Origin of the sequence: Rhizobium sp. BK591 (assembly GCF_014195045.1) — a bacterium.
GTDB lineage: Bacteria > Pseudomonadota > Alphaproteobacteria > Rhizobiales > Rhizobiaceae > Rhizobium > Rhizobium anhuiense.
The window spans coordinates 1-229,186 of the sequence record NZ_JACIAZ010000001.1; the positions used below are offsets into that span (position 1 = coordinate 1).

At 60.4% G+C, this 229,186-nt stretch carries 209 protein-coding genes and 2 pseudogenes (1 of these 211 cut by a window edge); 109 read left to right on the plus strand and 102 right to left on the minus strand.

Annotated features, from left to right (window positions below; genetic code table 11):
* Window positions 1-351 precede the first annotated feature (351 nt).
* Window positions 352-1,404 carry a DUF808 domain-containing protein gene (locus FHX10_RS00005; protein ID WP_063474352.1) on the plus strand — a complete coding sequence of 351 codons (1,053 nt, stop codon included), beginning with the start codon at window positions 352-354 and terminating at the stop codon, window positions 1,402-1,404.
* A gap of 159 nt (window positions 1,405-1,563) precedes the next feature.
* On the opposite strand, the gene FHX10_RS00010 is transcribed toward FHX10_RS00005, so the two are convergent.
* Together FHX10_RS00010 and FHX10_RS00015 are read right to left on the minus strand one after the other, a co-directional pair.
* Window positions 1,564-2,562 carry an ABC transporter permease gene (locus FHX10_RS00010; RefSeq protein WP_025570480.1) on the minus strand — a complete coding sequence of 333 codons (999 nt, stop codon included), beginning with the start codon at window positions 2,560-2,562 and terminating at the stop codon, window positions 1,564-1,566.
* Window positions 2,563-2,602: 40 nt separating this feature from the next.
* Window positions 2,603-3,343, minus strand: coding sequence for an ATP-binding cassette domain-containing protein (locus FHX10_RS00015; RefSeq protein WP_063474353.1), 741 nt, complete (start codon window positions 3,341-3,343; stop codon window positions 2,603-2,605).
* A 243-nt stretch (window positions 3,344-3,586) separates the two neighbouring features.
* Between FHX10_RS00015 and FHX10_RS00020 the strand changes: the two genes are divergently transcribed.
* The 5 genes from FHX10_RS00020 (at window position 3,587) to FHX10_RS00040 (ending at window position 7,825) form a co-directional block, all read left to right on the plus strand.
* Window positions 3,587-4,567 carry an NAD-dependent epimerase/dehydratase family protein gene (locus FHX10_RS00020; protein ID WP_063474354.1) on the plus strand — a complete coding sequence of 327 codons (981 nt, stop codon included), beginning with the start codon at window positions 3,587-3,589 and terminating at the stop codon, window positions 4,565-4,567.
* A 48-nt stretch (window positions 4,568-4,615) separates the two neighbouring features.
* Window positions 4,616-5,602, plus strand: coding sequence for a substrate-binding domain-containing protein (locus tag FHX10_RS00025; RefSeq protein WP_063474355.1), 987 nt, complete (start codon window positions 4,616-4,618; stop codon window positions 5,600-5,602).
* A gap of 196 nt (window positions 5,603-5,798) precedes the next feature.
* The gene (locus FHX10_RS00030; protein ID WP_025570473.1) at window positions 5,799-6,578 is read left to right on the plus strand and encodes a FadR/GntR family transcriptional regulator; all 780 of its coding nucleotides are present in this window, start codon (window positions 5,799-5,801) and stop codon (window positions 6,576-6,578) included.
* Window positions 6,579-6,711: 133 nt separating this feature from the next.
* Entirely contained in the window at window positions 6,712-7,305 is a 594-nt protein-coding gene (locus tag FHX10_RS00035; RefSeq protein ID WP_063474356.1) for an ankyrin repeat domain-containing protein, read from the plus strand.
* A gap of 13 nt (window positions 7,306-7,318) precedes the next feature.
* On the plus strand, window positions 7,319-7,825 hold the full coding sequence (locus FHX10_RS00040) for a YHS domain-containing (seleno)protein (RefSeq protein WP_088930330.1): 507 nt from the start codon (window positions 7,319-7,321) through the stop codon (window positions 7,823-7,825).
* Between the two features lie 17 nt (window positions 7,826-7,842).
* On the opposite strand, the gene FHX10_RS00045 is transcribed toward FHX10_RS00040, so the two are convergent.
* The 3 genes from FHX10_RS00045 to FHX10_RS00055 form a co-directional block, all read right to left on the minus strand.
* Window positions 7,843-10,014 (minus strand): adenylate/guanylate cyclase domain-containing protein, encoded by a 2,172-nt coding sequence (locus tag FHX10_RS00045; protein ID WP_047618548.1) that lies wholly within the window; start codon window positions 10,012-10,014, stop codon window positions 7,843-7,845.
* 166 nt (window positions 10,015-10,180) lie between these two features.
* Window positions 10,181-11,965 (minus strand): adenylate/guanylate cyclase domain-containing protein, encoded by a 1,785-nt coding sequence (locus FHX10_RS00050; RefSeq protein WP_063474357.1) that lies wholly within the window; start codon window positions 11,963-11,965, stop codon window positions 10,181-10,183.
* Window positions 11,966-12,056: 91 nt separating this feature from the next.
* Window positions 12,057-14,375 carry a membrane-bound PQQ-dependent dehydrogenase, glucose/quinate/shikimate family gene (locus FHX10_RS00055; protein WP_063474358.1) on the minus strand — a complete coding sequence of 773 codons (2,319 nt, stop codon included), beginning with the start codon at window positions 14,373-14,375 and terminating at the stop codon, window positions 12,057-12,059.
* A gap of 256 nt (window positions 14,376-14,631) precedes the next feature.
* Between FHX10_RS00055 and FHX10_RS00060 the strand changes: the two genes are divergently transcribed.
* Window positions 14,632-15,741 (plus strand): acyltransferase family protein, encoded by a 1,110-nt coding sequence (locus FHX10_RS00060; RefSeq protein WP_025570058.1) that lies wholly within the window; start codon window positions 14,632-14,634, stop codon window positions 15,739-15,741.
* A gap of 564 nt (window positions 15,742-16,305) precedes the next feature.
* Complete coding sequence (locus FHX10_RS00065; RefSeq protein WP_028756340.1) at window positions 16,306-16,608, plus strand: hypothetical protein; 303 nt, start codon at window positions 16,306-16,308, stop codon at window positions 16,606-16,608.
* Window positions 16,609-16,679: 71 nt separating this feature from the next.
* On the opposite strand, the gene FHX10_RS00070 is transcribed toward FHX10_RS00065, so the two are convergent.
* On the minus strand, window positions 16,680-17,336 hold the full coding sequence (locus FHX10_RS00070; RefSeq protein ID WP_028756341.1) for a sugar transferase: 657 nt from the start codon (window positions 17,334-17,336) through the stop codon (window positions 16,680-16,682).
* Between the two features lie 451 nt (window positions 17,337-17,787).
* On the opposite strand from FHX10_RS00070, the gene FHX10_RS00075 reads away from it, so the two are divergent.
* Window positions 17,788-18,540: a Crp/Fnr family transcriptional regulator gene (locus tag FHX10_RS00075; protein ID WP_028756167.1), complete on the plus strand. Its 753-nt coding sequence runs from the start codon at window positions 17,788-17,790 to the stop codon at window positions 18,538-18,540.
* Between the two features lie 285 nt (window positions 18,541-18,825).
* On the opposite strand, the gene FHX10_RS00080 is transcribed toward FHX10_RS00075, so the two are convergent.
* Both FHX10_RS00080 and FHX10_RS00085 read right to left on the minus strand, forming a co-directional pair.
* Window positions 18,826-19,848, minus strand: coding sequence for a glycosyltransferase family 2 protein (locus FHX10_RS00080; protein ID WP_025570051.1), 1,023 nt, complete (start codon window positions 19,846-19,848; stop codon window positions 18,826-18,828).
* Between the two features lie 132 nt (window positions 19,849-19,980).
* A complete protein-coding gene (locus FHX10_RS00085; RefSeq protein WP_028756168.1) occupies window positions 19,981-20,895 on the minus strand; it encodes a glycosyltransferase family 8 protein in 915 nt (304 codons plus the stop codon).
* Between the two features lie 306 nt (window positions 20,896-21,201).
* Between FHX10_RS00085 and FHX10_RS00090 the strand changes: the two genes are divergently transcribed.
* Window positions 21,202-21,501, plus strand: coding sequence for a hypothetical protein (locus tag FHX10_RS00090; RefSeq protein WP_028756169.1), 300 nt, complete (start codon window positions 21,202-21,204; stop codon window positions 21,499-21,501).
* A 185-nt stretch (window positions 21,502-21,686) separates the two neighbouring features.
* On the opposite strand, the gene FHX10_RS00095 is transcribed toward FHX10_RS00090, so the two are convergent.
* From FHX10_RS00095 to FHX10_RS00115, 5 genes are all read right to left on the minus strand, one after another.
* Window positions 21,687-23,156: a hypothetical protein gene (locus tag FHX10_RS00095; protein WP_028756170.1), complete on the minus strand. Its 1,470-nt coding sequence runs from the start codon at window positions 23,154-23,156 to the stop codon at window positions 21,687-21,689.
* A gap of 125 nt (window positions 23,157-23,281) precedes the next feature.
* Window positions 23,282-24,673 (minus strand): polysaccharide biosynthesis/export family protein, encoded by a 1,392-nt coding sequence (locus FHX10_RS00100; protein ID WP_028756171.1) that lies wholly within the window; start codon window positions 24,671-24,673, stop codon window positions 23,282-23,284.
* 6 nt (window positions 24,674-24,679) lie between these two features.
* Window positions 24,680-25,702, minus strand: a complete 1,023-nt coding sequence (locus FHX10_RS00105) for a glycosyltransferase family 2 protein (RefSeq protein ID WP_028756172.1) — start codon at window positions 25,700-25,702, stop codon at window positions 24,680-24,682.
* Window positions 25,699-27,456: a GumC family protein gene (locus tag FHX10_RS00110; protein WP_028756173.1), complete on the minus strand. Its 1,758-nt coding sequence runs from the start codon at window positions 27,454-27,456 to the stop codon at window positions 25,699-25,701. The genes FHX10_RS00105 and FHX10_RS00110 overlap by 4 nt, the downstream gene beginning before the upstream one ends.
* A gap of 135 nt (window positions 27,457-27,591) precedes the next feature.
* A complete protein-coding gene (locus FHX10_RS00115; protein ID WP_028756174.1) occupies window positions 27,592-28,296 on the minus strand; it encodes a sugar transferase in 705 nt (234 codons plus the stop codon).
* A gap of 472 nt (window positions 28,297-28,768) precedes the next feature.
* Here FHX10_RS00115 and FHX10_RS00120 point away from each other — a divergent pair, with 472 nt between their 5' ends.
* From FHX10_RS00120 to FHX10_RS00140, 5 genes are all read left to right on the plus strand, one after another.
* Window positions 28,769-29,503: a Crp/Fnr family transcriptional regulator gene (locus tag FHX10_RS00120; RefSeq protein ID WP_063474360.1), complete on the plus strand. Its 735-nt coding sequence runs from the start codon at window positions 28,769-28,771 to the stop codon at window positions 29,501-29,503.
* Window positions 29,500-30,849 carry a glycosyltransferase family 4 protein gene (locus tag FHX10_RS00125; RefSeq protein WP_176707352.1) on the plus strand — a complete coding sequence of 450 codons (1,350 nt, stop codon included), beginning with the start codon at window positions 29,500-29,502 and terminating at the stop codon, window positions 30,847-30,849. The genes FHX10_RS00120 and FHX10_RS00125 overlap by 4 nt, the downstream gene beginning before the upstream one ends.
* Window positions 30,846-32,090: a glycosyltransferase family 4 protein gene (locus FHX10_RS00130; RefSeq protein ID WP_063474362.1), complete on the plus strand. Its 1,245-nt coding sequence runs from the start codon at window positions 30,846-30,848 to the stop codon at window positions 32,088-32,090. The genes FHX10_RS00125 and FHX10_RS00130 overlap by 4 nt, the downstream gene beginning before the upstream one ends.
* 82 nt (window positions 32,091-32,172) lie before the next feature.
* Complete coding sequence (locus FHX10_RS00135) at window positions 32,173-33,654, plus strand: lipopolysaccharide biosynthesis protein (protein WP_063474363.1); 1,482 nt, start codon at window positions 32,173-32,175, stop codon at window positions 33,652-33,654.
* A gap of 50 nt (window positions 33,655-33,704) precedes the next feature.
* Window positions 33,705-34,532: a glycoside hydrolase family 16 protein gene (locus tag FHX10_RS00140; protein WP_025570030.1), complete on the plus strand. Its 828-nt coding sequence runs from the start codon at window positions 33,705-33,707 to the stop codon at window positions 34,530-34,532.
* A 28-nt stretch (window positions 34,533-34,560) separates the two neighbouring features.
* Here the strand turns inward: FHX10_RS00140 and FHX10_RS00145 are convergent, their stop codons facing one another.
* The 6 genes from FHX10_RS00145 to FHX10_RS00170 form a co-directional block, all read right to left on the minus strand.
* Entirely contained in the window at window positions 34,561-35,634 is a 1,074-nt protein-coding gene (locus FHX10_RS00145) for an ABC transporter ATP-binding protein (protein ID WP_063474364.1), read from the minus strand.
* Window positions 35,631-36,560 carry a PfkB family carbohydrate kinase gene (locus FHX10_RS00150; protein ID WP_063474365.1) on the minus strand — a complete coding sequence of 310 codons (930 nt, stop codon included), beginning with the start codon at window positions 36,558-36,560 and terminating at the stop codon, window positions 35,631-35,633. Before FHX10_RS00150 ends, FHX10_RS00145 begins: the two co-directional genes overlap by 4 nt.
* Window positions 36,561-37,583: an SIS domain-containing protein gene (locus tag FHX10_RS00155; RefSeq protein WP_063474366.1), complete on the minus strand. Its 1,023-nt coding sequence runs from the start codon at window positions 37,581-37,583 to the stop codon at window positions 36,561-36,563. It abuts the gene before it with no gap.
* A complete protein-coding gene (locus FHX10_RS00160) occupies window positions 37,580-38,425 on the minus strand; it encodes a carbohydrate ABC transporter permease (RefSeq protein WP_063474367.1) in 846 nt (281 codons plus the stop codon). Before FHX10_RS00160 ends, FHX10_RS00155 begins: the two co-directional genes overlap by 4 nt.
* Window positions 38,425-39,309, minus strand: a complete 885-nt coding sequence (locus tag FHX10_RS00165) for a carbohydrate ABC transporter permease (RefSeq protein WP_063474368.1) — start codon at window positions 39,307-39,309, stop codon at window positions 38,425-38,427. Before FHX10_RS00165 ends, FHX10_RS00160 begins: the two co-directional genes overlap by 1 nt.
* 79 nt (window positions 39,310-39,388) lie before the next feature.
* The gene (locus FHX10_RS00170; RefSeq protein WP_063474369.1) at window positions 39,389-40,627 is read right to left on the minus strand and encodes an extracellular solute-binding protein; all 1,239 of its coding nucleotides are present in this window, start codon (window positions 40,625-40,627) and stop codon (window positions 39,389-39,391) included.
* A 226-nt stretch (window positions 40,628-40,853) separates the two neighbouring features.
* Here FHX10_RS00170 and FHX10_RS00175 point away from each other — a divergent pair, with 226 nt between their 5' ends.
* The 5 genes from FHX10_RS00175 (at window position 40,854) to FHX10_RS00195 (ending at window position 46,920) form a co-directional block, all read left to right on the plus strand.
* The gene (locus tag FHX10_RS00175) at window positions 40,854-42,065 is read left to right on the plus strand and encodes an ROK family transcriptional regulator (RefSeq protein WP_063474370.1); all 1,212 of its coding nucleotides are present in this window, start codon (window positions 40,854-40,856) and stop codon (window positions 42,063-42,065) included.
* 356 nt (window positions 42,066-42,421) lie between these two features.
* Entirely contained in the window at window positions 42,422-43,777 is a 1,356-nt protein-coding gene (locus FHX10_RS00180; RefSeq protein ID WP_025570020.1) for an extracellular solute-binding protein, read from the plus strand.
* Between the two features lie 211 nt (window positions 43,778-43,988).
* Window positions 43,989-44,873 (plus strand): carbohydrate ABC transporter permease, encoded by an 885-nt coding sequence (locus FHX10_RS00185; protein ID WP_017965892.1) that lies wholly within the window; start codon window positions 43,989-43,991, stop codon window positions 44,871-44,873.
* A gap of 10 nt (window positions 44,874-44,883) precedes the next feature.
* Window positions 44,884-45,798, plus strand: a complete 915-nt coding sequence (locus FHX10_RS00190) for an ABC transporter permease subunit (RefSeq protein ID WP_025570018.1) — start codon at window positions 44,884-44,886, stop codon at window positions 45,796-45,798.
* Window positions 45,799-45,810: 12 nt separating this feature from the next.
* The gene (locus FHX10_RS00195) at window positions 45,811-46,920 is read left to right on the plus strand and encodes a sn-glycerol-3-phosphate import ATP-binding protein UgpC (RefSeq protein ID WP_063474371.1); all 1,110 of its coding nucleotides are present in this window, start codon (window positions 45,811-45,813) and stop codon (window positions 46,918-46,920) included.
* Window positions 46,921-46,961: 41 nt separating this feature from the next.
* Here FHX10_RS00195 and FHX10_RS00200 read toward each other — a convergent pair whose 3' ends face one another.
* Window positions 46,962-47,435, minus strand: a complete 474-nt coding sequence (locus tag FHX10_RS00200) for a cupin domain-containing protein (RefSeq protein WP_063474372.1) — start codon at window positions 47,433-47,435, stop codon at window positions 46,962-46,964.
* A 122-nt stretch (window positions 47,436-47,557) separates the two neighbouring features.
* On the opposite strand from FHX10_RS00200, the gene FHX10_RS00205 reads away from it, so the two are divergent.
* Window positions 47,558-48,094 carry a hypothetical protein gene (locus tag FHX10_RS00205; RefSeq protein ID WP_047618595.1) on the plus strand — a complete coding sequence of 179 codons (537 nt, stop codon included), beginning with the start codon at window positions 47,558-47,560 and terminating at the stop codon, window positions 48,092-48,094.
* Here FHX10_RS00205 and FHX10_RS00210 read toward each other — a convergent pair.
* On the minus strand, window positions 48,091-48,858 hold the full coding sequence (locus FHX10_RS00210; protein ID WP_063474373.1) for a TIM barrel protein: 768 nt from the start codon (window positions 48,856-48,858) through the stop codon (window positions 48,091-48,093). The genes FHX10_RS00205 and FHX10_RS00210 overlap by 4 nt on opposite strands.
* A 142-nt stretch (window positions 48,859-49,000) precedes the next feature.
* Here FHX10_RS00210 and FHX10_RS00215 point away from each other — a divergent pair, with 142 nt between their 5' ends.
* Together FHX10_RS00215 and FHX10_RS00220 are read left to right on the plus strand one after the other, a co-directional pair.
* Window positions 49,001-49,789: an SDR family NAD(P)-dependent oxidoreductase gene (locus tag FHX10_RS00215; RefSeq protein ID WP_047618598.1), complete on the plus strand. Its 789-nt coding sequence runs from the start codon at window positions 49,001-49,003 to the stop codon at window positions 49,787-49,789.
* Between the two features lie 174 nt (window positions 49,790-49,963).
* The gene (locus tag FHX10_RS00220) at window positions 49,964-50,428 is read left to right on the plus strand and encodes an RrF2 family transcriptional regulator (protein WP_026188508.1); all 465 of its coding nucleotides are present in this window, start codon (window positions 49,964-49,966) and stop codon (window positions 50,426-50,428) included.
* Here FHX10_RS00220 and FHX10_RS00225 read toward each other — a convergent pair whose 3' ends face one another.
* Complete coding sequence (locus FHX10_RS00225) at window positions 50,429-51,556, minus strand: monooxygenase (RefSeq protein WP_063474374.1); 1,128 nt, start codon at window positions 51,554-51,556, stop codon at window positions 50,429-50,431.
* A gap of 164 nt (window positions 51,557-51,720) precedes the next feature.
* Here FHX10_RS00225 and FHX10_RS00230 point away from each other — a divergent pair, with 164 nt between their 5' ends.
* Entirely contained in the window at window positions 51,721-52,497 is a 777-nt protein-coding gene (locus FHX10_RS00230; protein WP_176707353.1) for a metallophosphoesterase family protein, read from the plus strand.
* A 37-nt stretch (window positions 52,498-52,534) separates the two neighbouring features.
* Here the strand turns inward: FHX10_RS00230 and FHX10_RS00235 are convergent, their stop codons facing one another.
* The 3 genes from FHX10_RS00235 to FHX10_RS00245 form a co-directional block, all read right to left on the minus strand.
* Entirely contained in the window at window positions 52,535-55,723 is a 3,189-nt protein-coding gene (locus tag FHX10_RS00235; protein ID WP_063474375.1) for an efflux RND transporter permease subunit, read from the minus strand.
* Entirely contained in the window at window positions 55,720-56,895 is a 1,176-nt protein-coding gene (locus FHX10_RS00240; protein ID WP_048338375.1) for an efflux RND transporter periplasmic adaptor subunit, read from the minus strand. Before FHX10_RS00240 ends, FHX10_RS00235 begins: the two co-directional genes overlap by 4 nt.
* Before the next feature lie 263 nt (window positions 56,896-57,158).
* Window positions 57,159-58,703: a cation:proton antiporter gene (locus FHX10_RS00245; RefSeq protein ID WP_063474376.1), complete on the minus strand. Its 1,545-nt coding sequence runs from the start codon at window positions 58,701-58,703 to the stop codon at window positions 57,159-57,161.
* A 247-nt stretch (window positions 58,704-58,950) separates the two neighbouring features.
* Between FHX10_RS00245 and FHX10_RS00250 the strand changes: the two genes are divergently transcribed.
* The 3 genes from FHX10_RS00250 to FHX10_RS00260 are packed head-to-tail and all read left to right on the plus strand — an operon-like array spanning window position 58,951 to window position 62,165.
* Complete coding sequence (locus FHX10_RS00250) at window positions 58,951-59,415, plus strand: MarR family winged helix-turn-helix transcriptional regulator (RefSeq protein ID WP_063474377.1); 465 nt, start codon at window positions 58,951-58,953, stop codon at window positions 59,413-59,415.
* Window positions 59,408-60,631, plus strand: a complete 1,224-nt coding sequence (locus FHX10_RS00255; protein ID WP_063474378.1) for an HlyD family secretion protein — start codon at window positions 59,408-59,410, stop codon at window positions 60,629-60,631. Before FHX10_RS00250 ends, FHX10_RS00255 begins: the two co-directional genes overlap by 8 nt.
* Entirely contained in the window at window positions 60,624-62,165 is a 1,542-nt protein-coding gene (locus FHX10_RS00260; RefSeq protein WP_047618614.1) for a DHA2 family efflux MFS transporter permease subunit, read from the plus strand. Before FHX10_RS00255 ends, FHX10_RS00260 begins: the two co-directional genes overlap by 8 nt.
* On the opposite strand, the gene FHX10_RS00265 is transcribed toward FHX10_RS00260, so the two are convergent.
* The 3 genes from FHX10_RS00265 to FHX10_RS00275 are packed head-to-tail and all read right to left on the minus strand — an operon-like array spanning window position 62,166 to window position 64,076.
* Window positions 62,166-62,783: a DNA-3-methyladenine glycosylase gene (locus tag FHX10_RS00265; RefSeq protein WP_097631166.1), complete on the minus strand. Its 618-nt coding sequence runs from the start codon at window positions 62,781-62,783 to the stop codon at window positions 62,166-62,168.
* A gap of 30 nt (window positions 62,784-62,813) precedes the next feature.
* Window positions 62,814-63,128 carry a hypothetical protein gene (locus tag FHX10_RS00270; protein ID WP_063474380.1) on the minus strand — a complete coding sequence of 105 codons (315 nt, stop codon included), beginning with the start codon at window positions 63,126-63,128 and terminating at the stop codon, window positions 62,814-62,816.
* Window positions 63,129-63,167: 39 nt separating this feature from the next.
* A complete protein-coding gene (locus tag FHX10_RS00275; RefSeq protein WP_047618621.1) occupies window positions 63,168-64,076 on the minus strand; it encodes a LysR family transcriptional regulator in 909 nt (302 codons plus the stop codon).
* 119 nt (window positions 64,077-64,195) lie between these two features.
* Between FHX10_RS00275 and FHX10_RS00280 the strand changes: the two genes are divergently transcribed.
* Window positions 64,196-64,939 carry an SDR family oxidoreductase gene (locus FHX10_RS00280; RefSeq protein WP_047618623.1) on the plus strand — a complete coding sequence of 248 codons (744 nt, stop codon included), beginning with the start codon at window positions 64,196-64,198 and terminating at the stop codon, window positions 64,937-64,939.
* Window positions 64,940-65,194: 255 nt separating this feature from the next.
* Here the strand turns inward: FHX10_RS00280 and FHX10_RS00285 are convergent, their stop codons facing one another.
* On the minus strand, window positions 65,195-66,106 hold the full coding sequence (locus tag FHX10_RS00285) for a LysR family transcriptional regulator (protein ID WP_047618625.1): 912 nt from the start codon (window positions 66,104-66,106) through the stop codon (window positions 65,195-65,197).
* A 163-nt stretch (window positions 66,107-66,269) separates the two neighbouring features.
* On the opposite strand from FHX10_RS00285, the gene FHX10_RS00290 reads away from it, so the two are divergent.
* The 7 genes and pseudogenes from FHX10_RS00290 (at window position 66,270) to FHX10_RS00320 (ending at window position 77,631) form a co-directional block, all read left to right on the plus strand.
* Complete coding sequence (locus FHX10_RS00290; protein ID WP_063474684.1) at window positions 66,270-67,082, plus strand: alpha/beta hydrolase fold domain-containing protein; 813 nt, start codon at window positions 66,270-66,272, stop codon at window positions 67,080-67,082.
* A 46-nt stretch (window positions 67,083-67,128) separates the two neighbouring features.
* Window positions 67,129-68,319 carry an efflux RND transporter periplasmic adaptor subunit gene (locus FHX10_RS00295; protein ID WP_047618627.1) on the plus strand — a complete coding sequence of 397 codons (1,191 nt, stop codon included), beginning with the start codon at window positions 67,129-67,131 and terminating at the stop codon, window positions 68,317-68,319.
* Window positions 68,320-68,437: 118 nt separating this feature from the next.
* Window positions 68,438-71,638 carry an efflux RND transporter permease subunit gene (locus FHX10_RS00300; protein WP_063474381.1) on the plus strand — a complete coding sequence of 1,067 codons (3,201 nt, stop codon included), beginning with the start codon at window positions 68,438-68,440 and terminating at the stop codon, window positions 71,636-71,638.
* Between the two features lie 160 nt (window positions 71,639-71,798).
* Window positions 71,799-72,710 carry an NAD(P)-dependent oxidoreductase gene (locus tag FHX10_RS00305; protein WP_063474382.1) on the plus strand — a complete coding sequence of 304 codons (912 nt, stop codon included), beginning with the start codon at window positions 71,799-71,801 and terminating at the stop codon, window positions 72,708-72,710.
* The gene (locus tag FHX10_RS00310) at window positions 72,707-74,491 is read left to right on the plus strand and encodes an IlvD/Edd family dehydratase (protein ID WP_047618635.1); all 1,785 of its coding nucleotides are present in this window, start codon (window positions 72,707-72,709) and stop codon (window positions 74,489-74,491) included. Before FHX10_RS00305 ends, FHX10_RS00310 begins: the two co-directional genes overlap by 4 nt.
* A gap of 130 nt (window positions 74,492-74,621) precedes the next feature.
* Window positions 74,622-76,438 (plus strand): annotated as a pseudogene (locus FHX10_RS00315) (putative bifunctional diguanylate cyclase/phosphodiesterase).
* A gap of 344 nt (window positions 76,439-76,782) precedes the next feature.
* A complete protein-coding gene (locus tag FHX10_RS00320; protein WP_063474384.1) occupies window positions 76,783-77,631 on the plus strand; it encodes a GNAT family N-acetyltransferase in 849 nt (282 codons plus the stop codon).
* 3 nt (window positions 77,632-77,634) lie between these two features.
* Here the strand turns inward: FHX10_RS00320 and FHX10_RS00325 are convergent, their stop codons facing one another.
* The gene (locus FHX10_RS00325) at window positions 77,635-78,552 is read right to left on the minus strand and encodes a DMT family transporter (RefSeq protein ID WP_063474385.1); all 918 of its coding nucleotides are present in this window, start codon (window positions 78,550-78,552) and stop codon (window positions 77,635-77,637) included.
* A gap of 191 nt (window positions 78,553-78,743) precedes the next feature.
* On the opposite strand from FHX10_RS00325, the gene FHX10_RS00330 reads away from it, so the two are divergent.
* Both FHX10_RS00330 and FHX10_RS00335 read left to right on the plus strand, forming a co-directional pair.
* Window positions 78,744-80,042, plus strand: a complete 1,299-nt coding sequence (locus tag FHX10_RS00330) for an adenylosuccinate synthase (RefSeq protein WP_047618643.1) — start codon at window positions 78,744-78,746, stop codon at window positions 80,040-80,042.
* A gap of 60 nt (window positions 80,043-80,102) precedes the next feature.
* A complete protein-coding gene (locus tag FHX10_RS00335) occupies window positions 80,103-82,598 on the plus strand; it encodes a hypothetical protein (protein ID WP_097623321.1) in 2,496 nt (831 codons plus the stop codon).
* 122 nt (window positions 82,599-82,720) lie between these two features.
* On the opposite strand, the gene rpoH is transcribed toward FHX10_RS00335, so the two are convergent.
* Window positions 82,721-83,629, minus strand: a complete 909-nt coding sequence (gene rpoH / locus FHX10_RS00340) for an RNA polymerase sigma factor RpoH (RefSeq protein ID WP_018243318.1) — start codon at window positions 83,627-83,629, stop codon at window positions 82,721-82,723.
* A gap of 178 nt (window positions 83,630-83,807) precedes the next feature.
* The gene (locus FHX10_RS00345) at window positions 83,808-84,833 is read right to left on the minus strand and encodes an RluA family pseudouridine synthase (protein ID WP_025554583.1); all 1,026 of its coding nucleotides are present in this window, start codon (window positions 84,831-84,833) and stop codon (window positions 83,808-83,810) included.
* 43 nt (window positions 84,834-84,876) lie between these two features.
* Here FHX10_RS00345 and FHX10_RS00350 point away from each other — a divergent pair, with 43 nt between their 5' ends.
* Together FHX10_RS00350 and FHX10_RS00355 are read left to right on the plus strand one after the other, a co-directional pair.
* The gene (locus tag FHX10_RS00350) at window positions 84,877-85,263 is read left to right on the plus strand and encodes a hypothetical protein (protein WP_025554582.1); all 387 of its coding nucleotides are present in this window, start codon (window positions 84,877-84,879) and stop codon (window positions 85,261-85,263) included.
* Between the two features lie 7 nt (window positions 85,264-85,270).
* Window positions 85,271-86,095 (plus strand): TrmH family RNA methyltransferase, encoded by an 825-nt coding sequence (locus FHX10_RS00355; RefSeq protein WP_025554580.1) that lies wholly within the window; start codon window positions 85,271-85,273, stop codon window positions 86,093-86,095.
* A 46-nt stretch (window positions 86,096-86,141) separates the two neighbouring features.
* Here FHX10_RS00355 and FHX10_RS00360 read toward each other — a convergent pair whose 3' ends face one another.
* Both FHX10_RS00360 and FHX10_RS00365 read right to left on the minus strand, forming a co-directional pair.
* Entirely contained in the window at window positions 86,142-87,308 is a 1,167-nt protein-coding gene (locus FHX10_RS00360) for a hypothetical protein (protein WP_025554579.1), read from the minus strand.
* 116 nt (window positions 87,309-87,424) lie between these two features.
* Window positions 87,425-88,012 (minus strand): DUF1134 domain-containing protein, encoded by a 588-nt coding sequence (locus FHX10_RS00365; RefSeq protein WP_025554577.1) that lies wholly within the window; start codon window positions 88,010-88,012, stop codon window positions 87,425-87,427.
* Between the two features lie 194 nt (window positions 88,013-88,206).
* Here FHX10_RS00365 and chpT point away from each other — a divergent pair, with 194 nt between their 5' ends.
* Together chpT and FHX10_RS00375 are read left to right on the plus strand one after the other, a co-directional pair.
* Window positions 88,207-88,854, plus strand: a complete 648-nt coding sequence (gene chpT, locus FHX10_RS00370) for a histidine phosphotransferase ChpT (RefSeq protein WP_025554576.1) — start codon at window positions 88,207-88,209, stop codon at window positions 88,852-88,854.
* 121 nt (window positions 88,855-88,975) lie between these two features.
* Window positions 88,976-89,338: a response regulator gene (locus FHX10_RS00375; RefSeq protein WP_010069020.1), complete on the plus strand. Its 363-nt coding sequence runs from the start codon at window positions 88,976-88,978 to the stop codon at window positions 89,336-89,338.
* Between the two features lie 225 nt (window positions 89,339-89,563).
* On the opposite strand, the gene ctrA is transcribed toward FHX10_RS00375, so the two are convergent.
* Complete coding sequence (ctrA, locus tag FHX10_RS00380) at window positions 89,564-90,265, minus strand: response regulator transcription factor CtrA (protein WP_003542362.1); 702 nt, start codon at window positions 90,263-90,265, stop codon at window positions 89,564-89,566.
* A gap of 436 nt (window positions 90,266-90,701) precedes the next feature.
* Between ctrA and FHX10_RS00385 the strand changes: the two genes are divergently transcribed.
* A complete protein-coding gene (locus FHX10_RS00385; RefSeq protein WP_003542353.1) occupies window positions 90,702-91,052 on the plus strand; it encodes a hypothetical protein in 351 nt (116 codons plus the stop codon).
* Between the two features lie 202 nt (window positions 91,053-91,254).
* Here FHX10_RS00385 and FHX10_RS00390 read toward each other — a convergent pair whose 3' ends face one another.
* Window positions 91,255-91,533 carry a GNAT family N-acetyltransferase gene (locus tag FHX10_RS00390; RefSeq protein WP_025602725.1) on the minus strand — a complete coding sequence of 93 codons (279 nt, stop codon included), beginning with the start codon at window positions 91,531-91,533 and terminating at the stop codon, window positions 91,255-91,257.
* A gap of 55 nt (window positions 91,534-91,588) precedes the next feature.
* Between FHX10_RS00390 and FHX10_RS00395 the strand changes: the two genes are divergently transcribed.
* Window positions 91,589-92,134 carry a paraquat-inducible protein A gene (locus FHX10_RS00395; RefSeq protein WP_174824507.1) on the plus strand — a complete coding sequence of 182 codons (546 nt, stop codon included), beginning with the start codon at window positions 91,589-91,591 and terminating at the stop codon, window positions 92,132-92,134.
* Window positions 92,135-92,157: 23 nt separating this feature from the next.
* Here FHX10_RS00395 and FHX10_RS00400 read toward each other — a convergent pair whose 3' ends face one another.
* From FHX10_RS00400 to cysQ, 3 genes are all read right to left on the minus strand, one after another.
* Window positions 92,158-92,433, minus strand: a complete 276-nt coding sequence (locus FHX10_RS00400) for a DUF1153 domain-containing protein (RefSeq protein WP_007533628.1) — start codon at window positions 92,431-92,433, stop codon at window positions 92,158-92,160.
* Between the two features lie 1,210 nt (window positions 92,434-93,643).
* Window positions 93,644-94,369 (minus strand): sugar transferase, encoded by a 726-nt coding sequence (locus tag FHX10_RS00405; RefSeq protein WP_025554731.1) that lies wholly within the window; start codon window positions 94,367-94,369, stop codon window positions 93,644-93,646.
* A 642-nt stretch (window positions 94,370-95,011) separates the two neighbouring features.
* Window positions 95,012-95,809 (minus strand): 3'(2'),5'-bisphosphate nucleotidase CysQ, encoded by a 798-nt coding sequence (cysQ, locus tag FHX10_RS00410; protein WP_025554733.1) that lies wholly within the window; start codon window positions 95,807-95,809, stop codon window positions 95,012-95,014.
* 549 nt (window positions 95,810-96,358) lie between these two features.
* Here cysQ and FHX10_RS00415 point away from each other — a divergent pair.
* The 6 genes from FHX10_RS00415 to FHX10_RS00440 all read left to right on the plus strand — a co-directional run bounded on the left by FHX10_RS00415 (window position 96,359) and on the right by FHX10_RS00440 (window position 101,884).
* A complete protein-coding gene (locus FHX10_RS00415; RefSeq protein WP_025554735.1) occupies window positions 96,359-97,261 on the plus strand; it encodes a branched-chain amino acid ABC transporter permease in 903 nt (300 codons plus the stop codon).
* 4 nt (window positions 97,262-97,265) lie between these two features.
* On the plus strand, window positions 97,266-98,657 hold the full coding sequence (gene livM, locus FHX10_RS00420; protein ID WP_025570336.1) for a high-affinity branched-chain amino acid ABC transporter permease LivM: 1,392 nt from the start codon (window positions 97,266-97,268) through the stop codon (window positions 98,655-98,657).
* Window positions 98,657-99,532 (plus strand): ABC transporter ATP-binding protein, encoded by an 876-nt coding sequence (locus FHX10_RS00425; protein ID WP_025554934.1) that lies wholly within the window; start codon window positions 98,657-98,659, stop codon window positions 99,530-99,532. Before livM ends, FHX10_RS00425 begins: the two co-directional genes overlap by 1 nt.
* The gene (locus FHX10_RS00430) at window positions 99,532-100,275 is read left to right on the plus strand and encodes an ABC transporter ATP-binding protein (RefSeq protein WP_025554932.1); all 744 of its coding nucleotides are present in this window, start codon (window positions 99,532-99,534) and stop codon (window positions 100,273-100,275) included. The genes FHX10_RS00425 and FHX10_RS00430 overlap by 1 nt, the downstream gene beginning before the upstream one ends.
* Before the next feature lie 19 nt (window positions 100,276-100,294).
* Window positions 100,295-100,648 carry a DUF6867 family protein gene (locus FHX10_RS00435; RefSeq protein ID WP_025570339.1) on the plus strand — a complete coding sequence of 118 codons (354 nt, stop codon included), beginning with the start codon at window positions 100,295-100,297 and terminating at the stop codon, window positions 100,646-100,648.
* A 120-nt stretch (window positions 100,649-100,768) separates the two neighbouring features.
* On the plus strand, window positions 100,769-101,884 hold the full coding sequence (locus FHX10_RS00440; protein WP_025570341.1) for a branched-chain amino acid ABC transporter substrate-binding protein: 1,116 nt from the start codon (window positions 100,769-100,771) through the stop codon (window positions 101,882-101,884).
* A gap of 284 nt (window positions 101,885-102,168) precedes the next feature.
* On the opposite strand, the gene FHX10_RS00445 is transcribed toward FHX10_RS00440, so the two are convergent.
* Together FHX10_RS00445 and FHX10_RS00450 are read right to left on the minus strand one after the other, a co-directional pair.
* Entirely contained in the window at window positions 102,169-103,086 is a 918-nt protein-coding gene (locus tag FHX10_RS00445; RefSeq protein WP_025570343.1) for a DNA-binding response regulator, read from the minus strand.
* Window positions 103,079-106,465 carry an ATP-binding protein gene (locus tag FHX10_RS00450; RefSeq protein WP_029868139.1) on the minus strand — a complete coding sequence of 1,129 codons (3,387 nt, stop codon included), beginning with the start codon at window positions 106,463-106,465 and terminating at the stop codon, window positions 103,079-103,081. The genes FHX10_RS00445 and FHX10_RS00450 overlap by 8 nt, the downstream gene beginning before the upstream one ends.
* Window positions 106,466-106,644: 179 nt before the next feature.
* On the opposite strand from FHX10_RS00450, the pseudogene FHX10_RS00455 reads away from it, so the two are divergent.
* The 19 genes and pseudogenes from FHX10_RS00455 (at window position 106,645) to ureG (ending at window position 123,888) form a co-directional block, all read left to right on the plus strand.
* Window positions 106,645-108,538: pseudogene (locus FHX10_RS00455) on the plus strand (phosphatase PAP2 family protein).
* A 188-nt stretch (window positions 108,539-108,726) separates the two neighbouring features.
* Window positions 108,727-110,019: an urea ABC transporter substrate-binding protein gene (gene urtA / locus FHX10_RS00460; protein ID WP_025570349.1), complete on the plus strand. Its 1,293-nt coding sequence runs from the start codon at window positions 108,727-108,729 to the stop codon at window positions 110,017-110,019.
* A gap of 199 nt (window positions 110,020-110,218) precedes the next feature.
* A complete protein-coding gene (urtB, locus tag FHX10_RS00465) occupies window positions 110,219-111,838 on the plus strand; it encodes an urea ABC transporter permease subunit UrtB (RefSeq protein WP_029868295.1) in 1,620 nt (539 codons plus the stop codon).
* The gene (gene urtC / locus FHX10_RS00470; RefSeq protein ID WP_025570352.1) at window positions 111,835-112,998 is read left to right on the plus strand and encodes an urea ABC transporter permease subunit UrtC; all 1,164 of its coding nucleotides are present in this window, start codon (window positions 111,835-111,837) and stop codon (window positions 112,996-112,998) included. Before urtB ends, urtC begins: the two co-directional genes overlap by 4 nt.
* 5 nt (window positions 112,999-113,003) lie before the next feature.
* Window positions 113,004-113,759: an urea ABC transporter ATP-binding protein UrtD gene (urtD, locus tag FHX10_RS00475; protein WP_025570354.1), complete on the plus strand. Its 756-nt coding sequence runs from the start codon at window positions 113,004-113,006 to the stop codon at window positions 113,757-113,759.
* A 76-nt stretch (window positions 113,760-113,835) separates the two neighbouring features.
* Window positions 113,836-114,354 carry a hypothetical protein gene (locus FHX10_RS00480; protein WP_029868294.1) on the plus strand — a complete coding sequence of 173 codons (519 nt, stop codon included), beginning with the start codon at window positions 113,836-113,838 and terminating at the stop codon, window positions 114,352-114,354.
* An 18-nt stretch (window positions 114,355-114,372) separates the two neighbouring features.
* On the plus strand, window positions 114,373-115,068 hold the full coding sequence (gene urtE / locus FHX10_RS00485; RefSeq protein ID WP_025570357.1) for an urea ABC transporter ATP-binding subunit UrtE: 696 nt from the start codon (window positions 114,373-114,375) through the stop codon (window positions 115,066-115,068).
* Between the two features lie 149 nt (window positions 115,069-115,217).
* Window positions 115,218-116,039 carry an urease accessory protein UreD gene (locus tag FHX10_RS00490; RefSeq protein WP_025570358.1) on the plus strand — a complete coding sequence of 274 codons (822 nt, stop codon included), beginning with the start codon at window positions 115,218-115,220 and terminating at the stop codon, window positions 116,037-116,039.
* A 112-nt stretch (window positions 116,040-116,151) separates the two neighbouring features.
* Complete coding sequence (locus FHX10_RS00495) at window positions 116,152-116,454, plus strand: urease subunit gamma (protein ID WP_025570360.1); 303 nt, start codon at window positions 116,152-116,154, stop codon at window positions 116,452-116,454.
* Between the two features lie 10 nt (window positions 116,455-116,464).
* Window positions 116,465-116,716 (plus strand): DUF1272 domain-containing protein, encoded by a 252-nt coding sequence (locus FHX10_RS00500; protein WP_183844607.1) that lies wholly within the window; start codon window positions 116,465-116,467, stop codon window positions 116,714-116,716.
* Window positions 116,717-116,726: 10 nt separating this feature from the next.
* Window positions 116,727-117,032, plus strand: coding sequence for an urease subunit beta (locus FHX10_RS00505; RefSeq protein WP_025570364.1), 306 nt, complete (start codon window positions 116,727-116,729; stop codon window positions 117,030-117,032).
* 22 nt (window positions 117,033-117,054) lie between these two features.
* A complete protein-coding gene (locus FHX10_RS00510; RefSeq protein ID WP_029868292.1) occupies window positions 117,055-117,462 on the plus strand; it encodes a lysozyme inhibitor LprI family protein in 408 nt (135 codons plus the stop codon).
* Between the two features lie 16 nt (window positions 117,463-117,478).
* Window positions 117,479-118,102: a hypothetical protein gene (locus FHX10_RS00515; RefSeq protein ID WP_025570367.1), complete on the plus strand. Its 624-nt coding sequence runs from the start codon at window positions 117,479-117,481 to the stop codon at window positions 118,100-118,102.
* A 3-nt stretch (window positions 118,103-118,105) separates the two neighbouring features.
* The gene (ureC, locus tag FHX10_RS00520) at window positions 118,106-119,818 is read left to right on the plus strand and encodes an urease subunit alpha (RefSeq protein ID WP_047618681.1); all 1,713 of its coding nucleotides are present in this window, start codon (window positions 118,106-118,108) and stop codon (window positions 119,816-119,818) included.
* Between the two features lie 31 nt (window positions 119,819-119,849).
* Window positions 119,850-120,518 (plus strand): TIGR02117 family protein, encoded by a 669-nt coding sequence (locus FHX10_RS00525; RefSeq protein WP_048338377.1) that lies wholly within the window; start codon window positions 119,850-119,852, stop codon window positions 120,516-120,518.
* A 331-nt stretch (window positions 120,519-120,849) separates the two neighbouring features.
* Complete coding sequence (locus FHX10_RS00530) at window positions 120,850-121,713, plus strand: GGDEF domain-containing protein (RefSeq protein WP_025570373.1); 864 nt, start codon at window positions 120,850-120,852, stop codon at window positions 121,711-121,713.
* A gap of 84 nt (window positions 121,714-121,797) precedes the next feature.
* Window positions 121,798-122,409, plus strand: coding sequence for an urease accessory protein UreE (locus tag FHX10_RS00535; RefSeq protein ID WP_082008852.1), 612 nt, complete (start codon window positions 121,798-121,800; stop codon window positions 122,407-122,409).
* Window positions 122,410-122,415: 6 nt separating this feature from the next.
* Window positions 122,416-123,087, plus strand: coding sequence for an urease accessory protein UreF (locus FHX10_RS00540; protein WP_063474388.1), 672 nt, complete (start codon window positions 122,416-122,418; stop codon window positions 123,085-123,087).
* A gap of 189 nt (window positions 123,088-123,276) precedes the next feature.
* Window positions 123,277-123,888 carry an urease accessory protein UreG gene (gene ureG, locus FHX10_RS00545; protein ID WP_063474389.1) on the plus strand — a complete coding sequence of 204 codons (612 nt, stop codon included), beginning with the start codon at window positions 123,277-123,279 and terminating at the stop codon, window positions 123,886-123,888.
* 82 nt (window positions 123,889-123,970) lie between these two features.
* On the opposite strand, the gene FHX10_RS00550 is transcribed toward ureG, so the two are convergent.
* From FHX10_RS00550 to FHX10_RS00575, 6 genes are all read right to left on the minus strand, one after another.
* Window positions 123,971-127,297: an efflux RND transporter permease subunit gene (locus FHX10_RS00550; protein WP_047618693.1), complete on the minus strand. Its 3,327-nt coding sequence runs from the start codon at window positions 127,295-127,297 to the stop codon at window positions 123,971-123,973.
* Between the two features lie 12 nt (window positions 127,298-127,309).
* Window positions 127,310-128,500 carry an efflux RND transporter periplasmic adaptor subunit gene (locus FHX10_RS00555; RefSeq protein WP_063474390.1) on the minus strand — a complete coding sequence of 397 codons (1,191 nt, stop codon included), beginning with the start codon at window positions 128,498-128,500 and terminating at the stop codon, window positions 127,310-127,312.
* Window positions 128,501-128,899: 399 nt separating this feature from the next.
* Entirely contained in the window at window positions 128,900-129,871 is a 972-nt protein-coding gene (locus FHX10_RS00560; protein WP_047618698.1) for an ABC transporter substrate-binding protein, read from the minus strand.
* A 58-nt stretch (window positions 129,872-129,929) separates the two neighbouring features.
* Window positions 129,930-131,057 carry an ABC transporter permease gene (locus tag FHX10_RS00565; RefSeq protein WP_063474391.1) on the minus strand — a complete coding sequence of 376 codons (1,128 nt, stop codon included), beginning with the start codon at window positions 131,055-131,057 and terminating at the stop codon, window positions 129,930-129,932.
* Complete coding sequence (locus FHX10_RS00570; RefSeq protein WP_063474685.1) at window positions 131,054-131,983, minus strand: ABC transporter permease; 930 nt, start codon at window positions 131,981-131,983, stop codon at window positions 131,054-131,056. Before FHX10_RS00570 ends, FHX10_RS00565 begins: the two co-directional genes overlap by 4 nt.
* Window positions 131,984-132,040: 57 nt before the next feature.
* Window positions 132,041-132,826 carry an ABC transporter ATP-binding protein gene (locus tag FHX10_RS00575; RefSeq protein WP_063474392.1) on the minus strand — a complete coding sequence of 262 codons (786 nt, stop codon included), beginning with the start codon at window positions 132,824-132,826 and terminating at the stop codon, window positions 132,041-132,043.
* A 94-nt stretch (window positions 132,827-132,920) separates the two neighbouring features.
* On the opposite strand from FHX10_RS00575, the gene FHX10_RS00580 reads away from it, so the two are divergent.
* Window positions 132,921-133,334, plus strand: a complete 414-nt coding sequence (locus FHX10_RS00580; protein ID WP_025570392.1) for a cupin domain-containing protein — start codon at window positions 132,921-132,923, stop codon at window positions 133,332-133,334.
* Between the two features lie 58 nt (window positions 133,335-133,392).
* Here the strand turns inward: FHX10_RS00580 and hydA are convergent, their stop codons facing one another.
* Genes hydA through FHX10_RS00595 form a run of 3 tightly spaced genes read right to left on the minus strand, consistent with a single transcriptional unit; the run spans window position 133,393 to window position 136,741 of the window.
* On the minus strand, window positions 133,393-134,847 hold the full coding sequence (gene hydA, locus FHX10_RS00585) for a dihydropyrimidinase (RefSeq protein WP_063474393.1): 1,455 nt from the start codon (window positions 134,845-134,847) through the stop codon (window positions 133,393-133,395).
* Between the two features lie 35 nt (window positions 134,848-134,882).
* Window positions 134,883-135,488, minus strand: coding sequence for a hypothetical protein (locus tag FHX10_RS00590; protein ID WP_063474394.1), 606 nt, complete (start codon window positions 135,486-135,488; stop codon window positions 134,883-134,885).
* Window positions 135,488-136,741, minus strand: coding sequence for a Zn-dependent hydrolase (locus FHX10_RS00595; RefSeq protein WP_063474395.1), 1,254 nt, complete (start codon window positions 136,739-136,741; stop codon window positions 135,488-135,490). The genes FHX10_RS00590 and FHX10_RS00595 overlap by 1 nt, the downstream gene beginning before the upstream one ends.
* 301 nt (window positions 136,742-137,042) lie before the next feature.
* Between FHX10_RS00595 and FHX10_RS00600 the strand changes: the two genes are divergently transcribed.
* Complete coding sequence (locus FHX10_RS00600) at window positions 137,043-137,693, plus strand: TetR family transcriptional regulator C-terminal domain-containing protein (protein WP_063474396.1); 651 nt, start codon at window positions 137,043-137,045, stop codon at window positions 137,691-137,693.
* A gap of 3 nt (window positions 137,694-137,696) precedes the next feature.
* Here FHX10_RS00600 and FHX10_RS00605 read toward each other — a convergent pair whose 3' ends face one another.
* The 3 genes from FHX10_RS00605 to FHX10_RS00615 form a co-directional block, all read right to left on the minus strand.
* Complete coding sequence (locus FHX10_RS00605) at window positions 137,697-140,264, minus strand: HWE histidine kinase domain-containing protein (RefSeq protein ID WP_063474397.1); 2,568 nt, start codon at window positions 140,262-140,264, stop codon at window positions 137,697-137,699.
* On the minus strand, window positions 140,261-140,827 hold the full coding sequence (locus tag FHX10_RS00610; RefSeq protein WP_063474398.1) for a biliverdin-producing heme oxygenase: 567 nt from the start codon (window positions 140,825-140,827) through the stop codon (window positions 140,261-140,263). The genes FHX10_RS00605 and FHX10_RS00610 overlap by 4 nt, the downstream gene beginning before the upstream one ends.
* A gap of 158 nt (window positions 140,828-140,985) precedes the next feature.
* Window positions 140,986-141,885, minus strand: coding sequence for a LysR family transcriptional regulator (locus tag FHX10_RS00615; protein ID WP_063474399.1), 900 nt, complete (start codon window positions 141,883-141,885; stop codon window positions 140,986-140,988).
* 101 nt (window positions 141,886-141,986) lie between these two features.
* Here FHX10_RS00615 and FHX10_RS00620 point away from each other — a divergent pair, with 101 nt between their 5' ends.
* The gene (locus tag FHX10_RS00620) at window positions 141,987-143,009 is read left to right on the plus strand and encodes an NAD(P)-dependent alcohol dehydrogenase (protein ID WP_184389020.1); all 1,023 of its coding nucleotides are present in this window, start codon (window positions 141,987-141,989) and stop codon (window positions 143,007-143,009) included.
* A 104-nt stretch (window positions 143,010-143,113) separates the two neighbouring features.
* On the opposite strand, the gene FHX10_RS00625 is transcribed toward FHX10_RS00620, so the two are convergent.
* Window positions 143,114-143,524 carry a rhodanese-like domain-containing protein gene (locus FHX10_RS00625; protein ID WP_063474401.1) on the minus strand — a complete coding sequence of 137 codons (411 nt, stop codon included), beginning with the start codon at window positions 143,522-143,524 and terminating at the stop codon, window positions 143,114-143,116.
* 71 nt (window positions 143,525-143,595) lie between these two features.
* Here FHX10_RS00625 and ftrA point away from each other — a divergent pair, with 71 nt between their 5' ends.
* Window positions 143,596-144,597, plus strand: coding sequence for a transcriptional regulator FtrA (gene ftrA, locus FHX10_RS00630; RefSeq protein WP_063474402.1), 1,002 nt, complete (start codon window positions 143,596-143,598; stop codon window positions 144,595-144,597).
* Between the two features lie 69 nt (window positions 144,598-144,666).
* Here ftrA and preA read toward each other — a convergent pair whose 3' ends face one another.
* The 4 genes from preA to FHX10_RS00650 form a co-directional block, all read right to left on the minus strand.
* On the minus strand, window positions 144,667-145,980 hold the full coding sequence (gene preA / locus FHX10_RS00635; protein WP_047618719.1) for an NAD-dependent dihydropyrimidine dehydrogenase subunit PreA: 1,314 nt from the start codon (window positions 145,978-145,980) through the stop codon (window positions 144,667-144,669).
* A gap of 15 nt (window positions 145,981-145,995) precedes the next feature.
* A complete protein-coding gene (locus FHX10_RS00640) occupies window positions 145,996-147,357 on the minus strand; it encodes an NAD(P)-dependent oxidoreductase (protein ID WP_063474403.1) in 1,362 nt (453 codons plus the stop codon).
* Between the two features lie 408 nt (window positions 147,358-147,765).
* Entirely contained in the window at window positions 147,766-148,761 is a 996-nt protein-coding gene (locus FHX10_RS00645) for a sensor histidine kinase (protein ID WP_047618776.1), read from the minus strand.
* Window positions 148,762-148,951: 190 nt separating this feature from the next.
* Window positions 148,952-149,746 carry a response regulator gene (locus tag FHX10_RS00650; RefSeq protein WP_047618726.1) on the minus strand — a complete coding sequence of 265 codons (795 nt, stop codon included), beginning with the start codon at window positions 149,744-149,746 and terminating at the stop codon, window positions 148,952-148,954.
* 256 nt (window positions 149,747-150,002) lie between these two features.
* On the opposite strand from FHX10_RS00650, the gene FHX10_RS00655 reads away from it, so the two are divergent.
* On the plus strand, window positions 150,003-150,209 hold the full coding sequence (locus FHX10_RS00655; protein ID WP_024319398.1) for a NepR family anti-sigma factor: 207 nt from the start codon (window positions 150,003-150,005) through the stop codon (window positions 150,207-150,209).
* A 9-nt stretch (window positions 150,210-150,218) separates the two neighbouring features.
* Window positions 150,219-150,776, plus strand: a complete 558-nt coding sequence (locus FHX10_RS00660) for an RNA polymerase sigma factor (RefSeq protein WP_007630757.1) — start codon at window positions 150,219-150,221, stop codon at window positions 150,774-150,776.
* A 382-nt stretch (window positions 150,777-151,158) separates the two neighbouring features.
* On the opposite strand, the gene FHX10_RS00665 is transcribed toward FHX10_RS00660, so the two are convergent.
* The 7 genes from FHX10_RS00665 to hemP all read right to left on the minus strand — a co-directional run bounded on the left by FHX10_RS00665 (window position 151,159) and on the right by hemP (window position 156,174).
* Window positions 151,159-151,560 (minus strand): hypothetical protein, encoded by a 402-nt coding sequence (locus FHX10_RS00665; protein ID WP_063474404.1) that lies wholly within the window; start codon window positions 151,558-151,560, stop codon window positions 151,159-151,161.
* A gap of 9 nt (window positions 151,561-151,569) precedes the next feature.
* Complete coding sequence (locus FHX10_RS00670) at window positions 151,570-151,914, minus strand: DUF883 family protein (protein ID WP_063474405.1); 345 nt, start codon at window positions 151,912-151,914, stop codon at window positions 151,570-151,572.
* 147 nt (window positions 151,915-152,061) lie between these two features.
* Window positions 152,062-152,856, minus strand: coding sequence for a heme ABC transporter ATP-binding protein (locus FHX10_RS00675; protein WP_097595704.1), 795 nt, complete (start codon window positions 152,854-152,856; stop codon window positions 152,062-152,064).
* 24 nt (window positions 152,857-152,880) lie between these two features.
* A complete protein-coding gene (locus tag FHX10_RS00680; protein WP_097595705.1) occupies window positions 152,881-153,990 on the minus strand; it encodes a FecCD family ABC transporter permease in 1,110 nt (369 codons plus the stop codon).
* A 2-nt stretch (window positions 153,991-153,992) separates the two neighbouring features.
* Window positions 153,993-154,922: a hemin ABC transporter substrate-binding protein gene (locus tag FHX10_RS00685; protein ID WP_097595706.1), complete on the minus strand. Its 930-nt coding sequence runs from the start codon at window positions 154,920-154,922 to the stop codon at window positions 153,993-153,995.
* An 11-nt stretch (window positions 154,923-154,933) separates the two neighbouring features.
* Window positions 154,934-155,983: a hemin-degrading factor gene (locus tag FHX10_RS00690; protein ID WP_097595707.1), complete on the minus strand. Its 1,050-nt coding sequence runs from the start codon at window positions 155,981-155,983 to the stop codon at window positions 154,934-154,936.
* Window positions 155,984-155,991: 8 nt separating this feature from the next.
* Window positions 155,992-156,174 (minus strand): hemin uptake protein HemP, encoded by a 183-nt coding sequence (hemP, locus tag FHX10_RS00695; protein ID WP_028758866.1) that lies wholly within the window; start codon window positions 156,172-156,174, stop codon window positions 155,992-155,994.
* Between the two features lie 156 nt (window positions 156,175-156,330).
* Here hemP and FHX10_RS00700 point away from each other — a divergent pair, with 156 nt between their 5' ends.
* The 5 genes from FHX10_RS00700 (at window position 156,331) to FHX10_RS00720 (ending at window position 159,278) form a co-directional block, all read left to right on the plus strand.
* Window positions 156,331-156,753 (plus strand): hypothetical protein, encoded by a 423-nt coding sequence (locus FHX10_RS00700; RefSeq protein WP_063474687.1) that lies wholly within the window; start codon window positions 156,331-156,333, stop codon window positions 156,751-156,753.
* Between the two features lie 57 nt (window positions 156,754-156,810).
* Window positions 156,811-158,169, plus strand: coding sequence for an energy transducer TonB (locus FHX10_RS00705; RefSeq protein ID WP_184389023.1), 1,359 nt, complete (start codon window positions 156,811-156,813; stop codon window positions 158,167-158,169).
* Between the two features lie 108 nt (window positions 158,170-158,277).
* Window positions 158,278-158,685, plus strand: coding sequence for a DUF2325 domain-containing protein (locus FHX10_RS00710; protein WP_028758869.1), 408 nt, complete (start codon window positions 158,278-158,280; stop codon window positions 158,683-158,685).
* On the plus strand, window positions 158,682-158,954 hold the full coding sequence (locus FHX10_RS00715; protein ID WP_028758870.1) for a hypothetical protein: 273 nt from the start codon (window positions 158,682-158,684) through the stop codon (window positions 158,952-158,954). Before FHX10_RS00710 ends, FHX10_RS00715 begins: the two co-directional genes overlap by 4 nt.
* A gap of 9 nt (window positions 158,955-158,963) precedes the next feature.
* Window positions 158,964-159,278 (plus strand): antibiotic biosynthesis monooxygenase family protein, encoded by a 315-nt coding sequence (locus FHX10_RS00720; protein ID WP_097595709.1) that lies wholly within the window; start codon window positions 158,964-158,966, stop codon window positions 159,276-159,278.
* Window positions 159,279-159,415: 137 nt separating this feature from the next.
* Here the strand turns inward: FHX10_RS00720 and FHX10_RS00725 are convergent, their stop codons facing one another.
* Together FHX10_RS00725 and FHX10_RS00730 are read right to left on the minus strand one after the other, a co-directional pair.
* Entirely contained in the window at window positions 159,416-159,787 is a 372-nt protein-coding gene (locus tag FHX10_RS00725) for a DUF423 domain-containing protein (RefSeq protein WP_047618751.1), read from the minus strand.
* A 47-nt stretch (window positions 159,788-159,834) separates the two neighbouring features.
* Entirely contained in the window at window positions 159,835-160,242 is a 408-nt protein-coding gene (locus tag FHX10_RS00730) for a group II truncated hemoglobin (RefSeq protein ID WP_028758873.1), read from the minus strand.
* Window positions 160,243-160,407: 165 nt separating this feature from the next.
* On the opposite strand from FHX10_RS00730, the gene FHX10_RS00735 reads away from it, so the two are divergent.
* The 6 genes from FHX10_RS00735 to FHX10_RS00760 all read left to right on the plus strand — a co-directional run bounded on the left by FHX10_RS00735 (window position 160,408) and on the right by FHX10_RS00760 (window position 165,312).
* A complete protein-coding gene (locus FHX10_RS00735; protein ID WP_097595710.1) occupies window positions 160,408-160,971 on the plus strand; it encodes a TetR/AcrR family transcriptional regulator in 564 nt (187 codons plus the stop codon).
* A gap of 18 nt (window positions 160,972-160,989) precedes the next feature.
* A complete protein-coding gene (locus FHX10_RS00740; RefSeq protein WP_097595711.1) occupies window positions 160,990-161,331 on the plus strand; it encodes an SMR family transporter in 342 nt (113 codons plus the stop codon).
* A gap of 192 nt (window positions 161,332-161,523) precedes the next feature.
* Entirely contained in the window at window positions 161,524-162,309 is a 786-nt protein-coding gene (locus FHX10_RS00745) for a ThuA domain-containing protein (protein WP_183844608.1), read from the plus strand.
* A 9-nt stretch (window positions 162,310-162,318) separates the two neighbouring features.
* Window positions 162,319-163,362: a Gfo/Idh/MocA family protein gene (locus FHX10_RS00750; protein WP_028758594.1), complete on the plus strand. Its 1,044-nt coding sequence runs from the start codon at window positions 162,319-162,321 to the stop codon at window positions 163,360-163,362.
* A 103-nt stretch (window positions 163,363-163,465) separates the two neighbouring features.
* Window positions 163,466-165,001: a winged helix-turn-helix domain-containing tetratricopeptide repeat protein gene (locus FHX10_RS00755; RefSeq protein WP_184389026.1), complete on the plus strand. Its 1,536-nt coding sequence runs from the start codon at window positions 163,466-163,468 to the stop codon at window positions 164,999-165,001.
* Between the two features lie 98 nt (window positions 165,002-165,099).
* Window positions 165,100-165,312: a hypothetical protein gene (locus tag FHX10_RS00760; RefSeq protein WP_028758592.1), complete on the plus strand. Its 213-nt coding sequence runs from the start codon at window positions 165,100-165,102 to the stop codon at window positions 165,310-165,312.
* Here the strand turns inward: FHX10_RS00760 and FHX10_RS00765 are convergent, their stop codons facing one another.
* The 6 genes from FHX10_RS00765 to FHX10_RS00790 form a co-directional block, all read right to left on the minus strand.
* Window positions 165,313-165,708 carry a DUF1236 domain-containing protein gene (locus FHX10_RS00765; protein ID WP_184389027.1) on the minus strand — a complete coding sequence of 132 codons (396 nt, stop codon included), beginning with the start codon at window positions 165,706-165,708 and terminating at the stop codon, window positions 165,313-165,315.
* 129 nt (window positions 165,709-165,837) lie between these two features.
* Entirely contained in the window at window positions 165,838-166,950 is a 1,113-nt protein-coding gene (locus tag FHX10_RS00770) for an ABC transporter permease (protein WP_184389030.1), read from the minus strand.
* A gap of 1 nt (window position 166,951) precedes the next feature.
* On the minus strand, window positions 166,952-168,079 hold the full coding sequence (locus FHX10_RS00775; protein ID WP_047611563.1) for an ABC transporter permease: 1,128 nt from the start codon (window positions 168,077-168,079) through the stop codon (window positions 166,952-166,954).
* Window positions 168,076-169,833: an ATP-binding cassette domain-containing protein gene (locus tag FHX10_RS00780; protein ID WP_132573180.1), complete on the minus strand. Its 1,758-nt coding sequence runs from the start codon at window positions 169,831-169,833 to the stop codon at window positions 168,076-168,078. Before FHX10_RS00780 ends, FHX10_RS00775 begins: the two co-directional genes overlap by 4 nt.
* Window positions 169,830-170,840 carry a secretion protein HlyD gene (hlyD, locus tag FHX10_RS00785; RefSeq protein ID WP_183844613.1) on the minus strand — a complete coding sequence of 337 codons (1,011 nt, stop codon included), beginning with the start codon at window positions 170,838-170,840 and terminating at the stop codon, window positions 169,830-169,832. The genes FHX10_RS00780 and hlyD overlap by 4 nt, the downstream gene beginning before the upstream one ends.
* Window positions 170,837-171,538: a CerR family C-terminal domain-containing protein gene (locus FHX10_RS00790; protein ID WP_132573178.1), complete on the minus strand. Its 702-nt coding sequence runs from the start codon at window positions 171,536-171,538 to the stop codon at window positions 170,837-170,839. The genes hlyD and FHX10_RS00790 overlap by 4 nt, the downstream gene beginning before the upstream one ends.
* A gap of 449 nt (window positions 171,539-171,987) precedes the next feature.
* Between FHX10_RS00790 and FHX10_RS00795 the strand changes: the two genes are divergently transcribed.
* A complete protein-coding gene (locus FHX10_RS00795) occupies window positions 171,988-172,140 on the plus strand; it encodes a hypothetical protein (protein WP_009988813.1) in 153 nt (50 codons plus the stop codon).
* A gap of 248 nt (window positions 172,141-172,388) precedes the next feature.
* On the plus strand, window positions 172,389-172,703 hold the full coding sequence (locus FHX10_RS00800) for a hypothetical protein (protein WP_132573176.1): 315 nt from the start codon (window positions 172,389-172,391) through the stop codon (window positions 172,701-172,703).
* A gap of 30 nt (window positions 172,704-172,733) precedes the next feature.
* Here the strand turns inward: FHX10_RS00800 and FHX10_RS00805 are convergent, their stop codons facing one another.
* The gene (locus tag FHX10_RS00805; RefSeq protein WP_028758584.1) at window positions 172,734-173,750 is read right to left on the minus strand and encodes an NAD-dependent epimerase/dehydratase family protein; all 1,017 of its coding nucleotides are present in this window, start codon (window positions 173,748-173,750) and stop codon (window positions 172,734-172,736) included.
* Between the two features lie 283 nt (window positions 173,751-174,033).
* On the opposite strand from FHX10_RS00805, the gene FHX10_RS00810 reads away from it, so the two are divergent.
* Window positions 174,034-174,990 carry an endonuclease/exonuclease/phosphatase family protein gene (locus FHX10_RS00810; protein ID WP_132573174.1) on the plus strand — a complete coding sequence of 319 codons (957 nt, stop codon included), beginning with the start codon at window positions 174,034-174,036 and terminating at the stop codon, window positions 174,988-174,990.
* A gap of 56 nt (window positions 174,991-175,046) precedes the next feature.
* Here FHX10_RS00810 and FHX10_RS00815 read toward each other — a convergent pair whose 3' ends face one another.
* The 3 genes from FHX10_RS00815 to FHX10_RS00825 all read right to left on the minus strand — a co-directional run bounded on the left by FHX10_RS00815 (window position 175,047) and on the right by FHX10_RS00825 (window position 178,360).
* On the minus strand, window positions 175,047-175,352 hold the full coding sequence (locus FHX10_RS00815) for a hypothetical protein (RefSeq protein WP_132573325.1): 306 nt from the start codon (window positions 175,350-175,352) through the stop codon (window positions 175,047-175,049).
* A 116-nt stretch (window positions 175,353-175,468) separates the two neighbouring features.
* Window positions 175,469-176,896, minus strand: coding sequence for a mannose-1-phosphate guanylyltransferase/mannose-6-phosphate isomerase (locus FHX10_RS00820; protein ID WP_047611554.1), 1,428 nt, complete (start codon window positions 176,894-176,896; stop codon window positions 175,469-175,471).
* A gap of 39 nt (window positions 176,897-176,935) precedes the next feature.
* A complete protein-coding gene (locus FHX10_RS00825) occupies window positions 176,936-178,360 on the minus strand; it encodes a phosphomannomutase (protein WP_132573172.1) in 1,425 nt (474 codons plus the stop codon).
* A gap of 239 nt (window positions 178,361-178,599) precedes the next feature.
* Here FHX10_RS00825 and ung point away from each other — a divergent pair, with 239 nt between their 5' ends.
* From ung to FHX10_RS00840, 3 genes are all read left to right on the plus strand, one after another.
* On the plus strand, window positions 178,600-179,301 hold the full coding sequence (gene ung / locus FHX10_RS00830; protein WP_047611549.1) for a uracil-DNA glycosylase: 702 nt from the start codon (window positions 178,600-178,602) through the stop codon (window positions 179,299-179,301).
* A gap of 135 nt (window positions 179,302-179,436) precedes the next feature.
* Window positions 179,437-180,369, plus strand: a complete 933-nt coding sequence (locus tag FHX10_RS00835) for a VOC family protein (protein WP_132573170.1) — start codon at window positions 179,437-179,439, stop codon at window positions 180,367-180,369.
* 11 nt (window positions 180,370-180,380) lie between these two features.
* Window positions 180,381-180,986, plus strand: a complete 606-nt coding sequence (locus FHX10_RS00840; RefSeq protein WP_132573168.1) for an alpha/beta hydrolase — start codon at window positions 180,381-180,383, stop codon at window positions 180,984-180,986.
* A 209-nt stretch (window positions 180,987-181,195) separates the two neighbouring features.
* On the opposite strand, the gene FHX10_RS00845 is transcribed toward FHX10_RS00840, so the two are convergent.
* On the minus strand, window positions 181,196-181,447 hold the full coding sequence (locus tag FHX10_RS00845; RefSeq protein WP_029868399.1) for a KTSC domain-containing protein: 252 nt from the start codon (window positions 181,445-181,447) through the stop codon (window positions 181,196-181,198).
* 613 nt (window positions 181,448-182,060) lie between these two features.
* Between FHX10_RS00845 and FHX10_RS00850 the strand changes: the two genes are divergently transcribed.
* Entirely contained in the window at window positions 182,061-182,852 is a 792-nt protein-coding gene (locus FHX10_RS00850) for a metallophosphoesterase (RefSeq protein ID WP_183844616.1), read from the plus strand.
* Between the two features lie 223 nt (window positions 182,853-183,075).
* On the opposite strand, the gene FHX10_RS00855 is transcribed toward FHX10_RS00850, so the two are convergent.
* Complete coding sequence (locus FHX10_RS00855) at window positions 183,076-184,404, minus strand: UDP-glucose dehydrogenase family protein (RefSeq protein ID WP_097594187.1); 1,329 nt, start codon at window positions 184,402-184,404, stop codon at window positions 183,076-183,078.
* Window positions 184,405-184,671: 267 nt separating this feature from the next.
* Window positions 184,672-185,271, minus strand: coding sequence for a transglutaminase-like cysteine peptidase (locus FHX10_RS00860; protein ID WP_029867831.1), 600 nt, complete (start codon window positions 185,269-185,271; stop codon window positions 184,672-184,674).
* A gap of 309 nt (window positions 185,272-185,580) precedes the next feature.
* On the opposite strand from FHX10_RS00860, the gene FHX10_RS00865 reads away from it, so the two are divergent.
* The 5 genes from FHX10_RS00865 (at window position 185,581) to FHX10_RS00885 (ending at window position 192,340) form a co-directional block, all read left to right on the plus strand.
* The gene (locus FHX10_RS00865) at window positions 185,581-187,005 is read left to right on the plus strand and encodes an O-antigen ligase family protein (RefSeq protein ID WP_097594188.1); all 1,425 of its coding nucleotides are present in this window, start codon (window positions 185,581-185,583) and stop codon (window positions 187,003-187,005) included.
* Window positions 187,006-187,294: 289 nt separating this feature from the next.
* Window positions 187,295-188,506: an SLBB domain-containing protein gene (locus FHX10_RS00870; protein WP_047611536.1), complete on the plus strand. Its 1,212-nt coding sequence runs from the start codon at window positions 187,295-187,297 to the stop codon at window positions 188,504-188,506.
* A 73-nt stretch (window positions 188,507-188,579) separates the two neighbouring features.
* A complete protein-coding gene (locus tag FHX10_RS00875) occupies window positions 188,580-189,308 on the plus strand; it encodes a sugar transporter (RefSeq protein ID WP_082008782.1) in 729 nt (242 codons plus the stop codon).
* A 51-nt stretch (window positions 189,309-189,359) separates the two neighbouring features.
* Window positions 189,360-191,636, plus strand: a complete 2,277-nt coding sequence (locus FHX10_RS00880) for a polysaccharide biosynthesis tyrosine autokinase (RefSeq protein ID WP_047611534.1) — start codon at window positions 189,360-189,362, stop codon at window positions 191,634-191,636.
* Complete coding sequence (locus tag FHX10_RS00885; protein ID WP_063474428.1) at window positions 191,636-192,340, plus strand: hypothetical protein; 705 nt, start codon at window positions 191,636-191,638, stop codon at window positions 192,338-192,340. The genes FHX10_RS00880 and FHX10_RS00885 overlap by 1 nt, the downstream gene beginning before the upstream one ends.
* Before the next feature lie 119 nt (window positions 192,341-192,459).
* Here the strand turns inward: FHX10_RS00885 and FHX10_RS00890 are convergent, their stop codons facing one another.
* Window positions 192,460-193,167 (minus strand): Ig-like domain-containing protein, encoded by a 708-nt coding sequence (locus FHX10_RS00890; RefSeq protein ID WP_047611531.1) that lies wholly within the window; start codon window positions 193,165-193,167, stop codon window positions 192,460-192,462.
* 682 nt (window positions 193,168-193,849) lie between these two features.
* Here FHX10_RS00890 and FHX10_RS00895 point away from each other — a divergent pair.
* The 4 genes from FHX10_RS00895 to FHX10_RS00910 all read left to right on the plus strand — a co-directional run bounded on the left by FHX10_RS00895 (window position 193,850) and on the right by FHX10_RS00910 (window position 199,998).
* Window positions 193,850-195,475: a right-handed parallel beta-helix repeat-containing protein gene (locus tag FHX10_RS00895; protein ID WP_063474429.1), complete on the plus strand. Its 1,626-nt coding sequence runs from the start codon at window positions 193,850-193,852 to the stop codon at window positions 195,473-195,475.
* Window positions 195,476-195,967: 492 nt separating this feature from the next.
* On the plus strand, window positions 195,968-197,734 hold the full coding sequence (locus FHX10_RS00900) for a type I secretion system permease/ATPase (protein ID WP_025554630.1): 1,767 nt from the start codon (window positions 195,968-195,970) through the stop codon (window positions 197,732-197,734).
* 15 nt (window positions 197,735-197,749) lie between these two features.
* Window positions 197,750-199,060, plus strand: coding sequence for an HlyD family type I secretion periplasmic adaptor subunit (locus FHX10_RS00905; RefSeq protein WP_025554628.1), 1,311 nt, complete (start codon window positions 197,750-197,752; stop codon window positions 199,058-199,060).
* A 242-nt stretch (window positions 199,061-199,302) separates the two neighbouring features.
* Window positions 199,303-199,998: an SGNH/GDSL hydrolase family protein gene (locus FHX10_RS00910; protein WP_063474430.1), complete on the plus strand. Its 696-nt coding sequence runs from the start codon at window positions 199,303-199,305 to the stop codon at window positions 199,996-199,998.
* 43 nt (window positions 199,999-200,041) lie between these two features.
* Here the strand turns inward: FHX10_RS00910 and FHX10_RS00915 are convergent, their stop codons facing one another.
* The 13 genes from FHX10_RS00915 to FHX10_RS00975 form a co-directional block, all read right to left on the minus strand.
* Window positions 200,042-200,518 carry a glycosyltransferase gene (locus tag FHX10_RS00915; RefSeq protein WP_025554624.1) on the minus strand — a complete coding sequence of 159 codons (477 nt, stop codon included), beginning with the start codon at window positions 200,516-200,518 and terminating at the stop codon, window positions 200,042-200,044.
* On the minus strand, window positions 200,515-200,973 hold the full coding sequence (locus FHX10_RS00920) for a glucuronosyltransferase (protein WP_025554622.1): 459 nt from the start codon (window positions 200,971-200,973) through the stop codon (window positions 200,515-200,517). The genes FHX10_RS00915 and FHX10_RS00920 overlap by 4 nt, the downstream gene beginning before the upstream one ends.
* Window positions 200,970-201,197, minus strand: a complete 228-nt coding sequence (locus FHX10_RS00925) for a hypothetical protein (RefSeq protein WP_125853694.1) — start codon at window positions 201,195-201,197, stop codon at window positions 200,970-200,972. Before FHX10_RS00925 ends, FHX10_RS00920 begins: the two co-directional genes overlap by 4 nt.
* Window positions 201,184-202,167, minus strand: coding sequence for a glycosyltransferase (locus FHX10_RS00930; RefSeq protein WP_028758143.1), 984 nt, complete (start codon window positions 202,165-202,167; stop codon window positions 201,184-201,186). Before FHX10_RS00930 ends, FHX10_RS00925 begins: the two co-directional genes overlap by 14 nt.
* Complete coding sequence (locus FHX10_RS00935) at window positions 202,164-203,048, minus strand: glycosyltransferase family 2 protein (RefSeq protein ID WP_063474431.1); 885 nt, start codon at window positions 203,046-203,048, stop codon at window positions 202,164-202,166. The genes FHX10_RS00930 and FHX10_RS00935 overlap by 4 nt, the downstream gene beginning before the upstream one ends.
* A gap of 24 nt (window positions 203,049-203,072) precedes the next feature.
* Window positions 203,073-204,017 carry a glycosyltransferase gene (locus FHX10_RS00940; RefSeq protein ID WP_028758141.1) on the minus strand — a complete coding sequence of 315 codons (945 nt, stop codon included), beginning with the start codon at window positions 204,015-204,017 and terminating at the stop codon, window positions 203,073-203,075.
* 84 nt (window positions 204,018-204,101) lie between these two features.
* Window positions 204,102-204,923 (minus strand): galactosyl transferase, encoded by an 822-nt coding sequence (locus FHX10_RS00945; RefSeq protein WP_028758140.1) that lies wholly within the window; start codon window positions 204,921-204,923, stop codon window positions 204,102-204,104.
* A 12-nt stretch (window positions 204,924-204,935) separates the two neighbouring features.
* Window positions 204,936-205,967, minus strand: a complete 1,032-nt coding sequence (locus FHX10_RS00950) for a polysaccharide pyruvyl transferase family protein (RefSeq protein WP_063474432.1) — start codon at window positions 205,965-205,967, stop codon at window positions 204,936-204,938.
* Between the two features lie 30 nt (window positions 205,968-205,997).
* Window positions 205,998-207,500: a lipopolysaccharide biosynthesis protein gene (locus tag FHX10_RS00955; RefSeq protein ID WP_028758138.1), complete on the minus strand. Its 1,503-nt coding sequence runs from the start codon at window positions 207,498-207,500 to the stop codon at window positions 205,998-206,000.
* Between the two features lie 147 nt (window positions 207,501-207,647).
* Complete coding sequence (gene pssM, locus FHX10_RS00960; protein WP_063474433.1) at window positions 207,648-208,550, minus strand: exopolysaccharide glucosyl ketal-pyruvate-transferase; 903 nt, start codon at window positions 208,548-208,550, stop codon at window positions 207,648-207,650.
* The gene (locus FHX10_RS00965) at window positions 208,547-209,053 is read right to left on the minus strand and encodes an acyltransferase (protein WP_047611515.1); all 507 of its coding nucleotides are present in this window, start codon (window positions 209,051-209,053) and stop codon (window positions 208,547-208,549) included. Before FHX10_RS00965 ends, pssM begins: the two co-directional genes overlap by 4 nt.
* Entirely contained in the window at window positions 209,053-210,204 is a 1,152-nt protein-coding gene (locus tag FHX10_RS00970) for a glycosyltransferase (RefSeq protein WP_063474434.1), read from the minus strand. The genes FHX10_RS00965 and FHX10_RS00970 overlap by 1 nt, the downstream gene beginning before the upstream one ends.
* A 31-nt stretch (window positions 210,205-210,235) precedes the next feature.
* Window positions 210,236-211,309 carry an endo-1,4-beta-xylanase gene (locus tag FHX10_RS00975; protein WP_047611512.1) on the minus strand — a complete coding sequence of 358 codons (1,074 nt, stop codon included), beginning with the start codon at window positions 211,307-211,309 and terminating at the stop codon, window positions 210,236-210,238.
* A gap of 205 nt (window positions 211,310-211,514) precedes the next feature.
* On the opposite strand from FHX10_RS00975, the gene FHX10_RS00980 reads away from it, so the two are divergent.
* Window positions 211,515-211,889, plus strand: coding sequence for a hypothetical protein (locus tag FHX10_RS00980; protein WP_244604782.1), 375 nt, complete (start codon window positions 211,515-211,517; stop codon window positions 211,887-211,889).
* A 6-nt stretch (window positions 211,890-211,895) separates the two neighbouring features.
* Here the strand turns inward: FHX10_RS00980 and FHX10_RS00985 are convergent, their stop codons facing one another.
* On the minus strand, window positions 211,896-212,783 hold the full coding sequence (locus FHX10_RS00985) for a DUF6030 family protein (protein WP_184389033.1): 888 nt from the start codon (window positions 212,781-212,783) through the stop codon (window positions 211,896-211,898).
* 514 nt (window positions 212,784-213,297) lie between these two features.
* On the opposite strand from FHX10_RS00985, the gene FHX10_RS00990 reads away from it, so the two are divergent.
* The 7 genes from FHX10_RS00990 (at window position 213,298) to FHX10_RS01020 (ending at window position 218,944) form a co-directional block, all read left to right on the plus strand.
* On the plus strand, window positions 213,298-213,990 hold the full coding sequence (locus tag FHX10_RS00990) for a bifunctional 2-polyprenyl-6-hydroxyphenol methylase/3-demethylubiquinol 3-O-methyltransferase UbiG (RefSeq protein WP_244604783.1): 693 nt from the start codon (window positions 213,298-213,300) through the stop codon (window positions 213,988-213,990).
* 171 nt (window positions 213,991-214,161) lie between these two features.
* Window positions 214,162-214,587: a helix-turn-helix domain-containing protein gene (locus FHX10_RS00995; protein ID WP_028758131.1), complete on the plus strand. Its 426-nt coding sequence runs from the start codon at window positions 214,162-214,164 to the stop codon at window positions 214,585-214,587.
* A 9-nt stretch (window positions 214,588-214,596) separates the two neighbouring features.
* Window positions 214,597-216,441: a hypothetical protein gene (locus FHX10_RS01000; RefSeq protein ID WP_063474437.1), complete on the plus strand. Its 1,845-nt coding sequence runs from the start codon at window positions 214,597-214,599 to the stop codon at window positions 216,439-216,441.
* Between the two features lie 20 nt (window positions 216,442-216,461).
* A complete protein-coding gene (locus FHX10_RS01005; protein ID WP_028758129.1) occupies window positions 216,462-216,674 on the plus strand; it encodes a hypothetical protein in 213 nt (70 codons plus the stop codon).
* A gap of 42 nt (window positions 216,675-216,716) precedes the next feature.
* A complete protein-coding gene (locus FHX10_RS01010; protein WP_063474438.1) occupies window positions 216,717-217,889 on the plus strand; it encodes a YcaO-like family protein in 1,173 nt (390 codons plus the stop codon).
* Window positions 217,886-218,593 carry a TfuA-like protein gene (locus FHX10_RS01015; protein WP_063474439.1) on the plus strand — a complete coding sequence of 236 codons (708 nt, stop codon included), beginning with the start codon at window positions 217,886-217,888 and terminating at the stop codon, window positions 218,591-218,593. Before FHX10_RS01010 ends, FHX10_RS01015 begins: the two co-directional genes overlap by 4 nt.
* Before the next feature lie 102 nt (window positions 218,594-218,695).
* Window positions 218,696-218,944, plus strand: coding sequence for a hypothetical protein (locus tag FHX10_RS01020; RefSeq protein WP_028758126.1), 249 nt, complete (start codon window positions 218,696-218,698; stop codon window positions 218,942-218,944).
* Window positions 218,945-219,352: 408 nt separating this feature from the next.
* On the opposite strand, the gene FHX10_RS01025 is transcribed toward FHX10_RS01020, so the two are convergent.
* From FHX10_RS01025 to FHX10_RS01055, 7 genes are all read right to left on the minus strand, one after another.
* Window positions 219,353-219,559, minus strand: a complete 207-nt coding sequence (locus tag FHX10_RS01025) for a hypothetical protein (RefSeq protein WP_028758125.1) — start codon at window positions 219,557-219,559, stop codon at window positions 219,353-219,355.
* A gap of 1,290 nt (window positions 219,560-220,849) precedes the next feature.
* Window positions 220,850-221,965, minus strand: coding sequence for a glycosyltransferase family 2 protein (locus tag FHX10_RS01030; protein ID WP_210294324.1), 1,116 nt, complete (start codon window positions 221,963-221,965; stop codon window positions 220,850-220,852).
* A gap of 5 nt (window positions 221,966-221,970) precedes the next feature.
* Window positions 221,971-223,722 carry an ABC transporter ATP-binding protein gene (locus FHX10_RS01035; protein WP_028758123.1) on the minus strand — a complete coding sequence of 584 codons (1,752 nt, stop codon included), beginning with the start codon at window positions 223,720-223,722 and terminating at the stop codon, window positions 221,971-221,973.
* Window positions 223,715-224,788: a glycosyltransferase family 2 protein gene (locus FHX10_RS01040; protein WP_176707356.1), complete on the minus strand. Its 1,074-nt coding sequence runs from the start codon at window positions 224,786-224,788 to the stop codon at window positions 223,715-223,717. Before FHX10_RS01040 ends, FHX10_RS01035 begins: the two co-directional genes overlap by 8 nt.
* Window positions 224,789-224,790: 2 nt before the next feature.
* Window positions 224,791-227,793 (minus strand): trifunctional glycosyltransferase/class I SAM-dependent methyltransferase/polysaccharide deacetylase, encoded by a 3,003-nt coding sequence (locus FHX10_RS01045; RefSeq protein WP_063474442.1) that lies wholly within the window; start codon window positions 227,791-227,793, stop codon window positions 224,791-224,793.
* Window positions 227,787-229,007: a glycosyltransferase family 2 protein gene (locus tag FHX10_RS01050; protein WP_063474443.1), complete on the minus strand. Its 1,221-nt coding sequence runs from the start codon at window positions 229,005-229,007 to the stop codon at window positions 227,787-227,789. Before FHX10_RS01050 ends, FHX10_RS01045 begins: the two co-directional genes overlap by 7 nt.
* Window positions 229,008-229,038: 31 nt before the next feature.
* On the minus strand, window positions 229,039-229,186 hold the 3' portion of the coding sequence (locus FHX10_RS01055; RefSeq protein WP_063474444.1) for an NAD-dependent epimerase/dehydratase family protein. It continues 809 nt past the right edge of the window; the window shows 148 of its 957 coding nt (coding positions 810-957); the start codon falls outside the window, past its right edge; it ends in the stop codon at window positions 229,039-229,041.

Sequence of the window (229,186 nt, forward strand, 5' to 3'; positions counted from 1 at the left end):
CCTGAAGGCCGCAGGTTCAAATCCTGCCCCCGCAACCAAATCCCACACAGACCGCCATACACACTGATACAAAAAGCCCGCCTCGTGCGGGCTTTTGGCGTATCTGCAAGTCCTCCTTCGTCGAACCGGTGCGTTGTCGAACTGCCGGAACAGACACCGGGACCGGAAGGCACGTCCTCCGCGGGATCAGAGTGGGCCGAACCCGATGCGGGCCGAATAACGGCCGTTGCCGTCACGATTTGTGCGTGGCATCTTCCCAGCGTGGAGGATGCCACGTCTCGCTTCGAGTCGTTGGATGACGGGTTTTCCATTTTTCGCTGTGTTAAGTCTGTCTTCTCAACGGAGGCTCGAATGAGTGTCGGCCTGATTGCCCTTTTTGATGATATCGCTGCACTGGCCAAGGTGGCTGCGGCCTCGCTTGACGATATTGCCGGCCAGGCAGCCAAGGCCGGCACGAAAGCGGCAGGTGTCGTCATCGATGATGCGGCTGTGACACCCCGTTACGTCACCGGATTTTCCGCAGCACGCGAATTGCCGATCATCGGCAAGATCGCCCTCGGCTCGCTGAAGAACAAGCTTCTGATCCTGCTTCCCGCGGCGCTTATCCTGAGCCTTGTCGCACCGCAGGCGATCACACCGCTGCTCATGATCGGCGGGCTTTTTCTCTGCTATGAGGGCGTGGAAAAGGTTTACGCACTCGTGCTACCGCATGCAGCGCACACCCATGAATCGGCACTCGAGGCTACGAGCCTCGATGCACAATCGCTCGAAGACGAGAAGGTTGCGGGTGCGATCAAGACGGATTTCATCCTGTCGGCCGAAATCATGGCGATTACGCTCGGTGCGTTGCCGTCAGGCAGCATAGTCACGCAGGCCTTCATCCTTGCGGTCGTCGGACTGGGTATAACGGTCATGGTCTATGGTGGCGTGGCGTTGATCGTGAAGGCTGATGATCTGGGGCTGATGCTGGCGCGTGTACAGACGCCGTCTCCGATGGGTTCCTTCTTGCGCGCGATCGGAAAAGGGCTTGTCACCGGCATGCCCTATTTTCTGAAAGTGCTCGGCATTATCGGAACGGCGGCCATGATCTGGGTCGGCGGCGGCATCATCGTTCACGGCCTCGAAACCTATGGTTTCGGCGGCCTTGCGCATCTCATCCATGATGTCGGGGAGGCGACCGCGCATGCCATTCCCGTTCTGGCGTCGGTGCTGCGCTGGGTCGTCGAGGCTACAGGAGCTGGCATCGTCGGTATTGTCGCGGGCCTGATTACAATTCCGGTCGCAGGCTACGCCATCTCGCCACTGTGGCGGTACCTCAAATCGCTCCTGCCGCGCCGCCGGCGGAAAGAGGCACTGGCGGATGGGAAAAAAATGAACATAGCGGCCACCGACAGGCAGCAATGATTGACGATGCACGGCATCACTCGATGCAATTCCAGGCAAAGCGCGAGGCGCTTTTGCCGGGAATTGTGTAAAAACAAAAAGTTAGGGCGGTTCTGCGTTTCCGTGAAAAGCTGAAGCGCTCTAAGGCGTCATATCCAGCGGGGCGGAGACCGAATTTGCCTACTCGCCCTGTCGTAAGTTGCGAAGTCGGTCGAAAAGGACGGCGAGCACGATTGCTCCGCCGATGAAGCTTCCCTGCCAGAAGGCGTTGATGCCGAGCAAGCCGAGACTGTTGCGGATGATCTCGATGAGGGCGGCGCCGACCAAGGCTCCGAAGGCGGTGCCGACACCGCCGGCGAGATTGGCGCCGCCGATAACCGCGGCCGCGATGACTTGAAGTTCCATTCCGGCGCCGATGTTTGTGGTGACGGCGCCGAGCCAGCCGGTTTGAATGATGCCGGCAACGCCTGCCGACAGGGCGGAAATCATATAGACGATAACCTTGATCCTCGGCACTGGAACGCCCGTCAGTGTCGCCGCGTGCTCATTGCCGCCGATGGCAAAGACATAGCGGCCGAACTTGGTCCAGCGCAGCACGAAACCGGTGATGAGGGCCAGCACGACCATGTAAAGCACCGGATTGGCGATGCCGAAAAGCCAAGCGCCGCCACCCAGCGCCAGCAGCTTGTCGTGATCAGGCCCGAACTGGAAAACGACGGTGTTGTTGGATGCGACCATTGCAAGGCTGCGTGCAATAGACAACATGCCGAGCGTGACGACGAAAGGTGGGAAGCCGAGATAGGCAATCAATACGCCGTTGAAAGCTCCGACCAAAAGAGCTGTACCGATCGAGGCGGCGATGCCGACTTCAATGCTGTATCCCGCGTGCATGACGACCGCCAGCACCATGCTGCACAGGCAAAGCACGGAGCCGACGGACAAATCGATGCCGCCGGTGATGATGACCAGCGTCATACCAAGCGCGATAATTGCAACGAAAGTGACGTTGCGGGTGATGTTGTAGATGTTCTTCGCGGTCGCAAAGGAGTCCGTCGCCATCGACAGAAAAATGCAGGCGAGAATGACTGCAATGAGCACCCAGAAGGTCTGGCCGCTGAAGACCGATGCCAGCCAACTCCGTTGCTTCTGTCCGATCGTCTGGTCAAGTGTAATCGCCATCGTCGACCTTCTTTTTTCCTATTGCAGCGGATAGCATCGATCACACCTGTTCGATGGCGCCGGTGATCAATCCCGTCACTTCCTCCGGCGAACTTGCGGCAATCTGCTTGTCGGCCACTTTTCTGCCCCGCCGCATCACGATCACGCGGTCGGCGACCGAAAAGACGTCGGGCATGCGGTGGCTGATCAGGACAACGACAATGCCCCGGTCACGCAATTGGCGGATCAGGTTCAAAACCTCAGCCACCTGGCGCACGGAAATGGCTGCCGTCGGCTCGTCCATCAACACGATTTTCGCTTCCGACAACATCGTTCGGGCGATCGCCACCGCCTGTCGCTGGCCACCCGACATTTGCTTGACGAGATCGCGCGCCCGCGTCTCGGATTTGAGCTCGCGAAATATCTCGCCGGAGCGTTTGTACATGCTCTTGTAGTCGAGGATGCGAAAAGGCCCCATGCCGCGGCGCAATTCTCGTCCGAGAAACACGTTTGCTGCCGCCGTCAGATTGTTGCAGAGCGCCAGATCCTGGTGAACGATCTCGATGCCATGCTGGCGTGCTTCCTTCGGCCGATGAAGCACCAGATCGGCGCCGTCGAGGCGCATGGTTCCGTGGCTCGGGCGAAAGTTGCCGGCGATCATCTTCACCAATGTCGACTTGCCGGCGCCGTTGTCGCCCATCAGGCCGACAACCTGCCCCGCTTCAAGCGAAAACGAAATATCGTTGACAGCCTGGATGGCGCCGAAATGTTTGGAAATATTGGTGAGCTCAAGAACCGCCACCAGCCTTCTGGCCTCCCAAGACTTGCAGGCTATCCGTCGCGTGTCTTCGGCGCGAGGCTCCAGCGACTTCGCTTTTCCAATGTCCTCCCAGAAAAGCGATCAGAAACATTTACGCAAAACCTTGCCGCAGCGTCAACTATTGTCCGGTGTATTGGCCTTATTATCGCAAAAATCTGTTTTGTCAGACAAATATCGTTTGACGAGAGCGGCGCGTGAATATTAGCTATCGGTGGGAGAGAGAGCATGCTGATCCTTGTGACCGGTGCGACGGGCAAGGTCGGGCGGCGCTTCATTGCTGGGCTGCTTGACGATCCGAGATTTTCCAAGGCCCGTATTCGCGCGCTTTGCCATAATCGGCTGTGCGATGAGACCGACCGTGTCGAAGTCATCCGCGGCTCGATCGCCGATCGCGACATCGTGGCAGCGGCGCTCGACGACGTTACCCATGTCGTGCATCTCGCCACCTGCAAGGAAACGCCTGAAGACATCATGGATGTCACGGTCAAAGGTCTGTTTTGGCTGCTCGAAGAGTTCCGCACGAGCGTCACTGCACGCCAGTTCATCCTGATCGGGGGTGATGCGGGCGTGGGACATTTCCACTATCGCCACAATGGCCCGATCACCGAGAATACTCCCCATCGTGCTTATCCGGGAAGCTATGCGCTTTCCAAGGTTCTGGAAGAGGTGATGCTGGAGCAGTTCGGCATTCAGTACGGCCTCAATGGCTGTTGTCTGCGGGCGCCCTGGATCATGGAAAAGGACGATTTCAAATATTCGCTGTCTTTTGGCGACGATGTCTTTGGTGGCCCGGACTGGAAGACGCTGGTTCCGGAAGACGCGGCACGGCGCTACGCTGCTCTGGGGACGGTGCCACTGCTCCTTGATGCTGACGGACGACCGCTGAAACGCAATTTCGTGCATGTCGATGACCTCGTATCGGCCATATTGGCAGCGATCGACAACCCGCGGGCGGAGCGGCAACTCTTCAATATCTGCATGGATCGCCCTGTCGACTATGCGGACGTCGCCGCCTACCTCCAGCGCACGCGCAATCTCGGCTCTGTCGAGATACCAAGCCGCTTCCATTCCAATTGGATGGACAACAGCAAGGCGAAATACCTGCTGGACTGGCGGCCGGACTACGATCTCGAAATGCTTATCGACTCGGCATGGCAATACGAGCGTTCGAAGGAGGAGCCTCGCATCGTCTGGTATCCGGGTTGATTTCGTATGGCGGGCATGTCGTGCCCGTCTGTTTCAAGGGAGGAAACTATGAGGAAGGCATTACTACTGACAGCCGCAGTTCTAGCACTGACCGCCGGGCAGGCCCTGGCGAAGAAGCAACTGGTCATCGTCGTCAAGGGCCTCGACAATCCGTTCTTCGAAGCAATCAACCAGGGTTGCCAGAAATGGAACAAGGAGAACCCGACTGCGGAATACGAGTGCTTCTACACCGGTCCGGCATCGACATCCGATGAGGCCGGCGAAGCGCAGATCGTTCAGGATATGTTGGGCAAGGCAGACACGGCTGCAATCGCAATTTCGCCGTCCAATGCAAAGCTCATCGCCCAGACCCTGAAAACCGCCAATCCAACGGTTCCGGTGATGACGCTCGATGCCGATCTTGCCGCCGAGGATGCAGCGTTGCGCAAGACCTATCTCGGCACGGACAACTATCTGATGGGCGCACGCATCGGCGAGTACATCAAGAAGGCTAAGCCGAAGGGCGGCAAGATCTGCACGATCGAAGGCAATCCGGGAGCAGACAATATTCTACGCCGGGCGCAAGGTATGCGCGACACGCTCACTGGCGAGAAGGGCTTGACCGCGCTGAAGGGCGAGGGCGGGTGGACGGAGGTCGCCGGCTGCCCGGTGTTCACCAATGACAATGGTGCCCAGGGTGTTCAGGCAATGACCGATATCCTCGCGGCCAATCCCGACCTGGACGCATTCGGCATTATGGGTGGCTGGCCATTGTTCGGCGCGCCGCAGCCCTATCGCGACCTGTTCAAACCGATGGCCGACAAGATCGCCAGCAACGATTTCGTCATTGGTGCGGCTGACACGATCGGCGACGAGGTTGCCATTGCGAGGGAAGGCCTGGTGACGGCGCTCGTCGGCCAGCGGCCGTTCGAGATGGGCTACAAGGCGCCTTCGGTGATGATGGATCTGATTGCCGGCAAGCCGGTCGAAGATCCGGTCTTCACCGGGCTCGACGAGTGCACCAAGGATACAGTCGATACCTGCATTCAAAAGTAGGTCCGCGGTTTGGCGGCACTCGGTTCAAGGGTGCCGCCGACTGCCCCACGAGAGACGGATCGAAAGGCCCGCAGGGCTTGACGCGCCCCGGATTCCGCGCTTTTTGGCGGCGTCAATCGCAGGCGACTTCCTCGTTATTACGATTGTTTTGAGAGTACATGCAGACAATCGAAAGATGCTGAGGCAGTAGAAATAAATGCCTGACAAGAAATCGGGAAAGCCGGCGGCTCCGGTCGAAGTGGTGACGGTTGACCGTTCGGCCACAAGGCGCCCAAATGCTCCCCGCATGACGGGGGCGAGCGTTCATGTGTCTTTGGCGGGAGAGATTGGGCTGCGAATCGTACGCGGCGACTATCCGCCGGGCACGATCCTGCCAAATGAGGCAAAATGGTCTGAAGTCTTTGAAGTCAGCCGATCGGCGGTGCGCGAAGCGATCAAGATGTTGATGGCCAAGGGCCTGCTTTCTTCTCGCCCGAAAATCGGCAGCTGGGTCGAACCCAAGGAGCGTTGGAACCTACTGGATCGAGATGTCTTGGGCTGGTATGCCGCGTCTCCCGATCGTGAAGCCTTTCTGAGGGCTGTGCAGGAACTCAGGCATATGATCGAGCCGGAAGCGACGGCACTGGCTGCGGAGCGGCGAACCGAGGAGCAAATGAATGCGATCAGTCAGGCCCTGCATGACATGGATCAGGCGACATCGCTTCAGCAGCGAACGGAATCCGATGCGCGATTTCATATCGCGATCCTACGCGCCTCCGGAAATGATCTGCTGGTGCCGCTCGGCGTACTGATCGAATCGGCGTTGAACCACCTCTTCGCCCACGTCACGCGAGAGGAAGACAATTTGCGCTATGCACTGAAGCTTCATGAAAATATTGAAAAAAACATCCGATTGCAGCGACCGAACATGGCGCGCAACGCCGTTCGCAAGGCGCTGGCAAATACCGACCAGATCATAGCACGTTGGTCGCGATAGAGGTGTGCATCCTGCCCGGCTGACGCCTTGCCGGCAACCTGATGCAGAGCCGTTCAAGCTCCTACGGTGCTTGGTGCCTACCCAAAACCTGCGGCTTGTGCTATTTTCTCAGGCTACCTTCGGGGGCTGAACCATGCGCGGGTTGCTTGCATCGGTGGGGTTGATTTTCACAGCGACAATGGCCGCTGCGGGGAGCCCCTTGTTCGATGCAGTCGCAACCGGAAACACCGCCGCCGTCGAACAGGTTTTGGCTGCGGGTACGGATGTCAACAGCCGGGCACGCGATCTGGCGACGCCTCTCATCAACGCCGCGCTCGGAGACCAGCTCGCCATCGCCGAATTGCTCATCGGCAAAGGTGCTGACGTCATGGCTCGGAATTCGGGCGGCTTTACGCCGCTTCATGCCGCGGCCTTTTCCGGCAGCTTGCCGATCAGCAAGCTGCTGCTTCACCACGGGGCGACGCTCGACGATGCGGCCAACAAAGCGGGTGTAACGCCGCTGGTGGTCGCCGGTGAGGAAAACCACGTCGCTCTCGCCGCGTTTCTTCTCGCTGAGGGGGCTGACGTCGGTCATGCAGAGGTTCACGGCTACACGCCGATCACGCGTGCGGTCTGGAAGGGCAACATGGACATCGTGCGATTGTTCAAACGGCACGGCGCGTCGTGCCCACCGGCCAGCCGCCTCGGCGAAGAAGGTTACGCCAAGTGCATTGAAATCCACGATTGAATAGGAGGCGCAGATGTGTGCAGGGACCAGAAGCGGTGCGCGAGGAATTGGTCGCTCTGTGGCGGTGTTCCTTCTGGCTTTGGCAGCCGCCGGTGGATCGCAGGCTTTTGCCGACGACTCGGTCAATACGGGGTACTTCGGCGGCGTGGCAATCATGGGATACGATCCTGTCGCCTATTTCACCGAAGGCAAAGCCGTGAAAGGCTCCGAGGAATTCTCCCACGAATGGCTGGGGACGCCTTGGCTTTTCGCCAATGCCAAACACCGCGAAATGTTCATCAGCGAGCCGATCAAATATGCGCCTCAGTATGGCGGTTACTGCGCGGGCGAGGTGGCTCTCGGGTCGGTCACGGTAAATGTCGATCCAGAGGCGTTCAAGATCATCGACGGCAAGCTTTACCTGATCTACGACAAGGGATCGGCGGAGGGGTTTGCCGCGCATGTGGCTGAAGCAGTCCCGAAAGCCGACAGCAACTGGCCGAAGGTCGCAGCCGATCTCGAACGGGATCAGTATCACTGACCGCGGGTGGAGTGCGGCTATTTGACGGGCGAAAAATAGAAGACCTTGGTGGAGTTCACGTAAGCATAGCTGGTTTCAGCAGGCGAGTTTGCAGATCTGTAGACCGGGCCGCAATCGGCTCGTCCGAATGCATTTTCGCTCTGCTCGCAGAGCATGTCGCCCTGGACGAAAACCGTCTCGGTGATCATCTGCGTCGCCGAGCGGAATGCAGCCTTTCCATCGCGTTCGATTTGCATGAGTGCAGGGCTTCCTGAGGGCTCGGTCTTGCCCCGCAGGAGTTTGCCCATGACGGCGCTTGTGATTTCGTCGTCGTGCAGCCGGTCCTGCTCGTCGCCCTTGAAAGCGAACGGCCATTCCGGCAGACCGGCCTCGCGCAGAGCATCGAGGATAAAGGCCAAATCCTGCTCGTTGCGGAAGTGGGCGTTGCTGATACGCCAGCCCGCCAGGGAATCGCGCCCTGCCACAAAGCGAAGTCCTTCGGTGACTGTCGCACGGGCGTCATCGAGGCGACCGGCACGGGCATAGGCCATTGCGAGCGGGGTAACGAAATCGCCATTTCCCGGAGAACCGTCTCGCGCGCGTTGGAAATTGTCGATGGCCTTTGCGTAGTCGCGCTGCAAATAAAAGACCAGGCCGGCCGTGTATCGGTTGATGGCGGAGAGGTTCGGATCGTGCCTGAGCGCCGTCTCGACGGCCGCGCCGGCTTCGGCATGATTGCCGGAGAACAATTGAACATATGCCAACGCCATATGCGCCTCGGCATCGGTAGACCCGAGCGACACTGCCTGCTGCGCCGAGGTGACAGCCTGCTCATAGCGGCGGTCCACGACCTGCATGACGGCAAGAACGGCGTAGGGCGATGACAGAACCGGGTCGAGAGCCAGCGCGCGACTTGCTTTCTCGTAGACCCTTTTTCGGGCCAGCGCGCTCTGGAGAACATCGTCGTAGGCGCTTCGCCAGACATAAGCTGTCGCGCGCGCATCGGCCGCGAAGGCCTCTGCAAAACCGGGGTCGAGCGCTTCTGCTTTGTCAAAGAGGGCCAGTGCCTCCAGCAGCCGGGAACGGCGGCCGGTCCGCGTCGCCTGCTCGGCACGAAGGTAGTAGTCGTATGCTTCCAGATTGGCGGTCGGCGGACGGGTAATCCGCTCCGCCTCGGATCGAGTGAGCTTCAGGCCAAGCGCGCCGGCGATCTGCCGACTGAGCTCGTTTTGCACAGCCATCACATCCGCCGCGCCGCGGTTAAACCGGTTGGCCCACAGGTGATCGCCGCTTGCGGTATCGATCAGTTGCGCATTGACACGGATTTGGTCGCCTATCCGCTGCACGCTGCCCTCGACGACAAAGCGCACGCCGAGATCGCGTTCGATGTCGGCCAAGACCAAGGGCTTGCCTTTGTAGGCAAACACCGAATTATGACCGATGACGTCAAGGTCCGAAAGCATGGCCAGATCGGCAATCAGGCTGTCGGTCATGCCATCGGTGAAATAATCCTGGCCGGGATCTTTGCTCAGATTCGCGAAAGGAAGCACCGCGACGGATGGACGTTGCGGCACGAACGGCCATTGCCATACGAAGACAATTGCAGCGGTCGCGATCAGCAGCGCTGCTAGCGTCGCCAGGATAATCGCACGGCGGCGCGGCCGAGGGGAGGCGACAACCTTGCCTGCCTCAGCGGGATCTAACAGGACACGATAGACGCGAACCGGATCGGCTATGTTTTTCAGTTGCTGCTCACCGAGGGCGGAGAAGCCGACATCAGCCTTGTGTACCGTGTGATCGAATGCGGTGCCGGATATGCAAATTCCGCCGGGCTGGGCAAGACTCTCCAGCCGTGCGGCTATGTTGACGCCGTCTCCGTGAATGTCCTCTCCTTCGACGATGACATCGCCGAGATTGACGCCGATGCGGAAAAGCATCCGCTGCTCGGGACGCAGGGCTGCATTGCGTTCTGCCTTTTGTTGCTGGATCTTGACGGCGCAGCGCAAGGCATCCACCACGCTTTGGAACTCAACCAGGATTCCGTCGCCCATGGTCTTGATCAGGCGGCCGTGATGCGTGGCGATCTTCGGTTCGAAGAGTTCGTGGAGATCGGAGTGGAAGCGGATACGCGTTCCCTCTTCGTCGATTTCGCTCAGACGGCTGTAACCGACCACATCTGCAATCAGGACTGCTGCAAGACGGCGCTCCATACCAGCTCTTCCTGGGTGTCAGATCCCCGACCGATATCTTACAGCAGGTGCCGAGCCGTTGCCATGACAGTCGCCCAAAGTGGCATCACGCTCGCCGGCGACATGCCTCGCGAAATCAACTGCGTGAAATGAGTTGCCGGGACGTCGGTCCGAGCCGCAGTTCCTGTCAGCTTTGGCGAGTATCCGGGACCACCAGGCCCGCCTTGCGGAGGCCTTCAACACGGCGGCTAAAGTCCTCGGGGTTTCGGAATGGAAGGACGCGGCGGCGGCGCTCGACGGAGAAATTGGGATTGATCTGGAGCGCTTTTTCCCAGGCCTGTCTGCTCTCTTCCGGCCGCCCGAGGTGGCCGTAACATGACGCGAGCAGGGCATAGGCCGTTTCAGATTGGGCGTTTTGCTGGAGCCGCTGCTCGATCGCGGCAATCGCCTGCTCATATTCGCCGAGAGAAAAGTGCGCATCGGCGAGAAATTGGAAAAGAACTTCCGGATGGTGCGGGTCGAGCCGCATCGATTCATTCAGTGTCTCGAGAGCGCCTGCGGGATCGCCGGAAAATATCTGGATATGGGCCATCAGCATCAGGAGGTCGGCGGAGTTGGGAGAAAGCGTGAGGCCCTGCAACACTTCTGCGCGCGCCCGGTCCAGTTCCCGGTTCCACATGCAAGCCATGCCCAGCGCGAAGTGGCCATTCGGCTGTTCCTCGGCCATCTCCATTGCCTGCTGCGCGAGATCCAGTCCGATCCGCAGCGAAGCCTCCGGATCGTTGCTCCACGCGTTGATGTAGTCGAGCACATGCGTGAAGGAAATCAGGGCCTGGGCTGCCGCATAATCCGGATCGATAGCGAGGGCGTCGGCCGCCAGGCTGCGGGCGGCTAGATTGCCGGTTCGGGTGTGGGCTGACGCCTGCTCGCGGCCGCGCAATAGGAGCTCGTATGCACCGATATCGACTGCGCGCCCTTGGACCAACCGGTCCTGGTCGCCATGCGTGAGATTCAGCTTCAGCGCCGCCACGATCTCCTGGGTGAGCTCATCCTGAACCGCAAAAATATCCGTGAGTTCGCGATCGAAGCGGCTGGCCCAGATATGCCCGCCATTGTTGGCGTCGATCAATTGGGCAGTGACACGCACGCGGTTGCCGGCCTTGCGCACGCTGCCTTCCAGGACATAGCGGACGCCGAGCGCCTTGGCCATCTCAGGCACGGAGGCTGTGACGTTCTTGTAGACGAAGGATGAGTTGCGGGCGATCACGTGCAATTCTGAGAGCTTCGAAAGGTCGGTAATGATGTCCTCGCTGATGCCGTCGGAGAAATATTCCTGCTCGGCGTCGCCGCTCATGTTGTTGAACGCCAATACGGCGATGGAGGGCTTGTCGGAAACGGCCGTAGCCGGAGGCATTTTCATTGCGGGCTGGGCTTGTCGTGCCGTGTTCGACAGCGGTCCGACCTGGAGAGAATAGACCTGCATCGGCTCAGCGATATTCTTCAGCTGGATCCGGCCGAGATCGGTCACGGCAAGATCAAGCCGCGCTTTCACCTGGCGGTAGGCATCCTCGGAAAGACAGATGGCGCCGGGCTTGGCAATGCTCTCCAGCCGCGCGGCGATATTGACGCCGTCGCCCATCAAGTCGCCATCGCTTTCCTCGACCACATCCCCCAGATGGATCCCGACCCTGAACTCGATGCGATGCTCGGGCGACACGCCGATATTGCGCTCGACCATGGCAGTCTGCACTTCGATTGCGCAGCGCACGGCGTCCACGACGCTGCGAAACTCGATGAGGCTTCCATCCCCGGTACGCTTGACCACACGGCCATTGTGCACGGCGATGGTCGGATCGACCAGATCGCTGCGCAGAGTTCTCAACCGCGCCAGGATGCGATCCTCGTCCGCACCGGCGAGACGGCTGTAGCCGACCACATCCGCGACCAGGATCGCCGCCAGTTTTCGCGTCACGCTCGTAGCCTCAGTTCCTTGTCGGACCAAAATAACACAGTGTGAGCGGTAGCGTCGCCAAATCCCGTTTGCCTTTGCTGAGAGGGCCCGGCTAGTCTCCGTTTTTCAGAGAGAAGGCAAGGACGTAGTCGCCGGCGTCTTTCGAATATGGTGCACCGCCGACCGATATCAGGACATATTGTTGGCCTGTTTTCGGCGAAACATAGGTCATGGGCGTCGCACTCGAGCCGACCGGCAGGGGATATTTCCAAAGCTCGGTACCGTTCTCGGCATCATAGGCGCGGATATAGTAGTCCTGGAAGCCGGCGAAGAAAACGACACCGCCGGCGGTCACCGAAGTGCCGGCATAGCTCGGCAAGCCCATCGGCATAGGCAAACGGGTTTTGATCTTGAACGGCCCGAGTTCCTCGGCGGTCCCCGCCGGAACCTGCCAGGCGATCTTGCGGGTACTCAGATCCACCGCCGTGACGGTGCCGAAGGGCGGCTGCGTGCAGGGAACGCGGAGCCTCGATGTCCACATTTCGGTGGCCATGCCATAGGGCGTACCGCGCTGCGGGGCGGAGGGGCCGTGCGCGGTCGTGGTGAGGGCAAAATCGACATACTCCGCGCGCGGGATGAGCGCGAAGAGGCTCGGTACGCGGATATCGTTCATGAAGACGCGGTTGTTGGGCAGATCGACCGATACGCTTCCCCAATTGAGGCCACCCAGATTTCCCGGCTGCTGGATCGCATATTGGGTGCCGATCGGGGTGAAATCGCCGTCGTAGCGCATCTTTCGGAAGGCGATGCGGCATGCCAGCTGATCGAACATCGTCAGGCCCCAAGCCGTCTGCTCGCTCACGCGTTCCGCGCCAATGGTCGGCATGCCGACGGAATAGGGCTGCGTCGGAGACAGTTTCTCTTCCGGTGCGCCGCCTTGCTGCGGCACCGGCTTCTCCTGGACTTCGGCAAGGGGCAGGCCGGTCTGACGGTTGAGCAGGAAAAGCTGCCCACGTTTGGTGGTCTGCAGGAGAGCGGGCACGGTGGCGCCATTGCCGTCAGGCAGATCGATCAGGACCGGTTGAGCCGGCAGGTCATAGTCCCAGATGTCGTGATGCACGGTCTGAAACTTCCATTTCTCCCGCCCGGTCGTCACATCGAGCGCCACCAATGTCGCGTTGTATTGGTCGGCGAAGGCCGGACGATTGACGCCGTAATAATCCGGGGTGGTATTGCCGAGCGGCGCATAGATGAGACCGAGCTTGTCGTCGAATGCGGCCGTCGTCCACATATTGGGTGTGGCCCGCGTATAGGTCTGGCCCTCCGGTGGGAGTTTGGTGACCTCAGGATTGCCGAGATCCCATGCCCATTCGAGCTCGCCGGTGACCACGTTGAATGCGCGGATGACGCCCGAGGGTTCGCCGACCTCCTGATTGTCGGTGACCCAGCCCCCGACGACGATCAGATTGCGGGCAATCAGCGGCGCCGATGTCTGGAAGTAATAGCCTGTCTTGACTTCGCCCATGCCCTGGGAGAGCTGCACGGTGCCATTGTCTCCGAAGCCCCTGCAGGGGGCGCCGGTCTTGCTGTCGATCTCCAGCAGACGGGCATCAATCGTTGTCTGCACCAGGCGCTCGTTGCAAAGACCGTCGGCGGATTGCGCGTCCTGCGGCATCTTATAGTAACCGAGACCACGGCAGCGCTGCCAGTAAGGCGCCGTCGCCTTGGGATCGAAGATCCAGCGCGGCTTGCCGGTATCGGAATCGAGCGCTGCGATCACATCCGTCGGCGTGCAGGTGTAGACCGTGTCGCCGATCTGCAGAGGCGTGTTCTGATCGGCGCCATCGCTCTTTCCGGTGCGGTATGTCCAGGCAAGATCGAGTTTGGAGACATTGCCGCGGTTGATCTGATCGAAGGGCGAGTAACGATCTCCCGCCGTGGTGCGGCCATAGGAGGTCCAATCGGAGGGAGAATTGTCGCCCTTGGTCGCCTTGTAGGCGGTGATGTCGGCGGAAGGGCGGATGACGCCATGCGGCGTGAAAGCAAGGCTAAAACCGGCAACGAACAGGATCGCCGTGACCAGGGCGCCGCCATGGTAGAGCTTCCGGTTGGCGGTCGGCGAGAGCGATGGCGCAAAGAGAAGCGCAAAACCCGCCAGCGCGATCGGAGACATCAAGCGCGCAAAAAGTGCCCAAAAATTGAGACCCGATTCCCATAGCGCCCAGGGAAAACTGAAGATGGCGACAAGCAGGACGATGAGGCCGCCTGAGGTCTTGCGGCGCCAGAGCAGAAACGCGGCAACCAGATAGGCAAGCCCGACGATCGCATAATAGGGCGAGCCGCCGAGGCTGAGCAGCCAGGCGCCGCCTCCTATCAGCCCCAATCCGATCAGGGCGAGAACAATACAGAACAGGGTGGCTAGAAATTTCATAGTCTCCTCATCCAATCTGCTGCCCGATCGCCTGGATCCCAACTCCGACCGTCGCATGGCGCCCCGGGAAGCGCGGGGCCATTGGATTGGCGGTCGGATACGTATCTTCGGGAGAGCGGTGCTCTCTCGTTCAATTTTTACTTGATGTAGCTGTGGTCACTGACACGCCGCCCCGATCCGGCAATGATGCCGCCGCCGCTCCTGCGGCAACGGCTTGCCATTCCAAATCGAGTCAATACTTCTGAAAGGGGCACAGATGTTTCTCGGCGAAAAGCTTGATCTAGCGAACGGGCGACCGACAGGATTCGATTATATGCGATTACTGTTAGCCTTTTCAGTGCTTTGGATACATACGGCCCGCGTCACGTACGGCGATGACCTCTTTCTTTGGGAGTCACCCTTCCGTCCTGTCATCAAGTCAGTGCTGCCCATGTTCTTTGTCCTGAGCGGGTTCCTCGTGGCTGGCAGTCTTGAACGATCGAAGACATTGATCTCCTTTCTCGGGAATCGGTTTATCCGGATCTACCCTGCTCTTGCGGTAGAGGTGTTGCTGGCTGCCTTTATACTCGGAGCGATCTATACGGAGTATGACCTGCGTGACTATTTCACCGATCCTCAGTTCTTTACTTATCTGCTGAATGTCACCGGGCACATTCACTTCAATCTTCCCGGCGTATTCCTGGACAATCCTGATGCTGCGATGGTGAACGGGCAACTCTGGACGGTGCCCTTCGAGCTTGAATGTTATGCTGCGATCGCCGCCCTGTTTCTGCTCGGCGTGGTCAGGCGGCGCGTGATCGCCCTGATCGCAACGCCGGCCTTGATCATAGCCTTTGGGATCGCAAGATATTGGAAGCATGAAAGCGACTGGGCCACCATGCCCACGACCGCATCGGGCAATCTGCTTATTTGTGCATTTCTGGTGGGGGTGACCTTCTATCTCTACAAGGACAGGGTTCGCTGGGATATCCGGATTTTCCTCGCCTCAGTGGCAGTCATCCTCTGGGCCTACTGGTTCACCTCTTTCGGAGACTTCATTGCCATCCCGGCAATCGGATATGTCACGGTTTTCCTCGGTCTGACCTCGCCCCGAAAGCTTGGTGTTCTGCGCGGGGCCGACTATTCGTATGGCGTCTTCCTCTACGGCTACCCGATCCAGCAGGCCTTCGTCGCGCTCGGGCCTTGGGCACATAACTGGTGGCTGAACGGCATCGTCTGCAGCATTATTGCCACCTGCTTTGCCGCTTTCTCGTGGAGATTCATCGAAAAGCCGGCGTTGAAATTGAGGAAACAAGTCACCTGGCTTGAAAATCTCAGGCTCCAGCGCGGCACGAAACGACAATTGGCCGGGGCGGTCTCGAAATAGAGTTCTGGATGCCGGCTTGGAGGCGGGCAATTCCGGAACAGGCTCAATCCAGAAAACAACTCAACAGGGCTCGCCATCACCGCGAGCCCTGTTTCTTTGATGCTGGCTGAGCGCCACAGACGAAAATCCGGGCCGTTTGCAAGGGCCTGGTTTGCAGCAGGCTTGCTGCACGATCACTGCCATATCGACGTACCTACACCGATAAGCGCGGCCCGGATTTGGCGCGCATATCCGCTCATGCGTAAGCCTATGTTCAGACTGATCTTTTCGGTTGGACAAGGTAACGTCGTGGCTAGATCTATGACTGTATTAATCCTCCAAATGCCCAACTTTTCCAGCTGTCGTATCCGATGGTTTCTTGGTTTTTTGGGGAGTGATCGGCCCTTCTGGATGAATAGTTGAATATTCTCCAGCGTTGTTCAATCGATCTGTTGGGCGGCTATTAGCAATATTTTAACGGTAATAGATAAAATACTTTGATCGAACTTCGTTTCGACTTTGGGTTTTGTCATGTCATTGAGGGGCTGACGGTGGCTTGAAGAAGGTGAAGAGAGGAGCAGAATAATGCTGAAGAGCACGCTCATCGTGATTGCCGTCTCCTTCGCCGCCGGAGCGACCATTCGCGCCTGGGCCTTCGCATTCTTTGCATTTCTGCTGGTCGCGGCTTTGAGCGTTGTGATCCTGCTGAAAGGTTCTTCCTTGACGGAGGCAATCGCTTCCGGCCTCCAAGTGCTTGTATTGATGGAGATATGCTATCTGGCGGGTCTCTTCGCTTTCTCGTTGGGGGGGCATATTCAGAAGCGCCGGAAAAAGACCTCCATCGCTGACCGCTCCCATGCGACCGGCAAGCGTCCTCATGGATGGTGACATGACCGATGCGGCAGGAAGCTCGGCTGTGCTATGGACGCAAACCCGCTGAGCACTTTTGCTGGAATTGCTTAGGAGTCCACCCTGGGCAGTAAGGCGTGCCGGGAAAGCAGGGCCGAGAGTGTTTTTGCGATGATCACGAAATCCAGCGCGAGCGTCCATTTGGACAAATACTCGACGTCGAGGGAAACTCTGTTCTGATGGCTGGCGTCGTTGCGTCCGTTGATCTGCCAGTGGCCGATCAAGCCGGGACGGACGGCCATATAGGCAGAGGCATGTTCGCCGTAACGCGGCAGCTCTTCCTTGGTAATGGCGTGGGGCCCGACGAGGCTCATTTGACCCAGCAACACGTTGATCAATTGCGGGAGCTTGTCGAGGCTCGATCGTCTGACGATAGCGCCGACGACAGTGACATGTGCCTTGGCCGTTGCGTCGGCGCGTGTCGTGCGAAACTTGAGGCAGCCAAACTCTTTTCCCTTATAACCGATCCGCGGATGGGAATTGAAAATGGGTCCCCAATCACTTAGCGTTATGATGGCTGCTACGGACAGAAGAAACGGTGACAAAAGGAATAAGAGACCTGTCGCAATGATGATGTCGAATGCGCGTTTCAGAAGTCTGCTGATCGTATGGGATTGTGACGAATTGAATGGACGCCTTTCCTGCCGCGCCCTGGCGAAATCCCGCCAAGGTTCGGTTGGGTTGCGCCCATGATTTTTTCCCGCCATCCGCGTCTCCGTTAGGCGAATCCCAGAAATCACAGTCAAAAGCTTGTTTGAGTGCAAGTTTGGTGTCTGTGACCGAAGTCATAACCGTGGATAAATTCTTTATCATGTGAAGAATTTCTTGTGAATAGTTGAAGAAGTATTTTTTTAGAAAAATATACATCTGTGATGTTGGAAATATTTATTCCAGGTAAAAATATTATTATTATATTGTTGGCCTATTCTAACGGCGCACAATTGTTTCGAATTGTATAAAAATTATCCAACAGCTTCAGAAGTGTGCCTTTAACAGAATTAAATATGGATTTTATGATATATAAATGTGAGGATTCGTCAGAATTATGTATAGTTTTAGAATGTAAATTTTATATTATTATTATTTGACTTTCTAACTTAACGCATTACGAATGTCGGTGACGACAATAAATCAATTAGTCTGCTTGGAGTTGCGCGTATGGACGGTGCGATTAGCATCAAAGACAGCAGGATTGAAGGAGGCGCGGCGCGAATAAGCGAAACGGTTACTTGCGGTCCTGTAGGTATTGTTTACGGCGGCCGGCCGGATTTGGATCACGAGTTTCCGTTTTGCCGCTCGAGTGTTCGAAAATTTCGTCGCGGTGAGGTTATTGCCGGCGCCGGTGTCGTCATCGACATGTTTGCCCGCGTGCAGCGCGGAATGGTGAGTGCAAGCACCCCGCTTGCCGATGGACGCGAGTTCATCGTGGAAATCATTCCGAAAGGCGGCTTGATCGGCGAATTGGAGGTGTTGCGCAAACAGTCTCTCAGCCTGGAATATCGGGCCACGGCGGACTGCGAACTGCATTACTTCGACGGCCGTTTGCTGCGGGACTGGTGTGCGAATGATCCGCAATTTCAGGTGAAGATCCTGTCGAAGGCACTGGCGCGTGTTTCAGAACTCGAACTGCGGATTATTTCCAACGCCGGGTCGAGTTTAAGGCAGAGGCTGGCCCGGACGCTGCTGCGTCTTTGTGCCTTGTACAACGTCGATACGCAGAATAGCGGCAACGAGCTCATTATCTCCCAACACCACCTGGCCGCGACGCTGCCGGCGTCGCGTGAGAAGGTCAACCAATGTCTGCGCCGTTTGCGCGAGAGCAAGGTGGTTGACGGGACACAGGGCAAAATCCGCATTCTCAATCGGAAGGCGCTTGAGGCTTATGCCGAGGGGGCAGTGTCTCTCGCTTGAGGCACCGCCGCGATAAACAAAAAACGGAGCAGCAGAAAGCCTCGACAGAACCCGCCACCGGCGGGTTCTGTGTTTGATGCGGTGGGCGTTGATAAATCGGAGCAAGCAGGGCCGAAAGATCAGCTTGGCGGTTTGCCTTCATGCACATCGTCGCAAACCGCTGCGGATTTTGCGTGGCCTGCTTTAGAGCATTTCCGTTTTTCTCCGAATCATGGAAATGCTCTATCTCTTTGTTTTCACGCAATTCCGGACGGAAAACCGCTACGCACTTTTGCTGGAATTGCTCTAGACTTCGCTCTCGCAAGCATGTCTCCAGTATTGCCAGCCTTCACCCTGGATCAGCCCGTGATCGGACAGGTCCTTCCAGCTTCTGTAGGTGCCCGTATCCTCACAGACGAAGTCATCCATGTCCTTGCTCGAAGAGTATACGGTATATTCTTCCGTATGTTGGGACAGGTGCGCCGCATCGGCAACCTTGTGCACGAAGGTCGACAGGAACTTGAAATGCAGAAGAGCGCCGGATACGCCGAGCGCTCCGCGCATGTCGCCCAGATTTAGGGAGAGCGGCCAGACCTGGTGCGATGATTTCAGAAACAGACGTTCACCCTTGATATAGACGAGTGGTATCTTATTGAGCGCGGGGCCGTCCCAGAGCCGGTCGTGGAAATAGACGCGCCCGCGGACGCCGCCCTTGATCCATATCGTCCCGTTGCGTTTGTCGAAATGTGCGACATAGCCGGATCGGTCGAAGAGATTGCAGACCTCGAGCGGGTTGCGACCGGGTTCGCATATGTTTTCGAGAACGGGATGCGGGCTGTACATGTCGATCATGACCGAGCGGAGCGAGTGGCCGCCCATGGATTCGATATAGGTGGTCAATTGATCGATCGGTCGTGTGTCGCAATGCGGATAGACCAGAAACTCGTCCGCATCGACATAGAGGACCCATTTCTCCCGGCAGTGGCGGTTGATTACTTCGTTGATCCAGTCGTTTCCGAATCTCGCCGCCTTGTAGGAGCCATGAGCCGAAAGAAGGGACACATCGTCGAAGCTGGACAGCAACTCGGCCGTACCGTCGGACGAGCCGTTGTCGATGCAGATGAAGTGCTCGAAGCCGAGATCGCGATAATACTGCAGGAAGAATGCCAGCCGATGTCCCTCGTCGCGGATGACGCAGATGACGACATGACGCGCCTGCTTGAGCCCGTCGCGCAGCAGGTCGTAGCGAACCTGCCGAGCCTTGAGCGTCCGGCGCAGGCGAGCTTTTAGGTAATGCGAGATACTGGCGGCGGAAGCCCTATAACTCATATTCTGTCCTGAACACTATCCATTCTGGGTGAATGGATGAATACTTGCGCATCCGCCTGCAATCCACGGCTCGACCGGCAATCCCGACATCCGTCACGCGGACAATCCTCAGGTCTGACCAACAACACATCATCATACGGCGTAGTCGCCGCCGACCAGCAGGCTCTGGACGCGCGGATGGGGTCCGTTTTTCTCGATTGCGTGTTCGATGCGCGCTCGTATCGATCGGTATTTATACAGCATCTTACGGTCGAAGCTTATTCCGCGATACAGCGCGTTGTAAATCGGATGTGCTTTGCGCAGGTCGACGTAGACTTGGCTTTCCTTGTCGGTCCATGGAAAGAAGGTGCCATGCCACGGCTTCGGATGCGCCATGTAATGGACGATCGACAGGGAGGACATGTTTACCAGATGAAGGAACTGTTTGGGGAAGTTCCAGCGGTTCGATACGAGTATAAGCGATGAACCGCAGACATAATTCAATGCGCCTTGATCATGTTTGCCCTCGCAGGCCTCGGGGTTTTTAGCAAAAAGCTCAAGCGCCTCCTGCCCGATCCAACCGTTGCGGTGGAATTTCAGCACCCCTGCGTTGAAATAGTAGTTGCTCTTTCCAGTGTCGAGGAAGTCATGGATCGCGGTGTAATCGCGCGCCGCGAAAAACCTGCCCTCGGGCACAGTGGCATTTTCGAGCCGACTGAGATCGCTGACGATCTGGGTATCTCCATCGAGATAGATGATCTGGGTATAGTTGGCAGGCAGGATCTCGCAAAGGACCAGCTTGGCCATGGTGCTGACGCTGATGCGTCCCTGGAAATGCGAACTGTCGAGCTTGCCGAGCGAATCCCGCAGCGCGTCGGTCGCATCGATCAAGTCGACCCGGCTGGTTGCCAGCAGGGCTTTCAGCTCGTCGAAATTATCGAGATGTTCCGACATGAGGACGCAGACATCTGTCGCGGGGCTTGCAAATTTGCGAGCCTGAAGTGCGGAGAGAATGGTCGGAAATGAATACTCGACATCCGTGACGTAGACGACGCACTGATTGTTCATGTCATCACCCTTCCGATTGTGCGCAATACGAATGAATCGGCATTGACTTGCCCGTCGAGGGAACGGTTGAGAATTGAGCCGACGGGTCTGTCATATGAAGGCCCTGTTCGGTATATATAGCCGGTGCTCAGCGCCGCAGAGCTGAACGGGTGTCTGGCCGCCGGCGGTTTTTATGTGTTTCATTGTTGAGATATTCGCCATGAAGAGTGCCTTGCCTGTAAAAAGGCTGTGTTTCGACATCGTGTTTCGCGGTACGACGGTCGGTACCGGGACCCTTGTCGGAAAGCAGAGGGAAGGGGAATTGTCATGTTGATCACCGCAGTCGTGGCAGCGGTGATATCGATAGCTGCCGGAGCTTCCATCCGTGCCTGGGCTTTCGCAATTTTCGCCTTCCTCGTGGCAATCGGCTTCGGCAGCGTGGTTTTCAGCGACGGCTCCTCCATGATCGCGGCCATCCTCTCTGCCATTGCCATCCTCGCACTCATGGAAGTTGGCTACTTGGCAGGCGTGTTCGTTTCGGGGTTTGTGCGGCGTAGTGCCAGGCAGCGGCAAAACAATTCCGTCGCAGATAACGTCGCGCCCACCAGAGAGCGCCAGCAGAGCTGATTTTGACATAGAATCCGCAGAATAGCCTTCTGGGGACGGTTTTGCGCGATCGCGTTCGGCCGACGAATTGCTATTACCGGCAATGTTTGAAAGATGCGGCGCGGCCGGCCGATTCCGAACCGGCGCGGGCATGCCGATGGCTCGACGAGACCATCTCGCGCCATGGCGAAACTGCAAGGCGGGCGTCATCGCGTTGAAAACATCGGCGCTCTCATCTGAGATGTCGATGTCTCCAGTGGGGTCCGGTTGGCAAGCGATCGGGTCGCCTGTCGTGGCGAGATATTGGTTGTCGCCAGGCAACCGGCCGCCAGGCCCGCCGTGGTGCTGAACAGCAAGCCGAGATCGGTACCGCTTCCTGATATCGATGCCGAGGCGACCTGAGCTATCGATGCCATAATTGCGGCGTTTCCGATCGCGTGCGTTTTCCGATCGCCTGATATGTGGCGGCCGGACGCCCTCACAAGGCTGTACAGGAAGGTGGCGAAGAGCAGAGTGCCGGTCAAACCGACATTAGAGAGCAGGGCTGCGATAAAACTCGAAGCTCGAACCGTGCCGAGCCCGGCGCCGAAGGTAGCGGTGTCGACGAATGCGATCAATGCCAGCGTATTCCAGGCGGTCCGCTCTTCGCCGGATTGCGATTGGAGCTTGTCCGATAGGGTGGTGTTCACAAGGCCGGCGATGGAATCCCACGCGTCGGGGACAAGGCTGAGTGCGACGATGGCGCAGGGGATCAAGAACAGCGTGATCACCAGGAGTGTGACATGCGGCGTCGTAGCCGGGCCCCCGATCAGCCGTTTCAGGCAGAACAGCACGAACATGCAGACGACGAAGATGCCCGCGATATAGGCGGTCGTCGACGTGCAGAGGACGATCGTCGGGCCGATGAAAAGCGTTGCAAGTCCCGCCATTCGGCTTTGAACACGCTCCAGCCAGAGCATGAGCGTGAAGGAAAAATAGGCCAGTGCGACCGCGCCATACATGCTTGCTTCGGGAAAGGGGCCGACAATGCGCTTGAAGCCGCTGATCGTCTCGGCCGTATGCATCGTATAATTTGCGTTCCTGATGACATCGAGCAGGTAGGACTGGCCGGTCAGGAAGGTTCCGATATCAATCAACGCCAGGGCAAAACAGACGATTGACGCCACGATCAACTGCTGTGCGATGAAACGGGCATATCCAAGTCTTGCAAGCCCTGAAACGACGGCAAAGCAGGCGAGGTCGCCGAGCAGATAGACAGACTGGCTGAGATTGGACGAACCCGGCGCCAGCGGCGCGGCTACCGTCGACATCATGCCCGATGCGTCTCGTGCCGAGGAATAGACGAGGGTTGCGCCGGCAAAAATGCGGGGCAAGAAGAAAGACGATGCCACGGAAAACAGGATGTAGGTGGCAAACCAGAAGCCGGGGCCCGGATAGGCGAGGCTGGTCAGTATGGCCTGCGTTTGAGCCGGGCGCAGCAGGGCGGCCGCAACGAGAAAGAGCACCAGAAGATGGCTCGGCTGGATGCTGCTGCTGCCGAGCGCCGGCAATTGGAGCGCCGCTGCGGCGCCCAAGAGCGTCGACAGGCAGAGGGTCGCTATAGAAAAACGCGCGCCGTTGACCATGGTGAGCAGGCCAAGCAGCAGAATGAGGAAGCCGATCGGTTCTATCGACATGCTTCAGATCCCGATCCGGAGGACGAACGGCCAAGGCATCGGGTTTGCCGAAAACCGGTATCCGGCTTTCGGCGCGATGCTTGAGGCGAAAGCCGCCTGTTGTCATCGATGATCACAGCCGCCCCCTAATTCGCTCCCGTCTGGGATATCCAGCCGGGAGCCGCCTGATTGTCTCCGGCGACATTAGACAGCGGGACTGCCGAGCTTTGCTGCTGCGGCGCGGACTGCAGTTGCAGTGGAGGCGGTGGCGTCTGAAGGTCGGTGTCGGTGTCGATGCCGATTTCGACGACATCATGTGGCCGCAAGGTGGTCGTCTCGTCCGCCTCGATGTTGCGATAAGTCCCATCGTCGTTGCGACGCACGATCCGGTAGTTTTTCTGTGCTCTGCCAAGACCCGGCATGTCGGTGTTCATCTGCGCGAGTTGAGCGCTGTATCCGGCCTGTTCGCCGAGGAGTTGGGCCACCTGGATGTCGATTGCCGCCCTGCCGATCGCGAGATTGACCTGATTCAGCAGTTCCTGGTTTTCGCTGTTCTGCCTGTTGGCGATGTTGATCTTCGAGCGATCGGCTTCGCTGAGCCCCTGGCGAGCCGTGGTCAGGGCGACCTCGAGATCGATCAGCGTACCTTGTGCATCCGCCGCCCAGCGGTCGACCGAGACCTGACGGGAATTGCTGACCAGGCCCTTGCTCACCAGACTGTTGACATTATCCAGTTCCTTCTGCGCAAGATCGATCTGCCGCTTCTGCGAATTGATCTTGGCTTCGAGCGACTCGACCTGCTGGCCGTAGAGACGCGCGAGGTCGCTCGCCGCGTCGATCTGGCTCTGGATATCGACGCGGCGCAGCCGCATCAGGTTCAATTCCTGCGCCTTCAGCTTGTCCACATCGGGCGTTCCGACGAGCTCGGCAGGGATCTCGAAACTCTGTTCGCCGGCAATTTCGGCACGCAGCCGCGCCTGGCGCATCAGAAGATCGCGCCTGTTGAGAATGGCCGTTCGATAGGCGCCTGCAGCCTGGATCCGGTCGCGCTCGAAGACGGTATTTTCCTCGCGATCCCGAAGGAAGCCGCCGGCAATGCTGACGGCCTTCATGACCGTCATATCTGCCTCAAAAGCATAGCGCCCGGGGGTCTGCACGGTTCCGGTTACGAAGATCGGCGCATGCTGGGCGATCTCCAGGGCGATGAACGGTTTTCCCGGCAGTTCGGCCTTTTCGGACAGTGCGCCGGCGATCGCATCGGCGACCTGCTGCGTTGTTTTCCCGATCGCCTGCACCTGGCCGGCGATCGGGATCGACAGATTGCCGGCATCGTCGACGGCATAGGTCCCGTCGAGCGCCTCCCAGCTGGCATATCGGGAATCCGACGATCGCCATTCAACGACACGCAGTCTCACCTGGTCTTCCGGCACAAGAGTGTAGTTTTCCGCATGGGCGACGCTCCAGCCGGTCATGCAGGAGAATACCAGCAATGCAAGGGCGACGGAGACGAGGCGATCGGACAAGGATGTGTGCTGCATTGTCTGCTATCTCCGTTTCGTTGCGATCGATGGCGACGGCATCTCGCGCGGCGAAGGATTGCCGAACTCGAGAATGCGGGACGGAGAGGTACGGCCGACAACAAGATCGGACAGCGCCAGAAAATTTCCGTTCAGACGTCCCCAGCGGTCGATCAAGCGGTCATTGAACAAGAGGCCCCGCGTATTCGCCAGGATGTTGCGGCCGATCTGGACGACGGCACGACCCCTCGACATCGTGCCCTTCCGGATCAGATAGACGGGATTGGCAACCTGCGAATAGCCGAGCCTTCGCCCGGGCTGGCGCCCGGATCTGACACCGAGATGCACCCCGCGGGCGCCTTCGACATGCACGGACCTGCCATAGCGGGCGATGGACCGGCTGAAATCGACATCCTCGAGCCAGCCATAGAGCGGCAGCTGTTCGTCAAAGGCCAGCGCGTGCTCGAGAACGGGTGAAAGGCGAACCGCCATGTTGCATCCGTAAGCGTTGTAGACCTCCGTCACCCGCTCGGTTGCTTCGCCCGCAGTATCAAGGATCTGCAGGGCCTTTGACATGCTGAGGCCACCATCCAGGACACCGTCGGCCAGGACTTCGCCGGTGGCGATCGCCACGTTGGGGTTAGCCGCAAAGACGGCCGCCATCCGGGGCAGGAAGGTCGCGGCGGGAATGAAGTCATCGTCCAGGAAGATCAGAACATCGATATCGAAAGCGGCAGCCTGGATGATCCGGTTGCGCTGGGAGGTCAGGCCGCGGCTGCCGACGATGACTTCCACATCGCAGCGGTCGGCGAGCCCGGCGGCATCGTCGATCGCGGGCACGCAGACGATCAGCCGCTCCGCCTGGTTCGGCAGAGCGGTGAGATAGTCGACCGTCTCCCGCAGTATCGAGGGGCGGCCCGCCGAGGCGATCCCCACGGCCATTCGCAGTGGATGGCTTGCGCGCTCCGCCATGGCTTCAGGTCCGCAAGGGACAGGCGCCGGCCCGATCGACCCGTCCTGCCTGGTTGCTTCTGCCGAGGGGGAGGTCATGACTGCATTCTCTTCGGCGCATGGTTGATGATCGCCCCGAGGATCTCCGCGCCGACATTCCGCAGCGTGTCGATGACGCGCATGGTATCGTCGATCGAAGTGTGCCCGTGCGAGGTCACCACGAGGACACCGTCCAGCTCCGACGCGATCGCATTGGCATCCGGCGACGCGGAGAATGAGGAGATATCGACGAATATGGCGTCGAATTCCTTTTTCAGGTCGGCAAAGCTCAACTGCGTGCGGCGGGAACTCAGGCGAATGGCCGGCGTCACCGCTTCGACCTTGCCGAGGGGAAGGAATTTCAGCGTCGGGGTGAGCGGCAATGCCGCCGTCTGAATCAGCTCACCATTGTCGAGAACATCGACGAGGCCTGTGGAACTATCGGGCGCGATCGATTTGCTGAGCGAGGATTTCTGCGCGGCCGCATCGATCAGCAGCGTGTGCGCCCCTGATATCGACGACAGCACCGCAAGTTCGCATGCTATGGTCGATGCGCCACTGCCGGGATTGACGGCGACTATACCGATGACGACCCGGCGTTTGCGCCGAAGACCGACGACCGTCGCGCTCAATTCCGCCATGCCCGGAATAACAGGATAGGCGGCTGTGTCGCTACTGCCGGTGTCGGCGGCGAGGAAACGCGCGGGGTCTCCATTCCGGCTCTTCCTCGATGTCGACAGCAAAGTGACGAAGGGCAGCCCACCGGCTTCCGCGATCTGATGGGGGCGGACGATCCGGCGATCGCCGGCATGCCTGATCATGGCAAGTGCCAGGCCGGCGCCAAGACCAACCGCCGCCGCAAAGGCGATGATGAGCGTGCTGCGTGGTCTCTCCTTCGAAAGAGGCAGCGTGGCTCGTGAGACGATCGTCGCATCGGACACCGGGTAGGTGATGCGCTGCTTGGCTTCGGTCAGCTGGTTCAAGGTATTTTCATAGAGGGTGCGGCGAGCGTCCGTCGCGCTCTGCAGTTCCGCAAGCTTGAATTGATCGCGCGGATTGCTGGTGAAGCTGGCCAGGGCGCTGGCAGCTTCGGCCAGTCCCCGCTGCTGCTCGATTACGAATTTTGCCAGCCAGTCGCTATATTGCCGGGAAGCATTGGCCTTCATCGCGATATTCTTCTGGATATACTGCCTGGCGAGCGTGTCGGCGATGTCGACTGCCTTCTGAGGGGTGGACGCTGCCGCCGATATCTCGATGATCGTCGAACTGCCGATCCGGCGTACTCCCATCATACTCTGCAGCGTGGCGATCGCCCGATCGTGGGTCCGCTCCTCTTCCGTCTGCGGTCGTCTCTCACTCGTGGCTGCGTCTGCCGTTTCCTGAGATGCGTCCGGTTCTGAAGAGATTCCCATCAACCAGTTCTTTGCCCTGTCCTGCAGCGAAGGCGTCTGATCGACAAAGTCAGGATCGGTGTCGAGACCAAGGACTCTTACCGTTCCGCTGACGACATCGCTGGATTTGGCAATCTCCAGTTGACCCTCTATAAATGCGTCTTCCGCGAAAGCCCTCTGGGCTTCGGAGCCGCTCACCTGGGGGAAGATCACAAGCTGCGTGTTGGCAACGAAAGTCGGCTCGACGGTCAGCAGGTAGCTCCCTGCGATTGCGAGGAAGGCGATCGTCGTCGTCACAATCCACAGCCAGCGCATTCTGAGAAAGAACAGCATATCCCGCAAGGTCAGCGGCGAATTCCCGCCAGTGGCTGCGGGAGGCAGAGATATCGGAGAAACACCGCTGAAGATCGTGCTCGAGGTCATGTCGTCCTATTCCAAAATGGCGATATCACGGAGTCACCAGGCACCGGGTGACCGGGTGCTGGCAGCTTGGAGGGGACGGGGGGAGTAGCGTGTCTTCCGATTTCAGGCATGATCGGCAGCCCTCCCCCTGAAGGCTCAGTACGAGCCACGCTGCGAAAACAGGGCGGGAATTGTCTTGGCAATGATGACGAAGTCCCGGCCGAGCGACCAGTTGTTGAGATACTGGACGTCGAGGGAAACCCGGTACTCGTAGCTGACATCATTGCGCCCGCTGGTCTGCCAGTGACCGGTCAGGCCCGGGCGGACGGCCATGTAGGCCCATATATGCTCGCCGTAGCGCGGCAGTTCCTCGGCGGTGATCGGCCGGGGGCCGACAAGGCTCATTTCGCCGCGCATGATATTGATCAGTTGCGGAAGCTCGTCGATGCTCGACCGCCTCAGAATCTCGCCGACGGCCGTGATTCTCGGATCGTCCTTCAGCTTGCGCGTCGCTTCCCATTCGCTTCGCGCAGCCGGGTTGTTTTCCAGCAATTCGGCAAGCTGAGCACTCGCGTCGGTCTTCATCGTCCGAAATTTGAGGCATCCGAATGGCGCTCCGCCGACCCCGATGCGCGTATGGGAATAGAAGACCGGGCCGCGGTCGCTCATCTTCACGATCAGTGCGACGAGCAACAGAAGCGGGGAAAGCAGGATCAAGGCGATAACGGCGATGAAAAGGTCTATCGCGCGCTTCGACGATCTGCCCGCTGCACGGGGCCGGGACGAATGGAGATCGCCGCCTTTCGCGGGCGGCCGCCCAACACGCGACCAAGCCTCGAAACTATGTGCTTCCCATGTCATCGGTGCTCTCCAAACATTCCGATTAAGAACCGTTGAAAGTTTGCTGCGCCGCACCCTGGTTGTCTGTTACCAAGGTCATAATCCTTAACAAATTCTTTATGCTACTAACCGGCATTAGTGAATTCCAACTACACCCAATAGCCTTATTTTCATATCTAATGACAATCTAACCTACTTCATGGTGATTAATAGGCGCAGATTCATTTACAGTTTTGATATGATCATTTCGGTTGTTGCTGATTTTTAATTCACCAAGACTGTTTAATAAGCATGTGTCATTGATTGAACGATGGTTTTGTGGTTTCGCCGAAATTTTGATTGCAATTGATAATGTATCTTTTGCTTCTCAACCAAATGTAGACTTTATCTTTGCGTTATCTCTTGCCGATGTTATTTGACTCTCATATTAAGACAATATAAATGATGCAGTGCAGCATTGCCTATGGTTATTCGAGTACTGGGAGTTGTGCGCATGGACGGGTTGACACACGCATCAGATCGCAGAGCCGGCATCGGCAAGGCGGCGGTACCGGCTAACGGCGGCATTCATCTCAACAGTCGCATCGTCATTGACGACGAATTTCTTTCCTGCCGATCGAGCGTCCGACGTTTCCGGCGCGGCGAGGTCATCGCCGGGGCCGGCGTTCTCGTCGATACGTTTGCGCGCGTACAGTCGGGGGTGGTCAGCGCAAGCACGATGCTACCCGACGGCAGGGAATTCATCGTCGAGATCATTCCGAAATCGGGCCTTATCGGCGAGCTCGAGGTTCTGCGCAGGCAGGCCTTGAGCCTCGAATACCGAGCCGGTTCCAACTGCGAACTGCATTTCTTCGAAGGCCGGCTGCTGCGCGACATGTACGCCAGCGACCCCAGCTTTCGCGAAAAGGTCTTCTCCAGGGCGCTGGCGCGTATTTCAGAGCTTGAACTCCGCATCATTGCAAATGCGGCGTCGAGCCTGCAGTCGAGGCTGGCCAGTACGCTGCTGCGGCTCTCCGCCGTATATGGAAAAGATGCGGCAAACAGCGGGGACGAGCTGGTCATCTCGCAAAATGACCTGGCGGCGACGCTGCCGGCGTCCCGCGAGAAGGTCAATCAATGCCTGAGGCGCCTGCGGGAAAGCAAGATCATCGACGGCGGGCAGGGCAAGATCCGCATTCTCAACCGCAAGGCGCTGGAGGCCTGTGCCAACGCGGTTTCGGTGAAGTGATGGGCTCATCGCTCCCCGAGGCCCCTCGATCCGCTGCTAGCTTCGGCCGCTTTCCCCGCCCCGGCACCACAAAAATCGATCGCGTCGTCATCATCGACGACTACTCGGTGGCCAGAGGCGGTGCAACAGCGCTTGCGGTGTTGTCTGCCAAGCTTTTTCGGGGACTCAGCATCCCTGTAACCTATATTTGCGGGGATGACGCCGCCAATGCGGAGCTTGCCGCACTTGGGGTCTCGATGGTCGGGCTGAACAGCCGCGACCTGCTCAGCGCCGAACGTGCCAAGGCTTTCGTGACCGGCATTCACAATGGCGCCGCCGTCCGTATGGTCGCCAACTGGATTGCCGCACAGGACACCGCCAACACCGTCTATCATGTGCATGGCTGGCACCAGATCCTGTCTCCGGCAATTTTCAGGGCGCTGATGCCGGTCGCCAGGCGATGCGTGGTTCACGCACACGATTTCTTCACGGCCTGCCCCAACGGCGCGTTCTTCGACTATCAGGCGCAGGAAATCTGCCTTCGACGTCCGCTCGGGGGAAGCTGCATTGCAACGGCCTGCGACAAGAGAAGTTATTCGCATAAATTGTGGCGGGTCGCCCGCGGCTCCAATATCCTCCGGCGCCTGAAGGATCAGGCCGATTTCGGCCGGATAATTCTGCTGCACGAGAAGATGGCGAGCTTTCTCGTCGGCGCCGGCTATCGACCGGAGCGGCTGACGACGATCCGCAATCCCGTCGCTCCTCTCTCCATCAAACGCATCGAGGCGGAGGCCAACGACGAGTTCGTCTTCATCGGGCGGCTGGACGAGGAGAAGGGCATAGAAGACGCTGTGGCCGCCACGCGCAGAGCCGGCGTCAGGCTCTGCGTGATCGGGGACGGGCCGCTGATGCCGTTGGTCGCAGCGTCAGGAAATCACGTCAGGGCCTTGGGCTGGCAGTCGCATGCGGAGATTGGCCCGACCATCCGCAAGGCGCGTGCCCTGTTGATGCCTTCGCGCTATCCCGAGCCGTTCGGCCTCGTCGCTATCGAAGCAGCCAGGAGCGGTCTGCCGGTCATCATGTCGCGCAGCGCCTTTCTCGCCGAGGAAATGGAAAGAGCCGGCATGGCGCTTGCCTGTGATACGGCTGACGAAAGCGCCTTTGCCGAGACTTTGGCGCGATTTAGCCAGATGCCGAGGCATGAGGTCCGCGCCATGAGCGAGCGGGCTTTCCGGCTGTCGCCGGATCTCGCCTCGACACACGAAGAATGGCGCGACGCGCTTCTTGCCGAATATCACAGCCTGATTTCAACGAATGTGGTTCCCGAACTGACAGACGGTGTGGCGATACAAGGAGTATTCAGTTGACCCTTAAAGCAACAACCTCTCTTCCTGACGCGAGAGCATTTCTTGGTGATGCGCCTGTGATGGCGAAAAGACGCGTCGCGGAGGCCGGAAGCGCAAGCGAAACCAAGCAGCTGCGGGTTGCCATCGTGCATTACTGGCTCGTTTCGATGCGCGGCGGCGAGAAGGTCGTCGAAGAACTGTGCCGCATGTTTCCGCAGGCCGACATCTTCACCCTCGTCTGCAACCGGGATCGCATCAGCGATTTTCTGAAGACGCGGAACATCCGCACGTCCTTCCTGCAGAAGATCCCCGGCGCGCAGCGTCATTATACCAAGATGCTGCCGCTGATGCCCTTCGCGCTCGAGCAGTTCGACCTGCAGGATTACGATCTCGTGCTGTCGAGCGAATCCGGACCCGCCAAGGGCATCATCACACGCGCCGACGCCCTCCACGTCTGCTACTGCCATTCGCCGATGCGCTATATCTGGGATCAGTTCCATGTCTATCGCCATGGCCTTCCCTGGGTGGGCCGCGCGTTGATGTCGATCACCGCGCCCATGCTGCGCGCCTGGGATGTGACGACGTCCTCGCGGGTCGATCTGTTCGTCGCCAACTCCGATTATGTCGCAAGCCGCATCCGCCGCTTCTACGACCGGGAATCCATCGTCATCCATCCTCCCGTTGCGACCGATGATTTTGCGGTGGGGAAGGGGAAAGGCGAGTTCTATCTCTATGCGGGACAGCTGACCACCTACAAGCGGCCGGATATCGCCGTTCGCGCCTGCACCGAGGCCGGCCGAAAACTGGTGGTGATCGGCGAGGGCGAACAATTGGCTTATCTGAAGTCGATTGCCGGACCGACCGTCGAGTTTCTCGGCCATCAGCCCTTCAACGTTCTGCGCGATCACCTGTCGCGATGCCGCGCCCTGTTGTTTCCGGGTACCGAAGATTTCGGCATCCTGCCGGTGGAAGCCATGGCATCGGGGCGGCCGGTCCTGGCGTTCGACGCCGGCGGCGCCAGGGAAACCGTTTCCTCGCCGCAGGTCGGCTTTCGCTTCGCGGAGCAGACCACAGAAGCTCTGCTGGAAACGATGGCGGCGTTCGAAGAGGTGGAGGACGATATCGATCCGCATGCGATCCGCGCGCACTCGTTGAAATTCTCTTCCGCCGTGTTCCGCGACCGTCTGTCCGGCCTGATCGAGCAACAACTATCCACCCATGGCGACCGACCCGCCGACGTCTTCAGAAGACGGCCGGGCTGACGGGAAGAAGCGGAGCCGCCTGCGTTGCCGCCGCGACCGAAACCGTCTCTCAAACCCTCGACGAGGAATAAATAAACAGACCATGTCAAGCGTATCTCAGAGGACGGCGACGGCGAGCATCTGGACCATCAGCGGAAAATTCCTGGCGCGGATGCTCGATTTCGTCAGCCTCCTTGTCCTGGCAAGGCTTTTGAGCCCCGCGGATTTCGGCCTGGTCGCCATCGCGACCTCGGTGCTGGTCATCGTCGAGACAATTTTGGACCTGCCGCTGACGCAGGCCCTGATGCGTCAGCCGTCGCCTTCGGACGATATGTTTGCCACGGCCCTTACCCTCAGCCTGCTTCGAGGCGTGGCCATCAGCACGCTGATGATGATCATCTCCTGGCCGATGGCGCTGATCTATGACGATTCCCGGATTTTCTCTCTTGTCGCCGTGCTCTCCATCGCGCCTGCCATGCGCAGTGTGATCAGCCCGCGCATGGTGTTGTTCATGCAGCGGTTCGATTTCAAACGCGAGTTCGCACTCGATCTCATCACCAAGGGGTCGACACTGCTATTCGGTGTCGGGGTGGCGGTCGCGACCGGCAGCTATTGGGGACTGGCGATCGGCGCGGTTGCAGGCCCGACCGCCGCGGCGATCACCTCCTATGTCTTTGCGCCGATGCGGCCGAGGTTCAGCCTTTCTGAGTGGAAGCACTTTCAGGACATGATCAGCTGGAACACCGTCTCGCAGGTACTGAGTTCGATCAACTGGCAACTGGACCGGCTGCTTTTGCCGCGCTTTACCGGCTTGTCGACGTTCGGCGCCTTCAGCGTCGCCGACAACATCGCCGGTATTCCATACCAGACCTTCGTTGGGCCATTACTGCGTCCGCTGATGGCGGCATTCTCGACCGTCGATGACAGTCGCAATCTGATCGCGGCCTATCTGAAGGCGACGAACGCGATCACCTTCGTTGCTGCGCCCATCCTCCTCGCGCTCGCTTTTCTTGCCGAGCCGTCCGTACGCATTATCGTCGGCGAGAAATGGGCATCCGCGGCGCCGATTCTACAATGGCTGTGCATCGTCAGTCTGCTCGGTCTTCCCACGAACATGATGCCGCCATTGGCTATGGTCCTGAACAAAACCCGCTATCTCGCTCTCCGGATGTTTGCCGAGTTCGCCGTCAGGGTTCCGGTCACCATCCTGGGCGTTGTCTATTTTCAGGTAGCAGGAGCATTGGGTGCGCGGATCGTGGCGGTGCTTGTCGCCTATGCCGCATCGCTCATCATCACGCGTCGGCTGATCGGCGCGACGTTTGCCGCTCAGTTGTATGCCTTTTTACGGCCTCTGGCCGCGAGCTTGCCGATGATCGCTTTCCTGCTGTGGATCGAGCCGATGCTCTCCGCCATGCCTGTCGGCCTCAACCTTGTCGTCAGCCTGGCGCTTTACGGCGGGGCGGCAGTAGCGATCTTCTGGGCCTTCGCGCTGCTCGTGTGGCAGGTTGTCGGTAGACCCGACGGCATCGAGACCATCGTCGTCCAAAGGCTCATGCCGCGACGAAGCGGGGTTCTCACTTCATGATCGAAACAAGTGCAGTCCAACGATTGGTTTGGCGTTTTCGGAGGAGCAGAATGCGTTACAAGGTATCTTCTAAGGCTTTTGGTTTGCTCATCATCCTCGGACTGGGGGCGTTACCCGGCCAACCGAGCGTCGCCCAGGAGCCGCTCAATATCAATGCCTACCAACTGACGTTCGAGGAGAGTTTCGACAGCCTCGACGTTTCGGCCTGGGGAGAGAAAAGCTCTCGCTGGATCGCCCATACGCCCTGGAACGGCGATTTCGGTGACGCCCGTTTCACCGATCCGGCCCCCGGCTTTCCGTTTACCACCGATCAGGGAATTCTGAAGATCGAAGCGCGCAAGGAGGCCGATGGAACCTGGCGTTCGGGCCTGTTGTCGTCGGTGAACCCGAAAGGCCAAGGATTCTCGCAGCAGTTCGGCTATTTCGAAGCACGGATGAAGCTGCCGCCGGGCAAGGGCGTCTGGCCGGCCTTCTGGCTCATCGGGCTCGACCGGTCGAAATACACCGCAGAGATCGACGTCTTGGAATATTATGGACGCGCGCCCTACGAATTCAGCATGGGCTTTCATATCTGGCGTCAGAGCCAGGGTGGCCAGAACACCACCGGTGGCCATTGGCAAACCGTCCAGGATGGAATTTTGAACAGCGAATATCACACTTACGGCGTCGATATCCAAGCTGACAAGACGAGCTTCTACCTCGACCGCCAGTTCATCTGGAGCTTCGATACGCCGAAGGAGTTCCATATGCCGTTCTATCCGCTGGTGAACCTGGCACTCGGCTCAGGTTGGCCGATCGATGAAACGCCGAATCCTTCCATCCTGCTCGTCGACTATATCCACGTCTACCAGCGGAAGCCCACCGACGCGGCGAATTGAGCAGGGGACGGGGATAGTCGTTCCGTCGCTAACGGCCGCAGCTGAGGCCGGTTTCCGGATCGAAGAGATGCATTGCCTCTTCGTCGAAAAAGAGGGTGAGCTTTTCGTTGTCGCGGATCGGCGTGCGCGGCGGCAGGCAGGCCATCAGGCGCTGATTTCCGGCAAGGACGGTAACGACGAGTTCCGGGCCGGTCAGCTCTGCGACCTCCAGGTTTGCCTCGATCGACGGGCCGGTGCCGCCTGTGCGAAGCGCCTCGGGACGGATGCCGAGGATGAGGTCGCGGCCATTGCCGGCCGTCTCGCGGAAACGGGCGGGCAGGGGCAGGCTGGCATCGGAGCCTGAAAGCGCCAGGCGATCGTCACGCACTGTTGCCTTCAGCAGGTTCATCGGCGGCGCGCCGACGAAGGTGGCGACATAGAGCGTTGCCGGATGGTTGTAGATCTCCTCGGGTGTGCCGAGCTGCTCGATGCGGCCGTCGCGCATGACGGCAATGCGGCTGGCCAGCGTCATCGCCTCGATCTGGTCATGGGTGACATAGACGACCGTCGTCTTCAGCATCTGATGCAGCCGCTTGATCTCGGTGCGCATCTCCATGCGCAGCTTGGCGTCGAGGTTGGAGAGCGGTTCGTCGAAGAGGAATACTTCAGGCTTGCGCACCAGCGCGCGGCCGATCGCGACGCGCTGGCGCTGGCCGCCGGAAAGTTGGCTCGGCTTGCGGTCGAGCAGGTTTTCGATCTGCAGCAGCTTTGCAGCATCACGCACGGCCTTGTCGCGTTCCGGCGCCGGCACCTTGCGCATTTCCAGGCCGAAACCGATGTTCCGGTGCACCGTCAGGTTGGGATAGAGCGCGTAGGATTGAAAGACCATGGCGATGTCGCGGTCCTTCGGATGCACGCCGAGCACCGAGCGGCCGCCGATCCTGACATCGCCGCTCGTCGCCTCGGCAAGGCCGGCAATGATGTTCAGCAGGGTGGATTTGCCGCAGCCGGAGGAACCGAGCAGCACCAGGAATTCGCCGCTTTCGAGTGAGATGTCGATGCCTTTCAGCGTTTCGACGTCGCCATAGGTCTTGCGGATGTTCTGAATTTCGAGTGCGCTCATCGCACTGGCTCCTGCAGGTGTATCGGGCCGCCATAGTTGCGGGGAAGGGTGGAAATGGCGCGCGAGGCAACCTCGGTTCCCGCCATGAGGCAGGAAACCAGCGGTGCATCGCTTGCGAGCGCGGCGAGGAAAGCGGCGTTGAAGACATCGCCGGCGCCGATCGTATCGACGACCTCAACGACGGGTGCGGCCACCGAAACCAAGAGGCCGTCCGGCCCGATCGCGATGGCGCCGTCCGGCCCACGTTTGACGACGACGATCGCACCCTCCGGCATATGCGACCTGATGTGACGGGCGGCCTCGATCGGATCGGCGATGCCGGCAAGCGTGGTCGATTCAACCTCATTCAGCAGCGCGATGCCGCTGCGGGAGAGCCAGGCGCGTGTCGCCGCGCAATTCTCGTCTGTCCAGCCGTCGAGCGGCCAGCCGGTATCGAGGGCGATGGTGATGCCATGGCTGTCGGCCCAGTCGAACAAGGCGTCATATTCTCTCGTCAGATCGTCGGTCAGGAACGAGCCGCAGAGAAGGGCATAACCGCCCTGAAGCCTCTCGCCCTCGATGACCGCGAAGACATCTGCCAGGCTGAAGCGCGGCAGATGACCCCTTGTGGTGAAGAAGGTGCGTTCGCCGTCCGGATGGGTGATGCCGACGGAGAGTGTCGTTTTCTCAGGACGCACCGGCCATTTCTCTGAACGGCGGCCGAAGGCTTCTCGCAGCCAGCGGCCGAACTGGTCACTGCCGATGTTGGCGGCGATCTCGAATTCGACGCCAAGCGCTTGCCAGGCGAGCGCGCTGTTGCCGGCTGCTCCGCCGACCCGCAATTCGTCATGGTCGACGATGATTTCCGTCCCGGCCTTCGGCCAGGGGGCGGCCGGTCCAAGGATCAGGTCGACATTGACGTTGCCGATGACTGCAAGTGGCCGCATTCATTCGCTCCGGGTGATTTTGGTGGATCGAACAGGCGTTCCGGCATTCTCCACGCGGGTATCGGCAAAGGCGATCATCAGTCGCTGGGCAACCGGCAGCATGGCGAAGATCGCGGCAAGGCCGGTTGCAGGGGCAAAGCGGATCGTCACTGCGCCGGCGACCGGCGCTTGCCCGGATGCGTCGAACAGGATGACGGGGGCGCCGGTCTCGACGGCGGATACCGCCATTGCGGTGACCAGGCCGGCCGTCTCGTCCGAGCCGCGGAAGAGCACGACGCCGATCTCCGGCCCCAGCATCTCCATCGGTCCGTGACGCAACTGGCCACCCTCCAGCGAGAAGCAGGGACGACGCGACAGTTCCGTCAATCCGAGCGCCAGCGCCTCGGCGACACCCTGCAGCCGCCGGCCTGAGGTGACGACGGTCGCGACGTTTTCGAGGGCGGCGAGGGCGTCGGCGATGTCCTGGTCTTCAGGCGCCCTGAGGACGGCAAGCGCGGCGCCCGGATCTTCGCCGAGGGCGGCAAGGATTGCCAGATGCAGGGCGAAGGTTACCGTCAGGCTGCGGGTGGCGGCGAAGGCAAGCTCGGTGCCGCCGCTACCCACCAGCGACGGGGTCGTTCTTGCAAGGAAGGAACTGCCTTCGAGCGTCAGGCCGAAGGTCTCCGCCGTGCCGCCGGTCTCGTCGAACCAGCGCACGACCTCGGCGCTTTCGCCGGATTGCGAGGTGACGAAGATCGTCCTGCCGGTGATCGGCAGCGGCTGGCCGAGCTGCTCGGACAGCGGCAAGGCGAGGGCATCGATGCCGAGCGCGCGGTAGAGCGGCTCGACGGCACGGTTGACGGCGTGCGAGCCGCCCATGCCGATCAGCAGCAGCCGGCCGGTTTTCTTCAGCGAGGCGGCGGCCCTCGCCGCCATCGGCCGGGCAGCTTCGTAGGAGGCGATCGCATCGGCATGCTGGCGCGCCATTTCGCGATCGATCGCGGCAAGTCCGGCCGGCCGGATTGTTTCTTCTGTCATGTTCATCCCTTGACGCCGCCGCTGGTTAGCCCGGAAATCAGGGCGCGTTGCATGACGAGGCCGATCAGCACGGGAGGCAGGGCGGCGAGCACGCCTGCCGTCGCGATCAGTCCGTAATCGGAAACGCGGCCGCCGGCGAGATCGGCGATGGCGACGGTCAGCGTCTTGGCGCGCTGGTCCGAGGTGAAGAGCAGCGCATAGAAGAATTCATCCCAGGCAAGCAGGAATGCAAAGAGGCTTGACGTCGCGACCACGGGGGCGGCGAGCGGCAGCGTGATGATCCGCAATGTCTGGATCAGGCCGGCGCCGTCGATCATCGCGGCGGATTCGATTTCGCGCGGGATGGAATCGAAGCCCGATTTCATCAGCCAGGTGGTGAACGGCGCGAGAATTGTCAGATAGACGAGGGCGAGGCCGAAGACGTTGTTCAGCATGCCGAGATGGGAGAGGCTCATATAGAGCGGCACGGCGAGCGCCACCGGCGGCAACATGTAGGTGGCGATCACCATCGACAGCGACCAGCCGACGGAAGGCGTGCGCGACACCGCCCAGCCGGCCGGAATCGCAAGCGCGATGGCGGCGATCGTCGCCATGCCCGCCACCTCGATGCTGTTGCGCAGCGATGAGGTGAAGGCGGCGCCGGCGCTGTTTTCGAGCGTCGAGAGCAGCACGGCGTAGCGCGAGAAATCCGCCGTCTGCGGCCACCAGCGCAGGGGTTTTGCTGCAAGATCGGCGGCCGGCGAGATGCTCATGATGAACAGCCACAGGATCGGCGCCAGGATGACGGCGGCGAGCAGCAGCGCGCAGAGATGGATGAAGGCGGAAAAGAGCGGGCTCTGGCGTTCCATCAAGCGGCACTCCCGGCGGTCTTGCGCACCAGGGCGGCGTAGCCGGCGGCAAGCAGCGTCACCAGCAGCGTGACGATCAATGCCAGCGAGGCGCCGGAGCCTGCCCGCTGGAAGGAGAAGGCTTCCTGATAGACGAGGATCGACAGTGTACGCGTGCTGTTGGCCGGGCCGCCGCGGGTCATGACCCAGATGATGTCGAAGACCTTGAAGGCTTCGATCGTGCGCAGCACCAAGGCGACCATCAGCGGGCCGGCGAGATAGGGGAGGATGACGAAGCGGAAGCGGGCGAAAGCACCGGCGCCGTCGACCAGCGAGGCGGCGGTGATGTCGCGCGGCACGGCCTGAAGTGCGGCCAGTGCGATCAGCGCCACCAGCGGGAAATTCTTCCAGCAGTCGGCGACGATGAGGGCTGCCAGCGCCGTGCCCGGCTCGCCGAGCCAGGAGCGGTAGGCCTCCAGCAGACCGAGTTGGGTCAGTGCGGCATTCAGCGCGCCGTATTCCGGATTGTAGATCAGCCGCCAGAGCGTGGCGTTGACGACGGTCGGCAGTGCCCAGGGCAGGATCATCAGGGCGCGAAGCACGGTGCGGCCGCGAAACTGCTGGTTCAGCAACAGCGCCGCCAGAACGCCGATCACCATTTCGGCGGCGACCGAGATGATCGCGAACCATGCGGTGGTGATCAGCGTGCGCTGGAAATTCGAGCCGGAGATCATCTTGGCATAATTGTCGATGCCGACGAAGTTTCCTTGCGTGCCGACGAGCTTGGCATCGGTGAAGGAGAGGCCGATAGTATCGATCAGAGGCCAGCCGATGACTGATATCATCACCACGAGAAGCGGCAGCATCAAAAGCCACGCGCGGGTTGTCAGCCAAGTGCCCGACATCGAGGCGACCCTTCTTCATTCATAGGTTATCGAAAGCGAACCGGGCGACGGCGGGCGCCGCCCGGGTTTCATGCTTTGCTCAGAGGCCGCTGTTGTCGGCCGCCGACTTCAGCGCGTCTTCGGGCGAGGTCTGGCCGAGCAGCGATTCCTGGATCGCTTGCTGCAGCGCGGTCGAAAGCTCCTGATATTTCGGTGTCGTCGGACGTGGATACATGGCGGCAAGGCCGATCTTGGCGGCGGAGATCAGCTCCTCCTGGCCCTTGGTGACAGCAGGGTCTTCGTAGGAGGATGCCCAGATCGGCAGGCTGAGCTTGGCATAGGCATTCTGCGTTGCCTGTGATGTCATGAAGGTGATGTACTTCCAGGCCTCATCAGGATGCTGGCTGGCCGAGGTGATGCCGAGGCCCATCGAGCCGTTGACGGCCGAAGCCTCGCTCTTGCCGGCAACACCCGGCGCCGGCACGACGCCGACCTTGCCCGCGACCTTGCTGTCCTTCGGATTGTTGGCCATGTTGTACATGTAGGTCCAGTTCAAAGCGAAGGCGGCATCGCCGTTTTCGAAGACCTTGCGGACGTCCTCTTCCAGGAATTCCTTGGAGTTCGGATTGGTCAGGCCCGAGGAATAGCTGGAGACCATGTATTTCAACGCATCGAGGCCGCCGCCGGTCTGGAAGGCCGGCTTGCCGTCCTTGAGGAAATCGCCGCCATAGGCGCTGACGAGTGTGGTGTAGTCGCAGATCGCGGCCTCGGCCTGCGACCAGCTCCAGGCGATCGGCGTGGCGAGCAGGCCCTTGTCCTTGATGGTCTTTGCCTGCTCGGTCAACTCGTCCCAGGTTTTCGGCGGGGCCTTGATGCCGGCCTTTTCAAGGATTTCTTTGTTGTAGAACAGGTATTTGGTGTCGAGGATCCACGGCATGCCGTAATATTTGTCGTCGTACTGCACGGTGGTCCAGGCGCCCGGCAGCACGCCCTTCTTCATCTCGTCGGTGACACGAGAGGAGACGTCGACCAGAACCTTGTTGGTGGCGTATTCGGCCGGCCAGATGACGTCGAAGAGGACGACGTCGTAACCGCCGCCGGACCCTTGCGCCAGCACCGTCTTGTCGTGCAGGCCTTCATAGGGAACGAATTCGAGATTGACCTTGATGTCGGGGTTCGCCTTGGCGAAGGCGTCGGTCATGGCGCGCACATCGGCCTCGCTATAGGCGGCCTGTGCCATGAAGAGCGCGTTCAGCGTCGTTTCGGCGAAAGCGTGCGGCGCAAAGGATGCGCCGATCAAGGCCGCACCGAGAAGCGTCTTGTTAAGGGATTTCAGCATTGCAGCCTCCAGTTTTTGACATTTACGCATTGCCGAGGGCGGACTTCGCCGCCCTCGGCGTTCGAGAAGGCGCGTGTTGAAAACGTGCCAGTCCATCATCTCGGAGCGTCGTCGGAGGCCTCGCTGGGCTTCCTGCGTTCCCTGGGACTCTCCGGTCCCTCATTAAGTCAAATGTATTGACTTAATACTTCTTCAACATTCTAATGGAGTCAAGAGGCAATTGCAGATGAATGACAGTCGACCGATCCGGGCCAAGAGCGGCACCAATCACGAAGGCACCAGCGCCCATAACCGGCGCGTGATGATCGATGCCCTAAGGATCAACGGTGCGCTTTCACGCGCCGATCTGGCGCGGGCGACGCGGCTGACCAAGCAGACGGTGTCCAATATCATCGAGGAACTCGAACGCGACGGTCTCGTCAGTTCGCAGGAGGCGGTGCGGAAGGGCAGGGGCCAGCCCTCGACGCCCTACGGCCTGGTGCCCGAGGGCGCCTTTGCGATCGGCCTGCAGATCGACCGGCATGTGACGCGGGCGGTCGCCGTCGATCTGGTCGGCAGCGTTCTCGTGCGTGACGAGGCCGGCCTGCCGCCAGGCGGTCCGTTTAACGGGACGAAGGTCATCCTTGATCTCGTCGCCGGCGTGCGGTCGAAGCTCGCCGGGATCGTCCAGCAATCGGAAAAGCGGCTGGTCGGCCTCGGCGCCGCCATGCCCGGACCCTTCGGGGTCGCCGGCAGCGGCGACGATCCGTGGATGATGGAGGCTTGGCAGAAGTTTCCATTGCTGGAAACGCTGGCCGCCGGCACCGGGCTCGATGTCGGCCTGCAGAACGATGCGGCCGCGGCGGCGACCGCCGAGCGTATGGTGGGAGCCGCCCATGGCCTCGACCATGCCGTCTGCCTCTTCGTCGGCTATGGCATCGGTGCCGGCCTCATTCTGAACGGCGAGCTTTACCGCGGCGCCAACGGCAATGCCGGCGAGATCGGCATGGCATTGCTGTTTGCCGACGGCAAATCGACGCCGCTCGAACATCGCGCCTCGCTCGCCTCGCTCTACCAGCATCTGTCGATCGATCCCGCCGATCCTGACCTTTATGCGCGGATCAACGAGCTTGCCTTAAGGGGCGATCACGGCATCCGCGCCTGGGTCGAGGCGGCCGCAGCGGACCTGCGCTGGAGCATCCATCTCCTCGAGACGCTGTTCGATCCGCAGACGGTGATCCTCTGCGGCAGCGCGCCGGAAGCGCTGGTAAGCAGGCTGTTTGCGGCGATCGGCCCGCTGCTGCCGTCGATCGCCGAGCGCCGCGGCCGGACACTGCCGCGCCTGCAGCCGGGCATAGCCGATCCCTGGTCGGTGGCGCTGGGTGCCGCCGCCGGGCCGATCAGTCGTGCATTCGATCCACGTTTTGCCGCGATCCTGAAGGATTCCCGTCAGTCCTGAGGCTGAAACCAGTGTTGCACACCAGTGCAACGGCAAAAAATGCGGGCTGTTGGCAAGTTTCGTTAGGATGGTTCGGGCGAATAAATCCGTCCGGTCGAAATATAAATAAATATTGCATTCCCCCTAAAATTCCATTGTTTTGAATGTAATAGAAATTTACTCGCAATATGCTAAAGAACTCCTCGAAATTTCTCCAAATATATCTCCGATATCGGCGAATAACAACTATGTGAATTTTTTATGACAACTGGATTTCGATCATTTCATGTCATGGAATATTCATTGGCCGCGGCAATTTGAACCCGCTAATAGGGCGTGCGCTGAAAGTGCGCGTCCCTTTTACGTTCGAGGTTCTCATGCAAGCCAAGCTTCTCGGCGCCGTTGGCGCCCTTCTCGCTACAGCGTTTCTTGCTGGTCCCGCCGCCGCCGCCGATAAGACCAAGATCGACTTCTGGTTCGGCAACTCCGGTGACATTGCCAAGCGTGTCCAGGAACAGTGCGATCGCTTCAACCAGTCGCAGGCCGATTACGAAGTCGTCTGCACCAGCCAGGGTAGCTACGATGCGTCCTTGCAGAACACCATCGCTGCCTTCCGCGCCGGCAAGCAGCCGACCATCGCCCAGGTCTCCGATGCCGGCACGCTCGATATCATGCTCTCCGGCGCCTATTATCCGGCCAACAAGCTGATGGCCGACATGGGTTATACCGTCGACTGGAACGATTATTTCTCAGGTATATCGGGCTATTACGCGACCTCGAAGGGTGAGATGTACTCCTTCCCCTTCAATTCCTCGACCGCTCTGCTCTACTGGAACAAGGACGCCTTCGCCAAGATCGGCAAGGATCATGCTCCGGCAACCTGGAAGGAAGCAGGCGAAGACCTCAAGGCTCTGAAGGATGCAGGCTATGCTTGTCCGCTCGGCTTCGACATCTCCAACAACGAAGTCTGGCAGTACATCGAGCAGTTCGAAGCCGTCAACGGCGAAGCCATCGCCACGAAGAAGAACGGCTTTGAAGGTCTCGACGCCGAGCTGGTGTTCAACAAGAACCCGCTTCTGGTCAGCTATATCAAGGACCTCAAGTCCTGGTATGACAACAAGCTTGCCGTGATCAAAAACAAGGCCGTCGGCCAGACCTTCGTCGAAGCCTTTGCCGCCGGCGATTGCCAGGTCATCCTGACCTCGGTCGGCGACCATGGCAATGTTGGCCGCACCGCCAAGCAAGGCATGAACTGGGGCGTTTCCATGCTCCCGACCTACGGCGACGCAACCCGTCACAGCTCTTACGTCGGCGGCGCTTCGCTTTGGGTTCTGAAGGGCCATTCGGACGCTGAATACAAGGCTGCCGCTGCCTTCTTCAACTTCATCGCAAAGCCGGAAGAGGCTCTGACCTGGTCGACCGTTACCGGCTACATCCCGGTTCGTAACTCCGGCTTCGAATATCTCAAGAAGCAGGGCTTCTACGACAAGGCGCCTTATGCCGGCCGCGAACTCGCCATTCAGAGCCTGACCGCATCGCCTGCCGGTGACGCGGCTCCGCACGGCATCCGCCTCGGTGGCCTGCTGCAGGTCCGCACCGAAATCGCCAATGGTCTGCAGGCCATCTTCGTCAACAATGCCGATGTCCAGGCTTCGCTCGACGGCGCTGCCGAACGCGGCAATACGCTCCTGCGCCGCTTCCAGCAGACCTATAAGAACGTTCAGCTCCCCTGATCGCCCGATATATGCCGCACCCGGCCCGCGTCGCGCGCCGGGTGCGTCCTTGTAAGTTCCCTTATCGGCCGCGGATGCGTACTCGCCGCCCGCGTCTAAAGCGCGCCGCTCGCGCTTTAGATCTTTATGTCGGCGCATGTCGTTACCGCAAAACCGCTGCACACTTTTGCGCGACATGCTTTAAACCAAACCAGGACGAAAACGACCACTCATGGAAAAGCGCGTCACTTTCTCCTCGACGACGATCGGACTGCTCTTCGCATTTCCGATGCTGCTGCTGATCTTCGTCTTCTTCTATTGGCCAAGCGCGCAGGCGCTCTATTGGGCGTTCACGCTTGAGCAGCCATGGGGCGGCGGCAATGCCTGGGTCGGTTTCGACAATTTCAAACAGTTGCTCACCGATCCGATCTATTGGGACTCGATCACCCGTAGCATGATCTTCGGCTTCAGCTCGACGGCGATTGCCATGGGACTGGCGCTCATCCTGGCGCTTTTGACCGATCGTGAACTGCGCGGCCACAAGGTCTACCGGTCGGTGTTCATCTGGCCTTACGCAATTGCCGCTCCCGCTCTCGGGCTCGCCTTCCGCTTCATCCTGGCGCCGGAGGCCGGCCTGCTGTCGGTCATCAATCACGTCTGGCCCGGTCTCTGGAACCCGGCGCTCGACGGCAAGGATGCGATGATCGCCGTCATCGTCGCCTTCTCGTGGAAATATATCGGCTACAACTTCATCTTCTTCCTCTCGGCGCTGCAAGGCATTCCGCGCTCGCTGATCGAGGCGGCGGCCATGGACGGTTCGGGGCCGATGCGCCGGATCTGGGATATCCAGCTGCCCTTGCTGACGCCGACGCTGTTTTTCCTGCTCGTCATCAACATCACAGAGAGCTTCCAGGATTCCTTCGGTATCGTCGACGTCATGACCCAAGGCGGGCCGGCGCGCGCCACCGAACTCATGGTCTACAAGATCTATTTCGACGGCTTCAGAGGTCTCGATTATTCCGGCGCTGCGGCGCAGTCGATCATCCTGATGGTGCTCGTCGTCCTTCTCACCATCTTCCAGTTCCGCTTCATCGAGCGGCGCGTGCACTACAAGTGAGGTCGCGGACATGATCGAACGCACGCCGATATTCAACTTCATCTGCTATACGCTTCTTGCGCTCGGCATGGTGATCGCGCTCCTGCCTTTCGCCATCGTCATCATCGCGTCGACGCTGGATCTGGAAACGGTCAATCGCGTGCCGCTGCCGCTCACGCCGGGCTCGCATTTCTGGGAAAACGCCGAGGCCGCCTGGGTTCGCGCCGACCTCGGCAACAAGCTGTTCCACAGCATCATCTTCGCCACGACGGTCGGTGCCGGCAAAGTCATGCTTTCTTCCATGGCGGCTTTCTCGATCGTCTATTTCCGCTTCCGTGGCCGCTATGTGATTTTCTGGATCATCTTCATCACGCTGATGCTGCCGCTGGAAGTCCGCATCGTGCCGACCTATTCGATTGCGGCCAACGCGCTGCAGCCTTTCCAGACGATCCTCGACGTCACCGGGATAAGCTGGCTCGTCTCGCAGATCACCGGCATTCAGATCAAGCTCGAATGGGGTCTGCTGAATTCCTATCCCGGTCTCGTTCTGCCGCTGGTCGCCACGGCGACCGGCACCTTCCTTTACCGGCAGTTCTACCTGACGGTTCCGGACGAGCTGGCCGAAGCCTCGAAGATGGACGGTTCGGGCCCGGTCCGGTTCTTCTGGGATATTCTGCTGCCGCTTTCGCGGCCGAATATGATCGCGCTGTTCACCATCATGTTCGTCTGGGCCTGGAACCAGTATCTCTGGCCGTTGCTGATCACCACCGATCCGAATTTCGGCATTGCGGTGACGCAGTTGAAGACCCTGATCCCGTCCGAATTCGGCCTGCCCGACTGGAACGTCGCCATGGCTGGAACCCTGATCATCATGTCGCCGCCGCTGGTGCTCGTCATCCTGATGCAGCGCTGGTTCGTGCGCGGCCTTATCTCCACCGAGAAGTGAAGGAGTACTCCCTTGGCACCGATCTCCATTCGTGGCGTGAAGAAGAACTACGGCAAGACCCCCGTCGTCCACGGCGTCGATCTCGACATCCAGTCGGGTGAGTTCATCGTCATCCTCGGCCCGTCCGGCTGCGGCAAGTCCACGCTGCTGCGTATGATCGCCGGCCTCGAGGAAATCAGCGGCGGCGAAATCGCCATCGATGGCCGTGTCGTCAACCAGATGGAGCCGCGCGAACGCGGCTGCGCCATGGTGTTCCAGAACTACGCGCTTTACCCGCATATGAGCGTCGCCGAGAATATCGGCTATGCCTTGAAGGTGGCCGGCGTTTCGACGGCGGAGCGTACGCGGCGCATCGGCGAAGTCGCCAAGGCGCTCAGCCTCGAACCCTTCCTCGACCGTCGGCCGGCCGCCCTTTCCGGCGGCCAGCGGCAGCGCGTCGCCATGGGCCGCGCGATGATCCGCGAGCCGAAGGTGTTTCTCTTCGACGAGCCGCTATCGAACCTCGACGCCAAGCTGCGCATCGCCATGCGCGCCGAAATCCGACGCCTGCACCGCCGCCTCGGGGCCACCTCGATCTTCGTCACGCATGACCAGACGGAGGCGATGACGCTGGCCGACCGGCTGGTGGTGATGAACGGCGGCAGGGTGGAGCAGGTCGGCACGCCGGAAGAAGTCTATCATCATCCGGTCTCGCGCTTCGTCGCCGGTTTCGTCGGAACGCCGGCGATGAACCTGCTCGAGGGTACGATCAATGACGAGGGCGTCTTCGTCTACGACCAGAGCCGCAAGGTCGTGCTGCCGCGCGAGCGCGCCGCACCGCTGAAAGGCAAACGCGTCGTGCTCGGCATGCGCGCCGAAGCCGCCCGGCTGGTGGCCCCGGATGCGCCGGGTGCCCTCACCGCAACGGCCGATTTCATCGAAGAGCTTGGCGCAAGCCGTGTCGTCCACGCCGATTTCGACGGGCTGCCCTTTGCCGTGGCGCTGACCGAGGCGGTGAAGGTGAAGTCGGGAGATCCGATCGGCATCGCGATCGATTACGACCAGATCCACCTCTATGCCGCCGATACCGGCCGAATCATCGAGAACACTGCCATGAGCGGCGCCGGCGTCGTTCACGCCTGAGCGCGCCGCAGGCGTTTCCGGTCCCGTGTGAGCGCCCGATATCAGCGATGGATCGGGTCGAGCCACGGGACGTCTTCCGGCTTTTCGACCGGCTCGATGTCGAGATTGACGACGACCGGTTCCTGGCCCGAGCGGACGAGCACGCATTCCAGCGTCTCGTCGCGGCTGGCGTTGATCTCCTGGTGCGGCACATAGGGCGGAACATAGATGAAATCGCCGGGGCCGGCCTCGGCGGTATATTCCAGATGTTCGCCCCAGCGCATGCGGGCCTTGCCCTTGACCACGTAGATGATGCTTTCGAGATCGCCGTGGTGATGGGCGCCGGTCTTGGCGTTGGCATGGATCGTTACCGTGCCGGCCCAGATCTTTTCGGCGCCGGCACGCGCATTGTTGATCGCAGTCGCGCGGTTCATGCCCGGCGTCTGCGCGGTATTCGGATCGAGCGAATTGCCGGGAATGACCTTGACGCCATGTTCGCGCCAGTCGACATGATGGTGCTCGTGGTCGTCGCTCATGCCTTGCCTCCTGCTTCGATTTGGTCAGTCTAGGCCGGCGCCGGGCGGCAGCCAAGCGGATTTGCCCGCACAATATCTTGGCGCCCCGATAGCTTCTGTGCACATAGGAAAGAACGGACCCGATGAGCCACCTCCCGCAGATCGACTACGACACGGCTTCGGAAGAGATTCGTGCGGCGCATGACGAAGAAATCAGGCTGCGCGGACGGATGACCAATATGAAGCGGACACTGCTGCATTCGCCCGCCGCCCATCGCATCTACGCCGAATGGTTCACGCTGCGGGCCGAACTCGATCCTGCTGTCAATGACCGGGCGATCTGGATCTTCTCGCATGCAATCTCTAAGGCGGCGCAATCGAAAATCGCCATCACCTTCTTTCGTCGGGCGCTGATCAACAATGGTTTCAATCCGGACGCACTGGAGCTTTCCGAGGAGGAAGCGCTGCTCGACGCTTTCGGCAAGGCGATCGTTGCCGATTCCAACGCCGTACCCGCCGAACTCTGGGCGAAGCTGAAACAGCGCTACGAGATCAAGGTGCTTGTCGATCTCGTCGCCTTCGCCGGCATCATGCTGGCGACCGCCGTCTTCAACAATGTCGTCGACGTCGATTTCGACCCCGAGCTTGAAGCTTTCGCCGAAGGCGCCAATTCCGCCTAACCGAGTGCGGCGATCGCGCCCCTGACGGCGTCCGCGCCGGGTCTGGTCGGCCGGTATTCCAGACCGACGGCGCCGTGGTAGCCGTTGGCGAAGATCCAGTCGAGGCGATGGGCAAGGTCGATTTCGCCAGAGCCCGGTTCGTTGCGGCCGGGGTGATCGGCGACATGGACGTGGATGATGCGATCGAGGCGGCCATCGAGCACGTCCTCGGTGCGCTCGTCCATCACGGCGGAGTGGTAGATGTCGTAGACGATGCCAATCTCGGGGCGGGCGACGTCATCGATGATGTCGAGGCCTTCGCGGGTCGAATCGAGGAAATAGCCGACATGGTCGATGCGGATGTTGAGCGGCTCGACGCCGAGGCGCACACCGCTGTCTGCAAGAATATCGGCGCCGGCCTTCAGTGTTTCAGTCAGCGCCCGGCGCTGTTCTTGCCGGCTCAGGGCCGGGAGATCGTCGCCCGCCTGGGCAATCAGCACCGGCGCGCCGAGACGCCTGGCGACAGTGACGGATTCGGCAAGGCCTTTCAGCCAAGCCTGCCGGTTGGCGGCGTCGGTCAACGCGATCATCGGTTCGGCGACGAGGCTGGTGACGGCAAGGCCGGTTTCCTTCAGTGTCGCCTCGATCGCGTCCAGATCCCTGTCGCTCCAGCGCCAGAATTCGATTGCCGTCAGGCCGGCAGCATGGGCGCGGCGGATGCGGTCGGGAAAGCGGTCGCCCTCTTCGGCAAACAGCCACTCTATGCAGGCTGAATAACGTGGCATGAAAACTCCTCCCATCCTGTTGATGTAGGCATGCGACAGATCGCAGCCTCTCGCAAGAGGCGTTCGGGCGCTTGACGCCCGGGTTCATTGGCGGAACACTCAGCATATCAGGCCGGGATCTCCGGCCGTTGCGGAGGAAGACATGGATCTCGGATTGAAGGGAAAGACTGCCGTCATAACAGGCGCGTCGGTCGGTATCGGACTGGCGATCGCCGAGGGGCTGGCGGCTGAGGGCGCCAATCTCGTGCTGGCGGCCCGCGGCGGCGATCGGCTCAAGGCGGAAGCCGCCCGTATCGCCGAGAAGTACGGTGTCGACGCCATCGCTGTTGCCGCCGACGTGGCGACGGCTGGGGGAACCGAGGCGATCATTGCGGCGGCGGCCGAAAAAGGCGGGGCCGATATCCTCATCAACAATGCCGGCACCGGATCGAATGAGACGGTGATGGAGGCGCCGGACGAGAAGTGGCAAGCCTATTGGGACCTGCATGTGATGGCCGCCGTGCGGCTGGCGCGCGGCATCGCGCCGCAGATGAAGGAACGCGGCGGTGGTGTGATCCTGCACAACGCCTCGATCTGTGCCGTTCAGCCGCTGTGGTACGAACCGATCTACAATGTCAGCAAGTCGGCGCTGATGATGTTTTCGAAGACACTGTCGACCGAGCTCATCAAGGACAATATCCGTGTCAACTGCGTCAATGCCGGCCTTATCCTGACGCCCGACTGGATCAAGACCGCCAAGCAGTTGACGGCCGAAACCGGCGGCAACTGGGAAGGCTACCTGCAGAGCGTCGCCAACGAACACGCCGCCTCCAAACGCTTCGGCACGCCGGAGGAACTGGCGAATGTCTTCGTCTTCCTGAGTTCGGAGCGCGCGAGCTATTGCATCGGCTCGACCTATTTCGTCGATGGCGGCATGCTGAAGACGATTTGACGGCGGCCGCCGGCAGGGCTCGGCAAGTCGATCTTTCGCAAGACTGCCGGGCCGGCCTGTGGACGTTGCCGATACAAGCTATAAATAATAGCTATTTTGTTGTATGTTCACGCTTTTGACGCTATTTGCCTGCTATTGGCAGGATAAATACTGCGATTCTACAAGGCGACGACGATGCTGACGAAAAAGGGAAAATACGGGCTGAAGGCGCTGGTCGATCTGGCGCGGCTGGCGCCGGGCGAGACTGCCTTCATCAACGATATCGCGGCCCGCAACAATATCCCGAAGAAGTTCCTCGATACGATCCTGCTGGAACTGCGCAATGTCGGCATCCTGCGCTCGAAGAAGGGGCCGGGCGGCGGCTATTCGCTGTCGCGGCCGGCCTCGGAAATCCGCATCGGCCATGTCATCCGCACGCTCGACGGGCCCCTAGCACCGATTCGCTGCGCCAGCCGGACGGCGTACGAGGCCTGCGACGACTGCGCCGATCCTGAGACCTGTCAGGTGCGGCGCTCGATGACCGATGTTCGGGACGCGATCGCCGCCATTCTCGACAATATGACCCTCGAGCAATTCGTCGCCGACGGCGGCCGCATCGAAGGCGCTAAGGAACAGTTCCCGATCTCCGCCGCCAGCTGATTAGGCGCCACCGACCTTCGACATGTATTCGCCTGCGGTATGCACCAATCTATCCCGCGGCAGCGAAAGCGCGTGAATGCGGGCATTCCGCCAATGGCGGTCGAGATTGAGCCCGATGCCTGCTGATGTTCCCCCTGCAAGTTCGAACAGCGCGTTTGCGGTGTCGAGCGCCGTTTCCTCGGCAAGGATCGCGGCCGCCGAGGCGGAGAAATGCGCGTCCGCCATCGCTGCCTCGACAGGATTGACCTGGGCGATGTCGAGCTTGCGGCCAGCCCGTTCCAAGGCCGCCGCTGTCGCTTCGATGCGGATGGCGCGTTCGCCGATCCGGGGAAGAACCGTCGTGCTGCGATCGCCGATCGCGGTCATCAGGTCGCTCCATGCGGCTCGCGCGATGCCGAGGCCGACGCCGGCCTTGAGCAGCAGGCCGAGCGAGATGCCGGTCGAATGTCCGGACGAGGGGGCAGGCGCAACCGCATCGGCATTGACATGAAGCGTGCCGACGATCGCCGTCGCCGATCCATTGGTGCGTTGGCCGAAGCCGTCCCAATCGTCGACCACCTGCACGCCTTCGTCATCGCGTGCGAGGTAGAGCGTCACCGGGCGGCTGGGCGGAGCGGTGGCGGCTGCGGCGATCCAGTCGGCGAACAGAATACCGGGCACTTGGCGCGTGCGCCCGCTGAGGCGATAGCCCGGGCCTTCGGCCGTAAGCTCGGCCTCGTCAGTAAAGGCGGCGCCGGCGAAGCGGTCGCCGAGCAGCACACGGGCAAACAGCGATGCCTTCAAATCCTCGCCGGCCTGGGTACGGAGCGTTTCCAGTGCGCAAAAATGATTTTCCAACGCCTCGCCGATCGAGGCGTCGCCCTCGGCGATGATCGCAACGATTTCGGCGAGCAGGGCGTTCGACACGTCGAGTCCTTCATGGTCAGGCGGTACGGCGATTGCCGTCAGCCCCGATACCGACAGCGCATCGAGCTCGGCAAAGGGCAGGATGCGGTTGATATCGCGTTCGCTCGCCTGGTGCCGGAATGCGGCAGCGTGGTCGCGGGCCGCGGATATCGCCTCCTCTTCGCTTTCGATGCGATGCGCGGGAGGCCTCAAGCTCTCATGAAACTGCGATACCGTTCCCATCGGTCACTCTTTCCTCGACGGATACAGGAGTGAGGGATTAGCCCTCGAATGATAAGACCGGTTTTTCTACAAAACCCGAATGGTTTGAATTTTCTTACCAGCTTGATTGCCCTGTTCTCCACGCTACTTACGGTGAAGTGGGGCTTCCTTGATTGAGAAACATGATGAGCGACTCTCGTGCTCGCAACAGCGAGGTTTCGAAAATGGCGCGCCAGCCGAGACCGCGTCTGACGCTGGATATTGCCGCTATCCCAACCTATGCGATCGGCGACATTCACGGCCGGTACGATCTGCTTGTGAAAGCCGAGGAAGCGATCCTGCGTGATGGCGCGCGGCTGCCCGGGCGCAAGCTGATCGTCACGCTCGGCGACTATATCGACCGCGGCCCGGAATCGGCACAGGTTATCGGCCATCTCATGGAGCCACCACCTGATGGATTCGACCGCATCTGCCTTGCCGGCAATCACGAAATCGCCATGCTCGACTATATCGACGGCTGGATCTCCTATGACGATTGGATGCAGATGGGGTCGGCGGAGCTGCTCAAATCCTATGGGCTCGATCCGGACCACCTGCCCCTGGTCTTCCCCACCGGCGCAAAACTCGATGCCTTCATCCGCCAGTCGTTGCCGCGTACGCATATCGATTTCATGCGGGCGATGCCTGTCCTGCTGGAAACCCCAAGCGTGATTTTCGTGCACGCCGGCATCAATCCGAAACTGCCGCTCGACAGGCAGACGGACGAGGATCTGGTCCTCATCCGCCAGCGATTTCTCGAAAGCCGGGTGCCGTTACCGAAACTCATCGTTCACGGCCATACGCCGAACGACAAACCCGATATACAGCCGAGGCGGCTCAATATCGATACGCGCGCCTATCGCAGTGGCAAGCTCACCGTCGCGCGCCTGTGGCAGGGCCAGGTGCATCTGTTTTCGACCTGACTTGCGCGCGTGTTTCTTCAGAGCCGGGTGGGTCGTCTCAGACGACCCCTTCATCGACCGGCTCCGTCTTTGCCGGTTCTACCGTAGCCGGCCGGTTGCGGCGCCAGCCGCGCAGCACGACGTAGAAGACCGGCGTCAGGAACAGACCGAAGATCGTCACACCGAGCATGCCCGAGAAGACGGCGGTGCCGAGCGACTGGCGCATTTCGGCGCCGGGGCCGGTGGCGATGGCAAGCGGCAGAACTCCGAAGATGAAGGCGAATGCCGTCATCAGGATCGGGCGCAGGCGAAGATGGCTGGCCTCGATGGCCGCTTCCACCGGCGACTTGCCTTCCTCTTCCGCCTGCCTGGCGAACTCGACGATCAGAATGGCGTTTTTGGCCGCAAGACCGATCAGGACGATCAGGCCGATCTGCGTCAGGACATTGTTGTCCATGCCCCGCAGGGAGACCCCGATCAGCGCCGCGAGCACCGCAAGCGGGACGATGAGAATGATCGCGAGCGGCAGAACCCAGCTTTCATATTGGGCCGCCAGCGCCAGGAAGACGAAGACGACGGAGAGGGCGAAGATGTAGATGGCCGTGTTGCCGGTGTGGGTCTCCTGATAGGCGAGTTCCGTCCATTCGAAGGTCGTGCCCTGCGGCAGGATCTTCGCAGCCAGCGCTTCCATCTTGGCGATGGCATCGCCGGTCGACGTGCCCGGCGTCGGATTGCCCTGAAGCGGCACCGAGACGTACATGTTGTAGCGCTGGACAAGCGCCGGGCCGCTGGCATCCTGAATGTCCATCAAGGTTCCAAGCGGAACCAGCGCGCCGGTTGCCGATCGAACCTTCAGGGCGAGAATGTCTTCCCTGTCCATGCGATATTGCCGGTCGGCCTGGGCGCGGACCTGGTAGACGCGGCCGAACGCATTGAAATCGTTGACGTAGGCGACGCCGAGATTGATGGAAAGCGCGTTGAAGATATTGGGGATCGGCACGTTCAGGAAGCGTGCCTTGTCGCGGTCGAGCGCCAGGAAGTATTGCGGGCTTGCATCGGAGAATGTCGTAAAGACGCCCGTCAGCCCTTCGGTCGTCGCCGCCGCACCCATCATCTGGCGGGCGAGGCCGAGCACGCGCGTCATGTCGGCGTTTTCGAGATCTGATATCTGCATCTTGAAGCCGCCGGAATTGCCGACGCCACGCACGGATGGCGGCGGGATGGCAATGATGAAGGCTTCCTGGATGCTTTGCAGCTTGCCGTAAAGCTCGCCGATGATCTTGTTGGCGTTCTCTCCGCCTTCTTCACGTTCGGCAAAGGATTTGAACGGAACGAAGACGACGCCGGCATTCGAAGCATTGGTGAATGTCGCCCCGCTGAAGCCGGCAAATTGCACGGCGTTGCCGACGCCGGGCACGGTGCGGGCGATATCGCCCACCTGTCTGACGACGGCATCGGTACGCGCAAGCGAGGCGCCGTCCGGAAGCTGGATGACGATGATCGCGTAACCCTGGTCCATGGTCGGGATGAAGCCGGCGGGAACTTTCGTTCCCATGTACCAGGTGGCCCCGAGCAGGCAGACGAAGGCGGCCATCGCGGCTGTCAATCCCACCCAACTGCTGACCAGATGCCGAACGGTCCATGAATAGCCCGAGCTCAGCCGATCGAATCCACGATTGAAGCCGTTTGCAAGTCCTCTTCCCAGGCGCGTGGCGACGTTCGTGCGCCTGGTTTCGTGGTCATGGGTTTTCAGCAATATGCCTGCAAGGGCGGGCGACAGCGTCAGCGAATTCAATGCGGAAATTGCCGTGGTGACAGCGATCGTCACCGCGAACTGCCGGTAGAACTGGCCTGAGATGCCGGGAATGAAGGCGGTCGGCACGAATACGGCAATCAGCACCAGCGAGATGGCGACGACGGCAGTTCCGACTTCGTCCATCGTGACGTGGGATGCCTGTTTTGGCGTCATGCCGCGGGCGAGATTGCGCTCGACATTTTCCACCACCACGATCGCGTCGTCGACGACGATCCCGATCGCCAGCACGAGGCCGAACAGGGTGAGCATGTTGAGCGAGAAGCCGAAGGCCAGCAGGACGGCGAAGGTGCCGATCAGCGATACAGGGATGGCAATGATCGGAATGATCGCCGTTCGCCAGGATTGCAGGAAGACGAGAACGACAATCGCCACCAGGATGGCCGCCTCGGCGATGGTTCTATAGACCTCGGTGATCGAATCCGAGATGAATTCGGTCGTGTCGTAGACGATGCGATATTCCAGGCCCTGCGGGAAATTCTGCGAGAGGTCCTTCATGATCGACTGGACCTGATGGGCGGTGTCCAGGGCATTGGTTCCCGGCCGGGCGAAGATGCCAAGAGCAACGGCCGGGTCATTGTTGAGATAGCTGTTGGTGACGTAATCCTGCGCGCCGAGTTCGATACGGGCGACATCCTGCAACTGCACGAGCCGGCCCGATGTCGTCGATTTCACGATGACATATCGGAACTCGCGCACATCGGAGAAGCGTCCATCCGTTCGCACCGTATATTCGAACGCATTCTTGCCGGTCACCGGCGGGGCACCGATCTTGCCTCCGGACACCTGGACGTTCTGGTCTCTCAGCGCGGCGACGACGTCATCGGATGTCATCCCGTAGGCGGAGAGTTTTTCCGGATCCAGCCAGATTCGCATCGAATACTGGCGTTCGCCGAAGAGCTGCACGTCGCCGACGCCGTCAAGGCGAACGAGAACGTCACGGATTCGGTTGCGGGCGTAGTTCGAGACATAAAGCTGGTCATAGCGGTGCGACGGCGACAGCAGATGCACCACCATCATCAGATCGGGCGAGCTTTTGTCAGTGGTCACCCCAAGCCGCTGGACTTCCTCGGGAAGACGGGGCAGGGCGATGGAAACGCGGTTCTGAACGAGCACCTGCACCTTGTCGAGATCGGTGCCGAGCTTGAAGGTGATCGTCAGCGACATGGCGCCGTCGGCGCTGGAATAGGACGACATGTAAAGCATGTCTTCGACGCCATTGATCTGCTGTTCGAGCGGGGTCGACACGGTATCGGCGATCGTCTGCGGATCGGCACCCGGATATGACGTGCGCACGACGATGGTTGGCGGCGCTATCTCCGGATACTGGGATACCGGCAATTGCGTATAGGCAATGCCGCCGACGACCAGAAGAACGATCGAGATGACGGCCGCAAAGATCGGCCGGTCCACGAAAAAATGAGCAAATCTCATTGTCCGTTCTCCGCGCCGGCGGTTTCGGGCGCAGTGTCCTGCCGCTCCTTGGGCAGTTCGGTCATCTGAGGTGTGATCTTGGTACCCGGCCGGGCGCGGATCAGGCCGTTGACGATGATCGTCTCGGTCCCGTCAAGGCCTTCGCGTATGACGCGGTAGCCATAGAGCCGGGGTCCGGGTCTCACCGGCTTGGTCGAAACCGTGCCGTCCTCGGCGACGACATAGACGACGCGCTCATTCTGGTCGGAGCCGATTGCCTCGTCGGGAACGAGAATGGCCTGGTAGGTGTTGGAGGCTTCGACCTGTATGCGGCCGAAGAGGCCGGGCTGAAGGACGAGATCGGGGTTGGGGAAGCGGGCCCGCAGACGAATGGTGCCACTCTCATTGTCGACCCGGTTTTCGGCGAAATCGAGCTTTCCCTTGAATGGTTTTGCATTGGGATCCGAGATCGTGACGGAGACATCCAGACCGCCGCCGCCCTGTTGGAGATCCTTGCCGAGCTTGCGCGCCGTGTCGGCGAAATTCAACAGGCGGCGCTCGTCGACGTCGAAATAGAAATCGATCGGATCGAGCGAAACGATTGTTGTCAGCACGGTCTGGTCGGTCTGCACGAGGTTGCCGGCCGAAATCAGCCGGCGATCGATGCGGCCGCTGAGCGGCGCCTTGATCTCGGTATATTCCATGTCGAGAGAAGCGCGATCGGCTGCGGCCTGCGCGCCGCGGACATTGGCCTCGGCCGAATCGAATTCGCGGCGGCGATCATCCAGCGTCTGCGCCGACTGGCTGCCGCTCGAAGCAAGCGATTGCGTGCGCTTATATTGCGCATCGGCAAAGACCAAGGCGGATTGCGCCGATTCGAGTGCGGCCTTTGCCTGATTGAGCGCGGTGACGAACGGCCTCTGGTCGATGACGAAGAGCAGGTCGCCCTGCTTGACCAAGGCGCCGTCCTGGAAATGGATTTCCTGCAGGTACCCACCGACGCGCGAGCGAACGGAGACTTCGTCGACCGGCTCGAAGCGGCCGATGAATTCGTCGCTGTCGACGACATCGCGCACAACAGGCTTGGCGACGGTGACGGGCGGGGGCGGCGGGGCGCTCTGAGCCAGCGCGGCCAAAGGCATGAATGCGGCGATAGAGCCAAACACCAGCATCTGTCGAAGCGCGTAGGTCATACCAGTCCTCCAATCTTGGCAGCCGATTAACTAGCCGCCAACCTCAAGATGAAGTGATGCTGTTCAGGTCTTGCTGCTTTGAACGAAGGCCTCTGCCCCCGGGGATTTCTCCGGCGTCCGATCCCTTGGAAAGGAAGGCCGGCAGGCAATGTCGATCAGAAAAATCGTAACCCTATGGAATTGGACTATAAACGGCAGCGGCGAAAAATTGCAAATGCCAATTGGTTACGATTTTCGAATCCATCAAAACTTCACAGAGCGCGTCAGCTCTCCACAATCTCGTCTCTGCCCGGCGGCAGGGCGCCGAGTTCGGCCCAGTCGAGTTCCTGTTCCAGCATGTGAAAGACATCGTCGTCGATCTCGCCGGCGCGGCGCATTGCCGCCAGTCTGCGGCGCTTCGCAACGATGACATTGCGGCGCTGCTTGTCGAGCCGGCTGACCTCGCGCGGATGTTTCCCGTCCACGGCGATCTCGCGCTCGGAGGTGTACACGTCGCGCAGGATGCGGGTGGATTTGTCTTCGCCGCCGGCGAGTTCGGCAAGTGCTGCATCGATCAACGTGACACGGGCTCTGGCGAGGTCGCGGTCCACGGAGGTGTCCGGTTCGAATTTCAGGAAACGGATCAGCGGCCCGAGCGTCAGGCCCTGGACGATGAGCGTGCCGAGAACGACGGCGAGCGCGCTGAGCAGGATGATGTCGCGATCGGGGAAGTCGATCGGCAGGGCGAGCGCGGTGGCCAGCGTGACGAGGCCGCGCATGCCGCACCAACCGGCAAGCAGGCTCGTCGCGAAGGTGGGAACGGCCTGTTTCGTGCGCCCGCGCGCGGCAAGAAAGTTGATGACGCGGTTATAAAACAGCACCCAGGCCAGCCGGACGAGAATGACCGTGACGAAAACCATGGTGGCGAAGGTGATTGCGAAATCCAGGCGGCCGGGATCGAGGTCGAGGACGATCTGACGGGCCTGCAGGCCCATCAGCAGGAAGGCCAGCACGTTGAGCAGAAAGACCGCGGCCTCCCAGACCGAATAGGAATGGATGCGGTGGCGGGCCGTCTGCCGCTCGGGCATGTAGCGGGCGATGACCATCGCGTAGACGACGATCGCCAGTATTGCCGAAAAGTGTAGCCGCTCGGCGATGATCCACGTGCCGAAAGTGGCGACGAATTCAAGCAGGGTGCCGCCGAGCGTGCCGGCGAGCCTCAGGCCGACGACCATGTAGAGACGGCCCATGAGGTAACCGAGGATGAGGCCGCCCGGCACGGCGAGCGCCAATTCCGCCAGGGCACCGGCGAAGAAGGCGGGGCTCGCGGCGGCTGCCACCGCGGCGCTGAAGATCAGGAGCGCGACGGCGTCGTTCAGGAGGCTTTCGCCCTTCAGGATCACATAGGTCTGGCGCGGCAGGGTGAAGCGGTCGAGCATGGCGGTCGCCGCCGCCGCATCCGGCGGCGCGACGATGGCGCCGAGTGCGACGGCCGCGGCAAGCGGCAGGCCGGCGATCGTCACGCTGACGGTGGCGACGGCGGCGGCCGTCAATATCACGGCGATGGCGGCGAGCGAGAGGAGTGGCAGCCAGTTGTGCCTCAACGTCCTCGGCGGCAGATCATAGGCGGCGTCGAAGAGCACGGGCGCGATCAGCAACGCCAGCGCAAGCTCGGGATCGATTGCGACCTCAGGCGCCCAAGGCACGGCGGCGACGATGACGCCAGCGATCGCCAGCATTGTCGGATAAGGGATCCGGAACTTCCTGGAGAATTGCAGAAAGACGATCGCCACCAGCAGCAGCGTCAGCATGCTTTCGAAGAACGCCATCGAGCTCCCCAATGCGGCGCCTCCGGCGGAGGCGACGACTACAGGCAGAATTAGGGCGGAGCTAGGCCGCGGCTACCGTCTGGCGTCTGCAACCGGCGAAAGGAAGAACTGCAGGACAAGCCTGAGCCGGCCTGCGGCATTTTCGCCGCTGCTTCCGAATCTGGCATCCCAGCTCTTGTGTGGCGTACATGCTCAATATATGTACCGATATCATAAGTATGCTTATAAATAATGATCGCAGGTTTTCATGAGCGCCACTCCGACCCTTGGCTTCCTTCTCCACGACGTCGCACGGCTGCTGCGCAAGCGGTTCGAGCAGCGCGCGAAGTGTCTCGGGCTGACCCGGTCGCAATGGCAGACGCTTGCCTATCTCTCGAACAATGAAGGCATCCATCAAGGCGGCCTTGCCGAAATCCTCGAAGTCGAGCCGATCACACTGGTGCGCATTCTCGACAAGCTCGCCGAACGCGGGCTGATCGAGCGCCGCCAGCACCCGACCGACCGGCGCATCTGGCTGCTCTACATGCGCGACGAGGCGCACCCGCTGCTCGCCGAAATGCGCGAGCTCGGCGACACCACCCGCGCAGAAGCGTTGGACGGCGTCTCCGTCGAGCAGCGCGAGCAGCTTTTCCACATTCTATCCGTAATGAAGACGAACCTGGTTCAGGCATGCCGGAGCCCGGTTGACGAGAACGAGACGAACGATGGCTGATCAATCCCCCCTCCGCGTCGTTGCCGACGCCCATGCCAAGACTCCTGTCGAAGAAACGGAAGCGAAACAGCAGGAAACGGTAGCCGAAGCGCCTTCATCCAATTCAGCGCCGGCTGCCGCCGTGGCTGCGCCTGGCGGCAACAAGGTCCGCCGCCGGCGCAGTCTCACGCGGCCGATCCTGTTCGCCCTGCTGCCGGTGGCGCTCGTCGTCGGCGGTTATTATTACGTCAATGGCGGCCAGGTGATGTCGACCGACAACGCCTATATTCAGGCCGACATGGTCGGGCTCACCACCGATGTCTCGGGCATCGTCGAGCAGATCGACGTGCATGAGAACGAGGCGGTCAAGGCAGGGCAGGTGCTCTTCAGCCTGCGGCCGGATGCTTTCAAGATTGCGCTCGATGGCGCCAAGGCGCAGCTCGGCGCGCAGCGCAACCAGATCATGAATCTCAAGGCCAGCTATCAGCAGTCGCTTGCCGAGATCACGCAGGCGCAAGCCGATCTGCCCTATTATCGGGATCAGTTCGATCGGCAGCAAAACCTCGTCAACAACGGCAGCGCGACGCAGTCGGCCTATGACGAAGCCAAGCATAATCTGGAAGCCGCTGAGCAGAAGGTTACCGTCGCCAAGGCGGAAGCCGCAACGACGCTCGCCCAGCTCGGCGGCTCCGCCGATCAGCCGATCGAGGAGAATCCGCTCTACCTGCAAGCCAAGTCGAATGTCGACAACGCCCAGCGCGAACTCGACCACAGCGTCGTCAAGGCGCCGTTCGACGGCATCGTCACCAATGTCAACGCGCTGCAGGTCGGCTCCTATCTGCAGGCGTCGCAGCAGGCCTTCTCGCTTGTTGCCACCGATCACCTTTGGATCGCCGCCAGCCCGAAGGAAACCGAGCTCACTTACGTCAAGCCCGGCCAGACGGCCGAGATCTATGTCGACACCTATCCCGGCGTGAGATGGAAGGGCAAGGTCGAGAGCATCAGCCCGGCCTCCGGCTCCAGCTTTTCGCTGCTGCCGGCGCAGAATACCACGGGCAACTGGGTGAAGGTCGTGCAGCGCATTCCGATGCGCGTCAGCATCCAGGAAACCGAAGGCAAGCCGCCGCTCCGCGTCGGCATGAGCACGGTGGTCGATGTCGAGACCGGCCATGTCCGCGGCCTGCCTGATTTCGTCAACAAGCTTCTGGGCCGGCCTCAGGGCGGGGATCATGAGTAGCGCTTCTGCATCTGCGGCGACGCCGGTTGCCAATCGCGGTGCGATCACGGCCTGCGTCATTCTCGCCGTCATCATGCAGGCGCTGGACACGACGATCGCCAACGTGGCGCTGCCCTATATCCAGGGCAGCGTGTCGGCCTCCGCCGACCAGATCAACTGGGTCTTGACCTCCTATATCGTCGCGGCGGCGATCATGACGCCGCCATCGGGCTTTCTCGCCGCCAAGTTCGGCCGCAAGCGCGTGCTGCTCGTCGCCATCGCCGGCTTCGTGGTTGCTTCGGTGCTCTGCGGCCTGGCGCAATCGCTGAACCAGATCGTTGCCTTCCGCCTGCTGCAGGGCCTGTTCGGCGCATCGCTGGTGCCGCTTTCCCAGGGCATCCTTCTCGATATCTATACCGTGGAGGAGCGCGGCTCGGCCATGGCGCTTTTCGGCGTCTCGGTCATGGTCGGACCGGTCCTCGGCCCAGTCATCGGCGGCTGGCTGACCGACAATATCAGCTGGCGCTGGGTGTTCTACATCAACGTGCCGATCGGCGCGCTTGCTTTCGCCGGTATCGTCATCTTCGTTTCGGAAACGAAGAGGGATGCGCTCGCCAAACTCGATTGGTTCGGCTTCGGGATGATGAGCCTGTTCATCGCCGCGCTGCAGCTCTTCCTCGACCGCGGCGAGCAGCTCGACTGGTTCTCCTCGGGCGAGATCATGCTCGAAGCGATCGTCTGCGCCGCCGCATTCTATCTGCTTCTGGTGCACACGCTGACCGCAGAAAAATCCTTCGTCAATCCGAAGCTGTTTCTCGACCAGAACTTCACGGTCAGCATGATCTTCATCTTCGTGGTTGGCGTCACCTACCTCGCATCGCTGGCGCTGATGACCCCCTATCTGCAGACGCTGATGGGTTATCCCGTCATCACCGCCGGCATCGTCATGGGGCCGCGCGGGCTCGGCACCATGCTGTGCATGTTCATTGTCGGGCGGCTGATCGGCAAGGTCGATACGCGCTTGCTGCTGGTGCTCGGTCTCGGCCTAACCGCCTGGGCGATGTACGACATGACCGGCTGGACGCCCGATGTTTCGCAATGGACGATCGTCTCGGTCGGCTTCATCCAGGGCGCCGGCCTGGGCTTTCTCTTCGTGCCGCTGACGACCATCGCTTTCGCGACGCTGCCGGCCCATATGCGCGGCGACGGCACCGGCCTCTACAACCTGTCGCGCAACATTGGTTCGGCGGTCGGCATCTCGATCGTCTCGGCCCTGATCGTCGAGAACACGCAGAGCAACCATGAATCGATCGCGGCCTATGTGACGCCGTTCAACCATGCCTTCAACGCTGTGGCGGCGCAGGGCCTCAGCCCGGTAACGGCGGCGGGGCGTGCTTCGCTCAACGAGATCATCACGCTGCAGTCGACGATCATCGCCTATATGGACGATTTCAAGCTACTGATGCTGATGTCGCTTGCGGTCATCCCGCTGGTGCTCTTGCTACGCAAGCCGAAGGCGGCGCCCGCCGTCGACCACAGCGCAGTCATGGAATAGTCAGCGAAACGGCTTGCTGAGATAACGCGATCCCTGAATGCCGAAGCGCCACGGAACTTCGGCATTCTTCGTAATGCCGATGCGTTTTCCCGAGACTATGGGCACCGGCGCGGAGGGCGTGAGTGTGTAGGGCGGGCGGTCGAGCAGTCTGTCATTGATCTCGATATCGATGCCGAGCGCCTGACAGAGCTTGCCGGGGCCGCTGCAGAGCGACGTCAGCGCATCGGTGCCGCGTCGCTCCATCATCACGGGGATTCCGGTTTCCGGCTCCAGGGCGCGGATGAGGGCTGCCGAGCCCGGATGGCAGACGAAGTTCAGGCACCAGTACATGCCGTAGATGCGGTAGATATAGACATTGCCCGACTTGCCGTACATGGCGCCGTTGCGCTTGGTCGGGCCGCGGAAGCTGTGCGAGGCCTCGTCATCGGGGAAATAGGCTTCGGTCTCGGTGATGCGTCCGCCGACGCCATTCACGGTCAGATGGCAGCCGAGCAGGTCGCGGGAGACGGCGATCGCATCGCGCTCGAAAAATGCCCTGAGGCTTTCGCCGGCGAGCGTGCCGGCGCCGATCGCGCCTGATATCGTTCCACCATCGGTCATATCAGACGCAGATAACATCCAGTGTGGCTGCCGTCATCCCAAAAGGCATCAGTGGCCGGCATTCGGATCGCGCATCGGGATCGACGACGATGTGACCGAGACCGGGTCACTCGCCGGGAAGGAATCTTCCAGACCCTCCTCCAGCTCTTCTTCGAGCAAGGCGGGATCCTTGCTGCGCGCGCCGTCGCTATGGGCCGGTTCGATGGCTGCTGCGAGCAGGGTCTTGGCGCGCATGGCGGCGTTTTCCGAGGTCAGCTCAGGCGTGCTCCGCAGCGTCACGGCAATGCTGTCTTCGCCTTCGCCGCCGAATTCGACGACGAAACCGTCTTCCGTCTGGTAGACGGTGATATCGTAGAGTGCCATGGCCGTTCTCCGAGGGCGCGCATATTAGCAGGGCGCATTTTAGTGAAGCGCGTTTTCGGAATTTTGTCGAGCGAAGACCTTCACCAGCCAGTCGATGAAGACGCGCACGCGCGGTGAAAGCTGGCGGTTGCGAGGGTAGAGCAGGGAAACCGGCGTCGGGGTCAGTGGAAAATCCTTGAGCACGTGGATCAGCGCTCCCTCGGCAAGGTCCTTTTCGGCGTGATAGCGCGGGATCTGGATCATGCCGAGGCCCATCCTCGCCGCTGAAATATAGCTTTCAGCGGCGTTGACGGCGACGGTGGCGGGAATGGTGATCTCACGCACCGTGCCGTCGACGATGAATTCGAGCGGCAACAGGCTGCCGGTGCTGCTGGACCGGAAGCCGACCATGCGGTGGCCGGCAAGCCGATCCGGGTGCTGCGGCAGGCCATGGGTGGCGATATAATGGGGAGAGGCGAGCGTGATCTCATCCAGCATGGCGACGCGCCGGGCGACCATGTCGCTATCGCCCAACGTGCCGACGCGCAGCACGCAATCGATGCCTTCGCGCACCAGATCGACCAGCCGGTCGCCCTCGCTCATGTAGAATTCGATCTCTGGATAAGTCTCGAGAAAGGACGGCAGGCTCGGCAGCAGGAAATGGCGGGCAAGCGTGCCGTGCACATCGACGCGCAGCAGGCCCTTCGGTTTGGCGCCGGCAAAAGCGCCTTCGGCATCCTCGATATCGGCAAGAATCGACAGGCAGCGCTGGTAATAGGCTTCGCCATCGAGCGTCGCACTGACATGACGTGTCGTGCGCTGGAGCAGGCGCACGCCGAGGCGGGCTTCGAGCTGCTTTACCGCATCGGTAACGGTCGAGCGCGGCAGGCCGGTGTCTTCGGCGGCAAGCGTGAAGCTGCGACGTTCCACGACACGGCAAAACACGCGCATGGCATCGAATCTGTCCATCTATTTGTTCGTTATTCCCGGATAGTTATGGCGAAGAATGCACGATTATCCGCTTTTGGGAAAGGCGCATCTTGTCCTCATCGAAAACGCGCTGCGGCGCAGGATGAAGGAGAAGGACAATGGCTTCCAACGAAAACGGCAAGGTTGCACTCATCACCGGTGCTTCCCGCGGCATCGGCGCAGCAGTCGCTCGACGCCTCGCCAGGGACGGTTTCACCGTCGTCATCAATTATTCCGGCAATGCGGCTCCGGCCGAGGAACTGGCCCGGGAGATCGAGCAGGCCGGCGGCAAAGCGCTGACGGCGAAAGCCGATGTCAGCGAGGCGCAGGCCGTCCGCCGCATGTTCGATGCTGCGGAAACCGCCTTCGGCGGGGTCGACGTGCTCGTCAACAATGCCGGCATCATGATGCTCGCGTCGCTTGCCGAGGCTGACGATGCCAATTTCGACCGCCAGATCGCCGTCAATCTCAAGGGTACCTTCAATACGCTCAGGGAAGCGGCCAAGCGCCTGCGCAACGGCGGCCGGGTCATCAACTTCTCGACCTCGGTCGTCGGTCTGAAGCTCGAAACCTACGGTGTCTACGCCGCCACCAAGGCCGCCGTCGAAACACTGACGGCGATCATGGCCAAGGAGATGCGCGGCCGCAACATCACCGTCAACGCCATCGCGCCCGGCCCTGTGGCCACGGATCTTTTCCTCAGCGGCAAGTCGGACGAACTCATCGCCCGCATGGCGAAGATGAACCCGCTGGAACGTCTCGGCACACCCGAAGACATTGCATCTGCGGTTGCCTTTCTCGCCGGCCCGGACGGCGGCTGGATCAACGGCCAGACGCTGCGCGCCAATGGCGGGATGATCTGACGACAGACCGGCGGCGGCTTCCAGACCGCCGTCATCGCAATTATGTGAACGTGATTGCGGAATTTTTCCTTACAATCCTGCGGAGAGTGCGTATATCTGTTTTATCGCGAGAGAGTGGAATTCCCTGCCGCTCTCTTCCGAACCTCCGGAGCCTGCCGCGCCCATCTGCGGTGCGACAGGCTTGATGTTCAAAGTTGTAAATTGCGGCCCGTCGAAGGTTTTCCCCTGCCTTCCGGGCCGTATTTGTATTGGCGCTTAGACGTCGTTCAGTCTCGCCTCTCCCAGAAGCTTCACCAGCCAGTCGACGAAGACGCGCACCTTGTTACTGAGATGGCGGTTCGGGGGATAGACGACGTAGAGCGGCAGCGCATCGCGGCGCCAATCCGGCAGCACGCGCACGAGCTCGCCCTTCGCAATCGGCTCGCGCGCCATGAAGATCGGCACCTGCGCGATGCCGAGACCCGTCAATGCAGCTGTCAGATAGGTGCGGCTATCGTTGACCGAGGCGATGTAACGCGGACTGGTCTCGATCACCTCCTCGCGCCGGCGAAATTCGAAGGGCAGCGTTCGGTTGTTTTGGGCGCGGAAATAGTTGACGGAGTAGTGGTCAGACTCCAGATCCTCCGGCCGCTCGGGCATGCCGAATTTCTGGATATAGCTCGGCGAAGCACAGGTGATCATCTCGACTTCGGAGACGCGTCGCGCAATCAATGACTGGTCGGCCGGCGTGCCGGCGCGCAGCGCGCAGTCGACATTTTCCGCAAGATAGTCGACCGTGCGGTCGCCGACACCGAGGTCGATGCGGATATCGGGATAACGCTGATAAAAATCGCAGAGTGCGGGAACGACGATCCAATCGGCGAAAGCACCAGCCATCTCGACGCGCAGCCGCCCGCTCGGCAGGCTTTGTGAATTGGAGAGGCTGCCGTCGAGTTCTTCCAACTCCGAAATAATCTGGGCGGCGCGTTCGTAATAAAGCGCGCCGTCCGTGGTTACCATGACCCGGCGCGTCGTACGATTCAAAAGCTTGGTGCGCAGATGCGCCTCAAGGCCCTGGATGAGATTGGTCACTGTTGCCTTGGGCATGGCGAGCATGTCGGCGGCGCGGGTGAAATTGCCCGTCTCCACGACGCGAATGAAGACGCGCATTGCCGAGAGTTGATCCATCGGTTTCAAATCCGCAGTTTGCGTTGCACCATTGTTCGAGATCTGGAACAGTGTTATCGCGATATAGCTTCTTATTCCTTGGTTGGAATAACAATATCTTTTTTATGGAAAATGCAAGCGGCAGCTGTTGTCTGCCTGCGGCCGACGCAAAGAGACCGGAAGCATGACGGTGGAATGGAAAGATATGTTGCTGGATAAGGTGGCCATCGGCCCCGTTTCCGCACGCATCTACCAGGGCGCCGATTACGGCAAGGGGCCGCCGATCGTGCTTTACCTGCATGGCGGCGCCTTTCTCGACAGCGAGAAGAACGTCGACCGGCCGGTGGCGATGAGTCTGGCCAAGGCCGGCGCCATCGTCGTCGCCGCCGACTACAGCAGCCTGTCCGGCAATCTGTTTCCGCAGGCGCTGGAAGTCTCTTTCTCGGTTTTCACTTATCTCGCCAACAAACGCGCCGGTCTTGGCGACCGCAAGTCGCTGCTCTTCGTTGCCGGCGAAGAGGCAGGCGGCAATGTCGCTGCCGGTGTGGCGCTGAAGGCGCGCGACCAGATGCCGGATGCGCTCGACGGCCAGGTGCTGATTTCGCCGCTGCTCGATCCCTTTATGGGTACGTCGTCGATCCGCAAGGCCGAGGCCATCGGCATGCGCCAGCGCTGGACGGAAGGCTGGAGCCATTATCTGAGCGGCGGCGGTTGCCATCCTTATGCGGCGCCGTGCCTCTGTTCGCGTATTTCCGGCGTCGCGCCGGCGCTGATATTCACCGCGGAGGATGATCCTCTGCACGACGAAACAATTGGTTACGGTGCCCGCCTGAAACAGGCCGGCGTCGGTGTGCGCCAGCATGTTCTTCCCGCCGGGACGGGCTGGCCCTCGATTTATGGTGGGAAATCCGACGGAGCGCCCGACTGGCAGGAAAACGTCAGCCGCCATTTCGGAAGCTTCCTTCGGGACGTAAGCGTCCAACCGCAATTGCATTGAAGAAGACCTGATATTTCGGCGGCCTGGGGCCGCAAGGAGAGTACTCATGACGTCCAGAAGTAAGCGCTGGGCCCTGTTGGGCGCCGGCATAGGCCTTGTTGCGTCCGTTTCCGGGGCCGCATTGTTTTTCGAACTGCCGATGAGCACGACCGCCACGGCCGCTTCCGCCCCCGCGCAGGCTCCCGCTGTGCCGGTGACGGTTGCCGTCGTTGCGGCGCGCGACGTGACGGCCTGGGAGAATTTCTCCGGCCGTCTCGAAGCGGTCGACCGGGTGCAGGTGCGTTCCCGTGTTGCCGGCGCCATCCTGTCGGTGGCTTTCCGTGAAGGGGCGCTGGTCAAGCAGGGCGACCTGCTCTTCACCATCGACCCGGCCCCCTACCAGGCGAGCGTGGCGCAGGCGCAAGGTCAGGTCGCTTCGGCCGAAGCCAAGGTCAGTCTGGCTCAGACCGAACTCGACCGCGGCCGCAGGCTTTCCGACAATCGCACCATCTCCCAGAGCGATCTCGATCAGCGCCAGAGTTCACTGGCCGAGGCTCAGGCGGGGCTGCGTTCGGCGCAGGCCGCCCTGCAGTCGGCCCAGCTCGATCTCGATTACACCGAGGTGCGGGCTCCGGTTTCCGGCCGCATCGGCAAGATCGAGGTGACCGCCGGTAACCTCGTCGCGGCCGGTTCGACCTCGCCGGCGCTGACGACGCTCGTTTCCGTCGATCCGATCTATGCGAGCTTCAATGCCAGCGAAGAGATGGTGACGCGCGCGCTCGCCCAGCTTCCGCAGACGGACAGCGCCCTGCCTGCCGTCGAAGAGATCCCGGTCGAGGTCGGCACGCTGACCGACAGCGGTACCCCGATCAAGGGCAAGCTGCAGCTGATCGACAACGAGGTGGATGCATCAAGCGGCACGATCGGCGTGCGGGCCGTCTTCGACAATCCGGGCGGACGCCTCATCCCCGGCCAGTTCGTGCGGGTGCGCATGGGCCAGCCGAAGGCCGAGAACAAGATCGTCATCAGCGACCGTGCCGTCGGCACGGACCAGGACAAGAAGTTCGTCTTCGTCGTCGATGGCGAGAACAAGGTCGCCTATCGGCAGGTCCAGCTCGGCACGCTGGCTGACGGCCAGCGGGTCGTCGAAAGCGGCCTGAACGTCGGCGAAAAGATCGTCGTCAACGGTCTGCAGCGCATCCGTCCAGGCGCCGTCGTCGCACCTCAGATGGAAGAGAAGGTCGCGACCGCGCAGTAAAGACTTTGCCTTCCCCTCCGGGGGAAGGCCAACACCCGAAATGATATGACCCGCCGGCGGCTCCCAAACCGCCGGAGAGGGACGTTGTATCCATGTTCACCCCGGAGAGGGCTTTGATATGAACATCTCCAGATTCTTTGTCGACCGCCCGGTCTTTGCCGGCGTTCTTTCGGTCCTCATCCTGGTTGCCGGCTTGATCGGCCTGCGCGCGCTGCCGATTTCCGAATATCCGGAGGTCGTGCCGCCGTCGATCGTCGTGCGCGCCACCTACCCCGGCGCCAATCCGTCCGTCATCGCGGAAACGGTGGCAACGCCGCTCGAAGAGCAGATCAACGGCGTCGAGGGCATGCTCTACATGTCCAGCCAGGCGACATCGGACGGTGTGCTCAACGTGACCGTCACCTTCAAGCTCGGCACCGACGCGGACAAGGCGCAGCAGCTCGTGCAGAACCGCGTCAGCCAAGCCGAACCGCGGCTGCCGTCGGAAGTCCGGGCCCTCGGTATCACCACGGTCAAGAGCTCGCCCGACTTCATCATGGTCGTCAACCTCGTCTCTGACGGCGACAATCACGACATTACCTATCTTCGCAATTACGCGACGCTGAATATCAAGGATCGGCTCGCCCGTATCGCAGGCGTCGGTCAGGTGCAGGTCTTCGGCGCCGGCGACTATTCCATGCGGGTCTGGATCGATCCGCAGAAGGCGGCCGAGCATGATCTCGCCGCCAGCGACATCAGCAACGCCATCAGCTCCCAGAACGTTCAGGCCGCCGCTGGCATCATCGGCGCTTCGCCGAGCCAGCCGGGTGTGGACCTGCAGCTGAATGTGAATGCCCAGGGCCGTCTGCGCACGCCCGAGGAGTTCGGCAGCATCATCGTCAAGACGGGCGCCAATGGCGAGATCACCCGCCTTCGCGATGTCGCCCGCATCGAGCTCGGTGCTGCGGACTATACGTTGCGTTCGCTGCTTGACGGCAAGCCGGCCGTTGCCGTTGCCGTCCTTCAGGCGCCTGGTTCGAACGCGATCGAGATCGCGGACAATGTGCGCGCCACCATGGACCAGCTGCAGCTCGCCATGCCCCAGGGCGTCAAATACGAGATCGTCTACGATACGACGAAGTTCGTACGCGCCTCGATCGAGAAGGTCATCGACACGCTGCTCGAAGCCATTGCGCTCGTCGTCCTCGTCGTCATCCTGTTCCTGCAGACGTGGCGCGCCTCGATCATTCCGCTGATCGCGGTTCCGGTATCGATCATCGGTACCTTCGCGGTCATGTATGTCTTCGGCTTCTCGATCAACGCGCTCAGTCTGTTCGGGCTGGTGCTTGCGATCGGTATCGTTGTCGACGACGCGATCGTGGTGGTGGAAAACGTCGAGCGCAATATCGAACATGGCCTGTCGCCACGGGCTGCGACCTACAAGGCGATGAAGGAAGTCTCCGGTCCGATCGTTGCGATCGCGCTGGTCCTCGTCGCCGTCTTCGTCCCGCTCGCCTTCATCTCCGGCCTGTCGGGACAGTTCTATCGCCAGTTCGCGCTGACGATCGCAATCTCGACCGTCATCTCGGCCTTCAACTCGCTGACGCTCTCTCCGGCGCTGGCTGCTCTTCTCCTGAAGGGCCATGATCAGCCGAAGGACTGGCTGACGCGATTCATGGACGCCATCTTCGGCTGGTTCTTCCGCGGCTTCAACCGTGTCTTCGGCGCGGGTTCGAATGCCTACGGCAAGGGCGTGGGTGGGCTCTTGTCGCGCAAAAGCATCGTCATGGTGATCTATCTGGCGCTGGTTGGTGCGACCTACAGCATGTTCAGCACGGTCCCCGGCGGCTTCGTGCCGTCTCAGGACAAGCAGTATCTGATCGGCTTCGCCCAGTTGCCGGATGCTGCAAGCCTCGACCGCACGGAAGACGTCATCAAGCGCATGACCGATATCGCGCTGGCGCAGCCGGGCGTTGCCAATGCGATCGCCTTCCCGGGGCTGTCGATCAACGGCTTCACCAACTCCTCGAATGCCGGCATCGTCTTCGTGACGCTGAAGGACTTCGAAGAGCGCAAGACGCCGGATCTCTCGGGCGGCGCAATCGCTATGGCGCTGAACCAGAAATTCGGCGCCATCCAGGATGCCTTCATCGCCATGTTCCCGCCGCCGCCGGTCAATGGTCTCGGCACGACAGGCGGCTTCAAGCTGCAGATCGAGGATCGTGCCGGCCTCGGCAACCAGGCGCTCGACGAGGCCACGAAGGCAGTGCTTGCAAAGGCCTACCAGACGCCTGAGCTTGCGGGGCTGTTCTCCAGCTTCCAGATCAACGTGCCGCAGCTCTATGCCGATCTCGACCGCGCCAAGGCCGAGCAGCTCGGGGTTTCCGTCACCGACGTCTTCCAGACGCTGCAGATTTATCTCGGTTCGCTTTATGTGAACGATTTCAACGCCTTCGGCCGCACTTACAGCGTCCGTGTGCAGGCCGATGCGAAATTCCGCGCCCAGCCGGAAGACATCGGGCAGTTGAAGGTCCGTTCGGCATCGGGCGAGATGATCCCGCTTTCGGCGCTGCTGAAGGTGGAGCCAAGCACTGGTCCGGAGCGTGCGAACCGCTACAACGGCTTCCTCGCTGCCGATATCAACGGCGGTCCGGCACCGGGCTTCTCGTCCGGCCAGGCGCAGGCGGCAATCGAGAAGATCCTTCACGAGACCCTGCCGGCGGGCATCGACTTCGAATGGACGGATCTGACCTATCAGCAGATCCTTGCCGGCAATTCGAGCATTGTCGTCTTCCCCCTGGCTCTGCTGCTCGTTTTCCTCGTGCTGGCCGCCCAGTATGAAAGCCTGACGCTGCCGCTTGCGATCATCATGATCGTGCCGATGGGCGTTCTGGCCGCACTGACGGGCGTCTGGCTCACGGGTGGAGACAACAACATCTTCACTCAGATCGGTCTTGTCGTCCTTGTCGGCCTATCGGCGAAGAACGCGATCCTCATCGTGGAATTCGCCCGCGAACTGGAGTTCGAGGGAAGGACACCGCGGGAGGCCGCGATCGAGGCCAGCCGCCTTCGCCTTCGCCCGATCCTGATGACCTCGCTCGCCTTCATCATGGGCGTCGTGCCGCTCGTCGTCTCCACAGGCGCCGGCTCGGAAATGCGCGCCGCCATGGGGGTCGCGGTCTTCTCGGGTATGATCGGCGTGACCTTCTTCGGCATCTTCATGACGCCGGTTTTCTACGTGCTGCTGCGGCGGCTGACGGGCAACCGTCCGCTCGTCCAGCACAAGCCGGACGAACACAAGGAAGAAGAGGCGGAGGTTATCCGGCTCGCGGCGGAATAAACGGAATTCAACCTTCCTTTGTCGAGTAAATCGGGCGGGAACTTCGGTTCTCGCCCGTATCGTTTGGGGCGTTCGATAAAAATGCGCTACGTCCGTCAAAACGGTTTGCATCGCGGAACGAGGGGACTATCAAAGGTGGACAACGGTTTGGGAGGACTGAATGACGAGTTCGAGAAAAGGTCATGACGGCAGGCGGATCGCCTTTCTCGGCACCGGCCTGATGGGGGCGCCCATGGCTCGCCGGCTGCTTGCCGGAGGCTTTGCCGTCATCGTCTGGAATCGCGATTCCAGCAAGGCCGAGGCGCTTGCGGAAGACGGCGCGGTTTGCGTGAAAACACCTGCGGATGCCGTTTCCGGCGCCGACGTCGTCATCACCATGCTGACCAATGCCGGGGCGGTGGAGGACGTGTTGTTCGACCGGGGCGCGGCCGATGCGATGGCGCCGGGCACCGCCGTCATCGACATGAGTTCGATTGCCCCGCATTTCGCCCGCGATCATTCGGCGAGGCTTGCCGAACTCGGCATCCAGCATGTCGATGCGCCGGTATCCGGCGGTGTCGTCGGGGCGGAAGCCGGTACGCTCGCGATCATGGCGGGCGGCGACAAGGACGTGATCGACGGACTTGCGGATGTCTTTGCGCCGATGGGGCGGGTAACCCGCGTCGGTCCGAGCGGGGCGGGCCAGCTCGCCAAGCTCGCCAACCAGCAGATCGTTGCCGTGACGATCGGCGCCGTCGCCGAAGCGATGTTGCTGATCGAGGCGGGCGGCGGCTCGCCGGCGGCCTTCCGAGACGCCATTCGCGGCGGCTTTGCCGAGAGCCGCATCCTGGAACTCCACGGCAAGCGCATGGTCGAGCGGCAGTTTACTCCAGGCGGTTCGTCCAGCAACCAGCTGAAGGATCTGAACGCCGCCATGGCGACGGCCAAGACCCTGTCGCTGACGCTGCCGCTGACGGCGGCGGTGCATGCCGAATTCAGCGAATTCGTCGCCAACGGCAATGGCGAAAAGGATCACAGCGGCCTGCTTCTCCATCTCGAAGAGAAGAACGGCCGGCCGGGAGGAAAGCAGTGACGGACAGCCATTCGCCGCAGCGGCGCCTGCGCTCGCAAGATTGGTTCGACAATCCCGATCATATCGACATGGCGGCGCTCTATCTCGAGCGTTTCATGAATTACGGCATCACGCCGGAAGAGCTGCGCTCCGGCAAGCCGATCATCGGGATTGCCCAGAGCGGCAGCGATCTCACGCCTTGCAACAGGGTGCATGTCGAACTTGCCAAACGCGTGCGCGACGGCATCCGCGACGCCGGTGGCATTCCAATCGAGTTTCCGACGCATCCGATCTTCGAGAATTGCAAGCGCCCGACGGCCGCACTCGACCGCAACCTCGCCTATCTCGGTCTCGTCGAGATCCTCTACGGCTATCCGCTCGACGGCGTTGTGCTGACCACCGGCTGCGACAAGACCACACCTTCGGCGATCATGGCGGCTTCGACGGTCGATATTCCGGCGATCGTGCTCTCCGGCGGCCCGATGCTCGACGGCTGGCATGAAGGGGAACTGGCCGGCTCCGGCACGGTGATCTGGCGGATGCGGCGAAAATATGCGGCAGGTGAGATCGACCGGGAAGAATTCCTGCAGGCCGCACTCGATTCGGCTCCCTCCGTCGGCCATTGCAATACGATGGGCACCGCTTCGACGATGAATGCATTGGCCGAAGCGCTCGGTCTTTCGCTGACAGGCTGCGGCGCCATTCCGGCCGCCTACCGTGAGCGCGGCCAGATGGCCTACCGCACCGGGCGGCGCGCCGTCGAGATCGTGTTCGAGGATCTGAAGCCGTCGGACATCCTGACGCGCGAGGCTTTCCTCAATGCGATCCGCACCAATTCGGCGATCGGCGGCTCGACCAACGCGCAGCCGCATCTGGCTGCGATGGCCAAGCACGCCGGCGTCGAACTCCATCCGGACGACTGGCAGGTGCACGGCTTCGATATCCCGCTGCTGGCCAATGTCCAGCCGGCCGGCGTCTATCTTGGCGAGCGCTATCATCGCGCCGGCGGCACGCCGGCGATCATGTGGGAACTGCTGCAAGTGGGGAAACTCGATGGTAACTGTCGCACGGTGACCGGCAGGACGATGGCCGAGAACCTGGAGGGCAGGCAAGCGCGCGACCGCGAAGTCATCAAGCCATTCGCCGAGCCGCTGAAGGAGCGGGCGGGCTTCCTCGTTCTCAAGGGCAATCTCTTCGATTTCGCCATCATGAAGATGAGCGTCGTCTCAGAGGATTTCCGCCGGCGCTATCTTCAGGAACCCGGGCACGAAGGCGTCTTTGAGGGCAGGGCGGTGGTCTTCGACGGTTCCGAGGACTATCACAAGCGCATCAATGAACCCGAACTCGGCATCGACGAGAATACCATCCTCGTCATCCGCGGCGCCGGGCCGATCGGCTGGCCGGGTTCGGCTGAGGTCGTCAACATGCAGCCACCGGATCACCTCCTAAAGCGTGGTATCCGCAGCCTGCCGACGATCGGCGACGGTCGCCAATCGGGCACGGCGGACAGTCCCTCTATCCTCAACGCCTCGCCGGAAAGTGCGGCCGGCGGCGGCCTCGCCTGGCTTCGTAGCGGCGACATCATCCGCATCGACTTCAACGAGGGGCGCTGCGACATGCTGGTCGATGACGCCGAGATCGAACGGCGCAAGGGTGAGGGTATTCCGCCGGTACCGGCGGATGCGACGCCGTGGCAGCAGATCTACCGTCGAACGGTCACGCAATTGTCGGACGGCGCGGTGCTGGAGGGGGCGACGGAATTCCGCCGGATCGCGAAAAACCCGCCGCGGCACAACCATTGATCTCGAGATACGGTAGACTGCAAGTTCCTTGATCCAAAAGGGGAAAGTCGTAACGAACAGTTCACCTAGTCACGAGTTCGATCATCAAGACAAGGCTTCATTAATGCCGGCCTGAGACCATATTGCAGTTATGCAAGCTTCTAAGGCTAGACCGCGTTGCCAGAAAATAAACCCACACGATCCGAACAAGAGTTTCAGGATCTTCTGCGCCGGCTCGAACTCGCTCTCGATGCATCGCGGATCGGTGTCTGGGAGCACAGTATCGCGAAGAACGGGATCTTATGGGACGCGCAGATGCACCGGCTCTACGAGACCGGCGAGTCGTTCCGGGAGGTGCCGGCATGGCTCTGGTCGAATGCCATCCATCCCGACGATCGCGAGCAGGCCGAACGCGACTTCGACCACGCGATTGCGACACGGGGCGCCTATAATTCGCAATTCCGGATCGTGCTGCCGAGCGGCGAAATCCGCCATCTGCGCTCGCGCGCGCATTTCTACGTGGATGCGGAGGGGTCGCCTTCCTTCATCGGCGCCGAATGGGATGTGACTGCCGACGTACAGCTCAACGCGGAGCTGGCGCGGCAGAAGCTGGTGGCCGAGGCGAGAGCGCTGGCGCTCGAGGAAAGCAATGCGCGCATCGAGCATGTCGCCGATCACGATTATCTCACCGGCTTGTCGAACCGGCGCCTTCTCGACAAGCGGCTCGCGGAGCTGCCGGCCGACAAGAGCATCACGACGCTCGCGGTCCTGCATCTCGACCTCGACCAATTCAAGCAGATCAACGACAGCCACGGTCATGCGGCCGGAGACGCCGTGCTCAGGGCGGCAGCTCTTCGCATTACCGCTGCCATTCCCGCGAATGGCATGGTCGCCCGCGTCGGCGGCGATGAATTCGTCATCGTGCTGGTGAATTTCACCGATCTCACGGAACTGAAGCTGATCACCGAGGACCTCCAGCGCCGATTGCGCAAGAAGATCCGCTTCGGTCAGGAGATGCTGCAATCCGGCGCCTCGATCGGCGTATCCTGGAGCGGCGATCGGCGAGCGCGCAACCTGCTGGCCGAATCCGACCTGGCGCTCTACCAGGCCAAGAAGCTCGGGCGCAATCGCGTCGAATTCTTCACGCGGCAACTGCAGGAGGATCTGCGGGCCAAGCGCCGGCTAGCCGAAGAGCTGAAGCTCGGGCTGGAGCGCGGAGAGATCGTTCCCTATTATCAGGTGCAGCTCGACGCTAGGACACGGGAGGTCATCGGCTTCGAGGCGCTGGCGCGGTGGAAACATCCGGAAAAGGGTGTGCTCGCCCCGGGGATATTCCTGAAGATTGCCGATGAGCACGGACTTGCGGCGGAGATCGACGCGGCGATCCTCAAAAACGTTCTCCAAGACCGGCTGTTCTGGCTGTTGCGCGGCTTTGCGGTTCCGCGCATCGCCGTCAATATCTCGGCGTCGCGCCTTGCCGATCCGGCATTGCTCAACAAGCTGAGGAAACTCGACATCCCGCCCGGTGTGATCGTTTTCGAACTGGTCGAAACGATTTTTCTCGACGACAGCGACGAAAAACTGCTCGAGCATATCGGCGATATCAAACAGATGGGCATCGACATCGAGATCGATGATTTCGGATCGGGCCATGCCTCGCTCATCGGTCTCGTCAAGCTGCGGCCGAAGCGGCTGAAGATCGACCGGCAGCTCGTCACCGAGGTCGTCAGCTCCGCCGAGCAGCGGCGGGTGGTGGGGTCGATCGTGGAAATCGCCAAGGCGCTCGATGTCGAGGTGATCGCCGAGGGCATCGAGACCGAGGCGCATGCCGTCGTGCTGGCGCAGCTCGGCTGCGACGGCCTGCAGGGTTATGCCTTCGGTTATCCCGCCCCGGCCGCAGAGACCGACCGTCTTTTCGCATCGACGGCGAGCGGCATCGAAAAGCAGAAGACCGCGACGGGCGGTTGAACGGCCGGTGATCCTTTTTGCCGGCTGGCGAAAATGATTTCGGCCGGAATGCTCTCCTCGCCTTTCGGATCAGGCAGGCGATATCCTGTCGGCGCGGCACTTTATTTGCCGCGGCAGGAAGATAAATGGGACACAAGTAATTTGCTTGAGCTTGCAACCGCATTGTTTCATGGTAAGGCGGAAACGAAGCTTTCTGCATTGCATCGAAAAATGATTATACGCGTCGTCAACACCATGAGCGCGGTTCTCCATCATTGACAGATGCAATCGGGGCGCTTGGGGCCTGACAATTGCTTTGCCGTTGCTGGGATGGACTTGCGGGACATTCAATCTGGGAAGGTCGCATGAATTCGGAATTTGCCGTTCGTTCGATGCGGCCCGGCGAACTGGAACTCGTACTCGAATGGGCGCGTCAGGAGGGCTGGAACCCGGGCCTCGATGATTCGCTTGCATTTCTCGAGGCCGATCCGTCGGGATTTTTCGTCGGCTCCATCGGTGAAGTCCCCGTCGGATCGATCTCGGTCGTCAAGTATGGCGAGAGTTTTGCCTTCCTGGGCCTCTACATCGTCCATCCCGATTTCCGCGGCAAGGGTTACGGCAAGGCGATCTGGGAGGCCGGCATCGCCAGCGCGGGAGACCGGACGATCGGTCTCGACGGCGTTGCCGCACAACAGGACAATTACCGCAAGGCGGGCTTCGAGCCTGCCTCTTCCACCATTCGCTACGGCGGTGTCGCCACCTCCTTGCCGGTTTCGACGCTGGTCGCGCAGCCGGTGCTCGATTCGCGTCTCGAAGGCCTGCAGCGGTATGATTCGGCGATCTTTCCGCAGCCGCGCGATGCCTTTCTTGCCGCCTGGTGCACCGGCCGCAAGGGCCGTCGCTCGGCGGTGGTGCGTAAGAGCGGCAAGATCCGCGGTTACGGCACGATCCGCCGCTGCTACGAGGGCTACAAGATCGGCCCGCTCTTTGCCAACGATGCCGACAGCGCCGCGGCGCTGCTTGCCGAATTGATCCCCGAGGCGAAGGGGGCTGCGATCTTCATCGACATTCCGGCGGAGAACCACGAGGCGGTCGCGCTTGCCGAAGGCCTCGGCCTTCAACCGGTGTTCGAGACGACGCGCATGTATCGCGGGCCGGCGCCGGCCATCCCGCTGAAACACGTCTTCGGTGTGACGACGCTGGAGCTTGGTTAGGGCCTAATCCAGAGGTGAGGCGGTTACGGTCGGAGCCGAGGCTTTCGGCCGGCCCTTTTCGGCGATTGCGATGCCGCCCAAAGTCAGTACCAGCGCGATGACATGGAAGGACTGCAGCGTCTCGCCGATCAGAGCTACGGAGAGCAGCGTCCCGAATACCGGCACGAGATTGATGAACAGCCCGGCCCGGTTGGCGCCGATGGCTACGACACCCTTGATATAGAGGATCTGCGCCACCAGCGAGGGGAAGATCGCCGTATAGAGCGTGATGACCCAACCGGCCTGGTCCGGCCACTGTGCGGCGCCGCGTTCGGCCTCCCAGATGAGCAGCGGCAGCGAGGTCAGCATGGCGCCAAGCGCCGGGACCGCCATCAGCGTTCGCCAGTCGAGTGGCGGCTTCCAGCGCAGGAAGATCGTGTAGACCGAATAGGCGGCAATGGCGATCAGCATCAGTCCGTCGCCGCGGTTAAGGCTCAATTGCAGCAGCGTTGTGAGGTCGCCATGGGCGGCGGTCAGAGCAACGCCGATCAGCGTCATGCCGAAGCCGAGACATTGCGCCAGCGAGATGCCGGTGCGGAAGAACATGAAATTCAGCAGGAAGATCAGCATCGGGATGCCGGCCTGCTCGATGGCGACGTTGATCGCCGTCGTATATTGCACGGCCGAATAAAGCATCGCGTTGAAAAGCGTGTAGCCGATGACGCCGTAGAACAGCAGCAGCGGTAGGTTCTTCCTGACCACCGGCCAGTCCTTGCGCAGTTGCGGCACCGAAATGGCGACGATCACCGCCACGGCGAGGAACCAGCGCAGGAAGGTCAGCATCATCGGGCTGACATGCCCGAGCGCGAGTTTGCCGGCGACGGAATTGCCGCCCCAGCAGAGGGTGGCGATAACGAGGCAGATATAGGCCGTGGCTTGCAAGAGCGTTCTTCCCGTCTTTCTGCGGTCGTCGTCCGGCGTTTTGTGACGGGCAATAGCCTGCCGGCTGCTGATTTGTCACGTAAAAAGCCCAATCTACTGTGACAACAGGGTCGCTTTCCAAAAAACAAAGCTTTATAGATGCGCGGGTTTGAGCAGGTGCGCGGTTCAGCGCCGGTAACAGGAAGAGTTGGATGACGAACGTAGTCGTGGTCGGTTCGCAATGGGGTGACGAAGGCAAGGGCAAGATTGTCGACTGGCTTTCGGAGCGTGCGGATATCGTTGTGCGCTATCAGGGCGGACACAATGCCGGCCATACGCTCGTCATCGACGGCACGAGCTATAAGCTTTCGCTCTTGCCGTCCGGCGTCGTGCGCCCGGGCAAGATGGCGGTAATCGGCAACGGCGTCGTCGTCGATCCGCATGCGCTGATCGCCGAGATCGGCCGGCTGGAGGCGCAGGGCGTGACGGTTACGCCTGACAACCTGCGCATCGCAGACAATGCGACACTCATTCTTTCCCTGCACCGCGAGCTCGACGCGATGCGCGAGGATGCTGCGTCGAACAGCGGCACCAAGATCGGCACGACACGCCGCGGCATCGGTCCGGCCTATGAAGACAAGGTCGGCCGCCGCGCCATCCGCGTCATGGATCTTGCAGATCTCGAAAGCCTTTCCGGCAAGGTCGACCGTATTCTGACGCACCACAATGCGCTTCGCCGCGGCCTCGGCGTCGCCGAAGTCAGCCATGAAGCGATCATGGAAGAGCTGACTTCGATCGCCGATCGGGTGCTGCCGTTCCGTGACACCGTCTGGCTCTTCCTCGACAAGGAGCGCCGCAAGGGCTCCCGCATCCTCTTCGAAGGTGCACAGGGCAGCCTGCTCGATATCGACCACGGCACCTATCCCTTCGTGACGTCGTCGAACACCGTGGCCGGTCAGGCCGCGGCCGGTTCCGGCATGGGTCCCGGCTCGCTCGGCTATATCCTCGGCATCACCAAGGCCTATACGACACGCGTCGGCGAAGGCCCGTTCCCGACCGAGCTGAAGGACGCGATCGGCGAGTTCCTGGGCGAAAAAGGTCATGAGTTCGGCGTGGTGACCGGACGCAAGCGGCGCTGTGGCTGGTTCGACGCCGCGCTGGTGCGCCAATCGATCGCCACCAACGGCATCACCGGCATCGCGCTCACCAAGCTCGACGTGCTCGATGGCCTCGAGGAATTGAAGATCTGCGTCGGCTATATGCTCGACGGCGAACAGATTGATCATCTTCCCGCAAGCCAGGGAGCGCAAGCTAGGGTCGAACCGATCTACATCACGCTGGAAGGGTGGAAGGAATCGACCGTCGGCGCCCGCAGTTGGGCGGACCTGCCGGCACAGGCGATCAAGTATGTTCGCCAGGTCGAAGAGCTGATCGGGGCGCCTGTCGCGCTCCTTTCCACCAGCCCGGAGCGGGATGACACGATACTTGTGACCGATCCGTTTGAGGATTAAGCTCACGGGTCACTGTGGAGGATGGTTCGGTAGGGTACCGGACTTCTTGAGAAAGTACTGATGGCGGATTTTATTGCAGTTATTCGGCGGGCCGTCGACGGCTTGGCTGAAAATACCCCCGAAATGCGGGTGAAGGTCTACGAACGTGCCCGCGGCGCAGTGCAGCGGCAGCTCGAGAACATGAAGCCGCGTCCGCCGGAAGCCATGCTGCAACGCCAGCTCGAAAAGCTCGAGGCCGCCATCCGCGAAGTGGAAGGTGAACACTCCGAGGCGCTGTCGCTCGACGAGCCTGTTGCCGCCGCCACCGCGCTGGATTCCGCAGAAGAACAAGCGCTTCACGACGAAAGCGAACCGGCGCCTGTGCCGGAGACTGATGTCGAGGAGCCGGTTGACGAAGCCTATGCCGAGCCGCAAGCGGCCGAGGCCGCCGACGAGCCCGGTCACGTGGAAGCTGCCTCGCCCGAGGAAGCTGAGGAAGAGGTCGCTGCCGAGGAACCCCTTTCCGCGGAAGCATCCGTTCCCGCGGAAACTCCTGTTCCCGCGGAAGCTCCTGCTTCCGCCGAGACATACTGGCATCCCTCGCATGAGGAGGAAGCGCCGGCCGAGGAATGGCATGCCAGCGAGGCGCGCGACGTCGCTGCCGAGGATGTGCCGGCCGAACATGACGGCTGGGAGCCGCCCGTCGGGGATCACGACGAACAGGCCGGCGACTATCATGCGGACGAGCAGCATCCTGCGGAAGCCGAAGAGGTTGCGGCGGAACCGGTGGCGGTGGAGGCTGACGAGCCGGAAGTCGAGGAGGCTTACGAGCCCGCCGAGCCGCTTCAGCCGGTCACGCGTGGCATAGATCACGCGTCGAACCGGCTGGTTGAGCCGGTCGCCGATTTCGATCGCCCGCAGGAGTTCGTCGAGCACAGCCGCGAGGAGCCGCTGCAGGCCGACGCCGTGGCGCATTTCGATCCCGTCTGGGCCGAGCCCGCCGCCGAGACGCCGGCTCCGGCGCCCAAAGATGCGGAGACCGAATGGGCGGAAGAGGAACTCAGGCAATATTCGCAGACGGCGCCGATCACCGCGGATGCTTCGGCGCGCGCCTTCGAGGAGGTGATATCGAGCCTCGAAAATGCGGCCCCCGCCGCCGTCATGCCGGCTGCCAAGGAAAGTTTCTCCTGGGAGACGGCCGCTTTCGACGATCTGCCGCCGATCGAGGCCGGCAGCAATAAGAAGACGCCGGTCGCTTCGCATTTCGACGATGTCGATATCTTCGCAGAAGTGCACAACGGCAAGCCGGCGCCTGCCAGCGCCGCGCCGAGCGAGGACTGGCGCGAGGCGAAGGCGCTGCGCGGCTACGACCGTCGCGGTTCGGTCGCCGCTGACGACGATGACTCCAATCCGGCGATGGATATCGATCAGATTGTTGCGTCCAAGCTGCAGGGCAAGAATTTCCGGATGGAGCCGAAGCGCCGTCGCTTCGGCCTCGGCACCGTGATCACGCTCCTCTTCGCCCTCATCCTGATCGGTGGCGGCGCCTATGCCGGCTGGATGAACAGAGAGGCGCTGGTGGCGATGGTCGACGGGCTTGTCAGTTCGGCACCGTCGCAGGCGACCCGGAACGAGGCGGCAACACCGCCGGCTGGCTCCGCGACGCCTGCCCAGCCTGAGCCAGCGACGCCTGCTCAGCCGACCACGCCAGGAGCGCAGAATACGCCAGTGGCACCGCCGCAGCCGAACCCGAACCCGCAGGTGGCGTCAATGAACAATGACGGCGCCCCGGCCAATTCGAAATTCACTCAGCGGCTGCTGACCGATGGGACAGAGGTCGACAGCGGACCGGCCACGGTGCCGGGAACGCCGACGGCAGAAGGAAAATCGGTCGCCGAGCAGAACGTCGCGGCAGCCGATACGCCGGCTGCCAGCGCACAGGGCGATGCGGCACCCGCCGAAACGCTGACGCCGAACGGTCCGGCGGCATCGCCGCAGCAGACCGCGCCCGTTGGTTCGTCGCAAAAGATGTTCCTCTATGAGGAGCGCATCGGCCAGAGCTCGCCGACGGCAATCGAGGGATCGGTCGTCTGGAGTGTGCAGCACGAGGCCGGTCAGGGCGGACGGCAGGAGGCGACGGTGCAGGGCAATGTCAGCGTGCCCGAGCGCAATCTCTCGGCTCTCATCACCTTCAAGCGCAATTCCGATCCGTCGCTGCCGGCAAGCCATCTCGTCGAGGTGGTCTTCTCGGTGCCGCCGAATTTCGAAGGCGGCAGCATCGACAGCGTCCAGCGCATCTCGATGAAGCGCACGGAGCAGGACCGTGGTGACGCGCTGATTGCGGTTCCGGCCAAAATCACCGACGATTTCCACATGATCGCGCTCAACGACTATCCCGATGCGCGCAAGGCCAATCTCGACCTGATGGCGACCCGTAGTTGGATCGATATGCCGATCACCTATCGCAACGGCCGCCGCGCGCTGCTGACGATGGAAAAGGGCGACACCGGAACGAACGCCTTCAACACCGCGATCAAGGAATGGACCGCCCTCGGGGATGTGTCGACGAGCCAGTGATGGTTTTTTCCGCAATGCCAACTTTATCGGACTTTGGCGGCTGACGAGGCTGCGAAAAGCGAATGAAACAGAAAAGGCGGGCCGCAAGGACCCGCCTTCTTCAATTCTATCACGCGGCAGGTTTATGCCGTGGCTTCGACGACGCGGACGGCCTTGGCGCGTTCCAGCGCTTCCTTGCGGACCGCATCCTGCACCTTTTCGAAGGCGCGGACCTCGATCTGGCGGACGCGTTCGCGGCTGATGTCGAATTCGGTCGAAAGGTCTTCCAGGGTCACCGGATCCTCGGCGAGGCGGCGAGCCTCGAAGATGCGGCGTTCGCGCTCGTTCAGCACGCTCATCGCTTTTGCCAGCATGCGCCGCCGGGTGTCGAGCTCATCCTGTTCGATCAGCACGTCTTCCTGGCTGTCATGGTCGTCCACCAGCCAATCCTGCCATTGGCCGCTATCACCTTCGGCAGCCTTGATCGGCGCGTTCAGCGAAGCGTCGCCGGAAAGGCGGCGGTTCATCGAAATGACCTCCTCCTCCGAGACGTTCAGCTTGGTGGCGATTTCCGAGACGTGCTCCGGCTTCAGGTCGCCGTCGTCGATCGCCTGGATGCGGCCTTTCAGCCGACGCAGGTTGAAAAACAGGCGTTTCTGGTTGGCGGTCGTGCCCATCTTTACCAGCGACCACGAGCGCAGGATATATTCCTGGATCGAGGCCTTGATCCACCACATGGCGTAGGTGGCGAGGCGGAAGCCGCGCTCGGCATCGAACTTCTTGACGGCCTGCATCAGGCCGACATTGCCCTCGGAGACGACTTCGCCGATCGGCAGGCCGTAGCCGCGATAACCCATCGCGATCTTCGCGACGAGGCGAAGATGGCTGGTGACCAGCTTGTGGGCGGCGTCGCGATCGCCATGCTCGGCATAACGCTTGGCGAGCATGTATTCCTGCTGCGGCTCGAGCATCGGGAATTTGCGGATTTCGTCGAGGTAACGATTGAGACCGGCTTCGCCGGCGGTAATGGACGGCAAGGTATTTCGGGCCATAGTGCACCCTCCTAAAGTGAATTCCGGCTCCCGATGGAAACGCGTTCTCGCGTTAAAAAAGGCAAACCGGGACGTGCGGCTCTACTGTGAGCCCGCACTAAATCCATATACAGATAAGTGTGGCGAAACGGCGGTTCAAGGGTGCCGCTCACGCAGGTGTGAGTTGGAAGAGGGGTCTCTATCGCCGCAGTGCCTCGACCAATTCCACCATATCATCCGGCAGCGGCACTTCGAAATGCATGATTTCGCCGGTGCGGGGATGCTCGAACTGCAGCATGAAGGCATGCAGCGCCTGGCGGTCGAAACCGTTGACGACCTTACGGATCTCTTCGGGCAGAAGATTGACCTTGGTCTTGAAGCCGGCGCCGTAAACCGTGTCGCCGAGCAGCGGATGGCCGATATGGGCCATGTGGACACGGATCTGGTGGGTGCGCCCGGTTTCGAGGTGGCACTCGACCAGCGAGGCGAACGCGGTGGCGTCCGGCTTTTCGTGGAAGCGTTCGACCACCGTGTAGTGCGTGATCGCCTCGTCGGCGTCATGACTGTCGGGGCGCTTGACGGCGCGGCGCGTGCGATCGCCGGTGGCGCGGCCGAGCGGCGCGTCGACGGTGCCCGTCAGCGAGCGCGGCCGGCCCCAGACGACTGCCTGGTAGGCCCGCTCCAGCGGCATGGTGCGGCCGTGGTCGGCAAATTGAAGCGAGAGGTGGCGATGGGCGATGTCGTTCTTGGCGACGACCATGACCCCTGTCGTGTCCTTGTCGAGACGGTGGACGATGCCGGGGCGGCGCACGCCGCCGATGCCGGAGAGCGTATCGCCGCAATGGTGGATCAGTGCGTTGACCAGCGTTCCTGTCCAATTGCCGGGACCGGGATGGACGACGAGACCGGAAGGCTTGGAGATGACGATGACGTCGTCGTCCTCATGGAGGATAACGAGCGGGATGTCCTCGCCCTGCGGCGTCGGGTCTTCCGGCTCGGGCAGCGTGATCTCGAAACTATCGCCGGTGCGCACCTTGCGCTGCGGGTCGGTGACGGGTTCTCCGCGCAGAAAAACCTGGCCGTCCTTGATCAGCGCCTTGATGCGGCTGCGTGAAAATTCCTCGCCAACCTGCGCCGTCAGCCAGGCGTCGAGCCGGCCTTCGGCGGTTTCATCGGCAGTCAGGACTTTTCTATTGCCGGCTGCTTGTTTAAAGGGGTCGCTCAAGACGCTTCTTCTCCGACGTATTTTTTTAGAACGGGACGCACAGATGACAGCAATCGAGCCAGACGACCAGGAAGAGAAGCCCCTTGATCCGGCGATGGAAAGTGTCCGGCGCAAGATGGTCCGCCTGCAGATCGTTTCCGGCGCCATCATGTTCGTGAGCCTTATGGCGGTCTTCGGTGCCGTTGTCTACAAGACGATGCGCGACGATCCGAAGGAGACGGCAGCAACCGTTGCCGCCTCCGGCGTGCCCTCGGATGCGCCGCTTGCCGCGACCGTTTCTCTGCCGCTCGGCTTCAAGGTGCAGTCGACCTCGTTGTCTGCCGGGCAGATCCTGTTTTACGGCGAAACCGTCGAGGGCAAGAACAAGGCCCTGGTCTTCGACCTCAGGACCGGCCGTACCGTCGCCGACGTCACCGTCGCGGGCAATTGAGGTCGGCATGGCCGCCGTCCCGATCGCCATCGACAGCGCCGACGATCCGCGCCTCGCCGAATTCCGCGACATAAGAGAGCGCGACCTGACGGGTCGCGAGAACCGCTTCATCGCCGAGGGCACCGTCGTGCTGCGCATGCTTGCCGAGGCGCATGCGGGAGACCGCGGCTTTTTCGCCGAAAAGATTCTGCTGCTGCGCAATCGCGTCGAGGGCGTGCTGCCCATCCTGGAGCGGTTTCCGGCCGATGTGCCAGTCTATGTCGCCGAGGCCGATGTGCTTAACGGCGTCGTTGGCTTCCATCTGCATCGCGGCGTTCTCGCGCTCGGCCGGCGGGAGGATGGCGGAGAGGGTGCCCTTCTCGCGGCGCTGCCGGAACGGGCGCTGGTGCTGGTCGGCTGCGGCATTTCCAATCACGACAATGCCGGCTCGATGTTCCGCAATGCGGCCGCCTTCCGGGCGGATGCGGTGCTGCTCGACGAAACTTCCTGTGATCCGCTTTACCGCAAGGCGTTGCGTGTTTCGGTCGGTTCGGTGCTGAGCGTTCCACATCGGCGCGGCGGCAAGGCGCTGGATGTGCTCCTGGCGCTTGCCGAACGGGGCTTTGCCATCTGGACGCTTTCGCCGCACGGCAAGACCGATATACGCGCCATTCCGGCTTCAGCGCGCATGGCGCTGGTCGTCGGCACGGAAGGGGAGGGCTTGCCCGAGGCGCTGCTTGCGCGTTTCCAGAGCGCCCGCATTCCACAGTCGGAGGACCTCGATAGCCTCAACGCTGCGACGGCGACGGGGATCGCGCTGTTTTCCATGGCTTCCGCGATGGCGCGGATCTAACCGGGGTTATCTGGCAGATCGGCATGATGGCGCGCCGCCGCGCGTCCTATCGGACGCGCTCGGGATCGGCGATGATTGCGGCCGCCCTGTCGGCAAGGCTGATGCGATCGTTTGGGTTCTTTTCCGCGGTATCCGCCAGCAAGGTACGGATCGGCGAGGAGGGACCTTCGTTGAGGGCGGTCAGCGCCACCATGTTGGCGGCGATCGAGGCGATCTCCTCGCGGATCGCGCCATCGCGCCCGGATACCGCCTTTGCCTTCTGCAGGCGCTCGGCAAGGGCGGCGCTGCGTGTGCGGACATCCTCGCCGATCTCGGCGATGACGTCGGCGGTGTCGAGCGCGGATACTGTCGTGTCTTCGGCCGTCACTTCCGCCGGCAGCTCGGCGGCCATCCCGGCAAGGCCGGCGTCGCGCAGCACCCGGTTGACCTTGCGGATCTCGGCATTGGCGGCCTTCAACTGTTCCTTCAACTTGGCAATCTCCTGCAAGCGGCGGGCGACCAGGGTTTCCTTTTCGGCGGCGGAAGCGCTCTCGCGCGCGGCCTTGTCTTCCAGGCGGATCACCATATGCTGCTGCTGCGTCAGTTTCTGTTCGGCGTCCCTGGCGCGCTTCTGCAAGAGAGTCACGTCCTGGCGTAAGGTATCGCGTTCGTCACGCAGCGCGTTGGCGCGGAATTTCAGGCTCTCCGCCTCGGTGTCGCGCGCGGCCAGGTCGATCCTCAGCCCATCGGCCTGTTCACCGAGCTTGCTCAGTCGCGTCCTCATCGTCGCCAGTTCGCTTTCCTTATTGGCAGCGGACTGCTCGGCAATATGCAAATTGGTCTTCAACTGGCTGATATAGTTCTCGTCCTTGCGCAGATGCGAGCGTTGCTCGGCCGCTTCGACATGCATCTCGCCGATCTGGGCCTGCAATTCGCCGATCTCGGCGGCAAGCCTGCCGGCGTCGACGGCGAGTGCATCATGGCGAAGCTGGAGCGACAGGGATTTCTCGCGCTCACGCAGAAGGTCCTGGGTGGTGCGGGCGTTCTCGGCGGCATAGAGCGCGCGGACCATATCCTTCTGGGCGCGAACTTCCTGCGGGCTCAGCGGCATGGTCGCCTTCAGCCGGTTCTCGGTATACCAGACGATGCGGCGATGAACGGCGGGCGAGACCAGAAAGACGAGGAACGCCGCGGTCAGGAAGCCCAATCCGAACAAGAGAGCATATTCGATCACGGCGCGGCCATCGGTAAGAAGGTTGATACGGGGTCAGCCGCGATGATTAAGCGCGCATGATGCGCATGGCAAGGCCGCCGGTGCGGGCGGCCGCGGATTCCAGCGGCTTGGCGGCCTCAGAAGGGGTTCCAGGTTGGCGCCTGGGTGATCTTGAGATAGCCGACATTGACACCCAGGCGGGCGCCGACACCGGTGCGGATCGGCACGACCAGCACGTCGTTGTTCTTGAGCAGCGTCATGCCGAAGCCGGCGATCACATAGGCCGAGCCGCTGACGCCGCCGAAGCGGGCATAGATGCCGTTGATGGAGGGCAGGTCGTAGACCAGCATCATCACCCGCGAGCCTTGGCCGCCGTAATCGAGGCCGAGCGAGGGGCCTTGCCAGTAGAGATTATGTTCGCCGGCATTCTTGGTATTCAGCTGGCCTTCGCCGTAGGTCAGACCGGCGATGAAGGCGCCGCCGCCTTCCTGTCCGAGGATATAGCCGTTCGGCAGGCCGTATTTCTGGAAGGCGCTCTCGACCACTTTGGCAAGCCCGCCGCTGGCGGAGCCGAAGAAGGAGTGGCCGGCATCGACGATTTCCTGCATCGTGTACTGGCCGTTGTCCTGGGCGGCGGCCGGCCCGGCAACCATCAGCGAGGAGAAGACGAGGGCCGAAAGCAACCTGCAGAAGCCGATGAATCGGTGCGGAATTTGAGGGCGCATGGTGTCATCCGTTCGTCGTTTGGCTGAGAGCGGGCAACCGCTCGCGGCGATTGGTGCATTTTGCGCCGATGATCTTAACAATCGGTTTACCAAATATGGTGTCATTATGGCATCGAGTACGATCGCAAACTTCGCGCAATTTTGATGAAGCATATTCCGGGCGCGATGAAATTGCCGCCCCTCAGGAGACGATGATGTCCAAGAACCCCAATCTCACCCTGTCCGGCCCGGATCTGGCCGCGCTTCTCTGCAGCCGCGTTTGCCACGATGTCATCTCGCCCGTCGGCGCGATCAATAACGGGCTGGAACTCCTGGATGAGGGTGGCGCCGATTCCGATGCGATGGACCTGATCCGCACCAGTGCGCTCAACGCTTCCGTCCGCCTGAAATTCGCACGCCTCGCCTTCGGCGCGTCGGGCTCTGTCGGCGCCTCGATCGACACTGGCGAGGCCGAGCGCGCCGCCAAGGATTTCGCCATCGCCGAGAAGAAGACCGAGGTGATCTGGAACGGACCGCGCGCCATCGTCGCCAAGAATCGCGTCAAGCTGCTGCTCAACCTCTTCCTCGTTGCCTATTCGGCCATTCCGCGCGGCGGCGTGCTTGAGGTAACGCTCGAAAATCCCGAATTCGATGCCAGGTTCACGCTCACGGCCAAAGGCAAGCTGATGCGCTTGCCGCCGAAATTCGTCGAGATATCGACCGGCACGATCGAGGAGGCGATCGACGCCCATTCGATCCAGCCCTATTATACCGTTCTTCTGGCGCAGGAGTGCGGAATGATGCTCGATCACAGCGCCAGCGCCGAAGAACTGGTGTTCACCGCGGTGGCTGCGGCCGCCTGATTTTTGCGCGTAAAACGAGTATCGGTGTTCGCGCGGTAACGATTCCTTAGCCTGATCGACCTATGCTTGGCTGCTGTTTAGAGGCCTTTGCAAGGACAGATGCAGGGGTAAAGGAGTCGCCATGCAGAGATTCATGATCACCGATAATTCGGACATCGTCCGCAAGGTCGGCAAGCGCATTCTCTCCGAACTCGACTTTCTCGTCAGCGAGGCCTCCAATGCCGGCGAGGCGCTGCAGCGCTGCCAAGCGGAGCTGCCGGAATATCTGATCGTCGATTCCGGCATGGAAGGCGCTCTCGACCTCATCGCCGCCATCCGCGCCATGGACGGCGGCAAAGAGGTCAAGATCTATTACTGCGTCGTCGAGGCGGATCTGAAGAAGCTGATGGCTGGCAAACGGGCTGGCGCCACCGACTTCCTGCTGAAGCCGTTCGATCGCAAGATCCTGACCGCCGTCTTCGGAAACCGCGCGATCGCCGCCTGACGGCAGATCTCATCCCGCCCAATCGGCGACCTTGGAGCATAATGCCGAAAGTGCAAGCGCGTTCGGCCGCCGCAACGCTCTATTTTTTTGACCGAAAGACAGGGAATTTCAGGCCGATCCAGCCTGAAATCCTCTCCGTCACGGCGGCTTGTTGTTGCCGGCAGAAACGAAAAATCCCGCCGGAAAGGCGGGATCTTCGTTTATCCGATAAGGGGGATCGGAAAATCAGGCGGTTTCGGCGTATTCGGCCCCATCCGGCTCGCGAAGAACGTAACCACGGCCCCAGACGGTCTCGATGTAGTTGGCGCCGCCGGCAGCGTTGGCGAGCTTCTTGCGCAGCTTGCAGATGAAGACGTCGATGATCTTCAGTTCCGGTTCGTCCATGCCGCCGTAAAGGTGGTTCAGGAACATTTCCTTGGTGAGGGTGGTGCCCTTGCGGAGCGAAAGCAGCTCCAGCATCTGGTATTCCTTGCCGGTCAGGTGGACGCGCTGGCCACCGACTTCGACAGTTTTGGCGTCGAGGTTGACGATCAACTCGCCGGTCATGATGACCGACTGGGCGTGACCCTTGGAGCGGCGGACGATAGCGTGGATGCGGGCGACGAGCTCGTCCTTGTGGAACGGCTTAGTCATGTAGTCGTCGGCGCCGAAGCCGAGGCCGCGAACCTTGTCTTCGATGCCGGCCATGCCCGACAGAATGAGGATCGGTGTCTTGACCTTGGACAGCCGGAGCGTGCGGAGCACTTCATATCCGGACATGTCGGGCAGGTTCAGATCGAGAAGGATGATGTCATAATCATACAGCTTGCCCAGATCGACGCCTTCTTCACCGAGATCGGTGGTATAAACATTAAAACTTTCTGATTTCAGCATCAACTCGATGCTCTGCGCCGTAGCGCTGTCATCCTCGATGAGAAGTACCCGCATAATTATCCCCTTTACCGCCGCCGAAAGGTGGTCTGGCCCCCTACACGATACCGAACACGCTACGTGATTTGGAAGCTGCCACGAAATGGTTAACAAATTCTAATTCACTCTGGCAAGGAGTATCGAATTTATTAAATAATTTTTCCATTTCTCTGTTTTCCAATAGGAATCTCAAAAAGGCTCTCCTCAACTTTTACATTAGGAAAAGGCGCTAAGTGATTCATCCGACTCGCCAATGAAAAGGTTCGAACTTCATGCCTCGGCATTTACCGACCCTTAAATCATCGGGCCTATCATTAACGATGCCCGTAAACGAAAGGTTACCAGCGGTAGGTATTTGTTAATATCGCAGGAAATTTTTTAGCAAACCGTGTCAAAGCGGCGCGCAGGGCGGTTTCAAGTTGAGCCGGGGTCTCGCATCACGGGAGTAATGCGTATGAAGTCGCGAGAGAGTCTCGTTCGCCTGAAGGAATTTCAGGTGAACGAAAAACGACGTCAATTGCAGCAGTTGCAGATGATGATGTCCGAATTCGAACGGATGACGAAGGATCTGGAGAGCCAGATCGTCGTCGAGGAAAAGAAGTCCGGTATTTCCGACCCGAATCACTTTGCTTATCCGACCTTCGCCAAGGCCGCGCGTCAGCGGGCCGATAACCTGCAGGTTTCGATCAAGGAACTGAAGATGCAGGAAGAGACGCTGGAAATGGCGCTCGAGGAGATGCAGGCGGAATATGCAAGGGCGACGGCGCTGGAAGAGCGTGACGGCGGCGCCCGCGCAAGGGCGTAAGAAAACGGCGGGCGCCGGCTTCGGCGCCCTGGGATCGCCACTGAGAAGCCATGTATGATGGGCACGCTGTCCGTCATACATGGCTTTTGGTGTTTGCCTGACGGTGTCACTCCCACCGGCGACGAGATTCGTCACCGACGGCGAGGATTTGCCTTATGGACGTCGTGCTCCCAAAACCGTTGCACGGTTTTGGGAGCACGCTTCAATTCACGACATCCTTCCATTCCGGATGGCGTTGCGCCTGCGCCTTGAAGAAGGGGCAAAGCGGAATGATCTTCCAGCCGCCGGTACGGGCTGCTTCCACAGCATGGAGCGCCAAGGCCTGGCCGACACCCTTGCCGCGCAGCGCATCGGGAACGGCGGTGTGATCGATGATGACGAGCGTCGGCGATGTGCGTGAATAGGTCATCTCAGCCTCATGCCCTTCGACCTCGGCCGCATAACGGCCGCCGGAGGCGCCTTCCTCATTTCGAATGTCCATTGTCTTTCCTCGCAGCGAATATTGTCGTAGCGGACCGTGACACGGCGGCGCGGTCGTGCCAAGCCGTGGAAGGAATAGGGACAGGAGACGGAGTGTTCATGCAAAATATCGGATCGATACGAGGCTCAGGGCAATGAGTGCACTTTCGATGATCCGTCCGGTCCTTCTCGTGGCGGCGCCGTTCTTCCTGGCACTCGGCCTGGTTTTGCCGCTGGTCCGTTTCGAGACGCTGTATTTTTTCGACAGGACGCCGTCGCTCATCGAAGTCGTCGTGTCGTTGTGGCAAGGCGGGGATGGGCTGCTGGCGGCGATCGTCGCACTGGTTTCGATTCTGCTGCCGCTTCTGAAGATGATCGGGATCGCTGCAGAGGCAACGGCCGCCGGCGGCGGGGCCGGCAGTCTGTTCTATCGTCGAGTCGTACCGCATCTGTCCAAGTGGTCGATGATGGACGTGCTGCTGGTTGCGATCGTCATTGCGGCGGCGAAGACGACGGGGCTGGCGGATGCTTTCACGCAGCCCGGTCTCTGGTGCTACGCGGCCTCGTCAATGATTTCGGGCCTTCTTCATTCCCTCATGGGAGATGCGTCCGGCCCGAAATAAATGTCGTCGATGCTGGGGATTGATCAGTGACGATATTGCTGGATGCGCGTGGTGCGCAGGCCGGCGAGACCGTGACTGTTGATCGACGATTGCCAGGAGAGGAATTCTTCGACTGTGAGCGTGTAACGCTCGCAGGCCTCTTCCAAGCTCAACAAGCCACCGCGGACAGCCGCGACAACCTCTGCCTTACGGCGAATCACCCAGCGCCGCGTATTGGGCGGCGGGAGATCCGCGATCGTCAGGGGGCTGCCATCGGGGCCGATGACATATTTTACTCGGGGACGTATCATTTCGGTCATTGGACTCTCTACACAACGCAAGACCACGAAGCCCACTCTAGCCTGCCACATTTAAAAATTGCCTAAACCCATCGTAAGACTTTGATAACAAATTTAGACGCCCCGCCCTGGTCGGTGATTGGCGGCGGCCGCCTGCCGTTACGTCAATTTGCAGCGCCTGCATGGGAGGCATGCCGGATAAATATCACCCCAATTTCCCTGGATGATCTTATCAGCGCGGCAACATAGGAATGAGGGCGAGACCCCTCGTCTCCCTTCTTTCCGCTGTATCGGTACTGTTCGTGCTTTTTGAACTTCGATCCTTTGGATGCGGGGGCAGAAGCCGTCTTTGCCGATCCTCAGGCGTGAGCTTCCTGCTGCCGGGCAGCGGGGCCGATCCGAAGCCGGCCATACGAGGATATGAAGATGACAAGACGTGAGCGCGCAGCCGACGACTGCGCTGTGGATGCGGCATTTTCGCCTTCTGAGGCCGATGGCGGCGGGTTTCGCTGAGCGACGGCAAGGAACGGCTTGGCGGGGTGGCGAAGCTTGCGGGCTTCGACTTCCATCTGTTCTCGGCTTTCCGGCGGAGAGACCCTACCGCCTTCACCGGAAACCGGTTGATCAGCACCTTGCCGCAAAGCCTTGTCGGTTTTTACGGGGTTGCCGATCTCTTCCATTGCAGCAAACTGGTGAACGAGATGAAACGACGATAATGCCGATCTTCTGCGAGGAGGGGGCGTTTGCGGGCAGTGCCGCCAATCGGGAAAACCGCCGTCTCAACACGCTCTTTCCGATGCTTGAGGTGAAGAACACCGTCGCCTTTCCGCCACCCGTCATTGACCTGAAACGATACATCTTCACCTTTTCAGGTGGCTGTCCCACTCCTCACACAGGAATGGGCGATGGTGCTGCTGTATGGGCGCATGGAGCTTCTAGGCTCGCGGCGCTGTCATACGCAGCCGCCCGAGCAACGACGAGATCGCGGTCGTTCTCGATCTCTCGTCGTATACGGTGGCGGGGTTATCTGAAGAGCGCGATCCGCAAGCTCGATTCGGTCAGCTGCAGACAGGCGGTTGCCACGGCATTCCAGTACCGGGTGCTCATAAAGCGCGTTGCACCGCGCTTTGGGTCTTTGTCCTATGCAGATCGCCCAAAACCGCTACGCAGTTTTGGGCGATCTGTGTAAGGCAGCAGATGTCTGGGCTGAAAAGCTTAAAAGCGGGGAAGCTTAGAAGCCCTTTCCGCCGGTCAGCTCCGACACGACGGTTCCAGCAATGATGCGCATATCCATCCAGATCGAAAAATTTCCGACGTAATAGAGATCGCTGACGATGCGGGCGCGTGCTTTGGCCGGACGGTCGGTCGGGCCGCGCAGGCCGCGCATCTGGGCAAGGCCGGTCATCCCAGGACGCATCGCGTGGCGCTGATGGTATTCCGGTACGAGCTCTTCGTAGAGCATGCCGCCGGCGCGCATCCCGATTGCATGGCAACGCGGACCGACGACCGACATATCGCCCAGCAGCACGTTCAGCAGCTGCGGCAACTCATCGATATTCGTGCGGCGCAGAATGGCGCCGATACGGGTGATGCGTGGATCGTTCTTCACCGTCTGGGCAATGCCGGAGACATCGCAGAGATCGGTGCGCATGGAGCGGAACTTGTAGACCTTGATGGCCTTGCAGTTCTTGCCCCAGCGGGTCTGCTTGAAGAGCACCGGCCCCGGGCTGTCGAGCTTGATCAGCAGGGCGACGAACAGGAGGAAAGGCGCGAGGACGAGGAGGGCGCTCAACGACGAAACAATGTCGAACGCCCGCTTCAGGACCAGATCCACCAGCGGCGCTTGGGGCGCATCGCTATGGATAACAGGGGTCTGGATCTTCAGGCTCGGCTGCTGGTGGCGGCTCGGCCGGAAGGACTCTGTCGAAATGCTGTTGTTTAGTTCCGTGATGCTCAAGGATCGTACTCTGTTGTCTTCGAGGGGCGCGGCGGCAATAGGCGATCAATGGTTAACCCTGTCACCAGGGCTGCACTCAGGTCTTGGTAACCCTACTAAAACGGAAAAATGCGACAATTGTGTAATGGTGTCCAGAGAAATATCGCATCGCAGCAAATCTTTCGCAATTGCGTTAAGTTGAGGCAAGCTCATGATATTTCGTTAATAATTGGAATTTTGTCAAAGTTTCTAGGCCCTTGGCAGGGGTTCGCAGGGGGCCGGCGGCGCGTCGTTTCGACACGTGACCCAGGTCTCTTAAGCGTATTTGTTAACGGAACACGAGGCGAAATTTTTGTGATGAGGATATCGATCACTGCCGAAGCCGTGTCGAAATGTGACAAAATCAAGGCGGGATTGATGGCGGGCAGCGTCTTGAAACGATGCAAAGCAACGAATTCGTCCCCAGACTCGCTTGATAAGGCCCGATAACGCGAATCACTTCACGGTTGGAAACGGGATCGCGGCCACGCTTCCAGGAGGGACGGCTTGCTCAGTTGGCGCGCGCCAGAGGCCGGCCGCGGATTGTCGCGACAGGTCTGAACTCATGGTTACGATGCAGAAGAATCGCGCCGCCTGCCGGTATTCAGCGATTTCTAAGGATGGTCACGCCGGTTCGAGGACGCGTTTCCTGCCGCCCCAGGAGATGAAGTTCGGGTTGGCGAAGTCGAAATCGGCGGCCTTTCCCGTCTTGCCGTAGGTCAGCAATGTTCCGTCCAGTGTCACCGTCGAGCCGCCGGCAGCACGCAGCACCGCATCGCCGGCCGCGGTGTCCCACTCCATCGTGCGGGTGAAGCGCGGATAGACGTCGGCCTTCCCTTCGGCCAGCAGGCAGAACTTCAGCGAGGAGCCGATATTGGTACATTTAAAGATCGCGTGGTCGGCGAGGAAGCTTCCGGTCTCCGGGCTGTTGTGGCGAAGGCTTGCAAGCGCCAGCCTGTCGTCCGGCTGTTCGCGCACCGTGATTGCACTGCGTGCGCTAACGGTGAAATCGTCGGCGACGACGAGCCTCTCGGCGTGGCCGCACTCTCCGGAGAAGGCAAGCCCGAGCGCCGGCGCATAGACGATGCCGGCCACCGGGGCGCCGTTCTCGATATAGGCGATGTTGACGGTGAATTCCTGCCGTCCTTCGACGAATTCACGCGTGCCGTCGAGAGGGTCGACCAGGAAGAAGCCTCGGCCGCTGATGTCGGGCACCTTGCCGGCAGCGACCGATTCTTCCGCCACCACGGGTATCTCGGGATAATCTCTGGCGAGATGAGTAAGGATGATGCGTTCGGCCTCCTCGTCGGCGACCGTGACCGGACTTGCATCCGCCTTCATGGCGACGGGGAAACCTTCGCGCAGGACCGTCATGATGGCCCTGCCGGCTTCGAGCGCCGCCTTTTCAAATGTCCTCAGCATTGTCCTTTTGCCGTTCGCCATGCGAGCCGAGCACCCCACTGTCGCTCGTCCGCAAACCATCCCTGTCACACCATATACCTATCAAAGATTGATATGGTGTTTCCCGTTGCGCTTCGCACCCTTACACGTAAGGCAGTGATGCTACCATAAGTTCCCAGTCCTGTCAGAGGAGATGGTGGTCGGTCGCTCATGAAATGGCATTCGGAAAAGCGCCCGGCCTGAGGTCTGAATTTGCGTCATCTTCCAATTTTGTGGAATAGCTTGCACAGCAGACGGCGCAAGAAATCGGTGGCAACATTGCCGAACTTTTAACCGCGCGGCGATTTCTGGCTAAAAATCCGCCGCTCCATGCCGTTTTTATGTGGATTTTGGTTCAAAACGAACCATTTAGCCCTGTTCTGACAAGAATCTGTCGGAATAAATCCTTTTTGTCTTCACATTTCCAACGAAACCGGTATGCATTCGGCCTATGAGGTTCCCTGAAACGGGGAACCAAAGAACCAAAAAGAGATGCAGTGTCTTCCGCTCGCATCCAGGGGAAAACGACATATGGAGTATTTCGTCCAGCAGCTCTTCAATGGGCTGACGCTCGGATCCATCTATGGCCTTGTGGCTATCGGCTATACGATGGTTTATGGCATTATCGGCATGATCAATTTCGCCCATGGCGACATCTTCATGCTCGGTGGTTTCGCCGCTCTTATCGTCTTTCTCGTCCTCACATCCATCTTCGCAGGTCTCCCGGTGGCAATTCTGCTGCTGGCGATGCTTGTCGTCGCGATGCTGATGACGAGTTTATGGAATTGGACGATCGAGCGCGTCGCATACCGTCCCTTGCGCGGGTCTTTCCGCCTGGCGCCGCTGATCACGGCAATCGGCATGTCGATCACGCTGTCCAACTTCATCCAGGTGACGCAGGGTCCGCGTAACAAGCCGATCCCGCCGATGGTGAGCTCGGTCTACCAGTTCGGCAACATCTCGATATCGCTGAAGCAGATCATCATCATCGCGATCACGGCGGTGTTGCTGACGATCTTCTGGTATATCGTCAATCATACTTCACTCGGCCGTGCCCAGCGCGCCACCGAACAGGATCGCAAGATGGCCGCATTGCTCGGCGTCAATGTCGATCAGACGATCTCGATCACCTTTGTGATGGGGGCGGCGCTGGCTGCTGTCGCCGGCACGATGTATCTGATGTATTATGGCGTCGCTTCGTTCGCCGACGGCTTCACGCCGGGTGTGAAGGCATTTACCGCAGCCGTTCTCGGCGGCATCGGGTCGCTGCCGGGCGCCGTTCTCGGCGGGCTGATGATCGGCCTCATCGAATCGCTGTGGTCGGCCTACTTCACCATCGCGTACAAGGATGTCGCGACCTTCGCCATCCTCGCTTTCGTACTGATCTTCAAGCCGACGGGTATCCTGGGGCGGCCGGAAGTCGAGAAGGTATAACGTCATGGCAAACATTGAGAATTCTGCAGGCAAGCCCGATGCCGGACTTGTCCGCAAAGGCCTTACCGAAGCCCTTTTCGCCGCTGTCCTGTCGTTCGGCATGTTCGTTCTCTATGTCGGCCTCAAGACCGACCAGAATATCAACAACGAGCTGATCATCGTCCAGCGCTGGGGATTGCTTGCAATCTTCGTCGCCGTTGCCGCGATCGGCCGCTTCGCCATGGTCGTTTTCATCAAACCGAATATCGACCGTCGCAAGCTCTCGAAGGCGCGCGAGGGCGAGCTCGACATCTCGACCGAGAAGGGCTTCTTCCGTCGGCATTTCCTGAAGATCTCGCTGATAGCACTGCTGCTCTATCCCGTGGTGATCGTGGCGTTGGTCGGCGCTCAGGGCTCGCTGAAATGGGTCGATAATTTCGGTATCCAGATCCTGATCTACGTGATGCTTGCCTGGGGACTCAACATCGTCGTTGGCCTGGCCGGCCTGCTCGATCTCGGTTATGTCGCCTTCTACGCGGTTGGCGCCTATTCCTATGCATTGCTGTCGAGCTATTTCGGCTTTTCCTTCTGGGTCTTGCTGCCGCTTTCCGGCATCTTCGCAGCCCTCTGGGGCGTCATCCTCGGCTTCCCGGTGCTGCGCCTGCGCGGCGACTACCTCGCCATCGTGACGCTTGCCTTCGGTGAAATCATCCGCCTCGTGCTCATCAACTGGACTGACGTGACCAAGGGCACTTTCGGTATCTCGAGCATTCCGAAGGCGACACTCTTTGGTATTCCCTTCGATGCGACGGCCGGCGGCTTTGCCAAGCTCTTCCACCTGCCGATGTCGTCTGCCTATTACAAGATCTTCCTCTTCTATCTTATCCTGGCGCTCTGCATGCTGACGGCCTACGTCACCATCCGGCTGCGCCGCATGCCAATCGGGCGTGCCTGGGAAGCGTTGCGCGAAGACGAGATCGCCTGCCGTTCGCTCGGCATCAACACGGTGACGACCAAGCTCACCGCCTTTGCGACGGGCGCCATGTTCGGCGGGTTCGCCGGCTCGTTCTTCGCAGCCCGCCAGGGCTTCGTCTCGCCGGAATCCTTCGTCTTTCTGGAATCGGCCGTCATCCTCGCCATCGTCGTTCTTGGCGGCATGGGGTCGTTGACCGGCATCGCGATCGCCGCGATCGTCATGGTCGGCGGCACCGAGGCGCTGCGCGAAATGGACTTCCTGAAAGCGGTCTTCGGGCCCGACTTCACGCCGGAACTTTACCGCATGCTGCTCTTCGGTCTCGCCATGGTCGTCGTCATGCTGTTCAAGCCGCGCGGTTTCGTCGGCTCACGTGAACCGACTGCCTTCCTCAAAGAGCGCAGGGCAATATCCGGAAGCTTCATCAAGGAGGGCCACGGTTGATGAGCCCCGTTATCAATACAATGTCGAGCGATACGCTTCTCAAAGTTGAACACCTGTCGATGAAGTTCGGCGGCCTGATGGCCATCAACGACTTCTCCTTCGAAGCCAAGCGCGGCGATATTACTGCGCTGATCGGGCCGAACGGTGCCGGCAAGACCACGGTCTTCAACTGCATCACCGGCTTCTACAAGCCGACGATGGGCATGATCACGCTCAACCAGAAGAGCGGCAAGCAGTACCTGCTGGAGCGTCTGCCGGACTTTCGCATCACCAAGGAAGCCAGGGTGGCGCGTACTTTCCAGAACATCCGGTTGTTCTCCGGTCTGACTGTTCTAGAAAACCTGCTCGTTGCCCAGCACAACAAGCTGATGAAGGCATCGGGTTATACCATCCTCGGCCTTATCGGCGTCGGTCCCTATAAGCGGGAAGCGGCCGGAGCGATCGAGCTTGCCCGCTTCTGGCTCGAGAAGGCCGACCTGATCGACCGCGCTGACGACCCTGCCGGCGATTTGCCTTATGGCGCCCAGCGGCGTCTGGAAATCGCTCGCGCCATGTGCACCGACCCGGAGCTGCTTTGCCTGGACGAACCGGCTGCAGGCCTGAACCCGCGGGAATCGGCAACGCTCAACGCGTTGCTGCAGAATATCCGTGCTGAAACCGGAACGTCGATCTTGCTGATCGAGCATGACATGTCGGTGGTCATGGAAATTTCCGACCACGTCGTCGTTCTCGAATACGGCCAGAAGATTTCCGATGGCACGCCGGATCACGTGAAGCACGATCCGAAGGTCATCGCGGCCTATCTCGGTGTCGAGGATGAAGAAGTGGAAGAGGTGATCGCGACCGTCGAGCAGCTCGAAGGAGGCGCAAACTGATGGGCGATGAAGTAATGACGGGTCAACCGCTCCTTCAGGTGAATGGCGTCGAAACCTATTATGGCAATATCCGTGCACTGGCCGGCATCGATGTTCACGTCAACAAAGGCGAGATCGTCAGCCTGATCGGCGCCAATGGCGCCGGCAAATCGACGCTGATGATGACGATCTGCGGCAGCCCGCAGGCCCGCACCGGTTCGGTCGTCTTCGAGGGCCGCGAAATCACTCGCATGCCAACTCATGAAATCGCCCGCCTGCGCATCGCGCAGTCACCGGAAGGCCGCCGTATCTTTCCGCGCATGACGGTTCTGGAAAACCTCCAGATGGGCGCCGGCCTCGACAATCTCAAATACTTCGCCGAGGACGTCGAGAAGATCTTCACGCTCTTCCCGCGCCTCAAGGAACGCCATGCCCAGCGCGGCGGAACGCTTTCGGGCGGTGAGCAGCAGATGCTGTCGATCGGCCGCGCCCTGATGGCGCGCCCGAAGCTGCTTCTTCTCGACGAACCCTCGCTCGGTCTTGCGCCGCTGATCGTCAAAGGCATTTTCGAGGCGATCAAGAAGCTCAACGAGGCAGAGGGGTTGACCGTTTTCCTCGTCGAGCAGAACGCCTTCGCCGCCCTCAGGCTGTCGCACCGCGCCTACGTGATGGTGAACGGCAAGGTGACGATGAGCGGCTCCGGCAAGGAGCTTCTCGCCAATCCCGAGGTCCGCGCTGCCTATCTCGAAGGCGGAAGACACTAGGTCGAAAGGAGAGTTTGATATGCAGGGACTTTTCTTCGAAGGCGATGCCGGCTCCCTTGTGGCGATCCGCGTCATCGTCGTGCTCTTGGGCTTCTGGACGGCTTGGCGTGCCGGCAAAGCGGTCGCCGAGAGCTGGAACAACTATCCGCTGGCCGTCGTCTACACCTTCCTGTTGGCCTGGGCGATGCAGTTCCTGCACCACGCCCTGTTCAACGGGCCGATGCTCGACGCTTTCTACTACATCATCGATTTCGTGACGCTGCTGGTCTTCTCGACGGCCGGCTTCCGCTACCGCCGCACCAATCAGATGGTCAACAACTATTACTGGCTGTACGAAAAAACTTCCGCGTTCTCGTGGAAGGACAAACATTGACAGTCCGTTGAAACTAGGCATGAATTGCCTTCCGAGTGGAACAGCTTCCCTGGTGCAGTCAATGGTGGGTAATGCGCCGGGTCTTGGACCGAAACCCGCCCAAAAATTGGGAGTAACAATATGAAGAAGTCTCTTCTGTCGGCAGTGGCTCTGACGGCGATGGTCGCCTTCAGCGGCAACGCTTGGGCCGACGTCCTCATCGCTGTCGCTGGTCCGCTGACTGGTCCGAACGCCGCATTCGGCGCTCAGCTTCAGAAGGGTGCCGAGCAGGCGGCTGCCGATATCAACGCCGCCGGCGGCATCAACGGCGAGCAGATCAAGCTCGAGCTCGGCGACGACGTCTCCGACCCGAAGCAGGGCATTTCGGTCGCCAACAAGTTCGTTGCTGACGGCGTCAAGTTCGTCATCGGCCACTTCAACTCGGGCGTTTCGATCCCGGCTTCGGAAGTTTATGCCGAAAACGGCATCCTCGAAATCACCCCGGCCGCAACGAACCCGAAGTTTACCGAACGGGGCCTCTGGAACACGTTCCGCACCTGCGGCCGTGACGACCAGCAGGGCGCCATCGCCGGCAAGTATCTTGCCGACCACTTCAAGGACGCCAAGATCGCCGTCGTTCACGACAAGACCCCCTATGGTCAGGGCCTTGCCGATGAAACCAAGAAGGCGATGAATGCCGCCGGTCTCACCGAAGTCATCTATGAAGGCATCAATGTCGGTGACAAGGACTTCTCCGCCCTCATCGCCAAGATGAAGGAAGCCGGCGTCTCGATCATCTATTGGGGTGGTCTGCACACGGAAGCCGGTCTCATCATCCGTCAGGCAGCCGACCAGGGCCTGAAGGCGACGCTGGTTTCGGGTGACGGTATCGTGTCGAACGAACTGGCCTCGATCGCTGGCGACGCAGTCGCCGGTACGCTGAACACCTTCGGTCCCGATCCGACGCTGAACCCGGCCAACAAGGAACTCGTCGAAAAGTTCAAGGCCGCCGGTTTCAATCCGGAAGCCTACACGCTCTATTCCTACGCTGCGATGCAGGCGATCGCCGGTGCCGCCAAGGCTGCCGGTTCGACAGACGCAGAAGCCGTTGCAACGGCCATGAAGGAAAAGGGTCCGTTCCCGACCGTTCTCGGCGACATCTCATTCGACGAAAAGGGCGACCCGAAGATCCCCGGCTACATCATGTATGAGTGGAAGAAGGGCCCGGACGGCAAGTACAGCTACTTCCCGCAGTAAGCTTCGCTTCCCCAATATGGGACATGACTATCGAAGCCCGGTTCCGACCGGGCTTCTTTTTTTGAATGTTTACATTCTCTTTCCTGGTTTGCTCGGCGTCACGAGGCCGAACCGATATGCCGGAGGCGTTACGGCGGATGGAGAACTCCGGGCATCGCCACGGAAGAGACGCGGACTGCCACGCTGTGTCAGGTATGTCTGCGAACACCTGTCAGCTATGTATCAGGGCCGTACAACAGGTGGGGAGATGGCCGGTAGGCCAGAGGGGGACTTTTGATGTTTCCTCACATCTCGTGCAGCACATGCGTTGCCTTTACGGCGGCTGATGCCCGGTTCTCGACGCCGAGCTTCACGTAGATCTGTTCGAGGTGCTTGTTGACCGTGCGCGCCGACAGTCCCAATATTTCGCCGATGTCGCGGTTGGCCTTGCCTTTGGCGATCCAGAGCAGCACTTCGGATTCGCGCTGGGTGAGCGAGAAGCGCTGGCGCAGCACCTCGTCGTCGCTGCGCTGATTGGCGGCGGTGAGGCGGAAGAGATATTCGTCGGGACCGATCGCGCCGAGGAAGGCGAGCTGGAGCGCCGCCTGGCCGGCATGGGCGATCGAGATGATGCCGTCACGCACTGCGGCGACGCGGTCGCGCATCCAGCCGGCGATATGGCGGACGACGATGTCCATGCCGTCATCGCTGCCCATGGCGGCATTGACCAGCCGTGTCGCTTGCGGCGTCGACCAGTGGATGGCGCCGTCGCCCTTGACTGCCAGCAGATGGCGGCCGGCTGCATCCAGCGCGATGCGGGCGCTTTGGGCCGAGCGAGCGTTGCGCAGATGCACGCGGATGCGGGCGCGCAGCTCGTCGATGTTGATCGGCTTGCTGAGATAATCGACGCCGCCGGATTCCAGCGCGTGCACGACATGCTCGGTTTCGGTCAGGCCGGTCATGAAGATGACGGGCACCTGCGCCACCGCGGCATTCGCCTTCAGCCGGCGGCAGGTCTCGAAGCCGTCCATGCTGGGCATCACCGCGTCGAGCAGGATGAGATCGGGGGTGATGCGCTCGACGATACCGAGCGCCGCCGCGCCAGATGTGGCGATCAGCACGGAGAAGCCGGACTGTTCGAGCGCGTCGGTCAAGAAGCCGAGCGCTTCGGCTGAGTCGTCGACGAGCAGAACTATGTCGCGGGGCAGGGCCGGCTCAGCCAATGGATTCCACCTTTTCGTCGAAGTCGTGCAGGAAGGTCATGAAGCCGGCGAGATCGAAGGCGGCGACATAGACGCGAAGCTGCTCGGTGAATGGCTGATTTGCCTCCACCTTGGCAAGATCCGAAAGCTTGGCTTCGATGCCTCTGATATAGCCGATTTCGCCAAGCCGCAGCAATTCCTGCACATGGGCGGCACCTGGGCTCAGCATCGGCGCTTCGATCTTGACAGGAATGGCAGGCGCGGCGTCGGCATAGATCCATTTCAGCCCAAGATGCAGGGCGAGCTTGTCGCGCAGTTGGCGGATGTCGACCGGCTTGCCGATCGCGTCGTTGTGGCTGTCGTCACTGTCGATCAGAGCGGCCGCGTCGCCGATATTGGCCGAAAGCATCAGCACTGGCGCCGTCTGACCGGCCTCGCGCAGACGCGAGACGAGCTGCCAGCCATTCATCCCGGGCATCAGGATGTCGACGAGGAAAAGATCCGGTATGATGCCCTCGATCAGCGTCAGGCATTCGCCGCCGCCTGCCGCCGTCAGCACGATGAAATCGAGAGGCGCCAGGATTTCGCGCATCATCTCGCGATGGTCTTCGTTGTCGTCGACGACGACGAGCGTGCGCCGCAGGCCGTCGTAGCCGGCGATCCGCTTTTCCTGCGGTGCCGCGGCCGCAACGCGCATGACGGCAGACAGCATCAGCCGCACGCGGAAGGTCGAGCCTTCGTCCTTCACGCTCGAAACCGAAATCTCGCCGCCGAGCGTGTTGGTCAGAAGCCGGGTGATGGTGAGTCCCAGGCCGAGCCCCGGCATCGGCCGCACGCTTTCGGCCTCGCCGCGCTGGAAGGGTTCGTAAATGCGGGGCAGGTCTTTCTCTGTAATGCCGCGGCCGGTATCGGCGACGGTGAAGGTCGCGACCTGGCTGCGATAGCCGACATCGAAGGTGACGCTGCCTTCGTCGGTGAATTTGATGGCATTGGAGAGCAGGTTGACGAGGATCTGGCGCAGGCGCTTTTCGTCGGTGCGGACGAATTGCGGCAGAGCGGCTGAGCGCTCGTGGATGAAGGCGAGCCCTTTTGCCTGCGCTTGCGGGCGGAACATATCGACGATCTGGTCGAGGAAATCCTGGATGTTGATCTCGTTGGAATAGACCTGCAGGCGGCCGGCCTCGATCTTGGAGATATCGAGCAGGCCGTCGATCAACCCGGAAAGGTGTTCGGCGCTGCGGCGGATGACCTTGATCGAGGATTGGCGCGGCGCCGGGATGGTCTCGTCGCGCTCGAGAATCTGGGCATAGCCGAGCACGGCGTTCAGCGGCGTGCGCAATTCATGGCTGAGCCCGACGACATAGCGGCTCTTGGCGCGGTTGGCGGCCTCGGCCGTCTCCTTGGCATTCTGCAGGGCGGCGTCGGTCTTCTTGTGGGCGGCAATTTCCTTGAGCAGCAGCGTGTTCTGGCGCGAGGATTCCTCCTCGGCGACGACGCGGCTGTCATGGGCGAGCACATAGAACCAGCAGACGACGCCTGAGATCACCGAGAAAACGAAGAAGACGATGAGGATCGTCCGGTTGACGACCTCGGCCGTCTCGGGTGAGGCGGCGGCGACCTGATGGGCGATCATCGCCAGGATCGCGCCGATCGCGGTCAATGCCAGCACGACGGCGATGCCGTAACGGCCGAGGCGCGTCGTCAGCTTTCCGACAATGGTATCCGGCAGCAGCGCCTTGGCGACGGTGCCGACCTGCGCGTTGAAACGGGCGGCCGGCTTGCACATGTCGTGGCAGCGGCTGTCGAGTGAGCAGCAGAGCGAGCAGATCGGTGCGGCATAGGCCGGGCACCAGGCCATGTCCTCCGGCTCGAACGGGTGTTCGCAGACCGAGCAGGTGATGTTCGTCAGGTTCTTCCAGCTCTGGCGCGGCTTGCGGGCGAGATAGAATTTGCCTTTGGTCGCCCAGGCGATGACGGGCGACGCGATCAACGCGATGACCAGGGTGATATAGGGAGCGAGCGAGGCGGCGATCTCGCCGAAGGCGCCGAAATGGGCAATCAGCGATACCGTTGCCGACAGCGTCATGGCGCCGAGACCGACGGGATTGATGTCGTAGAGGTGGGCGCGCTTGAACTCGATGCCGGGGGGAGCCAGCCCCAGCGGCTTGTTGATGAACAGATCGGCGGAGATCGTGCACAGCCAGGCCATGGCGATGATCGAGAAGATGCCGAGCGTCTCCTCCAGCAGCCGGTAGATGCCGAGTTCCATCAAAAGCAGGGCGATGGCGACGTTGAAGACCAGCCAGATGACACGGCCGGGGTGGCTGTGGGTCAGCCGCGAGAAGAAATTCGACCAGGCGAGCGAGCCGGCATAGGCGTTCATCACGTTGATCTTCAGCTGCGAGATGACGACGAAGGCGGCCATCAACAGCAGCGCCGCATTGTGCCAGGGGACCATGTAGCCGAAGGCGGTCAGATACATTTGCGCCGGGTCGGCGGCGCGGTCGAGGGGGACGCCCGAGGTGAAGGTGAGCACGACCAGGAAGGAGCCGGCAAGCAGCTTCGGCGCGCCGATGATGACCCAGCCGGGGCCGGCCAGAAAGACCGCCAGGCGATGGCGCCACTTGCGCTGCGGGTCCGGCGGCAGGAAGCGCAGGAAGTCGGCCTGTTCACCGATCTGCGACATCAGCGCCAGGATGACGGCGGAGGCCGCGCCGAACTCGACCAGATCGAATTCGGCGATGGTGCCCGGCGGGCCTGAGGCGTGGCGAATGCCGGCGAAGGCGCGCCAGAGATCGAATTTTTCCCAGTCCAAAAAGGCGATGAAGATGAAAGGCAGGATATTCAGCACGATCCAGAAGGGCTGGGTCATCAGCTGGAACTTGCTGATCAACCGCACGCCGTGCGTCACGAGCGGGATCACCATGACGGCGCTGATGATGTAGCCGATCCAGAGCGGGATGCCGAGGGTAAGCTCCAGCGCCCCGGACATGATCGATGCCTCGATCGCAAACAGCATGAAGGTGAAGCTCGCATAGATCAGCGAGGTGATGGTCGAGCCGATATAGCCGAAGCCCGCGCCGCGCGTCAGGAGATCGATGTCGACGCCGTGGCGGATGGCGTAGCGGCTGATCGGCAAGCCGATCGCCAACATGGCGATGCTGGCGACGATAATGGCATAAAAGGCGTTGGTGGTGCCGTAGGAGAGGGTGATCGCACCGCCGATCGCCTCAAGCGCCAGAAAGGAAATCGCGCCGATCGCCGTCTGCGAGATGCGCTGCGAGGAGAAATGGCGGGCGCTTTTGGCGGTGAAGCGCAGCGCGTAATCTTCCAGCGTCTGGTTGGCGACCCAGCGATTATATTCGCGTCTTACCGGAATGATGCGTTGGCGCGCTGCCATGTCTTCCTTTCGGCATTCCGGTTGGGGCTCATCGTCTCTCCGGCAGTTTTGGCGGGATGGGCGGGAAAGGCAAGAGGCGGGTGCCGGCTGGTTCACAGAATGGCAATATTTTTGCAATTGATCTGTCACATAAGCGCTCTAACTCTCCCGGCGTTCGTTCAACCATTTCGGGTATCACCATGTCTGTTTTAAGCCTTTGCCGCCTGAGCACCGCCCTTGTCTGCCTTCTTTCCATCGTGCCATCGCTTGCCAGCGCCGAGCAGGCCACGGCGGCGAAAGTTCCTTATGCGGAGGCTGGAAACACCAACAAACGTGGTGACGCCTGCTTCTCGACGGCGGACACCAATGCCGCCGTTCACCTCCTCTCCGGCTTCCTCGAAATCTGGACCCCGCGCACGCCTTTCGTCGATGCGGGTGTCGAAGCCCCGGCCAAGGACAATTGTCCGGCAGTCGCCAAGACGGATTGGGACGGTATTCCCGCCAGCAAGACCGACGGCCATATCGTCAACCAGGCCGTCCATGACGCCAACATCGCCTATGTCGTCAATGCGACGCGGGCGCGGACGGCCGATCAGGCGTTGGCCGCCTATCTCGACGATCGGCGCGGCAAGAATGCCAGCATCGTCGATGGTCTCGGTCCGCTGACGGATGCCTGGAAGGCCGGCTCGAAGCAGACCACCACGATCACCGAGGTGGCGGCTGATGCGACGACGGTCAAATACGACGATAAGGGCAACAATCGCGGCGCCGGCAGCAAGCCGGACGCGGAAAACAAGACCGATGCCAACCCGGACATGGGCCTTGCGATCGACTTCATCAACGCCGCAAGCGGCGACGGTTCGACGGAGCCTGCCAAGCGCTATTTCAAATATGGCCGTCCGTATCGCTGGAGTCGGGACGTGTCGGTCGTCCCGACGCTGGAGCCCGCCAAAAGCGTCAAGCCGGTCGAAGACGGCGGTTTCCCGAGCGGGCATACGGCGGAAGCCTGGCGGGATGCACTGGCCATGGCCTATCTCGTGCCGCAGCGCTTTCAGGAAATGATCACGCGCGCCAGCGAACTGGGTGAAGACCGCATCCTTGCCGGCATGCATTCTCCTCTCGACGTGATGGGCGGCCGCATGCTCGGCACCGCCACGGTCGTCTACAATCTGAACAAGGCCGACATCTCAGCGCTGAAGAGCGATGCGTATGCCCAAGCGCAGGCATGGCTCATCGCCAAATCAGGCGTTGCGGATGCGGGTGCGCTCGAAGTCGCCGCGCATGCAGCGCCGCTCGCGGCAGACCGTTTCGCCGATCATGACGCCAACCGCGCTTACGTACTGAAGCGCCTGACCTACGGCCTGCCGACGATCCATGCGACCGATCAGCCGGCTCGCGTGCCGCAGGGCGCCGAAGCGCTTCTCGAAACGCGTCTGCCCTATCTGGACGGCGCGCAACGCCGTGACGTGCTTGGCACAACGGCGATTGCATCCGGCTATCCGCTCATCGACGACGCGGAAGGCTACGGCCGTCTCAACCTGTTTGCCGCCGCCGATGGCTATGGCGCGTTCGAGCAGGATGTCACCGTGACGATGGACGCGGCAAAGGGCGGTTTCAATGCGATCGATACCTGGCGGAACGGTATCGGCGGCAAGGGCAAGCTGGTGAAGCGCGGCAGCGGCATTCTCGGGCTTTCGGGCACCAACAGCTATGCCGGCGGCACCGTGCTGGAAGATGGCGTGCTGGTGGCCGGCTCATCCTCGGCCTTCGGTACCGGCGGGCTGACGGTCAATGGCGGTTCGCTCGTTCTGGCGGCCGACCGTGAGCGGCGATTATCAGCAGCTCGCCAATGCGACAGCGAAGCCGACGCTCGGCGCTAACGGCGCAGGCGCGCTGGTCGTCGCAGGCAAGGCGGTGCTGGCCGGCGATCTCGACGTGACGCTTGCCGATGGCTATGCCCCGACGCCGGGAACGAAGATCGAGATCTTGAAGGCGAATGCCGTGACCGGCACCTTCGGCAAGCTCACGGTCTCCGGCCACAAGGCGAGCCTCTCCTACAGTCCGACAACGGTTACCTTGACGATCGACGGATAATTTCCGGTATCGAGCGGACAGGGCGTCGCTGCTGTGGGATGCCCTTCCTGCCCCGGCCTGTCTGTTTGACCCCCGCACCTACGTCATTTTGCGTATGTGTTTTTGCGCTGCAGCACCCGATAGTCCCTTAAGCAACAGTTAATCTCCGTTTCCGGCCTGTTGCGGAACAAGAAGAGGGGCTCAACCTGATGAATCTCAAAACCACTATCACCGGTGCTGCGCTCGGCGCCGTCATGGCGGCATCGGCCGCTTTCAGCGGGGCGATTGCCGCCGACGACACGATCAAGGTCGGCGTATTGCATTCGCTCTCCGGCACCATGGCGATTTCCGAAACGACGCTGAAAGATGCCATGCTGATGCTCATCGACGAGCAGAACAAGAAGGGCGGCCTTCTCGGCAAGAAGCTCGAGGCCGTCGTCGTCGATCCGGCTTCCGACTGGCCGCTGTTTGCCGAAAAGGCACGCGAACTGATCGAAAAGGACAAGGTCGCTGCCGTCTTCGGTTGCTGGACTTCGTCTTCGCGCAAATCCGTGCTGCCGGTCTTCGAAGAGCTGAACTCGCTGCTCTTCTACCCGGTGCAGTATGAAGGCGAAGAATCCTCGCGCAACATCTTCTACACCGGTGCGGCTCCGAACCAGCAGGCGATCCCGGCCGTCGACTACCTGATGAACACCGAAGGCGTGAAGCGCTTCGTGCTCGAAGGCACCGACTACGTTTATCCCCGCACGACCAACAAGATCCTCGAAGCCTATCTCGAAGCCAAGGGCATTCCGAAGGAAGACATTCTCGTCAACTACACGCCGTTCGGTTTCTCCGACTGGCAGACTGAAGTCGCCAAGATCAAGGAATTCGGCTCGGCCGGCAAGAAGACTGCCGTCGTCTCCACCATCAACGGCGACGCCAACGTTCCCTTCTACAAGGAACTCGGCAACCAGGGCATCAAGGCAACCGATATTCCCGTCGTCGCCTTCTCGGTCGGTGAAGAAGAGCTTGCCGGTCTCGACACCAAGCCGCTCGTTGGCCATCTCGCCGCCTGGAACTACTTCGAGTCGGTCGAAAGCCCGGCCAACAAGAAGTTCATCAAGGAATGGCATGCGTTCACCAAGAACGACAAGCGCGTGACGAATGACCCGATGGAAGCCGCCTATATCGGCTTCAACGCCTGGGTCAAAGCTGTCCAGGCTGCCGGCACCACCAATACCGATGCCGTTCTCGACAACATCATCGGCGTCACCGTTCCGAACCTCTCCGGCGGCTATGCCACCGTCATGCCGAACCACCACATCACCAAGCCGGTGCTGATCGGTGAAATCCAGGCCGACGGCCAGTTCGAAATCGTCCAACAGACGCCTGCCGTCGTCGGCGACGAATGGTCGGACTACCTGCCCGACTCCAAGGACCTGATCTCCGATTGGCGCAAGCCTATGTCCTGCGGCAACTTCAATGTCGCGACCGGCAAGTGCGGCGGCAAGGGCTCCTGAGCGAGCTGACCTGACACGAGCCTGAAGACTTCCGTCCGGATTGCAAATCCGGGCGGAAGCTCCGTCCCCGGCGGTCGCTGCCGAGAAGGCAACGCTGGAGCAATTCCAACAAAGGTGCACAGCGGTTCTGTGTCCGGAATTGCGTGAGAACACTGAGATAGAGCATTTCACACTATGCTCCGGTTAGGCGGGAAAGCCGATGTATCGCGCCATCAAGATTTTTCTTTTGACCCTTTGCCTGACCCTCTCGGGGCTGACGGCCGGCCTGAAGGCTCAGGACGATATCCATGCCCTCGTCGATGCGCTCGGCACCGGCGGGTTTCCGGAGCGCGAAGCCGCCATCAAGGCGCTCGTCGCCTCGAAGGATGCGCATGTCAGCCAGATATTGCAGCAGTTGAGCGACGGCCTGCTCTATGTCAATTCCGAGGAGGGCGGTCCAGTTCTCGTCCAAGGCGGCACCGAAGACGAGCCGACCTTTTCCGATCCGATCACCGGCGAGGCTGTCGCCGATCTCGATCCCGACATGATGTCCAAAGTCCGGATCAACAATTCCGTTCGTACCCTGATCGGCACCATCATGAGCCAGTTGACGCTGCTGAGCCCCGATCGCGGCGCTCGCCTTGCTGCGGCTCAAGGCCTGCTGAAGGATGCCGATCCCGCCAACCTTGATCTGCTTAATTCCGCGCTGGCGGATGAGAAGGACGCCGAGATCAAGAGCACCATGGAAGCGGCCCGTGCCGTGATGGTGCTGAAGGGCGATGTCAGCGCCGCCGAGAAGAAGGAGGCGATCGATACGGTCGCAGCCCGCGGCGGTCGCGACGCCCTGACCATTCTGACCACGGCGTTGACAACGGCGCCCGAAGATCTGAAGCCCGTCATCCAGGCGCATATCAGCTCGATCAACCGCAGCTTGGTGCTCTGGGATATCGTCCAGAACGTCTGGTACGGTCTGTCGCTCGGCTCGGTGCTGCTGCTAGCGGCAATCGGCCTTGCCATCACTTTCGGGGTCATGGGCGTCATCAACATGGCGCATGGCGAAATGGTGATGATCGGCGCTTACACCACTTATGTCGTGCAGGAATACATCACCTCGACCTTTCCTGAGCTTGCCGATTATTCGCTGGCCTTTGCGGTGCCGGCCGCCTTCATCTTCACCGGCTTCGTCGGCCTGATCATCGAGCGTGTCGTCATCCGCTATCTCTACGGCCGGCCGCTGGAAACCTTGCTTGCCACCTGGGGCGTATCGCTGATCCTGCAGCAGGCGGTGCGCAGCTATTTCGGCCCGACCAACCGCGAGGTTCGCAATCCGAGCTGGATGTCCGGCACCTTCGATTTCGGCGGGCTTGCCATCACTTGGAACCGGCTCTGGATCATCGTCTTTTCGGTCGTGGTATTCCTGACGCTGCTGATGCTGCTGAAGCGTTCCGCCTTCGGCCTGCAGATGCGGGCGGTGACGCAGAACCGGCGCATGGCCTCCTCAATGGGCATCCGGACCGGCTGGGTCGACGCCTTCACCTTCGCGCTCGGCTCCGGCATCGCCGGCATGGCGGGTGTCGCACTCTCGCAGATCGATAACGTCTCGCCGAACCTCGGCCAGAGCTACATCATCGACAGCTTCATGGTCGTCGTCTTCGGCGGTGTCGGCAATCTCTGGGGCACGCTGGTCGGCGCGCTTTCGCTCGGCGTCGTCAACAAGTTCCTCGAGCCTTTCGCCGGCGCCGTGCTCGGCAAGATCCTGGTGCTCGTCCTCATCATTCTCTTCATCCAGAAGCGTCCGCGCGGGCTCTTCGCACTCAAAGGAAGGGCGGTGGAAGCATGATTACGGCCTTCCTTCTCCGGTCTCTCGATCGCAGGATCTCGATTGCCATCGCCCTGTTGCTGGCGGTCGCCATTCTCGTACCGGTGCTCAATCTGGCGACCGGCCCGACCAACCCGCTGCACATCCCGACCTATATCATGGCGCTGTTCGGCAAATATCTGACCTATGCGCTGCTGGCGCTGGCGCTCGATCTCGTCTGGGGCTTCTGCGGCATCCTCTCGCTCGGCCACGGCGCCTTCTTCGCGCTCGGCGGTTATGCGATGGGCATGTATCTGATGCGCCAGATCGGCTCGCGCGGCGTCTACGGCGATCCTGTCCTGCCCGATTTCATGGTGTTCCTGAATTGGAAGGAGCTGCCCTGGTTCTGGTACGGTTTCGACCAGTTCTGGTTTGCGGCGCTGATGGTGCTCGCCGTGCCCGGCCTGCTCGCCTTCGTCTTCGGGTGGTTCGCCTTCCGCTCGCGCGTCAACGGCGTCTATCTTTCGATCATCACCCAGGCGATGACTTATGCGCTGCTGCTGGCCTTCTTCCGCAACGATATGGGCTTCGGCGGCAACAACGGCATGACCGATTTCAAGGACATCCTCGGCTTCAACATCCAGGCGGACGGCACGCGTGCGAGCCTCTTTGCGGCGACCGCGATCTTCCTGGCCCTGTCGCTGATGATCGCCTCGGCGATCGTGCGCTCGAAATTCGGCAAGGTGCTGGTCGGCGTGCGCGATGCCGAAAGCCGCACGCGCTTCCTCGGCTACCGCGTCGAGCATTTCAAGCTCTTCACCTTCGTCGTCTCGGCGATGATGGCAGGCATTGCCGGCGCGCTCTACGTGCCGCAGGTCGGCATCATCAATCCGGGCGAATTCGCTCCTGCCAATTCGATCGAAGTCGTCATCTGGACGGCGGTCGGCGGGCGGGCGACGCTGATCGGGCCCATCATCGGCGCGATCCTCGTCAACGGCGGCAAGACGATCTTCACCGGCCTCTTCCCGGAGATCTGGCTGTTTGCGCTGGGCGGCCTTTTCGTCGCCGTGACGCTGTTCCTGCCGAAGGGCGTCGTCGGCACGATTGCGCAATATCTCGGCAAGCAGAAGCTTGTCTCCAAGGCTGCCCCGCCGGCGGCTGAAGAAGACGACATCGAGCCGAAAATCCAGGCAGCGGAGTGAGCACAGTGATTCCCGACGTCAAACCCACCAGCGTGCTTTATCTCAACGGCGTGTCGGTTTCCTTCGACGGCTTCAAGGCGCTGAATTCGCTGTCGATCGTTATCGAGCCCGGTGAGCTTCGCGCCATCATCGGCCCGAACGGCGCCGGCAAGACGACGATGATGGATATCATCACCGGCAAGACCAGGCCCGATGAGGGCGAGGTGTTCTTCAACGGCACGATCGACCTGACCAAGAAGGATGAAGCCGATATCGCCCAGCTCGGCATCGGCCGGAAATTCCAGAAGCCGACGGTCTTCGAAAGCCATACGGTGTGGGACAATCTGGAGCTTGCGCTGAACCGGCGTCGTGGTGTGTTCCCGACGTTGTTCTACCGGCTTTCGGGCGAGGACAAGGCGCGCATCGAGGAGATCCTGGAAACGGTGCGGCTGACGCACCGCCGTGACGAATTCGCCGCCAACCTCTCGCATGGGCAGAAGCAGTGGCTGGAGATCGGCATGCTGCTGGCGCAGGAGCCGAAACTCCTGCTGGTCGACGAACCGGTGGCCGGCATGACCGATGCGGAAACGGCGGAAACGGCGGTCCTGCTCAAGGATATCGCTAGGACCCGCTCGGTCGTCGTCGTCGAGCACGACATGGGCTTCATCCGCGACCTCGGCGTCAAGGTGACGTGCCTTGCCGAAGGCTCGGTGCTGGCGGAAGGGTCGATCGATTTTGTCAGTTCCGATCCGAAGGTGATCGAGAACTATCTGGGGCGGTGATCAGTGCAACTTGGAGACTTGAACCTGACAAAAGAAGACGCTCTAAAACGGGCGGGTTTTACTGTGGGGTTTCATCATGGCTTTTCTCGGTATTCTGGTTGTGGCGCTCAGCGGCGCGGTCGTCTGGTATTGGCGTTTGAAAATGGCGCGTGAAGCGGGAAACGAGATCATCGATTCGGTCGAGCGGATGCGGGGCGCTTATAAGCGCAAAAAGTTTCGCAAGCAGGCCGAAGTCGCGCCGCTGGCCTCGATCGCCGATCCGGCGATTGCGGCGGTGGCCTTTTTCTTCTGCCTTGCCAAGGAAAAGCCGATCTATGTCGACGCTGCGAAGGATGTCGTTCGCAACCGCATGAAAGGCATCATCCGGCCGGGCGACATGGAAGAGGTGCTGGTTTTCGGCGAGTGGGCGTCCAAGAACGTCACCAGTCCCGAAGATCCGATCCGCCGGTTCCGGCCTCTCTGGATAGAGGCGCTCGACATGCAAGAGCGTCAGCAATTGATCGGTATTGCCGAGGACGTGGCCGCGGTCGGCGGCGAGAGAACGACGGAACAGGAGCACGCCCTGCAGACGCTGAGGCGTGGCCTAATGAACTGATGGGGAATGGGTGAACGGATGCTGACAGTCGAAAACGCAAATCTGCATTATGGCGCCGCCCAGGCGCTGCGCGGCATCTCGATCAAAGCGGAGATGGGAAAGATTACCTGCGTGCTGGGGCGTAACGGCGTGGGGAAGAGTTCTCTTCTGCGCGCCGTTACCGGCCAGCATCCGCTGTCGGCGGGTACCATCACCTTCAATGACACCAGACTCAACGGTCTGCCGCCCTTTGCCCGCGCCAAGCAGGGCGTCGGCTATGTGCCGCAGGGCCGCGAAATCTTCCCGCTGCTTACCGTCAAGGAAAATCTCGAAACCGGCTTCGCTCCGCTTGGTCGCCGCGACCGCAACATCCCCGACGACATCTTCAGCCTCTTCCCGGTGCTGAAGTCGATGTTGTCGCGTCGCGGCGGCGATCTTTCCGGCGGGCAGCAGCAGCAGTTGGCGATCGGGCGCGCCATGGTGACGCGGCCGAAGATCCTCGTGCTCGACGAGCCGACCGAAGGCATCCAGCCCTCGATCATCAAGGATATCGGCCGGGCGATCCGCTATTTGCGTGACTCCACAGGCATGGCGATCCTGCTCGTCGAACAATATCTGGATTTCTGCCGGGAGCTCGCCGATTACGTCTACATCATGGATCGCGGCGAGATCGTGCATGAAGGGCTTGCCGAAACGCTGGATACACCGGAGGCCCGCCGTCATCTGACCGTCTGACCGGCAGATGCCGCATTTTGCAGCAGTGGACCCAGCAATTCGCAGATCTGCCGCATCTGCTGCGGGCATCCTGGACGGCATGGGAATTGCTTGCTTTCTGCTATCTGCGCGCTTGAATGAAAATCAAAGGCGCGACCGAAAGGGACGATATGACGATTGCGGCGGCAGGCACGAGACCGCAAAGAGCGGAGGGGCGCGGGCATCTGGCGGCAAAGCTGTTCGATGGCCGTACGCGCATCCGTGAGCTCTATCAGGAGGGAGCGGCGAAGATCCGCCTGCCTGATACCTTCAATGCCTCCATGGAAGCCGTCATCATCAACACCGCTGGCGGGCTCACCGGCGGCGACCGGATGGATTGGAGCGTCGATGCCGGCGCCGGTACGCGCATCGACGTCACCACCCAGGCCTGCGAGAAGATTTACAAGGCATCGGCCGGCACCGCCGAGGTGACGACCAGCATCAAGGTTGGAGCCCAGGCTCGCGTCGACTGGCTGCCGCAGGAAACGATCCTCTTCGATAGAGCCGCACTTTTCCGCCGGCTGGATGTCGATCTTGACGAGAGTGCCGAATTTCTGGCCGTCGAAGCCGTCCTGCTCGGCCGCAAGGCGATGGGGGAGGCGGTGGAGACCGGGCTGTTCCGCGACCGCTGGCGCATCCGCCGCTCGGGCCAACTGATCCATGCCGAGGAACTCAGGCTTTCCGAAGGCGTGGCGGCGCTGGCCGCGCGGCAGGCCGTGCTCGGCGGGCAGGTGGCCTTTGCGACGCTGCTTTATGCCGGACCGCTTTCCGAAGCCTATCTCGCCAAGGTCCGGCCGCTCGTCGAAGGATCGATGGGCGGTGCAAGCGCCTGGGATGGCAAGCTTGTCGTCCGCCTTGCGGCGGCCGACGGATTCTCACTCAGAAAAATCCTGATCCCGGTCATTTCCGCCTTGCGCAATGGCGCGCCTGTGCCGAAAGTCTGGAATCTATGAACCTGGAGCATGATGCCGAAAAGTGTGAGCGGTTTTCGGACGACATCAGGCTCTAACTCTTTAATGCAGAACAGGATCATCCTGTTCTAGGTATGAAGCAGATGGGCAAGCAATGAACCTCACTCCGAGAGAAAAAGACAAGCTGCTGATATCAATGGCGGCGATGGTGGCGCGGCGGCGGCTGGAGCGCGGCGTCAAGCTGAACTATCCCGAAGCGATCGCGCTGATCAGCGATTTCGTCGTCGAAGGCGCCCGCGACGGCCGCCCGGTTGCCGAGCTGATGGAAGCCGGCGCCCATGTGATCGGCCGCGGCCAGGTGATGGAGGGCGTTGCCGAGATGATCCACGACGTGCAGGTGGAGGCGACGTTCCCGGATGGAACCAAGCTCGTCACCGTGCACGAGCCGATCCGGTGAGGAGATAGGAATGCTGGAGCTCAGGCCCAATTGCGAATGCTGCGATAAGGATTTGCCGGCGGACAGCACCGAGGCACGGATCTGCACCTATGAATGCACCTTCTGCGCCGATTGCGTCGAGGGTGTGCTGAAAGGTGTCTGCCCGAACTGCGGCGGCAATCTCGTCGCGAGGCCTATTCGGCCGGTTGATATGCTTGCCAAAAATCCGGCGTCGACGAAGCCCGTGCTGAAGGCCGAGGGCTGTGCGCCCAAGGCGGCTTAAGGAGGACGAGATGATTCCAGGTGAAATCATTGCCGCAAGCGGCGACATCGAACTGAATGCCGGCGCGCAGACGGTGACGCTGGAGGTTTCCAATACGGGCGACCGGCCAGTGCAGGTCGGCAGCCACTATCATTTCGCCGAGACCAATGCCGGGCTTTCCTTCGATCGCGCTGTTGCACATGGCAAGCGGCTCGATATCCCGGCGGGAACGGCGGTGCGCTTCGAGCCGGGGCAGACGCGCTCGGTGACGCTGATCCCGCTTTCCGGCAAGCGCGAGGTTTACGGCTTCCGCCAGCTGGTGATGGGCAAGCTCTAAGAGCGATGGTCGGGAGGAACGCATGCGTTTGAATATCTGCCTGGTCGGAGCGGCGATGCTGCTCATGGCTGGTAGCGCCTCCGCCGAGGAGATCGATTGCAACAGTCCCAAGACGCAATCGGACATGACGGCCTGCGAGGCGGCGCGCCATGAGGCTGCCGACAAGGCTCTGAATGCGCAATACAAGAAGACCCGCGCCGCCCTGGCGGCGATCGACAAGGACCTGGATGGCGACATGAAGGGCGCGGAGCAGGCGCTGGTCAAAGCGCAGCGCGCCTGGATCGATTATCGCGACGCCGAATGTGACGCCTTCGGCTTTCAGGCCCGCGGCGGCACGATGGAGCCGATGCTGGTCGCCGGATGTCTCGCCAACATCACGGACAAACGCACGAAAGAGCTAAAAGAGCTCGAAGACACGATGAGCAACTGAGGTGATCAGGAAGATCATGATCGTCGGCAATGGTGAGGTCGGAGAAGGGATGGCAGGCATCATCGATGCCGCCGATTTCGTCGTCCGCTTCAACGAATGTCGCTCCTATGGCGACGGCGGCAGCCGCACCGATGCCGTCGCGGTCTGCAATACCGGCCGGCCGGCGAAAGCGATGCTCGGTTCGCGTGAGTGGCGCGCCCATCCCGGCGTCGTTTCGGCGCGCGAGATCTGGAGCGTGCGCGATCCGGAAAAATTCGCCGCGCTGCGCGCGCCGCTTGCCGTCTCGCATCCGGAACTCGACGATTTCTGCGACGACTATACCGATGAGTTCAGTGCCTTCTGTGCCGATGCCGGCAAGAGGCACGTCGTCATCGGCAAGTCGATCCACGAGGCCGTCGACGTGTCGCTTTCGGCTTTTGATCCGCAGCCATATGTCGTGCCGAGCAGCGGCATGATCGTGATCGGCGAGGTGCTGGAGACATATGCCGATGCCGAGGTGACGCTCGCCGGCTTCGGCCATGCCGGCTGGGAATGGCACCCTTTTGCGGCCGAAAGGCAGCTTGTCGATAGTTATATTGCCGCCGGCCGCCTCACCCGGCTCGGCGGAAAAAACCTTATCTCTTCTTCCCACGGAGCCTGATGGATGCCCTACAAGATCTCGCGCGCCGCCTATGCCGGCATGTTCGGACCGACCACCGGAGACAAGGTGCGCCTTGCCGATACGGAGCTTTTCATCGAGATCGAGAAGGATTTCACCACCTATGGCGAGGAGGTGAAGTTCGGCGGCGGCAAGGTGATCCGTGACGGCATGGGCCAGAGCCAGGTGACGCGGGCGGATGGCGCGGTCGATACGGTCATCACCAATGCGGTGATCGTTGATCATTCCGGCATCTACAAGGCCGATATCGGGCTGAAGGACGGGCGCATCGTCGCGATCGGCAAGGCGGGCAATCCTGACATGCAGCCTGGCGTCAATATCATCGTCGGCCCGGGCACGGAGGCGATCGCCGCCGAAGGCAAGATTATCACCGCCGGCGGCATGGACAGCCATATCCACTTCATCGCGCCGCAGCAGATCGAAGAAGCGCTGATGAGCGGCATGACCTGCATGCTCGGCGGCGGCACGGGGCCGGCGCATGGCACGCTTGCCACCACCTGCACGCCCGGTCCCTGGCATCTGGCGCGGATGATCGAAGCGGCCGACGCCTTCCCGATGAACCTCGCTTTCGCCGGCAAGGGCAATGCCTCGCTGCCGGGGGCGCTCACCGAAATGGTGCTAGCCGGCGCCACCTCGCTGAAGCTGCACGAGGATTGGGGCACGACGCCAGGCGCCATCGACTGCTGCCTGTCGGTTGCCGACGAATATGACGTGCAGGTGATGATCCACACCGACACGCTGAACGAAAGCGGCTTCGTCGAGGATACGATCGGCGCGATCAAGGGCCGCACCATCCATGCCTTCCACACGGAAGGGGCGGGCGGCGGGCACGCGCCCGACATTATCAAGATCTGCGGCCAGCCGAACGTCATTCCCTCGTCCACCAATCCGACGCGGCCGTATACGGTCAACACCATCGCCGAGCATCTCGACATGCTGATGGTCTGCCACCACCTGTCGCCATCGATCCCCGAGGATATCGCCTTTGCCGAAAGCCGGATCCGCAAGGAGACGATCGCGGCGGAAGATATCCTGCATGATATCGGCGCCTTCTCGATCATCTCGTCCGACAGCCAGGCCATGGGCCGCGTCGGCGAAGTGGCGATCCGCACCTGGCAGACGGCCGACAAGATGAAGCGTCAGCGCGGCCGGCTGAAGGAAGAAAAGGGTGACAACGACAATTTCCGCGTTCGCCGTTATATCGCCAAATATACGATCAATCCGGCGATCGCCCATGGTCTCAGCCATGAGATCGGCTCGGTCGAGATCGGCAAACGCGCCGACCTCGTGCTCTGGAACCCGGCCTTTTTCGGGGTGAAGCCCGACATGGTGCTGCTCGGCGGCTCGATCGCGGCCGCGCCGATGGGCGATCCGAACGCCTCGATCCCGACGCCGCAGCCGGTCCACTACCGGCCGATGTTTGCTTCCTACGGCAGGAGCCTCACCAATTCCTCCGTCACCTTCGTCAGCCAGGCCTCGCTCGACGCCGGCCTGAAGGGCCGGCTCGGCGTCGCCAAGCAACTGGTTGCGGTGAAGAATACGCGCGGCGGCATCTCCAAGGCATCGATGATCCACAACGACCTGACACCCGAGATCGAGGTCGATCCGGAGACCTACGAAGTGAGGGCGAACGGCGAATTGCTGACATGCGAGCCGGCGACGGTGCTGCCAATGGCGCAACGCTACTTCCTGTTTTAGGTCCACGTCCGATGTGCGACGGACGGCCCTGATGAGAACAGGCATCCGCTGGCTGTTGCGGATCGTCTTCCTGCTTGTGCTTCTGGCGGCCTGCGGAATCTTCATTCCCAGGCCGCTGATTGCGCCGGGCAAGGCGTCGGCGGCGGTGACGCATCGGGTTCTCCTGCTGTCGGGTCCGATCCATACCGATATTGCCATTCCGCTCGACGCGGAAACGCGGGCGGCTTTCTCCTTCCTCGGCGATACCGGTTTTCCGCTTGGCCATCCGAATGCCGAATGGCTCATTATCGGCTGGGGCGGCCGTGCCTTCTATCTGGAAACGCCGACATGGGCGGAGCTGAAGCCGGTGCCGGTGCTGCGCGCGCTGACGATCGACCGTTCGGCGCTGCATGTGGACCTTGCCGGTCATATCACCGAGCCCCAGCCCACCGTTACGGCATTCGATGTCAGTGACGATCAATTGGCGCGGCTGCGCGATTTTATTTCGGAGAGCTTCGTCCGCGACGCAGGCACGGTGGTGCCGATCCCGGATGCAGGATACGGCGAGATCGACCGGTTCTTCGAGGCCAAGGGATACTTCAACGCCCTCTTCGGCTGCAACACCTGGACTGCCGCTGCCCTGCGCTCGGCCGGGCTTCGAACCGGCTTATGGAACCCGCTTCCACAAGCATTGCGATTATCTGTTTCTGTCTACAATTGAAGCAACCGCCGAGCTCGCCCACTCCTAAAGTGAATTGTGAATCGCACTCTCCATTTGGTTGTAAAAATCGCTGGGAAAACCGATGTTTTCCCCAGCTAAACCATTCTGGAACAGCGGCACTGACCAGCGTAGAAAATCGCTTTTATGTCAATTAGTTAAGTGTCTCTCTGAGCTGTTCGATTCAGGGATTGGAAAGCTGCATCCCCTGCTAGAAAAATTCTGTCCACCGAATCGTCTGAAACCGTTCGAATTTTAACGAGTCGATTAAGACACCCGCAGCAATTGGGCTCTTATCAATGCCTTGAAACGCCGGGCAGGAAGGTCGATTCTCATGAGAAACTGGATGTCGCTGCAGGCCGATTTTGGCAATTTTCAACATCGCAGAAACGTCTATGTCTTCGCGCTGAAGATGAGCTTTCTTGCCGTTGTCCTCTCCGGCGTCATCATGGTGCTGACGATACCGCCGCTTGGCTTTTTCGGCCTGTTGCCGGTGACACTCTCGCATGCGATCAGCTTCGGCGCCATTTTTTCCTGGCTCGTCGGCGGGACGGTTTCCGGCATGCTGTCGCTGGCTGCCGGTTTTGCCCTGCATGAGCTGACGCTGTCGCGGGCGGAGTTCGAAAAGCTCAGCCGCACGGACACGCTCTCCGGCCTGCTGAACCGGCGCGCCTTTACGGAGGCACTGGAAAAAACCGAGGGCAACGCTTCGCTTGTGATTTTCGATGTCGACCGCTTCAAGGCGATCAACGATCGCTTCGGCCATGCTTGCGGCGATGCCGTCATTACCGCAGTATCAGGCATGCTCACATCTACCTTCGATGAAATTTCCATTGTCGCACGGCTGGGTGGGGAGGAGTTCGGCGTCATCGTCTCCGGCGAGCCGCTGGAGGCACGGATGGAGCGCATCGAAGGTGTCCGAGCCCGGATCGCAAGCGGCGCCATCAAGGCGGACGGGCACGACATCCGCATTACCGTTTCCGGCGGTGTGGCCGATCTCGTCGCCGAGCGCAACAAGCAGCAGGTCTATGCTTCTGCCGACCGGGCGCTCTATCTGGCCAAGGCGCTTGGGCGCAATCGCGTCGTGCACGAGCGGGAGGGTTTGCATCATGCCTGGCACGGGCTTGCGGAGAACGGCGTCGATGTCGAAGGCAGGGGGCTGGAGAGCGACAACGTGATGCAGGCTTACGGAATATAAAGATGGATCCGAGTGAAAAACCATTGGTGCTTGCATCGGGAAGAGCTATTTTGCATGGTCGTCCTCTCAGAAAACGGACATACCATGCAGCGCGTTACTTCCTATCTTCCTGCCGGAACCCCTTCCTCCCATCCGACCGCCCAGGTCAAGCTGCCGCATGACTTGCGCCATTTGCGCCGCAAGCTGCTGCATCTGGAAAATGGCGAGATGGTCATGCTCGATCTCAAGGATGCGGTGCTTTTCGCCAATGGCGATCTGTTGGTACGTGACGACGGCGAGTTGATCGAGATCCTCGCTGCCGACGAGAAGCTCTTCGAGGTTCGCGGACGCGACCGCACGCATCTCGTGGAACTCGCCTGGCATCTCGGCAACCGGCATCTTGCTGCGCAGATCGAGGAAGACCGCATCGTCATCCTGCGCGATCATGTCATCCGCACCATGCTGCAGGGACTCGGCGCCGTCGTTCTCGAAATCGACGAGCCGTTCCAGCCGGCGCGCGGCGCCTACCATTCTCACGGCGGGCATTCGCATGGGCATGATCACGATCTTGCTCATAATCACGGCCATGACCATGATCACGAACATGGCTACGAGCATGAGCATGAGCACCGCCACGATCGCGGTCATGATCATGACCATAGTCATGACCATGGACGGGATCATGACCATGGACATCACGACCACAAGCACGACTGAGCCTTGATGACGAGTGATCGCGAGCTCCAGGCATTGCTGCGCCTGACGGCATGGCTCTCGCCGGCCTTTCCGATCGGCAGCTTTGCCTATTCGGGAGGGCTGGAGCGGGCAGTGTCCGACGGGCTGGTTACAGATTCGAGCTCGCTTGCGGCCTGGATCGGCACGCTGATCGGCCATGGGTCGGTCTGGAACGATGCCGTGCTTCTGGCCGAAAGTCACAGGTACCAGGCAGAGCCCCTGCGCCTTGCCGAGATTGCCGCACTCGCCGAAGCGCTTGCCGGGTCGCGCGAGCGCCATCAGGAAACGATGTTGCTCGGCGAGGCTTTTCTTGCGGCGGCGCGGGCCTGGCCGGACGAGGTGTTCGAGCGATTGCCTGACAAGGTCGCTTATCCCATTGCGGTCGGGGCGGTGACGGGCGCCCACGACATAAAGCCCGAGAAGGCGCTTGCCATCTTCCTGCATGCCTATGCATCGCAGGCGATATCGGCAGGCATCCGTCTCGGCGTTGCCGGACAGAGGAATGGCGTTGCCATCCTTGCCGGTCTTGAAGAATGTATCGCGGAGGTCGCCCGACGGGCGGCAGCCTCGACGCTCGACGATCTGGGCTCGGCGACCGTGCAGGCCGATATTGCCAGCCTGCGCCACGAGATGCAGACGACGCGGCTGTTCCGCTCGTGACGGTGCGAAATTATCGCTGTGGCTAGAGCAATTCCAGCAAAAGTGCGCAGCGGTTTTGCGCCCGGAATTGCGTGAAAACAACGAGATAGAGCGCTTCCGTGATTCGAAGAAAAACAAGCGCTCTAAGTCATTTGACGGTGGCGCGGGCGGGCGGCTTCGCTATCATCAGCTTGGATTGGAGTAAGGCACATGAAATCAAGAAACGGACCTTTGCGTGTCGGCATCGGCGGGCCGGTCGGTTCGGGCAAGACGGCGCTGACCGAAAAGCTCTGCAAAGCGATGCGCGACGATTATTCCGTCGCCGTCGTCACCAACGACATCTATACGACCGAGGATGCCGAAGCGCTGGTGCGCATGCAGGCACTGCCTTCCGACCGCATCGTCGGCGTCGAGACCGGCGGCTGCCCACATACCGCTATTCGCGAGGATGCGACGATTAATTTGCAGGCGATCGCCGGCCTCAACCAGCGGATCCCCGATCTCGACGTCGTCTTCATCGAATCCGGCGGCGACAATCTGGCGGCGACCTTTTCGCCCGATCTTGCCGATATCACCATCTATGTCATCTCCGTCTGCCAGGGCGAGGAAATCCCGCGCAAGGGCGGGCCTGGCATCACCCGCTCGGACCTGCTTGTCATCAACAAGAAGGACCTGGCGCCCTATGTCGGCGCCGATCTCGAGGTGATGGACCGGGATGCGACGCGGATGCGTGCGAGCCGCCCCTTCGTCTTCTCCGACATGAAGCGCGGCGACGGCATCAGCTCGATCGTCAGCTTCCTCAGGGAGCAGGGCGGGCTCTGACGGTCAGAACGGCGAAAAAGGAATGGCAAAATGAACGGGCCGGGAGTTGACTCCCGGCCCGTTCATTTTGTGGGTTTTTTGACTATTCCGCCGCGAAGGGCGGCAGGCGGAGCACGTTGGTGTCGTTGCTGTTGGCGGTCTTGCGCTTGCTTTCCGGCTTTTCGATCGCGGTCAGGCGCTCCTCCAGCGAGTCGATCTCGCTGCGGTTCTCGCGGGTGACGCGGGTGAGATCCTCGCGCGACAGCGGCAGGTCCTCATTGTCCTTCCGGCCGACCAGGCGGCCGAAAGCCCAGCCGAGCAGGCGGGACAGATCGTCCATGATCAGGAAGAAGGAGGGCACGACGACGAGCGAGAGCACCGTCGAGACGATGATGCCGCCGATCACCGCGATCGCCATCGGCGCCCGGAAGGAGCCGCCTTCGCCGACACCGAGCGCGGAAGGCAGCATGCCTGCCGACATGGCGATCGAGGTCATGATGATCGGCCGGGCGCGCTTGCGGCCGGCTTCGACCATGGCTTCGACCCGGGCTATGCCCTGGTGGCGCATCTCGATGGCGAAATCCACGAGCAGGATGGCGTTCTTGGTGACGACACCCATCAGCATCAGGATACCGATCATGACGGGCATGGACAGCGGATTGCTGGTGAGGATCAGGCCGGCTGCGACGCCGCCAATGGCGAGCGGCAGTGAGAACAGGATGGTGAAGGGCTGGATCACGTCCTTGAAGAGCAGGATCAGCACCGTCAGCACCAGCAGGAGGCCCATCAACATGGCGTTGACGAAGCTCTGCTGCATCTCGGACTGGACTTTGGTGTCGCCGCTTTCGGCAAGGTGCACCGTGGCCGGAATATTGGCCTCCTTGACGATTTCACGGAACCGGGCCGAAGCCGTGTCGAGCGCCACGCCCTGCGGCAGGTCGGAACCGATCGAGACGACGCGGTAACGGTTGTTGCGCTTGATCGAGCTTACGCCCTCCGAATAGTCGATATTGGCGACGCTCGCGAGCGGAACGGTGCCGCCGCTGGCGGTCTGGATCTTCAGTGCCCGCAGCGCCGCAAGGTCGCGACGCATGTCGAGTGCCGCCTGGACACGGATCGGGATCTGGCGATCGTCGAGCGAGATCTTGGCAAGGGCCGCATCGACATCGCCGATGGTGGCGACGCGGATGGTCTCGGAGATCTGCTGCGGCGTGATGCCGAGGCGGGCGGCCTCGTCCTTGCGCGGGTAAACCTGCAGTTCCGGGCGGGGCAGGGCGCCGTCGGCGCTGACATTGGCCAGCAGCGGATCAGCGCGAAGCTTGGATTCCAGAATGCCGACGGCGTCGTTCAGGTCCTTCTCGTTCTTGGAGAGGAAGTTGAAGGAGAGGTCGCGTTCGCCGCGGTCGTTGAGCTTGAGGATATGAACGTCGGGAATGTCGCGCAACTTGGCGAAGACTTCCTTTTCGATATCCCATTGCGGACGTTCGCGGCCGTGGACTTCCACCTTCGGCAGCATCGGCCCGATGACCGGGATATGGCCGAGCCCGTCATTGACCATCTTCTTGATCAGCGATTGGTCGAGCTTGTGAAGCGCCAGCGTGATGGTGGCGCGGCGCAGTTCGAGATCCCCCTTCGGCGATGCGCCGCCGAGGACGAAGACGCTTTCGACGCCGTTGATGTCCTTGACCCGATCGTAGATCGCATCCGTCGTCTTCTCGGTATCGTCAAGCCGTGCATTGGGCGGCAGTTCGACGGAGAGAACGATGCGCGAGGCATCTTCCGGCGGCAAAAAGCTGCCGGGAACCTGCATCAGCAGCAAAACGGAGCCGACCAGGAAAGCGAAGGCGACAATCAGCGTCGCGTAACGCGTATACCAGCGCCCGGTCGTGCCGCGTATGAGACGGGTGTATCCACGCATCAGCAGGCCGTCATTGTCGTGATGGTCTTCCATGCCGTCTTCGGCGCGCATGAGATAGGCAGCCATCATCGGGGTGATGAGGCGCGCGACCATCAGCGAGAAGAAGACGGAGAAGGCGACCGTCAGGCCGAACTGGATGAAGTACTGGCCCGGAATGCCCGGCATGAAGGAAACCGGCACGAAGACGGCAATGATCGTGAAGGTGGTGGCGATGACGGCAAGGCCGATTTCATCAGCCGCCTCGATCGCCGCCCGATAGGGCGTCTTGCCCATCTTGATGTGGCGGGCGATGTTTTCGATTTCGACGATCGCATCGTCGACGAGAATACCGGTCGCGAGCGTCAAAGCAAGGAAGCTGACGAGGTTCAGCGAGAAGCCCATCATGTCCATGATCCAGAAGGTCGGGATCGCAGACAGCGGAAGGGCGATTGCCGAAATCAGCGTCGCGCGCCAGTTCCTGAGGAACAGGAAGACGACGATGACGGCGAGCAGCGCGCCTTCGAGCAGCGTATGGATGGCGGCTTCGTAATTGCCATAGGTGAAATACACCGAATCGTCGATCAGTTCGATCTTCACGTTCGGGTTTTCGGTCCGCACCTTGTCGAGGCTTTGCGCTACGGTTTCGGCGACGCTGACTTCGCTGGCGCCCTTCGAGCGGAAGACGCCGAAGGTGACAACCGGCGTGGCGTTGAAGCGCGAGAAGGATTTCGGCTCTTCATAGGTGTCCTTGATGACACCGAGATCGGACAGTTTGACGAAGCGGCCGTTCGGCAGTGCGATCGTCGTGTCGGCGAGTTCGGCGACGTTGCGGGCATCGCCCAGAACACGGATCGCCTGTTCGCTGCCGGCCACCTGGCCGCGGCCGGAGCCGAGGTCGATGTTGGTGCCACGCAGCTGCTGGTTCACGCTTGCAGCGGTGATGCCATAGGCATCGAGCTTGCCGGGGGTGAGTTCAATGCGCACTTCGCGCTCGGCGCCGCCATAGCGATCGACGCGGCCGATACCGGCCTGGCCCTGCAGCGCACGCTTGACGGTATCGTCGACGAACCAGGAGAGTTCTTCCAGCGACATATCGGGCGAGGAAACGGCGAAGGTCTGGATCGCCTGGCCCTCGACATCGACCTTGGTGACGATCGGCGCTTCGGCAGTCGCCGGCAGGTCGCTGCGGATTCGGTCGATCGCGTCCTTGACGTCCTGTACGGCCTGTTCCGTCGGCACTTCCATCCGGAACATCACATTGGTCTGCGAGCTGCCGTCGGTCACCGTCGACTGGATTTCGTCGATGCCGGTGATCGAGGCGATCGCGTCTTCGATCTCCTTCGTCACCTGCATTTCGAGTTCAGCCGGTGAGGCGCCGCTCTGGGTCACGCTGATCGAAACGAGCGGCACATCGATGTTCGGGAAGCGCGTGATCGGCAGCGAATTGAAGGACTGCATGCCGATGAACACCAGCAGGCAGAAGGCCAGAAGCGGCGCGATGGGATTTCGAATGGACCAGGCTGAAAAATTCATCGGATGGTCTCTTTAGTTGGAAGCCGGGGGCTGTTCACGCACCGGAGTGATGTGGTCGCCGTCACGGACATAAGCGCCCGCCTTGGCCACGACCTCGTCGCCGGTCTTCAATCCATCGACGATCTCGACATAGGCACCGTCCTGGATGCCGGTCTCGATCTTGGCGAATTTCACCACGCCATCCTCGACCTTGCGGGCGGAGGAGCCTTCATTGCCGGTCAGCACGGCGGTCAGGGGAAGCGATACGCCCTCGGTCTCGCGGACGATGATCTCGGCGCTGCCATACATGCCGGAACGCGCCTTGCTGTCATCGTCGATGGAGATATGGACGAGGCCGAGGCGGGTGACCGGATCGACGGTCGGCGACACCAGGCGGATGGCGCCGGAAAGCTTCTCGCGGCTGCCGGAAAGCGAAATTGCCGCCTTCTGGCCGGCCACGACCCTGACGATATCGCTTTCGGCGACCTCGGCGACAAGCTCGACATCACCGTCGCGGATGATGGTGAACAATGGGTCGCCGTTGCCGGCAGCTATCGCACCGACCTTGGCGTTTTTCGCCGAGACCGTGCCGGCGACCGGCGTCTTCACGTCGGTGCGTGCCAGCTTCAGATCGGCATCGGCGATCTGGCTGTCGAAGACCTTGAGATCGGCTTCGGCGACCTCGATCGCCTGTTCGGCGGAGACAACGCGGGCATTGGCGGCGGCGGCAGTCGCATCGGCCTGTTCGACCTGGGCGGTGGAAACCGTGCCCTTCTTGACCATTTCCTGGGCGCGGGCCTGCTGCTGCCTTGCCTGTTCGGCATTGGCCTGTGCCTCGATGAGCTGGGCGCGCAGCTGGGCGAGACTTGCCTGACCCTTGGCTTTCGTCGCCATCATCTGGCTCTTTTCCAGCACCAGCGCGTCGTCATTGAGCGTCGCCAGCGTGCTTTCCGCCTGAACCTTGTCGCCGACATCGGCTTTCAGCGTGCGGATCGACAGACCTTCGACCTGCGGCTGGATATAGACTTCCTCGACGGGCTTGATCGTTCCCGTGCCGATGACACGGTCGACGAGAGTGCGATTGACAGCCTTGGTGACGACGATTGCCGGCAGGTTCTGCTGCGGTTTTGCGACCGGCGTTTCCTGCGAAAATGCGGTTGATGCAGCCAGAGCTGCTGCGAAAAGGGTGGAGGCGCCTAGAATTCCAATCGGCTTACGTGCCATGCGTCTTCGTCCAATCTTATGATAAGGTTGGCCGAACTCGCGCGTCTGCCACTCAGCGCGCGATCAGGCCACTGCCCTTCCTGCATTCTCAGAGGTATCCGCCGATCCTTTGCCGTCTTCATCCCTCGCCGGCAAATTCGGCTTGTAGGTGGTATCGATTTGCTCGATCTACAAGTCCGGCAGAAAACAATTCCCCATGAGGCGATAATAATTACCATTCCGACGTCAATCAATCACCGCAAGGTTATGTCAACATTACGAAGATTGATCGCGCTTCTACCCCATGACGTTTGACGCCCGATAAATGCGACAGTTGCAAGGTGTTTTTTCCGGTCTTGCGCCGAAAAAACAAAACGCGCGGAAATCTTCCGCGCGTTTCGCTTCGCAATATTGCCGAAACTACTTGGCAGCGGCGTCGGTAATGTCGTGCGTCCAGGCGCCCGCAGGCTCCTTGCTGATGATCTTCTGGTCGAGCAACGCCTTTGCCGTGCGGGCATAGAGCGCTTCATCCAGCTTGCCGGAGCCGTCGCCGACCAGCTTGGCGACTTCGCCCATCATGCGCTTCTGGTGGTTTTCGTCCTGACCGCCATTGTCCATGACGATCTCGGCGGCTTCATCGGGATTCTCGGTCGCATATTTCCAGCCCTTCAACGAAGCGCGGACGAACTTGACCATCTTTTCCTTGAAGGCCGGGTCCTTCAGCTTGTCTTCCATCGCATAGAGGCCGTCTTCGAGAAGGTCGTTGCCCATCTCGGTATAGTTGAAGACCGTCAGTTCTTCCGGCTTGAAGCCGGCATCGATCGCCTGCCAGTATTCGTTATAGGTCATGACGGAAATGCAGTCGGCCTGCTTCTGGACGAGCGGCTGTACGTCGAAGCTCTGCTTCAGCACGGTGACGCCGTTCGGGCCGCCTTCCGTGGACAGGCCGAGCTTGTTCATCCAGGCAAAGAAGGGATATTCGTTGCCGAAGAACCAGACGCCGAGCGTGTGGCCCTTGAAGTCGGCTTCGGTCTTGACCGGGCCGTCCTTGCGGCAGACCATTTCCAGGCCGGACTTCTGGTAGGGCTGGGCGATGTTGACGAGCGGAACGCCCTTTTCGCGGGCAACCAGGGCGCCGCCCATCCAGTCGACGATGACATCGGCGCCGCCGCCGGCGATCACCTGCTCGGGGGCGATATCGGGGCCGCCCGGCTTGATGTCGACGTCGAGGCCTTCTTCCTTGTAAAAGCCCTTGTCCTTGGCGACGTAATAACCGCCGAACTGGCTCTGCGTGACCCATTTCAACTGCAGCACCACCTTGTCGGCGGCCATCGCATGGGCTGCTGCAAGCGACATCGCGCTTGCCATCATTGCAACCATCAACTTTCTCATTTTCTTATCCTTACCCTCTGAAGTTATGCCCGGACCTGTTTGCAAAGCCCGCGCGCGTCTAGCCACCACGGATAGACGGATGCCAGAACGTCACCGCCCGTTCGGTCAGGGCGATGACACCATAGAAGATCGAGCCGGCCAGCGCCGCGACGGCGATTTCCGCCCAGACCATGTCGACATTCATGCGGCCGATCTCGGTGGAGATGCGGAAGCCCATGCCGACGATCGGCGTTCCGAAGAATTCCGCAACGATGGCACCAATCAGCGCCAGCGTCGAGTTGATCTTCAGTGCATTGAAAATAAAGGGCATTGCTGCCGGAAGCTTGAGCTTGAGCAGCGTCTGCCAGTCGCTCGAGGCATAGGTGCGCATCAGGTCGCGCTCCATGCTGCCGGAGGCGGCAAGGCCGGCGACGGTGTTCACCAGCATCGGGAAAAAGGTCATGATGATGACGACGGCGGCCTTCGACGGCCAGTCGAAGCCGAACCACATGACCATGACGGGGGCAACGCCAATGATCGGCAGAGCCGACACCATGTTGCCGATCGGCAGCAGGCCGCGGCGCAGGAAGACGATGCGATCGGCCAGCACCGCGACGGCGAAGCCGCTGAGGCAGCCGACGATGTAACCGATCAGCACCGCCTTGAAGATCGTCTGCCTGACATCGTCGCCGAGGATCGGCAGCGAGGCCATGATGCGCGCGCCGATGGCGCTCGGCGGCGGCAGCAGGATGAAGGGGACGCCGGCACCGCGCGTAACCGCCTCCCAGAGGATGAGTATCCAGGCGCCGAAGATCGCCGGGATCAGCAGTTGGAGTGTCGATCTGCCGAAGGCGGTGACGGGCTGCAATTTCGACAGCTCGGTGACGCATCGCCAGGCAAGCAGCCAGCAGGCAAAGAGCAGCAGGAAGAAAGCCCGTGTGGCCGCGCCGTCATTGCCGGAGAGAGCGGAAAGCAGCATCCAGGCGGCGCCATGTGCGCCGATAAACAAGACGGTGGCACGATAGGCCGGCGGCTGCGGCGCGAAGGACAGGAGGGCTGCCGCGATGACGATGGTGAAAGTGAGGCTTGCCGTGCCGTCGGTGAAGGGGCGCGGCGCGCCATCGGCCAGGAGCGGCAGGGCCGTCAGCGCCGCGAGACAGAGAAGGAGGGCAACGACGCCTTGCCAGGAAAAGCTCAGATGTCTCATGCCGGCCTCCCGCCCATGGTGCGGTCGACGATCTTCGCCGCAAGGCCGACGATCGCGACCAGGATACCGGCCAGCAGCGATCCGGCGACGAGGGCGGCCCAGATGTCGATGGTCTGGCTATAATAGGAGCCGGCGAGCAGCTTCGAGCCGATGCCGGCGACAGCCCCCGTCGGCAACTCGCCGACGATGGCGCCGACCAGGCTGGCGGCGATCGCGACCTTCATCGAGGTGAAGAGGAAAGGGATCGAGGCGGGAACGCGGAGCTTCCAGAACGTCTGCATCGGGCTGGCATAATAGGTGCGCATCAGGTCGAGATGCATGATTTCGGGCGAACGCAGCCCCTTCACCATGCCGACGGCGACCGGAAAGAAAGAGAGGTAGGTGGAGATCAGCGCCTTGGAAACGAGGCGGGAAGTGTCGGAATCGAGGTTCAGCAGATGCGCAATTGCATTGTCGCCGGTCAGCACATTGTAGGAGATGATGACGATCATCGGTGCAATCGCAAGGATCGGTATGGTCTGGCTCGCCACCAGCCAGGGCATCAGCGAGCGGTCCATGGCGCGATTGTGCACGATCAGCACGGCAAGAAGGATGCCGAGCAGCATGCCGAAACCGAAGCCGAGCAGGGTCGAGGAGAGCGTCACCCAGCTGTGATAGACGAGGCTGCGATTGCTCGAAAGGCTGCGCAGGAAGGTGTTCTCGTAGACGTTCTGCGCCACCTGATGCGGCGCCGGCAGGATCGGCTTCGGCTGGGCGAGCGTCTTGCCGATGAATTCGATGGTCGTAGGGGTGGCGCCGGCGCGGCCGTCCATGTCGCGCTGGAACGGCGCGTTCATCAGGACCGCAGCGACATACCAGATGACGAGGAGGGCCAACAGAATGGTGGTGACGGGGACGATCTTGTCTTTGAAGGTGTCGGGTTTCACAGCGACTGCCCCCATTTGCTGGCCCCGGACGCCCAACCATCCCTCGAACTCAACCGGCTAAACCTCATGGCTATGCCCCGTTCTCAGCCCCTCGCGGACGCGATGGGCGATTTCCAGGAATTCGGGGGTGTCGCGGATGTCGAGCGGGCGTTCGGCAGGCAGGGTCGAGTCGATCACGTCGGTCACGCGGCCCGGACGCGGCGACATCACCACGATCTTGGTCGAGAGGTAGACCGCCTCGGGGATGGAATGGGTGACGAAGCAGATCGTCTTGTTGGTGCGGGTCCAGAGCTTCAGCAGCTCTTCGTTCAGATGGTCGCGGACGATCTCGTCCAGCGCGCCGAAGGGCTCGTCCATCAGCAGCAGGTCGGCGTCGAAGGCGAGCGCGCGGGCGATCGAGGCGCGCTGCTGCATGCCGCCGGAAAGCTGCCAGGGGAATTTCTTCTCGAAGCCGGAAAGACTGACGAGATCGAGCGCTTCGGCGATGCGCCTCGTCCGGTCGGCGCCAGAATATCCCATGATTTCCAGCGGCAGGGCGATGTTGTTTTCGATGGTGCGCCAGGGATAGAGCGCCGGCGCCTGGAAGACATAGCCGTAGGCACGGGCCTTGCGCGCCTCTTCCGGCGTCATGCCATTGATCGAGATCTCGCCCGAGGTGCTCTTCTCCAGATCGGCGATGACACGCAGGAAGGTCGTCTTGCCGCAGCCCGACGGGCCGATGAAAGAGACGAAATCGCCCTTGCGAACATCGAGATTGACATTGCTCAGGGCACGCACCGGGCCGTCATTCGCCTGGTAGGTGAGACAGAGATCCTTGGCGGATACGACGGAGGGTGCTTGCATCAATGCGACCAGTCTTGTTTTCCCCGCGGGAACGCGGTTTGCGTGTTATCATTATCGCCGGTTTTATCGACGATACATTCCATGGAGGATGAGGATGGACGTGACATCAAAGCCCACCTGCCACATCGTTCGCCCCAATCATGCCTATGACGGCAAGCAGGGTCTCAGCTATTTCGAAGGGGTCGCGGCCGAGACGGTCGGCGCCAAGGGCATCTGCATGCACCTCCTGACGATCCCACCCGGCGTGCGCGCCAAGGCGCATCTGCATGAGGCGCACGAGACGGCGATCTACATGCTCTCCGGCGAGGCGCATACCTGGTACGGGGACCGGCTGGAGCATCACGTCGTCGTCCATGCCGGCGAACTTTTCTATATCCCGGCAGGCGTGCCGCATCTGCCGGCAAACCTCAGCAGCACGCCGTGCACGGCGGTCATCGCGCGCACCGATCCGAACGAGCAGGAGAGCGTCGTGCTGCTGCCGGAGTTGGACGCTTTGGTGCCGGCGTGAGGTCATTGGCATGGAGGCGTCGGTCCCCGGTTGATGGCCGTATCGTTACGCACCATCATCATACGCCGGTTGCCGGAATGCCGCTGCGCTCCACCTTGCGCGGAGAGGTGATCTCCTTCCAGGTGGACAGCGCCTTGCTGACGGCCGTCACCGGCTCGCGCCGGACGAATTCGCCGTGGCCCTCGCGGGTCTTGATGGTGCTTTCCTCGATCGCGACGATGCCGCGCGTCAGCGTGTAGCGCGGCAGGCCGGTCACTTCCTTGCCCTCGAAGACGTTGTAGTCGATCGCCGACTGCTGGGCCTTGGACGAGATGGTCTTGGAACGTTTCGGATCCCAGACGACGATATCGGCATCGGCGCCGACCAGGATCGCGCCCTTCTTCGGATAGATGTTGAGGATCTTGGCGATGTTGGTCGAGGTGACGGCGACGAATTCGTTCATCGTCAACCGGCCTGTGTTGACGCCATGCGTCCAGAGCATCGGCATGCGGTCTTCGAGGCCGCCGGTGCCGTTCGGGATCTTGGTGAAATCGCCGACGCCGAAGCGCTTCTGCGCCGTGGTGAAGGCGCAATGGTCGGTGGCGACCACCTGCAACGAGCCGGAGGCAAGGCCCGCCCAAAGCGAGTCCTGATGCTGTTTGCTGCGGAAGGGCGGCGACATCACTCGGCGGGCGGCGTGATCCCAGTCGGGGTTGGAATATTCGCTCTCGTCGAGCGTCAGGTGCTGGATCAGCGGTTCGCCATAGACACGCATGCCTTTGGCGCGGGCGCGGCGGATCGCCTCGTGCGCCTGTTCGCAGGAGGTGTGGACGATATAGACCGGGCAGCCGGCCATATCGGCGATCATAATGGCGCGGTTGGTGGCTTCGCCCTCGACTTCTGCGGGCCGCGAATAGGCATGCGCCTCGGGGCCGTTATTGCCTTCGGCCAGCAGCTTTGCCGACATCGAGGCGACGACGTCGCCGTTTTCGGCATGCACCAGCGGCAGGGCGCCGAGTTCGGCGCAGCGCTGGAAAGACGCGAACATCTCGTCGTCGTCCACCATCAGCGCGCCCTTATAGGCCATGAAGTGCTTGAAGGTGTTGATGCCCTTGTCGCGGACGATGGTCTCCATCTCCTTGAAGACCTGCTCGCTCCACCAGGTAACCGCCATGTGGAAGGAATAATCGCAATTGGCCCGGGTCGATTTGTTGTCCCACATGGTCAGCGCTTCGAGCAGGGACTGGCCGGGGGCGGGGAGCGCAAAATCGACCACCATCGTCGTGCCGCCGGAAAGGGCCGCGCGCGTGCCGCTCTCGAAATCGTCAGAGGAATAGGTACCCATGAAGGGCATTTCGAGATGGGTGTGCGGGTCGATGCCGCCCGGCATGATATAACAGCCGGAGGCGTCGAGGGTTTCGTCGCCGGAGAGGTTCGGGCCAATCTCGACGATCTTGCCGCCATCGATCTTGACATCCGCCTTGTAGGTCAGGTCGGCGGTGACGATGGTGCCGTTCTTGATGACTGTGGTCATGGCTGCTGTTCCTTTTCCCCGCGATCTTGTTGCTCTTATGGCTCCACTGCCATCGTCAGTGTGCCGTTTCTAAGGAGTTCCGCACCCTTGGCGATAAGGCTGTAGACGTCCGCCTCGCTCAACTCATCGTGCGCGTCATGCTCTTCCTCATAATACCAGTCGGGCCGCTCGACGACATCGGTGCCGCCGATTGACAAGGACCAAAAACCATCGCTTTCGCGAAAGTAGAAATCCTTGCCGTCGATCAGCCCGGTTGACTGTACGGGTTGGCTGCCCTGGGGGCGTTTGATCAGTATGCCGGGCATGGAGGGGCCGAGCTCGATTCGAACGACGCCAGTCCCAGGCCCAGAGATATAATAGGTCTGGTGGGGCGCATCTGGGTCGCGGTCATCTGAATGGGCCAGTTGAACACCAGAAGGTTTATAGCGCCAAAGGCTCGATATTTGCGGAAGCCTGATCCGCTCGCCTGCCGTGTTGATGCCAATGTAGAAAATCTGCATGCCAGGTACATCGCCCCACGGACCTTCGTTCACCGGCGTCTCATTGGCACTAGCCCATGCAAGATCGTCGGGAGTTTGCTGAAAGTAGAACTTAAAAGCATCAGGATAATCGAGATAAGTCGTCGGCAAGTCTGACGTCATCACACCACGATCTCCGCCGTCTCGACCACCGCATGGAACAGCACGTCGGCTCCAGCCGTCGCCCATTCCTTGGAAATCTCCTCGGCCTCGTTGTGAGAGAGACCACCCACGCACGGGCACATGACCATCGTCGCAGGTGCAACCTTGGCGGCCCAGCAGGCGTCGTGGCCGGCGCCGGAGATGATGTTCATGTGGCTGTAGCCGAGCCTCTCGGCGGCATCGCGCACCGAGGTGACCAGTTTCGGATCGAAGGTGATCGGCTCGAAGTGGCCGATTGCCTCGATGGAACAGCCGACGCCGAGCGCATCGGTGATCTCGGGCGCCTTCGCCTCGATCTTGGCCCGCATCCGGTCGAGCTTCTCCTTGTCGGGCGAGCGGATGTCGACGGTGAAGACGACCTTGCCCGGCAACACGTTGCGGGAATTCGGCGAGAAGAACACCTGGCCGACACCGCCGACGGCGCCCGGCTGTTCGCCCATCGCCACACTCTGGACCATTTCCAGAATGCGGGCCATGGCAAGGCCGGCATTGACACGCAGGTTCATCGGCGTCGAGCCGGTATGGGCTTCCTTGCCGATCAGCGTGAATTCCAGCCACCAGAGGCCCTGGCAGTGGGTGACGACGCCGATCTGCTTTTCTTCTGCTTCCAGGATCGGTCCTTGCTCGATGTGATATTCGAAATAGGCATGCATCTTGCGGGCGCCGACCTCTTCGTCGCCGACCCAGCCGATGCGCTTCAGTTCGTCGCCGAACAGATTGCCCTCGGGGTCCTTGCGATTATAGGCAAAATCCAGGCTGTGCACGCCGGCGAAGACGCCCGACGCCAGCATGGCGGGGGCAAAACGCGCGCCTTCCTCATTCGTCCAGTTGGTGACGACAACAGGATGTTTGGTCTTGATGCCGAGGTCGTTCATGGTGCGGACGACTTCGAGGGCGGCAAGCACGCCGAGCACGCCGTCATATTTGCCGCCGGTCGGCTGGGTGTCGAGATGCGAGCCGACATAGACCGGCAAGGCATCGGGATCGGTGCCGGGGCGGGTGGCGAACATCGTGCCCATGCGGTCGATCCCCATGGTCAGACCGGCATCGTCGCACCATGTCTTGAAGAGGCTGCGGCCTTGCGCATCCGCATCCGTCAGCGTCTGGCGATTGTTGCCGCCGGCGATGCCGGGGCCGATCTTCGCCATGTCCATGAGACTGTCCCAGAGACGGTCGCCATTGACGCGCATGTTCTCGCCTGGTGCTGCCACCATTTCCTATGCCCTCACCTGTTTGCGGCAGTCATGCAAAGGGCATGCCTGCCTGTTCCCGTGGTCTATTCCTGCGCTTCTTATTGGTTTTGTCGAGCGCCGGAAAATCGCCAGTTGCCTTTGTTTTTCATCTGGCGGATAATTTGACCGATTGGTAAACATTACAACTTCCACCGCCGGGCTCAAGACGAAAATCACGAAAATCGCCGATAAAAATACGGGCAGTTGCTCAACAAAGCGGCAGGAGGTGTCTCCGGGCAAAACTTGAGCGAAGAAGTTGAATTTCAAGGGGAAATAACAGCCTGTGACCATACCGAGAGCAGCGAAAACCCTAAGGCGGACGCGAATCCAGGAGGAGAAGGAAGAGCAGATCCTGGAGGCGGCGCTCGACGTGTTTTCGGCAAGCGGCTTCCGCGGCTCGACCATCGACCAGATCGCCGAAGTGGCCGGCATGTCGAAACCCAATCTGCTCTATTACTTCCGCACCAAGGAAGCCATGCACCGGGCGCTGATCGACCGGGTGCTCTACACTTGGCTGGAGCCGCTGCGGGCCTTCGACGCCGAGGGCAATCCCGAGGAGGAAATCCGCAGCTACATCAGACGCAAACTGGAGATGGCCCGCGATTTTCCGCGCGAGAGCCGGCTTTTCGCCAATGAGGTGCTGCAGGGCGCGCCGCATATCGAGGACGAGCTGAAGGGGCCGCTAAAGGAACTGGTCGACGAGAAGGCGGAGGTCATCCGCGCCTGGGCGAAAGCCGGCAAGATCGTCAAATGCGACCCCTACCATCTGATCTTCTCCATCTGGTCGACGACGCAGCATTACGCAGATTTCGACGTCCAGGTGCGGGCCGTGCTCGGACAGGAGCATTCCGGCGATGGGCGCTTCGAGGATGCGGCGCGGTTTCTGGAGCAGCTCTTCATCGGCGGGCTGCGACCGGATCCCATCGGGACGTGACCTTTACTCTCTCCTAGGAAGCGGCACCCGGGCAAGAATATCCGTCATGCCTTCCATCGTATAGGGCTTCTGCAGCACAGGTGCGTCCGAATGGCTGTTCGCCTGGGCGATGCCTTCCCCATAACCTGTGGCAAAAATGAAGGGCACGCCGTCAGCTGCGAGCCGGTCGGCGATCCCGAAACTCGTCTCATCGCCGAGATTGACATCGAGAAGCGCCAGATCGAAGGACCGGCCAGCCAGGATTTCCATCGCCTCGGTGACACTTGGCGCCGTTGCCACCTCGGCGCCGAGCCGGCGCAGGATGTCCTCGCCATCCATGGCGATGATCAGGTTGTTTTCCACCAGCAGAACATTCAGGCCGGAGAGTGGCTGAGCGTCGGCAATCGTCTTGCGATCGGCCGCTCCGACCGGAGCCGGCTTTGACGGTTCGCTCGTCGGGCCGACGACATGTCGCGCCGGAATGCAGAAATCCGCCTCGAGCCCGTCCTTGGCGTAGCGGACCTCCGCCTTGCCGCCGAGGTCATAGGGAATCGAGCGGCGGATGATGGTCGAACCGAAGCCGTGGCGTTTGGGTTCGATGACGGGCGGGCCGTCCTTTTCGTGCCAGTCAATGTGCAGATTGCCCTCGTCGTCGCGCCGCCAGCCGAGTTCGACGGTGCCGCTGCCGTTGCCGGAAAGACTGCCGTATTTGGCGCTGTTGGTCATCAGCTCATGGAAAACAAGGGCGGCGGTGGAGAATGCCTGCGGTTCCAGCAGTACGTCCTCGCCGCTCATCCGGATGCGTTGTGCGTTTTTCCCGAGATAGGCGGCAGTTTCCGCCAGCAGCAATTGCCGGAGCGAAGCGGGCGCCCAGTGGTCGCGGGTAATCTGATCATGGGCACGGGCGAGCGACTGGATGCGGCCCTCGAGCTGGCGGATGTAGTCGCCAAGGCTGACGGAGGTTGCCTGTGACTGCCGGACGATACCGGTGATGAGGCTCAATATGTTGCGGACACGGTGGTTCAGTTCGGCGATCAGCAGTTCCTGGCGCTCGTTTGCCGTCTGGCGCGCCATGCTGACCTCGTCGGTGAGGCGCAACACCACCTCGATCAATGTAACGCGGATGGTTTCGGCGACGCGGTGCTCGGCTTCGGTGAAGGGCAGCGAGCGGCCGCGCACCAGTTCAGACCAGGCTTCGAAACTCTTGCGCGGCGTCAGCCGCGGGCCGTTAGGGCCGTACTCCACCGGCTTATACGGGTCGCCGCCCCAGCGGACAGTGCGCACCAATTCCTGACGGAAAAGCACGACATAATCGCGCGGCGAACGCGAGATGGGGATGGCGAGCATGCCCGCCACCGCGTCGTCGACTTCAAGATCCGGATAGGCTTCTGCGAGCCTGTCCACGGCATAGATGCGGCCGGCGGCATTGCGGTTGAGGTGGCGGACGAGGGCTGTGAAGCCTCTCTCGTCCGGCCCGATGCCGGCAAGTGCCAGCCGGCCGTTGATCCAGACGCCGATGCCGTCGGCAGGAATGGCGTCGGCAAGCGCCTCGATCAGCCAGGCGGGATCGTCGAGCAGGCTTGCATTGTCCGCCACGGAGGTGAGGAGCCGGTCGGCGATGCGGCGCGCCTTGGTCTCGTATTCGAGAGCCTGCCGCCGTTCGCGGCTTTCAAGGCGCGAAGCAAACATCTGGCCGAAGAGTTCGGCAGTGGAGCGGCTTTGGGCCGAAGGCAGACGCGGGCCGTAGTGATGGCAGGCAAACAGGCCCCAGAGCCTGCCGTCGACGACGATCGATATGGAGAGCGAGGCGCCAACGCCCATGTTTTTCAAATATTCGATATGGATCGGCGAGACCGAACGCAAGACCGACATGGAAAGATCGAGCGGCTGGCCGTGTTCGTCGAGCGGCGGGAGGATCGGGACCGGGACGGCGTCGACATCGGCAATGATGCGGAACAGGTTGCGCAGATAAAGCGCGCGTGCCTGCACCGGAATGTCGGAAGCCGGGTAGTGCAGCCCGAGAAACGAGCCGATCCCGGCCCGGGCGGCTTCCGCCACGACTTCGCCGGAACCGCTTTCGTCGAAACGGTAGACCATGACCCGATCGAAGCCGGTGAGGGCGCGCGCCTGTCTTGCTCCTTCGCGGAAAAAAGCCTCCATTGTTTCCGTGTGATCGAGGCGGGACATCATGCTGCGCATTGAGAGGGAAGCGGCGTCGCGCCTGTCTTCCTGGCAGCGCTCGCCTTCGATGATGACCTGACCTTTGTTCAGATGCACGGCAACGTCGAACCTGTTTTGATCGGGCGTCAGAGCAATGCCGAAAATGCGCTCGACGACGTCGGAGCTGCGCAACGTGGTCAGCTTGTTGCGGACCGTGTGGAGTGCTTCAGGGGTGATCAGGGAGACAATGGGACGGCCGATCGCGTCGGTCTGCGCAACACCGAGGAACTCCACCAGATTTGTAGAGGCGCGCGTGACAATCCAATCTGAGGATACCGCCAAGAGAAAACCGAAGGGTTGAACCGAGCCGAGCTGGTGTATCGGCTCGCGGTCGCAATTGGTGAGATCGACGGGTTCGTGCGTGCCGCTCATTGGACAGCTTCCGTGGGGACCGCTTCCATCGGGGCCGCTTCCAGCGCGAGTTGCCCGGCTTTGAGGAAGAGGTCGAAGACATCGCGGGCAGCGGTTATGGCAGCGGCGGGATCGTCGACGTTGCTCCCGTCAAGACGATCCATGAAGAGCCGCATGGCGTCCTTTGGGCCTTGCGGGCTCAGGTAGCTGCCGGGCAAGTGATCAGGGATGGCCTTGGCGAGCAGGGCGCCGCCGAGCTTGGAGCCTTCAAGGACGTAGGCAGCCCCCCAGACCGCCGCGTCGCAATGCAATGCCGGTTGCGGAAGGAGCGGGGGCAATCGATCGTCGAGCGCCCTTATGTCGGCAGCGAGCAGGTGTGCACGCCTTCGTCCCGTCCAGTCGGGGAGCAGGCGGGCGATTCCGGCTTGCTCAAGCGCATGTTCGACTGATGGTACGACCTGGGCATGGGCGCGCAGGAAGGCCTTGTAATCCTGGGGGCGTGAGAGGTTGAAACTGCCGAAGAGAGTGTCGACCGCGGCGTGGCAATCTGCTGTTTGTGCGCGGAGGGCGCTGCGAAGTGACATGCTGACCGTGTTCCGAGTGATATGGCGTGCGCTATGAGGGGCGACGAACTAGCGATATACTGCGGCATCGGGTTATTTCCAGAGAAACGGCTAGGAATAACATAGGTTTCTCGCCAGCTGGTGGCTGCAATCCACCATTGGCGATCAGCACCCAACGTTCAGCCCATCATTGCGGGCAGTCTGGCGGCGAGCGTGTCGATCGCGAGCCTCACCTTGGGCAGCATGACCGGGGAGCGTAGCCAGATGGCATGGGCATCGAAGACATTGGCCGGTTCGTGCTTCAGCACCTGAATGAGCCGGCCTGCCAGCACCTGCTCGCGTACCAGCCAGCAAGGCAGCCAGGCCAGGCCGCGCCCGGCGACGGCGGCATCGGAAATCGACGCGAGGTCGTCGAGCCGCAGCCGTGCCTTCGGCTGCATCCGCCGTCCGGGATCGGCTGCAGTGGGGAATATCCACCCTTTGTCGTTATCGCCCCGCCTGTAAACGATGCCTTCATGCAGCGGAATATCGGAGATCGTCTGCGGCGCGCCATATCTTTCCAGATAGGCGGGCGATGCACAGACGGTCATGCGCTGGCGGGCGATCGCCCGGGCCATCAGATCCGGATTGTCCTTCAGCGGTCCGTTGCGGATGGCAAGGTCGAAGCCGTCCTCGAGCAGGTCGACGATCCGGTCGCTGAAGGAAAGGTCGAGTTCGAGATCCGGATGTTCATCGAGCAGGCTTGCGAGGATCGGCGCGATGCAATGGCGGCCGAAAAGCACGGGCATGGAGATGCGCAACCGGCCGCGCACATCACGCCGGCCGGATTCCAGCATGGCTTCCCCGAGGCGGATTTCCTCGACCGCTCGCAGGCAGCGCTCGTAGAAGAAACGGCCTTCCTCGGTCAGGCTCTGCATGCGCGTCGTGCGGTTGAAAAGCCGAACGCCGAGACGCTGTTCCAGACGTGCGATCGTCTTGCCGACGGCCGAGCGCGTGAGGTGGAGCCGCTCGGCGGCAGCCGAAAAGCCGCCTGCCTCGACGGCTTCGACAAAAATCGAGATCCCCTTCAGCTGTTCCATTTGTTTCCTCTTTGGAACCATTCTGGCGAATTAATATCGCAACTGGCGCAAAATATTCAACGATATGTTTTCGCTCCCTGCAATGGACAAGGAGCAAGACAATGCAGACAACACGGCAATGGCAGATCGATGCGGTTGGATCGGAGCACAATCTCACGGTCGGCGAGCGGAGGCTCGAACCGGTTTCGGGAAACAGGATCCTGGTCCGGACGGAAGCCGTCTCGCTCAATTTCCGCGACCGGCTGGTGATGGAGAGCGGTATGGGATTGCCGCTGCAATTTCCCTTCGTGCCGGCCTCCGATATGGCGGGGGTCGTGGAGACGGTCGGGCCTGAGGTCACCCGTTTCAAGCCGGGCGACCGGGTCATTTCGACCTTTTCGCCCGACTGGATCGACGGACGCGGGTTGGGCGATGCCCGCACGCCGCCTTACAAGACACGCGGCGGCGTCTATCCCGGCGTCCTTTCCCAATACACCGTTCTGTCGGAGGAATGGTATTCGCGCGCACCCGATACGCTCGATGCAGCACAGGCGAGCACCTTGCCCTGCGCCGGGCTGACTGCCTGGTTCGCCTTGATCGAACGCGGCGGTCTGAAGGCCGGTGACAAGGTGCTGGTGCAAGGCACCGGCGGCGTGGCGCTTTTCGGCCTGCAGATCGCCAAGGCGCACGGCGCCGAGGTCTTCATCACCTCAGGCAGCGCGGAGAAGCTCGAGCGCGCCGTTGCTCTCTGCGCCGATCACGCGATCAACCGCCGCGAGGGCGACTGGGTTGAGCAACTCTACCAACTGACCGGCGGCTATGGCGCCGACCACGTGCTTGAGATCGTCGGCGGCCCGCATCTCGACCTGGCACTGAAAGCGGTGGCGATCAATGGCCGCATTTCCGTGATCGGCGTGCTCGAAGGCTTCGAAGTCTCCGGCCAGGCCGCTCCGCTGCTGCTCAAGGCGCCTGTCGTGCAGGGCATTTCCGTCGGCCATCGCCGCGCGCTGGAAGACCTGGTGCGGGCAGTCGACCAGAACGGGCTGAAGCCCGTGATCGACAAGCGCTATGCCTTCGACGAATTCCCGCAGGCGCTCGATCATCTCTATCGCGGGCCCTTTGGCAAGGTGGTCGTCGAGTTCTGACGGTCGCGATCTTCCGTTCGATTAAGTTATGCGGCCATTCAAAGGGCGACAGCGCCGGGCATCTGAAAAGACGCGCGGCGCTGCCGGCGGAGAAGGGAGGCCGCTCAGGCCGCGGCTGGAACGCCTTGTTCGAAGGTGAAGCGTTCATCGGCCCAGCCGGTCATGCCGCCGATCATCAGTTTCACGGACAGGCCGAGGCGGGAGAGGCGAAGTGCGGCCTTGTCAGCGCCGTTGCAATGCGGGCCGGCGCAATAGACGACGAAGAGCGTGTCGGAGGGCCAGGCCGACATGCGGTGCGCCGTCATCTTTCCATGCGGCAGGTTGATGGCGCCGGGAATGTGGGACTGTGCAAAGAGCGTCGGCGAGCGTACGTCGAGAAGAACGAAATCGACCTTGCCAGATGCAAAGGCTGCGTGGACGTCGGAGCAATCGGTCTCGAAGGCAAGCTTGGCGGCAAAATGGGCAGCGGCGATATCAGCAGCGGCGGCGGGGATGTCTGCGACGGGGCTTGGCATTTGCGATTTCCTTTTTGGTTCGAATTGCAGCCTGGTATCGCCGATGCTAAAGCTCTGCGAAATTGGCCATCATGACTGACAGCGTAAAGATCATGCCAAACTCCTCGCCGCAGCAGACGAAAGGACCGCTGGTCGCAGCGCTTGCCTATGACGGGCTCTGCACTTTCGAATTCGGCATCGTCTATGAGGTCTTCGGCCTGCCACGCCCGGAGATGGGGGAGGATTGGTATCGCTTCTCGGTCTGCGGCATCGAACCGGGGCCGCTTCGCGCCGCCGGAGGGCTGACGGTCGCCGTCGACAAGGGCCTGGAGGTGCTCGATGAGGCGGATCTGATCGTCGTGCCCGGCTGGCGGGCGATTGATGCGCCGGTGCCGGCACCCCTCGCGAGAGCACTGACGGCAGCGCATCAGCGCGGCGCGCGCATCATGTCGCTCTGCTCGGGCGTTGCAGTTCTTGCCGGATCGGGACTGCTTGCCAACCGCAGGGCGACGACACATTGGCGCTATGTCGCCACGATTGCCGCGCGTTATCCCGACATCACGCTCGATGCCGACGTTCTCTACATGGACGAAGGCAGCCTGCTGACGGCGGCAGGCAGTGCTGCCGGCATCGATCTCTGCCTGCATGTGGTGCGCGGCGATTTCGGTTCGGAGGCGGCAAACAGCGTCGCCCGCCGGCTGGTCGTGCCACCGCATCGCGAAGGCGGACAGGCGCAATTCATTCGCGCGCCGGTTCCCGAGGAGCGCGAGGGCATCCGCTTGGGGCCGCTGATCGAATGGATGCGCGAAAGCCTTTCCGAGGACCAGCCGATCAGCCTGCTTGCCAAAAGAGCCGGTATGAGCATGCGCACCTTTCAGCGGCGCTTCGAAGCGACGACGGGTCTCAGCGTCGGCGAATGGCTGCTGACGGAGCGGCTGCGCCATGCCCGCGATCTGCTGGAGAGGGAACTTGCCGTTTCGCTCGACGATATCGCCGTCGCCAGCGGCTTTGGAACACTGGCGACGATGCGGCATCATTTCCGCAGGCGGCTCGGGACGAGCCCCAATGCCTATCGGAAGTCGTTCGGCGGTTAAATTGGCCCGAGGCTTCGAACGTTACTGGCAAGACTGCAACGCCGCGGATTTCCGCGGCGTTGCAAATCCCTATTCCGCCGCCTGGCGTGCCATCGGGTTGTTCGGGTGCGTCGTCCAGTTGGCATAGTTCGGGTCGACGACGCGGCCGGTGCGCTTGTCGAGGGTGCCGGCGGGAAGCTGCTCCATGGTGATGCAGTTCTCGACCGGGCAGACGCTGACGCAGAGATTGCAGCCGACGCATTCCTCGTCCATCACCTCGAAATGACGAGCGCCGTTGACGAAGTTGGTGATTGCCTGGTGCGAGGTATCCTCGCATGCGATGTAGCAGCGGCCGCACTTGATGCAGGCGTCCTGGTCGATCTTGGCCTTGGCGATGTAGTTGAGGTTCAGATACTGCCAGTCGGTGACGTTGGGCACGGCGCGGCCGGTAATGTCGTCGAGGTTGCGGTGGCCTTTTTCGTCCATCCAGTCGGAGAGGCCCGTGATCATCTCCTGGACGATCTTGAAGCCGTAGGTCATCGCCGCTGTGCAGACCTGGACGTTGCCGGCGCCGAGAACGAGGAATTCGGCCGCGTCCCGCCAGGTGGTGATGCCGCCGATGCCTGAGATCGGCAGGCCGTAGGTTTCGGGATCACGGGCGATCTCGGCCACCATGTTGAGCGCGATCGGCTTGACCGCCGGGCCGCAATAACCGCCGTGGCTGCCCTTGCCGCCAACCGTCGGGTTGGGGGCGAAGTTGTCGAGATCGACGGAGACGATCGAATTGATCGTGTTGATCAGCGAGACGGCATCGGTGCCGCCCGCCTTGGCGGCGCGGGCGGGGCGGCGGACATCGGTGATGTTGGGCGTCAGCTTGGTGATGACGGGCATTCGGGTGTACTGCTTGCACCAGCGCACGACCATTTCGATATATTCCGGCACCTGGCCGACCGCGGAACCCATGCCGCGCTCGGACATGCCGTGCGGACAGCCGAAATTGAGCTCGATGCCGTCGGCGCCGGTCTCTTCGACCAGCGGCAGGATCGCCTTCCAGGCCTGCTCCTCGCAGGGTACCATGATCGAGGCGATCAGCGCCCGGTCCGGCCAGTTCATCTTCACCTGCTTCATTTCCCGCAGGTTGGTATAGAGGTCGCGGTCGGTGATGAGCTCGATATTGTTCAGCCCCAGCAGGCGGCGGTCGGCGCCCCAGATCGCGCCGTAGCGCGGGCCGTTGACGTTAACGACAGGCGGGCCTTCCTCGCCCAGCGTCTTCCAGACCACGCCGCCCCAACCGGCCTTGAAGGCACGCTCGACGTTGTAGGCCTTGTCGGTCGGCGGCGCCGACGCCAGCCAGAACGGGTTCGGGGACTTGATGCCGACGAAATTATTGCGGAGATCAGCCATTGTTCATTCTCCCCTTCATGCAACCGCGACAGCCGGAGCGGCGGCCGCGGTGAGGGTGCGGTGGATGGATTCAGCCGCGTCGCGACCGTGGGCGACGGCGGAAACCGTGAGGTCGTCGCCGCCGAAGACGCAGTCACCACCGGCCCAGACGCCGTCGAGCGAGGTATGGCCTTCGCCATCGACGGCGATGCGGCCGCTTTCCATGCGCAGCGAACCGAGACCGGAGGCGTCAAACGTCTGGCCGATCGCCTTGAAGATCTGGTCGGCGGCAATGACGCCGGTTTCGCCGGTGCCGACCAGGCGGCCTTCGAGAAGCTTGGTATATTCCACTTCGATGGCGGCGACTTTGCCGTCCTGCGACAGGATCGATTTCGGCGCCAGCCAGTGGCGGATGATGACGCCCTTGGAGCTTGCCAGATCCTGCTCGAATTCCGAAGCGTTCATGTGTTCCTTGCCACGGCGGTAACAGATCGTCACCTCCTCGGCGCCAAGCAGCTTCGCCTGCACGGCAGCGTCGATCGCCGTCATGCCGCCGCCAAGGACGACGACGCGGCGGCCGACGGCGATTTCGCTCTTGTTTTCAGCCTGACGCAGTGCCGCGATGAAATCGACGGCGTCGTCGACGCCTGCGAGGTTCTCGCCCTCGATGCGCAGCGCGTTGACGCCGGCAAGGCCGATACCGAGGAAGACGCCGTCATATTGGGCCTGCAGATCGGCAAGCGAGAAATTGCGGCCGAGAAGCTGCCCATGCCGGACCTCGATGCCGCCGATCGAGAGGATGTAGTCGACTTCCTTCTGGGCGAAATCGTCGACCGTCTTATAGGTGGCGATGCCGTATTCGTTGAGGCCGCCGGATTTTTCCCTGGCATCATAGATGACGACGGAATGGCCTTTCACGGCCAGGCGATGGGCGGCGGCAAGGCCGGCTGGGCCTGCGCCGACGACGGCGATCGTCTTTCCGGTCGGTTCGGCCCTGGCATAGAACTGCTTGCCGGCCTGCATGGCGGCATCTGTCGCATAACGCTGCAGGCGGCCGATCTCGACGGGCCGCTCTTCGGCCGTGTTGCGCACACAGGCCTGTTCGCAGAGTTCTTCGGTGGGACAGACGCGGGCGCACATGCCGCCAAGGATGTTCTGATCGAAGATCGTCTTTGCCGAGCCGATCGGATTGCCCGTCGAAATCTGGCGGATGAACAGCGGAATGTCGATCGAGGTGGGACAGGCCGTCATGCACGGCGCGTCATAACAGAAATAACAGCGGTCGGCGGCGACCAGCGCCTCGTGATTGTCGAGGCGCGGATGCAGATCGGAAAAATTAGCCTCATACTCGGCGGGCGAAAGCCGGCCAGCATGAATCCCAGTTTCCAGTCGTTCCATTGAAGTTCCCTCATTATTGGTAAACGGCCTGTGAGGGAAAGCGTAACTCAGGTTTAAAAATTTATCAAACGGTAAAATTTTGACGGTTTTCTCTTGCTGGATGCCAAGTAATCAATTGTTTTTATTGGAAGAATTTATCTGGTCCGCATTCGTGAAATGGCTGGACGCGCCCCGCGCCAAGGGCATCGGAAAAAAGATTCAAAAAAGTCGAATTTTTTTCCGATCGGAGGGAACCAAAGTTTGATGTCGCCGTTATTGCGATATCCGGATGGTGATCGCATCGACCCAACATGCGCGCCCCCAACCCACTATCCGGACGTACTCACGGTCCCCTCCCGGTGAGTGAAGACAGCCGGTGCGCCGCCCTCGCACCGGCTGTTTTTCCGTTTGGGGCCTATTTCCAGGCTTTCACACGCGTTTGAAGATCTCGAATTCGGTTTCCGGAATGGTCAGGCGATACTCGATGCGGCCGGGAACGAGTTTCAGCTCCGCCTTGCCATTGACCGACGAAGGCACGACCCGCTCCAGCACGGTGCGGCCGAAGCTGTTGTCGCTGAATTCGTGGACTTCCGACTGATCATGAAGCACCTCCGCCCAAGCGACTTCGATCGCCTTCCTGTCGCCGATTGCGGCTTCGCGGCAATTCAGCGTGATCGAGGCGGCGCCGCCTGATATCGCGCCGTAGGAGGCGGAGTTGACGATGAGTTCGTGGAGGGCGAGCCCGAGATGCACGGCGGCATTCGGCGTCAGATGCGCATTGATGCCATAGATCGGCATGGAGCCTGATGTTTCCGGCCAATAGGGGGCGAACTGCTTTTCGGCGAGTTCGAAGAGATAGGCGCCGCGCCAGCTCGAATCGGTAATCAGATCCTGCGAGTTGGAAAGCGATTGCAGCCGTCCGCGGAATTTGAGGAGGAAGGTGTCGAGAGACAGCGTGTTGCGCGCGGTCTGCGTGGCAATCCCCTGGATGATGGCGAGAAGGTTCTTCGAGCGGTGTGAGAGTTCGCGCAGCAGCGATTTCAGCACTTTTTCGCGGTGCCGGCTTTCGGTCACTTCGGCCATGACGGAGAGAAGTCCGTGCGCGCCGCGTTCACCGGTGCGCTGGATCTTCAGTTCATAGGTACGCCTTTCGCCGTCGACGTCGATCTCGACCTCGGCATTGTTGGGGATCCCGGTTTCCAGCACCTTGTGTTTCAGCGCTGTCAGATATCGCCCATGGGCGTCGCCGAAAAGGGCAGCGTCGCTGTTGCCGGGCATAAAGAGCGCTGCAAAATGCGGCGGCAGATTTTCGGCGTAGAAGATCGACAGCCGGGCGTCTTGGCAGAGGATTGAAATCCCGGCGCTGCCGAGCGCGCGTTCCATCATTGCGGCTTTGCCTTCGAAGGTGAAAGGCACGCCGGACAATGGTTCAGTCGTATTCACTCGACCGCCTTTCCTTGTGACATCTTGAACGTCGCTGAAGGGAGCGCCCTTCCAGACACCGCCTGTCAACTCTAGAACAAAGCGCTGCAAAAACCGTTAAAGCCACCGGAGTCCCGGTAGCACCGGAACGCATGCTTTGGCGATTTGGTTCCGAAGTCCGGAAAATTGCGTCTCAGGCGGCCACTCTGGTCGATTCGTTGAAGAAAAGAGCTTGGCTGATCAGTGCCTTGACCATGTCCGGATTGAAGGGCTTGGTGACAAGGAAAGTCGGCTCAGGGCGCTCGCCGGTCAGAAGCCGTTCAGGGAAAGCGGTGATGAAGATCACCGGCACGCTCGACGTCTTCAGGATGTCGTTGACTGCGTCGATACCGGAACTGCCGTCGGCAAGCTGGATGTCGGCCAGCACCATGCTCGGCTTGGTCTTATTGTAGAGCGCGACGGCTTCGGCATGCGTGCGGGCGATGCCGGTGACGCGATGGCCGAGGCTTTCGACCATCTGCTCAATATCCATGGCGATCAGCGGCTCGTCCTCGATGATCATGATATCGGTGGCGACCTGACGGGAAATTTCCTGCGAGGCCACGTCGAGCAGATGCATGACGTCCTGTTCCTCGGTTTCCAGGATATCGGCGATTTCGGCGACGCGAAAATTTTCCACGGAGGCGAGCAAAAAGGCCTGACGGGCACGAGGCGAAACCTTGGAAAGGTTCAGTGTGGCGCGTTGCTCCCAGGCATAGGGCGAAGTCGGCTCTGGAATCTGGACTGCGGTGGAACCAAACAGTTGCGTAAACAGTTTGTAGAGTGCGACCCGGTCGTTCGCCGTATCCGGGAAAATCGACAGATCGGCGATGATGGCTTCGAGGACGGCGGCGACATAGGCGTCGCCCGAAGTCTGGGTGCCGGTGAGGGCGCGGGAATAGCGGCGCAGATAAGGAAGGTGCGGCGCAATTCGAGTAGAAAGTGTCATTAATGGCTCCTGCATACAGGCCGGCATTGGCTTCAATGAGCGGTTAACGTCGCCTTGCTAAAAAAGTTCCGGAACGGGAGGAACTTTTTTTGTCGCGCCGCATTATTCCAGCCGACAATGAAAGGGCGTAGCGTTTTGACCCATGCAACGGCAAATACTGGCGACATCGACACTGGAACGTTCGGAGTCGATGGTTGAAATCATGATTGATCCCCTGCACGCCCCTCTAACAGACAACCGGCGAGAAGACGAATTGATGACTACACGCAAGAAAGAGGCAGCCGATCAGCGAAAGCTGGAGCTGCGGGCAAGCGACATCCTGGACCCGAACAATCAGATCGGCGTCAGGTTGCGGTCGCTTTATGCGGCCGCACAGGATGAAGCGATTCCCGATCGTTTTCTCGACCTTCTCGAAAAGCTCGACCATGCTGAAATGATGGCTTCCGCCAAAATGGCCGAATAGGATCGCCGCATGGAAGATAAAGCGCAACCCAGCTTCAAGCGGGAACTGCTGGCGGCACTCCCCAGTCTTCGCGCCTTCGCGATCTCGCTCATCGGACGGCACGACCGTGCCGACGATCTCGTCCAGGACACCATCATGAAAGCCTGGGCCAAACAGGATCATTTCGAGATGGGCACCAATATGAAGGCCTGGCTCTTCACGATCCTGCGCAACGAACTCTACAGCCAGATGCGCAAGAGCGGCCGCGAGGTTCAGGACAGCGACGGGCTGTTTACGGAATCGATGGCGATGCATCCCTCGCAATATGGCGCGCTCGATCTGCAGGACTTCAAAAAGGCGCTCGACCAGCTGCCGCCGGACCAACGCGAAGCGATCATCCTCGTCGGCGCCTCGGGTTTCTCCTATGAGGAGGCCGCCGAAATCTGCGGCTGCGCCGTCGGCACCATCAAGAGCCGCGTCAACCGGGCCCGCCAGCGACTGCAGGAATTGCTGCAGATATCAGGCGAGGCGGATTTCGGCCCCGACGCCACGTCGGCGCCGCTGACGTCGAAGGCCTTTGCCTTCTGACAAGAGTTATACTTGGGAGGAAGGCCGGCTGCCCCTTCGGGCGCCGGCTTTTTTGCGTTCGTGGGAGTGTTAGAAGGGCGTGTATCCAAAAGTGGTGGATAGTTGTCTAACGCGCACTACTGTTCGTCCCTCATTCCTGTGCTCGTCACAGGAATCCAGTGCGCCCAAGTCCTTGGGCGCGAAAGGTTTTTCCCACCTGCCGTGTCGGTTCATTCACCGCGCGGAACGCGCCGTAGCTGGATTCCTGTGACAAGCACAGGAATGAGGGAGAGCGAGGTGGGAGTCATGCCTAATCTTCCGCTGGTAATGTGAAGAGGAAATACTTTCCCCTCTCCATTCTCGTGACAGTTGCGGGATAGGAGCAGGTGGGTTGCCACCTCAATCAATCCTCGCGCTTCGAGCCCACCAGATTGGCCGCGACGATTGCCGCCAGGACGCCGGCGGTCAGGAGCGGCTGGGCGCGGACGAGGCCGAGCCCGACCGTTGCCAGCGATTCCAGTGCCGCGCGGCGTTCACGGGCGCGGCGCGCTTCCCGGGCGTTGATGATCGCCATCACCACCAGCGCGATGATGGCGATCAGCAGCGCGCAGGCGGCCAGGAAGAGGGCCGCGCCGACCGGGCCGTAGATGCCGGCGAGCCAGATGGCGCCGGCGGTGACGGCCAGCGCGTAGGCGGTGAGGAGGAAGAGCACGGCAAGCGCAATGAAGATGCCATTGCGCTTGGCGCGTGCAACGGTGCGGTGCACGCTTGCGCCCGTCAGCAGGCTGAGGATCGATAACAGCATCGCGCTTCCTCAGCGCCGGGCGAGGAAGGCGATGGCAAGGCCGAAAGCGGCTGCGGCGCCGATCGTTGCCAATGGATGCTTGCGCACGGTCTCGCGCATTTCGGTTGCGCCGCGCTCATAGCCCTGCTGCAATTCGCGCAGCAGATCCTCGCTCCGGCCGAGCAGTTCCTCATAGCCGGCGCTGGCCTGGCCGCGGATTTTGTCGCCCTGGTGGCGTGAGCTCTTGCCAACGAGGCGGGTCAGTTCCGCGAGTTCGTCGCGCAACGCTTCGATCTGCTCCTCGATGCCGGATTCCAAATTGTGGAAGGTGCCGTTGCGGCGGCTGCGGCCGGACTGGAAGATAGAATAGCTCATGGCTGTCTCCATTGGCTGGGGCGCGCGCAAGCTCGCCTGTTTCGCACGTGGGTCACCACCGTCCGTTGCATGAATCATATCGCCCGGCATTGACCCAGATCACTGCCGACAACGTGTCGCACGGTCAAAAGTTCCGTGCAGACAGGCTCAGGGGCGGGAAACGGCGCTGTGGGCGAGCACGAAGGGGGTGCCGTCGGCCGGCACCTGATTGATCCGCAGCGCGCAGCCGAACACCGACAGCATCGTTTCGTCGGTCAGCACGTTACCGATGCTGCCGGCGGCGGCGAGGCGGCCGGATTTCATCAGCACGATGCGGTCGGCAAAGAGCGCCGTCAGGTTGAGATCGTGCATGACGGCGATGACACCGCCGCCGCGTTGGCAGAAGTTGCGGGCGAGCGTCATGATGGTCAGCTGGTGGCTGATGTCGAGGCTCGAGACCGGCTCGTCGAGCAGCAGCCAACAGGGCTTGCCATCGACGACGGGCTCGGCGATCTGGCAGAGCACGCGGGCAAGCTGCACGCGCTGCTGCTCGCCGCCGGAGAGTTCCTGATAGAAACGGCCTTCGAAGCCGGTCAGGTCGACGGAGGCGAGCGCGGCCGCCGCCGTCTGCTCGGCCTTGTCGGGATGCAGGTTGAGGCCTGATGTCAGGCCCATGCGGACGATCTCGCGCACGGTGAAGGGAAAGGAGATGGTGCTTGCCTGCGGCAGCACGCCGCGGATGGCGGCAAGCTGCCAGGGTTTCAGCCCCTTGACCTCGTCGCCGCCGATGCGCACCGAGCCGCCATAGGCAAGTTCGCCGGAGATGGCTTTCATCGTCGTCGTCTTGCCGGAGCCGTTCGGTCCGGCAATCGCCGTCAGTTCGCCGCCCTTTGCGGTGAAGGCAACGTCGCTGATGATGGCCTTGCCGGAAAGGCGCACGGAGACGCCGGAAACTTCGATCATCTGAACGTCACTCACAACATCCGCTCACAGCGCAAGACGCGAACGCTGCCTCAGCAGGATCCACAGGAAGAACGGCCCGCCGACCGCCGCGGTGATGATGCCGATCGGCAGTTCGGCCGGCGCAACCAGGGTGCGCGCCAGGACATCCGCGAAGATCAGCAGCGAGCCGCCGAGAAGCGCTGCGGCCGGCAACAGGAAACGATGGTCCGGGCCGATCGCCATGCGCAGGATATGCGGCACGACGATCCCGACGAAACCGATGCCGCCGCTGACGGCGACGGACGCGCCGGTCGCCGCGGCGACCCCGACGATCGCGACATTTTTCAGCCGTTGCACCGGCACGCCCATATGAAAGGCGGCCGCCTCGCCGAGCGTGATGGCATTGAGGCCGCGCGCCATGAAGGGCAGGGCGGTGAAGGACAACAGGATGATTGGGCCGGCCGCGGCGATCTTCGTCCATGTGGCGCCGGCAAGCGAGCCCATGCTCCAGAAGGTCAGGTCGCGCAACTGCTGGTCGTTGGCCATGTAGATCAGCAGTCCTGTCATGGCGAGGGCAAGCGCGCCGAGTGCAATGCCGGCAAGCAACATCGTTGCCACGGAGGTCTGGCCGTGACGGGTGGCGATCCGGTAGAGCAACAGCGTCGTGACGAGACCGCCGCCGAAGGCGGCCGCCGGCAGAGCGTATATGCCGAGAAGGGCTGAGAGCGGGGCTGCGATGCCGCCGCCGAGCACGATGATGGTGACTGCGCCGAGGCTTGCGCCGGAGGAGACGCCGACGAGGCCTGGATCGGCCAGCGGATTGCGGAACAGGCCCTGCATCACCGCACCGGAAACCGCGAGCGAGGCGCCGATCAGGAAGCCGAGGATCGCCCTGGGCAGGCGGATATCGAAGATGATGATCCGGTCACGCATGCTGAGCGCCGTCTCGGAGCCGGCCATCTTGCTGATAACGTCGAGGATCGAGGCATCTGAAGCGCCTGTCGTCACCGAAAACAGCATCGAGAAGACCGAGCCGGCGGCAAGCAGAACGATTGCCAGCAAGGCAAGCCGCGTCCGGTCGCCCGCCGGCCTGATTTCGCGCATGTCTGCCATCGACACGTGTCGCCCTCGTTCCATGGCTTGCGGCAGGGCCATGATCAGCCCCCGTAGATCGCCGTGTTGAGATCCCGCGCCGCGGCTGCCGTGCGCGGACCGAAGCCGAGCAGGTAGACGCCGTCCATCCGGATGATCGCTTTTTTCTCGCCTGCTGGCGTCAGCGCGATCGCCGGCTGCGCCAGCAGGTCCTCGTTCTTGGTGCCGGCGCCATCGCCGCGGTTCATCATCAGGATGAAGTCAGGCTTGGCTTCGATGATCGCCTCGTCCGTCAGCGGCTTGTAGCCTGGGAATGCGCCGACGGCGTTGACTGCGCCGGCGAGCTTGACGATGCCGTCGGCTGCGGTGCCGGTGCCCGATGCCATGATCCGGCCGTTCTGGGCGCTGAGGATGAAGAGGACGCGCTTGCGTTCGGCCTCCGGGCGCTTTTCGGCATCGGCGATCGCCGCGTCGAGATCGGCCGCGACCTTTTCTTCAAGTGCCTTCGCCTTGTCCTGCACGCCAAGCAGCGTGCCGACGCGGTCGATCTTGGCGATGATGCCGTCGCGGGTAAAGGCGCTCGGCACGGTCTCGAAGGGTACGCTGGCATTCTTCAGCACAGCCAGCGCCTCCTGCGGGCCTGAACCTTCGACGGCGATGATCGCCGTCGGGTTCATGGCGAGGATGCCTTCCGGCGAGAGTGCACGCATGTAGCCGACGTTCGGCAGCTTCAACGCCGCCTCCGGATAGATGCTCGTCGTGTCGCGGGCGATCAGCCGGCTTTCCTCGCCGAGCGCATAGACGATCTCGGTGATGTCGCCGCCGACCGAAACCAGGCGTGACGTGTCGAGCTTCTTTTCCTCGCCATGGGCGGCGCGCACGAAGGCGAAGCCTTCGATCGGCCGCGCCGTCGGGATCAACGGCAGCGCCATGACGGCTGCCGTCAGGGCCAGTTCCCAGGCACGGATCCGGCGCAGATTGTTACGCATCGTCATCGCTATGATCCTTATGCGGCCACGCTTGCTGCCCGCGGCAGGTTTTCCATGATCTCGCGCCACTCGACGCGTTCGTCGGAACCTTCCTGCCGCTTGCCGAAGAACTGGATGATCATTTCGCCGTTTGCATCGTAAGCCTCCAGCGAGGTGACGTGCCCGTCCTTGGTCGGCTTGCGCACGGCCCAGGTCTCGGCGATGTGATCCTGGCGCAGATGCAGATGGAAGGTCGGGTCCATGATATTGATCCACGGACCCATCGGCTGCACGTTGAAGATCGGGCCGGAATGGATCTGGACGATGCCGTTATTGGCGACGAAGCACATGATCGGCAGGCCTGATTTGACCGAGGCATGCATCATCTCTGCCGTCGCTGTGTTGTCGAGTTTCCAGGCATAGTCGTCGCCGACGCTGCGTACGGCCGCCTGGCGGCCGATCTTCAGGCGCTTCAGCATGCCGAAGAACTCGTGTGTATCGGTGAGTTTGCTCCAATTGTCGCGCAGCTCGTCGCGGCTGACTTCGGCGGTTTCATCGACGGCATTCGAGGTCTCGGCCTCGATAAATTCCTGCGACTGGTCTTCCAGCTTCAACTCGGCGACGATGGCGTGATAGGCCTCGACATTCGAGCTTGGGCGCAGATGCACCTTGTGCACGGCGTTGCCTGATTTGTCGAAATATTGCAGGCTGAGGCGTTCCTGGTCGCCATCCTTCTTGGAGACGGCGAAGCCATGCTCCCAGCGGCTCGGGAAGATGCGCAGGTCGATATTCTCGCCGAGAACGATGGCGGCCTGCGCGCCGCTCTTGATGTTTTCGAAGACGCCGATCTTCTCGTGCACGGCGCTTTCGTTGCGCGACAGCGCCATCACTTCGCCGAGACCGGCGACGCGTTCGAGAAGCTTCAGTGCGCTGCCGTCGATGCGGGTGACGCTGATGCCGGTTTCGGCGGCGACGAGGGCTGCCTCTGATATCTTCAGCTGGGCGGCGATATCGCGCTCGCGCATCTTCGGATTTTCAGCGCGAAACGCACGGATTTCGGCTGGCGCCGGTCTTGTCTGCTCGGTCATGTCCTACCCTACTTATTGAGAATGAGCTTGCCCTGACGGGTGATCTTCAGGCGGTAGACCACGCCGTCATGTCGAATCATGATCTCGTTCGTGCCGCGGAAAAGATCCGGGCTTTCGACGATCCGGTGCTGCGCCGCAGGCTCGCTCTGCAGCGGCACATGCTTAAAGTTATCTGGCTTTTCAACCATCATTTCGGTTGGCAATTCCGTGAAGCCGGTGATCGGGATCGCCGGTTTTGATGACAATTAACTTGACTTTCTTACTCATAGTTTTTTAAAGACGCAATAGGAGACTAATGCAGTCAAGTTTTTGAGATTGCTGATATCGGGACAATGGCGGAGAAGATTATGGCGGTGAGGTTTGCGGCTGTTACGGCTGGCATGGCGATGGCGGTTTCAAGCATATGCCAGGCGCAGGATGCGGCAACCGCCAAGCTGGATATCGAACTCAACGCTCTGGCGCCATCGCAGAAGGGCTGCATGATGACCTTCGTCGCCGAGAACAATCTTCAGGCGCCGATCAACAAGATCTCCTTCGAGCTCGCCTTCTTCAATGACAAGAATGCCGTCGACCGCATCACCGTGCTCGACTTTCGCGATCTGCCGCAGGGCAAGAAGCGCGTGCGCCAGTTCGATATGCCGAACGTGAAGTGCGAGACGGTCACGCGCATCATCATCAACGACACGCCGGTCTGCGACGGACCTGTTGCCGGCGAATGCATGAAGGGTCTGGTCACCCGCTCGCAGATTTCAGTTCCCTTCGAGGGCTAAAAATACGCCGGGGATGAACTCCGGCGGACATGTTTCAGGCTGTCCGAGGCATACACAATGGCAATTTCAGCGAAGTCCAGATCGAGACAGGTGCTCATCGCGGAGCCGGACGCTGGCGGCAGCCTGAACGACAATATCCCCGGCATGCATCCCGGCCACGAGCTTTCCGATCTGCGCAATGCGCAACGGCAGCCGGCCGGCGAGGCGATGGTCCACTATGCGCGTTTCGCGCAGATACCGTCTTTTCCCGACCATCCGGAAGCCGCGCCGGCGGCTCCCGTTGCTGCGCCTCCGATGGATGCGATGGTAGAAAAGCAGGAGGATGAAAAGGCGCCCGTGCGGCGGCGGGTGGCGCTGACTTGTATCGGTTCGTTTTTCTTTCACGCCGGTCTGGTGGCGGCTCTTGCTCTGTTCATGCCGAAACCACCGAACAAAGTGATTGAAGATGCCGGCGAAGCCGTTAGCGTCATCGTGTATGGCGATTCCGATGTTGACCAGACCTCCGCAGGTGATCCGGAGCTGGAAGTGAAGCCGGAAGAAATTGCCGCAGAGGAGGTTAAGCCGGATGCGGTTCAGTCGACTAGCGAGACTACCGAATTTCAGCCGACAGAGATACAGCCAGAGCCGACTCAACCAGTCGAGGCCGAACCTGTAGAAGCCGTGCCGCCTGCCCAGGAGGTGACGCGTGTTTCGCCCGAGACAGTTGTGGCAGCGGAACCGGAGGTGCTTGTTTCTCAGAACCCCGCCGACACTTTCGTCGCTCAGCCGATGGCAACGGCGGTGCCGGAACTGCCCGTGCCCGATATCGTATCGACCACGGTACCAGAACAGGTGACGACGGCTGCAGTGCAGCCGACCGAAGTTCAGCCGGAAGAAGTGAAGCCTGTCGAGGTCGCTGAAGTCCCGCCGGAACCCGAAGAAAAGCCAGAGGCGAAACCGAAGCCGAAGGTTGAGAAGCCGAAACCGGATGAAAAAAAGCAGCCTCGGAAGAAGGTGCAGCCGGCAGGCGGAAAGAAGGGCTCGGATAGCCGGGACTCGACGAGGGGCGTTGCTACTGGTGCACAGGAGGCGCCACAGTTTGACGGCATGTCGACAACAGCTGGCAGAGGCGACGGCACAGGAAGCGCGGCGGTGGCCAATTATCCCGGCAAAGTGCAGAAGCGTATTCGCCGTGCAATTCGGGTGCCCGACGAATACAAGAGGATGGGCGGCGCCATGTCTGTGCGTCTCAAATTGACGATTGATGGAACGGGCAGGTTGGCGGCTGTCTCCGTCGCCGGCAGTTCAGGAATTGCAGACTTGGATAAGGCTGCTGTCGATGGCGTACGCCGTGCGGCGCCGTTTCCACCCTTACCCCCTGAGTGGGGTAAGCCGAGTTGGACCTTTACCCAAGAGGTTCAAGTCACGGCTCGATAAATATGATAAAAATAATCAACTTTATACTTTACTCTAAAAATCAAGTTTAATAAGGTCCACCCGCACACGCAGGAATCGTGTGACGATCAACGAGTGAACGGGTGGTATATGGCTCGCAAGGGCAAGAAGGGTTCGAACCGGGAGGTCCGCGACAGCGCGGGCGAGGACGCTGCTCAGGCATCCACCGGGCGATCCAAACTGGATGGCCGCAGTTTCCTCTATGTCGGCGGCCGCGACTGCCAGGTGGCGCATCTTCGCCAGATCTGCAGCAATTTCGGCGCCGAGCTCATTCATCACGACGGCGGCTTGCGCGAAGCGGTTTCCCGCATCGATACCGTTCTTCCCTCGGTCGACTGCGTGTTCTGCCCGATCGACTGTATCAGCCACGATGCCTGCCTGCGGGTGAAGACCGGCTGCAAGAAGTTCGGCAAGGCCTTCATCCCGCTTCGCAACGGCAGCAAATCCAGCCTGGAGCGTGCGCTGCAGACGATGAACGAACGAGACAATGCAAGATGAACGACCAGCGCCCCGACGGCTTCACCATGATCGGCCTGCACAAGCTCGCCGCGCAGACCGGCGAGGGCCTCGTGCCCGAGCTCTACGCACTTTTCCGGCAGCATGCCGAACGCCAGAATATCCACCAGAATGTGACGCTGTTCCCGACCTGGGAAGCGCGTATGCCCGGAGAAGCCGCAACAAGACCGCTTGGCCAAGCGGCGGCAAACGGTAATAATATCCTCGCTTTTCCCTCGCGTTCCGCAAGGGCGGGCAAGAGGCAGGCGTAGGGAGATTCCATGTATATCGCAATGAACCGCTTCAAGGTCGCAACCGGAAGCGAAGGTGATTTGGAGACGGTCTGGCGCAACCGCGATTCCAGCCTGCCGGAGGTGCCCGGTTTCGTCGAATTCCGGCTGCTGCGCGGCAAGGTCAACGAAGAGGAGGGCTATACGCTCTATTCCTCGCACACGGTCTGGAAAAGCGAAGCGGATTTTCAGAACTGGACGAAGTCCGAAAGTTTTCGCGCGGCGCACCGCAATGCCGGCGATCACAAGGCGATCTACAAGGGGCCGCCGGTTTTCGAAGGCTTCAATGTGGTTGATGGCGTTTGATTGCAGTTGGTGCGGCGTGATTTAGCTCTTAGCGAAATCTTGATTCTGTCTTCAGCATGGCCCCACGCACACCCTCATTCCTGTGACAGGCACAGGAATGAAGGAGGAGAAGACGTGAGCAGTCAGCAAAAACTCTCTCAAGCCTTAACCCGGAAGACAGCGCCCGCGGCAACGGCCAGCCAGCCAAGCATCATCGCCCAGCCGCCGGTCGGTGCGGCATAGGGGAAGAGGCTGGAGCCGGTAAAGCGCAAGGTGACGAGATCGCCGGCAAAAAGCAGCGTTCCGACAATCATCAGAAAACCGGCCAGCCAGGCGGTTCTGAGCCTGGCGTTGCCGAGAGCCAATGCCAGCAGGGCCGGGGCGTGGGCAAGGCACATGGCGGATGCAGATGCCGCAAGATTGGCTTCGCCGCCGCCATGGGCGGCAAGGGCGGCGAGCCCCACGCCGGCGACGCCGAACAGGCCGGCAAAGAGATAGAGCACCGGCTCCAGACGCGCGTTCAAGCTCATGGTCAATCCTTATCGCCAGATGGCCTTATAGTCAGAGGGCCTTATAGTCAGAGGGCCTTATCGTCAGGGGCCTTGTTCTGCATGTGATAGGCGAGCCGTTCGACCGGCGCCCAGATGAGATCGCGCAGCGCCTGGCTGGCAATGGTTTCATCCATGGCACGGCGGAAGCAGAGCAGCCACTCATCGCGCTCGACAGGGCCGATCTCGGCGACGAAATGGCGGCTGCGCAGGCGCGGATGGCCGCGCTTGTCGGTATAAAGCGGCGGACCGCCGAGATATCCGGTCATATATTCGTAGAATTTCTCTTCGCTGCCCTGAAGGCTCGGCGGATGCACGGCGCGCACGTTCCTCGCCTCCGGCAGCCTGTCCATCAGTTCGTAGAAGCGGTGCGTCAGCGCCCGCACGATGGGATCGCCGCCGATCGCCTCGTAAAGTGTGGTGACTTTCTCCGTCACGAAACCATCCCTGAATACATCTGTCCCCGCCTCTACATGCACCTCTGGGAAAACGATCGCAACCGTCATCAAGGTGCCGCGGCATTTCGCGCATAATCCCGGTATCGCAGGGGTTCCAATCGATTCCTCTTGACAAAACCGTCCGGACGGTATCTTTTAATCTGCATGTCGAACGCTCATCATCGCAAGAAACAGCCCGCTCTCGTGCGCCAGCAATTGCTGGAGGTCGCGGCGCGCCTTGCTGCCAGCGAAGGCATGGCTGCCGTCACGCTCGATGCGGTGTCGGCCGCCTCCAGCGTCAGCAAGGGCGGGCTGCTGCATCATTTTCCGACGAAGAATGCGCTGCTCGATGCCCTGTTCGAGAGCCTGCTCGAAAAGTTCGACGCCGATATAGAGGAACTGATGCGCGGCGATCCGCAGCCGCAGGGCCGCTTCACCCGCGCCTATCTCAGGGCGGTAGCCGGCCTAAAGGATCGTCCCGACGATTCCAGGGGGTGGACGCAGGTAACGATCGCGCTTCTGGCCGAACCCCGGCTGCGTCTTCGCTGGCGCCAATGGGTGCAGGCACGGGCGGAGGAGTACATCGGCACCGACTCCTCCCTCGATGCGCAGGTCGTGCGTTTCGCCGCCGACGGACTTTGGTTCGCAGATACGTTGGAAAGCCATGATATCGACGGCGTTCTGAGGCGGGATCTCATCGATCGCCTTGTCGAACTGACCGGCAAGTAATCCGAAAAGGAATTCGCCATGAGCCAGGCTGCCGTCTACGGGCTGCTGTTTGCAGCCATCGTGCTCGAGGTCGTCGGCACGACCGCGCTGCAACTGTCGCAGCAGTTCACCCGCATCGGGCCGACGGCACTCGTCGTCGCCTGTTATGCGGCCGCCTTCTATTGCCTGTCGCTGACGCTGAAGAGCATCCCGGTCGGCATCGCCTATGCGATTTGGAGCGCTTTGGGAATCGTGCTGATTTCCTCGGTCGGTCTGGTCTTCTTCAAGCAGCGCCTCGACCTGCCGGCCATCGTCGGGCTCGGGCTGATCGTCACAGGCGTTATGGTCGTCAATCTCTTCTCGAAATCCGTTTCACATTGATATTGCTGTGGTATTTCCAGGCGGATTTTCCGCCTTCGTCCGACAAATTTTCCCCTTTGTCAAAATACTGACAAAGGTCTATGTGTTCCTTGGACGTGGAGGAGACGAGGCGCAGCCAGCGCCGTTTTCCAAAGCGCTTTGAATCCTGCCTTCCCGCCTATCGATACTTCCAGGTTTCTACAGGAGCACATCATGGCCATTCGCACCGTCGTCTGGGGAGAGAATATCCACGAGAATACCAATGCCATCGTCCGGGGCATCTATCCCGAAGGCATGCACACGACGATCGCCAACGCTTTGAATGCCGACCCCAGCATCTCGGCGACGACGGCGACGCTGCAGGAGCCGGAACACGGCCTCAGCGAAGCCCGCCTTGCCGAAACCGATGTCTTGACCTGGTGGGGCCACAAGGATCACGGCGCGGTCTCCGACGTCGTCGTCGAGCGTGTCGCCAAGCGCGTCTGGGAAGGCATGGGGCTACTCGTGCTGCATTCCGGCCATTTCTCCAAGATCTTCAAACGGCTGATGGGCACGCCCTGCGCGCTGAAATGGCGCGAGGCGGGTGAGCGCGAGCGTCTGTGGACGATCAATCAGCGCCATCCGATCGCCGCCGGCATCGGCGAACATTTCGAACTCGAGAACGAAGAAATGTACGGCGAGCAGTTTTCGGTGCCGGAACCGCTCGAAACGGTGTTCATCTCCTGGTTCCAGGGCGGCGAAGTGTTCCGCTCGGGCCTGACCTGGCGCCGTGGCGCCGGCAACATCTTCTATTTCCGCCCCGGCCACGAGACCTATCCGACCTATCACGACGTCAATGTCCAGAAGGTGCTGATCAACGGCGTGAAGTGGGCCTATAACCCTGAGGGCTCGTTGACGGGTATCACCGACGCTCCAAATGTGCCGGTAGAAAAAGCACTGGAGCCGATCGTCGAACGCGGCCCGAAACTACACCAAGCCGGCGAAGCCGGTTACCGCTGAGGAGCATCCATGCGATTACTCGTTCTTGGCACGGGCGTGATGGCGAAAAACCAGCTCGCCCGCTTCCCCCTCATCGATGGCGTGACAGTGGTTGGCGCCGTCGACACCGATCCCGATCGGCTTTCGGCCTTCGCCGACAAATTCAACATCGAAAAGCGGTTTCTTTCCCTGGAGGAGGCGATCGCCTGGGGTGAGTTCGATGCGGCGACGAACGTCACGCCCGACCGCATCCATCACCCGACGACGATGGCGCTGATTGCTGCGGGCAAGCACGTCTTCTGCGAAAAGCCGCTGGCGGAGAATTATGCGAAGGCGCTGGAGATGACGGAGGCGGCCGAAAAGGCCGGCGTCATCAACATGGTGAACCTTACCTATCGCAACGTCGCGCCGCTGCAGCGCGCCCGTGAGATGGTGCTCGCCGGCGAGCTCGGCACGATCAGACACGTGGAAGCATCCTATCTCCAGAGCTGGTTGGTGTCGCGCGCCTGGGGCGACTGGCGCACCGAGTCCACCTGGTTGTGGCGGCTTTCCACCGGCCACGGCTCGAATGGCGTGCTCGGCGATGTCGGAATCCATATTCTGGATTTCGCCGCCTATGGCGCGGCGACCGACATCGACCACGTCTTTGCGCGGCTGAAGACCTTCAACAAGGCGCCGGGCGGTCAGATCGGCGAATATCTGCTCGACGCCAATGACAGCTTCACCATGTCCGTCGATTTCGCCAATGGCGCACTCGGCGTCATTCATGCCAGCCGCTGGGCGACAGGGCATCTGAACGAGTTGAAGCTGCGCATTTATGGCGAGAGGGGCAGCCTCGAGGTCATCCATCGTCCCAACGGTTCCGAGCTGCATGGCTGCCTCGGCGAGGATGTCGAAACCGCCACCTGGACGAAGATCGAGGTTGAACCGGTGGCGACCAACTATGAGCGTTTTGCCGAGGCCGTGGCAAGCGGCATCCAGCCGGACCCGAACTTCCGCCACGCCGCCAACCTGCAGAAGGTGCTCGACCTCGCCATGGTGACCGAGCGCGAACGGCGCGAGCTGAAGGTCTGATCCTGTCCGCTGGATAAGCCGCCGTTCATCCGACGGCGGCTTACGCAGCGCATCGGCGCGTCATCGGCTTTTCGTTTGCGAGGTTTTGACGCTATGCTTCTGCATGGGCAGCTCGAGGCTCTCCTTTGGTCCGTTCCTTTACGATCCCGTGACAGGAAGCCTGTGGCGGGACGGGAAATCCGTTGCGGCGGGACCGCGACCGGTCGCGCTGCTCGGCTTGCTGCTGGAAGCTGAGGGCCGGGTCGTCACCAAGGCGGATTTGATGGACCGGGCCTGGACGGGGCTTGCCGTGGAGGAAGGCAACCTTACGGTTCAGATTGCCGCGCTCAGGAAGCTTCTCGGCGCACGGCCGGATGGCACGGAGTGGATCGTCACCGTTCCCAGGGTCGGCTACCGCCTGCCGCGCCAGGAGGATGGCAGGATGGCGCCCGTGGCGTCGCAGCCGCCTTCCGTCGCGGTTCTTCCTTTCGTCAATCTCGGCGGCGATGCCGACCAGGATTATTTTGCCGACGGTGTGGTGGCGGAGATCATCACCGCCCTTGCGCGCTTCCGCTCCTTTTCCGTTGTCTCGCGTCATTCCGCCTTCGTCTACAAAGGACGCAGTGTCGATGTGCGAGAGGTGGCTCGAGAACTGGGCGTGCGCTATGTGCTCGAAGGCAGCATCCGGCGGGAAGGGGCGCAGGTGCGTATCAATGTACAACTGGTCGACGGCGTGACCGCGACCAATCTCTGGGCCGATCATTTTGAAGACGGCATCAGCCACGTCTTCGCTTTCCAGGACCATATCACCGAACGCGTCGCCTCGATCGTCGAGCCGGCGATCGAGATCGCCGAAATCCAGAGGTCACGACGTGACCGGCCGAACAGTCCGGCAGTTTACGATCTCTATCTGCGCGCCCTTGCCGCGATCATCGACGAGTCGATCGAAAGCAATGCCGCCGCCTATGCCTTGCTGCAGGAGGCGCTCGCCATGGAGCCGGAAAATGCGATGCTGCTTTCGCATGCCGCCTGGGTACTCGAACATCGCATTACCATGGGCTGGCCGCGGCTCGGGACGGACGACAAGGCGGAATGCGTCAGTCTTGCCCGGCGCGGGCTTCAGCATTCGGCCGGCGATCCCCGCGTGATGGCCCATTGCGGTATGGCGTTGCTGCAGACAGGCAAGGATTATGAAGGCGGCATGGCTGTGCTGGAGGCGGCCGCTGCCGCCAATCCCAACGATCTTCTGGTCGCGGCTTGCTCCGGCATTGCGGCTTTGCACTGCGGCGATATCGAGCATGCGCTCGAGCGCCTGCATCGCGCCCTGAAATTGGGACCCCGCGATCCGGATGCGCGTTTTTCTCTGACGGGCATCGCCATGGCCGAAATCTTTCGCGGCAATTACGAGGAAGCACTTTCGTTTGCGTCACGCTCGCTGGCGCTGAACGCCCATTTCGATCCGACTTACTGGATGCTGATCGCCGCACACGCGCATCTCGGCAATATGGAGCAGGCGCGGCAGTTCCTGCGCGCGCTCGAGAAAATGGCACCTGATGTGACGCTGGAAGGCATTCTGGCGGGGCAGCCGGCCAAGAATCCCCAGCGTTTTGCGCCGGTTCTGGAAGGGCTGGCGCGCGCCGGGATGCGGCCGCGGCCATAGGCTTTTGCAAGTTTTTGCAGTTTTTAGTCGGACTTTGAGGACCTAGCCCCGTTGCGTCAGCCACGCTGATCCGATCAATCGGGATGGAGGGTCGGCTGATGCTTTCCAGCATGCATATTCTGTCGCTCAAACAGGGCAAGCTTTATGGCGAGCGAATTCCGATAGAGACGCTGCCGCAGGAGTTCAAGTTGCCACAGCGCCTTATCCTTCTGTTCTCGCTGATCGGTAGCTGGCGCGAGCGTACGAAAAAAGGCCCCACCGAAGCGGGGCCGGAAGTTGCCGAGCCGCAGCAGGCGGCTTCGGTTGCCTGATTATTCGATGACCTGCACCACACGGTGGGTGCGGGGTTCGACGATCACGCGTTGATTGTTGATGACCGTATAAGCATATTTCGGGTTGTCAGGGACCGGCGTTACGACGACGTCTGCCGGAAGCGGTTTGCCGACGACGATCGGTTCCTGGACGACCACGGAAACAGTCGGGGCCGGCTGCTGCTGGACATAGGTCACGACCTCGCGCGGCGGCGGGTCGACAACGGCACCGGCGACACCGCCGGCCACGCCGCCAATGGCAGCACCCACGGGGCCGCCGACGATCGCGCCGGTGATGGCGCCACCGGCTGCACCGGTCACGGCGCCATCAGCGAGCGCATTGGTTGCAAGAGACGACAGCGCAATAGCGCTGGAGACAAGTAGGACCTTGTACATTTTGCTTCTCCTTACTGGGGTTGCGTTTGGGTAACGACCGCGCCAATTCGAGGTTCCAGCAGGAGAGGGTCACGCTTTGGAAGGCTGATTCACATTGTGTGAGGTGGCCCAGGCATGGGTCGGGATGCCTTATTCCAGCCGCCGGCGGAAGAGCCAGGCGGCGGCGCTGAGTGTGACGGCGGCGATCAGCGCCAGCGGGATCGTCTGGTTCACTACCTCGCTCAAGGGGATATCCTTGAGGAAAACGCCTTTGACGATCACCAGGAAATAGCGCAGCGGATTGATGAGGGTTATCGGCTGCAGCCAGCTCGGCATGTTCTCGATCGGCGTGGCGAAGCCTGAGAGCAGCATGGCCGGAACCATGAACAGGAAGGCGCCGAGGATCGCCTGCTGCTGCGTCATCGACAGCGCCGAGATGAACAGGCCGAGGCCGGCCACCGAACCGAGATAGAAGATCGCGCTGCCGTAAAGCAGGAAGAGCGAGCCGCGCAGCGGCACCTCAAAGAGGAAGGCGGCAGCCAGGATATAGACGGTGATGTGGAAGAGGCCGATCATCATCGGCGGGATCAGCTTGCCGATCAGGATTTCGTGCATGCGCAGCGGCGAGACCATCAGCTGGTCGAAGGTGCCGAGCTCGCGTTCGCGAGCAATCGACAGCGCCGTGACGATAAGCCCGATCAGGAGCGCGATACTGGCGATCAGGTTCGGCACCATGAACCATTGGTAGGTGAGGTTCGGATTGAACCAGTTGCGCGGCACTGTCGAGACGATGTCGGCGCCGGCCCGTTTGCCGGCCGGCGTCTCGGCAGCAAGGCCGGCGCCTATCTGTGAGAGGTAGCCGGCGACGATCTGCGAGGCGTTGGAGCGGCGGCCGTCGAGCACCACCTGCAGGTCGGCCGGCGCTCCCGCCTCGATATTGCGCGAAAAATCCGGGCCGATCTCTATCGCCGCAATGGCTGTCTGGGTATCGATCGCCACCTGGATATCCGCCTGGCTTCCCGCCATCTCGATCCGGCGAAAGGTCGGCGAGCCATCGATACGCTCGATCAGTTCCTGGCCCCAGTGACCACTGTCGCGGTTGAGGATCATGATATCGACATTACGGACTTCGAGAGTTGCGGCGTAGGAAAAGACGAGAAGCTGGACGATCGGCGGGCCGATCAGGATGGCGCGACCCTTGGGATCGCGCAGCACGGCCAGCAGTTCCTTGACGATGAGGGCGTAAAGCCTTGTCCATCCCATCTCAGCCGATCCTCTTTCTGGTGCTGCGGGCGGCAAGCATGAACATGATGGCGCCGATCGTCAGCATGACCGATATCGCCTTCACGAACATCGGCCAGATGTCGCCGGCGAGGAAGACCGTCTGCAGGCTGGGGATCAGGTAACGCGCCGGCACGATGAAGGTGATCCACTGGATCACGGTCGGCATGGAATTGATCTCGAAGAGGAAGCCCGACAGCAGGAAGGCCGGCAGAAATGCTGTAATCAGCGCCAACTGCGAGGCGAGGAACTGGTTCTTCGTTACCGTCGAGATCAACAGGCCCTGGCCGAGCGCCGGGATCAGGAAGGCGGCCGAGAGTGTATAAAGGGCGGCGACGGAACCGCGGAACGGCACGCCGAAGAGGAAGACCGCAAGCAGCACGCAGAGCGTCATCGAGGTGAGGCCGAGCAGGAAATAGGGCAGGATCTTACCGGCGAGCAGTTCGACCGCCGTCACCGGCGTCGCCATCATCGCCTCCATGGTGCCGCGCTCCCATTCGCGGGCGACGACGAGCGAGGTCAGAAGCGTGCCGACCAGCGTCATGACGATGGCGATCGAGCCCGGCACGAGGAAATTGCGGCTGGTCAGTTCAGGATTGAACCAGAAGCGCTGCTCGACCGCGATGGCGGGACTATGCGAGGCGACGTCCGCCTGTCTCTGCCGCTCCCAGTTGGCGACGGCGCCCTGGGCATAATTTTGCACGAAATTCGCCGTGTTCGGATCGGAGCCGTCGACGATCACCTGGATATCGGGACGGTTGCCGGCGGTGTAGCGGGTGGTGAAATCGGCGGGGATAACGACGACGCCGCGCACCTTGCCGACCACGAGGTCTTCTTCGAAAAGACGCCGGTCACGGCCCATCGCCACATCGAAATAGCGTGAGGCCTGGAAACTGGCCGACAGATCCTGCGTCAGCGGCGTCATCTCCTCGGTCACGAGGCCGATGCGGGTGCGGGTGGTATCGAGCGAGACGCCGTAGCCGAACAGAAAAAGCAGGATCAGCGGCAGCACGAAGGCAATGAGGATGCTGCTCGGATCGCGGATCGCCTGCAAGCTTTCCTTGCGCACCAGGGCTGAAAGACGCCGAAGCCGACCGGAGGAGACACTCATGCGGCATCCTCCACTTCCGATTGCTGTACGAGGGCGATGAAGGCATCCTCCATCGTCGGGTCCGGCTGCTCCTTGGTCGCGACCCGCGCCTTCAATTCATCGGGCGAGCCGAGCGCAATCGAGCGGCCGCGATAGATCAGTGAGATTCGGTCGCAATATTCGGCCTCGTCCATGAAATGGGTGGTGACGAGCACGGTGACGCCCTTCTCGACCAGCGCATTGATATGCGTCCAGAATTCACGCCGGTTGATCGGATCGACGCCGGAGGTCGGTTCGTCGAGGAAGAGGGCGCGCGGCTCGTGCATAACGGCGCAGGCAAGCGCCAGGCGCTGCTTCAGGCCGAGCGGCAGATCTTTGGCGGGTTCGCCGGCATGGCGACCGAAATCGAAAATGCCCGCCATCAGGTCGATGCGCTCGCGCCGGTGTTTTCCGCGAAGGCCATAGACGCCAGAGAAGAATTCGAGGTTCTGCATGACGGTGAGATCGCCGTAGAGCGAGAATTTCTGCGCCATGTAGCCGAGCTGGTTGCGGGCTTCGGCGGCATCACGGCGAAGATCGAAACCGGCAACGCGGCCTTCGCCGCCGGTCGGCTTCAGCAGGCCGCAGAGCATCTTGAAGGTGGTGGACTTGCCGGCGCCGTTCGGACCGAGCAGGCCGAAGATCTCGCCGCGGCGGATATCGAAGCTGATATCGTCGGCAGCGGTGAAATCACCGAAGCGCTTGGTCAGGCCCTTGGCCTCGATTACCGGCCGGTCGTTCTCAGCCTTCAGCGACTGCTGAGCTTCTGCGAGCCTGGAGCGGCCACCCGGACCGCCGCCCAACATATCGATGAAGGCATCCTCGAAGCGCGGCGGTGCAGGGGCGAGTGTTGCGCCATCGCCGGCCTTGCTGATATCGGGCTTCTTGTCCTTCGCCGCGACCAGGCGGATCGCCTCGCCCTGGATCACGCCGTCGATGACGCCATCGGCCTGTAGGAGTTCGGCGAGCACCTGCCGGCGGCGGCCGGTGACATTGGATACCCTGAAGACCCGGTCCTTGACGCGCTCGGTCATCTCCATCGGTTTTCCCGAAAAGAGCAGCTTGCCCTGGTTCAAAAGCAGCACGTGATCACAGGCTTCCGCTTCGTCCAGATAGGCGGTCGACCAGAGCACGCCGATGCCTTCCTTCGTCAGGTTCTCGACCATCTTCCAGAGGTCGCGGCGCGAGATCGGATCGACGCCGACGCCCGGCTCGTCGAGCAGCAGCAGGCGCGGCTTCTTCAGAAGCGCACAGGCAAGGCCGAGCTTCTGCTTCATGCCGCCGGAGAGTTTCCCGGCCAGCCGGCCGGTGAACCGCTTGAGATCGGTGAAGGTGAGTAGTTCGTCGAAGGCGCTCGCGCGTTCGCTCTTCGGCAAGCCACGCAGATCGGCATAAAGATCGAGATTTTCCCGCACCGAGAGATCCTCATAGAGGCCGAAGCGCTGCGGCATGTAGCCGATCGCCGCCTGGATGCCGGCTGCATTCTTCCTGGTGTCGAAGCCGAGAACCTCCATCGTTCCCGTGTCGGGCAGCATCAGACCGGTCATCAGGCGGATCAGCGTCGTCTTGCCGGCGCCGTCAGGGCCGACGAGGCCGGTGATCGCGCCGCCGCCGATCGTGCCGGAGACGGTGTCGAGGGCGGCGGGTGCGTCGCCGAAGCGCTTGGTGACGCCGTCGATCCGGACGAGCGGCTTGTCGTCCGAACCTGTCAGCGAGCCGGTCTCGGCGGCAATCATTGTCCGCCTGCCGTCGGCATGGGAAGGCGCACGGTGACCGGCATGCCCTGGCGCAGATCCGGGCCGGGCTTGTCGATGACGATCCGCAGGCGATAAACGAGGTCGGTGCGGAGTTCCGGCGTCTCCACCGATTTCGGAGTGAATTCGGCGACCGGCGAGATGAAGCCGATCGTGCCTTCGTAGGGCTTGTCGGGCGCCGTATCGGAGGCGACCGAAACCTTCATGCCGGGGTGGATGCGGCCGAGATCGGGCTCCGCAACATAGGTGCGCACCCAGACGGGCTCGGTCAAGGACAGCACGAAAACGGTATCCGCCGGCGAGACGATGGCGCCATTTTCCCGCACGCGGGAAAGGATGACGCCGTCGTTCGGGGCGCGCAGTTCGGCATCTTCCAGCGAGGTGCGGGCTGAGGCCAGGGTTGCCTCGGCAGCCTTCACCTGCGCGTCGGCGGCGGCGATATCTTCGACGCGTGACCCCTCCTGCAGCAGTTTCAGCGCCTCGTTGGCGGATTGGGAGCGGGCGGCGGCCATCGCCCGTGCAGCGGTCGCCTGGTCGAGGCTCGCCTCGGAAATCGTGCCCTGCGGGCGCAACTGGCGGGCGCGGTCATAGGCAAGGTTGGCATTCTGGAGATCGGCGAGGCTTTCGTCATAGGCGGCGCGCGCCTGGGCGATTTCGGTCGGCCGTGGGCCGGCCTTCAGCTTGTCGAGCGTCGCTCGAAGGGCTGCTGCATTGGCCTCTCCGGAGCGGACAGCGAATTGATAGGGGGCGGCGTCGAGTTTCGCCAGAACCGTTCCGCTCTTGACCACATCGCCCTCGTCCACGCGCAGTTCGGAGAGGCGTCCGCTGACGCGGAAGCCGAGCGAGACCTGGCGGATATCGACATTGCCGTAAAGGACGAATTCTCGGCGGGCCTCGGCTTGCCAGCCGAGCTTTTCGGGCAGGCCGTACCACCAGGCGGCGGCACTCGCCGCAAGGAGGAGGATGGCGAGAGGAAGGATGCGTTTCATGCTGCGCCTCCCTTCGGCGAGCCGAGGACATCAACCAGTTCGGCGGCGAGGCCCCGCAAGGTTTCCACCTGTTCCGGGCCGATGGTGTCCCATTCCATCTGGGCAAGCACTGCCGCGTGGGTGACGCGAAAGACCAGGATGCTGCCGAGAAGATTGAAGGTGCGCAGGCGCACATGTTCCGAGGCGGGGTCTTCGCGAAGGATCGCGCCGATCAGCCGCCGGCCCATCTCGATCATCGGCCGCATAATACCTTGGTAGACCTTCGCAAAAGCCTCGGTCGGCTCCATCTGCTCGCGGATCAGGAAGCGCGCCCACGATTCGGATTCCTTGCCGACGAAAAGCGTCACCATGGTCTGTAGAATTTCGGTGAGGAAGAGGCGGGCCTGAGCTTCGGCGAGGCGTTCGCCCGCGGCGTCGAGCGCCAGCAGATGCGTGCCGATGCGCGCCCTCATGTCGCCGACATGCGTGTCGATGCGGGCCATCAGATACTCGGCGGTGGCGATGTAGAGACCTTCCTTGCTGCCGAAATAATAGGGAATTGCCTGCAGGTTCACGCCGGCGGCCTCTGTCAGCTGGCGTGTCGAAGCACCGTCGAAGCCGTACCGGCCGAAGACGTCGAGAGCGGCGGAGAGCATCTTCTGCCGCGCGATATCGGCGCGGGCGGAGGCCGGTGGCTGTGCGTCATGTTCTTGGGTCATGACAGATTTATAACGCCGTTAGGTAATTAAGTCAATCGATTGATATATTCTTGGCCGAATTGGCGGTTTATGCCTTCACTGGGTGCAAAGGTAGCAAGACAGGAACGTGGCATCGCTCGTGGCGGCTGCATGATCGGATTGGGATCGAAATGTGCCGTTCAGCGGTTCAACGTCGATCGGAACAGGTGATATCGGCTGTTCTGGAAAACGATTCGAAAGAAAGCAAAGAGGCCCGTGGGGAACGGACCTCTCAGGGTTCTCGGAGTGGGAAGAGGAACCAAGCCTCGGGGTCGGCTGCTAACAGGGTAGTGCTGCAATATCGCTAATTTTCACGACACTAATGTGTCTGGTATCAGCCGGCTGCGACCCAAAAGCCTGCCACTTTTTCGTGAAGCCTATGGCCATGTTTTGACACAAAACTGCCTTGCTCTTTCCGTATCGCCGGTTCGATGCGTATTCAGATTTATATCATTGCGCTCCTGCTCAGCGCCATCATGTGGTCGATCTCATTCGATGCGGCCCGGGAATCCTATCATGCCGCGCAAAGCGCGGGATTGATGCCGAACCTGCATATCAACAAGAAGCTGGATCGCATTCTGTAGACTGCGATGTAGCTCCCAGGTCCTTGCCGATTGCGTTCTCGGCCCGCGGCCGGGACCCTGTTTCTTTCTGCGTATCGAGCCCTTCCGGACAGAAAATCAAATTTCTTAAAATTTGACCGATCCGCTTAAAAGCGCTGAAAATACTGATGTGTAGAGTGATCTCATGAAAGCGACCGAAGCGTGGACAGACGCATCGATCGTTTGAAGCCGGGCTGAAAGCCCGCCGATCCGCAAACGGGGACCTCGACATGCGCAGAACTCTTACCGCCATCGCCTTGACCGTGACCATCAGTGCCACTGCCGGGCCGGCCTTCGCTATGGGCCCCGCCAGCCTTGCCCGCGACCTGATGTACACATCCGCCATCGGCCATTCGCCTGAGGTTCCCTTGACCACACGCGCCGGTTTCGTGCGCCCCGGCATTCCCCTCGTCCTGCGCAGCCCCGTGACGGTCGAGGGTGAGGGTTATCGGCTCAAGACCTATTCGCGGAGCCTGACCGTTGTCGTCGACTATATGTTTTCGAAGGCGGTCGATGTCGTGAGCGCGGTGACATTTCTCCGCTGACGGGATCGACTGGAAACAGTTCAGCAATAATTAGGCGCCAAGTTCGCCGCGTACGTCGAGATACCAGTCGACGAAGGCCTTGACGCCGACATCCAGGGTCGTATCCGGCTTGTATCCCGTCAACGCGACGAGCAGATCGGGGGCGGCGAATGTGCGCGGCACATCACCCTTCTGCATCGCCAGCATCTTGCGGATAGCGGGACGGCCGAGCGCCTTTTCCACCGTTTCGACAAAATTCATTAGGCTGACCGGCTGGCCTCCGCCAATATTGACGACACGAAAGGGTGCCTGGCGCGAAAGCGTTTCGATGCCCGCGTCGTCGAGGCGGTTTTCTTCGCTCGGGGTGATTGCCGACAATCTGACGATCGCTTCAATGAGATCGTCGATATAGGTGAAGTCACGGCTCATATTGCCTTCGCCGTAGATCTCGATCGGCTGGTCTTCCAGCATGTTCTTGGCGAATTTGAACAGCGCCATGTCGGGCCGGCCCCATGGGCCATAAACGGTGAAGAAGCGAAAGGCCGTGGTCGGAATCTTGTGAAGATGGGCATAGCTGTGCGCCATCAACTCCATCGATTTCTTCGTCGCGGCATAGATGGTCAGCGGCTCGTCGGCCCGATCGGTCTCGCGAAAGGGGACGGTCTCATTGGCGCCGTAGATCGATGACGTGGAAGCCAGCATCAGGTGACGGACGTCGACGCGCCGCGCGATTTCCATGATGTTCCACGAGCCTTCGACGTTCGAACGGAGATAGGCCTCGGGATTTTCCAGGCTGTAACGCACGCCGGCCTGCGCGGCGAGGTGGATCAGGATGTCGGGCTTGGCTGCCAGAACAGCCGATTCCAGCGCCGGCCGGTCCTCGAGCATTGATATGACGGGTTTGAACGCCGGAAACTGGGAGAGTGCCGCATGGCGCATCTCCTTGAGCTTGATGTTGTAATAGGGAGTGAGGCCATCGAAGCCGGTGACGTCATGCCCTTCCTGCAGCAGGCGCCTGGCCAGATGAAAACCGATAAAGCCGGCCGTACCGGTAATGAAGTAGCGCATTCCCACCTTTTCTCGGCTCCCTGCCGACGGCAAAGAGCCGATTCCGCATCAAAGTGCCCCCACTTACAAGATAAAAAGAGGCCGAGTCGATAGGTCTTTGAAAGAGACGGCAAGAGCTTCGTCTCGGCTGCCGTCGGCCCGCCCGCCGCTGTCTTGCCGGATGACGGCCGGCCGCCGATCTTTGCCGTGCCGGCCAGCCGTCCCTCCCGGGCATTATGCTGCATTGCAACATTGAGGCTTGCATGTTATGGCCGGCTGGTCGTCTGCAAGCAGGTCAGGATCGATGAGAAACATAATCTATTGGATTCTCTGCGCGTTTCTGACCGTTGCCATCTCGATCGTGTCGCTGCGCTATGTGACGAACTTCTGGCTGCTGTCCTTCGTCTACAGCTTTCAACTCCACCTCGGTGTCGTCTTCGTTGCCGCCAGCCTCGTCATTCTGGCCGTCAAAAGGCAGATCTACGGCTTTATCCTTCTGCTTGTCTCGCTTCTTCTCATCGCACACGGCGTCGTCATGCTGCGCGAGTTCTCGCAGGATGGCAGAGCAGCGGACACGCCGCCGCTTTTTCGTCTGATGTCGTTCAACATTGCGATCGATAACTGGAAAAACTCGACCGAAATTACCGATATGGTGATTGCGTCGAATGCCGATGTCGTCAATCTGCTCGAAGCCAAGCCGCTGACATTCCATCTGCAGCAATTGTTCAAGGCCTATCCCTATCATATCGGCTGCGACAGTGGGAAAGATACGTGCGATACGCTGGTGCTGTCCAAGCGCCCGTTCGTCAGCCGGCAGGTCGCAAGCATGGGCAGCCTCCGAAAAAACAGGCTGGTGATATCGAGCGTCGACTTCGGCGGCGAGACCATCAATCTGGTGTCGGCGCACCTGACCAAACCATATTTCGACGATTTCCAGATGGCCGAATTGGAAGATCTCGGCAAAGTGCTGGGTTCGATCGACGGTCCGCTGGTGTTGTCAGGCGACTTCAACTCCTCGGTGATCGCTCCAAGCATCCAAGGTTTTCTGCGTGAACAGAAGCTGAAAACGATCGTGCCGGAACCGGCAACATGGCCGGTTGCCGCCGGCGCGCTCGGGATCGCCATCGACCATATATTTGCCCGCGCGCCGCTTCATCTGCGATCACTGAAACGTCTCGATGACAATCTCGGCTCGAACCATTCAGGCCTTATCGCCGAATTCGTTCTCGACAAGGGTGGCGAAACTTCACCGGCAAAGTGAGCTAGCCGGGGGCAAGATGACCTTGCCCGGGGCAAGAGAGCTTGCCGGGGGCAAAGTCAAAATCTCGTTCTGCCGCCTTTTTTGTCGATCATCTGAAATTTCTCGCCGTCGGTCTTCACGCTGACGCAGTCGGTCGACTTGTTGGGAAACCGGACACACACCTGGCCGTTGGTGATCTTATAGCCATTGGCGTTGCCCTTGCGATATTCGTAACCGTTGCTGCTTTCTTTCAGCTCCGACGTGCCCGGCAGGTGCTGGCGAATTTCAGCCTCGCTTGCGGTTCGCATCTTTCCCGTTTCGGCTAACGCAATTCCCGGCAACATGACTGAAAGAAATCCGGCGAGGGCGGTCATGATACGCATCAGGGGGATATCTCCAGTCATGTCTTTCGGTGCGCCCATTCTACGAGAACTCCGAGAGCGAATTCAACAGCGAAGGTGGTCGCGCCGCAGGCCGACCAGCGGCTGCGGCTGCGATTTTACGTTCTTCCGAACTCATCGACGATACGGATGATGTCGTCTTCGCCGAGATAGGAGCCGGTCTGCACCTCGATGAGTTCGAGGACGATCTTGCCGGGATTGGCGAGACGATGAACTTCGCCGAGCGGAATATAGACGCTCTCGTTCTCGCGCAGCATCCGAACGGTCTCGCCGACTGTCACCTCGGCCGTTCCCTTGACGACGACCCAGTGTTCGGAGCGATGGTGGTGTTTTTGCAGCGAGAGCTTCTTGCCCGGCGTGACGAAGATGCGCTTCACCTGGAAACGATCGCCGTTGAAGATGGAGGTATAGCCGCCCCAGGGACGGTAGGACGTCGGATGGGTTTCGGCGAATTTCGCCGTGGCGGACTTAGAGGCCAGCATCTTGACCAATTGCCCGACATTCTGGCTGTCTTTGAGCGGCCCGACATAGACGGCGTCTTCGCTGGCGATGACGGCGACATCATCCATGCCCTGGACGGCAAGATGCACGCCATGGGTCATGACGAGCGAGTTGCGGGTATTGACGACGGTGGTGTTGGCGGCGGCGACGTTGCCGTTGTCGTCGCGTGCGCCTGATTTCCAGACGGCATCCCAGCTACCCATGTCCGACCATTTGAACGGTGAGGGGACGACAGCCGCCTTGGACGTTTTTTCCATGATCGCATAGTCTATGGAGATATCGGGGCTCTTGGCGAAATGGTCGGCGTCGAGGCGGGTGAAATCGAGGTCGCGGCTTGCTTTCGAAACGGCCTTGCTGGCCGCCTTCAGCACATCGGGCGCATATTCCTGCAGTTCGGCGATGAGCTCCGCCACCGGGAACATGAAGATGCCTGAATTCCAGTAGAAGCCGCCGTCGGCGAGCATCCGTTCGGCCGTTTCCAATGCCGGCTTCTCCACGAAGCGGACGACCTTGTGCGCACCGTTTTCGAGGGCATCGCCGATCTCGATATAGCCGTAACCCGTCGCTGGCTCCGTCGGCGTGATGCCGAAGGTTACGAGCTTGCCGTCGGCAGCGGCGTCGCGGGCGATGCGGATGCAATCGAAATAGCTCTTGTCGGCGAGGATCTCGTGATCCGAGGCGAGCATCTGGATGATGGTGTGCTTGCCAAAGAGGTCAGCTGCAAGCGTTGCGGCCGCGGCCACCGCTGCGGCTGTGTTGCGGGCGACCGGTTCGAGCAGGATCGCTGCGAGCGGGATGGCGCGCTCGCGAGCCTGTTCGGCGACCAGGAAGCGGAATTCTTCATTGGTGACGACGATCGGGGCTTCATAGAGTTCGGGATCGGAAACGCGTTCGAGAGTTTCCTGAAACAACGTCTTGTCGCCGACGAACTGGATGAATTGTTTCGGTGCGGTGGCACGGGAAAGCGGCCAGAGCCGCGTGCCTTTGCCGCCGGCCATGATCACGGGAACGATTTTCTGCGTCATAGGCGGGTTCCTTGAGATAAACGGCTTGTTCGTCACATGTTACCGGGCGCCTGCCCAGTCTCTTATTCGATTGAGCCCTGTCTTCAGCAAGTCCAGGGCTGCAGCTTCGCTGCCGGCCTCCACGTAGCAGCGCATCTCAGGCGCATTGCCGGATGGGCGGAAGTGAATGATCCCGCCATCTCCTAGCGTCACCCGAAGTCCGTCGATATCGGATTTCGCGGCCACCTCGCCGATCGGCTGCAGGAAAGCCCGGAGATTTTCTTCCGAGGCGCGCAGATGCTCCATCAGTGCCGCGCTCGTCTCCACCGGAAAATTCTCCAGCCGATCGGCTGCGGCAAAGGGCAGGTGATAGGAGGCGGCAATGGCTGAGAGCGGCTGCCGGCGGATAGCGGCGAGCGACAGGATTGCGAGCATCGGGACAAAACAATCACGCGTCGGCAAGGCGCGCACGGCTCTGCCGTTGATATCGAAAGGGGTTGCTGTCAGCAGCCCGCCATTGGCTTCAAAGCCCATGACATGATCTTCGCCGGCGGCTACGGCCTCTTCCATACCGGATATGACGAAGGGCGAGCCGACGCGGGTGCGCCTGACGGCGAAAGAGCCTGCGGCCTCGATGCCGGAATTTGACGTAACCGGTGTCACCACCGTCCCGGCGCGCAAGAAATTGGCTGCCACAAGGCCGAGAAGGTCGCCGCGCAAGGGGGCGCCGGTTTCGTCAGCGACCAGCGGACGATCGCCGTCGCCATCGGTCGAGACGATTGCATCGAACTTGTGCTCGGACACCCAGCGCTTCATCAGCGTGATCGTCTCGTCGGAAACAGCCTCGGTATCGACGGGGATGAAACTCTCCGAACGTCCGAGAGCGGTAATCTCAGCGCCGTAATGAGCGAGAACGTCAACCAGCAGATCGCGGGCGACGGTGCTGTGCTGGTAGACGCCGATCTTCAGGCCGGACAGCGCGCCTTGCGGAAGCAGGGCGGCATTGCGTTCAAAAAAGAGCTGCCGGCAGATCGCTTCATGATCCTCCGTCTCGGCCGGCGCCTGCGTCACCGCTTCACCGCTTCGCTCGATCTCGGCCGCCGATGCGGTAATTGCCGTCTCGTCCGATTTGTCGATCTCGCCATCGGGACGATAGAACTTGATGCCATTGCGGTCCGCCGGAATATGCGAGCCCGTAACCATCAGGCATGCGGCGTTGCTCTCGAGGCCATAGAGAGCAAGAGCGGGTGTGGGGACATTGCCGCAGTCGAATATCCGGAAGCCGAGCGCGGCGAGCGCACCTGCACAATTTCCTGAAATTTCGGGGCTTGAATCGCGAAAATCACGGCCGATCAGAATGACGTCGCCGGCCTGCGCCTTGCCGGTCTGCAACAGATATTTGCCGAACGCGGTGGCGTAGAGAGCAGAGGCGCGTCCCTTGAGATCGACTGAAAGTCCGCGAAGGCCGCTCGTGCCGAATTTCATAGGAAGACATGGCTCCGATTGCACGATCAAGTTTCTACTCAGGCCGCCTGCCGGCGTAAACACCAAAGCTCACATATAGTTAAACACGGAGGATGATGTTTCACGCAGGCTTTTGCAATCTTCTCTTGCTGAATTCTGAGGGCGTAGACCCATTGCTGATCCAGCAGGCATTGCAGCGTAGGTCGATTTTGTTAGAACCGTGTGTCTGTTGTTTCGTCCTATGCGAAGGATTTTCCTAGATGAGCGATACATCCGTCAGTCTCGAGGAGAGTTGGAAGGCTGCGCTGGAGGGGGAGTTTTCAAGCCCCTACATGCAACAGCTCAAATCTTTCCTCGTCGCGCAGAAGCAAGTCGGAAAGCGGATTTTCCCCAAGGGCAGCGAATATTTCCGCGCCCTCGATCTGACGCCGATCTCCAACGTCAAGGCCGTCATCCTCGGCCAGGACCCCTATCACGGGCTCGGGCAAGCCCATGGGCTGTGCTTCAGTGTCCGGCCGGGTGTGCGCATCCCGCCCTCCCTCGTCAATATCTACAAGGAGATGGAAACGGATCTCGGCATAGCGCCGGCACGTCACGGTTTTCTCGAGCATTGGGCAAGACAGGGCGTGCTCCTGCTGAACAGCGTGCTGACCGTCGAGGAAGGACAGGCGGCGGCTCATCAGGGCAAGGGATGGGAGCGCTTCACCGACGCCGTCATCCGCAAGGTCAATGATGAATGCGAATCCGTCGTCTTCATGCTCTGGGGTTCCTATGCCCAGCGCAAGGCCGCCTTCGTCGATACGACGCGGCATCTCGTGCTCCGGGCGCCGCATCCCTCGCCGCTTTCGGCCCATAACGGCTTTTTCGGCTGCGGGCATTTTTCGAAGGCGAACGCCTTCCTGCAGTCGCGCGGACGAGAACCGATCGACTGGCAATTGCCGGCTAATCCCCATGAAGCCTAGATGTGAACGTAAGCGAGCATTCGTTCACTAAAAGAAGACAATGCGTTTTGATCTAAGGGTCTGTTCCGCAGGAGCTGCAGCGCGCATCTTAGCCTCATTGAAAGCCCGCAACGGCGGGCATGAAAGGGGTCTCACATGCTCGATCAGATCAAGGGTCTGCACCACGTCACGTCGATGGCGCAGGACGCCCGCACCAACAACCAGTTTTTCACCAATGCGCTCGGCCTGCGCCGGGTCAAGAAGACTGTCAATTTCGACGCGCCTGACGTTTATCACCTTTACTACGGTGACGAGATCGGCACGCCCGGCAGCGTGATGACCTATTTCCCGTTCCCGAAGATGGCGCAGGGCCGTGCCGGCACCGGGGAGGTCGGCACGACTGTGTTTTCCGTTCCGCAAGGCTCGCTCGGCTTCTGGAGCGATCGCTTGGCCGCGCTTGGTCTCGGCGGACTGAAGGCGGAGGAAAGTTTCGGCGAAAAGAGGCTGAACTTCTCCGGTCCCGATGGCGACGGCTTCGCGCTCGTCGAGGTCAGGGATGATGCGCGTCAGCCCTGGACACAGGGCGGCATCAGCGAGGACCATGCCATTCGCGGCTTCCACTCTGTCGCCATGCGGCTGAGGGACGAGGGCGCCACGGCCGAACTCCTGAAGTTCATGGGCTACGAGGTCTCTGAGGAAAGGGATGGCGTCAAGCGGCTGATCAAACCCTCCGGCAATGGCGCGCATCTCATCGATCTCGAAACCATGCCGAACATTGCCCGCGCGCTTCCCGGCGCCGGCTCCGTTCACCATGTCGCCTTCGCTGTCGAAAACCGCGAGAAGCAGCTCGAAGTGCGCAAGGCACTGATGGACACCGGCTACCAGGTCACACCAGTGATCGACCGCGATTATTTCTGGGCGATCTATTTCCGCACGCCGGGCGGTGTGCTGTTCGAGGTCGCGACCAATGAGCCCGGCTTCGATCGCGACGAAGATACGGCCCATCTCGGCGAAGCCCTGAAGCTGCCGCAGCAGCACGCCCATCTTCGCGCGCTGCTCGAGCAGCATCTGCAGCCGCTCGAAGCGTAAGGAGAGGCGATATGACCGAAACCGGATATGTGCACCGGCTGTATGCCGGTGCACCGGATAAACCCATCCTGTTGGTGCTGCACGGCACCGGCGGTGACGAAAACCAGTTCTTCGACTTCGGCCGGCGCCTGCTGCCCGAGGCGACGATTCTCTCGCCGCGCGGAGATGTTTCCGAACATGGCGCGGCGCGATTCTTTCGCCGCACCGGGGAGGGGGTCTACGATATGCCCGACCTTTTGCGAGCGACGGAAAAGATGGCCGCCTACGTCAAGGCGTTTGCCGACGAGCACCGGGCTTCCAAGATTCTCGGCCTGGGTTTTTCAAACGGCGCAAATATTCTTGCCAACGTGCTGATCGAGAAGGGTATCTTCGATGCTGCGGTTTTGATGCACCCGCTCATTCCGTTTCAACCTGAAACCCAGTCGACGCTTGCGGGAAAAAAGGTGCTGGTGACGGCAGGGCAGCGAGATCCGATCGCTCCCGTTCCCATGACCGAGGCGCTGTCCGACCATCTTAAGAGCCGAGGGGCTGATGTCAGGGTGGTCTGGCATCCCGGTGGCCACGAGATTGCGCCGCTTGAGATCAATGCGGTCCGCGATTTTCTCGGCGCTTATTGAAACGTACACCGCTAAAGCGCGTCGCAATCTTTACAGATTCGCTTCTGGCGCTTTAGGTCCTTGGTTTTACGCATGTCATTGTCGCAAAACCGCTGCACACTTTTGGGCGACAAGCTTTAGCTGGCGGGAGACTGATTTGCGGGACCGACGATTGCCGGTCCCGCATCTTTGCTGGCACGATGATCCCATCGTCCGTTATCGATAAGACTTCAGGGGCGAGGAGGATATTTGCCCCTGATTGCCTTCATGTAAAAATTTCCCGGGGATTCCGCCATCGTCAACCCGACGACGACACCCTTGGGAACGCCTTCATATTCTCGTCTCTGACCGTTGGTCAGATAGACCCGTAGATGCCGGCTGTCTTCGTCGTAGGTGATTGCCTCGATAAGTTTCGAATCAACCGCAGTTTCCACTTTGCACCCCGCAATTTTGGATCTGAGATTCCCAATCAAGAATGTCATTCACGCTCGCAACGCACCATCTTTATGCTGCCCCGCGGGGGCGTCAAGCGCGATCTTCTTTAACGTTCATTTTTTCGTGTAGGCTCTCGTTATAGTTGATTAATACAGCTTTTTCGAAGGTTTCTCCTGTGGAAATCCGACAGCCGCGATTCTTCCACTCGGGAAATATTAACCGCAAAGATGACGTGAAACACCATATGCGCTCCGCTTAACGACGGATTAACCGTCATATATTAAAATATAGCGGAATATTAACCGTAGCGCTCTCCCAGATATGAACAATTACAGATTGCTGTTTCTCGCGACGGTAGTGTTACTATCACTGGCGAGTTGCTTGAGTGGGCGTGGCCACGTGCCTCCGACAACCGATCTGCCTGCAAAATTTCGAGAAAGCGCCATCGAAGAGGTCGAGAATGCATTGTCGTCCGTTCACCGCGACACGCAAACCGGTCAGGCGCTACGCGCTCAGGCGAAGACTACGCAGGATTCCCTTGCGCTTTCAATCGGCAGCTACAAGGATGGACAATCATCCTTCACTGAGCCTCATGCCGTTGCGGCGATGGACAAGAGATGGATTGTTTCCGACAGCCCGTCATCCGGTCGGGTCTCATAAATGGGTTACATGTTTAACTATCTAGGGCCGTGGCGACAACAGATACCGATACTGGCTGGCAACCGTAAAAGACGCGCTCGGCTGACGTTTGCCGAAGGCGAATTCGCTGCGGTCTACGCGATGAGCGATGTTCACGGATGTTACAATGAGCTTGTCGAGGCGCATCGCCGCATCGAGGCGGACGCCGCCCGCATTCCGGGACCGAAACTCATCGTCATGCTCGGCGACTATGTCGATCGCGGGCCTGATTCGAGTGCTGTGCTGGAGTTCCTGAGCAAGAGCCCCCCGCCGGGATTTCAGCGGTTCGTCCTGTGCGGCAATCACGATTCGGAACTGGTGCAGCTCTATCGCAAACCGGCGCGCATTCTCGAATGGCTCGGCTTTGCCGGAACGGAGACGTTGCACTCATACGGTATCGATATCGAGCATCTGCTGCAGTCGGCGGCCGGAAGCGAAACGATTGCCCGCGTCATTCACAACATGATTCCCGAACGGCATATCGAATTCCTGGAATCGCTGCCGATCATGCTGCGGATGGGAAGGCTCCTCTTTGTCCATGCGGGCATCAAGCCGGGCATCGACCTCAAGAAGCAAAAGGACAGCGACCTCATGTGGATCCGTCAGCCCTTCCTGGAGGAAGGGCCGCAGCTTCCTGTCCTCGTGATTCACGGCCATACCCCGGCGCGAACCCCGACATTCGGTCCGCAACGCATCGGCATCGACACCGCGGTTTCGGCGACGGGCCGGCTGACCGTGCTGACGATAAAGGGGACGCGGGTCGGGATCCTCTAGCGCATCATGCTTTCCGAAAATCGGAATCGATTTTCGGAAAGAATGATGCGCAGGTTCAACGTGTTAGAGCGTCCTTTGTGCGTCCGAAAAGGACGCACGGCGCTCTAAATCGACGAGCCCGGTGTCGGCCGAAAACCGCTTACACTGTTTCGACATCACGCTCTAAAAGCAAACGCCGCGGGCTATGCTCCGCGGCGTCAGGACGATCAGATGTTCATCTATTTCAGGAGTGGGTCACGTCCTGGTAGAGATTGGTGCCGATACCGGTATAGGTGAAGCCGTATTTGCGGACCTCGTCACTGCGGTAGATATTGCGCAGATCGACCAGGATCGGAGCGCGCATCGACTGCTTCAGGCGATTGAAATCGAGCGCGCGGAACTGGTTCCATTCGGTGACGATGACAAGCGCATCCGCGCCGGCCGCCGCTTCGTAAGGGCCACTTGCATATTCGATGTTCTCGATCACCTTGCGGGCATTCTCCATGCCCTCGGGATCGTAGCCGACCACCTGGGCCCCGGCATCCTGCAGGGTCTGGATGATTGCGATCGCCGGGCTGTCGCGCATGTCGTCGGTGTTCGGCTTGAAGGTCAGGCCGAGAATCGCGACCTTCTTGCCGCGAATGTCTCCGCCGACGGCCGAGATGACTTTGCGTCCCATCGCCCGCTTGCGGTTGTCGTTGATCGAGATCGTCGTCTCGATCAGCCGGACCGGCGCGTCGTAATCCTGCGCCGTCTTGGCAAGGGCAAGCGTATCCTTGGGGAAGCAGGAGCCACCGTAACCCGGGCCGGCATGCAGGAACTTGGCGCCGATACGGCCATCGAGACCGATGCCGCGCGAGACGTCCTGGACGTTTGCGTCGACCCGTTCGCAGAGATCGGCGATCTCGTTGATGAAGGTGATCTTCATCGCGAGAAATGCATTGGCTGCATATTTGATCAGTTCCGAGGTGCGGCGGGTGGTGAAGACCAGGGGGGCCTGATTGAGATAAAGCGGACGATAGACCTCAGTCATGGTTTCACGCGCCCGATCGTCGTTCAGCCCGACGACAATGCGGTCAGGGCGCTTGAAATCTTCGATCGCCGCGCCTTCGCGCAGGAATTCGGGATTGGAAACCACGGCGACATCCGCCGCAGGGTTGGTTTCGCGCATGATGCGTTCGACTTCGTCTCCCGTGCCGACCGGAACCGTCGACTTGGTGACGATAACGGTGAAGCCTTCCACGTAGGTGGCAATCTCGCGCGCTGCGGCGTACACATAGGAGAGATCCGCGTGGCCATCGCCGCGCCGGGACGGCGTGCCGACTGCGATGAACACGACGTCGGCGCTGCGGACGCTTTCGCCGACATCCGTCGAAAACGACAGCCGGCCGGTGCTGGTATTTTCGGCGACCAGTTGCTCCAGACCCGGTTCGTAGATCGGAATGCGCCCTTCGCGAAGGGCTTCGATCTTGCTCAGATCCTTGTCGACGCAGATGACGTCGTGGCCGAAATCCGCAAAGCAAACGCCTGAAACGAGGCCGACATAGCCTGATCCAATCATCGTGATGCGCATAATTCCCTCAAATCATTAGAGTAGAACGTCATGCTGCGTCGCAGCATGAGTTCGTCTTAGTTAATCTGGACGAAAAGACAATACCGAAGATCGCCTTGGTACCCACATCGGACATCGAACTCCGGGCATCGCAGCTTGCTGCCGGCTACCCCGTCGACAGCCAAAACATAGGTTTATGTGGAAGATATGACAAGTCGAGCCGCTCGTCAGAGCGGCTCGACTTCAATCCGGAAACAGGATCAATCGGTCTGTGTCGTTGCTCGGCTGCTACAGCCGGTACCAGACGTAGGGGTCTGTTCCCGATTGAATCTTGTCCCAGCGCAGGTCGGTCTCGCGCCAGTTCTTGATGGTGCTTTTCCTGTTGTCGAGGACGAGATCGCCCTTGTCGGTTCTGACGACGAGGACCGCATGTCCTTCACCGGAGGGCGTATATGCGGTCGCGATCCGCAACGCGCGCGATGACCAGCCCATCGCTATCAGGCGGCTGCGTTTGGTCAATGCGAAATCTTCGCAGTCGCCGCTGCGCACATTCACTTTCCAGACGTCGCCATTCAGTTCGCTGCGGGAGTCGTTCCGGCCGATCATCGTACGATTGACGGCGGTGTTGACACCCTTCAGTTGCAGCATTTGCTTGTCCGTCAGCGCAATGACTGCCAAGCCATTGTTGTCGCGGCATTCGGCCGGGTTCTGGGCGCAGAACAGCACCTGGGCGAAAGGCGGAATGATCTTGTCTTTTTCCGAGATATAGCTGACCGACGAACTATCGGTCAGACCGCGGGCAAATCCTGCGGGACCGGCGGCAAATGCCGAGCATGCATTGCCGGCTGTAAAGGCCAGTGCCAGAAGTGTAACGACTGTTTTCTTCATCTCTTAAATCCCCGTTACGGGCAACCGATTGAGATCAGGCTTGCCTTTTGTCTCAGTCAATGGCATGGCGATTTAGTGATCTGCCAAGTATTGGCTGCAGAACGTCTGTCCCGTTCCTGCTGCTTGAAGGAGCATAGCCGGGGCTTGTCTCGATTGGTTTAAACCTTTCGCGACAATTTTAAACGATATGGATTTCTGTCAGACCTTAACATTCAAGCGCTTGATCTGCAACTTAAATTAGCATGAATAAATGATCGCAGCGGTTGCCTCACGGCTTTTGATCGCGTTTGCTTTGGTAAATAAACTCTGATGCTGTCCAATCTGATCAACAGGCCGGTCTTGCGAGAGGTTCTTCTCTCCGCCTTTATTAGCCTGGTTATACTGACACTCATTCCGTTCGGCAGCGTCACGCCCTTTCCCTTCGCCTTCGCCGCGATCGCAATCTTTGCGCTTGCCATCATTTCAGCACTGCTGTTCGGAGAGCCGCGACAAAGCCGATGGGTTTTCAGTGTCGCTTTGCTTTTGCTTGTCGTGCTGACGGGGTGGACCTTCGTCCAGACCATCGAGCTGCCTTCCGATTGGCTGGCAAATCCTGCCTGGAATGCTGCCCGGGACCTGGCAGATGTCCAGTATGCGGCGATCTCGGTCGAACCGGCCGATACGCTCGCGTCGACCCTCTGGGTCGCGCTGCCTTTCGTCACGTTCCTGACCGGGCTTCTGTTATGCGATACAGATCAGCGCGCGCGCAAAGTGCTCTCCGGCCTCGGGCTTTCGGCAGGCATCATCGCTGTTTTCGGTCTGTTGCAGTTTTCGCTGTTTCCCAACATCCTGATCGTCGTGGACAAACACGCCTATCTCGACAGCCTGACCGCGGTCTTCGTCAACCGCAATACCGCTGCGACCTTCCTCGGGCTTGGAACGCTGCTCATGCTGACCCTGGTCCGGGACGTTGTCCGTGCCTATTCGAACTATCCGCCCGGCGAACCGGGCCGAAACGCGCTTCTCTTGAGATCGTGGATCTACATCCTGCTCTTATGCGCATGCTTCACCGCGCTGATGCTGAGCCGCTCACGCGCCGGGATATTTGCCACCTTTGTTGCCGCCCTCATCTATTTTCCATGGCTTGTTCTCAATTGGCGCGGATCGAGGCGTCATCTGAAACCGGCGCCAAAATGGCGTTCGATGCTGAAAATCCTTTCGGCGATTGGTTTCGTCGTGGTGCTCTTGGCGATGTTTGCAGGCCAGGCGATTTTGCGTGCGCAAGAGCGGCGGCTCGAGGATGATGATCGGTTCTGTATCCTGCCGGGCATATTGCGTGCCGTTTCGGACCATTGGTTGACGGGGACGGGGCTCGGAACCTTCCGGACCGTGTTTTCCGCCTACCGCGATCCGGCCTGCGGGATTTTCGGCATCTTCGACCGCGCACACAATTTCTATCTGGAAGGATTTCTGGGCCTCGGAATATTGTTCCCGATAGCGGCGATCCTTGCCTTCTCGGTCCTTGCCAAAGTTTTCTGGCGCGGGTTCGCCCAAAGGCGGCGCCTCAGGCATTATGTTCTTCTTGGCCTGGCGGGGACGGTTTTGGTCGCCCTTCATGCAGCGGTCGATTTCTCGCTGCAGATACCGGGTTTCGCCGTGTTTTATTCGGCCTTTCTCAGTGCGGTTGTCGCGATAAGTCTCGGGCGCAACAATGGAGACGCGGACATGGCATATGAGCGGCCGTTAACCACTTAAAGTTTAAATGGATGGATTTTAATAAGATTTTCGGAAAAGATCGATTGTGCAGGTGCGAACGGTTGACTCTGAAACCCAAGAAATTTTATAGCGGGGGCAGCCTTCGGATTGTTGCGACGCCAGAAAAGTCGGACCGAAGTCGTTTTTCGCTTCCTAAGGGGCTCGGCGTTGCCAGCCTGCCACAGTTAGGGGAATGTTAATCGGCTTTCAGTGTTATTGATCGGGGATCGTCTTGTATTTTGTCAGATTGCGGGGCAGTAGCTTCAGGGGCGTCAACACAGGTTATTCTATGGGTTGTTCTCGTATCGGTAGTACACGCGTCGCCATTGTTGTAGCGCTAACGACTATATTGGCAAGCTGCACCTCGTTGCCAAGATCCGGTCCTGATCACAAAGATGTTGATCGGGATGCGGCAGTGAAAGTGACAACGAAGGAGCGTCGCGTCGGTATCGACTACGCCCTGATTGATCTCAGCAAGAACGTTCTCCCGTATTTTACTTCTCCCCAGCCAACTTCCTTCAAGGGCTTTGGCGGCGGTCGAGGCGGGGCGCCCGAAATTCCGCTTGGGTACGGTGACGTCGTTGAGGTCGCCATCTTCGAAGCTCAGTCCGGCGGTCTCTTCATTCCGTCCGATGCCGGCAGCCGACCCGGCAACTACATCTCTCTGCCGAGCCAGACTATCGATAGAAACGGAACGATCACAATTCCCTATGCGGGCAGGGTTCCGGCTGCCGGCCGCCTCAAGGAGACCGTGGAGCAGGATGTCGAGGATCGCCTGGCGAGCCGCGCGATCGAGCCGCAGGTGGTCATTACGACGACGACGAGCCGCTCCAGCCAGGTGGCTGTGCTCGGTGATGTCAACAATCCCCAGCGCATCGAGATCAGCCCGGCCGGTGAGCGCGTTCTCGATGTCATTTCCGCCGCAGGCGGTTTGACGACCAACAATATCGAAACGAATGTGACGCTGCAGCGCCGCGGCAAGATCGCGACCGTCGCCTACAACACGCTCTTGAAGAACCCGGCGGAAAACATCTACGTCGCACCGGATGATACGATCTCGATCGATCATGAGCGTCGCACATTCCTTGCGCTGGGTGCCGCAGGTACCAGCGGGCGCTTCGATTTCGAAGAATCCGACCTGACCCTTGGCGAGGCTATCGCGAAGGCGGGCGGCCTGCGTGACGACCGCGCGGATCCGGCCCAGGTCATGCTTTATCGCCTTGTCCCCAAGAAAACGGTTCAGGCGATGCATGTGGACACGACGAGATTTGCGGGTGAAACGGTTCCGGTGATAGTTCGAGCCAACCTTCGTGATCCGGCCACCTTATTTGCTGCTCAGCAATTCAAGATGGAAGACAAGGATATTATCTATATTTCCAATTCGGCCTCTGTTGAACTGGTCAAGTTCCTTGACATCGTAAACTCGGTATCGTCCACTGTTTCCGGAGTGGCCGACGATGCGAATGATACCCGTAACGCCGTACAAGATCTTGGAAATTGATTGAAATAGGCGGGCCGGCATCGATCACCAATGATCAATGCCGGCGGCCTATATAGCGATTTGATGAAGGACGATGGTTGTGGCAAGGTCAGGTGTTTATCGTAAGCTTGCGTATAGCGGAATTGTCGTCACCACGGTTGTCGGCATGAACTCAAGCGCTTTTGCGGCAGCTTGCGTGCGGCTTTCAAATCTGAGTTCCGTCGATATCAGTGGATTTACAGCCAACCCCGCCGCTCTCCTTGAAATGTCCGATCCGCTGGTTCTGTCGTCGCACGTCCGCGCGCTGGTAGGGAGCAGCAATGACGCGCTGTCGCCGGTGATCGAGCAGGCCAAGAAGGCCGATGCCGCACAGATGGCTGCTATCGGTGCCGGTCTTGGGAGGGCCGCAAACAGCTGCCAGGTAACGGATCCGCAATTCAAGCTGGCCATCGAAAAGGCCGTCGCCGAGGCGGCGAGCGCTGATCCAAATCTTGCGCCGCTCCTTGCCGCTTTTGCGAAGGTTCTCGCCGAAGGTGGAACCGCGGCGCTCGGCCCGGGTGGAAGTGCGGCAGCCGCCGCATCTGGCATCGGCAACAATGGGTCGATCGGCCGGACGGGGCCGGGTGCCGATGATGGCACGCCCTTCGAGGGTGCCGCGACGACTGCCGGTACGCTGCAGGTTTCGAATGCCGGCTCGGACTCGGATTCGAGTTCAACGACAACGACTACGACCGCGACTATAATCGTTAGCACAGGCTCGGGAGGGCAGTCGTCTACCGATACGACGCAGTCGACGAGTCAGAGTGTGCCGGTCATACAATAGCTGGAATTGCCCTTAGATCTTAGCGCTTGACGCCTTTGTTGGAGATCGAAATTGCTATCGCCAGATAAACTTACGCCACGTATCGACCCCTCCCGCGATACCGGAAACGAAGCTGACTTCATCGATTTCGATAAGCTCATCGCAATTGCCCGCCGACAGTGGCGGATGGTTGCGGCGTGTGGTTTCGCCTTCGCCATTCTCGGCATTGTCTATGTGCTGACCTCGGTGCCGGTCTACACTGCCGATACAAGCGTGCTGATCGACCGCAGCGACAACCAGGTGATCAACCAGCTGGCCGCTTTCGGTCAGATGGACGATGACGAAGGGACTGTCCTCAGTCAGGTCGAGTTGTTGAAGTCCGACACGATCGCCTATGCCGTCGTCGACAAACTGAAACTCGTCGACAATCCGGTGTTCATGGCGCCGAAAAGCTCGCTTTTTTCCGTCTCGACGCTGAAATCCTTTGTGAATTTCCGGTCATGGTTTGCCGATGACGCAGTCGTCGCACCCGATCCGGAAATGAAGCGGCGAAGCGCTGCGGAGACCGTCGCAGGCAATATCGATGTCGAACGCGTGGGCAAATCCTATGTGCTCGATGTCAGCTATACCTCGCAGTCGCCGGATCTGGCGCGTGATATCGCGGCTGCCATCGCCGACGTCTATCTGGTTGACAAGCTCAATTCGAAATATGAGGCGACACGCCGGGCCGGCGAGTGGCTGCAGGAGCGTATCGAAGAGCTGCGTCAGCAAGCGCTGGACACCGACCTTGCGGTTCAGAAATTCCGCAGCGAGCATGGGCTTGTCGAGGCCGGCTCCGGTACACTGATCAGCGAGCAGCAGCTTTCCGAGATCAACACTCAATTGATCAATGCACAGGCCGAGACGGCAAAGGCCGAGGCGAAATATGCCCGCGTCAAGTCGATCATCGATGCCAAGCAGACCGATGCGATCGTCACGGATGTGCTCGACAGCTCGATTTCGAACGACCTGCGCAAGAAATATCTGGAGGCTTCCAAGCTCGAGACCGAAATTGAAGCGCGGCTCGGTCCCGATCACGTCCAGGCTGTTCGGCTTCGTGCGGAAATGGAAGAATATAAACGGCTCATGTTCGATGAGTTGAACCGCATCGCCGAGAGCTACCAAAGCGAACTGCAGGTCGCGAAATCGCGCGAAAATTCCTTGCGCGACAGTGTGACACAGGCGACGGGCATTGCCGCAAGCGCCGGCGAAACGCAGGTGCAGCTTCGCGAACTCGAGCGTACGCGCGATACCTACAAGAACCTCTACCAGAGCTTCCTGACGCGTTACCAGGAAGCCATTCAGCAGCAGAGCTTTCCGATCACCGCCGCACGCATCATCACGACGGCGGAGACCCCGACGAAGCCGAGTGCTCCGAAGCGCGCCCTGGTCGTCGCTTTTGCGATGTTCCTGGGATGTGCAGTCGGAAGCGGCATAGGCGCTTTCCGCGAATTCCGGGATCGGTTCTTCCGCACCGGCGATGATGTCCGCGAGGTCCTCGACGTCGAGTCTCTCGGCGTCATGCCGCTGGTTGAAAATAACGTCGAGGATCCGACGCTCGTTGATCCCAGCAATCCACGCAGCATCGCCAGGGGCGGGAAGACCACGACCTATGTCGAGGAGCATCCGCTTTCGGCATTTGCCGAGACGCTTCGAAGCGCCAAGATTGCCATCGACCTCAGTGCAGCCGATCAGCGCTGCAAGGTCATCGGCGTCGTGTCGAGCTTGCCCGGCGAGGGTAAGTCGACGACATCCATCAATTTTGCCAAGCTTCTGGCAATGCAGGGTGCGCGTTGCTTGCTTATCGATGGCGACATGCGCAATCCCGGCGCCACCCGGGCGATCGGCCGCCATGCCGAGGCCGGCTTGCTCGAGGCGATCGTCGATGGTCGTCCGCTCAAGGATCTGATCCTTCTCGATCCGAAAACTAAGCTTGCATTTTTGCCGACGGTGGCACGGTATCGTGTTCCGCACTCGTCGGAACTGCTTGCGTCACGCGGCATGGATCAGCTTCTTGAAACGGCGCGTCAAAGCTTCGACTATATTATCGTTGACCTTCCACCCCTCGCGCCGGTTGTGGATGCGCGCGCAATCAATTCGAAGCTCGATGCGGTGGTTTTCGTTATCGAGTGGGGCAAGACGTCGCGCAAGGTCGTGCAGTCGACCCTGCTGTCCGAGCCGGAACTCTACGCGAAGTGCGTCGGCACCATATTGACCAAGGTCGACCCGTCGCAGATGAAACTTTACCGGACATTCGGTTCGAGCGAATATTATTATAAGCGTTATTCGCGATACTATACCGAAAGCTGATGATCCGCAGTCAGTTCGTTTCGGTCAGCAGGATCGCTTTCATCATCGTCACCGTCGTCTTTGTGATGCTGGCCGGTCGGGAGCTCTACGCTTCGATCAGAACGGCCAGCATCTCGATCGTCGCCGAAAGGATCGAGCACGGCGACACCGTAAGTGACGATGTCGTGACCAGATATGCGTCACGCAGTGCCGAGGTGGTTGACGAGCATTACTGCCGATCCGACATTGTGGCTGCTGGCGTGACCCTTGTTCTGGCGCAACTTGACCGCCAGAACGTTAATGTCAACTACGACGCCTGGGCCGCTGCGGCGTCGAGTGCGGACCGATACCTGCGGTATGCGCTTTCGTGCATGCCGACGAACAGCAATTTTTGGCTTCGTCTTGCGGCCGTGCAGTCGATCATCGCCGAAGAGCCGCTTTCGCTTGCGGGAATGATGAAGCGTTCGGTCGCTCTCGCGCCTCACGACGAGTCGATGATTCTAACCCGGTTCTATTTCTGGAACGATTTTACCGATGCGACGCTTTTGGCGGCAAAGAGTGCCCTCGATAGCGATCTTATGACGATGCTGAAACGGGGCGATCGTTGCCGGGTCAACGCCACCATAAAAGAGATCAGCCCGCAACTCCGCCCTGTCTTCGATCGAACCTGGGCAGCCGTCGGTAATGGAGCGACAGCGCGATTTCGGCAACGCTGCCGCAAGTAATCCGCCGGCAGTTTTTCCGAGAACAGTTCCAGATGCACGTCGGCTTTGGACCAAGTGTTTACGGGCAGCAACGCCCGCCGCTTAGGGGGGCGTTGCTCATTGGATTGCTTTATTGACGATCAGACGCTGACGCCCGAAACAAAATCCGTGCCCGTGATATTCAGCGTCAGAACGCCGACATCGGTGTGGCCTTCGCCGTCGGAGATCTTGTAATACTGGATGGTTTCCGTGACGTGATCGCCGGGGGCGATATCTGCAGCCAGATCATAAGTGAAGCTGCCGTCCGCCTTGACATGGAACGTGCCATAGGTGCCGGCGACGTCAGTCGTTGCGCTCGGGCTGCCGCTAACGTTCGTGCCGGCAAACTGGCGAAGAAAGAGATGACCATTGTCGCCGGCAATGTCGTTGTCCAGAACGTTGCCGCCGATGGCGCTGCCTTCGTTGAAGCTGTAGTGGTCGTCGACGGCGATCGGCTTCACCTGGGTTACGCCCTGAATATTCAGGGTAAACAGGCCGACGTCGGTATGACCTGCTCCGTCGGAAATCTTGTAGGAGACCTTCTCCTGAAGCAGTTCACCATTGGTGAAGTTGACCTTGGCAGCGTCGCTCAGGACATAGGTGTAGCTGCCGTCCGGCTTGACGAAGAAGGTGCCGTAGTCGCCCTGGATTTCGGTGACCTGGCTGTTGCCTTGCTTGGCGCCAACGCTTTGCTGGTCGAAGAAGCGAAGGAACAGGTTGCCGTCGGAGGTATCGTTGGCAAGCAAATTCCCCGAGATGGCGTCAGTTTCCAAGAATGTTGCAGTATCATCGGTTGCATGAATGGCCATTAATGTCTCTCCTTGAATTGTTCTTCACTGGTCAATTCTGACCTTTAGCGAGCGGCTCGATTAAGGATATCTTAATACACAGAGTCAAGGGCGTAATTAACAGGAGATGAACATTTTCGGGTGTATCGTGTAATAATGACACACGTACAATGTGCACAAGACGATGAAACGCCTGGTTATTATTTCATTAATAATAAGTGAAAACGCCGATGTGTAGACATGAATTCATATTTCTTCAGGGTGTAAGAATCTTTATTCAAAAGCAATTTATAAGAATACGAATCCAGGCTGATGCGCAGATGAAATTTCGATATAACCACTTCGGATTATCGATGTGGCGGTTCGATCTTGTTCGACTAGCCTCAGCTTGGCGCTTTCGATCCGCCGAAGTAACTGATGTCATTTCCTTGTCACATATGTTTACCAAGTAACGTTTCTTGCTGATCGAAATTCTGCCGAGTGACCTTGAAGATAGACTTACATCCTCTACAGGTGTGAGGTAACGGATCTCGCAATTGTGCGGTGCACCTTTGTTGCAACGCGATATATTCAATACATAAAGATGTTTATGTGGAAGGCGTAAGAATTATTGCGAGATGTCACGCATTTTAGTGTTTCATTTTAGCAGGCAGAGAGAGATGCGCGATTAAAAGATTTTCCAATACCTTTGGGAGATCGCAGCATGACCGTCTATTACGTGAATTCAGCAACAGGGTCCGACCACAATAGCGGAACCAGCGAGAGTTCAGCTTTTGCGACGTTATCTGCCGTCGAATCCTTGAGGCTGAACCCCGGCGACAGCGTGCTGCTTGCTGCCGGAAGCGTATTCAATGAACAGTTCGACCTGAAATATTCAGGCAGCATTACCGCTCCGATCACGATCGGCAGCTACGGTATCGGCGATGCGCCGGTCATTCACAGCAGCAATGATGGCATCCACGGTTCCAAGGCTTCGAATATCGTCATCGAGAATATCAAGATCGCCGATACCGGCGCCAATGCGATATATGCAGGGAATGTGTCGAACTGGACGGTGCGCAACGTCGAGGTGACCAATACGGGCCTTTCTGGAAAGCCCGGCTCGATCAGCTTCCAAAGCAGCCAAAACATCACGATTGAGAACAGCACCCTGACCGGCGTACATGCCGATGGCATTTGGATGGACAAGGTCAACGGTGTCACCCTGATCAACAATACCGTCACCAACAGCCAGGGTGCAGCAGCAGACGCCATCCAACTCAACAACAGCAGCAATATCCTGGTCAAGGACAATCATCTGGAGCAGACGGAGACCAACAGCGCCAAGGGTGTCCTTGTGCTGGTTCGGGCTGTAAATGCCGTGGTCGAGGGCAACACGCTGGTCGGAGGCGGCTTTGGGTTGAGTGCTCAGGCAGGCACGAACATCGCCATCCATGACAATGATATCTCGGGATACGGCGGTTATAGCTGGTCCTACGGCATCGGCCTTGGCGATCAGGGTGACGCCAAGAACTATGATATCAGCGGAAATTATGTACATGGTGGCGTGTATGGCGTCCTCGTCAGCGCCGCTGGCAATCCCAGCTATATCCGTGAGAACATCGATATCCATGACAATGTCTTTGACGACCTGTCTTCGTCAGCGCTGAAGGTTGACAGGCCTGCATCAGGGTCCTTCTATGACAATATCATCGACAGCTTGGTCTCGACGCTGACGATGCCGGCAGCAATTGCTGCTCAGAACACGTTCTCGATCGGCGAAAACAAAACGCTCGAACAAGCGCAGGCCGAACTCGACAGCGCCGCTGGCAGCACAAGCAGCGATACGTCATCGAACAATGAGCAGACGCCCGCAGTGCCCGTCGTCGAGCAGCATGTGGAAGCGCCGGCGCAGCCGCAGACAAGCACCCCGCCGGCTACGACCGAAACGCCTACCGCCACGGTGGCTGCGGCCGTCGTTCCGAAGATTGTCGCGGTCCATGACAGCCTGAAGATCTCGGCCGACACCGGCAGCGCCTATCACGGCAATCTCCTTGAGAACGACAGTGCCGTCAACGGGACCGTGCTGCTGCGGCGTTTCGGTGACAGCGCGGTGGACAAGCATGGCCTGACGCTGACCGGGAAATACGGCGTCATCCATGTCGACAGCGATGGCGACTATACCTATACGGTCGATGCCGCTAAACTCGCCGGCCTTAGCGGAAAAGTCAGCGAATCCTTCCAGTACAAGATTTCAGATGGTGCGTCGCACATCGATACGGACTCGTTGAGCGTTGGCATCAATGTGGACGCGTTCCATAGCAGCCAGGCTTCGCACCTGCTGGTCTGAGTCCCGCCAATGCCAGAGAGTGTCGGTCGTCTTCGGCCGGCCGACCGTTCCCGGCTTGAAGGCCCGATCATGAATTGATGTCGGGGGTCGGGACCGGGGAGCTAGTCGATGACAAAAGATTTCCGCCGTTCATCAGAAGAATAAACTATAGGTCGAATTTATAGTTAATAGCCTAGTAAACATCCGGTCTATGCGCGCGACACGTTCATCTTTCTGAGCCGTTATTGGGCGGTTTGCGATTTTCACTTGCTTCGGCCGGTGTATTTAGCGTAGCGTTAGGCTAGAATCCCTGAAATCGCTCGCTATAAATTGGAATATTTGGTCACTTTTCGGTTGGATTCATGCAATAAGCTATGGGCTTGCAAGCGGAGTTCGGCGCCGACGCCGGGATCCAAAGGCAGTCGTGTGATTGATCGGGCTTGATGGACCCGTAGCTGCGGTGCGCGCTCGCATATTTGCTTGTGTGCGATGCAGTAAGAGAGGGATTATTTCGTGTTTCAGAGTTCAGCAGCGGATGTCAACGAGCCGTCCAAAGCCTTGCGGAAATGCAAGGGAGGGCTTGTCTTCATTGGTATAGCAAGCGCGCTTGTCAACATCCTTTATCTTACAAGTTCGTTCTTTATGCTTGAGGTATATGACCGCGTCATACCCAGCAAAAGCATACCGACGCTGGCGGCTTTGGCAATACTTGCGCTCTTTCTCTACGCTTTTCAGGGGGCGTTCGAAGTCCTGCGCAGCAGGATGTTGGTGCGCGTTGCCGGCGCGCTCGACGAGATGACCAACGGACGTGTGTTCCGGGCGCTCATCAAGGCACCGTTGAAGGTCAAAATCGGCGGGGACGGGCTTCAGCCATTGCGCGATTTTGACCAGATCAGAACCTTCCTGTCCGGCATGGGCCCGACGGCGATGTTCGATCTGCCCTGGCTTCCGTTCTATATTGTGATCTGTTTCCTGTTCCATCCGGCGATCGGATATATCGCGATCGGCGGATCGCTGGTTCTCGCCATCCTGACGTTCATGACCAACCAGGGAACGCGCACGCTCTCAAAACAGCAATCCGAAGCCGCCAATATGCGCAATGCCTTTGCGCAGAGCTCGATCCGTAACTCGGAGGTCATTCATGCCATGGGCATGGCCGGCACCATGGGTGAAATCTGGGATCGCAAAAACGCGGAATATCGCAGCATCACCCGGCAAGCTTCGGATGTCGGCAACGGCTATGCGACGCTGTCGAAGATTTTCCGTATTGCCCTGCAATCGGGAACGCTGGCGACCGGCGCGATCCTGGTCATCCAGGGGCAGGCGTCCTCGGGCATTATCATTGCGGGTTCGATCCTGACGTCTCGGGCTCTGGCGCCTGTGGAAGCGGCGATCGGAAATTGGCGCGGTTTCGTTTCCGCCCAGCAGAGTTGGGCGCGGCTGTCGAACCTGTTGAAGACAATTCCGGAGATTCCGACTCCGCTTGCGCTTGCGGCTCCGACCAAGCAGGTCACGGTCGAGGGGGTGGCAAGCGGGCCGCCGGCGGGCCAGCGCCTCGTCATTTCCGATGTCAGCTTCGGCCTGAGGGCAGGAAGCGCGCTTGGGATCATCGGTTACAGCGCCTCGGGCAAGTCGTCCCTGGCTCGGGCGATGATGGGGATTTGGCCGACCGTCAGAGGATCCATTCGTCTCGATGGCGCAGCACTCGACCAATGGGATGGCGACGCACTTGGCCGGCATATCGGTTATCTCCCACAGGACGTGGAGCTTTTCTCAGGAACCGTCGCGCAGAATATCTGCCGTTTTGCGAAGGAAATGTCGCCTGAGGCGGTGGTAGCCGCGGCGCGGGCGGCGCGTGTTCACGATCTCATTCTTCGTCTGCCGAACGGTTATGAAACCGAGATCGGCGAAGGCGGTGCTGCGCTTTCCGCCGGCCAGAGGCAGCGTATCGCACTTGCAAGAGCCCTTTACGGTGAACCATTCCTCGTCGTGCTCGACGAACCCAACTCCAATCTCGACGAGGAAGGCGAGCGGGCGCTGAGTGCCGCGATCATGAGCGTGCGTGCACGCGGCGGCATCGTCGTCGTCATCGCGCATCGATCCGGCGTTCTGGCGGTGTGCGACTTCGTGCTGATGATGCAGGACGGCCGGATGATCGCATTCGGTCCCAAAGAGGAAGTTATGGCGCGGGTTAGCCGACCGGAAACGGCGCGCACGCCGATTGCCGAGCGCGTGGCTCAGCTCAAAGTCGTCGTCGACGGCATGAATGCGGCCGAATAGGCCGGAGGGAAGATTGTGACTAAGCTTATCAGTGAATCCAGGCGTTCTCTTAATCGCCATGTCGCGGTTGTCGGCGCATTGTCGATAGCCCTCGTTTGCGGCATTGGCGGTTGGGCGGCGACGACAGAGCTTTCGAGCGCAGTCATCGGCGAGGGCGTGGTTGTCGTCAACGGCGATGTCAAGAAAATCCAGCATCTGACTGGCGGCATCGTGTCGGAACTTCTGGTCTCCGAAAATGACCACGTGTCGGCCGGGCAGGTCCTGATACGGCTCGATGGAACGTCGACGAGAGCGAACCTTTCGATCGTCGAAAGCACGCTCGCCCAGCTCTATGCGCGCCGCGCCCGTCTGAAGGCGGAACGGATCGGTGCCGATTCGTTCGAGGTTCAGGAGAACATCAGCGATCTCACATCATCCGGCACAGCCGCGCAGGATCTTCTCGATGGCGAGCGGAAACTGTTCGACAGCCGCAGGTCGGCGCTTATCGGAATGAAGAGCCAGTTGGCGTCGCGCAAGGATCAGCTGGCCGAGCAGGTCAAAGGGTTGGTCGTTCAGATCAATGCCACCAACGATTCCCTGGGTTTGATCGAAGAGGAGCTCGAAGGAGTCGACACTCTCTACAAGAAGGGGCTCGTAACGCTTCAGCGTTTGAATCAGCTCAAGCGCGCGCGCGCCGATCTCCAGGGCAATAGTGGCCAGGAAATTGCCGCAAAGGCGGAAGCCGAAGGCAAGGCGATCGAGATCGATCGTCAGTCGATTCAGCTGGACGAGGATCGTCGTTCGGAGATCGCAAAGGATCTGACCGACGTCGAGGCGAAGATAGCCGAAAATGAAGAGCGCCGTGGGGCCGCGGTCGACCAACTCCGCCGTCTCGACATTACCGCGCCGCTGAGCGGGCGGGTTCACGAACTTTCGGTCCACACGGTCAATGGCGTCATCGATCCGGGCCAGACGCTGATGCTCGTCGTCCCTGAAAATGACGACCTTACGGTTGAGGCGAAAGTCGCTACTCGCGATATCGATCAGGTTCACGTCGGCCAATTCGTCGATGTGCGATTCAGCGCCTTTGATCAGCGCACGACGCCCGATGTGCGTGGCGAGATCACCTCCATTGCGCCTGATATCGTCAAGGATGAACGGACCGGCATCAGCTACTATCCTCTTCGCGTCAAGCCGGAGGCTGCGAGCATCGCGAAGCTGAAGTCAATAAAGCTCTATCCCGGCATGCCGGCTGAAGTCTTTATCAAGATCGGCGACAGGACGGTTATCTCCTATCTCACGAAGCCGCTGACCGATCAGATGCAGCACGTATTTCGTGAGGAGTGATTGGCGGTCGTATCGGATCGCCAAGAACGCCAACGTTTCAAAGTAGCCGTTGTCATCCGCTAAAGCGCGTCGCGAATCTTTCAGATTCGCGACGCGCTTTATGTTAATGCATGTCGATATCGTAACCGCTGCACAGTTCTGCGGAACATGCTCGAGGCTTGGGTTTGGTTATTTTGCCACGATCGAACAGGCATGAGCGGCCATTTCACGAATTTGTCTCAAGCCAGCTGCAGGGTCTCCCGATGATTGGTTTGCGGCTTTGGCGAACAGTGCGAATTCGGAGACGACGGGCTTCTGGGCTGGTTTTGCTTTTGGCTTGCCTCGGGATGTTTTCAATCACCAGGAACAGTTATGCCGAGGGTCTTGCGCCGTTGAAAATAGTGGCTTTCGGAACATCCTTGACGGCCCGCGGGGGATGGCAGCCCGCCTTGGAGGCCGAGCTTGCAGCCTGTCTGCGCCGGCCCGTGAAGGTCGACAGCGTTGCAAAGAGCGGCGAGACGTCGCTATGGGCTCTTACCCAAGTTGATCGCGTCGTTGCCGAGCAGCCGGATATCATCCTCATCGAGTTTTATGCCAATGATGCGGCATTGCAGCGGTTCGTGTCGCTCGCACAAAGCCGAAAGAATATCGGCGACATTCTCGACCAGCTTCGGCAGCGCCTGCCGCAAGCTCGGATCATCGTCATGGCGATGAATCCGTTTTCAGGATTACGTGGGCTGATCCGCCCCTTTGTGGATAGTTACATTTCGGTTCATCAGGCGGAGGCGCAAAAACGGGGTCTGGAGTTTGTCGACCACCGGCCCAACTGGCAGCGTCTTGCGCCGGATGACTTGGCCGCGGCGATTCCTGATGGCTCGCATCCTCTGCCCGACATCGCGTCCAGGATCATCGCGCCTGAACTTGTCAAACATATCGCTGGCAACAACTGCGGAGAATGAAAATTCCTCACTTGCCCGTCACCGTCGGTGACTGCAGCCGGGTTCAGGCCGTTGCGATATAGTTTTTCAGGTAGCTGACCAGCGAAGCCCGACCGGCTTCCGAGGGGTCTTCGTGAGACGGACTATCCAGGTCTTCGAGGAGATAGTTTCTGAGATCGTCATCGCTATGCGCGACGTAGATTCCCGGCCGGCCCGCAAGCTGGCTCACCGTGGCAAGCTGGTGATCGTTTCGGTGCTCGCCGAGAGCCGCTTTCCGGGGGACGAGAATGATCGGTTTCCCAAAACGCTTGGCCGTCAGAACGGTGCCGATCCCGGCATGAGAAACGATGATGGTTGCATCGCGAAAGACTCTGTCGAAGTCCTGCGGCTCGATATTCTTGATCCACTTCATGTTCTGTGGCGTGTAGCTGCCCCTGCCGATCTGTGCCAGAACCGGTTTGGACAAATCCTTTGCGAAGGTGTCGACAGCCTTGACGAGGCGATCGAATGGCAACTGCGTTCCGACGGTGACAAGGATCAAAGCACAGCTCCTGCGTAGTGGGGGCCATCCGGCCGTGAAAGATGCTGCCATTGCGTGAGCCAGAGTGTCGCAATATGGCCGGCCAATTTACCCGATAGGGAAAGCTTCTCGACATTGGCGACGCTGTCGATCCAGATCGTTCGCTTGCCTGTCAATTTGCCGGCTAGCAGGCAAAAAAGTCCGGGCGCGGCGCCAGTGGAGATGACGACGTCTGGCCTGTGCCGGAGGACGATCGAGAAGGCGCTGAAAAAGCACCGGATCGACATGGGAATCGAGTCGCGGCTGCAATCGGGAAGCACCAGACCGTCACGAATGTCGTATTTGGCAAGCAGCCCTGGGATGGTCGTTGCAAAGATGATATCGCAGCCCTCGAATGCGCTGCGCATCGCCATCAGCTGCTCCCAGTGGCCACCTCCTGACGAGGCTGCGAGAACCTTCAATTTTTTCTCAGTCATAGACAGGCATCTCCTATATTTGACCGATGATAAAAGCGAAAAAACCATTCCGTTCGAACAGCGGTGGTGTCACGATCGTTCAACGGAAGTGTACCATTTTTGGCCCGGTCGGTTGAAGCCTTGAAGTTGATAAACAGCCAATTAGGCATGACGTTTTCGTCTGAAACAGAATAACGGCCAAACTCGTCCGAGCGCGCCCCGCAAACGATATCAGTGAGCGGCATTGGGCCTATATTCCTGATATGCATGTCCGAGAATCCCGTTAACCATGCCCGCGCCGCGCAGAACATGGGTGAGGGCACGCATGCCCCAATAAGGTGAAATCAGGATCGCCGGCAGCATGACCAACCCAAGCACGACTCTCGTGGCGCCATAGGCCGCGCGGTAGATCCGGCGCTTCAGGTTGCCGTGCAGGACTTCGCTGACTGCGAAGGTATTGCCGAGCCGGTATTGTCTTTGCAACACCCATTTCCAGGTCATCCGGTTCGCAGGCACGATGTCGTAGACAAGTGCCTTGTCAGCCCAGAAAACCTGCATGCCCCGGCGGATGGCCTGGTTGAAGAAAAGGTAGTCCGTGCCCCCGGTAAAGCGCATCTTCTCTTCAAAACGCAGGTTCCATGAGCGGATCAGCGGATAGTCGAACATGACGTTGTTCGAGGCCGCATAGGAAATGCGTTGACCGTCGGTGTTCTTCTTGCGCTCGAACACCCTCGCCCTGATGAAATATTCCGGCGGGTTTTCGGGATAGACCGGTTGGACGGGACCGTAGACGCAATCTGCGCGGTTTTTCTCCCGGGTCTCCAGCATCGCGTCCAGCCAGCCGTCGACCGGCCATTCGTCATCATCGAGAAAGCAGAAGAGGTCGGTGCCGGGAGGCGCCGAATCCAGCGCGCGATTGCGCGCAAAGGGTATGCCCTGGTTCGGTTCCACGACATAGATCAGGTCGTAGGCGCCTGTCTGGCCAAAGCCCTCCACTGTCGCCTTTGCGCTGCCGGTCGCATCATTGTCGACGATCACCATGGTGAGATGATAGGGACGATCTGGATGCCTGACCTGGCGCGTCATCACGTCGAGCAGCTTGGCGATCCCGTCCAGGCGCCGATAGGTCAGCACGCCGACGGCGATCTTCAACGGCGAAACACCTGCCTGACCGGCGCCGACGGAAGAATGCGGGAAGGTTTCTTGCTGGTTCATGACCGTCCTCTCCGCAGCATATTTCCCAAGCGCTTGCGCGCGGCCATCAAGGCCACTTGGGTTGCGGCATCCTCGCCGAACGGACCGCCGGCCAGCGTGTTGCGCGCTTCGCTGCGAAGCTTCAGCAGCGAAGTCGTTTCGGCAATGCCGCCGGCGACCAGGCTCTTGCCGAGCGCCTGCAGCCCATCATAGCGACGCGCCAGTTCCAGCCCGGTCGCGATCATGATCTGCGGGCGTAGCGTTTTTGCCCTGCTTGTGCCCGTGTAGCGGTTCGACGCATGAATGCGCTGGAATGTCAGAGGCGTTTCGACGATGGCGCCGCGGCCGAGAAAGGCAGCGGCGAATTTGAGATAGTTGTCGCTGAGCACGACGCCATCTGCCGCGGACATCGGCAGGATCTGGCGCAGCAGGTCGCGGCGGAAGCTCAAGCCCGATGTCGGAACGGGAAGAGAGGGGAAGCCACCTTTGCCAAGCGTTGCCCGCTTGTCGAACAGCGTCACCTGCAGTTCTGCAGGAGGCTGGTCGCCTTCATTGGTCGTCACCCGGTCGAAGCACCAGTCGATCTCGTTGCGATCGTAGATCTCGGTGATCCGCGCGAGCTTGCCGGGCAAAAACGCATCGTCGGCATCGAGGAGAAAGATGATGTCGCCGCTTGCCGCCGCGAAGCCTGCATTGAAGCTCGAGGCCTGGCCGCCGTTTTCCTTCAATACGGTCCGGATCTGTTTCCCGTAGGAAGCAAGGATCTCGCGGGAATCGTCCGTCGACCCGTCGTCGACCACCACCACTTCGAAATCAGGGTAGCTCTGCGACAGAACGCTGTCGATGCATGGGCGCAAAAACTGCCCATAATTGAAATTGTTGATCAGCACCGAGAGTTTCAAATTATCGTCTCCTGGACCAATCGATCACCGCGCCAGCGTCTGGGGCGCGTATCTGCGAATTCCGGCGCGATAACCACGCATGTAGTAATATTTCCAGATGGCCCAGAAACGCTTCTTCGATTGCGGCAGGAGATAAAGCGTGGCTGCCCGACAAGCCCATTGCGCGCTTTCGACCCAGGTTTGCAGCGGAACGCCACTTAGCCTCATCCCTTCGGGAACCTCATCCGGGAAGAGTGCCGGCATGCCGTAGCCGAGCCGTTCGCCCCGTTTCTGTACCCAATCCTCGGTGACACTTGATGCCGGAATCCAGTGATGGACCACGGCTTCGGCGCATCGATAGGATTTGGCGCCATTTGCCGCCAGGCGAATGATGATCTCCGCATCTTCACCCATGGCGAACATCTTTCCGGGAAGAGGACCGATATCTTCCCGGTAGCGCACGCTCGTTCCAAGCAGATCCCGCCGAATGATCGTGTTCGGACCCCAGACTTTCGTCGGATCACACGGTCCGCTTTGCGTTTCGTCGACGATCGCGAAGGTGGATCCCATCGGAATCCAGTCGATAAAGCGGCCCTTCGGTTCTTTTTCCCAATCGGGGACGATACGGCCTCCGAAAACGCCGTAGGCCGGATGAGCGATGGCGCAATCAACGATCGCTTTCAGCCAGTTCGGTTCGGCGCGTATGTCGTCGTCCGTAAAGACAACGAGATCTCCCTTTACCCGATCCAAACCCAAATTCAGCGCGCCGGATTTCCCCGGCTTGCGCTGCTGCAGGATGGTGATTGGAAGCGTCTCGCTATACGATTTCAAAAGATCAAAGGTGCCGTCATTGCTGTTGTTGTCGACAGCAATCAATTCCCATCGGTCATGGGGAAGCTCCTGGCGCACCAAGGAATCCAACATGTGGCGCAGCCGCCGGCTGGCGCCATTGTAGGATGCAAAGAGCACGCTGACGAATAGATCCGACATCAGTTACCAACCCTCTTGGTGAAGTCGAAAGAGAAAAGCGTCATATTTTGACTGCCTGTGCGATGTTCGAACGGGACTGATTCCTTACGCGGGGTTTGACCGCGTCTTGCCGAAAAACTCGCGCCTATGACTTTCACCGAGTACCCTCAGCTTACGAAGATTGCGCAACCACCGCCGCGGTTTGGTCAGCACGCCGCGATTCAGGAAATACTGTCGTAGCAGGCTCGGTGCCTGGCTATGCGATCCGCCATGGGCAACCCGATAGACCGCCCCACGAAAGGGAAGCTTCGTGAGCGGCGCTCCGCGTTGGGCAAGGATGTTCGCAATGCGGACATGGCTGCCGAGCATCGACTTGATCCAGTCGAGCGAAGCATCCTCAAAGCGTTCCGGCAGTTCATAGAGATCGGCACGAATGATCAACGAGGTACCGCAGAGATGGCTGAAGTCGTCGTGGCCAAACAGGAAATTGCCGCCATCGTCCCAGATGTAACCGTGGTCGATCGTCCATCCGTTGGCGTCCCGATGATCGGATACGTGCTGAACGATCCTGGAGCTGACGAAGTCATCGTCATCGACAATCATGAAGAAGCGACTGTCGGTGGCGTTCAACATGCCACTGAGTACGCGACGGCCTTTGTCTGCCCGGAACGCATCAAGGAAGTCTTCCTTGCTGCCCTTTCCGAGCTCATGCAGGTCGTTCGGCGGAAAGGTGACGCGCACCGCGGAAAATTTCTCCGGCAAATCGGGCAAGTCGGCCCCTTCGTTTGCGACGATGATTCCGCGCCAATCTCCATTGGTCTGGTTGGAAATGGAGGTCACGGTCTGGCTGAGGTTCGCCTTCAGCCTGCTCCAATCACGGGCATTGTCCTGATGTCGGACCGGGATAATGAAGGTGACAAGTGGCATCGAATGACCCCCTTAAGCCCGCAAGCTCACAGCTTCTTTTTGATCGGCACGCCCCTTGGACGCCTGACCACGCGCCCACTCGATTCCGTCCTCGAGCGAGGTTGCCTTATATGAAAGGTCGGTTCCGCCGGAGAAAGCATTCATGAAGCGGCGGATCTTTCCATAGCTGTTATCAAGCACGGCATGCGGGCGACCGAGCAGCAGCGAGCAGATATGGACGTGCAGGCGATCGGTCACGATTGCGCGGGCGCGCGAAATCTGACTGATGCCGCGCTCGAAGCGGTTGTGTGCCGCAGCATCCAACCTGCGCAAGGCAACTTCGCTCGGCTTCAATGCGAGATAAGCCGAAGCTACCCCCAACCTCTTGGCGATATCGACCTTCCGTTTCGACTCGGTAATCCAGTCTTCCACAGGAATATCGGAAGGAATCTCGCGATCGGTACCGCCCACCCGTTCCGCATCCTCGCGCAACATGGCGAGGACGGGGATCTGTGTCGCCCTTTCCGGCAGCGGGCCGATGGCAAAAGCCATATCGGGGCACAGTCGTACGGCGCAGTCGAAGTGTTTTTCGGAAAACTCCTTCGATTCCTCGTCGCGCACAAGCAGCACGAAATTCTTGTGGCGCCCGATTGCCCGTTTGGATTGCTCGATGCGTTCAGACGAGCTGTAGTGGATCGATTGCGGGAACTGGATGATCTGCCGATCCGGAAAACGCTCCATGATGGCTTCGCGAAAATCCTGGTGGGCAACCCAGATATCGCCGAAATTGCCGCCGCCGTGAATGAAGATCGGGCCGGTCGGTACCCGCCGTTTCAGTTCGTCGGCAGAGAAGTCGTACAGCCTGGAAACATAGTCCGGGCGCTTGCCGAAGCGATCCCTGAGATAGGCCATCTCACCCAGCCAGATTGCCGAGTCGCCGCAATTGCGGATGTCGGGAAAATCGAGAATCGCAAGCGGTTCGTCGCGCGAGACATAGTCCTTCAGGCAATCATGGATCATGCCATTGAGTTTTGCGATCAGCTCCGATCTGGATTGGCTGGTCATTCTGCCTCTCTTGTTTGTGTTCGTTTAGCTTCAGGCCGACTTGGCTACGGCAATACGTTTGGCTTTTGACAGGAACTTGACAAAGATACGCTGAACTTCGGTTTCCGGCCCGTTTGGCTTGTTCATCGCGAGCCAAAGGACAAAGCTGGAACCGATATAGATGATGCCGCCGGTGATGAGCAGAATGGCCAGATGAAGGGTCAAGCCCAGCTTATCAGTAGGCATGCTGAGGAAATGCGACAATCCTAGGACGCCGGCTGCCATCAAGGCAACGCTGGCAAGCGCGCGGAAGTTGGCGCCGAGCTGTTGGAAGAATGGCAGGTTGATCAAGCGCTTGACGAGAAGCATGTTGACCACGGTGGAAATCAGGCCCGTCAACACGCGCGCATAAACGACGCCGGGAAGCCCGGCCATCATGAGACCAGCGATGATGATGGGAACGCGAACCACCAGCATCTGCGTGTCGCGGATGAACAGCATCTTGGTATGGCCCTTTGCCATGCCCAGCGGCTGCACGAGCGAACCCAGGGTCTGCAGGGCGAAGACCGATGCGAGCGCCTGGACGATGAAGATCGCGGGAACCCACTTCTCTCCCAGGGCAAGCCGCATCATTGGATCGGCCACGACGGCCATGCCGATTCCCGCCGGAAGCGCCACCGCCGCCAAAAGCGCCTGGGCGCGCTGATAGGCCGCGATCAGGCGGACCGGGTCGTTGCGGACCTTCGAAAAGCCAGGGTAAATCGTCTGGTTCAACGGTGCCGTCGCCTCGCGCGTCGGCAGCGTCGACAGGGTGTTGCCGACCGTATAATGGCCAAGCTGCGTGGCGCCCAGCATCTTGCCGATCAGCAGATATTCGATGCGCCAGTTCAGCGTGTTGACGATCTGTCCGGCCGTCAGCCACACCGAGAACGAAAACAATTCGCGTGCATGACGGAAGGTGATGCGAGGCCAGAACGGCAGGACGGTATAGGAAACGATAATATTGGTCACCTGATAGGCGAGGGTGCCGATAACGAGCGCCCAATAGCTGTGATAGATGGCCGCGATTCCTACCGTGACGACAAATCCGACCAGCTTTTGCGAGACGTTGAGGACGAATTCCTGCCAGAAGATCAGGTCACGCTGGAGCATGACACGGCGCGGATTGGCTAGCCCGCTGAGCAGCAGGCTGAAACTCAAGGCAAGCATCACGCTCGTCAGCCGCGGCTCGTTATAGAATTCGGCGATCGGATAGGAGGCGGCGGCAAACAGCAGCGCCAATACCGCGCTTCTCGTCACGCTCAACGTCCACACCGCGCTGAAATGCGTTTCGCTTGGAGATTCGTGGCGGATAAGCGCCTGATTGAGCGAGAGTTCGGTGACCGAACTCAAGATGACCTGGATCGTCGTTGCAATGGCGACGAGACCAAAATCAGCCGGCACGAGATACCATGCGAGCACAAAGGTGCTGAGTGCCGAAAGTCCGTTGACAATGGCGCGGGACAGACTCAGCCACATGCTGCCCTGAATCAGGCGGTCGGTAACACTGCTCATGGGCGAACGGCTCCTGAGGTCAACAACATCGACCGTCCAAGCGGGCTGCACACCCATTCCGAGTGCGTCTCCCTCTTGCAGGAGCAAAGGGTGTTGATGGAGTTGGAAAGCATCATGCTTTGTTGCCTCGTCACGGGGTCTGCGACATTAAAGGGCGCTTGCCGTCTGCGTGGAAAAATCTTGCTTCAGCCGGCCCAGTTCGGCCAGCATTTTCTCGTGCGCTCTTACGATAGCCTCGTCGGAGCTGAGCTGTCCTGGCTTCGCGGCTACCCGCTGCAGCGTCTGGACGGTAGAGCCGAAGACATAGTTACCGGTCAGCTGCCGGATGCGGCGGTGGCGGAACGTGATGTTTTTCAACAGGTAGGTGTTCTTCCGCACCAGCGACGCTCCGGCTTCAACCAGGTTCGACGGGCCGATCGGATCGAAATCGATCTCCAGATCCAGCGCACTCGCCCAATCATACCATTTGGCGCGATTGCCGGGTGCGATCGGCCGGATCGCCCGCCAGGGAACGCGGAGCGCATCGGATATGATGCAGCCATGCATCGCCTCGGAGACGACCTTATGCGATGCGCTGATCTCGGTTAGAACCTTTTCCACCGACCAGCGGGGATCGATATAGTGGATGCCGGCGAGATCGCAGACTTTATCCCAGCTGCCGTACATGGCGCTTTCGTAGTGCGGCATGAAGGAGACGGGATAACGCTTCTCGATGCTTTTGGCATCCCAGCAGCTGCGCGTGAGGATGCCCGAATCGCCGATCGCGTAGCTTGGGTCGATGCCGAGGATTTCCGCGGTCTTCTTTCCGCGCACGAAATAGAACGTCCAGTTGCCGTCGACTTTCGGCGGGTTGGTATATCCGCCATAGCCTGAGCCGAAGACGATCTTCTGCATCTTCGGATCGAAATTGTCGTAGAGGATCGAGCCGATGCCGAGAAAGAGCTGGCTTTCGTCTTCGTCGAAGAAGCCGGGCAGCAGACGCTCCCAAAGCCAATGGTTCAGTTCGTCGCCAAAATTCTCGTGTTTCCCCCGGTAGGCAAACATCTTCATCGTGCTTCTCCAGTCGGCAAGTGCGTCACGATCTGCGAGACCGTGTCGTCTTCGCGGGCCATGCGTCCGTAACGCGAAATGATCTTGATGTCGCTGCGGATTATCTTGGCCGGGTTGCCCGCCACGAGCGAGCGCGGCGGAACGCTCTTGGTCACCACCGAGCCGGAGCCGATGACGCATTCGTCGCCGATCTCGACGCCGGGCAGAATGATGCTGCGGGCGCCGATGAAGCAGCGTTTGCCGATTCTCGTGTGAAGATAGAGCCCGCGTGTGAGATCGTGGGTCAGGATAGCCGCCTCAAAGGCGACATAGGTTTCCGCGCCGATATGCAATCCCTTCGGATTGGTCTTGTCGAACCGCACGCTCAACGAAAAGCTGGCCGTCGGATCGATGTCCATTCCCCAGAACTTCGTATAATAGAGCCATTTGGCCTTCACAAATCCGTTCCGCAGCGGGCGAAATACGTTCAGTCCCCACTTCGGCTTTTTTCCTGTCTGCACCATCAAGTCCGACCCCGGCTGGCAAATTCGTCTAGCACGGAACTGTAATAGTCCTCGAGCATCCCCGTCTGACGACGTAAGTCGAAGCGCTCGGCCACCAGAAGCGGTGCCCGCACGCTAAAGGCTGTCCACAAGGCCTGGTCGTTGAGCAGCCTTCCGACCGCCTCCGCCATTCCCGCGACATCCCGCTCCTCCACGAGATAACCAGTTTTCCCCTCTTCGATCGCTTCGCCCACGCCTCCCGAGCGAAATGCGACGACCGGAGTCCCGACGGCTTCCGCCTCGAGATTGGCGAGGCCGAAAGCTTCGGCGTGACCATTATCGAGGGTCACGCTTCCATGGAGATAAAGCTCCGCACTGGCGAGCAGATCCCTTATCTCAGTCTGCGACAGATTTTCATGGATCGTGACGCTTGGCAAGGAACGACGTGCCAGTGCTTCGATTTCCTCCTTCAACGGACCCTGGCCGACCATGACGAATTCGACCGGGGTACCGGCGGCAGCCACGCGCGAAAGCGCATCGATCATGAAACGATGGCCCTTGTAGTCGACGAAACGGGCAATGGAAACCACGAGCCCTTTTTTTCGCGGACGAGGCTCCATTTTGAAGAGGTCGAGGTCGATGCCGATATGATGGCGATAGACGCGCTCGGCGCGAAAGCCGAGCGCTAGCAGCCGGTCGCGGATGAAATCGGAAACGGCGATGTTCCAGCTGTTCCAGCCGGCCATCTCGCTTCGGCCTTTGGCGAAGAAGCGCACCTGATTGAAGCCGCCCGGCTTTTTCGGATCGCCGCCATAGGTGGCGTCGAAGCCGTGGAACGTCGTGACCAGCGGCTTGCCGGCGGCGCGCGCCAAGGGACCGATGACATAACCGTTCTTGCCGAAATGGGCGTGAACGAGATCGGCTTTGCCGATCGCAGGAAAGAGGAAGGGAAGGCCGATCTGCGGGATTTTCAGAAGCAGTTCACCGACTCGCGCAACGGGGGATCGACGGATGTCATGAACCGGAACAGTGGATTTTTTTGTATGGGCCGAAGAAATGCGCGAGCCGGCAAGAATTTCAGCTTCGAAAGAACGAAACGCTACTGCCTGGTTGAGAACAAATGCCTGGCTGGCAGGCAAAAATTTTTCCACATAAATAACGGCCTTTTTCATGAATCTGTTCGCGTCTCCGTTGTCTTGCGCATCACATTGCCTCTATTGCCCGCCGGATACCATCAATCGCACTTCTCGGCGCATTATTGTCGTCGTAAAGATTAACGCGCTTAGTGCAAGCCGCATTGGGATCGGCCCCCTTCTCATCGCGATCGGCATATTTTTCCGACATGCCCCATACTGTCACGCCTTTCAAGTCGCCATGCTCAGCCGCCACGGTGATTACGTCGCTGAAAATATCGGCGTAGGACGCCGGCGTGAAGCCTTTGTCGCGGTTCAGGAAGTGGCAGGAGGCATCGAGCTCGGTAATGAAAACGCCGATTCCCATCTCCTTCAGCGCCGCACAGAAGCGCCCCATTCCCTCCGGATCGATCCGGTCGAGGCCGGGGCGGAAATGCGCCTGCAGCCCGACCGCATTGATCGGCGTTTTCTTCGCGACGAGATCCTCGACGATTTTCAGGATCCGCGCGCGCTTCTGTTCGAACACGTCGGATTTTTTCTCCAGATGCGTTTCGTTGAGCACCAGCGTCGCGTCGGGATTGGCCTGGTGCGCCATGTCGAAACTCATGCGGATATATTCATCGCCAAGAAGGCGTCGGAAAACACAATCCCGCAGGTCCGGTGCATCATACTCCAACGGCTCGTTGACCACATCCCAAGCATCGATCGAGTTCTTATAGCGAGTGACAACCTGTTTTATGTGACGGTTCATGGTCGCCTGAATGGTCTTTGCATCCGTGATATCAGACACCCACTCCGGGACGCGATACCAGATCAGCGTATGTCCATAAACCCTCATGTTGTTTTTGCGTGCAAATGCAACCATACGGTCGGCGCTGCCGAAGCTGAAAACGCCGGGTCTCTTTTCCGTGGCATTCCACTTCAGCTCGTTTCGCGGCGTTATTGAATTGACGTTGTCGATGTAGATCTCGGAAGCGATTGGATCGTTGATGTTTTGCAGATCGATTGCCGATCCGAATCGGAACGACTTCCTGTCGGCAAGGGCGCGTAGCCCTGCAGCCGGAGGCACCTGTGCAAAGGCGTGGCCCGCCCTGGCATATAACAGAGCGAGCGGAACCGAGGCGAGGAAACGTCTTCTATTCATTCTATCTCTCACTGTTGGCTTTTTTCATGTCCGCGGTGGAAATTGAAGGGCCGGGCTCGTCGGCAATGATCCATCGCGGGGTTCGCGTTCAATTGAGTAGAGTAATGCAACCTCAAATATACTTTCGCCGCAGGGGATATTGTCAGTATCTGATAGACTTTTCAGGATGCTCCAAGATATGAATCTTTGCGGAGGGGCGCTCGTGATGGAAGATTGGTTTAGCTATCTGATGAGCTGTTTTCCTATGGCATTTCATAATGCCGTTTTTTTTATGGCGACTGCACGAAACGCTCTATCCCTTCTCGATGACTGGCAGTTCATAGCCCTTGCTCTCGGCGTCATCGGCATCATTTTCCTCCTCTCTGCAGCGCTCGTCAGAATGTCGTGGCGGCTGCGTCGGTCGGAGATCGTCATCCGCTCGCTGAACGAAGATCTTGCGCAAGTCACGCAGGATCTCAATGTCGAGCGTGTCTGGCGTCTGGCGGGTGGGGACAGCACCGAACGGCCGAGTGCGGACAGTTTGAAAGAGCTTTACAGGCTTCTGGCCAGACATCACGACGATGCAAGTTACATGGCGTGATCAGCGCTAATGCGGATGCTCACGGCTCTCTGCCGGCGCCTCGCGATCGGGTGGCGTGGAGACCGATTCCGGTTGCTCGCTGCCGATCTCGGCTGCGGGGTCTGGCGATGGAAGCCATATTTTGCTCGAAAAGTAATTTCTCGTTCTTTTCTGAGGTCCTGAAGTGGCATCCAACGACAGTGTAAAATTATAATTCCCGGGATTGAGCACCTCGCGGGTGAAGCTGATGCTCGCTCCGAAGCCGTCTTCCTTGATGTCCTTCAGATTCTTGATCGCGTCGAGCGTCTCGTGAAAATCGAGCCATTGTGGCTGCCGCAGCATGATTTGGAAGATTTGCAGAATGCCGGGATCGAGCTGGCCATTTTGATCCGTCTCGGGATTGATGATTTTCACGCGCATATTGTTGATCGTGCCAGCGGCGTCACCCCGAACGATCACAAAGATAGAGTTCGGGAGCTGGTCCTTCTGTCGCTTGCCGCTGTGCTCAAAAAAGCATTCGAACGTATCGGCGTTGAAGCTCGCCGCCGCCCAATCGCTGGTTTCTATACCGGCATCGCGCAGCGCCGCGCACATTGCGGCGCCGGATATCCGCCATGTCCGTAGAAAAGTCGACGCGGTCTGCGCCGCCGGTGGTTCGATGAGATGCACGGGAAGCGTGAAGGTGACAGGTGGTTTCGGGCGGGGAAGGGCTTTGGGCGGAGGCCTAACCTCAGGAGGAAAGAGATCGTAGCCAAAATAATGGCCGACCGTCTTCAAGTGTTTCATGTCGTTGGAAAGAAGCACCGTTCCCATGATTAGCGAGAGGGAAATCGTCAGCAGCAACCAGAAGACCACGGGAACCCGCGATTTCCCCAACGGCTGTTTCGCATATGCGGACGACGAATTATCGGGCAAGCTTGTCTTCTCCGGCACGCGAGAAGGGTTTCGATCGGCTGTCTAAATCAAGCAGTATACATTCATCCGTTAAATATCTTTGGCTTCGTGTCGGCAATTGGGCACTTTAAGGGCCGGCATCAGGGGAGGGCTGCAGATTTCGGCAGGGACGCTTCAACACCGTCACACGCGACAATCTCCAATGCAGCCCTGCAATTGCAGGGATGGATACCAGGATGACCTCGAAGCGATTGTATCGTTTTGTTTTCTTGGCAACCCCACGGATTTTTAGCGTTATTTCGGATGTTGGGCGTTTATTTATGTATAACCTAGTTTAAGTAAATAATACTTACAATTGTTTTTGCCTATTCTGCGTTGTAAATTCCTTTATCGCGTATAGGTTTTGTTTTTTATTATAAAACTTTAGATTATAATTTGACTATTATTATTGTCTGTCGGTTGCTGGTCAGGTTTAATCAAATTTTCGACGTATTCCTGGATAGGGTCTGCCGCGCAATCGCCGAGGGGGAGGGGCATGTCCGTCGAGCTAGACGCAACCACCTATATTCACGCCAAGCCGACAACCGCGCATTCCTACATCTTGCCTTCCGTGCTCGACGTGCTCGAGAGCCATTTCGAAGGTTCTGCAGAAAACGACGTCTTTGATTTGGGATGTGGCACCGGCGGCGCAGCAGCGGCTCTTGCGCGACATGGGTATTATGTCGTCGGCGTCGATCCTTCCAGCGACGGCATCGCCAAGGCCAATGTCAATTATCCCGACCTGCCGTTGAATGTCGGCTCGGCCTATGGCGACCTTTCCAGGGAATATGGCACATTCAATGCCCTGATCAGCCTTGAGGTGGTGGAGCATGTCTACGATCCGAAGGCATTCATCTCGACGGTGTACGATCTCGTGAAGCCGGGCGGTATCGCAGTCATGTCGACGCCCTATCATGGTTACCTGAAGAATCTTGCCCTGGCTGCGCTGGGGAAAATGGACGACCATTTCATGCCGTTGAAGGAACATGGTCATATCAAGTTCTGGTCGAAAAGCACATTGAGCACGCTGCTGCTGGATGCCGGCTTCGACAATATTCGTTTTGAATATGTCGGAAGGATTCCTGTTTTCGCCAAGTCGATGATCGCCGTCGCTCAAAAACCTCTTTGGCGGCGGCGTCGCAGTGGCGCATCTCCCAGAGAGCATTCGTTCCCGCGAAATGGGCGATAGAGCGCAGCGCATATCCGCGCCAAGCGGCGCCCGCTGTAATAATCCACAGGTTGTTTTTTACTGTGTGTGATGCTGAAAAAAATCCTTACGAAATATTTACTTTTAGTTGCATTCTTGCTTAAACTCTCCATTATACAGCTGGCGTGCTGATAAAGCGGGAGACTTATTCACATGAAGGCTAAATCGCCGAATTCTATCGACGTCTATGTTGGCAATCGCGTGAGAGTTCGGCGAAAGACGCTCGGGATGACCCAGCACGGTTTGGCCGAACTTCTGGGCATTACCTTCCAGCAGATCCAGAAATACGAAAAGGGAACGAATAGAATCGGCGCCAGCCGTCTTCAGCGCATATCCGAGATTCTTCGCGTGCCCGTCGGCTTTTTCTTCGAGAACGGCGGCGCTGGACCGATCGAGGGCGAGACGAGCGAGTTGAACAAGTTTTTGTCCTCGAAGGAGGGGCTGGCGCTCAACAAGGCGTTCATCGCCATCGAGGACCCGAATATCCGGCAAAAGCTGGTAGCATTGGCCAAAAGCCTGGCGGTCGCGGGATTGACTGACATCGACGGTGAGTTGCAGGATCCGGTTGTGAACGGCTGAAGGTGCACCTTGCTTCATTTGCAGACGTTCGGCGATCTACGGTTGATCGACGCGAATGGCGAACCGGTTCGCTATCCGATCAAGGGCCTGTTGATGATGGCCCATCTCTACGCGGGTGCGAGCCATGAGCTCAGCCGGTATGAATTGGCGCAGTTTCTATGGAGCGATGTCGAAGCCGAACTGGCGCGGCTCAATCTGCGCAAACTGATTTCCCGCATCCGCGAGACGGACGGCGGGCGGGCCGAAATACCCTTCGATTTCACCGCCACCACGGTTCGTCTCAACACGCAGGCGGTTTCCAGCGATCTGGATGTCTTTCGCACCGCCGGTCCGCCGCTGGAGCGGCTGAATGCGATCGCCGAACTGACCCAGCGCGGCTTCATCGGAAATATCAAACCAGCGACAAAGCTAATAGATACCTGGATGAGGGCGCAACGGGACGCTCAGGCGCTGCAACTGCGGCAAGCATTGCTGGATGCGCTGCCTGATGTAGAGAAGTCGGGGGCTGCGCGCATCATTTCGAGCGCCGCTCTGCAGATCCTCGAACGGGATCCGAACGACGAGCAGGTCCGAGCCTTGCTGCAACAGCTATCGGGCGGTTCATCGTTCGGCGAGAGATTGCCAAGCGGCAATGGTCCTGCAAGGGTGGAGGTGAAGCGCGCTGAGACCGGTGGCGCGACCTCTGCCGATATCGAACGCGCATCGCTGCCGCTGATCCTGCCTCGGCTGGTGTTGCTTCCCCCGACTTCGATACACGCAGATGCCGGGCTGGCGCTTGCGAGCGCCCTGATCGAAGACGTCACGATCGAACTCTGCGCGCTTCGAAATATTTCCATCGTTGCACCGCATACGGCCGGACAAATCCGCCGGGATTCCGAGAAGGCGACCGTCGTCGCCCGCCATTCGATCGCCTATCTCCTGGATACGCGGTTCTCCGACGAAGGATTGTTCGCGCAGCTGATTTACTTCCCCACGGACGAGATCATCTGGGCCCATCGCTTTGTGATGACGCCTGATACGCTGCCCCGGCAGAGACGGCTGATCGCGCAGCAGTTGACCTTGTCGGTGGCCCGCGAACTGGCTGAAAAGGAGGAAGAGCGCTTACGCTTCGAAGCCAACCCTGAGGCCTATCACGCTTATCTCGTCGGCTCGAGCCTGATGAGCAAGCTAACATTGCCGCATATCCGCCGGGCACGGAAGGCTTTCAAGCAGTCGCTGTCGCATAAGGCGGATTTCTCTCCATCGTTTACCGGGCTGGCGAGAACCTTCACCAGCGAATGGCTTGTGACGGCGCAGGGGAATAATGAGCTGCTGCATCTGGCAGAGCAGAATGCGCTTCGGGCGATCGAGCGGGATCCGGCATCGGCGGCGGGCCATCGCGAGCTTGGCGTCACCAAACTCTATCTCGGCGATGTCGATGCCAGCGTCGCCGCACTTCATCTGGCGGAGGAGCTCAGCCCGCATTTTGCCGACGTCATCTACAGCCATGCCGACACGCTCGTGCATGCATCCCGTCCGGGCGATGCGCTCGCCAAGATCCAGAGAGCGATTTCGCTCAATCCGATCGCGCCTGATGCCTATCTCTGGTGTGCTGCGGGAGCGAGCTTCTTTCTGGAACAGTACGAGGAGGCCATTGCCTATGTCGAGGCGATGAAAGACAAAGCGCCGGCCCATCGCATCGCTGCGGCCAGTTGCGCAATGATCGGCGATCGAAAACGGGCGCTCTTCCATCGGCAGCGCGCCGAGAGCATCAACCCGGTGTTCGACGTCGAGAAGTGGCTCGCCATCGTTCCCTTCAAGGAGCAATGGCAAAAGGAGCTTTATCGGGAGGGCCTGTTGAGGGCTGGTTTTTAACAATCACTTAGGGGCATTACATGGCAAAGGCAGTCATTATTGGAATACCCGGCGAAGCAGGTCTCTGGCTCGCCGACCTCGATGCGGGCACGGTCAAGCCTCTCAATCCGACGGGGGATTTGGCAACCGCAAACGGCCTGCGCAAAGCCGGCGGTACATTCGTAAAGAACGTCGACCTCGGCGTCGCCGTTTCGTCGGCGCAGGTCGCCCTTTCCGGTCACGTCGACGGCTGAGCCGGCATTCTGACGCACCGGTCGATATATTCCGATAGAAGCATGTCGCCGCGGGAAACTCTTTCCCGCGTCGAACCTCTTTTGGCCAGGTTCGGCATTACCAGGGTCGCGCGACACACCGGGCTGGATGACACCGGAATCCCCGTCTGGTGCGCATACGCCCCGAATTCGCGGTCGATCGTGATTGCCCAGGGAAAGGGCCTGACCGATCTCGACGCCAAAGTATCCACCGTCATGGAAGCGCTCGAGCGGGCGGTTGCGGGCGAACCCTCCGTCGATCTCGTCCGCGGCACTGCTTCCCGTCTGCAGGCGATGGGGCACAAGGCCGAAACGCTGAACTGCCTGACCGCTCTTCATAAATCCGATCTCGGATCGGACGAGGAGACTGAATGGGTTGCCGGCGTTAATATCCTCACCGGCGATGAGGTTTATATCCCTTTTGAAGCGGTGGTGCTCGACCGGACACGCGACGCGCGATACTGGATGTCTTCGGACGGTCTGGCATCGGGAAACAATATCGAGGAGGCGATCCTTCACGGCGTCCTGGAGCGCATCGAGCGTGATGCCCATGTGCTGTGGCAGGTGAGCGGGGAAGCGGATCGTTATGCCGGCTGCGTCGATCCCCGCGGCTTTGAGGATGGCGCCCTGGACGGGCTGATCGACAAGATCGAAGCATCGGGATTGGCACTGAAGCTCTTCGATATCACCAGCGATATCGGCATCCCCTGTTTCACCGCCATGCTGGGCCCGCGGGATATTGGCGGCGGCAGGGACATTCGCCTTGTCGAGGTGACCGGCGGCGCCGGCGCGCATCCGTCCCCCGTGCGCGGGGCCATTCGGGCGGTGACGGAGGCCGTGCAATCCCGGCTGACCTATATCAGCGGAGCCAGGGACGATATTACCCCTGCAACTTTCTCAAGATCGTTGCCGCCGCTGATGCGGCGGGCCTTCGATGCTGTTGCCGCACCGCCTGTTGCCGCCATTGGTAGCGGTGGGGAGGCCGGATCTCGGCAATGGGATCTGGCGCAGATGCTGCAGCACGTGCTCGATGCGCTGCGACAGAGGCAGATCGCTTCGGTGATTGCCGTGCGCCTCAGCGATGAGGCGCTTCCCTTCAGTGTCGTCAAGGTTGTCATCCCCGAACTCGAAAATCCGGAGGGCGCGCGCGCCCGGCGGTTCGGAACGCGGGCGCTTGCCAGGGCGATAGGCTTTTGAAGATCATTTTCGCCGGACCCAGTCTTCCCGATGCGGCGTCGCTGGCCGGCGACGGGATCCGCGTCCTGCCGCCTGCCACGCAAGGCGATGTCCTGGCTCAGGTGGAGCAGGGCGCCAATGTCATCGGCCTGATCGACGGCGGCTTCGAATATGCCGCGCCGGTCTGGCACAAGGAAATTCTCCATGCTCTTTCGCTGGGCGTCGCGGTTCTCGGGGCGGCAAGCATGGGCGCGTTGCGGGCTGCCGAATGCCATTCGTTCGGCATGGTCGGGATCGGTCGCATTTTCGACGATTATCGCAGCGGCCGGTTGGTTGACGATGCCGCCGTCGCACTTACGCACGCGCCAAGCGCGCTTGGCAGCAAGCCGCTGACGGTGCCCCTCGTCAATGTCAGCGCAACGCTCGATGCGATGGAGGATGGCGGACTGCTGGCAAGCGGGTTGCGCCGGGAGCTCGACGATGCCGCAGGCGCGATCTTTTTCAAGAAACGGACATGGCGGGCGATCGTCGAGCAATGCGCAGGGTTGACCGAACCGGATCGTCCGCGACTGTTGGCGGCCCTTCTGTCGAATGCCGTCGATCAAAAGCGCATCGATGCCTTGGCATTGCTGAAAGCCGTGCAGGAGGCCGGCGACAGTCGTTCGAATGCCGACCTGCCCTGGACACTGCACGAAACCCCGTTCCGGACACGCCCAGCATTGTGAATCGAAGATGATGATGGTCACCGGGGGTTGTGTCACGCTTTTTTCACGGGCTCGATCACGTTTGCGCGCGTACCATGCCTTCAATTCGTTGGAGAAATGGGCATGGGCGTGACATCGGTTGTCAAGATAGACGCAGACCAAGGGGCGGAAGACGGTCTGGAGGAGCTTGTCGCATTGGCGCGAATGATTGCCTATGCGCGACAGGTCGCTCAGGATGTCAAACTGCAATTCGCAACGAATTGCCTCGACCTGGCGCTCGAGGCCGTCAAGCAGGAGGTGGGGGAGGGTTTGACCAGGGAACTGGCTGAATTAAGTTCTCCGGTTCCGCAAGTGAGTGTGAGAAGTCATTAGTACGGCGCGTCCGATCGGACGGGCTGAAGAAACTCCACCGCTTTCAAACCCGCGCATAACCCCGAAAATCGGCTTCGATTTTCGGGGTTATTTTGTGCGCTTGCGCAATCGGGCAACCGTCAATCGAACGGATCCGCTTGTTTCAACCGCCGTGAGGCAACGCGCTGAAGCCGACGCCCGGTACGGGCCCATGCTTCGGCGCTTAATGTCGATTTTAGGTTGGGGAAGGCCGGCTCGTTTCCGGCCGCTGGCGTTTGGTTTAGAAGCTGTTCGATATCCATCTCACGGATGGCTTCGAAGCGAGGGGTAAGCGCCTTCGCTGACGTTGCCTCCCGGCAGGGAAGCGGCGGCGATTTCGGGTTTCATTTGTGCTCTGGACATCGGCCGCTTGCCGGCCGATCCCTGCTTTCAGTGGGTCAAATTGCGCTTCTGAGCCAGCAGCAAAATGTAATCGTCGGCAATGTCTGCGATGGCCATTGCCACTTCCGCCGGATCGCATCCGTCGACCTTGGTATTTGCAATGAACTGATAGACCGCCTTCTCGATCTGCTTCCGGCAGATCATCACGCGCTCATCGTAACCAAATTCCGGAATCTGCGATGCTATATCACTCATCAGGTCGGCTCCCTCACTACTTACAGTGACCATGACACAAATTATAAGTTGAGCAAGCAAATGCTTTATGAACGGTTAATTCGCTGCCGAGGTGAGACCATTTCGACACAGGTTAAGCATGTCATCGAGGATCCGGCGTATTGAAACAGGGGTTTTCGACTACGCTCGGGCATATCTATTGTTTCGTTTCGGGACACTCGCCAAAGACGGCCGATGCTTCCTACGTCGCGGATTTTGCGTCGGTATTTCAAGCGGCGAGGGCGAGCCCATATGCCGACGTTCGAAATGATAGAGCGAATGTTGCTGGCCGGGTTTGTCGGTTCAACCCGCGGAAATCTATTAAAAATCTATATTTATCAATATGTTACTTTCTGCTTGGCCGTGTGGCTTTGTATCGGCAAGTTTCCGAGGCGCGGCCATCCCCGAATTTTGGACCATCGGCTGTCGTAACCTCACCAGTAATACCGGCAGGTTGCGGGGGATGTTGAGAATTCGGAGCGGACATCGCTTTCGGCAGATTTTCCGGTTCCAAAGAAAAGCTAAAGCCGACATCGTGAACATTAAATGTACGGAATAGACTGAGATGGTCAATTTACCAAAACAAATCAAATTTTATCAAAAGGTAAAATTATGATTTCAAATAATGGTTGTATTTAAGTATCAATTGCAAAACGATATATAGCTTCTATTGCAATAGTCTCAGGATGCATTGTTCTTGATGGGTTTGCGATACTTATAAAATTCTATCTGGTGATGATATCAGATTGATGAAGACTGTTTCGCCTCCGAAAATATCCTGAGATCGATTGGGGCCTTAGCTAAAATATCGACCAAGGAGAGCCGGCGCTTCGGCATTTGCCGCTGCGGGAGTTTCGCGTCGGGCCGATCTCAATGGGGCAATATCGTCACCCCCCACTCCGATCCACGGGCTTTGATGCAGCGATAACAGTGATCGTATTTGCGGCAACCTGCCATCAGGCAAAGTTGAGGACCCGTCGGGGTGGATGACGGGTCCTCCGGTAGGAATGTTTGCACAGTGCGCTGCTATGATTACAGTTAAATTTGATATTGTCACAGATCATTATTGGGATGATTGTTATTTTTGTAGATTAATTGTCTTTTTCTGGCGGTTATTCTGTTTTGATATCGATTTTTTGGATGTGTAATGACGAGATATTCAGAGGATGGTAGAAGTGTTATTTGTCAAAGCTTTAGACATTTGACAACGCTCGATCCTTTGGCGCGATATGGGCGCAGAGCCAAAGGCGCCAGAGCTAATAGCCGACAGGCTCAGGCGTCCTGCGGCGAGGTCGCCGGCGAGGATTCACCAGACCGGTCGATCTCCGACAAGCGGCTGAGCAATGCCTTGGTTCTAAAGCGCGACCAGCCGCCAACCAGTGGGATAAGCGGGTCTATCTCTTCGAATTTTCCGAAATTCTTTTGCTTTGGTTGCCTGGCCGGCCAGGCTTTGGACAAGACCCTGTGTGCGGCCCTGTTGGCTTTTGACAGAATCAATTTGGCTATGATGCCAGAAGCAAGCAGTGGGCTATGATGATAAATCTGTTTGAGCGAGGCAGCGGCGCTCGGCCAATCTTTCAACGCGGCAAATTTTGAAAATGCATAAAGATGCGCCGATGCGCGGGCGCAGCTGACGACAAAGGCCGGAAGTGTCGGATTTCGGGCAATACACTGTTCGCTCACAGCGAGAAGGGATCGCGCCATGCGCGATCTATCGGCGGACATGGCTTCGGAGTGAACACGATATCCCACCAGCCCCAACGGCACCGTCTCGATCTTGAAATGCTCGGCGGTGCGAAGTTCGAAATCGAAATCCTCGCACCCTCCGATCCCCTGTCTTGCATAACTTGGATCGTAGCCTCCGATCGTGTCGACGACGGCCCGGCGAACCATGAAGCCGCTGCCATTGCCGACGAAGCGGAATACGAGATGACGGCTCAGAATGGAATCCCGGGCGCTCAGCGACGAGCCGGATTTCGTGCAATATCCCTCAGGATCAATGAAGCGGTGCAGAGAATAGACCGCGCCCCAGCTGTCCGGCAGGCGATGGAGCGCCGAAAGCATTCTTTCGATATAGGTCGGATGCCAGATGTCATCGGCATCGAGGAAAGCGATATAGGGGGAGTTCGATGCCTGGATCCCGGTGTTGCGGGCGGCAGCGACGCCGTGGTTTTCCGTCGACAGAATCCGGATCCTTGCATCTCCATCGGCGAAGCGGCGGCAGATGGAAGCGGTGTCATCCGTCGAACCGTCGTCGATGATGACGATCTCCAGCGCCTTGTGGGTCTGGTCGACGACCGACCGCAGCGTCTCGGCAAGGTAGGAGCTGGCGTTATAGGCAGGAACGATCACCGCCACTGGAATGTTGGATGTGGTTGGCATCTCCATCACCGTCACCCGAGCTTGGATGTGAGTGCGGGCGGACGCAGATCGATCCGGTTCTTCATCAGCCTGGCCACAGCCGGCCGATGGCTGACGACGATCAGCGTTCTGCCCGCGTCTTCTTTCATCGCCGAAAATACCCGCATCTCGGTGTCTTCGTCGAGCGCGCTCGTGGCCTCGTCCAAAAGCAGGATCTGGGGCCGGCCGGCGAGCGCGCGCGCCAGGCCGATGCGCTGCCTCTGTCCGCCCGAAAGCCGGATCGCCTCGTCGCCCAGCCATTCGTCGAAGCCATAGGGCAGATCTTCGATGAACTCCGTGGCGCACGCCACATCGGCGGCCCAGCGGATATCCTCCTCCGGGATATCGCGACGAAACCGGATGTTGTCGAGGACTGTACCCTCCATCAGCTCGACGTCCTGGCCGGATACGGAGAGCAGTTGCAGCCAGCTGGAGCGGTCGATGCTTGTCAGATCCCGGCCGTCGACCGTGATCACGCCTTGGGTCGGCCGGTTGAGATCGAGGATCATGTTGAGGATGGTCGTCTTGCCGGAGCCGCTTGGCCCGGTCAGAGCCGTCGTCTCGCCTGCCCTGATCGCAAAGCTCAGATCGTGAACCGCTGGCGCGTTCGAGCGCTCGTAGGCGAAGGACACATTGTGAAAGACGATCGCCTCGGCCAGGCGGGTGACCTTCTCCCCTTGCGCGGTCTGCTTGATGTCATCCTTTTCGGCAAGCAGCGCCAGGACGTTCTGCAGCGACGCTTCCATCTCGTAAAGGCTGAGGATCTGCGAGTCGAATCCCTTGATATGCGGCTGAAGCCGATAAAGCAGGATGGTGGCCGAGAGCGCTGCCTTGAAATCGACCGGCAGGAATTCCGAGGACAGGATGATCGTCAGAATGACCCCGAAGGTCAGGATTTCGCTCAGAAGCGAGGTCGTCGCTCCCATCCAGTCCGACCGGCGCCAGGTCTGGCCGACGTCTCTCGAAAGCGTCTCGAAGAGCTGCTGGTGGCGCTTCTCCAGGCCGAAGCTCTTGACTGCCTTCAATGTCTGCAGGGTTGTCCAGCTCAACTGCGTCAAGGCTTCGACTGCGGCCAGGGCGGAGGTGCCGAGACGGCGGTAGGCGCCGGCGAAGAACCCCAGTACGAAATTATGGATGAAGCCGAAGGCCAGCCCGAGCAAGGCGATCGGCCAAGCCATGACCAGCATGCCGACGCCGAAGATCACGATTGTGCCGAAATTGACCCCCAGTCGGACGAGGCTGGCATGGGCAGACGACACCGCGTAGGATTCGGTGGCGATGACATTGATCAGGTCGCTGCGCTCATAGTCCTGAAAGCGCTGGAACGGCATGGTCAGGACCTTGGCGTAGAGGCGGTCCCGCATGCTGTCGCTGATCCGATGGTTGACCGCGCTTGCAATCAGCGAATTGGCGCATCCGAGAAGAATCCGGAACAGGATCGAGCTGATGAGGATGCCGATCAGCACAGGCTTGGAAAGACTGAGGTCGATGCCGCCGAAAAACGCCGGAAGCCATGCGACGGCGCTGCCGGCAACCGGGCCTTCCTGCCCGAGAAGAAAGACGAGGCTAACCAGAAAGGTGATCCCGACCATTTCCGAGAAGCCCGTGAGGATGCCCAGGACGATCATCACCGTCATCTTCAGCCGCAACGAGGGAACGAGTTGGCGAAGCTCACGGAACCGGGCCGCGACCACCAGATAGGCGCCTGTCGGTTTAGCGGAAGCTGGTTTTCGAAACCTATTCATGGCCGGCCGTCCGCGAAGAGGTCGGGCTGATCGCCTGCTCGGCAGGCATGGCCGAGAAACGATCGCTGAATGCCGTTCCGATTTGCGGAATCTCCGCGGCGAAGTGCTTCTTTTGCCGGGCTGGCTTTCCGAGAACATGCCTTGCCATCCGCATGCCCTGGCGTTTCGTCTGGCGCCAGCCCTGCTTGATGCCATGAAGGATCAGCTGCGGGATGTATTTTTTTGCCATCATCGGCGCCAGCCTGCTGAGCTGCGCGTAATCGGCTTGGAAAAACGCCTTGTTGAAATACCAGTGCGCCGTGTGGAATTGGGCTGCCCGGACATCCCGCGCAAGCTGCGGATAACGCGCGATGATCGGGGCCATGACCAGGTTATGGGACTTCAGCATCCGATAGGCGTTGCTGGACATGTTGCCCCTGGTGAAGCGATAGCCTGTGAGGAAATCGGGAACCAAGGCGAAGGGCAGGATCTCGGCGAGCGCCAGATAAAGCTTCAGATCCTCACAGCCTTCGGCGCCATTGTCGCGCAGGCCGGCGTCATAGCCGCCGCAGCGAAGGATCTCCGCCCGCGGCATCAAGGGGGTGCTGCCATTGCCGATGAAGTTTTCCCGCAGCAGCGGCTCGAAGATATTTCCTTGATGCATGACCGGTCGTGAATGGCCGAAGATGATGCCGTTCTCGTCGATCGCCGCATACCAATTGTAGGCGACCCCGTGTCCGCCGGGCAATGTCCTCAGCGCCTGAAGCTGGCGCTCGATCTTCTCAGGGTGCCACACATCATCGGCGTCGACGGGAGCGATATAGGGGCCGCGTGCCTCTCTTATGCCGTGGTTGCGCGCGCGTGCAACCCCGCCATTGTCCTGGCGCAGAACCCGGATACGGCGGTCGCTCAGGCCATAATCGCTCGCAAGTTCGAAGGTCCCATCCCGCGATCCGTCGTCGACCACCAGGATTTCGAGCTTGTCGTAGGACTGGGCAGAGACGCTTCGCAATGTTTCGGCAAGCGTCCTCTCGGCATTGTAAGCCGGTATGACGACGGTGATGAGAGGGGCGGCTGCGCCTGATATTGTCATCCGATAAAGGCTCCCGGCAGGCCAATAAGCTCAGGGAAGGCTTCGAGCGGATGATCGCCGCGCACTTCGAGGCGCGGCAGACCGAAGATATTGTCGGAAAAGCCGGCCTTATCCGGCCGTGTTGTGAAGCCGACCCCGTAGCCGGAAAGCGCCAGAATGCCCGGGACCCTGAAGTCCGTCGCGCCGTAGGGCAGCGCGATGGAGTCGACCGGGGCGCCCAGCCGGTTCCGCAGCACATTGCGCGACAGCATGGCTTCGGCGAGCAGGGCTTCATTGTCCAGCGCAGTGGCCGGTGTGTGGGATGCGAGATGGGAACCGAAGCTGATGCCCTTTTGGTGCAACTCCTGAATCTGCGACCACGACATCAGGGCCGCGGGCTCTCCATAGGCGGAATCCCAGTCCGACCGGCCGCCGACTTTATCGGTCACGACGAACACCTCGGCGCTGAAGCCATTCTCGGCCAGGATCGGGAAGGCGTCCGTCAGGAAATCCAGATAGGCGTCGTCGAAGGTCAGCATGACCGGCCGGCCCTGGATCGGCTTGCCGCTGCGCAAAAGCTCCGCCAGGGTCTGCGCCGTCACGGTGTAATAACCCTGGCGCCGAAGGAACTGCATCTGCTTGCGGAAGATATCAGGCGAGGTGCGGAAGCGCCGGAGTGCGGCGGGGCCATCCCGTGCGATCCGGTGATACATCAGGATGGGAACCGAGGTCGTGACCTCCGTCATCCATGCCGCTTCGCGGTCGACGCCGTCAGGCCCCCAGATGATGTGTTTTGCCACATCCGCATCCAATGGGGTTCCATGCCCCTCGCTGCGTAGGACAGCCGCGGCAACAGGGCCTTTTCGGAACCTGTGGATGGCATAGAGTTCGGTCTCGATCGTCTCTTCCAGGGCCATCCCGGGTTGCGCGGCCAACACCTGCCGGATCGTCCCGACACCGAAAGGATTGCCCCAGTCGAAACCCGTCCGGTTGGGTTCGTCGCGGCGGATATGCGCATGGGCGGTGATGAGGTAGCCGTTCGCCTTCAGCGCGGCCGCCATCTTCCGGCAGGCAGCCGCGAGCATCTCCTCATCCTTCATGTAATACAGCACTTCGGAGCAGACGATGAGATCCTGTTCGGGCGGAAGATCCTGTCTGACGAAATCGAGAACGCGAAGCTCGATATTGCGATGGTCGCGACACCGCTCCACCGCCCTGTCGATCGCCCGCTGGGAAATATCGGTGGCCGTCAGCCGGCCGACCTTTTGCGCCAGCTTTTCGGTGAAAATCCCCTCGGCGCAGGCCAGCTCCAGCACCTTCTCGATCCCTTCTGGGATCAGGCTCAGCGTCTGCGCATATTTCACCTGCTCGTAGACCGAGACGTAGTTCCACGGATCCGGTCGTTCGAAGATATGCTCCCAGTATTCCTCCTCCGAGTGAACGGCAGGAGCTGCCTTTTCTTCCTCTGGGCGCGGCCCGGAGGGGTTTAGGGGGCGTGGCGCCGGGTCGCGCTGGAGGGTCCGCAGGCTGTCGGAGAGCCGTGCATCATTGTCATCGCTGTCGCTTGACGCAGAGGCAAGGAGAGCTTTGCGCCCAAGGCCCACCATCAGTCTTTCCAGGCGGCCGCGCCGCCGGCCGTGCCGGATTATGATCCCGCCGAAGGCTCGGTATCCGCGCAGCGCCTCCCTCGTCCAGGAACCGATATAGGCGAGCGTCGGCGGCGTCTGCAGATGCTCGCCTGCCTGCATCTCCTGCATGATCAGCCGGATTTGCGCCCGGATCGAAAGATCGCCCCAGAGCGGCCCGACAAAGGTGCCGACATGCTGTCCGCGTGAGAAAGCGTGCATGACGAGCGTATCGGCCTGCTCGGCCTTGGGGATCCTGGAAAGCGCGCCCAGCTCGACGCTGACGACTTGGACATTGCCGAGCGTGAAAGATCGCAGGAGATTCGCGGCAGATAGCTGCCAAGCGACGTTCTCCACGATCTTCCGCCCGGTGCCGGGGAAGGAATGCCGCTGGATCAGCTCGATGAGCGAAAGAAAAGTCGGTCGCCATGTGTCGAGTGCATCGATGAGATCGTCGGCCCGATCGGAAAACACTCCCGTCTGCAATCCGTGCATGATCACGTCGACAAGAAAGCCCTCATAGCCCGTGGCATCAGGCATGTCAGGCAGCAGTGCGCCAAGGGCCGCGACATCCAAGGTCGGATCGAGCTTGGCTGCGACGACCCAGGCGAGCATGCGCAGCTGGCTGACGGCGGGCGGGATCCAGCCTGTCTGCGGCCCCTCGGTCGACAAGCCCTGCTGCCTCAGCAGCGCTTGCGCCTTCCTCGTCACGCGAACGGCGTCACGCACCATTTTGACCGGATCGCCGGAGAGCGAGCCGGCCTTCATGCGATAGAAAGCCAGGCACGTGTCGACCCGGCGAAATTCTGCGCCTGCAAAGGCCATGCGCATCCAGAGATCCCAGTCCTCGCCGGTCTGTAGGGTCTCATCCATGCCTCCCAGCCGCTCGAAAAGGCTTTTGGGAAAGACAACCGTATGGATGGCGAGCGCGCAGAAGGAGGAGAACTCGCGCTTGGCGACATCGCCCGCCAGAATGGGGGCTGCTTCCACCCGCAGCAGCCGGCCGTCCGGGGCGACCCGGCGGTAGGCGCAATAGGCGATGACAGGCGGGGAGGCATCCTCTGCCACAGGCAGCATGCTTTCGATGAAGGTCGGATCCAGCCAGTCGTCGGCATCCAGCATGCAGAGCAGGGGCGCCGCCGCCAGGCGTGCGGCATGATTTCGCGCCGCGGCCGCACCGGCATTCGGCTGGCGGGCGGGTAGAATGCGGCTGTCTTTTCCGGCGATGGCCTCGAGAACCTCCCAAGTCCGGTCGCTCGAACCGTCATCGACGACGACGGCCTGCCAGTTCGAGCGTGTCTGTTGCTGCAGGCTGGCAAGACATTCGGCAAGCGTATCGTCTGCATTATAGGCAGGAATGAGGAATGAGATCTCAGGTGTCGCAGCACTCACCATGCAGGCATCTTCCATCGTCGCAGAACATAGAAAGCGCCATTCACGCTGCCGAGCATCTCCTGCTTCAGGAAAAAGTCGTTCGATGTCGCGCCTTTGCGAAATCGTTTCCGTAGCCTTCCGGCATAATATTTCGGAAAGGAGATGAGGATGCGCCTGAGATTGCCGTTATGTCCGGTGTTCTGATACTGCACCAGCAGGGCTGCGACATGGCCGCTCATATATTGGTGGATCTGCTTGGCCAGTCCCTTCATGTCCTTGCGGTGAAAGTGCCAGGCCACAGCCGTCGGCTCGTAGCGGCAGACGTGGCCATGATGGAGCAGCCGGTTCCAGTATTCGGAATCGCCCGAGCAGCCGGCAGCGCCCATGTCGAGACGGACATCGAACAGGCCGATCTCGTCGAAGACCTTGCGGCGGAAGGCCTGGCTTGCGCCGGCGCCGATCGTCCAGACCGGAGCGCCGTAACGCGTGTCCCTGGTATAGAAATCCTGATTGAAGTCCTGCCTGAGATAGCCCCGGCCGAAGCTCCAATGCTTTTCGAAGATGAACTGTGCCGGCGTTGCCAGTTCTCCGGGAAGGACCAATCCCGTCACGCAGGCGATCTCAGGCAGATCGAATCCCTTCATCAGGTTCTCCAGCCATCGCTGGTGGAGAACGACGTCGTCGTCGGTAAAGGCGACGAATTCGGTTCTCGCCGCCCGAACCGCCGCATTGCGGGCATAATCCAGCCCGACCCGGTCTTCACGGACATAGGTGGCGCCCGCTTCCTCCACGACGCGGCGCGTCGCATCGCCTGCTGAGGCATTATCCACCACGATGATCTCGACCGGCTGAAGCGACTGTTCGGGGATCGAGGCCAGGCACCGGCGCAGTTCCTCCGGCCGGTCCTTGGTGCAGATCAGAATGCTGACGTCGCGGTTGCGCACAGGGGTTTGCGCAACGTGACGCGCATGCTCGAGCGTCTCGCGTCGTACGACACGCTCGGCGAGTGCCGCCGCCGTCTCGGGCCTTTCGATATAGGCTTGTCCGACGGGAAGACCATCCGACAGAAAGACCACGAGCCCATCGGAGACCAAAGGCGAAGCCGCATCGAGGTGAGACGTGGCGAGATCAAGATAGTGGATCGGTACGGGAAAACTTATATCCTTCAGATCGGACGGAATGGGTTCTCGCATCGTCACTCTCTCAATCGCCCCGTGAACATACGCCACATGCAGCCGGGGCGCGAGTCTCGAAAGTCATCATGGTTTATTCTGCCGCGTGCGCCTTCATTTGGCTCCTGAACCAATCGAGCGTCTTCGCCACGCCCTGTTCGTAGGTGATTTTGCACGACCACTCGGGCATGACATAATTCGCGTTGGTCAAGTCCGGCCGTCTGTTCGTGGGGTCCTGCGGC

Bases quoted from the DNA above. Each gene is read 5' to 3' on its own strand.
- FHX10_RS00605 (WP_063474397.1), bottom strand. From the start codon at position 140,264: ATGAGCGGCACGCACGAACCCGTCGATCTCACCAATTGCGACCGCGAG.
- FHX10_RS00540 (WP_063474388.1), top strand. From the start codon at position 122,416: ATGACGAGTGATCGCGAGCTCCAGGCATTGCTGCGCCTGACGGCATGG.
- FHX10_RS00700 (WP_063474687.1), top strand. From the start codon at position 156,331: ATGGCGGTGAGGTTTGCGGCTGTTACGGCTGGCATGGCGATGGCGGTT.
- FHX10_RS00215 (WP_047618598.1), top strand. From the start codon at position 49,001: ATGGATCTCGGATTGAAGGGAAAGACTGCCGTCATAACAGGCGCGTCG.
- FHX10_RS00535 (WP_082008852.1), top strand. From the start codon at position 121,798: ATGCAGCGCGTTACTTCCTATCTTCCTGCCGGAACCCCTTCCTCCCAT.
- FHX10_RS00305 (WP_063474382.1), top strand. From the start codon at position 71,799: ATGACGAGTTCGAGAAAAGGTCATGACGGCAGGCGGATCGCCTTTCTC.
- FHX10_RS00755 (WP_184389026.1), top strand. From the start codon at position 163,466: ATGGGCAGCTCGAGGCTCTCCTTTGGTCCGTTCCTTTACGATCCCGTG.
- FHX10_RS00190 (WP_025570018.1), top strand. From the start codon at position 44,884: ATGATCGAACGCACGCCGATATTCAACTTCATCTGCTATACGCTTCTT.
- FHX10_RS00590 (WP_063474394.1), bottom strand. From the start codon at position 135,488: ATGACGTCAGACTTGCCGACGACTTATCTCGATTATCCTGATGCTTTT.
- FHX10_RS00620 (WP_184389020.1), top strand. From the start codon at position 141,987: ATGCAGACAACACGGCAATGGCAGATCGATGCGGTTGGATCGGAGCAC.
- FHX10_RS00845 (WP_029868399.1), bottom strand. From the start codon at position 181,447: ATGACATTCTTGATTGGGAATCTCAGATCCAAAATTGCGGGGTGCAAA.
- FHX10_RS00480 (WP_029868294.1), top strand. From the start codon at position 113,836: ATGGCTTTTCTCGGTATTCTGGTTGTGGCGCTCAGCGGCGCGGTCGTC.
- FHX10_RS00330 (WP_047618643.1), top strand. From the start codon at position 78,744: ATGACGAACGTAGTCGTGGTCGGTTCGCAATGGGGTGACGAAGGCAAG.
- FHX10_RS00940 (WP_028758141.1), bottom strand. From the start codon at position 204,017: ATGTCGGATCTATTCGTCAGCGTGCTCTTTGCATCCTACAATGGCGCC.
- FHX10_RS00625 (WP_063474401.1), bottom strand. From the start codon at position 143,524: ATGCCAAGCCCCGTCGCAGACATCCCCGCCGCCGCTGCTGATATCGCC.
- FHX10_RS00680 (WP_097595705.1), bottom strand. From the start codon at position 153,990: ATGGCCCTGCCGCAAGCCATGGAACGAGGGCGACACGTGTCGATGGCA.
- FHX10_RS00530 (WP_025570373.1), top strand. From the start codon at position 120,850: ATGAGAAACTGGATGTCGCTGCAGGCCGATTTTGGCAATTTTCAACAT.
- FHX10_RS00120 (WP_063474360.1), top strand. From the start codon at position 28,769: ATGGACGGGTTGACACACGCATCAGATCGCAGAGCCGGCATCGGCAAG.
- FHX10_RS00280 (WP_047618623.1), top strand. From the start codon at position 64,196: ATGGCTTCCAACGAAAACGGCAAGGTTGCACTCATCACCGGTGCTTCC.
- FHX10_RS00705 (WP_184389023.1), top strand. From the start codon at position 156,811: ATGGCAATTTCAGCGAAGTCCAGATCGAGACAGGTGCTCATCGCGGAG.
- pssM (WP_063474433.1), bottom strand. From the start codon at position 208,550: ATGAAGATGTTTGCCTACCGGGGGAAACACGAGAATTTTGGCGACGAA.
- ureC (WP_047618681.1), top strand. From the start codon at position 118,106: ATGCCCTACAAGATCTCGCGCGCCGCCTATGCCGGCATGTTCGGACCG.
- FHX10_RS00500 (WP_183844607.1), top strand. From the start codon at position 116,465: ATGCTGGAGCTCAGGCCCAATTGCGAATGCTGCGATAAGGATTTGCCG.
- FHX10_RS00665 (WP_063474404.1), bottom strand. From the start codon at position 151,560: ATGCTGTTATCGATCCTCAGCCTGCTGACGGGCGCAAGCGTGCACCGC.
- ctrA (WP_003542362.1), bottom strand. From the start codon at position 90,265: ATGCGGGTACTTCTCATCGAGGATGACAGCGCTACGGCGCAGAGCATC.
- FHX10_RS00065 (WP_028756340.1), top strand. From the start codon at position 16,306: ATGCTGAAGAGCACGCTCATCGTGATTGCCGTCTCCTTCGCCGCCGGA.
- FHX10_RS00505 (WP_025570364.1), top strand. From the start codon at position 116,727: ATGATTCCAGGTGAAATCATTGCCGCAAGCGGCGACATCGAACTGAAT.
- FHX10_RS00575 (WP_063474392.1), bottom strand. From the start codon at position 132,826: ATGCAAGCACCCTCCGTCGTATCCGCCAAGGATCTCTGTCTCACCTAC.
- urtB (WP_029868295.1), top strand. From the start codon at position 110,219: ATGTATCGCGCCATCAAGATTTTTCTTTTGACCCTTTGCCTGACCCTC.
- FHX10_RS00690 (WP_097595707.1), bottom strand. From the start codon at position 155,983: ATGACCGAGCAGACAAGACCGGCGCCAGCCGAAATCCGTGCGTTTCGC.
- FHX10_RS00075 (WP_028756167.1), top strand. From the start codon at position 17,788: ATGGACGGTGCGATTAGCATCAAAGACAGCAGGATTGAAGGAGGCGCG.
- FHX10_RS00235 (WP_063474375.1), bottom strand. From the start codon at position 55,723: ATGAGATTTGCTCATTTTTTCGTGGACCGGCCGATCTTTGCGGCCGTC.
- FHX10_RS00965 (WP_047611515.1), bottom strand. From the start codon at position 209,053: ATGGTGCAGACAGGAAAAAAGCCGAAGTGGGGACTGAACGTATTTCGC.
- FHX10_RS00375 (WP_010069020.1), top strand. From the start codon at position 88,976: ATGCAGAGATTCATGATCACCGATAATTCGGACATCGTCCGCAAGGTC.
- FHX10_RS00255 (WP_063474378.1), top strand. From the start codon at position 59,408: ATGGCTGATCAATCCCCCCTCCGCGTCGTTGCCGACGCCCATGCCAAG.
- hlyD (WP_183844613.1), bottom strand. From the start codon at position 170,840: ATGAAACGCATCCTTCCTCTCGCCATCCTCCTCCTTGCGGCGAGTGCC.
- FHX10_RS00060 (WP_025570058.1), top strand. From the start codon at position 14,632: ATGTTTCTCGGCGAAAAGCTTGATCTAGCGAACGGGCGACCGACAGGA.
- FHX10_RS00055 (WP_063474358.1), bottom strand. From the start codon at position 14,375: ATGAAATTTCTAGCCACCCTGTTCTGTATTGTTCTCGCCCTGATCGGA.
- FHX10_RS00795 (WP_009988813.1), top strand. From the start codon at position 171,988: ATGCGTATTCAGATTTATATCATTGCGCTCCTGCTCAGCGCCATCATG.
- FHX10_RS00595 (WP_063474395.1), bottom strand. From the start codon at position 136,741: ATGGTGGCAGCACCAGGCGAGAACATGCGCGTCAATGGCGACCGTCTC.
- preA (WP_047618719.1), bottom strand. From the start codon at position 145,980: ATGGCTGATCTCCGCAATAATTTCGTCGGCATCAAGTCCCCGAACCCG.
- FHX10_RS00525 (WP_048338377.1), top strand. From the start codon at position 119,850: ATGAGAACAGGCATCCGCTGGCTGTTGCGGATCGTCTTCCTGCTTGTG.
- FHX10_RS00115 (WP_028756174.1), bottom strand. From the start codon at position 28,296: ATGACATGGGAAGCACATAGTTTCGAGGCTTGGTCGCGTGTTGGGCGG.
- FHX10_RS00720 (WP_097595709.1), top strand. From the start codon at position 158,964: ATGTATATCGCAATGAACCGCTTCAAGGTCGCAACCGGAAGCGAAGGT.
- urtC (WP_025570352.1), top strand. From the start codon at position 111,835: ATGATTACGGCCTTCCTTCTCCGGTCTCTCGATCGCAGGATCTCGATT.
- FHX10_RS00580 (WP_025570392.1), top strand. From the start codon at position 132,921: ATGGACGTGACATCAAAGCCCACCTGCCACATCGTTCGCCCCAATCAT.
- FHX10_RS01035 (WP_028758123.1), bottom strand. From the start codon at position 223,722: ATGAATAGGTTTCGAAAACCAGCTTCCGCTAAACCGACAGGCGCCTAT.
- FHX10_RS00100 (WP_028756171.1), bottom strand. From the start codon at position 24,673: ATGCAGCACACATCCTTGTCCGATCGCCTCGTCTCCGTCGCCCTTGCA.
- FHX10_RS00135 (WP_063474363.1), top strand. From the start codon at position 32,173: ATGTCAAGCGTATCTCAGAGGACGGCGACGGCGAGCATCTGGACCATC.
- FHX10_RS00740 (WP_097595711.1), top strand. From the start codon at position 160,990: ATGAGCCAGGCTGCCGTCTACGGGCTGCTGTTTGCAGCCATCGTGCTC.
- FHX10_RS01025 (WP_028758125.1), bottom strand. From the start codon at position 219,559: ATGAGTGATATAGCATCGCAGATTCCGGAATTTGGTTACGATGAGCGC.
- FHX10_RS00815 (WP_132573325.1), bottom strand. From the start codon at position 175,352: ATGCGTATCATGACCGCCCTCGCCGGATTTCTTTCAGTCATGTTGCCG.
- FHX10_RS00805 (WP_028758584.1), bottom strand. From the start codon at position 173,750: ATGCGCTACTTCATTACCGGTACGGCCGGCTTTATCGGTTTTCATCTG.
- FHX10_RS00970 (WP_063474434.1), bottom strand. From the start codon at position 210,204: ATGAAAAAGGCCGTTATTTATGTGGAAAAATTTTTGCCTGCCAGCCAG.
- FHX10_RS00565 (WP_063474391.1), bottom strand. From the start codon at position 131,057: ATGAGACATCTGAGCTTTTCCTGGCAAGGCGTCGTTGCCCTCCTTCTC.
- FHX10_RS00990 (WP_244604783.1), top strand. From the start codon at position 213,298: ATGTCCGTCGAGCTAGACGCAACCACCTATATTCACGCCAAGCCGACA.
- FHX10_RS00865 (WP_097594188.1), top strand. From the start codon at position 185,581: ATGCTGTCCAATCTGATCAACAGGCCGGTCTTGCGAGAGGTTCTTCTC.
- ftrA (WP_063474402.1), top strand. From the start codon at position 143,596: ATGACTGACAGCGTAAAGATCATGCCAAACTCCTCGCCGCAGCAGACG.
- FHX10_RS00550 (WP_047618693.1), bottom strand. From the start codon at position 127,297: ATGAATTTTTCAGCCTGGTCCATTCGAAATCCCATCGCGCCGCTTCTG.
- FHX10_RS00200 (WP_063474372.1), bottom strand. From the start codon at position 47,435: ATGAGCGACGACCACGAGCACCATCATGTCGACTGGCGCGAACATGGC.
- FHX10_RS00800 (WP_132573176.1), top strand. From the start codon at position 172,389: ATGCGCAGAACTCTTACCGCCATCGCCTTGACCGTGACCATCAGTGCC.
- FHX10_RS00070 (WP_028756341.1), bottom strand. From the start codon at position 17,336: ATGGCGGGAAAAAATCATGGGCGCAACCCAACCGAACCTTGGCGGGAT.
- FHX10_RS00290 (WP_063474684.1), top strand. From the start codon at position 66,270: ATGACGGTGGAATGGAAAGATATGTTGCTGGATAAGGTGGCCATCGGC.
- FHX10_RS00760 (WP_028758592.1), top strand. From the start codon at position 165,100: ATGCTTTCCAGCATGCATATTCTGTCGCTCAAACAGGGCAAGCTTTAT.
- FHX10_RS00175 (WP_063474370.1), top strand. From the start codon at position 40,854: ATGAATGACAGTCGACCGATCCGGGCCAAGAGCGGCACCAATCACGAA.
- FHX10_RS00780 (WP_132573180.1), bottom strand. From the start codon at position 169,833: ATGATTGCCGCCGAGACCGGCTCGCTGACAGGTTCGGACGACAAGCCG.
- FHX10_RS00030 (WP_025570473.1), top strand. From the start codon at position 5,799: ATGCCTGACAAGAAATCGGGAAAGCCGGCGGCTCCGGTCGAAGTGGTG.
- FHX10_RS00675 (WP_097595704.1), bottom strand. From the start codon at position 152,856: ATGATCGAAGTTTCCGGCGTCTCCGTGCGCCTTTCCGGCAAGGCCATC.
- FHX10_RS00870 (WP_047611536.1), top strand. From the start codon at position 187,295: ATGGGTTGTTCTCGTATCGGTAGTACACGCGTCGCCATTGTTGTAGCG.
- FHX10_RS01045 (WP_063474442.1), bottom strand. From the start codon at position 227,793: ATGGTGAGTGCTGCGACACCTGAGATCTCATTCCTCATTCCTGCCTAT.
- FHX10_RS00560 (WP_047618698.1), bottom strand. From the start codon at position 129,871: ATGAGAAAGTTGATGGTTGCAATGATGGCAAGCGCGATGTCGCTTGCA.
- urtA (WP_025570349.1), top strand. From the start codon at position 108,727: ATGAATCTCAAAACCACTATCACCGGTGCTGCGCTCGGCGCCGTCATG.
- FHX10_RS01020 (WP_028758126.1), top strand. From the start codon at position 218,696: ATGGGCGTGACATCGGTTGTCAAGATAGACGCAGACCAAGGGGCGGAA.
- FHX10_RS00105 (WP_028756172.1), bottom strand. From the start codon at position 25,702: ATGACCTCCCCCTCGGCAGAAGCAACCAGGCAGGACGGGTCGATCGGG.
- FHX10_RS00365 (WP_025554577.1), bottom strand. From the start codon at position 88,012: ATGCGCCCTCAAATTCCGCACCGATTCATCGGCTTCTGCAGGTTGCTT.
- FHX10_RS00080 (WP_025570051.1), bottom strand. From the start codon at position 19,848: ATGAGTTATAGGGCTTCCGCCGCCAGTATCTCGCATTACCTAAAAGCT.
- FHX10_RS00045 (WP_047618548.1), bottom strand. From the start codon at position 10,014: ATGGAGCGCCGTCTTGCAGCAGTCCTGATTGCAGATGTGGTCGGTTAC.
- rpoH (WP_018243318.1), bottom strand. From the start codon at position 83,629: ATGGCCCGAAATACCTTGCCGTCCATTACCGCCGGCGAAGCCGGTCTC.
- FHX10_RS01010 (WP_063474438.1), top strand. From the start codon at position 216,717: ATGTCGCCGCGGGAAACTCTTTCCCGCGTCGAACCTCTTTTGGCCAGG.
- FHX10_RS00035 (WP_063474356.1), top strand. From the start codon at position 6,712: ATGCGCGGGTTGCTTGCATCGGTGGGGTTGATTTTCACAGCGACAATG.
- FHX10_RS00165 (WP_063474368.1), bottom strand. From the start codon at position 39,309: ATGTCGGGCACTTGGCTGACAACCCGCGCGTGGCTTTTGATGCTGCCG.
- FHX10_RS00910 (WP_063474430.1), top strand. From the start codon at position 199,303: ATGATTGGTTTGCGGCTTTGGCGAACAGTGCGAATTCGGAGACGACGG.
- FHX10_RS00515 (WP_025570367.1), top strand. From the start codon at position 117,479: ATGATCGTCGGCAATGGTGAGGTCGGAGAAGGGATGGCAGGCATCATC.
- FHX10_RS00260 (WP_047618614.1), top strand. From the start codon at position 60,624: ATGAGTAGCGCTTCTGCATCTGCGGCGACGCCGGTTGCCAATCGCGGT.
- FHX10_RS00685 (WP_097595706.1), bottom strand. From the start codon at position 154,922: ATGACGATGCGTAACAATCTGCGCCGGATCCGTGCCTGGGAACTGGCC.
- FHX10_RS00090 (WP_028756169.1), top strand. From the start codon at position 21,202: ATGTTGATCACCGCAGTCGTGGCAGCGGTGATATCGATAGCTGCCGGA.
- FHX10_RS00110 (WP_028756173.1), bottom strand. From the start codon at position 27,456: ATGACCTCGAGCACGATCTTCAGCGGTGTTTCTCCGATATCTCTGCCT.
- FHX10_RS01005 (WP_028758129.1), top strand. From the start codon at position 216,462: ATGGCAAAGGCAGTCATTATTGGAATACCCGGCGAAGCAGGTCTCTGG.
- FHX10_RS00140 (WP_025570030.1), top strand. From the start codon at position 33,705: ATGCGTTACAAGGTATCTTCTAAGGCTTTTGGTTTGCTCATCATCCTC.
- FHX10_RS00300 (WP_063474381.1), top strand. From the start codon at position 68,438: ATGAACATCTCCAGATTCTTTGTCGACCGCCCGGTCTTTGCCGGCGTT.
- FHX10_RS00810 (WP_132573174.1), top strand. From the start codon at position 174,034: ATGAGAAACATAATCTATTGGATTCTCTGCGCGTTTCTGACCGTTGCC.
- FHX10_RS01030 (WP_210294324.1), bottom strand. From the start codon at position 221,965: ATGGAGATGCCAACCACATCCAACATTCCAGTGGCGGTGATCGTTCCT.
- FHX10_RS00145 (WP_063474364.1), bottom strand. From the start codon at position 35,634: ATGAGCGCACTCGAAATTCAGAACATCCGCAAGACCTATGGCGACGTC.
- FHX10_RS00770 (WP_184389030.1), bottom strand. From the start codon at position 166,950: ATGGGATGGACAAGGCTTTACGCCCTCATCGTCAAGGAACTGCTGGCC.
- FHX10_RS00320 (WP_063474384.1), top strand. From the start codon at position 76,783: ATGAATTCGGAATTTGCCGTTCGTTCGATGCGGCCCGGCGAACTGGAA.
- FHX10_RS00095 (WP_028756170.1), bottom strand. From the start codon at position 23,156: ATGTCGATAGAACCGATCGGCTTCCTCATTCTGCTGCTTGGCCTGCTC.
- FHX10_RS00385 (WP_003542353.1), top strand. From the start codon at position 90,702: ATGAAGTCGCGAGAGAGTCTCGTTCGCCTGAAGGAATTTCAGGTGAAC.
- ureG (WP_063474389.1), top strand. From the start codon at position 123,277: ATGAAATCAAGAAACGGACCTTTGCGTGTCGGCATCGGCGGGCCGGTC.
- FHX10_RS00885 (WP_063474428.1), top strand. From the start codon at position 191,636: ATGATCCGCAGTCAGTTCGTTTCGGTCAGCAGGATCGCTTTCATCATC.
- FHX10_RS00040 (WP_088930330.1), top strand. From the start codon at position 7,319: ATGTGTGCAGGGACCAGAAGCGGTGCGCGAGGAATTGGTCGCTCTGTG.
- FHX10_RS00355 (WP_025554580.1), top strand. From the start codon at position 85,271: ATGGCCGCCGTCCCGATCGCCATCGACAGCGCCGACGATCCGCGCCTC.
- FHX10_RS00020 (WP_063474354.1), top strand. From the start codon at position 3,587: ATGCTGATCCTTGTGACCGGTGCGACGGGCAAGGTCGGGCGGCGCTTC.
- FHX10_RS00265 (WP_097631166.1), bottom strand. From the start codon at position 62,783: ATGTTATCTGCGTCTGATATGACCGATGGTGGAACGATATCAGGCGCG.
- cysQ (WP_025554733.1), bottom strand. From the start codon at position 95,809: ATGCTGAGGACATTTGAAAAGGCGGCGCTCGAAGCCGGCAGGGCCATC.
- FHX10_RS00650 (WP_047618726.1), bottom strand. From the start codon at position 149,746: ATGACACTTTCTACTCGAATTGCGCCGCACCTTCCTTATCTGCGCCGC.
- FHX10_RS00495 (WP_025570360.1), top strand. From the start codon at position 116,152: ATGAACCTCACTCCGAGAGAAAAAGACAAGCTGCTGATATCAATGGCG.
- FHX10_RS00225 (WP_063474374.1), bottom strand. From the start codon at position 51,556: ATGGGAACGGTATCGCAGTTTCATGAGAGCTTGAGGCCTCCCGCGCAT.
- FHX10_RS00660 (WP_007630757.1), top strand. From the start codon at position 150,219: ATGGAAGATAAAGCGCAACCCAGCTTCAAGCGGGAACTGCTGGCGGCA.
- ung (WP_047611549.1), top strand. From the start codon at position 178,600: ATGAGCGATACATCCGTCAGTCTCGAGGAGAGTTGGAAGGCTGCGCTG.
- FHX10_RS00430 (WP_025554932.1), top strand. From the start codon at position 99,532: ATGGGCGATGAAGTAATGACGGGTCAACCGCTCCTTCAGGTGAATGGC.
- FHX10_RS00945 (WP_028758140.1), bottom strand. From the start codon at position 204,923: ATGCCACTTGTCACCTTCATTATCCCGGTCCGACATCAGGACAATGCC.
- FHX10_RS00825 (WP_132573172.1), bottom strand. From the start codon at position 178,360: ATGAAATTCGGCACGAGCGGCCTTCGCGGACTTTCAGTCGATCTCAAG.
- FHX10_RS00295 (WP_047618627.1), top strand. From the start codon at position 67,129: ATGACGTCCAGAAGTAAGCGCTGGGCCCTGTTGGGCGCCGGCATAGGC.
- hydA (WP_063474393.1), bottom strand. From the start codon at position 134,847: ATGACCACAGTCATCAAGAACGGCACCATCGTCACCGCCGACCTGACC.
- FHX10_RS00670 (WP_063474405.1), bottom strand. From the start codon at position 151,914: ATGAGCTATTCTATCTTCCAGTCCGGCCGCAGCCGCCGCAACGGCACC.
- FHX10_RS00170 (WP_063474369.1), bottom strand. From the start codon at position 40,627: ATGCTGAAATCCCTTAACAAGACGCTTCTCGGTGCGGCCTTGATCGGC.
- FHX10_RS00285 (WP_047618625.1), bottom strand. From the start codon at position 66,106: ATGGATCAACTCTCGGCAATGCGCGTCTTCATTCGCGTCGTGGAGACG.
- FHX10_RS00155 (WP_063474366.1), bottom strand. From the start codon at position 37,583: ATGAACATGACAGAAGAAACAATCCGGCCGGCCGGACTTGCCGCGATC.
- FHX10_RS00955 (WP_028758138.1), bottom strand. From the start codon at position 207,500: ATGAGCAGTGTTACCGACCGCCTGATTCAGGGCAGCATGTGGCTGAGT.
- FHX10_RS00765 (WP_184389027.1), bottom strand. From the start codon at position 165,708: ATGTACAAGGTCCTACTTGTCTCCAGCGCTATTGCGCTGTCGTCTCTT.
- FHX10_RS00400 (WP_007533628.1), bottom strand. From the start codon at position 92,433: ATGACCGAAATGATACGTCCCCGAGTAAAATATGTCATCGGCCCCGAT.
- FHX10_RS00185 (WP_017965892.1), top strand. From the start codon at position 43,989: ATGGAAAAGCGCGTCACTTTCTCCTCGACGACGATCGGACTGCTCTTC.
- FHX10_RS00025 (WP_063474355.1), top strand. From the start codon at position 4,616: ATGAGGAAGGCATTACTACTGACAGCCGCAGTTCTAGCACTGACCGCC.
- FHX10_RS00390 (WP_025602725.1), bottom strand. From the start codon at position 91,533: ATGGACATTCGAAATGAGGAAGGCGCCTCCGGCGGCCGTTATGCGGCC.
- FHX10_RS00205 (WP_047618595.1), top strand. From the start codon at position 47,558: ATGAGCCACCTCCCGCAGATCGACTACGACACGGCTTCGGAAGAGATT.
- FHX10_RS00610 (WP_063474398.1), bottom strand. From the start codon at position 140,827: ATGTCACTTCGCAGCGCCCTCCGCGCACAAACAGCAGATTGCCACGCC.
- FHX10_RS00010 (WP_025570480.1), bottom strand. From the start codon at position 2,562: ATGGCGATTACACTTGACCAGACGATCGGACAGAAGCAACGGAGTTGG.
- FHX10_RS00210 (WP_063474373.1), bottom strand. From the start codon at position 48,858: ATGCCACGTTATTCAGCCTGCATAGAGTGGCTGTTTGCCGAAGAGGGC.
- hemP (WP_028758866.1), bottom strand. From the start codon at position 156,174: ATGATGGTTGAAAAGCCAGATAACTTTAAGCATGTGCCGCTGCAGAGC.
- FHX10_RS00220 (WP_026188508.1), top strand. From the start codon at position 49,964: ATGCTGACGAAAAAGGGAAAATACGGGCTGAAGGCGCTGGTCGATCTG.
- FHX10_RS00415 (WP_025554735.1), top strand. From the start codon at position 96,359: ATGGAGTATTTCGTCCAGCAGCTCTTCAATGGGCTGACGCTCGGATCC.
- urtE (WP_025570357.1), top strand. From the start codon at position 114,373: ATGCTGACAGTCGAAAACGCAAATCTGCATTATGGCGCCGCCCAGGCG.
- FHX10_RS00005 (WP_063474352.1), top strand. From the start codon at position 352: ATGAGTGTCGGCCTGATTGCCCTTTTTGATGATATCGCTGCACTGGCC.
- FHX10_RS00150 (WP_063474365.1), bottom strand. From the start codon at position 36,560: ATGCGGCCACTTGCAGTCATCGGCAACGTCAATGTCGACCTGATCCTT.
- FHX10_RS00715 (WP_028758870.1), top strand. From the start codon at position 158,682: ATGAACGACCAGCGCCCCGACGGCTTCACCATGATCGGCCTGCACAAG.
- FHX10_RS00655 (WP_024319398.1), top strand. From the start codon at position 150,003: ATGACTACACGCAAGAAAGAGGCAGCCGATCAGCGAAAGCTGGAGCTG.
- FHX10_RS00085 (WP_028756168.1), bottom strand. From the start codon at position 20,895: ATGAACAATCAGTGCGTCGTCTACGTCACGGATGTCGAGTATTCATTT.
- FHX10_RS00820 (WP_047611554.1), bottom strand. From the start codon at position 176,896: ATGACGCAGAAAATCGTTCCCGTGATCATGGCCGGCGGCAAAGGCACG.
- FHX10_RS00335 (WP_097623321.1), top strand. From the start codon at position 80,103: ATGGCGGATTTTATTGCAGTTATTCGGCGGGCCGTCGACGGCTTGGCT.
- FHX10_RS00920 (WP_025554622.1), bottom strand. From the start codon at position 200,973: ATGACTGAGAAAAAATTGAAGGTTCTCGCAGCCTCGTCAGGAGGTGGC.
- FHX10_RS00875 (WP_082008782.1), top strand. From the start codon at position 188,580: ATGGTTGTGGCAAGGTCAGGTGTTTATCGTAAGCTTGCGTATAGCGGA.
- FHX10_RS00790 (WP_132573178.1), bottom strand. From the start codon at position 171,538: ATGACCCAAGAACATGACGCACAGCCACCGGCCTCCGCCCGCGCCGAT.
- FHX10_RS00250 (WP_063474377.1), top strand. From the start codon at position 58,951: ATGAGCGCCACTCCGACCCTTGGCTTCCTTCTCCACGACGTCGCACGG.
- FHX10_RS00950 (WP_063474432.1), bottom strand. From the start codon at position 205,967: ATGACCAGCCAATCCAGATCGGAGCTGATCGCAAAACTCAATGGCATG.
- FHX10_RS00710 (WP_028758869.1), top strand. From the start codon at position 158,278: ATGGCTCGCAAGGGCAAGAAGGGTTCGAACCGGGAGGTCCGCGACAGC.
- FHX10_RS00160 (WP_063474367.1), bottom strand. From the start codon at position 38,425: ATGGAACGCCAGAGCCCGCTCTTTTCCGCCTTCATCCATCTCTGCGCG.
- FHX10_RS00980 (WP_244604782.1), top strand. From the start codon at position 211,515: ATGGAAGATTGGTTTAGCTATCTGATGAGCTGTTTTCCTATGGCATTT.
- FHX10_RS00995 (WP_028758131.1), top strand. From the start codon at position 214,162: ATGAAGGCTAAATCGCCGAATTCTATCGACGTCTATGTTGGCAATCGC.
- FHX10_RS00750 (WP_028758594.1), top strand. From the start codon at position 162,319: ATGCGATTACTCGTTCTTGGCACGGGCGTGATGGCGAAAAACCAGCTC.
- FHX10_RS00840 (WP_132573168.1), top strand. From the start codon at position 180,381: ATGACCGAAACCGGATATGTGCACCGGCTGTATGCCGGTGCACCGGAT.
- FHX10_RS00440 (WP_025570341.1), top strand. From the start codon at position 100,769: ATGAAGAAGTCTCTTCTGTCGGCAGTGGCTCTGACGGCGATGGTCGCC.
- FHX10_RS00735 (WP_097595710.1), top strand. From the start codon at position 160,408: ATGTCGAACGCTCATCATCGCAAGAAACAGCCCGCTCTCGTGCGCCAG.
- FHX10_RS00855 (WP_097594187.1), bottom strand. From the start codon at position 184,404: ATGCGCATCACGATGATTGGATCAGGCTATGTCGGCCTCGTTTCAGGC.
- FHX10_RS00850 (WP_183844616.1), top strand. From the start codon at position 182,061: ATGGGTTACATGTTTAACTATCTAGGGCCGTGGCGACAACAGATACCG.
- FHX10_RS00975 (WP_047611512.1), bottom strand. From the start codon at position 211,309: ATGAATAGAAGACGTTTCCTCGCCTCGGTTCCGCTCGCTCTGTTATAT.
- FHX10_RS00350 (WP_025554582.1), top strand. From the start codon at position 84,877: ATGACAGCAATCGAGCCAGACGACCAGGAAGAGAAGCCCCTTGATCCG.
- FHX10_RS00490 (WP_025570358.1), top strand. From the start codon at position 115,218: ATGACGATTGCGGCGGCAGGCACGAGACCGCAAAGAGCGGAGGGGCGC.
- FHX10_RS00240 (WP_048338375.1), bottom strand. From the start codon at position 56,895: ATGACCTACGCGCTTCGACAGATGCTGGTGTTTGGCTCTATCGCCGCA.
- FHX10_RS00435 (WP_025570339.1), top strand. From the start codon at position 100,295: ATGCAGGGACTTTTCTTCGAAGGCGATGCCGGCTCCCTTGTGGCGATC.
- FHX10_RS00230 (WP_176707353.1), top strand. From the start codon at position 51,721: ATGAGCGACTCTCGTGCTCGCAACAGCGAGGTTTCGAAAATGGCGCGC.
- FHX10_RS00925 (WP_125853694.1), bottom strand. From the start codon at position 201,197: ATGCCGCTCACTGATATCGTTTGCGGGGCGCGCTCGGACGAGTTTGGC.
- FHX10_RS00835 (WP_132573170.1), top strand. From the start codon at position 179,437: ATGCTCGATCAGATCAAGGGTCTGCACCACGTCACGTCGATGGCGCAG.
- FHX10_RS00895 (WP_063474429.1), top strand. From the start codon at position 193,850: ATGACCGTCTATTACGTGAATTCAGCAACAGGGTCCGACCACAATAGC.
- FHX10_RS00275 (WP_047618621.1), bottom strand. From the start codon at position 64,076: ATGGACAGATTCGATGCCATGCGCGTGTTTTGCCGTGTCGTGGAACGT.
- FHX10_RS00930 (WP_028758143.1), bottom strand. From the start codon at position 202,167: ATGAACCAGCAAGAAACCTTCCCGCATTCTTCCGTCGGCGCCGGTCAG.
- FHX10_RS00775 (WP_047611563.1), bottom strand. From the start codon at position 168,079: ATGAGTGTCTCCTCCGGTCGGCTTCGGCGTCTTTCAGCCCTGGTGCGC.
- FHX10_RS00245 (WP_063474376.1), bottom strand. From the start codon at position 58,703: ATGGCGTTCTTCGAAAGCATGCTGACGCTGCTGCTGGTGGCGATCGTC.
- FHX10_RS00725 (WP_047618751.1), bottom strand. From the start codon at position 159,787: ATGAGCTTGAACGCGCGTCTGGAGCCGGTGCTCTATCTCTTTGCCGGC.
- FHX10_RS00555 (WP_063474390.1), bottom strand. From the start codon at position 128,500: ATGGCACGTAAGCCGATTGGAATTCTAGGCGCCTCCACCCTTTTCGCA.
- FHX10_RS00890 (WP_047611531.1), bottom strand. From the start codon at position 193,167: ATGGCCATTCATGCAACCGATGATACTGCAACATTCTTGGAAACTGAC.
- FHX10_RS00510 (WP_029868292.1), top strand. From the start codon at position 117,055: ATGCGTTTGAATATCTGCCTGGTCGGAGCGGCGATGCTGCTCATGGCT.
- FHX10_RS00615 (WP_063474399.1), bottom strand. From the start codon at position 141,885: ATGGAACAGCTGAAGGGGATCTCGATTTTTGTCGAAGCCGTCGAGGCA.
- FHX10_RS00640 (WP_063474403.1), bottom strand. From the start codon at position 147,357: ATGGAACGACTGGAAACTGGGATTCATGCTGGCCGGCTTTCGCCCGCC.
- FHX10_RS00450 (WP_029868139.1), bottom strand. From the start codon at position 106,465: ATGGCAGCGCGCCAACGCATCATTCCGGTAAGACGCGAATATAATCGC.
- FHX10_RS00425 (WP_025554934.1), top strand. From the start codon at position 98,657: ATGAGCCCCGTTATCAATACAATGTCGAGCGATACGCTTCTCAAAGTT.
- FHX10_RS00180 (WP_025570020.1), top strand. From the start codon at position 42,422: ATGCAAGCCAAGCTTCTCGGCGCCGTTGGCGCCCTTCTCGCTACAGCG.
- FHX10_RS00860 (WP_029867831.1), bottom strand. From the start codon at position 185,271: ATGAAGAAAACAGTCGTTACACTTCTGGCACTGGCCTTTACAGCCGGC.
- FHX10_RS00745 (WP_183844608.1), top strand. From the start codon at position 161,524: ATGGCCATTCGCACCGTCGTCTGGGGAGAGAATATCCACGAGAATACC.
- chpT (WP_025554576.1), top strand. From the start codon at position 88,207: ATGTCCAAGAACCCCAATCTCACCCTGTCCGGCCCGGATCTGGCCGCG.
- livM (WP_025570336.1), top strand. From the start codon at position 97,266: ATGGCAAACATTGAGAATTCTGCAGGCAAGCCCGATGCCGGACTTGTC.
- FHX10_RS00270 (WP_063474380.1), bottom strand. From the start codon at position 63,128: ATGGCACTCTACGATATCACCGTCTACCAGACGGAAGACGGTTTCGTC.